General features: G+C 68.5%; 199 protein-coding genes, 7 tRNA genes, 3 rRNA genes and 22 pseudogenes (2 of these 231 cut by a window edge). 121 read left to right on the top strand and 110 right to left on the bottom strand.

Going from position 1 to position 226,157, the window contains the following annotated elements; translation table 11 throughout:
- The 3 genes in view from QEG98_RS02750 to QEG98_RS02740 are tightly spaced (at most 3 nt apart) and all read right to left on the bottom strand, a layout consistent with a single transcriptional unit that may run on beyond the window.
- Positions 1-574, bottom strand: the 5' portion of a protein-coding gene (locus QEG98_RS02750; RefSeq protein ID WP_316565639.1) for a hypothetical protein. Its footprint begins 122 nt before the window's first position; 574 of the gene's 696 nt are visible here — the first part of the coding sequence; the start codon lies at positions 572-574; its stop codon lies beyond the left edge, outside the window.
- Between the two features lie 3 nt (positions 575-577).
- Positions 578-1,345, bottom strand: coding sequence for a response regulator (locus QEG98_RS02745; protein WP_090486563.1), 768 nt, complete (start codon positions 1,343-1,345; stop codon positions 578-580).
- Positions 1,342-2,751, bottom strand: a complete 1,410-nt coding sequence (locus QEG98_RS02740) for a sensor histidine kinase (protein ID WP_316565638.1) — start codon at positions 2,749-2,751, stop codon at positions 1,342-1,344. Before QEG98_RS02740 ends, QEG98_RS02745 begins: the two co-directional genes overlap by 4 nt.
- Positions 2,752-2,945: 194 nt before the next feature.
- On the opposite strand from QEG98_RS02740, the gene QEG98_RS02735 reads away from it, so the two are divergent.
- Entirely contained in the window at positions 2,946-3,269 is a 324-nt protein-coding gene (locus QEG98_RS02735) for a hypothetical protein (protein WP_316565637.1), read from the top strand.
- 386 nt (positions 3,270-3,655) lie between these two features.
- Here QEG98_RS02735 and QEG98_RS02730 read toward each other — a convergent pair whose 3' ends face one another.
- The 3 genes from QEG98_RS02730 to QEG98_RS02720 form a co-directional block, all read right to left on the bottom strand.
- The gene (locus QEG98_RS02730) at positions 3,656-3,991 is read right to left on the bottom strand and encodes an HPF/RaiA family ribosome-associated protein (RefSeq protein ID WP_140786867.1); all 336 of its coding nucleotides are present in this window, start codon (positions 3,989-3,991) and stop codon (positions 3,656-3,658) included.
- A 218-nt stretch (positions 3,992-4,209) separates the two neighbouring features.
- Positions 4,210-5,220 carry a zinc-dependent alcohol dehydrogenase family protein gene (locus tag QEG98_RS02725; RefSeq protein WP_316565636.1) on the bottom strand — a complete coding sequence of 337 codons (1,011 nt, stop codon included), beginning with the start codon at positions 5,218-5,220 and terminating at the stop codon, positions 4,210-4,212.
- A 63-nt stretch (positions 5,221-5,283) separates the two neighbouring features.
- On the bottom strand, positions 5,284-6,393 hold the full coding sequence (locus QEG98_RS02720; protein ID WP_316565635.1) for an LA_2272 family surface repeat-containing protein: 1,110 nt from the start codon (positions 6,391-6,393) through the stop codon (positions 5,284-5,286).
- A gap of 794 nt (positions 6,394-7,187) precedes the next feature.
- On the opposite strand from QEG98_RS02720, the gene QEG98_RS02715 reads away from it, so the two are divergent.
- Positions 7,188-8,003, top strand: a complete 816-nt coding sequence (locus QEG98_RS02715; protein WP_316565634.1) for an aldo/keto reductase — start codon at positions 7,188-7,190, stop codon at positions 8,001-8,003.
- 7 nt (positions 8,004-8,010) lie between these two features.
- On the opposite strand, the gene QEG98_RS02710 is transcribed toward QEG98_RS02715, so the two are convergent.
- Positions 8,011-8,505 (bottom strand): hypothetical protein, encoded by a 495-nt coding sequence (locus QEG98_RS02710; RefSeq protein WP_316565633.1) that lies wholly within the window; start codon positions 8,503-8,505, stop codon positions 8,011-8,013.
- Positions 8,506-8,629: 124 nt separating this feature from the next.
- Between QEG98_RS02710 and QEG98_RS02705 the strand changes: the two genes are divergently transcribed.
- The 6 genes and pseudogenes from QEG98_RS02705 to QEG98_RS02680 all read left to right on the top strand — a co-directional run bounded on the left by QEG98_RS02705 (position 8,630) and on the right by QEG98_RS02680 (position 14,603).
- Complete coding sequence (locus QEG98_RS02705) at positions 8,630-9,157, top strand: pyridoxamine 5'-phosphate oxidase family protein (RefSeq protein ID WP_011550586.1); 528 nt, start codon at positions 8,630-8,632, stop codon at positions 9,155-9,157.
- A 399-nt stretch (positions 9,158-9,556) separates the two neighbouring features.
- Positions 9,557-10,891, top strand: coding sequence for an inositol-3-phosphate synthase (locus QEG98_RS02700; RefSeq protein WP_316565632.1), 1,335 nt, complete (start codon positions 9,557-9,559; stop codon positions 10,889-10,891).
- The gene (locus QEG98_RS02695; protein ID WP_316565631.1) at positions 10,869-11,795 is read left to right on the top strand and encodes a phosphatase PAP2 family protein; all 927 of its coding nucleotides are present in this window, start codon (positions 10,869-10,871) and stop codon (positions 11,793-11,795) included. The genes QEG98_RS02700 and QEG98_RS02695 overlap by 23 nt, the downstream gene beginning before the upstream one ends.
- Positions 11,788-13,037 (top strand): annotated as a pseudogene (locus tag QEG98_RS02690) (GtrA family protein). The gene QEG98_RS02695 and the pseudogene QEG98_RS02690 overlap by 8 nt, the downstream one beginning before the upstream one ends.
- Positions 13,027-14,025, top strand: a complete 999-nt coding sequence (locus QEG98_RS02685) for a hypothetical protein (protein WP_316565630.1) — start codon at positions 13,027-13,029, stop codon at positions 14,023-14,025. The pseudogene QEG98_RS02690 and the gene QEG98_RS02685 overlap by 11 nt, the downstream one beginning before the upstream one ends.
- A complete protein-coding gene (locus QEG98_RS02680; protein ID WP_316565629.1) occupies positions 14,022-14,603 on the top strand; it encodes a dual specificity protein phosphatase in 582 nt (193 codons plus the stop codon). Before QEG98_RS02685 ends, QEG98_RS02680 begins: the two co-directional genes overlap by 4 nt.
- Before the next feature lie 12 nt (positions 14,604-14,615).
- On the opposite strand, the gene QEG98_RS02675 is transcribed toward QEG98_RS02680, so the two are convergent.
- The gene (locus tag QEG98_RS02675) at positions 14,616-15,020 is read right to left on the bottom strand and encodes a hypothetical protein (RefSeq protein WP_316565628.1); all 405 of its coding nucleotides are present in this window, start codon (positions 15,018-15,020) and stop codon (positions 14,616-14,618) included.
- Between the two features lie 105 nt (positions 15,021-15,125).
- On the opposite strand from QEG98_RS02675, the gene QEG98_RS02670 reads away from it, so the two are divergent.
- The gene (locus tag QEG98_RS02670) at positions 15,126-15,554 is read left to right on the top strand and encodes a hypothetical protein (protein ID WP_316565627.1); all 429 of its coding nucleotides are present in this window, start codon (positions 15,126-15,128) and stop codon (positions 15,552-15,554) included.
- 16 nt (positions 15,555-15,570) lie between these two features.
- On the opposite strand, the gene QEG98_RS02665 is transcribed toward QEG98_RS02670, so the two are convergent.
- The 3 genes and pseudogenes from QEG98_RS02665 to QEG98_RS02655 form a co-directional block, all read right to left on the bottom strand.
- Positions 15,571-16,968: a DUF4340 domain-containing protein gene (locus QEG98_RS02665; RefSeq protein ID WP_316565626.1), complete on the bottom strand. Its 1,398-nt coding sequence runs from the start codon at positions 16,966-16,968 to the stop codon at positions 15,571-15,573.
- Between the two features lie 90 nt (positions 16,969-17,058).
- Positions 17,059-17,984 (bottom strand): annotated as a pseudogene (locus tag QEG98_RS02660) (helix-turn-helix domain-containing protein).
- The gene (locus QEG98_RS02655) at positions 17,965-19,014 is read right to left on the bottom strand and encodes an NAD(P)/FAD-dependent oxidoreductase (RefSeq protein WP_316565625.1); all 1,050 of its coding nucleotides are present in this window, start codon (positions 19,012-19,014) and stop codon (positions 17,965-17,967) included. The pseudogene QEG98_RS02660 and the gene QEG98_RS02655 overlap by 20 nt, the downstream one beginning before the upstream one ends.
- A gap of 202 nt (positions 19,015-19,216) precedes the next feature.
- On the opposite strand from QEG98_RS02655, the gene QEG98_RS02650 reads away from it, so the two are divergent.
- Positions 19,217-20,089 carry a hypothetical protein gene (locus QEG98_RS02650; RefSeq protein WP_316565624.1) on the top strand — a complete coding sequence of 291 codons (873 nt, stop codon included), beginning with the start codon at positions 19,217-19,219 and terminating at the stop codon, positions 20,087-20,089.
- Between the two features lie 12 nt (positions 20,090-20,101).
- Here QEG98_RS02650 and QEG98_RS02645 read toward each other — a convergent pair whose 3' ends face one another.
- On the bottom strand, positions 20,102-20,380 hold the full coding sequence (locus tag QEG98_RS02645) for a hypothetical protein (protein WP_090486621.1): 279 nt from the start codon (positions 20,378-20,380) through the stop codon (positions 20,102-20,104).
- Positions 20,381-20,432: 52 nt separating this feature from the next.
- On the bottom strand, positions 20,433-22,913 hold the full coding sequence (locus QEG98_RS02640) for an efflux RND transporter permease subunit (RefSeq protein WP_316565623.1): 2,481 nt from the start codon (positions 22,911-22,913) through the stop codon (positions 20,433-20,435).
- Between the two features lie 399 nt (positions 22,914-23,312).
- Here QEG98_RS02640 and QEG98_RS02635 point away from each other — a divergent pair, with 399 nt between their 5' ends.
- The 4 genes from QEG98_RS02635 (at position 23,313) to QEG98_RS02620 (ending at position 27,895) form a co-directional block, all read left to right on the top strand.
- Positions 23,313-25,844, top strand: coding sequence for an efflux RND transporter permease subunit (locus tag QEG98_RS02635; RefSeq protein ID WP_316567811.1), 2,532 nt, complete (start codon positions 23,313-23,315; stop codon positions 25,842-25,844).
- A gap of 28 nt (positions 25,845-25,872) precedes the next feature.
- Positions 25,873-26,370: an Erp protein gene (locus QEG98_RS02630; protein ID WP_316565622.1), complete on the top strand. Its 498-nt coding sequence runs from the start codon at positions 25,873-25,875 to the stop codon at positions 26,368-26,370.
- A gap of 404 nt (positions 26,371-26,774) precedes the next feature.
- The gene (locus tag QEG98_RS02625) at positions 26,775-27,221 is read left to right on the top strand and encodes an MOSC domain-containing protein (protein WP_316565621.1); all 447 of its coding nucleotides are present in this window, start codon (positions 26,775-26,777) and stop codon (positions 27,219-27,221) included.
- 155 nt (positions 27,222-27,376) lie between these two features.
- Complete coding sequence (locus QEG98_RS02620; RefSeq protein WP_316565620.1) at positions 27,377-27,895, top strand: hypothetical protein; 519 nt, start codon at positions 27,377-27,379, stop codon at positions 27,893-27,895.
- Between the two features lie 147 nt (positions 27,896-28,042).
- On the opposite strand, the gene QEG98_RS02615 is transcribed toward QEG98_RS02620, so the two are convergent.
- Entirely contained in the window at positions 28,043-28,261 is a 219-nt protein-coding gene (locus QEG98_RS02615; protein ID WP_225909704.1) for a hypothetical protein, read from the bottom strand.
- 257 nt (positions 28,262-28,518) lie between these two features.
- Here QEG98_RS02615 and QEG98_RS02610 point away from each other — a divergent pair.
- The 6 genes and pseudogenes from QEG98_RS02610 (at position 28,519) to QEG98_RS02585 (ending at position 35,492) form a co-directional block, all read left to right on the top strand.
- A pseudogene (locus QEG98_RS02610) lies at positions 28,519-29,789 on the top strand (hypothetical protein).
- Positions 29,790-29,855: 66 nt separating this feature from the next.
- Positions 29,856-31,982 carry a glycogen debranching protein GlgX gene (glgX, locus tag QEG98_RS02605; RefSeq protein WP_316565619.1) on the top strand — a complete coding sequence of 709 codons (2,127 nt, stop codon included), beginning with the start codon at positions 29,856-29,858 and terminating at the stop codon, positions 31,980-31,982.
- Positions 31,983-31,994: 12 nt separating this feature from the next.
- Entirely contained in the window at positions 31,995-32,747 is a 753-nt protein-coding gene (locus QEG98_RS02600; RefSeq protein WP_316565618.1) for a class I SAM-dependent methyltransferase, read from the top strand.
- Between the two features lie 204 nt (positions 32,748-32,951).
- Positions 32,952-33,386, top strand: coding sequence for a hypothetical protein (locus QEG98_RS02595; RefSeq protein ID WP_316565617.1), 435 nt, complete (start codon positions 32,952-32,954; stop codon positions 33,384-33,386).
- Positions 33,387-33,491: 105 nt separating this feature from the next.
- A complete protein-coding gene (gene bla, locus QEG98_RS02590) occupies positions 33,492-34,277 on the top strand; it encodes a subclass B1 metallo-beta-lactamase (protein WP_316565616.1) in 786 nt (261 codons plus the stop codon).
- A gap of 240 nt (positions 34,278-34,517) precedes the next feature.
- Positions 34,518-35,492 (top strand): hypothetical protein, encoded by a 975-nt coding sequence (locus QEG98_RS02585; RefSeq protein ID WP_316565615.1) that lies wholly within the window; start codon positions 34,518-34,520, stop codon positions 35,490-35,492.
- A 30-nt stretch (positions 35,493-35,522) separates the two neighbouring features.
- Here the strand turns inward: QEG98_RS02585 and QEG98_RS02580 are convergent, their stop codons facing one another.
- Complete coding sequence (locus QEG98_RS02580) at positions 35,523-36,365, bottom strand: hypothetical protein (RefSeq protein WP_316565614.1); 843 nt, start codon at positions 36,363-36,365, stop codon at positions 35,523-35,525.
- A 19-nt stretch (positions 36,366-36,384) separates the two neighbouring features.
- Positions 36,385-36,675: a hypothetical protein gene (locus QEG98_RS02575; RefSeq protein ID WP_316565613.1), complete on the bottom strand. Its 291-nt coding sequence runs from the start codon at positions 36,673-36,675 to the stop codon at positions 36,385-36,387.
- A 636-nt stretch (positions 36,676-37,311) separates the two neighbouring features.
- Between QEG98_RS02575 and QEG98_RS02570 the strand changes: the two genes are divergently transcribed.
- The 4 genes from QEG98_RS02570 to QEG98_RS02555 all read left to right on the top strand — a co-directional run bounded on the left by QEG98_RS02570 (position 37,312) and on the right by QEG98_RS02555 (position 40,683).
- Positions 37,312-37,376, top strand: a tRNA-OTHER gene (locus QEG98_RS02570).
- A gap of 313 nt (positions 37,377-37,689) precedes the next feature.
- Positions 37,690-38,013 (top strand): hypothetical protein, encoded by a 324-nt coding sequence (locus QEG98_RS02565; protein WP_316565612.1) that lies wholly within the window; start codon positions 37,690-37,692, stop codon positions 38,011-38,013.
- Positions 37,986-38,813, top strand: coding sequence for a slipin family protein (locus tag QEG98_RS02560; protein ID WP_316565611.1), 828 nt, complete (start codon positions 37,986-37,988; stop codon positions 38,811-38,813). The genes QEG98_RS02565 and QEG98_RS02560 overlap by 28 nt, the downstream gene beginning before the upstream one ends.
- 55 nt (positions 38,814-38,868) lie before the next feature.
- On the top strand, positions 38,869-40,683 hold the full coding sequence (locus QEG98_RS02555) for an acyl-CoA dehydrogenase (RefSeq protein WP_201423558.1): 1,815 nt from the start codon (positions 38,869-38,871) through the stop codon (positions 40,681-40,683).
- 64 nt (positions 40,684-40,747) lie between these two features.
- Here the strand turns inward: QEG98_RS02555 and QEG98_RS02550 are convergent, their stop codons facing one another.
- Together QEG98_RS02550 and QEG98_RS02545 are read right to left on the bottom strand one after the other, a co-directional pair.
- Positions 40,748-41,863 carry a hypothetical protein gene (locus tag QEG98_RS02550; RefSeq protein ID WP_316565610.1) on the bottom strand — a complete coding sequence of 372 codons (1,116 nt, stop codon included), beginning with the start codon at positions 41,861-41,863 and terminating at the stop codon, positions 40,748-40,750.
- Between the two features lie 330 nt (positions 41,864-42,193).
- Positions 42,194-42,757: a dual specificity protein phosphatase family protein gene (locus tag QEG98_RS02545; RefSeq protein WP_244171450.1), complete on the bottom strand. Its 564-nt coding sequence runs from the start codon at positions 42,755-42,757 to the stop codon at positions 42,194-42,196.
- Positions 42,758-42,987: 230 nt separating this feature from the next.
- On the opposite strand from QEG98_RS02545, the gene QEG98_RS02540 reads away from it, so the two are divergent.
- A complete protein-coding gene (locus QEG98_RS02540; protein ID WP_316565609.1) occupies positions 42,988-43,698 on the top strand; it encodes a LysM peptidoglycan-binding domain-containing protein in 711 nt (236 codons plus the stop codon).
- A gap of 246 nt (positions 43,699-43,944) precedes the next feature.
- Here QEG98_RS02540 and QEG98_RS02535 read toward each other — a convergent pair whose 3' ends face one another.
- The 4 genes from QEG98_RS02535 to QEG98_RS02520 all read right to left on the bottom strand — a co-directional run bounded on the left by QEG98_RS02535 (position 43,945) and on the right by QEG98_RS02520 (position 47,863).
- Positions 43,945-44,718, bottom strand: a complete 774-nt coding sequence (locus QEG98_RS02535; RefSeq protein ID WP_090486684.1) for a hypothetical protein — start codon at positions 44,716-44,718, stop codon at positions 43,945-43,947.
- Positions 44,719-44,728: 10 nt separating this feature from the next.
- Complete coding sequence (locus QEG98_RS02530) at positions 44,729-45,112, bottom strand: hypothetical protein (protein WP_090486688.1); 384 nt, start codon at positions 45,110-45,112, stop codon at positions 44,729-44,731.
- A 387-nt stretch (positions 45,113-45,499) separates the two neighbouring features.
- Positions 45,500-46,573 carry a type IV pilus twitching motility protein PilT gene (locus QEG98_RS02525; protein WP_171442940.1) on the bottom strand — a complete coding sequence of 358 codons (1,074 nt, stop codon included), beginning with the start codon at positions 46,571-46,573 and terminating at the stop codon, positions 45,500-45,502.
- 72 nt (positions 46,574-46,645) lie between these two features.
- Complete coding sequence (locus QEG98_RS02520; protein WP_316565608.1) at positions 46,646-47,863, bottom strand: metallophosphoesterase; 1,218 nt, start codon at positions 47,861-47,863, stop codon at positions 46,646-46,648.
- Between the two features lie 179 nt (positions 47,864-48,042).
- Here QEG98_RS02520 and QEG98_RS02515 point away from each other — a divergent pair, with 179 nt between their 5' ends.
- Positions 48,043-48,567, top strand: coding sequence for a hypothetical protein (locus tag QEG98_RS02515; RefSeq protein WP_090486695.1), 525 nt, complete (start codon positions 48,043-48,045; stop codon positions 48,565-48,567).
- Between the two features lie 54 nt (positions 48,568-48,621).
- Positions 48,622-49,470 (top strand): TIGR00266 family protein, encoded by an 849-nt coding sequence (locus QEG98_RS02510; RefSeq protein WP_410477932.1) that lies wholly within the window; start codon positions 48,622-48,624, stop codon positions 49,468-49,470.
- Here the strand turns inward: QEG98_RS02510 and QEG98_RS02505 are convergent.
- Entirely contained in the window at positions 49,450-49,509 is a 60-nt protein-coding gene (locus QEG98_RS02505; RefSeq protein ID WP_316567809.1) for a hypothetical protein, read from the bottom strand. The genes QEG98_RS02510 and QEG98_RS02505 overlap by 21 nt on opposite strands.
- 204 nt (positions 49,510-49,713) lie before the next feature.
- Between QEG98_RS02505 and QEG98_RS02500 the strand changes: the two genes are divergently transcribed.
- Positions 49,714-49,953: a hypothetical protein gene (locus QEG98_RS02500; RefSeq protein WP_316565607.1), complete on the top strand. Its 240-nt coding sequence runs from the start codon at positions 49,714-49,716 to the stop codon at positions 49,951-49,953.
- Positions 49,954-50,022: 69 nt separating this feature from the next.
- On the opposite strand, the gene agmC is transcribed toward QEG98_RS02500, so the two are convergent.
- The 4 genes from agmC to QEG98_RS02475 are packed head-to-tail and all read right to left on the bottom strand — an operon-like array spanning position 50,023 to position 53,675.
- The gene (gene agmC, locus QEG98_RS41570) at positions 50,023-51,807 is read right to left on the bottom strand and encodes an adventurous gliding motility protein AgmC (RefSeq protein ID WP_410477931.1); all 1,785 of its coding nucleotides are present in this window, start codon (positions 51,805-51,807) and stop codon (positions 50,023-50,025) included.
- A gap of 57 nt (positions 51,808-51,864) precedes the next feature.
- The gene (locus QEG98_RS02485; RefSeq protein ID WP_316565604.1) at positions 51,865-52,362 is read right to left on the bottom strand and encodes a hypothetical protein; all 498 of its coding nucleotides are present in this window, start codon (positions 52,360-52,362) and stop codon (positions 51,865-51,867) included.
- A gap of 13 nt (positions 52,363-52,375) precedes the next feature.
- Complete coding sequence (locus tag QEG98_RS02480) at positions 52,376-52,879, bottom strand: cupin domain-containing protein (RefSeq protein WP_316565603.1); 504 nt, start codon at positions 52,877-52,879, stop codon at positions 52,376-52,378.
- Positions 52,880-52,895: 16 nt separating this feature from the next.
- A complete protein-coding gene (locus QEG98_RS02475) occupies positions 52,896-53,675 on the bottom strand; it encodes a class I SAM-dependent methyltransferase (protein WP_316565602.1) in 780 nt (259 codons plus the stop codon).
- Between the two features lie 105 nt (positions 53,676-53,780).
- Between QEG98_RS02475 and QEG98_RS02470 the strand changes: the two genes are divergently transcribed.
- The gene (locus QEG98_RS02470) at positions 53,781-55,076 is read left to right on the top strand and encodes a citrate synthase family protein (RefSeq protein ID WP_316565601.1); all 1,296 of its coding nucleotides are present in this window, start codon (positions 53,781-53,783) and stop codon (positions 55,074-55,076) included.
- A gap of 93 nt (positions 55,077-55,169) precedes the next feature.
- Positions 55,170-55,466, top strand: a complete 297-nt coding sequence (locus QEG98_RS02465) for a hypothetical protein (protein WP_141259041.1) — start codon at positions 55,170-55,172, stop codon at positions 55,464-55,466.
- A gap of 91 nt (positions 55,467-55,557) precedes the next feature.
- On the opposite strand, the gene ychF is transcribed toward QEG98_RS02465, so the two are convergent.
- The 6 genes from ychF to QEG98_RS02435 all read right to left on the bottom strand — a co-directional run bounded on the left by ychF (position 55,558) and on the right by QEG98_RS02435 (position 59,464).
- Positions 55,558-56,667 carry a redox-regulated ATPase YchF gene (ychF, locus tag QEG98_RS02460; protein ID WP_316565600.1) on the bottom strand — a complete coding sequence of 370 codons (1,110 nt, stop codon included), beginning with the start codon at positions 56,665-56,667 and terminating at the stop codon, positions 55,558-55,560.
- A gap of 52 nt (positions 56,668-56,719) precedes the next feature.
- On the bottom strand, positions 56,720-57,274 hold the full coding sequence (gene atpF / locus QEG98_RS02455) for a F0F1 ATP synthase subunit B (protein ID WP_020478431.1): 555 nt from the start codon (positions 57,272-57,274) through the stop codon (positions 56,720-56,722).
- Between the two features lie 131 nt (positions 57,275-57,405).
- Entirely contained in the window at positions 57,406-57,636 is a 231-nt protein-coding gene (locus QEG98_RS02450) for an ATP synthase F0 subunit C (protein WP_002636238.1), read from the bottom strand.
- Positions 57,637-57,780: 144 nt separating this feature from the next.
- Positions 57,781-58,791: a F0F1 ATP synthase subunit A gene (atpB, locus tag QEG98_RS02445; protein ID WP_316565599.1), complete on the bottom strand. Its 1,011-nt coding sequence runs from the start codon at positions 58,789-58,791 to the stop codon at positions 57,781-57,783.
- Complete coding sequence (locus QEG98_RS02440; RefSeq protein WP_316565598.1) at positions 58,791-59,201, bottom strand: hypothetical protein; 411 nt, start codon at positions 59,199-59,201, stop codon at positions 58,791-58,793. Before QEG98_RS02440 ends, atpB begins: the two co-directional genes overlap by 1 nt.
- A complete protein-coding gene (locus tag QEG98_RS02435) occupies positions 59,198-59,464 on the bottom strand; it encodes an AtpZ/AtpI family protein (protein ID WP_141593541.1) in 267 nt (88 codons plus the stop codon). Before QEG98_RS02435 ends, QEG98_RS02440 begins: the two co-directional genes overlap by 4 nt.
- 414 nt (positions 59,465-59,878) lie before the next feature.
- On the opposite strand from QEG98_RS02435, the gene QEG98_RS02430 reads away from it, so the two are divergent.
- From QEG98_RS02430 to QEG98_RS02405, 6 genes are all read left to right on the top strand, one after another.
- Complete coding sequence (locus tag QEG98_RS02430) at positions 59,879-60,397, top strand: YbhB/YbcL family Raf kinase inhibitor-like protein (protein ID WP_090486728.1); 519 nt, start codon at positions 59,879-59,881, stop codon at positions 60,395-60,397.
- A 168-nt stretch (positions 60,398-60,565) separates the two neighbouring features.
- Positions 60,566-61,168 (top strand): PAS domain S-box protein, encoded by a 603-nt coding sequence (locus QEG98_RS02425; RefSeq protein WP_316565597.1) that lies wholly within the window; start codon positions 60,566-60,568, stop codon positions 61,166-61,168.
- The gene (locus QEG98_RS02420; protein WP_316565596.1) at positions 61,153-61,767 is read left to right on the top strand and encodes a hypothetical protein; all 615 of its coding nucleotides are present in this window, start codon (positions 61,153-61,155) and stop codon (positions 61,765-61,767) included. Before QEG98_RS02425 ends, QEG98_RS02420 begins: the two co-directional genes overlap by 16 nt.
- A 21-nt stretch (positions 61,768-61,788) precedes the next feature.
- Positions 61,789-62,832 carry a GAF domain-containing protein gene (locus QEG98_RS02415; RefSeq protein ID WP_316565595.1) on the top strand — a complete coding sequence of 348 codons (1,044 nt, stop codon included), beginning with the start codon at positions 61,789-61,791 and terminating at the stop codon, positions 62,830-62,832.
- The gene (locus tag QEG98_RS02410; protein WP_316565594.1) at positions 62,790-63,191 is read left to right on the top strand and encodes a two-component system sensor histidine kinase NtrB; all 402 of its coding nucleotides are present in this window, start codon (positions 62,790-62,792) and stop codon (positions 63,189-63,191) included. Before QEG98_RS02415 ends, QEG98_RS02410 begins: the two co-directional genes overlap by 43 nt.
- Positions 63,192-63,243: 52 nt before the next feature.
- The gene (locus QEG98_RS02405; protein WP_316565593.1) at positions 63,244-64,101 is read left to right on the top strand and encodes a hypothetical protein; all 858 of its coding nucleotides are present in this window, start codon (positions 63,244-63,246) and stop codon (positions 64,099-64,101) included.
- Between the two features lie 15 nt (positions 64,102-64,116).
- Here QEG98_RS02405 and QEG98_RS02400 read toward each other — a convergent pair whose 3' ends face one another.
- From QEG98_RS02400 to hemL, 3 genes are read right to left on the bottom strand one after another with little or no spacing between them, the layout of a single operon-like run.
- Positions 64,117-64,494, bottom strand: coding sequence for a hypothetical protein (locus QEG98_RS02400; protein WP_316565592.1), 378 nt, complete (start codon positions 64,492-64,494; stop codon positions 64,117-64,119).
- Positions 64,494-66,044, bottom strand: a complete 1,551-nt coding sequence (locus QEG98_RS02395; protein ID WP_316565591.1) for a serine/threonine protein kinase — start codon at positions 66,042-66,044, stop codon at positions 64,494-64,496. Before QEG98_RS02395 ends, QEG98_RS02400 begins: the two co-directional genes overlap by 1 nt.
- 46 nt (positions 66,045-66,090) lie before the next feature.
- Positions 66,091-67,386 (bottom strand): glutamate-1-semialdehyde 2,1-aminomutase, encoded by a 1,296-nt coding sequence (gene hemL / locus QEG98_RS02390; RefSeq protein ID WP_090486741.1) that lies wholly within the window; start codon positions 67,384-67,386, stop codon positions 66,091-66,093.
- Between the two features lie 290 nt (positions 67,387-67,676).
- On the opposite strand from hemL, the gene QEG98_RS02385 reads away from it, so the two are divergent.
- The 4 genes from QEG98_RS02385 to rraA all read left to right on the top strand — a co-directional run bounded on the left by QEG98_RS02385 (position 67,677) and on the right by rraA (position 71,330).
- Positions 67,677-68,663 carry a hypothetical protein gene (locus QEG98_RS02385; protein ID WP_316565590.1) on the top strand — a complete coding sequence of 329 codons (987 nt, stop codon included), beginning with the start codon at positions 67,677-67,679 and terminating at the stop codon, positions 68,661-68,663.
- A complete protein-coding gene (locus QEG98_RS02380) occupies positions 68,660-69,745 on the top strand; it encodes a hypothetical protein (RefSeq protein WP_316565589.1) in 1,086 nt (361 codons plus the stop codon). The genes QEG98_RS02385 and QEG98_RS02380 overlap by 4 nt, the downstream gene beginning before the upstream one ends.
- Positions 69,746-69,839: 94 nt before the next feature.
- Entirely contained in the window at positions 69,840-70,817 is a 978-nt protein-coding gene (locus tag QEG98_RS02375; RefSeq protein WP_316565588.1) for an aldo/keto reductase, read from the top strand.
- Positions 70,818-70,832: 15 nt separating this feature from the next.
- A complete protein-coding gene (gene rraA, locus QEG98_RS02370; protein ID WP_011550525.1) occupies positions 70,833-71,330 on the top strand; it encodes a ribonuclease E activity regulator RraA in 498 nt (165 codons plus the stop codon).
- Positions 71,331-71,360: 30 nt separating this feature from the next.
- Here rraA and QEG98_RS02365 read toward each other — a convergent pair whose 3' ends face one another.
- From QEG98_RS02365 to QEG98_RS02340, 6 genes and pseudogenes are all read right to left on the bottom strand, one after another.
- The gene (locus QEG98_RS02365) at positions 71,361-72,323 is read right to left on the bottom strand and encodes a hypothetical protein (protein ID WP_316565587.1); all 963 of its coding nucleotides are present in this window, start codon (positions 72,321-72,323) and stop codon (positions 71,361-71,363) included.
- A 429-nt stretch (positions 72,324-72,752) separates the two neighbouring features.
- Positions 72,753-73,220: an NUDIX hydrolase gene (locus QEG98_RS02360; RefSeq protein WP_316565586.1), complete on the bottom strand. Its 468-nt coding sequence runs from the start codon at positions 73,218-73,220 to the stop codon at positions 72,753-72,755.
- 1,189 nt (positions 73,221-74,409) lie between these two features.
- Positions 74,410-74,871: pseudogene (locus QEG98_RS02355) on the bottom strand (IS5 family transposase); the annotation flags it as partial.
- 133 nt (positions 74,872-75,004) lie between these two features.
- Positions 75,005-75,184, bottom strand: a pseudogene (locus tag QEG98_RS02350) (transposase); the annotation flags it as partial.
- Positions 75,185-75,356: 172 nt separating this feature from the next.
- Positions 75,357-75,836, bottom strand: a complete 480-nt coding sequence (locus QEG98_RS02345) for a transposase (protein WP_316565585.1) — start codon at positions 75,834-75,836, stop codon at positions 75,357-75,359.
- Positions 75,815-76,444 (bottom strand): hypothetical protein, encoded by a 630-nt coding sequence (locus tag QEG98_RS02340; RefSeq protein WP_316565584.1) that lies wholly within the window; start codon positions 76,442-76,444, stop codon positions 75,815-75,817. Before QEG98_RS02340 ends, QEG98_RS02345 begins: the two co-directional genes overlap by 22 nt.
- A gap of 163 nt (positions 76,445-76,607) precedes the next feature.
- On the opposite strand from QEG98_RS02340, the pseudogene QEG98_RS02335 reads away from it, so the two are divergent.
- The 4 pseudogenes from QEG98_RS02335 to istB form a co-directional block, all read left to right on the top strand.
- Positions 76,608-77,359: pseudogene (locus tag QEG98_RS02335) on the top strand (IS21 family transposase); the annotation flags it as partial.
- Between the two features lie 62 nt (positions 77,360-77,421).
- Positions 77,422-78,650: pseudogene (locus QEG98_RS02330) on the top strand (IS3 family transposase).
- Between the two features lie 20 nt (positions 78,651-78,670).
- Positions 78,671-79,537 (top strand): annotated as a pseudogene (locus QEG98_RS02325) (Mu transposase domain-containing protein); the annotation flags it as partial.
- Positions 79,534-80,297: pseudogene (gene istB, locus QEG98_RS41565) on the top strand (IS21-like element helper ATPase IstB). The pseudogenes QEG98_RS02325 and istB, both read left to right, overlap by 4 nt.
- An 83-nt stretch (positions 80,298-80,380) precedes the next feature.
- Here the strand turns inward: istB and QEG98_RS02315 are convergent.
- Positions 80,381-80,590, bottom strand: a pseudogene (locus tag QEG98_RS02315) (IS5/IS1182 family transposase); the annotation flags it as partial.
- Between the two features lie 236 nt (positions 80,591-80,826).
- Here QEG98_RS02315 and QEG98_RS02310 point away from each other — a divergent pair.
- From QEG98_RS02310 to QEG98_RS02300, 3 genes are all read left to right on the top strand, one after another.
- Positions 80,827-81,810: a hypothetical protein gene (locus QEG98_RS02310; RefSeq protein ID WP_316565582.1), complete on the top strand. Its 984-nt coding sequence runs from the start codon at positions 80,827-80,829 to the stop codon at positions 81,808-81,810.
- On the top strand, positions 81,792-82,364 hold the full coding sequence (locus QEG98_RS02305; RefSeq protein ID WP_316565581.1) for a hypothetical protein: 573 nt from the start codon (positions 81,792-81,794) through the stop codon (positions 82,362-82,364). The genes QEG98_RS02310 and QEG98_RS02305 overlap by 19 nt, the downstream gene beginning before the upstream one ends.
- A gap of 167 nt (positions 82,365-82,531) precedes the next feature.
- A complete protein-coding gene (locus QEG98_RS02300) occupies positions 82,532-84,361 on the top strand; it encodes a hypothetical protein (RefSeq protein ID WP_316565580.1) in 1,830 nt (609 codons plus the stop codon).
- Positions 84,362-84,453: 92 nt separating this feature from the next.
- Here QEG98_RS02300 and QEG98_RS02295 read toward each other — a convergent pair whose 3' ends face one another.
- The 7 genes from QEG98_RS02295 to QEG98_RS02265 all read right to left on the bottom strand — a co-directional run bounded on the left by QEG98_RS02295 (position 84,454) and on the right by QEG98_RS02265 (position 92,797).
- The gene (locus QEG98_RS02295; protein WP_316567808.1) at positions 84,454-85,194 is read right to left on the bottom strand and encodes a DDE-type integrase/transposase/recombinase; all 741 of its coding nucleotides are present in this window, start codon (positions 85,192-85,194) and stop codon (positions 84,454-84,456) included.
- 450 nt (positions 85,195-85,644) lie between these two features.
- Positions 85,645-86,409: an immunity 52 family protein gene (locus tag QEG98_RS02290; protein ID WP_316565579.1), complete on the bottom strand. Its 765-nt coding sequence runs from the start codon at positions 86,407-86,409 to the stop codon at positions 85,645-85,647.
- Between the two features lie 12 nt (positions 86,410-86,421).
- Positions 86,422-87,864, bottom strand: a complete 1,443-nt coding sequence (locus QEG98_RS02285) for a Tox-REase-5 domain-containing protein (RefSeq protein WP_316565578.1) — start codon at positions 87,862-87,864, stop codon at positions 86,422-86,424.
- Positions 87,865-88,009: 145 nt separating this feature from the next.
- A complete protein-coding gene (locus QEG98_RS02280; RefSeq protein WP_316565577.1) occupies positions 88,010-89,362 on the bottom strand; it encodes a hypothetical protein in 1,353 nt (450 codons plus the stop codon).
- Positions 89,363-89,482: 120 nt separating this feature from the next.
- Positions 89,483-90,778, bottom strand: coding sequence for a serine/threonine protein kinase (locus QEG98_RS02275; RefSeq protein WP_316565576.1), 1,296 nt, complete (start codon positions 90,776-90,778; stop codon positions 89,483-89,485).
- Between the two features lie 178 nt (positions 90,779-90,956).
- Positions 90,957-91,274 carry a hypothetical protein gene (locus QEG98_RS02270; RefSeq protein ID WP_316565575.1) on the bottom strand — a complete coding sequence of 106 codons (318 nt, stop codon included), beginning with the start codon at positions 91,272-91,274 and terminating at the stop codon, positions 90,957-90,959.
- Positions 91,275-91,585: 311 nt separating this feature from the next.
- A complete protein-coding gene (locus QEG98_RS02265) occupies positions 91,586-92,797 on the bottom strand; it encodes a serine/threonine-protein kinase (protein WP_316565574.1) in 1,212 nt (403 codons plus the stop codon).
- A 111-nt stretch (positions 92,798-92,908) separates the two neighbouring features.
- Here QEG98_RS02265 and QEG98_RS02260 point away from each other — a divergent pair, with 111 nt between their 5' ends.
- On the top strand, positions 92,909-94,495 hold the full coding sequence (locus QEG98_RS02260; protein ID WP_316564145.1) for an IS1182 family transposase: 1,587 nt from the start codon (positions 92,909-92,911) through the stop codon (positions 94,493-94,495).
- Between the two features lie 18 nt (positions 94,496-94,513).
- Here QEG98_RS02260 and QEG98_RS02255 read toward each other — a convergent pair whose 3' ends face one another.
- Positions 94,514-95,434: a DUF2381 family protein gene (locus tag QEG98_RS02255; protein ID WP_316565573.1), complete on the bottom strand. Its 921-nt coding sequence runs from the start codon at positions 95,432-95,434 to the stop codon at positions 94,514-94,516.
- 532 nt (positions 95,435-95,966) lie between these two features.
- Here QEG98_RS02255 and QEG98_RS02250 point away from each other — a divergent pair.
- The 5 genes from QEG98_RS02250 (at position 95,967) to QEG98_RS02230 (ending at position 100,558) form a co-directional block, all read left to right on the top strand.
- Positions 95,967-96,203, top strand: a complete 237-nt coding sequence (locus tag QEG98_RS02250) for a hypothetical protein (RefSeq protein ID WP_140874021.1) — start codon at positions 95,967-95,969, stop codon at positions 96,201-96,203.
- Positions 96,204-96,463: 260 nt separating this feature from the next.
- Entirely contained in the window at positions 96,464-97,579 is a 1,116-nt protein-coding gene (locus QEG98_RS02245) for a hypothetical protein (protein WP_316565572.1), read from the top strand.
- A gap of 83 nt (positions 97,580-97,662) precedes the next feature.
- Positions 97,663-99,090: a DUF5906 domain-containing protein gene (locus QEG98_RS02240; protein ID WP_316565571.1), complete on the top strand. Its 1,428-nt coding sequence runs from the start codon at positions 97,663-97,665 to the stop codon at positions 99,088-99,090.
- Entirely contained in the window at positions 99,087-99,338 is a 252-nt protein-coding gene (locus QEG98_RS02235) for a helix-turn-helix domain-containing protein (protein ID WP_316565570.1), read from the top strand. The genes QEG98_RS02240 and QEG98_RS02235 overlap by 4 nt, the downstream gene beginning before the upstream one ends.
- On the top strand, positions 99,335-100,558 hold the full coding sequence (locus QEG98_RS02230) for a tyrosine-type recombinase/integrase (RefSeq protein WP_316565569.1): 1,224 nt from the start codon (positions 99,335-99,337) through the stop codon (positions 100,556-100,558). The genes QEG98_RS02235 and QEG98_RS02230 overlap by 4 nt, the downstream gene beginning before the upstream one ends.
- A 16-nt stretch (positions 100,559-100,574) precedes the next feature.
- On the opposite strand, the gene QEG98_RS02225 is transcribed toward QEG98_RS02230, so the two are convergent.
- Positions 100,575-100,647: transfer RNA gene (locus QEG98_RS02225), tRNA-Arg, on the bottom strand.
- A gap of 292 nt (positions 100,648-100,939) precedes the next feature.
- The gene (locus QEG98_RS02220; RefSeq protein ID WP_153881173.1) at positions 100,940-101,092 is read right to left on the bottom strand and encodes a hypothetical protein; all 153 of its coding nucleotides are present in this window, start codon (positions 101,090-101,092) and stop codon (positions 100,940-100,942) included.
- Between the two features lie 83 nt (positions 101,093-101,175).
- Here QEG98_RS02220 and QEG98_RS02215 point away from each other — a divergent pair, with 83 nt between their 5' ends.
- Positions 101,176-101,970, top strand: coding sequence for a helix-turn-helix domain-containing protein (locus tag QEG98_RS02215; protein WP_316565568.1), 795 nt, complete (start codon positions 101,176-101,178; stop codon positions 101,968-101,970).
- 88 nt (positions 101,971-102,058) lie between these two features.
- Positions 102,059-102,448, top strand: coding sequence for a VOC family protein (locus QEG98_RS02210; protein ID WP_090486757.1), 390 nt, complete (start codon positions 102,059-102,061; stop codon positions 102,446-102,448).
- A 60-nt stretch (positions 102,449-102,508) separates the two neighbouring features.
- On the opposite strand, the gene QEG98_RS02205 is transcribed toward QEG98_RS02210, so the two are convergent.
- The 3 genes from QEG98_RS02205 to QEG98_RS02195 all read right to left on the bottom strand — a co-directional run bounded on the left by QEG98_RS02205 (position 102,509) and on the right by QEG98_RS02195 (position 102,934).
- Positions 102,509-102,582, bottom strand: a tRNA-Leu gene (locus tag QEG98_RS02205).
- Between the two features lie 37 nt (positions 102,583-102,619).
- A tRNA-Gly gene (locus QEG98_RS02200) sits at positions 102,620-102,691 on the bottom strand.
- Between the two features lie 96 nt (positions 102,692-102,787).
- On the bottom strand, positions 102,788-102,934 hold the full coding sequence (locus QEG98_RS02195; RefSeq protein ID WP_167371033.1) for a hypothetical protein: 147 nt from the start codon (positions 102,932-102,934) through the stop codon (positions 102,788-102,790).
- A gap of 258 nt (positions 102,935-103,192) precedes the next feature.
- On the opposite strand from QEG98_RS02195, the gene QEG98_RS02190 reads away from it, so the two are divergent.
- The 3 genes from QEG98_RS02190 to QEG98_RS02180 all read left to right on the top strand — a co-directional run bounded on the left by QEG98_RS02190 (position 103,193) and on the right by QEG98_RS02180 (position 106,878).
- Positions 103,193-104,452: a hypothetical protein gene (locus tag QEG98_RS02190; protein WP_316565567.1), complete on the top strand. Its 1,260-nt coding sequence runs from the start codon at positions 103,193-103,195 to the stop codon at positions 104,450-104,452.
- 141 nt (positions 104,453-104,593) lie between these two features.
- The gene (gene mgtE, locus QEG98_RS02185) at positions 104,594-105,919 is read left to right on the top strand and encodes a magnesium transporter (RefSeq protein ID WP_316565566.1); all 1,326 of its coding nucleotides are present in this window, start codon (positions 104,594-104,596) and stop codon (positions 105,917-105,919) included.
- A gap of 44 nt (positions 105,920-105,963) precedes the next feature.
- Positions 105,964-106,878, top strand: coding sequence for a DUF6929 family protein (locus QEG98_RS02180; RefSeq protein ID WP_316565565.1), 915 nt, complete (start codon positions 105,964-105,966; stop codon positions 106,876-106,878).
- A gap of 20 nt (positions 106,879-106,898) precedes the next feature.
- Here the strand turns inward: QEG98_RS02180 and QEG98_RS02175 are convergent, their stop codons facing one another.
- Together QEG98_RS02175 and QEG98_RS02170 are read right to left on the bottom strand one after the other, a co-directional pair.
- Positions 106,899-107,804: a tetratricopeptide repeat protein gene (locus QEG98_RS02175; RefSeq protein ID WP_090486769.1), complete on the bottom strand. Its 906-nt coding sequence runs from the start codon at positions 107,802-107,804 to the stop codon at positions 106,899-106,901.
- A complete protein-coding gene (locus QEG98_RS02170) occupies positions 107,804-108,094 on the bottom strand; it encodes a hypothetical protein (protein WP_090486772.1) in 291 nt (96 codons plus the stop codon). The genes QEG98_RS02175 and QEG98_RS02170 overlap by 1 nt, the downstream gene beginning before the upstream one ends.
- Positions 108,095-108,271: 177 nt before the next feature.
- Between QEG98_RS02170 and QEG98_RS02165 the strand changes: the two genes are divergently transcribed.
- The gene (locus QEG98_RS02165; RefSeq protein WP_316565564.1) at positions 108,272-109,099 is read left to right on the top strand and encodes an SDR family NAD(P)-dependent oxidoreductase; all 828 of its coding nucleotides are present in this window, start codon (positions 108,272-108,274) and stop codon (positions 109,097-109,099) included.
- Positions 109,100-109,279: 180 nt separating this feature from the next.
- Here the strand turns inward: QEG98_RS02165 and QEG98_RS02160 are convergent, their stop codons facing one another.
- The 5 genes from QEG98_RS02160 to lspA (QEG98_RS02140) form a co-directional block, all read right to left on the bottom strand.
- Positions 109,280-109,666 (bottom strand): hypothetical protein, encoded by a 387-nt coding sequence (locus QEG98_RS02160; protein WP_316565563.1) that lies wholly within the window; start codon positions 109,664-109,666, stop codon positions 109,280-109,282.
- A gap of 229 nt (positions 109,667-109,895) precedes the next feature.
- The gene (locus tag QEG98_RS02155) at positions 109,896-111,068 is read right to left on the bottom strand and encodes an MXAN_5187 C-terminal domain-containing protein (RefSeq protein WP_316565562.1); all 1,173 of its coding nucleotides are present in this window, start codon (positions 111,066-111,068) and stop codon (positions 109,896-109,898) included.
- Positions 111,069-111,109: 41 nt separating this feature from the next.
- Positions 111,110-112,414, bottom strand: a complete 1,305-nt coding sequence (locus QEG98_RS02150) for a prolipoprotein diacylglyceryl transferase (protein ID WP_316565561.1) — start codon at positions 112,412-112,414, stop codon at positions 111,110-111,112.
- An 88-nt stretch (positions 112,415-112,502) separates the two neighbouring features.
- Positions 112,503-113,111 carry a signal peptidase II gene (lspA, locus tag QEG98_RS02145; protein WP_316565560.1) on the bottom strand — a complete coding sequence of 203 codons (609 nt, stop codon included), beginning with the start codon at positions 113,109-113,111 and terminating at the stop codon, positions 112,503-112,505.
- A gap of 33 nt (positions 113,112-113,144) precedes the next feature.
- Positions 113,145-113,741, bottom strand: coding sequence for a signal peptidase II (gene lspA / locus QEG98_RS02140; protein WP_316565559.1), 597 nt, complete (start codon positions 113,739-113,741; stop codon positions 113,145-113,147).
- A 141-nt stretch (positions 113,742-113,882) separates the two neighbouring features.
- On the opposite strand from lspA (QEG98_RS02140), the gene QEG98_RS02135 reads away from it, so the two are divergent.
- Entirely contained in the window at positions 113,883-114,236 is a 354-nt protein-coding gene (locus QEG98_RS02135; RefSeq protein WP_090486788.1) for a hypothetical protein, read from the top strand.
- A 58-nt stretch (positions 114,237-114,294) separates the two neighbouring features.
- On the opposite strand, the gene QEG98_RS02130 is transcribed toward QEG98_RS02135, so the two are convergent.
- The gene (locus QEG98_RS02130; RefSeq protein WP_316565558.1) at positions 114,295-115,674 is read right to left on the bottom strand and encodes an endonuclease/exonuclease/phosphatase family protein; all 1,380 of its coding nucleotides are present in this window, start codon (positions 115,672-115,674) and stop codon (positions 114,295-114,297) included.
- A 237-nt stretch (positions 115,675-115,911) separates the two neighbouring features.
- On the opposite strand from QEG98_RS02130, the gene QEG98_RS02125 reads away from it, so the two are divergent.
- From QEG98_RS02125 to QEG98_RS02095, 7 genes are all read left to right on the top strand, one after another.
- Positions 115,912-116,670 carry a Mut7-C RNAse domain-containing protein gene (locus QEG98_RS02125; protein ID WP_316565557.1) on the top strand — a complete coding sequence of 253 codons (759 nt, stop codon included), beginning with the start codon at positions 115,912-115,914 and terminating at the stop codon, positions 116,668-116,670.
- A gap of 239 nt (positions 116,671-116,909) precedes the next feature.
- Entirely contained in the window at positions 116,910-117,635 is a 726-nt protein-coding gene (locus tag QEG98_RS02120; RefSeq protein ID WP_316565556.1) for a type II secretion system protein, read from the top strand.
- On the top strand, positions 117,632-118,105 hold the full coding sequence (locus QEG98_RS02115) for a c-type cytochrome (RefSeq protein WP_316565555.1): 474 nt from the start codon (positions 117,632-117,634) through the stop codon (positions 118,103-118,105). The genes QEG98_RS02120 and QEG98_RS02115 overlap by 4 nt, the downstream gene beginning before the upstream one ends.
- Complete coding sequence (locus tag QEG98_RS02110; RefSeq protein WP_316565554.1) at positions 118,105-122,358, top strand: PilC/PilY family type IV pilus protein; 4,254 nt, start codon at positions 118,105-118,107, stop codon at positions 122,356-122,358. Before QEG98_RS02115 ends, QEG98_RS02110 begins: the two co-directional genes overlap by 1 nt.
- Before the next feature lie 5 nt (positions 122,359-122,363).
- Positions 122,364-122,888 (top strand): type II secretion system protein, encoded by a 525-nt coding sequence (locus QEG98_RS02105; protein WP_316565553.1) that lies wholly within the window; start codon positions 122,364-122,366, stop codon positions 122,886-122,888.
- Positions 122,885-124,126 carry a PilW family protein gene (locus tag QEG98_RS02100; protein ID WP_316565552.1) on the top strand — a complete coding sequence of 414 codons (1,242 nt, stop codon included), beginning with the start codon at positions 122,885-122,887 and terminating at the stop codon, positions 124,124-124,126. The genes QEG98_RS02105 and QEG98_RS02100 overlap by 4 nt, the downstream gene beginning before the upstream one ends.
- Positions 124,127-124,128: 2 nt before the next feature.
- Positions 124,129-124,776, top strand: a complete 648-nt coding sequence (locus QEG98_RS02095) for a Tfp pilus assembly protein FimT/FimU (protein WP_316565551.1) — start codon at positions 124,129-124,131, stop codon at positions 124,774-124,776.
- A 71-nt stretch (positions 124,777-124,847) separates the two neighbouring features.
- On the opposite strand, the gene QEG98_RS02090 is transcribed toward QEG98_RS02095, so the two are convergent.
- The 8 genes and pseudogenes from QEG98_RS02090 to QEG98_RS02055 form a co-directional block, all read right to left on the bottom strand.
- The gene (locus QEG98_RS02090) at positions 124,848-124,955 is read right to left on the bottom strand and encodes a zinc finger domain-containing protein (protein ID WP_316567807.1); all 108 of its coding nucleotides are present in this window, start codon (positions 124,953-124,955) and stop codon (positions 124,848-124,850) included.
- 224 nt (positions 124,956-125,179) lie between these two features.
- Positions 125,180-127,645 (bottom strand): annotated as a pseudogene (ileS, locus tag QEG98_RS02085) (isoleucine--tRNA ligase); the annotation flags it as partial.
- Between the two features lie 137 nt (positions 127,646-127,782).
- A complete protein-coding gene (locus QEG98_RS02080) occupies positions 127,783-128,472 on the bottom strand; it encodes a hypothetical protein (RefSeq protein ID WP_316565550.1) in 690 nt (229 codons plus the stop codon).
- Between the two features lie 47 nt (positions 128,473-128,519).
- The gene (locus tag QEG98_RS02075; protein ID WP_141618496.1) at positions 128,520-128,834 is read right to left on the bottom strand and encodes a hypothetical protein; all 315 of its coding nucleotides are present in this window, start codon (positions 128,832-128,834) and stop codon (positions 128,520-128,522) included.
- A 1-nt stretch (position 128,835) separates the two neighbouring features.
- Positions 128,836-129,846, bottom strand: coding sequence for a pilus assembly protein (locus tag QEG98_RS02070; protein ID WP_316565549.1), 1,011 nt, complete (start codon positions 129,844-129,846; stop codon positions 128,836-128,838).
- A complete protein-coding gene (locus tag QEG98_RS02065) occupies positions 129,843-131,477 on the bottom strand; it encodes a pilus assembly protein TadG-related protein (RefSeq protein WP_316565548.1) in 1,635 nt (544 codons plus the stop codon). Before QEG98_RS02065 ends, QEG98_RS02070 begins: the two co-directional genes overlap by 4 nt.
- Positions 131,474-132,211 (bottom strand): TadE/TadG family type IV pilus assembly protein, encoded by a 738-nt coding sequence (locus QEG98_RS02060; RefSeq protein WP_141618519.1) that lies wholly within the window; start codon positions 132,209-132,211, stop codon positions 131,474-131,476. Before QEG98_RS02060 ends, QEG98_RS02065 begins: the two co-directional genes overlap by 4 nt.
- A 201-nt stretch (positions 132,212-132,412) precedes the next feature.
- Entirely contained in the window at positions 132,413-133,843 is a 1,431-nt protein-coding gene (locus tag QEG98_RS02055; protein WP_186817724.1) for a sigma 54-interacting transcriptional regulator, read from the bottom strand.
- Positions 133,844-133,921: 78 nt separating this feature from the next.
- On the opposite strand from QEG98_RS02055, the pseudogene QEG98_RS02050 reads away from it, so the two are divergent.
- Together QEG98_RS02050 and QEG98_RS02045 are read left to right on the top strand one after the other, a co-directional pair.
- Positions 133,922-134,910 (top strand): annotated as a pseudogene (locus QEG98_RS02050) (RimK family alpha-L-glutamate ligase).
- Positions 134,911-135,075: 165 nt separating this feature from the next.
- A pseudogene (locus QEG98_RS02045) lies at positions 135,076-135,746 on the top strand (DsbA family protein).
- Positions 135,747-135,811: 65 nt separating this feature from the next.
- Here the strand turns inward: QEG98_RS02045 and QEG98_RS02035 are convergent.
- Positions 135,812-136,801, bottom strand: a complete 990-nt coding sequence (locus QEG98_RS02035; protein WP_316565545.1) for a hypothetical protein — start codon at positions 136,799-136,801, stop codon at positions 135,812-135,814.
- Positions 136,802-137,034: 233 nt separating this feature from the next.
- On the opposite strand from QEG98_RS02035, the gene QEG98_RS02030 reads away from it, so the two are divergent.
- From QEG98_RS02030 to QEG98_RS02010, 5 genes are all read left to right on the top strand, one after another.
- Positions 137,035-137,751 (top strand): hypothetical protein, encoded by a 717-nt coding sequence (locus QEG98_RS02030; RefSeq protein WP_316565544.1) that lies wholly within the window; start codon positions 137,035-137,037, stop codon positions 137,749-137,751.
- Between the two features lie 1,117 nt (positions 137,752-138,868).
- Positions 138,869-139,162 carry a hypothetical protein gene (locus tag QEG98_RS02025; protein ID WP_316565543.1) on the top strand — a complete coding sequence of 98 codons (294 nt, stop codon included), beginning with the start codon at positions 138,869-138,871 and terminating at the stop codon, positions 139,160-139,162.
- 308 nt (positions 139,163-139,470) lie between these two features.
- On the top strand, positions 139,471-140,388 hold the full coding sequence (locus QEG98_RS02020) for a hypothetical protein (protein ID WP_316565542.1): 918 nt from the start codon (positions 139,471-139,473) through the stop codon (positions 140,386-140,388).
- 2 nt (positions 140,389-140,390) lie between these two features.
- Complete coding sequence (locus tag QEG98_RS02015; protein ID WP_316565541.1) at positions 140,391-140,828, top strand: PAS domain S-box protein; 438 nt, start codon at positions 140,391-140,393, stop codon at positions 140,826-140,828.
- Positions 140,747-141,847 carry a PAS domain-containing sensor histidine kinase gene (locus QEG98_RS02010; protein ID WP_316565540.1) on the top strand — a complete coding sequence of 367 codons (1,101 nt, stop codon included), beginning with the start codon at positions 140,747-140,749 and terminating at the stop codon, positions 141,845-141,847. Before QEG98_RS02015 ends, QEG98_RS02010 begins: the two co-directional genes overlap by 82 nt.
- A 39-nt stretch (positions 141,848-141,886) precedes the next feature.
- Here QEG98_RS02010 and QEG98_RS02005 read toward each other — a convergent pair whose 3' ends face one another.
- Positions 141,887-142,870 (bottom strand): tolB protein precursor protein, encoded by a 984-nt coding sequence (locus QEG98_RS02005; RefSeq protein WP_316565539.1) that lies wholly within the window; start codon positions 142,868-142,870, stop codon positions 141,887-141,889.
- Between the two features lie 73 nt (positions 142,871-142,943).
- Positions 142,944-144,803 carry an N-acetylmuramoyl-L-alanine amidase gene (locus QEG98_RS02000; RefSeq protein ID WP_316565538.1) on the bottom strand — a complete coding sequence of 620 codons (1,860 nt, stop codon included), beginning with the start codon at positions 144,801-144,803 and terminating at the stop codon, positions 142,944-142,946.
- 183 nt (positions 144,804-144,986) lie between these two features.
- On the opposite strand from QEG98_RS02000, the gene QEG98_RS01995 reads away from it, so the two are divergent.
- The 3 genes from QEG98_RS01995 to QEG98_RS01985 are packed head-to-tail and all read left to right on the top strand — an operon-like array spanning position 144,987 to position 146,316.
- Positions 144,987-145,724, top strand: a complete 738-nt coding sequence (locus QEG98_RS01995; RefSeq protein ID WP_171444015.1) for a metallophosphoesterase — start codon at positions 144,987-144,989, stop codon at positions 145,722-145,724.
- Between the two features lie 11 nt (positions 145,725-145,735).
- The gene (locus QEG98_RS01990; protein WP_316565537.1) at positions 145,736-145,933 is read left to right on the top strand and encodes a TIGR02265 family protein; all 198 of its coding nucleotides are present in this window, start codon (positions 145,736-145,738) and stop codon (positions 145,931-145,933) included.
- Positions 145,882-146,316 carry a TIGR02265 family protein gene (locus tag QEG98_RS01985; protein ID WP_316567806.1) on the top strand — a complete coding sequence of 145 codons (435 nt, stop codon included), beginning with the start codon at positions 145,882-145,884 and terminating at the stop codon, positions 146,314-146,316. Before QEG98_RS01990 ends, QEG98_RS01985 begins: the two co-directional genes overlap by 52 nt.
- A gap of 10 nt (positions 146,317-146,326) precedes the next feature.
- Here the strand turns inward: QEG98_RS01985 and QEG98_RS01980 are convergent, their stop codons facing one another.
- Both QEG98_RS01980 and QEG98_RS01975 read right to left on the bottom strand, forming a co-directional pair.
- On the bottom strand, positions 146,327-147,340 hold the full coding sequence (locus tag QEG98_RS01980) for a hypothetical protein (RefSeq protein WP_316565536.1): 1,014 nt from the start codon (positions 147,338-147,340) through the stop codon (positions 146,327-146,329).
- Positions 147,341-147,619: 279 nt separating this feature from the next.
- On the bottom strand, positions 147,620-149,581 hold the full coding sequence (locus QEG98_RS01975; protein WP_316565535.1) for a potassium transporter Kup: 1,962 nt from the start codon (positions 149,579-149,581) through the stop codon (positions 147,620-147,622).
- Positions 149,582-149,858: 277 nt separating this feature from the next.
- Here QEG98_RS01975 and QEG98_RS01970 point away from each other — a divergent pair, with 277 nt between their 5' ends.
- Both QEG98_RS01970 and QEG98_RS01965 read left to right on the top strand, forming a co-directional pair.
- Positions 149,859-150,896: a PAS domain S-box protein gene (locus QEG98_RS01970; protein ID WP_316565534.1), complete on the top strand. Its 1,038-nt coding sequence runs from the start codon at positions 149,859-149,861 to the stop codon at positions 150,894-150,896.
- Positions 150,812-151,351 (top strand): HAMP domain-containing sensor histidine kinase, encoded by a 540-nt coding sequence (locus tag QEG98_RS01965; RefSeq protein ID WP_316565533.1) that lies wholly within the window; start codon positions 150,812-150,814, stop codon positions 151,349-151,351. Before QEG98_RS01970 ends, QEG98_RS01965 begins: the two co-directional genes overlap by 85 nt.
- A gap of 34 nt (positions 151,352-151,385) precedes the next feature.
- Here the strand turns inward: QEG98_RS01965 and QEG98_RS01960 are convergent, their stop codons facing one another.
- Positions 151,386-151,931 (bottom strand): hypothetical protein, encoded by a 546-nt coding sequence (locus QEG98_RS01960; protein ID WP_090486859.1) that lies wholly within the window; start codon positions 151,929-151,931, stop codon positions 151,386-151,388.
- A 709-nt stretch (positions 151,932-152,640) separates the two neighbouring features.
- On the opposite strand from QEG98_RS01960, the gene QEG98_RS01955 reads away from it, so the two are divergent.
- Entirely contained in the window at positions 152,641-153,141 is a 501-nt protein-coding gene (locus QEG98_RS01955; protein ID WP_316565532.1) for a fatty acid desaturase, read from the top strand.
- 20 nt (positions 153,142-153,161) lie between these two features.
- Here QEG98_RS01955 and QEG98_RS01950 read toward each other — a convergent pair whose 3' ends face one another.
- Positions 153,162-153,602 (bottom strand): group II truncated hemoglobin, encoded by a 441-nt coding sequence (locus QEG98_RS01950; protein WP_316565531.1) that lies wholly within the window; start codon positions 153,600-153,602, stop codon positions 153,162-153,164.
- Positions 153,603-153,796: 194 nt separating this feature from the next.
- Between QEG98_RS01950 and QEG98_RS01945 the strand changes: the two genes are divergently transcribed.
- The gene (locus tag QEG98_RS01945) at positions 153,797-155,836 is read left to right on the top strand and encodes an ATP-binding protein (RefSeq protein WP_316565530.1); all 2,040 of its coding nucleotides are present in this window, start codon (positions 153,797-153,799) and stop codon (positions 155,834-155,836) included.
- Here the strand turns inward: QEG98_RS01945 and QEG98_RS01940 are convergent.
- Positions 155,805-156,688, bottom strand: a pseudogene (locus tag QEG98_RS01940) (5'-3' exonuclease H3TH domain-containing protein). The gene QEG98_RS01945 and the pseudogene QEG98_RS01940 overlap by 32 nt on opposite strands.
- A gap of 193 nt (positions 156,689-156,881) precedes the next feature.
- Here QEG98_RS01940 and QEG98_RS01935 point away from each other — a divergent pair.
- Positions 156,882-157,241, top strand: coding sequence for a DUF4398 domain-containing protein (locus QEG98_RS01935; RefSeq protein WP_316565529.1), 360 nt, complete (start codon positions 156,882-156,884; stop codon positions 157,239-157,241).
- A 26-nt stretch (positions 157,242-157,267) separates the two neighbouring features.
- Positions 157,268-157,498, top strand: a pseudogene (locus QEG98_RS01930) (cell envelope biogenesis protein OmpA); the annotation flags it as partial.
- Between the two features lie 5 nt (positions 157,499-157,503).
- On the opposite strand, the gene QEG98_RS01925 reads toward QEG98_RS01930, so the two are convergent.
- A complete protein-coding gene (locus QEG98_RS01925; protein ID WP_316568077.1) occupies positions 157,504-157,779 on the bottom strand; it encodes a hypothetical protein in 276 nt (91 codons plus the stop codon).
- Here QEG98_RS01925 and QEG98_RS01920 point away from each other — a divergent pair.
- Both QEG98_RS01920 and QEG98_RS01915 read left to right on the top strand, forming a co-directional pair.
- A complete protein-coding gene (locus QEG98_RS01920) occupies positions 157,756-158,496 on the top strand; it encodes an OmpA family protein (RefSeq protein WP_316567805.1) in 741 nt (246 codons plus the stop codon). The genes QEG98_RS01925 and QEG98_RS01920 overlap by 24 nt on opposite strands.
- 23 nt (positions 158,497-158,519) lie before the next feature.
- Positions 158,520-159,110 (top strand): GNAT family N-acetyltransferase, encoded by a 591-nt coding sequence (locus QEG98_RS01915; RefSeq protein WP_316565528.1) that lies wholly within the window; start codon positions 158,520-158,522, stop codon positions 159,108-159,110.
- A gap of 7 nt (positions 159,111-159,117) precedes the next feature.
- On the opposite strand, the gene QEG98_RS01910 is transcribed toward QEG98_RS01915, so the two are convergent.
- Together QEG98_RS01910 and QEG98_RS01905 are read right to left on the bottom strand one after the other, a co-directional pair.
- A complete protein-coding gene (locus QEG98_RS01910) occupies positions 159,118-159,876 on the bottom strand; it encodes a DUF1338 domain-containing protein (protein WP_316565527.1) in 759 nt (252 codons plus the stop codon).
- Between the two features lie 414 nt (positions 159,877-160,290).
- A complete protein-coding gene (locus tag QEG98_RS01905) occupies positions 160,291-160,809 on the bottom strand; it encodes a hypothetical protein (protein ID WP_163884510.1) in 519 nt (172 codons plus the stop codon).
- A 165-nt stretch (positions 160,810-160,974) separates the two neighbouring features.
- Between QEG98_RS01905 and QEG98_RS01900 the strand changes: the two genes are divergently transcribed.
- On the top strand, positions 160,975-161,484 hold the full coding sequence (locus tag QEG98_RS01900; RefSeq protein WP_316565526.1) for a GNAT family N-acetyltransferase: 510 nt from the start codon (positions 160,975-160,977) through the stop codon (positions 161,482-161,484).
- Positions 161,485-161,614: 130 nt separating this feature from the next.
- Here QEG98_RS01900 and QEG98_RS01895 read toward each other — a convergent pair whose 3' ends face one another.
- On the bottom strand, positions 161,615-163,066 hold the full coding sequence (locus QEG98_RS01895; protein WP_316565525.1) for a collagen-like protein: 1,452 nt from the start codon (positions 163,064-163,066) through the stop codon (positions 161,615-161,617).
- Between the two features lie 746 nt (positions 163,067-163,812).
- On the opposite strand from QEG98_RS01895, the gene QEG98_RS01890 reads away from it, so the two are divergent.
- From QEG98_RS01890 to QEG98_RS01880, 3 genes and pseudogenes are all read left to right on the top strand, one after another.
- On the top strand, positions 163,813-164,337 hold the full coding sequence (locus tag QEG98_RS01890; RefSeq protein WP_171444028.1) for a phage tail protein: 525 nt from the start codon (positions 163,813-163,815) through the stop codon (positions 164,335-164,337).
- 135 nt (positions 164,338-164,472) lie between these two features.
- On the top strand, positions 164,473-165,633 hold the full coding sequence (locus QEG98_RS01885; RefSeq protein ID WP_316565524.1) for an AI-2E family transporter: 1,161 nt from the start codon (positions 164,473-164,475) through the stop codon (positions 165,631-165,633).
- A gap of 21 nt (positions 165,634-165,654) precedes the next feature.
- Positions 165,655-166,065, top strand: a pseudogene (locus QEG98_RS01880) (DedA family protein); the annotation flags it as partial.
- Between the two features lie 275 nt (positions 166,066-166,340).
- On the opposite strand, the gene rrf reads toward QEG98_RS01880, so the two are convergent.
- From rrf to bioA, 6 genes are all read right to left on the bottom strand, one after another.
- Positions 166,341-166,457 (bottom strand): 5S ribosomal RNA (gene rrf, locus QEG98_RS01875).
- A 161-nt stretch (positions 166,458-166,618) separates the two neighbouring features.
- Positions 166,619-169,579: ribosomal RNA gene (locus QEG98_RS01870) — 23S ribosomal RNA — on the bottom strand.
- A gap of 273 nt (positions 169,580-169,852) precedes the next feature.
- Positions 169,853-169,925: transfer RNA gene (locus QEG98_RS01865), tRNA-Ala, on the bottom strand.
- 71 nt (positions 169,926-169,996) lie between these two features.
- Positions 169,997-170,073: transfer RNA gene (locus QEG98_RS01860), tRNA-Ile, on the bottom strand.
- Between the two features lie 212 nt (positions 170,074-170,285).
- A 16S ribosomal RNA gene (locus QEG98_RS01855) occupies positions 170,286-171,823 on the bottom strand.
- The 16S, 23S and 5S rRNA genes sit together here with 2 tRNA genes alongside, the layout of an rRNA operon.
- Positions 171,824-172,703: 880 nt before the next feature.
- Positions 172,704-174,035: an adenosylmethionine--8-amino-7-oxononanoate transaminase gene (bioA, locus tag QEG98_RS01850; protein ID WP_316565523.1), complete on the bottom strand. Its 1,332-nt coding sequence runs from the start codon at positions 174,033-174,035 to the stop codon at positions 172,704-172,706.
- A 226-nt stretch (positions 174,036-174,261) separates the two neighbouring features.
- Here bioA and QEG98_RS01845 point away from each other — a divergent pair, with 226 nt between their 5' ends.
- The 3 genes from QEG98_RS01845 to QEG98_RS01835 all read left to right on the top strand — a co-directional run bounded on the left by QEG98_RS01845 (position 174,262) and on the right by QEG98_RS01835 (position 177,082).
- Complete coding sequence (locus QEG98_RS01845; protein ID WP_316565522.1) at positions 174,262-175,056, top strand: acyl-CoA desaturase; 795 nt, start codon at positions 174,262-174,264, stop codon at positions 175,054-175,056.
- A gap of 55 nt (positions 175,057-175,111) precedes the next feature.
- Positions 175,112-176,311 (top strand): GNAT family N-acetyltransferase, encoded by a 1,200-nt coding sequence (locus QEG98_RS01840; RefSeq protein ID WP_316565521.1) that lies wholly within the window; start codon positions 175,112-175,114, stop codon positions 176,309-176,311.
- 84 nt (positions 176,312-176,395) lie between these two features.
- Complete coding sequence (locus QEG98_RS01835; protein ID WP_011550459.1) at positions 176,396-177,082, top strand: suppressor of fused domain protein; 687 nt, start codon at positions 176,396-176,398, stop codon at positions 177,080-177,082.
- Between the two features lie 36 nt (positions 177,083-177,118).
- Here QEG98_RS01835 and QEG98_RS01830 read toward each other — a convergent pair whose 3' ends face one another.
- Genes QEG98_RS01830 through QEG98_RS01820 form a run of 3 tightly spaced genes read right to left on the bottom strand, consistent with a single transcriptional unit; the run spans position 177,119 to position 179,080 of the window.
- A complete protein-coding gene (locus tag QEG98_RS01830) occupies positions 177,119-177,520 on the bottom strand; it encodes a response regulator (protein ID WP_316565520.1) in 402 nt (133 codons plus the stop codon).
- Positions 177,468-177,947: a sensor histidine kinase gene (locus QEG98_RS01825; RefSeq protein WP_316565519.1), complete on the bottom strand. Its 480-nt coding sequence runs from the start codon at positions 177,945-177,947 to the stop codon at positions 177,468-177,470. Before QEG98_RS01825 ends, QEG98_RS01830 begins: the two co-directional genes overlap by 53 nt.
- Positions 177,881-179,080, bottom strand: coding sequence for a PAS domain-containing protein (locus QEG98_RS01820; protein ID WP_316565518.1), 1,200 nt, complete (start codon positions 179,078-179,080; stop codon positions 177,881-177,883). The genes QEG98_RS01825 and QEG98_RS01820 overlap by 67 nt, the downstream gene beginning before the upstream one ends.
- A gap of 189 nt (positions 179,081-179,269) precedes the next feature.
- Here QEG98_RS01820 and QEG98_RS01815 point away from each other — a divergent pair, with 189 nt between their 5' ends.
- Positions 179,270-180,346, top strand: coding sequence for a dipeptide epimerase (locus QEG98_RS01815; RefSeq protein ID WP_316565517.1), 1,077 nt, complete (start codon positions 179,270-179,272; stop codon positions 180,344-180,346).
- A 264-nt stretch (positions 180,347-180,610) separates the two neighbouring features.
- Positions 180,611-183,322: a sigma 54-interacting transcriptional regulator gene (locus QEG98_RS01810; protein ID WP_316565516.1), complete on the top strand. Its 2,712-nt coding sequence runs from the start codon at positions 180,611-180,613 to the stop codon at positions 183,320-183,322.
- A gap of 12 nt (positions 183,323-183,334) precedes the next feature.
- Here QEG98_RS01810 and QEG98_RS01805 read toward each other — a convergent pair whose 3' ends face one another.
- Together QEG98_RS01805 and QEG98_RS01800 are read right to left on the bottom strand one after the other, a co-directional pair.
- Positions 183,335-184,033: a hypothetical protein gene (locus QEG98_RS01805; RefSeq protein WP_316565515.1), complete on the bottom strand. Its 699-nt coding sequence runs from the start codon at positions 184,031-184,033 to the stop codon at positions 183,335-183,337.
- A gap of 34 nt (positions 184,034-184,067) precedes the next feature.
- Positions 184,068-184,817, bottom strand: a complete 750-nt coding sequence (locus tag QEG98_RS01800) for a hypothetical protein (protein WP_316565514.1) — start codon at positions 184,815-184,817, stop codon at positions 184,068-184,070.
- 237 nt (positions 184,818-185,054) lie between these two features.
- Between QEG98_RS01800 and QEG98_RS01795 the strand changes: the two genes are divergently transcribed.
- The 10 genes from QEG98_RS01795 to QEG98_RS01750 all read left to right on the top strand — a co-directional run bounded on the left by QEG98_RS01795 (position 185,055) and on the right by QEG98_RS01750 (position 196,475).
- Positions 185,055-186,089 (top strand): SH3 domain-containing protein, encoded by a 1,035-nt coding sequence (locus QEG98_RS01795; protein ID WP_316565513.1) that lies wholly within the window; start codon positions 185,055-185,057, stop codon positions 186,087-186,089.
- A gap of 72 nt (positions 186,090-186,161) precedes the next feature.
- A complete protein-coding gene (locus QEG98_RS01790; RefSeq protein WP_090495921.1) occupies positions 186,162-186,530 on the top strand; it encodes a hypothetical protein in 369 nt (122 codons plus the stop codon).
- Between the two features lie 49 nt (positions 186,531-186,579).
- Positions 186,580-187,209 (top strand): response regulator transcription factor, encoded by a 630-nt coding sequence (locus QEG98_RS01785; RefSeq protein WP_316565512.1) that lies wholly within the window; start codon positions 186,580-186,582, stop codon positions 187,207-187,209.
- Between the two features lie 63 nt (positions 187,210-187,272).
- Positions 187,273-188,808, top strand: coding sequence for a MoxR family ATPase (locus tag QEG98_RS01780; RefSeq protein WP_316565511.1), 1,536 nt, complete (start codon positions 187,273-187,275; stop codon positions 188,806-188,808).
- Positions 188,805-189,632: a hypothetical protein gene (locus QEG98_RS01775; protein WP_316565510.1), complete on the top strand. Its 828-nt coding sequence runs from the start codon at positions 188,805-188,807 to the stop codon at positions 189,630-189,632. Before QEG98_RS01780 ends, QEG98_RS01775 begins: the two co-directional genes overlap by 4 nt.
- Positions 189,629-191,296: a M48 family metalloprotease gene (locus tag QEG98_RS01770; RefSeq protein ID WP_316565509.1), complete on the top strand. Its 1,668-nt coding sequence runs from the start codon at positions 189,629-189,631 to the stop codon at positions 191,294-191,296. Before QEG98_RS01775 ends, QEG98_RS01770 begins: the two co-directional genes overlap by 4 nt.
- Before the next feature lie 5 nt (positions 191,297-191,301).
- Positions 191,302-191,865, top strand: a complete 564-nt coding sequence (locus QEG98_RS01765; protein WP_186818028.1) for a hypothetical protein — start codon at positions 191,302-191,304, stop codon at positions 191,863-191,865.
- Positions 191,853-193,172, top strand: coding sequence for a phenylacetate--CoA ligase family protein (locus tag QEG98_RS01760; protein WP_316565508.1), 1,320 nt, complete (start codon positions 191,853-191,855; stop codon positions 193,170-193,172). The genes QEG98_RS01765 and QEG98_RS01760 overlap by 13 nt, the downstream gene beginning before the upstream one ends.
- Before the next feature lie 122 nt (positions 193,173-193,294).
- Positions 193,295-195,382: an ATP-binding protein gene (locus tag QEG98_RS01755; RefSeq protein ID WP_316565507.1), complete on the top strand. Its 2,088-nt coding sequence runs from the start codon at positions 193,295-193,297 to the stop codon at positions 195,380-195,382.
- Positions 195,383-195,464: 82 nt separating this feature from the next.
- Positions 195,465-196,475 carry an aldo/keto reductase gene (locus QEG98_RS01750; protein WP_316565506.1) on the top strand — a complete coding sequence of 337 codons (1,011 nt, stop codon included), beginning with the start codon at positions 195,465-195,467 and terminating at the stop codon, positions 196,473-196,475.
- 24 nt (positions 196,476-196,499) lie between these two features.
- Here QEG98_RS01750 and QEG98_RS01745 read toward each other — a convergent pair whose 3' ends face one another.
- The gene (locus tag QEG98_RS01745; RefSeq protein ID WP_316565505.1) at positions 196,500-197,288 is read right to left on the bottom strand and encodes a radical SAM protein; all 789 of its coding nucleotides are present in this window, start codon (positions 197,286-197,288) and stop codon (positions 196,500-196,502) included.
- A gap of 53 nt (positions 197,289-197,341) precedes the next feature.
- Between QEG98_RS01745 and QEG98_RS01740 the strand changes: the two genes are divergently transcribed.
- Genes QEG98_RS01740 through QEG98_RS01725 form a run of 4 tightly spaced genes read left to right on the top strand, consistent with a single transcriptional unit; the run spans position 197,342 to position 200,680 of the window.
- Complete coding sequence (locus QEG98_RS01740; RefSeq protein ID WP_316565504.1) at positions 197,342-197,656, top strand: hypothetical protein; 315 nt, start codon at positions 197,342-197,344, stop codon at positions 197,654-197,656.
- A complete protein-coding gene (locus tag QEG98_RS01735; protein ID WP_316565503.1) occupies positions 197,653-198,648 on the top strand; it encodes an asparagine synthase C-terminal domain-containing protein in 996 nt (331 codons plus the stop codon). The genes QEG98_RS01740 and QEG98_RS01735 overlap by 4 nt, the downstream gene beginning before the upstream one ends.
- Positions 198,633-199,826 (top strand): glycosyltransferase, encoded by a 1,194-nt coding sequence (locus tag QEG98_RS01730; RefSeq protein WP_316565502.1) that lies wholly within the window; start codon positions 198,633-198,635, stop codon positions 199,824-199,826. Before QEG98_RS01735 ends, QEG98_RS01730 begins: the two co-directional genes overlap by 16 nt.
- Before the next feature lie 8 nt (positions 199,827-199,834).
- Entirely contained in the window at positions 199,835-200,680 is an 846-nt protein-coding gene (locus QEG98_RS01725) for an ROK family protein (RefSeq protein WP_316565501.1), read from the top strand.
- An 18-nt stretch (positions 200,681-200,698) separates the two neighbouring features.
- Here QEG98_RS01725 and QEG98_RS01720 read toward each other — a convergent pair whose 3' ends face one another.
- Complete coding sequence (locus QEG98_RS01720; RefSeq protein ID WP_316565500.1) at positions 200,699-201,235, bottom strand: pyridoxamine 5'-phosphate oxidase family protein; 537 nt, start codon at positions 201,233-201,235, stop codon at positions 200,699-200,701.
- Positions 201,236-201,743: 508 nt separating this feature from the next.
- On the opposite strand from QEG98_RS01720, the gene QEG98_RS01715 reads away from it, so the two are divergent.
- The gene (locus tag QEG98_RS01715) at positions 201,744-202,637 is read left to right on the top strand and encodes a S1C family serine protease (RefSeq protein ID WP_316565499.1); all 894 of its coding nucleotides are present in this window, start codon (positions 201,744-201,746) and stop codon (positions 202,635-202,637) included.
- 12 nt (positions 202,638-202,649) lie between these two features.
- A complete protein-coding gene (locus tag QEG98_RS01710; RefSeq protein WP_090490893.1) occupies positions 202,650-203,567 on the top strand; it encodes a S1C family serine protease in 918 nt (305 codons plus the stop codon).
- A 1-nt stretch (position 203,568) separates the two neighbouring features.
- On the opposite strand, the gene QEG98_RS01705 is transcribed toward QEG98_RS01710, so the two are convergent.
- A complete protein-coding gene (locus QEG98_RS01705; protein WP_090490894.1) occupies positions 203,569-203,868 on the bottom strand; it encodes a hypothetical protein in 300 nt (99 codons plus the stop codon).
- A 70-nt stretch (positions 203,869-203,938) separates the two neighbouring features.
- Positions 203,939-204,232, bottom strand: coding sequence for a UBP-type zinc finger domain-containing protein (locus tag QEG98_RS01700; protein WP_090490895.1), 294 nt, complete (start codon positions 204,230-204,232; stop codon positions 203,939-203,941).
- 164 nt (positions 204,233-204,396) lie between these two features.
- Between QEG98_RS01700 and QEG98_RS01695 the strand changes: the two are divergent.
- Positions 204,397-205,581: pseudogene (locus QEG98_RS01695) on the top strand (MFS transporter); the annotation flags it as partial.
- 742 nt (positions 205,582-206,323) lie between these two features.
- On the opposite strand, the gene QEG98_RS01690 reads toward QEG98_RS01695, so the two are convergent.
- The 4 genes and pseudogenes from QEG98_RS01690 to QEG98_RS01675 form a co-directional block, all read right to left on the bottom strand.
- Positions 206,324-206,905 carry a thioredoxin family protein gene (locus QEG98_RS01690; protein WP_316565498.1) on the bottom strand — a complete coding sequence of 194 codons (582 nt, stop codon included), beginning with the start codon at positions 206,903-206,905 and terminating at the stop codon, positions 206,324-206,326.
- A 46-nt stretch (positions 206,906-206,951) separates the two neighbouring features.
- Positions 206,952-209,275 (bottom strand): annotated as a pseudogene (locus QEG98_RS01685) (protein-disulfide reductase DsbD family protein).
- Between the two features lie 199 nt (positions 209,276-209,474).
- The gene (locus QEG98_RS01680; protein WP_186817951.1) at positions 209,475-210,722 is read right to left on the bottom strand and encodes a vWA domain-containing protein; all 1,248 of its coding nucleotides are present in this window, start codon (positions 210,720-210,722) and stop codon (positions 209,475-209,477) included.
- 263 nt (positions 210,723-210,985) lie between these two features.
- Entirely contained in the window at positions 210,986-211,147 is a 162-nt protein-coding gene (locus QEG98_RS01675) for a hypothetical protein (protein ID WP_167371115.1), read from the bottom strand.
- A gap of 547 nt (positions 211,148-211,694) precedes the next feature.
- Between QEG98_RS01675 and QEG98_RS01670 the strand changes: the two genes are divergently transcribed.
- A complete protein-coding gene (locus tag QEG98_RS01670; RefSeq protein WP_316565497.1) occupies positions 211,695-213,902 on the top strand; it encodes a (Fe-S)-binding protein in 2,208 nt (735 codons plus the stop codon).
- A 96-nt stretch (positions 213,903-213,998) separates the two neighbouring features.
- Here QEG98_RS01670 and QEG98_RS01665 read toward each other — a convergent pair.
- The 7 genes and pseudogenes from QEG98_RS01665 to QEG98_RS01630 all read right to left on the bottom strand — a co-directional run bounded on the left by QEG98_RS01665 (position 213,999) and on the right by QEG98_RS01630 (position 218,751).
- Positions 213,999-214,468: pseudogene (locus QEG98_RS01665) on the bottom strand (ankyrin repeat domain-containing protein).
- Between the two features lie 182 nt (positions 214,469-214,650).
- The gene (locus tag QEG98_RS01655; RefSeq protein ID WP_316565494.1) at positions 214,651-215,175 is read right to left on the bottom strand and encodes a DUF6484 domain-containing protein; all 525 of its coding nucleotides are present in this window, start codon (positions 215,173-215,175) and stop codon (positions 214,651-214,653) included.
- 132 nt (positions 215,176-215,307) lie between these two features.
- Positions 215,308-216,270 (bottom strand): hypothetical protein, encoded by a 963-nt coding sequence (locus tag QEG98_RS01650; RefSeq protein WP_316565493.1) that lies wholly within the window; start codon positions 216,268-216,270, stop codon positions 215,308-215,310.
- Between the two features lie 90 nt (positions 216,271-216,360).
- Positions 216,361-216,888 (bottom strand): non-proteolytic archaemetzincin-like protein, encoded by a 528-nt coding sequence (locus tag QEG98_RS01645; protein WP_090490906.1) that lies wholly within the window; start codon positions 216,886-216,888, stop codon positions 216,361-216,363.
- Positions 216,889-216,949: 61 nt separating this feature from the next.
- Positions 216,950-217,023: transfer RNA gene (locus QEG98_RS01640), tRNA-Gln, on the bottom strand.
- Between the two features lie 212 nt (positions 217,024-217,235).
- Positions 217,236-218,392: pseudogene (locus QEG98_RS01635) on the bottom strand (RtcB family protein).
- Positions 218,389-218,751 carry a ribosome-binding factor A gene (locus QEG98_RS01630; RefSeq protein ID WP_316565492.1) on the bottom strand — a complete coding sequence of 121 codons (363 nt, stop codon included), beginning with the start codon at positions 218,749-218,751 and terminating at the stop codon, positions 218,389-218,391. The pseudogene QEG98_RS01635 and the gene QEG98_RS01630 overlap by 4 nt, the downstream one beginning before the upstream one ends.
- 501 nt (positions 218,752-219,252) lie before the next feature.
- On the opposite strand from QEG98_RS01630, the pseudogene QEG98_RS01625 reads away from it, so the two are divergent.
- The 9 genes and pseudogenes from QEG98_RS01625 to QEG98_RS01585 form a co-directional block, all read left to right on the top strand.
- Positions 219,253-219,666: pseudogene (locus tag QEG98_RS01625) on the top strand (FAD-dependent oxidoreductase); the annotation flags it as partial.
- A gap of 100 nt (positions 219,667-219,766) precedes the next feature.
- Complete coding sequence (locus QEG98_RS01620; RefSeq protein ID WP_316565491.1) at positions 219,767-220,642, top strand: FAD-dependent oxidoreductase; 876 nt, start codon at positions 219,767-219,769, stop codon at positions 220,640-220,642.
- A gap of 40 nt (positions 220,643-220,682) precedes the next feature.
- Positions 220,683-221,722, top strand: a pseudogene (locus QEG98_RS01615) (glycosyltransferase family 87 protein).
- A complete protein-coding gene (locus QEG98_RS01610) occupies positions 221,650-221,988 on the top strand; it encodes a hypothetical protein (RefSeq protein ID WP_316565490.1) in 339 nt (112 codons plus the stop codon). Before QEG98_RS01615 ends, QEG98_RS01610 begins: the two are co-directional and overlap by 73 nt.
- An 83-nt stretch (positions 221,989-222,071) precedes the next feature.
- Positions 222,072-222,854 carry an energy transducer TonB gene (locus QEG98_RS01605; RefSeq protein WP_316565489.1) on the top strand — a complete coding sequence of 261 codons (783 nt, stop codon included), beginning with the start codon at positions 222,072-222,074 and terminating at the stop codon, positions 222,852-222,854.
- A 45-nt stretch (positions 222,855-222,899) separates the two neighbouring features.
- Positions 222,900-223,652 carry a MotA/TolQ/ExbB proton channel family protein gene (locus QEG98_RS01600; protein WP_011550420.1) on the top strand — a complete coding sequence of 251 codons (753 nt, stop codon included), beginning with the start codon at positions 222,900-222,902 and terminating at the stop codon, positions 223,650-223,652.
- Complete coding sequence (locus QEG98_RS01595) at positions 223,636-224,043, top strand: biopolymer transporter ExbD (RefSeq protein ID WP_316565488.1); 408 nt, start codon at positions 223,636-223,638, stop codon at positions 224,041-224,043. Before QEG98_RS01600 ends, QEG98_RS01595 begins: the two co-directional genes overlap by 17 nt.
- A gap of 11 nt (positions 224,044-224,054) precedes the next feature.
- A complete protein-coding gene (locus QEG98_RS01590) occupies positions 224,055-224,480 on the top strand; it encodes an ExbD/TolR family protein (protein ID WP_316565487.1) in 426 nt (141 codons plus the stop codon).
- A gap of 743 nt (positions 224,481-225,223) precedes the next feature.
- Positions 225,224-226,157: the beginning of a TonB-dependent receptor domain-containing protein gene (locus QEG98_RS01585; protein ID WP_410478102.1), read on the top strand. 1,796 nt of this gene lie beyond the right edge of the window; only the first 934 of its 2,730 coding nucleotides appear in the window; the start codon lies at positions 225,224-225,226; its stop codon lies off the right edge, out of view.

Genomic DNA, 226,157 nt, shown 5'->3' with positions numbered 1-226,157 from the left:
CAGCCCGGCGTGGTGGGGCCGCGTGGTGAAGAAGGGCTCCAGGGCGCGCGAGTACGCCTCCGCCGCCGGCCCTCTCCGGTGTCCTCCACACGCAGGCACACGCCGCTTTCCGCGTCCCGCGTGCGCACCGTGAGCGTCCCGCCGCGCGGCATGGCCTCCAGCGCGTTGTCCACGAGGCAGCGCACCAGCAGCGCCGGTCCTCCACCTCCAGCGGGACGCCGCCCTGCTCCTTCAGGTCGCGCACCACCTCCACCGACGGCGGCACCTGGGCCTCGGCGAGCGCGTGCTCCACGCCATCGCGGGCGCTGCACCGGGGACGCGTGCCACCGGTGGGCGGCGGCGCGCGCTTGGAGAGCACGTCCTCCGCGGACGTCAGCTCTTTTTCGATGAGCTGGAAGAAGGTCTCCACGCGCGGGTCCGCGCTCCAGAGGTCCGTCTTCTTCACCTGCCGCATCAAGTAGAACGAGGCGTTGCGAATGCTGGCCAGCTTGTTGCGCAGGTCGTGCCGCAGGGTGGAGGCCACCACGTCCGCTACCGCCGCCCGCTCACGCGCCTGGAGGTCTCTGCCTGCCATGGGTCAAATCCTCGCGCCTTGCAGCCCTTGTTGAGGCCGGCCTCGCACCCTTGCAATCGCCTGCACCAGCTCACGCAACGGTACCGGCTTGGTCATACACACCACCGCGCCCTGCGCCGCCACCCTGCGGAGCATCTCCGGCACCACGTGGCCGGACACCGCGATGATGGCGACGGACAGGTTCGCCGCGCGCACCTTGGACACCAGCTCCGGCCCGCTCATCTCCGGCATCACCAGGTCCAGCACGCAGACGTCGTATTCCCCCGAACGCAACGAGGACAACGCCTCCTCGCCGCTGTACACGGCGCGCGCGCGCAGCCCCACCGTGCTCAGGGCGCGCACCATGCCGCGCGCCACCTGTTCGGTGTCGTCCACCACCAGGACCTGCGGCGCCGCCGCCGCGCGCAGCACCGTGTCCAGCGCGTGCGCCACGTCGAAGGGCTTGGGCAGCACGGTGAAGGCGCCCTCGGCGAGCGCGTCATCCACCAGCTCCTCCGCCGTGAAGGCCGTCATCAACACCACCGGCATGTCGGGGCGCTCCTGCTTGATGCGGCGCAAGAGCTCCACGCCGTGCAGGCCGGGCATGCGGATGTCCGTGAGCACCACGTCCACGGATTGCTTCTCCAGGAGGCGCAAGGCCTCCTCACCATTGGCCGCCTCGAGGACCGTGTGGCCCTCCAGCTCCAGGTTCGCGGCCAAGGTGATGCGAAGCGACTCCTCGTCGTCGACCAGCAGGATGCGCGCGGGGGCCACTGCGACGTCCTCCATCATGCGGCCTGGGCCGCCGCTGCCGCGGGGAGTTCGATGAGGAACTCACTACCCCGCTCCGCTTCGCTGCGCACAGAGATTGTGCCGCCATGACGTTGCACCATGTTGGCGACAATGGCCAGTCCCAAGCCGGTGCCACGCGTCTTCGTGGTGAAGAGCGGTTCGAAAATCTTGGGCAACACCTCCGGAGGAATCCCCGCGCCGTCATCCATGACCCGGATGCGCCAGGGACTCGCGTCTCCACCTTCCGCTACGACTGAAACCACTCCATTGCGCCCCACGGGCATGGCCTCCACCGCGTTCTGCACCAGATTCACCAGGACCTGACGGAACTGCTCCTTGTCCAGGTGTGGCACCGGCAACGACTCCGGCACGTCATTGACGATTCGCACACCATCCCGCTGCGGCACCACGCCAATGGCCTCGTCCACCAACGGACGCAGCGGACACGGCTGGAGCGCGGGCGGACGCTCGCGGGCGAAGTCGAGCAGGTCGGAGATGATTTTCGCGCAGGCGTTCAGCTCGCGCTCCATCAGCCCCAGGAACTGGGGGACCCGTGGGTCATCCGCGGCCCCTGCTGGGTCCCTCGTGAGCTTCCGGGAGAGATAGGCGTGGGAGTTGCGCACGGCGGCCAGCGGGTTTCGCAGCTCGTGCCCCACGCTGGCGGCCAGCTGCCCCACCGCGGCCAGCTTCTCCACGCGGATGAGGTGCTCCTGGAAGCCGCTGAGCTCGCGCAGGGCGCGGTCCAGCTCGCGCGCCTTCGCGTGCTCCCGTTCGCGGGCCAGCTCCAGCTCCGCCCGGCGCACCGCCACCTCGCGCAGCTCGCGCAACATGCCCCGGCACGAATACACCAACACCACGTCGATGAAGGCCACCCAGAAGGCGTGCTCCACGAACCGCCACAGCTCCGGCGGAAGCCCGCCGTAGAGCGAGTGTGACCACAGGGTGCCGCGCATCACGTGGTCCACGACGGTGGTGATGCTCGCGGTGAGCAGCACCCACGGGTCGCGGTACAGCGCCAGGAAGGCCAGCGAGCCGAAGATGTGGAAGTGCGTCTCCACCCGGCCGTCCGTCAGGTAGATGAGCAGCGAGGACCAGAGCGCCTGGCATACGGCCACCACGTGACGCGTGGGCGTGGAGCCCGGGCGCCAGCGGGCCATCACCATGGGGAAGGCGCTGAGCAGCGTCCCCACCAGCACGGCCGCCTGGAGCTGCGCGCCGCTGCCCCGCGGACCGAACAGCGCGATGACGATGCCCACCGCCCACTGGCCCAGCATCAGCCCAGCGAAGAGCCGGTCCGTGCGGACGCGCACCGCGGACAGGTGCTCGCGGAACAGCCGCGCGGCGCGCTCCTTGAGCGCCATGGGCGGACTGGGCGGGCTGGACGTCTCGTCGCGCGCCGGGCTCATGGCGCGCTCCCGCGGGGTCTTCCAGCTCGCAGCCGTAGACGGCGTGCCCGGCCAACGCTTCCGCCGGCGCGTCACCCAGCAGCGCCTCCACCGCGGCGCGCCCGGCGTTGTCGCCCGCGTGGCCCCGGGCCGTGGTGATGCCGCCGCTGAAGCGCAGCGCCCCACCCGCGTCGTAGAAGAGGACCTGACCGGAGGTGACGGCGCCGAAGCGCTCCGCCTGGACGCCGCCCTCGTCGCGCAGGGCGGTGACGCCCGGAATCGCCGCCGCGGAGCGCCACAGCTCGCCCTGCTCCCAATCCTTGCCGGTGCCCTCGGGCTTGAGGAAGAGCACGAAGGCGTCGAGCCGCCCCTGTGCCTTCGCCATCACCAACGAGAGCTCTCCCATGCTCGCGCGCGTGCAGGGACAGAGCGGGTGCGCCAGCATCACCAGCGTGGGACGGCCCTCCACGCGTGGCACGGTGGAGTCCCCGGGCCAGCGCGCGGGTGCCGCCAGGGACTCGCCGGGCGTGAGGGAATAGCGAGCCATGGCGAGCGAGCCCGCCACGATGCCACCGAGCCAGACGACGCCGGTCACCACCCACCACCCGCGCTTGCCCCCGGGGCGCCTCATTGCTCACCCCCGGGTTCGCCCACGACCCACGCAGGCGCCCCGCGCACGGAACCGTGGCGGACTTGGCAAGTGAGGCTGTCGAGTGGACGGCGGCGGTGGTGACGAGGTGGGGAGCCTCGGCGTCGACCCGCAGCACCTGGAGGCGCTGGGCTTTCATGGCGTGACAAGCCACACGATAGCGCCCAGCCCCCCAGGTCTGTCATGGGTTTGAATGGCAAATGTTCGGAATGTGCGTCGCGCGACCGCCCAGCTGGATGTCTGTAATGGGAATGAAGCGCCGCGCGAGCGACACCGTCACCCGTGGTGCGTGTTGAGCGCGTCCGCGTAGTGTTGGAGCTGGCGCCTGGCGGCGTCGAACGCGTCCGTCACCGCTTGGTAGGCATCCTCGTGCCCGGTGCGCGCCTGCGGATCCCGGCTGGCGACAATGTTCCTCCCTGGCACACTCACATCCACGCGCACATGGAAATGCCTGCCGTGCTGCTTGTGCCGGTGCGGCTCCTCCACCACCACGTGGCACCCCACGATGCCGTCGTAGAACTGCTCCAGCTTGCCGGCGTGGTCGCGGATGTGCTCGCTCAGGGCCTCGCTCGTCTCCATGCCCCGATAGGTGATTTGCAGCGCTCGGTTCATCGTCCGCCTCGCGTGGTGGTGCCCCCGGGAAGGGGGCATCGGGTTGCCTTCCCTTCCGGATGCATTTGCGCGGCCAGCGCGCCAGGTCCGCGAAATTCCATCAAACGCCACGCAAGCCACACGCTGCGTTTGCGGCGAAATGGGACACCGCGCAGTCTCTGCGGGGCGATTTGCCCCACCCCCCTGAGAGGCGGATGTAGGCCCGCCCGGCTCCGCGCTCAACCCAGGGGCGCCACCTCCAGCACCGCCGCGCCGTGCACCTGGCCTCGCCTCAGCGCGGTGAGGGCGTCGTTGGCGGCGGACAGTGGAAAGGTTTGCACCCGGGTGCGCACCGGCACCTTGGGCGCGAGCGCGAGGAAGTCCAGCGCATCCGCCCGGGTGAGATTCGCCACCGAGCGCACCACCCGCTCCTCCCACAGCAGCGCGTAGGGAAACGCGGGGATGTCGCTCATGTGGATGCCGCCGCACACCACCACGCCGGCCTTGTCCACCGCCCGGAGCGCGGCGGGCACCAGCGCGCCCACGGGCGCGAAGAGGATGGCCGCGTCCAGCCGCTCCGGAGGCACGGTGTCCGAATCCCCGGCCCACTCCGCGCCCAGCTCCCGCGCGAACCGCTGGCCCTCCACGTCCCCCGGCCGGGTGAAGGCGAAGACACGCCGGCCTTGGTGGCGCGCGACCTGGATGAGCAGGTGCGCCGCGGCGCCGAAGCCGTAGAACCCCAGCAGACGGCGCTCGCTCCCCACCATGCGGAGACTGCGAAACCCGATGAGGCCCGCGCACATCAACGGCGCGGCGTGGACGTCGGTGTACTCGGACGGCAGGGGGAAGCAGAAGCGCTGGTGGGCCACCGTGAACTCCGCGTAGCCACCATCCAGCTGGTACCCCGTGAAGCGTGCCTGCTCGCAGAGGTTCTCCTGGCCGGCCAGACAGAAGCGGCAGTGGCCGCAGCTCCAGCCGAGCCAGGGGACGCCCACTCGCGTGCCCACGGGAATGGCCGTCGCCCGCTCGCCCGCTGCCTCCACCGTGGCCACGATTTCATGGCCTGGGACCAGCGGCAGCTTGGGCTTCGGCAGCTCACCGTCCACGACGTGCAGGTCGGTGCGGCAGACCGCGCAGGCGCGCACGCGGAGCAACAGCTCCTCCGGGCCGGGACGAGGAATGGGCAGCCGCGTCTCATGCAGGGGCTGCCCGACCTCGCGCAGCACCATCGCGCGCATGCTCCCTTCCATGCTTCACCCCTGGCGCCGCGCGCTCCAGCGCAGCGCACCCGGGAGGAAGATGGGAGGGGCTCCTCAAATCTGCACCCCCGCGAGCAGGCCCGGCCACATGCGCACGGTGGTGCGGCCCTCGTCCGCGACGTGGCGCCACTGCGGCCCGATGCCCAGCTCCTTCCACGGGTCGCTGTCATCCCAGGTGACGAGCGTGTTGGCGCTGACGCCACCGAACACCGCGAAGTGCCGCGCCACCTGCCAGCCCGCCGTCAACCGGAGCTGCGCCAGGACATGCTTCGAGTCGTCGAAGAGCCGCTTCGTGTGGACGGTGCTGCTCACCGCGTCGATGTCGAAGAAGAAGCGGCCCGCGGGGATGTGGCCGCCCAGGCCCGCGCCCATGACATAACGGCGGCGGTCCTCGTCGATGGAGGGGCTGTAGCCCACCGTGAACAGTGAGTAGATGTGACGGCCGCCCAGCTTCACGCCCACGTTGGTGAGCGCCACGTCACTGGCCCACACCTGCACATGCGCCTGACCGCCACCGACGAAGCTGAGGATGCCCACCGCCTCGCCGTCCAACTCGCGGGCCACGTTGAGGATGCCCACCTGCGCGCCCGCCACGTTGTTCGCGATGTTGACGATGCCCACCTGCGCGCCATCCACCTCGCCGCCCACGTTGATGATGGAGAGCTGGGCGCCGGAGAGATTCCGCACGTAGCTGACACCCGAGGACATCTGGAGCCCCGTCATCTGCCCCGCCACGTTGAGGCCCGCGGCGGCCTGGAGCCCGTGAACCCGCTCCGTCGCGATGTTGGCGCCCACCGCAGCCTGGAGCCCGCGCACCGGGCCGCCCGACACGTTGGCGCCCACGCCGAGCTGCGCGCCCAGCAGGCCCTTCCCCGCGACGTTGACGGCCACGGCCACCTGCGTGCCATTCACCTCGCCCGGCGCGATGTTGCCACCCACCGCGAGCTGCGCGCCTTCCGCGTTCCCGCGCACCACGTTGACCCCCACCGTGGACTGGAGGCCCAGCAGGTCCGCGCCGGCCACGTTGGCGCCCACGGAGAACTGGGCGCCCGTCACCGGCCCCCGGGCCAGGTTGGCGCCCACCGCGAGCTGCGCGCCGCTCAGCCCCCTCCCCCACCCAGTTGCCTGCCAGCGACATCGCCAGGCCGTCCACCCGCTTCGCATGCGTCGCCACCAGGCCGATGGACACGTTGTTGACCACGTTGCCGGTGTGGAAACCCGACGTGCTCAGCCCCGGCACCAGGGTGAGGCTGAACGGAATGTGCACTTCGTTCGCGTCGGCCTCCGCCTTCGCCTCGGGCGCGCCTGCCGAAGGCGCATTGGCACCGTCAGGCACGACGGGCATGGTGGACGCGCCATTCGACGGTGCCTCAGGGCTCACAGCGCCGGACGCTGACGCGTCCCCCGAGGGCGCCCCGGCGGCCAAGGTGTGGCTCACCGGTTGCTCCGCCGCGGCCACCAGCGGCGGGGCGGACAGCTCGCGCGCCACGCCCGGCCAATCGACAGACGCCGCTCCGCTCGCGGCGCTCGAGGACGGCCCGCCCGCCGTCTCCTCGGCGGAGGCCGAGAACGCCACCACCGCCGCCATCATCCCCGCGCACACCGAGACCTTGCGATTCATCGCCTGGACCTTCCTGGACTGTTTTGAATGCGGCCCGGCCCGCATCGCGCGGGCACCCGGGCCAGGAAAAATCATCGGGAGGCGTCGTCGCCCCGCTCGTGCAAGAGAACACCGGCACCGCGCGGAACTGTCACCTGTCCACTTCAGCGCAGCCGCTAACATCGGCCGCCATGTCCTCCCGTGCCCCGTCCCGCCGCGACGTGCTCACCGCGACCCTGGGTGGCCTGCTCCTGCCCGGCGTCGCCGCCTCACAGCCCGCGAAGAAGGCCGCACCGGGCCCGTCCACCGTGAAGCCCCGGAGAAAACCGCCGCGCCATCGCGCGGCCGAGGAGATGCCATGCTCACACGCCCCATTCCCAGCACGGGAGAAGCGCTGCCCGTCATCGGCCTCGGCACCTGGCAGACGTTCGACGCCGCACCGGGCGAGCGAGCGCCCCTGGCCGAAGTGCTCCGCACCTTCCTCGACTCGGGCGCGCGCCTCATCGACTCCTCGCCCATGTACGGCCGCGCGGAATCCGTGGTGGGCGAGCTGCTGCGGAAGCTCGACGCGACGAAGACGCCCTTCCTCGCCACCAAGGTGTGGACCACCGCCAAGAACGAAGGAATCGCGCAGATGCGTGAGTCCATCCGGCGCATGGGCCAGGGCCGCATGGACCTGATGCAGATTCACAACCTCGTGGACTGGCGCACGCACCTGCCCGTCCTGCGGGACTGGAAGGCCCGCGGCGCCATCCGCTACCTCGGCATCACGCACTACGCCCGCAGCGCCTTCGATGACCTGGAGCGCATCATCCGCGAGGAGAAGCCGGACTTCGTCCAGCTCCCCTACTCAGTGCTGGAGCGCGACGCGGAGAAACGCCTGCTGCCCGCCGCCGCCGCGCACGGCGTGGCGGTGCTCGTCATGCAGCCCTTCTCCAGCGGCACCCTCTTCGAGCGCGTGCGCGGCCGTCCCCTGCCCGGCTGGGCCGCGGACATCGACTGCACCAGCTGGGCCCAGGTGTTCCTCAAGTTCATCCTGGGGCACCCAGCGGTGCACTGCCCCCTGCCGGCCACCCGCAAACCCTCGCACGCCGCCGACAACGTGCGCGCGGGCTTCGGCCGGATGCCCGACGAGAAGCTCCGCGCCCGCATCGTGAAGGAGCTGGAGGGCTGAGCGGCGGCTACAGCTCCGGATCCGGCGTGTACTGGAGCTCGCCCGTGGGCTCCAGCACCAGGCCCGTGCCGGGCTCGTCCGCTTCGTCGTCGCGGCCCACCTCCAGTACGGACTCCTTCGCGTCCCACTGGCCCAGGTAGTACTCGCCGCCCGCGGCCATGCAGGCGCGGCCTTCCGACACCACCGTCTCCACCACTTCCTTGATGTCGCTGGTGGCGCGAAGCAGCGTCCACGACTTGCCGTCCTCCTTGAAGCCCTCCACCAGGTCCTTGAGCTCGGCGTCGCGAGGCATGCCGTCGGGCAGCGTCTGGCGCTCCCACGTGCGCGGCTCGCGCTGCGGCTGACGGGCCTTCCACGCGCGCGCCAGCGCCAGCAGCTTCTCCTCCGCCGCCTCTTGGAGCGCGTGCATCTCCTCGGGCAGGTCAATCTCCTCCAGCGCCAGCACCGCCGTCTCCAGCTGCAGCGCCTTGAGGCTCCACTCGTTCCACGCCGTCTTCAGCATCCGAACCCTCGCTTTCCTGCCCGGCCACCTACCACAGGCCCGCCTGCCCTGGCGGCGGCCAACCCACCGCCATGTGCCCGCCGACCTCCACGCTGCCTACCTTGTGCTCCCAAGGGAGGCAGCGATGGCCAGGAAGAAAAAGGACACCCAAGACGTCACCGAGCACTTCGATGACCTCATCAAGGACATCAAGGTCGCGATGATGACCACCGTGGAAGCGGATGGCAGCCTGCGCAGCCGCCCCATGTGGACGCACGCGCGAGACTTCGACGGAGAGCTCTGGTTCTTCACCCGCGAGCATTCCCCCAAGGTCGACGAGGTGACGCACGACCACCACGTCAACCTCGCGTACTCGGACCCGACCCGGGACCGCTACGTCTCCGTGAGCGGCCGTTGCCGGCTGGTGCTCGACAAGGAGAAGGCCCGCGCGCTGTGGAACCCCACCCTCAAGGCCTGGTTCCCCGACGGCCTGGACGACCCCGAGCTCGCCCTGCTCTGCGTCCGCGTGGAGAAGGCCGAGTATTGGGACACGCCCAGCAGCCGCATGGTCCAGCTCACCGGCATGGTGAAGGCCGCCTTCACCGGACAGCCCTACGCACCTGGCGACCACCAGAAGCTCGACCTGGACGACAGCGCCCCGCTGCCCCACTGAGCCGGACGGGCCCACCGGAATGGACCCGTCATCAAGGTAGGACGGCGCCTCGCGACGGCTCCGCCTCCCCCTGTCCCACTGACACCTTCTTCATCCTTCAAGCAGGGTGGGTCGCCATCAACCCATGGCGAACCTGTCCGAGGAGTGTGCCGTGGATGTCGTCCTTCTGACGACCTGGTGTTTCTCTGACAGCGTCGATCGCCTCGCCTTGTACCTCGGGCTGGCCTGATCCATGAGTGCGGCGCCCTCGGGTGGTAAGAGCCGCCACGCTCATGACGTTGAAGTGCCGAACGCTTTAGAGTATCAACCATCCGCTTTCGAGATTTTCCGCATGCACGACCGGTATCGTACCGACCCGCATACGGCCGACTCGAATACGTCTAACGAAGGAACATCACGATGGAAAACAAGAGGTCGGTCGCGAAGCCGGACGGCAAGCTCGCGGTCTTGATTCCGGGTCTGGGCGCTGTGTCCACCACGCTGATGGCGGGTGTCGAGCTGGCGCGCAAGGGCAAGGGTCACCCCATTGGATCGCTCACGCAGATGGGCACCGCCCGCCTGGGGAAGCGGACCGACGGGCGCACCGTGAAGCTCAACGAGCTGGTTCCTCTGGCGGAGCTGAAGGACGTTGCCTTCGGCGCCTGGGACATCATCCGTGAGGACGCGTACGAAGTGGCCGTGCGCTCGGGCGTGCTCAGCGACAAGCACCTGGAGGAGGTGAAGCCGTTCCTCCAGAGCATCAAGCCGAAGCAGGGCGTGCATGACCCTGAGTTCGTGCGCCGCATCGAGGCCAACCACATCAAGGCCACCAAGACGCACCGCGAGAGCATCGAAGCGCTGCGCCAGGACATCCGCGACTTCAAGAAGGAGCTCAACGCGACGCGCGCCGTGATGGTGGTGTGCAGCAGCGTGGAGACCTTCCGTCCGCTGCCCGAGTCCTTCAAGACGCTGGCCGCCTTCGAGAAGGCGCTGGACGAGAACAGCCCGGACATCAACCCCACCGCGCTGTACACCTACGCGGCCATCAAGGAGGGCGTGCCCTTCGCGAACGCCACGCCCAACGCCAGCGTGGACACGCCGGCGCTCCAGGAGTTGGCCAGGCAGGAGTCGGTGGCCGTCGCCGGCCGCGACCTCAAGAGCGGCCAGACGATGATGAAGACGGTCATCGCGCCCGCGCTCAAGGCCCGCATGCTGGGTCTGGATGGCTGGTTCTCCACCAACATCCTGGGCAACCGCGACGGCGAGGTGCTGGACGACCCCGCGGCCTTCAAGGCCAAGGAAGTCACCAAGTCGAGCGTGCTGGACACCATCCTGCAGCCCGACCTGTACCCGGAGCTGTACAAGAAGTACGCGCACAAGGTGTCCATCCACTACTACCCGCCCCGCGGCGACGCGAAGGAGGGTTGGGACAACATCGACATCACCGGATGGCTCGGCTATCCGATGCAGATCAAGGTCAACTTCCTCTGCCGCGACTCCATCCTGGCCGCCCCGCTGGTGCTGGACATCGCGCTGTTCCTGGACCTGGCCAAGCGGCTGGAGTGGCGCGGCATCCAGGAGTGGATGTCCTTCTACTTCAAGACCCCCATGGCGCAGCCGGGTCTGCCGGTGGAGCACGACCTCTTCATCCAGCTCACCAAGCTGAAGAACACGCTGCGCGTCGTCGCGGGCGAGGACCCCATCACCCACCTCGGGCTCGACTATTACGGAGATGACCTCCCGCTCTCCAAATAAGGTCACCGCGCTCACGTGGCTCTCCACCGTCCTGGGGTTGAGCCACTTGACGCTGGTGTACGCCACCGGCCGGCTGCGGTGGGACCACGTCGCGGCGGACGCGCTGATTCTGGGGGTGGCCTGGTCGGGCCCCCGCCTTCAGCGCTTCCTCCGCGGTGGGCTCGCGCTTTGGCTGACCGGGATGCTGCTGGACAGCCAGGGGCTCTGGCTGTTCCTGCGGGGCCCCATCCACACGGGCGACCTGTGGGAGCTGGAGCGCCAGTGGTTCCCGGCGCCCGGCGGCACCCACTGGCCCGAATGGTGGGCCACGCGCTTCACCCCGGCCTTGGACCTGCTGTGCGGCTTCGCCTACGCGGCGTACCTGTACGAGGTCTTCATCCTGGCCATCTTCTTCTTCGTGAAGAAGGACTCGCTCTTCGAAAGGCTGTGCTGGGGCTTCCTGGCGGCGAACGCCATTGGCGTCGTCATCTACGTGCTCTACCCCGCCGCGCCGCCCTGGTACGTGCTCCAGTACGGCCCGGGACCGGCCGACCTGGCCGCGCCCCCCAACCCCGCGGGGACCGCCCGTTTCGACGAGCTGCTGGGCATCAGTTATTTCGCGAGCTTCTACTCGCGCAGCACCAACGTGTTCGGGGCCATGCCCTCACTGCACGCGGCGTACCCCTTCCTGGTGATGCTGTTCGTGTGGTCGCGCGGCTGGGCGTGGCGCATCTCCACCGGGCTGTTCGCGTTGCTCGTCGCCTTCTCCGCCGTATACCTGACGCACCACTACATCCTGGACGTGCTCGCGGGCCTGGGCGTGGCGGCGGTTGCATTCCTGGCGGTCGAAGGCGTCTACGCCCGTTGGGCGGCCACCGCACCGTGGGCCGTGTCGTTGACTACAAGAGGAGACACCCGTGCTTGAGAACCTGATGGCGTGGTTGACCGGAAACCTGTCTCCGTCCGCCCGCATCTGGACGGCGCTGGCACCGGCCATCGTCGCCTGCACGTACTTCATCGGCGGGTTGCTCCTCTTCTGTATCCGCTGCGCCTTCAAGGGCATTCCCCGCGACGAGGAGACGCTCAAGCGCGGCAGCAACGGGCTGGTGGGCTTCTTCCTGCGGCACTACTTCTTCTGGGTCATCCAGCCGCTGTGGGCGGTGATTCTGCGTTCCGGTCTGCCGGCCAACGCGCTGTCCATGCTGTCGGGCCTGCTGGGCATCTCTTCCGGCGTGGCGGTGGCGGCGGGCCGCTTCGCGCTGGGCGGGTGGCTCTTCCTGTTCGCGGGCATCCTGGACGTGATGGACGGGCGCATCGCCCGCACGCGCAAGGAGGCCAACCCGCGGGCGCGGCGCTGGATTCGGTGCTGGACCGGTACGTGGACTCGGCGATGCTCATGGGTCTGGCCTGGTACTACCGGGACACCTGGGTGCTGCTGCCCGCGCTGATGGCGCTGCTCGGCTCCTCGCTGGTGCCCTACGTGCGCGCCAAGGGCGAAGGCCTGGGCGTCAACGTGCGCGACGGCGCCATGCAGCGGCTGGAGCGGGTGCTCTTCATGGGCGCGGGCACGGCGCTGTCGCCCATCCTGGAGGCCGTCTTCTGGCCCGAGGAGAAGCACCCCATGCACTGGCTCGCGGTGGTGGGGCTCGTCTTCGTGGCCGTCATGAGCAACGTCACGGCGCTCTCCCGCTTCCGCAACCTGGTGAAGGCGCTGGCGCCCAAGCGTCAAGAGGCGCGCTCCGGCAAGGCCATCATCGGGCTCAACGCCCTGGCGGGCGCGGTGGCCACGGCGGTGGACTTCGCGCTGGTGCTGGCGCTGGTGGAGTGGGCGGGCATGCTGCCCGCCTGGGCCACGGTGCTGGGCTGCGGCCTGGGCGCGGTGGTGAACTACTCCATCAACCGGGTGCTCACCTTCAAGAGCAATGGCCCGGTGGCGCGGCAGCTGGCGCGCTACTCGGTGGTGAGTGGAACCAGCGCGCTGCTCAACGCGGGCGGCGTGGCGCTGCTGACGCTGCACCCGCAGCTGGCCTATGCGCTGGGGTGGTGGCTGGTGCGCGGCGTGGTGTACTTCGCGTGGAACCTGCCGCTGCAGCGGGACTACGTCTTCAACAACGACGCGGCGGCTTCCGAGGACGCGCTCATGGAGCAGCGCCCCCATGCGGCCTGAAGGGCGCCTCCAGGCGCTGAAGGGCCTGGCTGTGGCCACCGCGCTCGTGCTGCCCTCGGTGGCGGCGGCGGGCGCGGTGCTGGAGCCGAAGCTGTCCCCCAGTGACAACTACGGGGAGAACTTCACCTTCATCGGCGACCTGGACGGCGGCACCTTCATCTTCGTGCAGCTGACGGTGACGAACATCGGTCCCGGCTCGCGCACCGGACTGTGCCGGACCACGGTGCTGACGCCGGGGCAGAAGGCCTGGTCGGCGCAGACGAAGGTCAAGACGCGTGACTGGCGCTATGACGCGGAGAGCTCGACGCTGAAGATGGGGCCGTGCTCGGCCCGTTCCGCGGATGGGGCCACGCGCGTGGAAGTCCCGCTGGATGGCGGGCGGGTGCTGCTGGAGTACGCCGCGCCCATGACGCCCCAGGGCCAGGAAGGCACCGAGGTGGAGGTGGGCAAGGACCGCTACCACCACGAGGTGACGCTGGCCTTCAGCGCGTTGAAGGCGACGGTGAAGCGGCCCAAGGGCGAGGACGTCGTCTACACGGGTGGCGGGTACGCGGACCACACGCGCTCCACCATTGCGCCAGCGAAGCTCGCGAAGCGGTGGGTGCGCTTCCGGGCGCTGCTCGGCGGCGAGAAGCTGGTGCTGCTGGCGCGTGAGGGGCAGGACGGTGAATACGGCCCCGTGTACGCGTGGGAGGAAGGCGCCAAGGCCCGCTTGCTGGAGCACTTCACGCTCGCGCGGGAAGGCGTGAAGGAGCGGAGCTCGTGGACGGTGGAGCTGTTCGCGGATGGCGCCTCTGCCATGGTGCTGCGCTCCACTTCGCTGATGCAGCGCAGCGCGCCAGTGGAGGATCTGGGCGCGGTGCTGGGCGGGCTGGTGCGCTCGGTGGTGGGCTCGCCGGTGACGTACCTGCACCGGGCGGTGCTGGAGCGTGAGGGCAAGGCACCGGTGACGGGGCTGATGGAAGTAACGCTCGAGGGCGACCTGTGAGTTTTGCTTTGCTGCGGGAAGTGCACCACGTGCCGGGTGTGCGCGGCTGGGTGCGCAAGCAGGTGCTGCGCTCAGTGGCGCGCTGCGTGGAGTGGACCACGAAGCTGCCGGGGCGCGGGCTGAACGTGTCTCAGGTGAATGACTGGCTGTACGTGGGTGGCGCGGTGCCTCGCTCGCGGTACGCGGAGCTGAAGGCGCGCGGCATCACCGCGGTGATTGACGTGCGGGGTGAGCGCTGTGACGACGCGGAGGCGTTGAAGGCGCTGGGCATCGAACTGCTGAACCTGCCCGTGACGGACCGCTATCCGCCGTCGGTGGAGCAGCTGATGCGGGGCGTGGAATGGGCCCTGCCCCGGCTGAAGCAGGGCGGCACGCTGTATACGCACTGCGAGCACGGCGTGGGCCGGGGCCCGCTGGTGGGGCTGGCGGTGATGGTGGCGCGCGGCTGGGAGGCGCCGGCCGCGTACCGCGAGCTGCGGCAGGCGCGGTGGCAGTCCACGCTGAATGACCGGCAGCTGAACGGGCTCGCGGACTTTGTCGCCGCGTGGCAGGCACGGACGTCCGAGCGGGCGGCGTAGGCCGCGCCCAGCTCAGTCTCGCTTCAAGATGACGCCGTCATCGCTGATGGCATAGCTCGCGCCAGGGTCCATGACTTCCGGCCGCAGGCCACAGCGCTCCTGCTCCCTGGGCGTGAAGTGAACGAAGGTCATCTTCTCGCCCCGCTGGAGCCAGGCGTCATACGTCTCGATGCGATAGAGACACTGCGTCATGGCATCCGCGTTCTTGGGGGGCTTCGTTCCGGGAGGCAGGAAGTCCTCCATCGCGAGCTGGAGCGCCTTCAACTGAGTGCCATCCACGGTGGTCGAGGCTTCCTTTGTCCACTCCGGGAACTGGATACCGGCGGAGACCTCGGGCGGCGCAACTGGCGTCTTGGACCGCAGGTACATGCATCCACTCATGAAGCTCATGAGGATGATGAAGCCGACTGGTTTCATCTACGTAGCCTCCAGTTCGACTGCTGCCGATGCCAGCTCGCTTCCCACTCCGTGGCGAGAAATTCGAGAGCATGGGCTGGAACGCCGAAGGATGGGAACCTCGTCATGAAAATGCTTCCGCTGGTCGCACTCATTACCTGCTCAAACCTGCAGCACGGCTGCGCCCTGTCTGGCTACTACAAGCTCCCCAAAGCCGAGCGGGCATCGCCGGAGGAGGCAGCGAACGTGACATTCCCTGACTCGATGGATCAGGGAACGCACCTGGACGGTCCAGCGTTGGCAGCACTCGAAGTCGCGATGAACGACTTCCTGCCCCCGGATGCCAAGGCAGAGGCCCGCACCGAGGAACTGGCACGGTGCCTGTCACAGCGAAGCACCTACGACGTGACGGTATTGAAGCACGACGACCAGCTCTACTTCGTCAGCTTCCTGCCCAGGCTTTCCCGATGCGGAATCGAGCTCGACGCGCCCATCATGGACGCGGGCGCGACGTATGCCATCGATGGGCACGGGCGGATTCTGAGCGAGCGCTAGCTCGCTCGTGCAGATGCTACGGCCCACTGAAGAGCGCGAGGCCACGCGACAACCAAGCGCGAGCCCTGTCCTCCACGGCATACGTGAAGCCGTCGCGCGAGCCTCGGGCGTACACCTCCGGGTAGCCCGCCGGTGCGTCCGGCACCGCATTCCCGAGCCACAGCGTCTGCACGGCGCCGCCCTCTTCGCGCACCTCCACGAAGGCCACGGGCGGAGACAGGCCCGCCTGCGCGTCCTGCACCGCCGCATCGAGAAGGCGCGAGGCCTCGAGCCGCTGAAGCCAGAGGAGATGCGCCTCCACCTGTGACGCGTCGAACCGGAAGGACTCCGGCGGCGACTGCGGCTCACGCAGCACCCAGCCCTGCGCTTCCTTCGCCACCACCACCGTCGTGTCACCCGCCTGGATGCGCACCTGGTTCACCTTCTCCAACGCGAACCGCAGCAGGAGCAGGTCGCGGAAGTCCACCAGCCGCTTGCGAACCTGCGATGCCGCCACCGCGGACACCTCATATACTCGCGCATCTCCCTCCAACTGGACGAAGACGGTGTCCTGGGACTCCGACGCACGGCTCAGCCGCAACACCACCGTCTTCCCATTCTTGAGGCGCACCTCCACCGTGTCATGCGCCTGGGCGAGCACGGCCTTCGCCTCCGTGGCGGCCTCCCCCGAGAGCACGTCCTGCGCCTCGACCTCCAACAAGTCCCGCACGACCTGTTCGACCACGTGCGCGCTGAACCGGAAGCCCTCCGGCACCTGCGTCCCCTCCGCGAGCCGCCAGCCGCCGGGCGCGCCATTCGACGTCACCGTCACCGGCGCTTCGTCCCCGACTCGAAACACCAACTGCGTGATGTCCCCGGGCGCCCCCCGCACCAGCCGCGCGTCACGCCAGTCCATGACGCGCCGACGCCACAACCAGCCCAACAACGAGGGGTGCTCGAAGACGTCCGCGTTGGACGCCTTGCGCACGTAGGTTCCACCGTTCGACGCCCCATCCTTCCCGAGCACCAGCTCCAACGGAGGGCGGCCCTCCTGGAGGATGCGGACCTTCAGCCCGCGCGCGTCATCCAGCCAGAACTCGTTCAGCCGGTCGGCCTCGCCGGTGACGAACTTCGCCCCGGCCACCCGGGTCAGGGACTCCAGCGCGCCCTTCACCATCGCCTCGTCCGCCAGGAAGCGGCTCTCCGGCGAGCCCGGGTCCGCGACCGTCCACCCACTGCCGTCCCGCTGCAGCGTGGCGCGGCGGACGCCCGAGAGCTCCAGCCCGGAAACTCGGGCCGGGTCGAAGCCCGACAGGTCCAACTGGCGTCCACCACCGCTGGCTTCCGGCTGCCCCGGCGGCTGCTCACCGGCGACGAACATGAACACGAGCAGCAGCACGGCTGCGCCAACGACGATGACCAGCGCCTTCTTCATGGCTCTCCCTCGGCTCCGGGCCCAGAGAGAACCCTTACTTCACCCCCGCACATCTCGGCATCCCCCTCCGTGACTTTCGGAGGGGACGGCTCATGGAGCCCCGGCCGTCGCCTTGCGCCGCCACGCGGCCGGCGTCACCCCGTGGACGCGGCGGAACTGGCGGATGAAGTGCGTCACGTCCGCGTAGCCCACTCGCTCCGCGATGATGTCCACGCGCTCGTCCGTGCCACGCAGCCGGCGGCGCGCCTCCGCCATCCGGCACTCCAGAATCCACTCGCCCACCGTGCGGCCCGTCTCCTGCCGCACCACGCCCGCGACATGCGCGGAGGAGCGCCCCAGCGCCTTCGCCACCTGCGCGAGCGACAACGGCTCCAGACAGTGCGTCTCGATGTACGTGAGCGCCTTGCGGCTCAGCCCCAGGGACGGCGGCTCACTCGTACCCGTCTGGGCCGTCATGCGCTCCAGCTCGATGAGGACCAGCCGCAGCAGCGAGCGCGCGGCTTCCTCGCCCCTGGCTCGTTCCGGGCCACCTCCTCCGACAGCAGGCGCATCCACCGCGCCAGCCTCCGGCGCTGCGGCAGCGTGGGCCGCAGCACGGGGTGACAGCCCTTGCGCACCCGCAGCAACGGCCCCAGGCGGTTCGCGGCCCCACCGTCCTCGCCCAAGGCATCCGGATGGAAGGCCACGCCCCACCCTTCCGCGTTCGAAGCGCCGGCGCCGTGCGCATCTCCGGGCGGAATCAGGTGGACGTCTCCCGCCCGGACCACCAGGTCCCCCGCGTGCCGCATCTTCGACTCGCCTCGCGTCACCAGCATCACCACGGCGTAGGCGTGCACGGCGGTGGCGCGCCCGCCCCGAGGGTGGACCTGAAGGCGCCCCGCCCATATCGGCAGCCGCCCTTTTTCGAAGTCCAGGCGCGACGACGAATCGGGCCCCCAGGACGGCGGTTGTGGCTCGGACGGCATCGCCCCTTCGTAGCGAGCGAAGCCGCCGGGCTCAACCCTGAGCAGGTCCATGCGCGGCGCCCGCCCGTTCCAGGTTCAGGTCATGGTTCAACATGCCCGCCGCCATCATCCCCGCGGACGCGGCCACAATGGCCGCCTGCGCCCGGGTGCCGAGGTCCCCCGCCGCGTAGATGCCCGGCACCGACGTCTCGCCCGGGCCCTTCAGCTTCACGAAGCCCTCCTCGTTCAGCTCGAGCCCCAGCCGCTGCACGAGCGACGACTGCCGCTGGGGTGGACGGTCGAAGAGAATCTCCCGGGGCACCCGGGTACCGTCCTCCAGCTCCACCGCATCCAGCTTCTCCCCTTCCGCGATGAGGCCGCGAATACGCCGCGTCTCGAGCCGAACCCCCGCCTTCTCCAGCAGCGCACGCTTGTCGGCGGGCACCTCGAAACCGTCCATGGCGAACACCACCAGGTCGCGGGTCCACCCCGTCAACATCACGGCGAAGTCGAGCGACACCTCGTTCGTGGCCAGCACGCCCCAGGCCCGGTCCTGGATTTCCCAACCATGGCAGAACGGGCACTGGAAGATGGCCTTGCCCCACAAGTCGCCGTAACCGGGCAGCTCGCGCATCACGTCCACCATCCCCGTGGCCAGCAGCACCCGGCGAGCCTCCACCACGCCGCCCCCTTCGAGCGCCACGCGGAACACCGTCCCCGCGCGCTCGACGTTCAGCACCCGCGCCTCGCGCAGCTCCACGTCATAGGGGCGCATCTGCTCCCAGGCGACACGCCGGAACTCTCGGGGCGGGATGCCATCCCGCGTGAGGTAGGTGTGCACCTCCTCTGCTGCCGCGTTCCGAGGCGTCCCCGCGTCGCACACCAGGACCTTCTTGCGGCCACGCCCCAGCGCCAGCGCCGCGCTCAAACCGCCTGGGCCACCACCCACCACCACCACGTCCTTCACGTCCTTGCGCTCCATGTCATCCTTCCTCGTCGCGTCCATTGCGTGTCTGCAGCCCAGGGGCAGCGCGGCACCGGCCAGTCCCAGCCCCGCGAGGGCCAGGGCCTCACGGCGCGTCCACGCCGCCCGATTCGTCATGGAGAAGTGCTAACCGGCGGCCCCCGGCCCCGGGAGGGCGCGGCTTCACGCCGAATCGGCGGATTCGCGCGTTCGTTGCGGCACGCCCTCGAGCGGCGCCACGGCGGGCGGCCTGACACCAGGGTGTGGCTGGCGGGCCGCAGTCCGAGCCTCCAGTCCCTGGTACGCGCGTTGCTATCCCAGCCCTCATCAGGAGGACGTCATGCGCTACGCCATGGTGCTGGGAGTCACGCTGGCCTCGTTCGGGGCCGCCGCCGAGGAGCGGTGGACCGCGCCGTATCAAATTGAAGCGGTCTCCGGCCGCACCGCCCGCGTCGTCCTGGGCGAGCAGGCGCCGGAGGACGTGGCCTCACGGCTCCAGGTCATGACGCTCGTCGGCACGCAGGGCATGGCCGTGGCGCGCTTCCAGCGGACGGAGTCCGTGTGCACGGTCGAAGAGGACGTGGACCTGCCGCCCGTCTGCCACACCGTGGGCGTCTACACACAGGCGAAGGGGACGCCGGACATCGGTGAGCACATCGTGGCCCTGGCGGGCACCGTCACCGGCACGGTGAGCATGCCCGCGCCCAAGACGGAGCGGGAGCGTCCTGTCCCGGGGCAGTGGACCTCGGACGCGTTCGAGCGTCCCGTGGACGAAGGCGCCGACCCCTTCACGCCCGCAGGCATCCCCGCCCCTGGCTACCGGTGGAAGACCTCGCCCGAAGGGCATGTGACGCTGGAGTCCAGCCGCGATGGCCAGAACGACGACACACGCGTCCCGCTGGACTCGTGCACGCAGGAACGACAGGGCCCCTTCACCCGGCTGGAGTGCTTCCCAGGCGCGCCGCACATCGCGCCGGGCGACTCCCCTGGCGCATCCCTGCTCTACGTCGACCGGCGGCCACTCGTCGTCAGCTTCGCGGACTACGGCGAGGCCACCACGGAGCTCGTCGCCTCACTGCGCGTCGGCGGCGACACGCAGTACCTGGTCCACGTGGGACTCAAGGGGCAGGCCGTCACCGGGCTGCTCTTCCGCGAGGGGAACGCGTGGCGCCTCCTCCTGCGCCCCGCGGACTATCCCGTCATCGGGTGCTGAAGCACGCGGCGACTACCAGCGCCGCTCCGGCTCCATGGCCGCGGGCCTGCGATTATCGGTGGGCTCCAGCCCGCTCGCCGTGGAGCACCGGCACACCTCACAGCCGCGCTCGCGGTCCATGGTGCAGTTCACCCCGGTGACACACGTGAGGTTCCGAGACTCGGCACAGCGCGTCTCGCCCCTCTTCTCCTCGCGCTCCGAACCGTGACGACAGCCGGCCAGGGCCGCCGCCCCGACGGTCGCCAGCATCAGCCACCGCTGCCCACTGCTCCGCATCCACATCCGCGTCATCGCCCACCTCGAGGCACTCATATCGAGCGAAGCAGCCAGCGGCCAGCGGCCCTCACGCCTCCGGCGCGGGCTGCTCGGTCTGCTCTTCCGAGGACGTGCTGTGCTTGCGGCGCCAGCGCTCCACCAGCAGCAGCAGCGACGGGAAGCCCAGCAGCACGATGACCATGTTGATGCCGAAGCCCAGGTTGGCCAGGTCACCAATGGAGTTGAGGCCCGGGTGCTTCGCCAGGATGAGCGCGACGAAGCCGATGGCGCTCGTCAGCAGGCCGCCCATGATCGCCCGGCCTGTCTCCGCGTACACGGAGACGAAGTCCGCGCCGCGCTCGCCCAGCCGCTGCACCAGGTGCACCCCCGCGTCCACCGTGGTGCCCACCAGCACCGGCAGCACCATGATGTTGAGGTAGTTGAACTGCAGCCCCAGCAGCGACATCAGCCCCACCAGGCCGACGACGGACAGCAGCGTGGGCAACATGCAGATGAGCGCGGTGCGCAGCTTGCCCAGCGTCAGCCACATGGCCACCAGCACGCTCAGCACCGCCGCCGCGAGGATGCGCGGCCCCTCGCGCGACACCATGTCCAGGATGTCCGCCAGGATGAGCGCCTCACCCGCCGCCGACACCTGACTGCCGTCCGGCATCTGCAGGCCACGCACTTCCTTGGCGAACTTCCGCGTGCCCTCACCGTCCGACAGACTGACGCCACCGGCGTACACCAGCACCACGCCGCCCGTGCTGCCATCCAGGCTTTCGAACTGGTGCCGCACGCTGGTGGGCAGGGCCTCCTGGGTGAAGGGCTTCGCCTTCGCCATGTTCAGCGCGCGCACCAGCGTGTTGCGCGTGTCCTCGGGCAGCCGCTCCGGGTCCAGCTTCTCCAACTTCGCGGAGATGGCCTGAAGGATGGCCTGCTTCTCGTCCTGACGCTTGGGGACCAGGTCATCCAGCGCGCCCACGAAGTCGATGGTGGACTCCTTGCCCCGCGCCGCCTTGCGCGCCTCCAACTGGCGCACCACCTCGCGCTCCATCTCCTGCGAATCGGTGAGCACCACCACCGGCGTCTGCGAGTAGCCCAGGATGTCGTTCACCTTCTGGTCCAGCACCGCCGACGCCTGCTTGTAGTCCTCCAGCGTGCGCGAGTCGTAGTTGAACGAGATGCGGTACGCCTGTGACACCAGCGCCAGCACGCCCACGCCCACCACGATGCCCACGCCCCGGTAGGAGCGCGGCAGCCAGCGCGCCAGCAGGCTCAGCGGCCCGGCCGCCCCTTCTTGCTGCACCCGCGGCGACCAGCCGAAGCGCGTGGCCAGCCCCAGCAGCGCGGGCAGCAGCAGCACGTAGGAGAAGATGCTCACCAGCATGCCCACCGCGGCGATGATGCCGAACTCGCGGAACGCCCTGAACTCCGACATGGCCAGACTGAGGAAGGTCAGCGCCGCCACCAGCGCCGCGATGAGCGAGGAGAAGCCGGTGTGCCGGAAGGACTCATCCACCGCTTCCTCGGAGTTCATCCCCTCCGAGCGCAGCGTCGTGTAGCGCCCCAACAGGTGGATGCCGTGCTCCACGCCCAGGCCGCCCAGCACCGCCGCCAGGAAGCCCGTCAGGAGGTTCACCTGCCCGTAGGCCAGCCCCACGAAGCCGTACGTCCAGCCCAGGCCCGCCATCACCGGCGCCATCGTGAGGCCCACCGACAACGCGCTGCGGAAGTGGAAGGCCAGGTACGCCAGCAGCAACACCATGGCCAGCGTGGACGCGCTCGCCAGGTCGCCAACAATGACGCGCTGCTGATCAATCTTCTTCTTGAAGGTGCCGGTGACGGCCGTCTTGAAGCCGGGCCCGTACTTCGACAGGTCCTGCTGCGCCAGGAAGTCCTCCACCTGGCCCACGACCTTCTTCGAGTAGTTCAGGTCCGCGGCGCTGCCCCGAGGCTTCGCCATCAGCACCACCATGCGCTCGGTGGGGTTGATGTAATAGAGGTCGCCCTGCCCGGAGAGGCGCTGGTTGGCGCGGCCGGTGTACTTCTGCTCGATGTCAGCGAAGTCCACTGACGGAGGGTCCTCCTCCACCAGCGAGACGAAGAGCGGATTGGCCTGCTGCTTCTCCCAGAGGATGCGCGCGTCGATGCGCTCCTGGATGGTCTCCAGGTCGTCGACGTCCACGTAGTAGAGCGAATGCTCGTCGAAGAAGGACCGGGGCCGCTGGTGGGAGACGTAGCGAATCTCCGACAGCTCCCCGAGCTTCGGCGCCATGTCGTCCGCGAAGCGCTTGAGCACCTCCGGATCCGCGCCCATCCCCACCACCACCACGTTGCCCTGACCGCCGAAGCGCTTGCGCAGCTTCTCGATGTCCTGAACGCTGGGGAAGTTCTTCGGCAGCAGTCCCACGAAGTCCGCGTTGAGCGTCAGCGTCCTGGCGAAGTACGCGCCGAGCACGGTGAGCACCAGAGCCAGGAGCAGCGCCTGGAAGGGCTTCCGGTGGTTCCGCACCGCCAGGCGGCCCATGACGCCCTCGAACCGCTCCGACCAACGCTTCTCACTCATGCTTGCGACACCTGCATCTGTTGACTGGCCGAATCGCCGGACACCTTGGGCACGCGCTAACGGGAGAGTCAACGCGTTTATGCCGTGAGGCGGAAAGTAAGGCTACGAATCACCTGCCTCATGTAACGCGTCCCTTGAGCGAATGCTCGCCTGCTTGTGACACCCGACACGCCGGTGCCCTGGAGGATGTGACGGGTTGGATGGCCCCCATCCGCGCTGTTGGCTGTCCCTACCTGGTGGGCAGACAAGCGGACGTGGACGCCTGCATCGCACCCCCACCGTGGTCACGTTCCCCGGCGACACGGGCTCGCGCATGCGAGCACACGAGGGAGGGGAGGCCGCTCCGCCCTCCGCGCGACCGGGAGGTCCGGGGCCGCGGGTGGTGGCCGCGGGCCGATGATGGAACCGCATCCGAACGACACGACACCTCCGGGCGAGCCGCGGTGGATGGGGCGCGTGGAGCAGGCACTGGGCGCGATGGCCGCGCACAACCACCGGCGTCCGGTGTTGGCGTTGCTGCTGGTGCTGGTGCTGGCCGCCCTGGGCGGCTTCCTCGCGCGAGGACTGCACCTCAACGCCAACCTCGTGGACCTGCTCCCGTCCTCCTTCGAGAGCGTGCAGGACCTGCGGGAGTTGGAGCGCCGCTTCGGCGCGCTCGGCTGGGTGGCGGTGGTGGGGGAAGGCGCGGACCCCGCGTCCCTGAAGCGCTTCGCGGACGACCTGGCGCCCAAGCTGGAAGCCCTGCCCGGCATCCGCTTCGTCGAGGCGCAGCGCCCCGGCGCCTTCTTCCGCGACCGGGCCCTGTACTTCCTGTCGGAAGAGGACCTGCGGGAGGTGCACCGCCGCTTGGAGGCGCGGCTCCAGTGGGAACAGCAGCAGGCCAACCCGCTCTACGTGCCGCTGGTGGAGGAGGAGCCGCCGTCCCTGGACTTCTCCGACCTGGAGGCGAAGTACACGGGCGGGGCCGGACAGCGGCTGGCCACCAGCCACGGTGACTACTACCTGGATGAGGGCCAGCGCCGCATCGTGCTCCTGGCCAAGCCGGACACCACGTCCGCGGACCTGGGCTTCTCGCGCAAGGTCACCGATGAGGTGCGCGGGTTGCTCGCTGCGCAGGACCTGTCGAAGTACGGGCCCGGCTTCAAGGTAGACATCACCGGCACCTTCCAGAAGAAGCTGGACCAGCAGAAGCAGATTGCGCGCGACATCGGCGTGGCCTCGGCGGTGGCCACCGCGCTGATGCTGCTCTACCTCCTCTTCCACTTCCGCAGCGCGCTGGCGGTGGGGCTGGTGCTGGCGCCCGTGGGCGCGGGCCTGGCGTGGACGTACGGACTGGTGGCGCTCGTCTTCGGCGAGGTCAATCTCCTGACGGGCTTCCTGGGCGCCATCCTCGGAGGACTCGGCCTGGAGCACGGCATCCACCTGCTGGGGCGCTACCTGCACCTGCGCGGCGAAGGCCACACGTCCGAGGCCTCCACGCGCGCGTCCTTCACGCACACTGGCGGCGCGGCGCTCGTCTCCGCGCTGGTGGCGGCCGTCACGTTCTTCGTGCTGGGCGCCTCGCGCTTCCGCGCGTTCCGTGAGTTCGGCGTCATCGCGGGCGTGGGCATGGTGGTGCTCATCGCCGCCTACGTGCTGGTGCTGCCCGCGCTGCTGGGGCTGGCCTCGCGCTGGGGGTGGACACCCCGGCGCTCCTCCGTCACCACCGCGCACTCCCCCACGGGCCAGCTGCTGATGCGGCGCCGCCACGTCATCACCGCCGTGTCCGCCGTGCTGCTGCTGGGGCTGCTGAGCCAGACGGGGCGCGTGCGCTTCGACTTCGACTTCGGCTCGCTGGAGGACCAGGACCTGCCGTCCTTCACGCTGGACCGCGAGGTCAACCGGCTCATCGGCTATTCGCAGACACCGGTGGTGGTGCTCACCCAATCGCCCGAGGAGGAGCAGGCGATGGTGGAGCGGCTCCAAGCACGGCAACGCGAGCGGGGCAAGGACTCCACCATCGACTTCGTGGCCTCGCTGTCCTCGCTGGTCCCCGAGGACCAGCCGCGCAAGCAGCGCGTCCTCCAGGACATCGCGCGGCTGCTGGAGCGCGTCCCGGAGGACCGGCTGGATGCACGGCAACGGGAGCAGGTGGCATCGCTGCGCAGGCAGGCGGCCTCCCCCCCCTTCACCCGTGACGACCTGCCGCCGAGCGTCCAGCAACAGTTCCTGGGCCGGCAGGGCACGTCGGGGGGATTCGTCATGGTCTACCCGTCCGTGAACCAGTCGGACGGGATGGCGGTCCGCGCGCTGGCGCGGGAGGTTCGCGGCGTGGGGACACCGGAAGGCACGCGTGTCTCCGCGGCCGGCGAATCCATGGTGATGGCGGACATCCTCGACATGGTGACGCACGAGGCACCACTCATCCTCGGCGGCACCACGCTGGCGGTATTGCTGGCCATGTGGCTGACGCTGGGCGGCCTGCGCATCGCCCTGCTGTGCATGGCGCCCACCGTGGTGTCACTGGTGGCGCTGCTGGGGCTGATGCCGCTGCTGGGGCTGGAGTTCAACTACCTCAACATCCTCGTCATCCCGATTCTCATCGGAACGACGGTGGACGCGGGGGTGCACCTGCTGACGCGATTGTCGTCACCGGGCCATGACTTCGTGTCGGTGTATTCGGAGACGGGGAAGGCCATCTGCGGCGGCTTGCTGACCAGCGCGATGGGCTTCGGTGCACTCTTCCTCGCTGACCACCCGGGCCTCAACTCCATTGGCGCACTTGCCAATCTGGGCTTCGCCACCAACCTCCTCATCATGCTGGTGGCCTTCCCGGCCCTGCTGCTGGTGCTGTCGGAGCGCAGGCTGAAGCGCCATTCCGCCCGAAAGGAATCGCAGAAACGGGAGCCGCCGCGCCATTCGGGGCGCGGCGAGCCCACGCACGCAAGCTGAAACACACACCCACGACGGAGGGAGCAGCATGGCGAAGCAGATGAAGCGGGGTTGGATGTGGGCCGGGGCACTGGCGGGTACCCTGGCGTTGGGAACCGCGTGTAGCGCGACGGAGGCTCCGGTGCAGGTGGCGCAGGTGGACCCGTCCACCGGACAGACGGTGACGCCGGGCACCGCGCCGGGCAACACCACGCCGGGCACGGGCCCCGGCACGACGCCGCAGACGGGCTCGACGAACACGAACCCCAACACCCTGCCCCCGGCGACGAACCCCAACACCCTGCCCCCGGGAACGTCCACGACGACGCCGGGCACGGGCGGCTCCGGCGCTACGGGCACCACGCCCTACAACACGGGCGCGGAGGGCGCCACGTCCACCGTTCCGGGCACCACGCCCTACAACACGGACGCGGGCACGGGCGGCTCCGGGGTGCTGCCCACGCCGGCATCGGCACCACGCCCGGACTCGACACTCCGACGGGCACCGGGACGTCCAACACCGTCCCCGCGCCCTCCGGCGTCATGAACGACGGCGGCACCGGCTTCTAGCCCTCGCGGCATCCCCCTGAAGCAGCGCCCCATCCGGCACCGCGGGACTCGCGGCGCCGCGGATGGGGCGTTGCCATCCTGGACAGGCGCGTCCGCGCCTGCTTTGTCCGCGGGCATGGAGACCCTCGTGACGCGCTTGTTGTCGCTGCGAGTGGGCATGCCCCGGGAGCTGGGCGTGGCCGGCGCCGCCTCGCCGCTGGAGCGGCCCTGGACCAGCGCCATCTTCAAGGAGCCGGTGACGGGCCCGGTGTGGCTGTCACGCACGGGGCTCGCCGGAGATGGCCAGGCGGACCGCAAGGTCCACGGCGGCCCGGAGAAGGCGGTCTTCGCCTATCCCGTCACGCACTACGACTTCTGGCGCGAACGCCGGCGCGCGCCGACGTGGGCCCCGGCGCGTTCGGCGAGAACTGGGTGCTCTCCCATGTCACGGAAGCGGACGTCTGCATCGGAGACGTGCTGCGCGTGGGCGGCGCACGCGTGCAGGTATCCCAACCTCGCCAGCCCTGCTGGAAGCCCGCGCGCCGCTGGGGACAGCGCGACCTGTCGCTGCTGCTCCAGCAGACCGGCCGCACCGGCTGGTACTACCGCGTGCTGGAGGAAGGGCCCGTCCAGGAAGGCGACGCGATGGCCTTGCTCGAGCGCCCCTTTCCCACCTTCACCGTCGCCTTCGCCAACCACGCCATGCACGGCCACGCGCCGGAGGACGCCGCGCTGCTGGCGGAGTGTCCCTTGCTGACGCCGAACTGGCGTGACTCGCTCCGCAGACGCGCGCAGGGCAATCGGGGAGACGACCGCCCGCGACTGGTGGGCCCCAACAGCGCCGACTGAAAGACATTGCCCGCACGGCAAGCCGTCCCCGCGTCTCATTTCCGCCGCCGCCTGAAGAGCAGGCGGCCATGGGAGGGGCCTCTAGCAGACCGCCCATCGGCTGCTCACGTTCCCGGCCAGCAGCAGTCAGACACAAACCGACCGGAGAACGAACCATGACGAAGCTCCTCAAGACGAAGGCCGTCCTTGCCGCTCTCGCCGCCGGTGCCCTCGCGTTTGGCACCGCCTGTAAGTCCGACTCGAGCGCGACCCGAGAAACGACAGACACCACTGACACCAGCGGCATGGGCACGATGAGTGACCCGAACACCGGCACGAGTACGGACACCCGCACGGACACCACGACACCACCTGGCACGGGCGGCACGGGCATGGATGACCCGGCCCTGTCGCCCGAGTCGGAGACCGTGGACCCGAACGCGGACCCGACGCTGAACCCGGGCACCGGCGGCACGGGTACGGAGGTGGACCCGAACCTGGACCCGGACATGAGCAGCGAGCCGGGCACCGGCGGCGCGGGTGACGTGGAGCCGCTCGACAACACGGACACCGATGAGATGGATGCCAATGACGACTCCACGCTGGAGCCGGGCACCGGCGGCAGCGGCATGACGGACCCGGACACCCGGGTGACGCCGCCCACGCCGCTCCCGGAGACGGGCTCGACGCGCTAAGCCGGCCCGCACTTCACGGCAACGAGACGATGCCCGCGGCGACCGTGCCGCGGGCATTGCCCTTTGTGGCGCACGCCACGACAGCGAAAGAGACGATGCCCGCGGCGCCTGTGCCGCGGGCATCGCCCTGTGTCATCAGCGTGGGACTCAGCTCACGCTGAAGCCCGGATACGGCTGCGGTGACTTCACCGGCTCGATGATGCGTTGGCTGCCACCCGTCCCCGGCGTGCCAGCGGGACCACCCTCCGGCTGCAACGCGGGCGGACTGCCGCGCGGCGAGCGCTCCTCGTCCTCGGTGTCTGCATTCCGATCAGGCGCGGTGGGTATGGCTTCAGGTGGAATGTGCAACACGTCCTTCTTGCTCATGGCGGCCTCCTTTCCTCCAACCTGGAGCCCCCCTCCGAAATGGGCACCTGGCATCTGACCGCCTGCCTGGACGGATGCTCATGACTTCAGATGGGTTGCCCGCGCACGGCCCGCCGTATGGATGAACCCACGCCTGCCGTGCGTGACCACGTTGAGGACGAGCGGGCAGCCACTGCCCGTCGGTGGCACCGTCGAGGAGAGCCACGCTGAAATAGTGAACCGAACCTGAAGCACGGTTCAGAATCTGGTGGGATGTGATGAGCGTGAAGTTGGCATTGGCCGGCAGGCGACGGGAAAGCGAACACCTGTTCTCCCCTCCCGAGGGCCCCATCCCCTGGCTCCAGCGGATGTCGTCGTGGTTCCACGAGCGCCATGTCGAGCTGCTCGAAAGCGCCGTACTGGGCACCGGCCCCCTGGGCGCTCCCACGCTCCGACTGCGGCTGCACCCGGCGGCGGGCGATGTCGCGCTGGTGGCCACCTCGGGCGCCCACGTCTCCGTGTCCGCGGAGACGTCCACCGTGGGCCCCGGCTACCACCGCTTCCTCTGCGACACACTGAGGGCCATGGGTGACGCGCTCGGTATCGTCTGGGCGGCTGAGCGCGCGTCCTCGAAGGGCGGCGACCCCACCGGCTACTTCCACACGGGAGACGCCGGGCCCGTGGATGTGCACATGCTGGCGTCGCTCCAGGAAGCCGTGGGGTGGGTGCTGCGCATGCGCCGCCAGGGCGAGTCCGGCTTCGCGCTGTCCATGCGCTTCGGCCACACCTTCGAATATCCCGGTGCGCTGCTGACGCCGCTGGGGCCTCGCGACACGCGCTGGCTGGTGGACGTTTACGAGGACCCGCGCAGGGGCATCGACGTGTTCCCCTGGTGGACGCCGGGCATCGACGCGCGCATGCGGCTCAATCGCGCCCGGTGCCGCCTGTGGACGGACGTGGTCTGGCGCCCACCGCTGCTGGACGACGAGCGCCACCTGATGCGTGACGTGGCCCGCCTGCTGGAGCAGGCCTGGCGCGAGGACCCGTCCCTGGCCTATCCGTGGCGGGAGTGGCAGGAGGTGCTCGGCTTCCTGGGCGTGGGCGGCACACTGGCCGAGGAAGTCCACCAGCGCGCCTCGCAGGCACCGGCGGCCCGCCCATGGGCTACCGGCGCGGTGAGGTCCAGGTGGCGCTGCCAGCGGGCTGGGAGATTCGCATCCCGGGGTCGCTCGCGGAGGCGCACCTGCAGGATGGAACATGGGTGGCCCGGGACCATCGGCGCAGCGTGCGCTTCGTCCCCTTGGAGGACGGTGGCGCCGACAGCCTCATGCCCTCCTTCATGGAGCGCCGCGCGATGGACCTGGAGCACCACGGCAAGCGGGTCAGCGGACGGGCCTCACTCCGCATGGAGCCGGGCGAGTGCCGGCTGACCGCCCTGTGTACCTCGGGCAAGCGCCGCGCCCTGTGCGTGGTGAGCTTCGACGACCCGGACGAGCAGGACTGGGCGCTGGGGACCTGGCGCTCACTGGACCACGCTGTCGCCGCGTGACGCTTGCCAGCCCAGAGGTGCCATCCCACATTGAGCAGGCCTTTCCATCAGAATCGAGAGCCTGCAATGAGTAGGGAAGTCTGGCCGGGCAAGCCCTGGCCTCGCGGCGCCACCTTCGATGGTTCAGGGGTCAACTTCGCCATCTACTCCCAGGTCGCGACCCGCGTGGAGGTCTGCCTGTTCGCCCCCGCGGACCCGGCGCGCGAAATCGAACGGTTCGGCCTGCCGGAGTCCACGGACTTCGTGCACCACGGCTACGTGCCTGGCCTGGAGCCAGGCACGCTCTACGGTCTGCGCGTTCATGGCCCGTACGAGCCCGCCAAGGGCCACCGCTGCAATCCGCACAAGCTGCTGGTGGACCCCTACGCCAAGGCGCTCTACGGCGACGTGGACTGGCGCCAGCCGGTGTTCGGCTATCCACTGGGGCACGAGCAGCAGGACCTGGCGCGAGACGAACGCGACAGCGCGGCGGGCGTGCCCAAGTCCGTGGTGGTGAGCGACTACTTCGACTGGGGCAATGACCGGCGCCCGGACATCAGCTGGCGCGAGACGGTGCTGTACGAGGCTCACGTGCGCGGCCTCACCATGCGCCACCCCGGCGTGCCCGAACACCTGCGTGGCACCTACGCGGGCCTCGCCTGCCCGCCCGTCATCGAGCATTTGCTGAAGCTGGGCGTGACGTCGGTGGAGTTGCTGCCGGTGCATGCCTTCGCGGACGACTCGTTCCTCGACGACAAGAAGCTGTCCAACTTCTGGGGCTACAACACGCTGGGCTACTTCGCGCCGGAGCAGTACTACGCCAGCCGCAAGACGCCTGGCGCCGCCGTCGCCGAGTTCAAGGCGATGGTGAGGGACCTGCACGCCGCGGGCATCGAGGTCATCCTCGACGTCGTCTACAACCACACCTGCGAGGGCAACCACCTGGGGCCCACGCTGTCGCTCAAGGGCATCGACAACGCGAGCTACTACTGGCTGATGCCAGACGGGCGGCACTACCTGGACTTCACCGGGTGCGGCAACAGCATCAACGCGTCCCACCCACAGGCGGCGCGGCTCATCATCGACAGCCTCCGCTACTGGGTGACGGAGATGCACGTGGACGGGTTCCGCTTCGACCTCGCCACGGTGCTGGGCCGCACGGGTGAAGGCGCGTTCGACCGCGACGCGGCGCTGTTCCAGATTCTCCACCAGGACCCGGTGCTCGGCCGCGTGAAGCTCATCGCCGAGCCCTGGGACGTGGGCCTCGGCGGCTACCAGGTGGGCGGCTTCCCCCCGCCCTGGCGCGAGTGGAACGGCAAGTACCGGGACGCGCTGCGCCGCTACTGGAAGGGCGATGAGAACCTCGCCAGTGAGATGGGCTACCGGCTCACGGGCAACGCGGACCTGTACGCGGAGGCGCGCCGGCGGCCCCAGGCGAGCATCAACTTCGTCACCGCGCATGACGGCTTCACGCTGCACGACCTGGTGACGTACAGCCACAAGCACAACGAGGCCAACGGCGAGCACAACCGTGACGGCGCGGACGACAACCAGTCGTGGAACTGCGGCGTGGAGGGTGAGACGGACCAAGCGGACGTCATCGCCCTGCGCGAGCGGCAGAAGCGCAACCTGCTGGCCTCGCTCTTCCTGTCCACCGGCATCCCGATGATTGTCGCGGGTGACGAGATGGGCCGCACGCAGGGCGGCAACAACAACGCGTACTGCCAGGACAACGAGTTGTCGTGGGTGGATTGGAACCTGGATGAGCGACGGCGGAAGCTGCTGGCGTTCACGCGCAAGCTCATCCACTTCCGCCACCGCCAGCCGGTGCTCCAGCGCCGCCGCTTCTTCAAGGGCCAGCACCTGTGGGACTCCGAGCACAAGGACCTGACGTGGTTCCGGCCGGATGGCTCGGAGATGAAGGCGGAGGACTGGGAGAAGCCCTTCGTGCGCTCGCTGGCATTCCTCCTGGGCGGCGACGCCATCCCCACGCCGGACGAGCGCGGGCAGCGCATCATCGGTGACGCGCTGCTGATACTGCTCAACTCGCACCATGAGCCGGTGACGTACAAGCTGCCGCCCGCCGCGCAGGGCCAGCGATGGGAGCTGGAGCTCTGCACCACCGACGACAACCGGGGACCGGAGCCGGTGAAAGGTGAGACGTTCGAGCTCATCGGTCGCTCGCTCGCGGTGTTCCGGCAGGTCGCGGACTGAAGCAGATGCCGCATGCTAGGGTTCCCCGCCGAGGCCTTCCCCGGCGGGTGCGGCATGCCGGTGCCTGAGCGAAGCAGGTCCGCCGCCAGGGCGCTCGCACGAGCCGGAGGAACCGTGTCGCGGGATGCACAGGAAGAGGGCGTGAAGCAGGTGTACGGTGAGATTGCCTCGGCCTACGAGGCGCTCTTCCCCGCCCTGCACCGGTACGAGGAGCGGGTGGAGCGGTTCCTCGCGGCGGTGGTGGCGCCCGGCGCCCGCGTGCTCGACGTGGGGTGTGGGCCGGGGCTTCACACCCGCGGACTGGACGTCTCCATCGCCGTGGTTGGCACCGACCTCTCCGAGGACATGCTCGCGCTGGCTCGGACAGCGCGGCCGGGTGGCGCGTGGCATGTACACAGCTACCACCAGCCAATTCCTCCCGACTGGGGCCGCTTCACCGTCGCGCTCGCCATTGGCTGCCTGGACTTCTGCGACGACCTGCCGCGCGTGCTGAAACACCTCGCGGAGGCGCTGGAGCCGGGCGGCAAGCTGCTCTTCACCGTGCTGGAGCGGCGGCCGGGATTGGACGGGCACGAGGCGCCCGTGCAGCCGATTCAAACGGCGGGGCCGGCGGTGACGCTGCACCTGTACTCATTCGAGGAGACCGCCCGGGCCGTCACGGAAGCAGGGCTGCTCCCACGCACGTACGCGCATGCGCCCGGCTGGGTGCAGCTCACGGAACAGCGGACCATGTGGTTCGGGTGGTGGGAGGTGGAGCGGCGCTGAGCGCGTGGCTCCAGGACCGCACTTCTGGTGCCTGAGGGCCACAGCCCGGCCACTCCAAGGTGTGCACGAGGCTTGCACTGGACTCCTCCCAGGAGGCATCGACACGTGATTCGGCTGCGTTGGACCTGCATCGGGGCGTCTCTGCTGGCAATGGCCGTGGGTTGTGCGGAGGCCCCCCTCCGCGGCGACACAACGCCGCCGAGCGTGTCGATTGCGCTCGTGGAGAGCGGATGCGACCCGGAAACGAACTTCCGGTGCCTGTGCGTAGGGAACGTCGGAGACGCGGCGCCCCACCTTCGAGAGATCGGCGTGGACCTGGACGCCCTGCAAAAGAACGGTTGGCCGTGCGTACCGGGTGACTTCGACCAGGACGGAGAGCAGGACTATGCCTTTCCGGGCGAGGGATACTCGTGCAACCGGCCCGTCCCGGTGCGGGTTCTCTTCACGCGAGGCGGGCACCTGCGGGAAGTCCAGACGCTGCCGCGGAAGTTGAGCTGCCTTCAGCGCGATGTCTCCAATGACGCGTCCCTGCCCCCGGGACAGGGACTGGTCGATTGGGGTGAGGGGAATGCCACCTGGCGCTACCGGTTCGACGGCAAGGGCTGGCTCACCACCTCCCATCTCTCCGAGGCGCACTGATTCGGTACAACCGGGGCACACCGCGCTGGTCCCAGGCCCGCCTTGGTGTGCCGCTCGAATTCCTCCACTCCGACGCGGCATCGCCGCTGCCGAGGCCTCTTGACGATGACGTTGCTTCCCCTTCGTTGGTTTTGTGCCGGTGCTCTTCTCATCACCCTGAGCACCGCCTGCACCCGCTCCACGCCGGCCGCGACGATGGAGCGGAACATCCCCGTGGAGGCGCAGTCCCAGGGTCCGGACGAATACGTGCTGGCGGATGACGTGAGCGTGCGGAAGCTCGCGCCTGGCGTGTGGCTGCACGTCACGGTGGTGACGTTGAAGCCATTCGGCCGCGTCTCCACCAACGGGCTCATCATCGAGGACGGTGAAACGTCCTTGCTGATCGACACGGGCTGGGATGCACGGCAGGGCGCGCTGCTGCTCGACTGGGCCCGGGACACGCTTCGGCGTCCGGTCCGCACGGCGGTGGTGACGCACTTCCATGAGGATCGCCTCGGCGGTGTCCCGGCGCTCGTCCCGCATGGCATCCCCGTCCATGGTTTGGAGGAGACGGCACGGATTGCCACGTCCCTGGGCCTGCCGGGCCCCACGGAGACCTTCGCCGAGACGAGCACGGTGGGCTCCCTGGAGCTCTTCTTCCCGGGGGCGGGCCACGCGAAGGACAACATCGTCGTGTGGCACCGGGACAGCGGCGTGCTGTTCGGCGGCTGCTTCGTGAAGGACGGCGCCTCGACGAACCTGGGCAACGTCGCGGACGCGGACGTGGCGGCCTGGCCCGCGAGCCTGTCGCGGACGCGGCAGCGGTTTCCGGAGGCGCGCGTGGTGGTCCCGGGGCACGGACAGCCCGGTGGGCCGGAGCTGCTAGGCCACACGGAAGCGCTGCTCCGCTGAGCGGCCTCGCGGAGCAACCGGGCAGGCGCGGGCGATGTGACTGTGCCTCGCCCACACGGGAAGGAGCGTTGGCCAACACACCGTGGTGGGTCGCTCCACGCTCGCTCGCCTGCCGTTGAAGGTCTGTCCCCGGACATTCCCACACGGCTCCAGGGTTCACGGGCATGGGCGCGGGCCCTTGCCGTTCCTACCGTCCCGCAGAGAAGCACGGGCCAATGGGCGTAGGGGACGGAGGGAGACATGAGGCTTGTGGCTGCGGTGTCGCTCGCGATGGTGGCGAGCGCGTGTACCTCGGTGCGGATGGAGCAGCGGGACGGTTGCTGGGTGAAGCAGACCCGGGCCTTTCCCTCCACGCTCAAGGAGGAAGTGGGGCCCTGCGCTCGGCCCGTGCCCGTGTGGTCCGAGGACCGGCTCACGCGGCTGGTGCAGGAGTGCGTGATGCACACGGACTACCGCTGGCAGAGCAGCGCGTTGGTGGCATGGAACCGGAGCGAACCCCTGCCGGAGCGGGAGTCCGAGGAGAAGGTCCTCGCAGCCTGCATGGCCCGGGCGGAGACCATCCTGAACACGGAGAAGGGCGCGCTGGAGCAGCGGCTGAGCGAGGTGGCGCGGGAGCGGGACACGCTGAAGGCGAGCATCGAGAAGGAGCGCAACCAGCATCAAGCCATCCTCACGGAGCAGCTCACGCGTCACGACGCCAGCATGGAGCGGGCGCGCAACCAGATGCATGAGAGCAACAACCTGCTCGCGGAGGCACTGGGCGAAGCAGCGAAGAAGCCCGCGCCCTCGGCGGTGGCGACGGCCACCTCCACGTCCAGCAGCGAGGGGCTGGCGAACACGCAGACCGACTCCACGCAGCGCAGCGACGCGGCGCTCCGGGGTGACGTGTCGTCCTCGGCACGACGGAGCTCGTCGTCGCAGGACACTCAGACCGCGCCACCTCCCAGGGTGGTGAAGCCCATCATCGACACCACGGACGACACACCACTCATGTGCGAACTGTCGCCGGCGACGAAGGCGAAGGCGAATCAGTCACGCGCGTCCTCAAAGAAGAAGCGGCCGGGTGTCCGGAACGCGTCTGAGTGCACGCAGATGAAGCCTGAACCATCCTTCCAGCCCGCCGAGCCGGAGGAGGCCATCCTGGCAACGCCCGCGCAGCAGACAGCGAAGGCGCCCATCCCACTGGTGCCCCAGGACGCTGACGCCGTGAAGTAGCGCCGAGGCACGCAGCCGCGGGCTGCCCCTTCACACGAAGTGGGCGGCCTCAAGTGCATACCCCTGCGCACGCATCGCCTGCAGTGCGTCGCGGAGACGCGGGGAGATGAGCAAGCGCGGCTCGGGCCTCAGTTCTCCACGCCGGTCGCCAAACAACTTATCGGTCACCCACAGGTCAGCGCCATCGTGGCTGGCTCGGTCGACGTACAGCTCCGAAATCTGGTTGAGGCCAGCAGTGTGTCCCGAGGGGCAGCGGAATACGTTGCGCTCGTCGAGGTCGAACGGATTGTTTCCCGCCACCGTCCTCGCATTCAGCGTCAGGGGCTTCGAAGTGACGACAAGCTGGAACCAATCCGAAGGAAGGAGCTTGCCTCTCCCCTGATGAAGCACCGGCCGGAACTCCGCACCGCGAAGACCGTGCATCTGGAAGGCCGACGCGAGCCGTGATGACACCACCACCTCTCCAGCGAGGGTCTGGGCGACGTCCTTGCCCTTCGGAATGCGTCGGGTGTCGAGGATGAGGTCGGAGACTTGCCGAGCGCCTGCGCCACAGTGCCGGCAGGTGGATGCCTCATCATACGCCGTACCGCACATGGCCCCTGTCGGCTCGAAGTACGCGCGAACGACGAGATTGAGCACCTCCGCGGTTTGAAGCTCCCGTGCCGTGTAGCGCCGATGCAGGCGCCAGGACATGAAGAACGCGCCACCCTGCTTCGCGTAAGCGTGGTTGAGCTGTGCAATCCGTGCGACGCAGGCATCGTCGACGGGCAGCACCACCTTGCGGATGGAGCCGCCCAACGAGACGCCGAGCCCCGGGTCAAGGTGCTCCCGAGCATCCCGCTCGGCGATTCTGAACTCGATGGTCTCTCGCATGCTCAAGGCGTGATGCCAATCAACTGGGGGATGGAATGCGAAGCTCCTGCGGTGTGGGTCGACGCCCCTGACCATACGGCCAGGCTCGGCGGAACTGCTGCGTCACGGCTTTGTGGTACGCGGTCGGCAACCGGTACGTCTGCCCGTTACTCGCACCGCCCAGGTACAACGGGATGAAGTGGTGGTTCTCATACCCAATGCTGTTCGGGTAGGTCGCCTGAGCCGTCTGCAGCCGCTGCTGATAAACCTGCCGAGCCTGGACGACCACCGCATGGTCCGCGCTCCGGCGAGCAGTGACCTGGGTCTGCATGGGTGATGGCCGAGGATTGAGCGCTGGCGGCTGGCGACTTGGGCGACCACCGCCTCCCCGCCTCACCGGCCGGAGCGCGAGTGGTTCCGTTCCGGCGTACCCAGTACCTTCATCCCACCCCAGGGGAAAGAAGGCACCGTGGGACTCCCCCTGCCCTTCAGCGGACGGCGACACGACATAGGCAGCGCCCGTCTCCGGCGATGACGAAGCTTCCCTTCCGGCGACACAGGCCCACTGGAGCAGGAGCAGGGCGACGCCCATCGGAACAAGTCTCGACTGACGCAATGGAACCACTCCTCGCACATGCGAATAGGAAGGCACGGCGCCCGACTTCCGATGCCTGGGGCCCGATGCGGAGCGCGACCCGCCCATTCCAGCATGCGCAAGGGCAGCCTGGACACCGGCGCCTTTCGCCATGTCAGACTCCACGCCGCGTCCCGTCGCTCGACCTCGGCGGAATCCAGAGGCGTCATGGGGCTGTCCCCGGGCTCCCAACTCCGGGCAGGGGCGCGCTGCGCCCAGGTGCCGGCGAGGGTGTTCCCGTGTCCATCGCTCGCAGTGGTTTCCTCATATCGGACCGCCCGGCCGGGCCCCCGTCGGGTCCAACAGGCAGCAGGCGCCAGATGCGCCTGGCTCCGAACTAGCTCACTGGTAGAGCACAGGTCCAAATCCTGCGGAGAAGGTTCGATTCCTTCGTTCAATCCAGAGGGTTCCGCCGCGAGCTGACGTGAGCGCGGGTCCACCGCTTCCCACTCCTCCCACCTCGATGCCCGGCGTTCCGCCAGGGCGACAGGGCCCCTTCCGAGCCGTCTGCGGAAGCCCCTGCCGCCGTCCGCGGAGGTGCCCGGCGCGCAGGCGCGAGCAGCCAGGAAGCGGCCAGGACAGACAGTCCGCGCTCCACGTCCGTGAACGGTGGGGCCCTCACTTTTCAGCAGTACCCGGGACACGCGCGACAACGCGCACTGAAACGTCCCGGTTCTTCAAGCTCCCCCGGAGGGGGAAAGGAGGTGCGCGATGAGCATCATGCGTGTGGATATCGGGCAGAATGAGCGGGCGTTCGTGCTGGTGGACGAGAAGCCGGAGCGCTACCTCGTTCCCGGCCGGTACTGGCTACTCCACCCCTTCCGAAAAGTGCGGCTGGTGCGCGTGAGCACCGAGCAGCCGCTCGTCCAGTTCGACCCGGCGTTCCTGGCCCTCGTCCCGGAGACGGACCTGCAGGTCGTGGAGCTGAGCGCCGACGAGCGCGCCATCCTCTTCCACAAGGGCCGTCCCGTGCGGTGGCTCGGCCGGGGCCTGCACCGGTGTGGACGGTGGAGCGCCTTCCCAGCCGTCAGCTGACGCCCGGCGCGCCCACCGTGCGCGTGGAGCGCGTGGACACCTCGGGTGTCACCACGGCGCCGCTGCGTGACGACGTGCGTGCCCTGGTCCCCGCCAGCGACTACACAGAGGCCACCGCCACCGAGGGCACCGTCGTGCTCCGCTACGTGGATGGCGTGCTGGACGCCGAACTTCCTCCGGGCCGCCACGCCGCGTGGACCGTCGCCCGCAAAGTGCATCTGGCCGTCATCGACCTGCGCGAGCGCCTGCTCCACGTCACCGGCCAGGAGGTGATGACGAAGGACCGCGTCACGCTGCGCCTCAACCTGTCAGCGGCCTTCCGCGTCTCGGACGCGCGCCGGCTCGCCGTCGTGTCCCGCGCTCCGGATGACGTCCTCTACCTGGCCATGCAGCTGGCCGCGCGCGAGGCCGTGTCGGAGCGGACGCTGGATGAGCTGCTCGCCTCGCGCGAAGCCGTGGCCGAAAGCCTCTTCACCCAGGTGAAGGACCGCGCCCACACGGTGGGCCTGGACCTGCTGCGCTTCGGCATCAAGGACGTCGTCCTCCCGGGTGAGATGAAGGAGCTGCTCAACCGCGTCATCCAGGCGCAGAAGGAAGCGGAGGCCAACGTCATCCTGCGACGCGAGGAGACAGCCGCCACCCGCTCCATGGCGCAGACGGCCAAGGTGCTGGCGGAGAACCCGCTGCTGGTGCGCCTCAAGGAACTGGAGGCCTACAAGGACCTCGCGTCCAAGGTGGGGCAGGTGCACCTCGTCCTCGGCGAGGGCGCGGTACCCACCCTGCAGCTCAAGAGTCACTGACTCGCAAATCAATCTCGGGTTAGCCTCGCGGCCCCACACCCGCGAGGAGCCTGAGATGTCGTCTTCGAACCACTACGTCCCCAACCTGCGCGATATCGAGTTCAACCTCTTCGAGTTCCTCGATATCGGCCGAGCCTCGCTGGGCCACGCACCCTTTGGCGACCTGGACGAGACGGCCGCACGCCAGATGCTCCAGATGTTCGCCCAGCTCAGCACCAACGAGCTGGCCCAGAGCTTCGAGGAGCCGGAGCACAACCCGCCGAAGCTCGAGAATGGCGAGGTGACGCTGCCGCCCGGGCTGAAGAAGGCGATGAACGCCTTCTTCGACGCGGGCATGCACCTGCTGGAGCAGCCGCCACACCTGGGCGGCCTGGGCGCGCCGCCCTCCCTGGGCTGGGCCGCGTTCGAGCTGCTGGTGGGCGCCAATGCCTCGCTGGCCTTCTACACGCTGGGCAACCTGCTGGCGCGCATCATCGACCGGCTGGGCACGGACGCGCAGAAGCAGCGCTTCCTGCCGCACATGCTGGACCGCCGCTGGGGTGGCTCCATGGTGCTCACCGAGCCCGACGCCGGCAGTGACGTGGGAGCCGCCCGCACCAAGGCCCGCCGCGTCTCCGACGATGTCTGGGAAATCGAAGGGGTGAAGCGCTTCATCACCAACGGTGACTCGGACATGTCCGAGAACATCATCCACATGGTGCTCGCGCGTCCGGAGGGCGCGGCGCCTGGCACCAAGGGCCTGTCGCTGTTCGTCGTGCCCAAGTACTGGGTGAATGAGGACGGCAGCCTGGGTGAAGCCAACGGCGTGGTGTGCACCAAGCTGGAGAAGAAGATGGGGCTGAAGGGCTCCGTCACCTGTGAGATGACCTTCGGCGACGGGAAGCCCTGTCGCGGCCTGCTGCTGGGCGAGGTCCACGACGGCATCCGGCAGATGTTCTACATCATCGAGCAGGCCCGCATGGCGGTGGGCGTGAAGTCCATGGCCACGCTGTCCGCCGGCTACGGCCGCGCGCTGGCCTTCTCCAAGGACCGCCTCCAGGGCGCGGACCTGATGCAGGCCCGGGACAAGACGGCGCCCCGCGTGCCCATCTTCCGTCACCCCGACGTGCGCCGCATGCTGATGGCGCAGAAGGCCCACGCGGAGGGCATGCGCGCGCTGTGCCTCTACACCGCGTTCATCCAGGACGGAGTGGAGCGCAAGGGCGGCCACCGCGCCACCGAAGCGGGTGAGCTGGACACGCTCAACGACATGCTGCTGCCGCTGGTGAAGGGCTACTGCTCGGAGAAGGCCTACGAGCTGCTCGCGCTGTCGCTCCAGGTCCACGGCGGCTCCGGCTACCTGCAGGACTACCCGGTGGAGCAGTACATCCGGGACCAGAAAATCGACACGCTCTACGAGGGCACCACGCACATCCAGGCGCTCGACTTGCTCATGCGCAAGGTGGCGCGTGACGGCGGCGCGACGCTCCAGGGCCTGCTGTCCCAGATTCGCGAGACGGCCGAGCGCACTGGAGAGGGCAAGGAGCTGGAGGCCGAGCGCGCCGCGCTGGGCCGCGCGCTGGGCGACTTGGAGACGATGCTCGGCACGCTGATGGGCAAGCTGGGCGAGTCCGTCTATCACGTGGGCCTGCAGGGCAACCGCGTGCTGGCCGCCGTCGCGGAGGTCGTCATCGGCTGGCTGCTGGTGCGCCACGCGGAGGTCGCGCTGGAGCGCATGAAGAGCAACCCCGGGGACCGCGCCTTCTACGTGGGCAAGCTCGCCAGCGCCCGCTGGTTCTGCCACGAGGTGCTGCCCGGCGTCGCCCACGCCGCCCGCATGGTGGAGCACGGCAACCTGGACCTGATGGAGGTGCCGGAAGAGTCGTTCTGACGCGAAGCCCCCAGGCGAGCCGGCCACCGGTGCCAGGCCCGCCGTCGCGGCCGGGAGGCGCTCGCTACTTCCTCAGCGCGTCCCCCGGCACCGGCAGCCCGCGCGCCGCCAGGTCACGCTCCACGTACAGCCGCAGGACATGCATGAAGTCCTGCGCGTTCGTCACCACGCCAAAGGCCTGGTGCGTGCCGCGGTCCTTCAGCTTGCTCACCACGAACTCGGACGAGTCCACGCAGATGGTGGGCAGCTCCCGCAGCGAGCCGTCCTTCTCCGTGACGAACGCCGGCAGCATGTTGCCGGTGGCGATGGCATGCAGCGCCGTGGCGATCATCACCGCCATGGTGGACTTCACCGCGTGCTCGCGCATGGCCACCTGCGCCTCCAGGTTGTCCGTCACCACGTCCGGCAGCGGCCCGTCGTCACGGATGGAGCCCGTCAGCACGAAGGGCACCTTGTGCACCACGCACGCGTGCATGATGCCGTTGGTAATCACCCCGGCCTCCACTGCCTTGGCGATGGAGCCCGCCGCCCGCACCTTGTTGATGGCGCGCATGTGCAAACCGTGGCCGCCCGAGGTGGCCTCGCCCGAGCCGCTCATCCCCAGCGTGGTGCCAAAGATGGAGGCTTCGATGTCATGCACCGCCACCGCGTTGCCCGCCAGCAGCGCGCCCACGAAGCCATTGGCGACGAACCACGTCATGTCCGCGCGCGCCCGCGAATGCACCAGCGCCGGCCCCGTCACCCAGATGGGGTAGCCCCCGCGCTCTCGCTCGTCCACCAGCACCCGGGCCATGTGCGCGTAGTCGATGGGCTTCTCGCGGGACACCGCGCTCGTCATGAACTTGAACTCCCCCTCGCCCTCATCCGCGAGGTAGGCGGCGTTCACGAACACGCCTTCGCTGCCGTCCTCCGCGAGGCCCACCACCACGCGCTCGCCCGCACGCACGCGACGGCCTTCGCGAATCCACAGCTCGCCTTGCACATCCAGCACCAGCGCCCCGTCCATGCGCGGCTCGCGCGGCATGCGCCACGCGCCGCCCACGCGCACGTAGGTGGGGAGATTCGTCGTGGTGAAGAAGCCCTCCGGCAACACGCCGTCCGCGGGCGCAGGCTGGAAGCGCGCGTCCGGGCAGGAGGCGAAACGCGCGGCCGTGAAGTCAGGATGAGGAATGGAGCTCACACCAGCACCATGCGCGGAGCCCTCGCCCGCTTCAAGCGCCTCCGCATCCGCGGGCCACCAGATGTCAGGGGACGACAGTAAAGCCGGGATTGCGCGTCATTACATCCGCGCGTCCACACCCACTCCGCCCATCCGAGGACGGCTGCTGGCCGGGGCCAGCTCACGACGCAGCAACTCCGCGTAGCGAGCCGCAGCCGAGCCGCCTCGTCTGGAGCGTGGGCGTCGTAGGACGCGGCGGTCAGCGCATGGCCCCCTACTGGAAAATCAGGCAGGCCTGCCGGTGGAAGCGCGGCAACTCCAGGAGTGGAAGTCGGCCCTAGTGGCGCTCCCTCAGTCCTCATTCCCGCGGGAAGCGGGAGGCGGCTGGGTCAGGTGGCTGTGCGCAATCGCGGCCAGTTCCTCCAAGCTGGGCACACGCCACGTCGCCGCGTTCCGCTGACGCCAGGCCTCCGCCCACGCCATGAAGGTGCGCAGTTGCTCCGTGCTGGGTGACACCTGCCAGCGCCGCTGCTTCGCCAGGGACAGCGCCTCCAACGGTGGATGCCCCAGCGCCACCAGGACGCACAAGGCGAGCAGCGCGCTGCGCCCCACCCCATGCTCACAGTGGATGTAGACCTTGTTGCCCCGGGCCAGCTGGTCCGTCACCCACGCGACGCCGTCATCCAGCCGGTCGCCACGGATGGCCCGAAGGTCCTCGGTGGGCAGGTGCAACAAGGTGATGCCGTGCTCGCGCAGGACGTGCTCGTCGTCACAGGCCTCCACCCGCACGTCCACCACACAGCGGATGCCAAGCGCCCCCGCGAGGTGCTCCGCCGTATCGATGGGGAAGCGGCCCCCCACCGCCAGCGAGGGCAGCACCCAGTCCAGGTTCAATCTCCGGGACAGCGCGCTCATGCGGCCCAAGGTAGGGCAGCTCGCTGGCGCTGGCAGCCTCCGCGGACGCCAGGACGCTTTTGAAGTGTTTTTCGACCCACCTTCTGGAGAATTCGCTGGAATCACGGGGGGTTCCGGGGCGCTGGCCTTGAAAATCAAGAGGCACGCAACTCCGGGTCTCAGGCTCCGAGAATAGGTGCAAGACGTACATGCGGCGCCCTCGCGCCGCTTCAGACCCTACGGAGCCCCCCATGAGCAACAGGTACAGCATCAAGTCGGGCGACACCCTCTCCCACCTGGCGCAGCGCTACAACACCAGCGTCAGCGCGCTGATGAAGGCGAATCCGCAGATCAAGAACGCGGACCTCATCTACGCCGGCAAGTCGCTGAACATCCCCGGTTCGAAGGACTCCTTCGAGAGCGGCTCCGCGGGCCGCGCGGGTGGCGCCACGGGCGGCGGCGGAACCAGCGGCGGTGCGCAGGACGTGCAGGGCCCCAGCAGCTCCGGCCCCGGCGTCCGCGGCCCCAAGGGCAGCCCCTTCGAAATCGCGTCGCAGCACCTGGGCAAGAACGCGGGCTCGCTGAAGCTGGAGAAGAACGGCGTGGGCGCGGACATGGAGGACTGGGTCCCCAACAACGTCAACTGCGCCAACTTCGTGTCCGCCGTGCTGGAGCAGTCCGGCCAGATTTCCGACTCGCAGCACGACAACAGCGTGATGGGCCTGATGGCCAAGCTGGACAGGGACCCCAACTTCAAGCGCATCGACCTGAAGGACGCGAAGCCGGGTGACGTGGTCTCCATGAAGACCAACGGCGGCCAGCACGTGGTGATGTTCGCGGGTTGGAAGGACGGCAAGCCGACGTTCATCGGCTCCAACAACGTCAACTCGGATGGCTCGCAGCGCGTCACCATCTCCAGCATGAACTACCCCATCATGGCGGTGCACCAGTACCGGGGCTGAGCGCCCGCCCGAACCTGAGCGAGCACCCACGGGGCTCCGCGTCCGACCTTCTCGTCGGGCCCGGGGCCCCGCTGGCGTTCAGGCCCCCGTGATGACTCAGAGCCGCGGCGCCAGGGATAGCGCGGCCTGGATGAGCGGGCTGCGCGCGCTCGGCGGCGCCTTGGACACCACGCCGGCTTCGCGAGGCCCTCCCGGAAGGAGCGTCCCGGCTCCTCTCCGAGCACGACCCGCCCAAGCGGTGAGCGCTCAGGGCGCGCCGCGGCCCGCGTGCAGGCAGACCACGGCCTCATCCAGCAGGTCGAGCGCCGCGTCGGACCAGCCCCGCAGCTTCATGCGCGGGGACACAGACGTGGTGAAGGGGATGAGGCCGGCGACGGCGGCGTCCTCGATGAGCTGGGCCTGTTGCTCGGGGTTGAGCTGGGCCCAACGCTTCTCGCGGCTCACGCCCTTGCGCCAGTCGTATCCATCGCCGGACCACTGCGCGGCCAGCGCGGCGCTCAGGTAGGCCGTGCCGCCGTGCTGGTGCTGCCACACGTGCGTCAGCTCATGAACGAGCAGGCCGAAGTCCACGCCCCCACTCCGAGGCGGGACGAAGACGGTGTTGCCGTGCGCGAAGGCCCGCCCGGGAAGGCCCAGCAGGCCCAGCCGGCCGACCTTCACCCGCACCACCGCGTAGTTCAGGCTGTCCCCGAAGATGGGCCGCAGGCGGACGATTTCCTCCGCCGAGAGGCGGCGGCCCGGCGGCTCCAGACCGACCAGCACCTGCACCGAGCTGAGCACGCGCCCGCCCACCATCAACACGGCATCCGCGGGAAGCTGCGCCACGCGCGTCAGGCCCTGGCCCAGTTGGGGCAGTCCCTCGCGAGGCCGGCCGCGCGCGCACTGCGCCACGCCTCCGCCCATCGCCTTCAGCACCACGCCCACGCTGCGAGCCACGCCCACCGACGCGCTCGAGACACCCGTGAGCAGACCCCGGCCCGCATCCACCAGCCGCTCGGAGAAGGTGGCCGCGTGGCTCATGCCATGTTCCTCAGCGCCCCGCCGTCATGGCGCGCAGCCCGGAGAGCCCCATGACGGACTCCACCAGCGAGCGCAGCGCGCCCGGGCGCCACGGGCGGGACAGCGCGAAGTGCGTGAGGCTGGAGGCGCTGTAGGCCGCCGCCACCTCGGGACGGAAGTAGGACGACACGAGGATGCGTGGCCCCGCCAGGTCGCGCTCCACCAGCCGAGCCAGGAAGGCCGGCACGGCTGCTCGCTCCACGGAGTCCAGGTCCACGATCACCGCCTCGGGCACCACGCCCAGGTCCATCCGACGATCCGCCGACGCGATGCCCAACGTGGGGACCAGCTCGAAGTCTGACGCCAGCTCGCGGCCCATCGCCAGCCGGAAGAGCGGCTCCTCCGAGACGAGCATCACCCGAGGCCCCTTGGGCACGCTCCGGTGACGCCGTGCGGGCGCGGGAGTGGGCTCAATGGGAAGACGCAGTGCGCCAGCCTCCACCAGATGGCGGGCATCGAGGAGGGACTGCGCACGGCGAATCAGGGGGGCGGGAGCGCTGGACACAACGCGACAATAACCAGCAATAGCGGAAATATCAACCTTTGCTTCAATTTTCGGGAGTAATTCCTGTTTTTCGTGAGCTCGAACCCCGTGGAGTTGGGCGTCTTGACACACCCGTTCAGTGAGTCAGAAGTAACACCTATTCAGGCGTATCGGGTCTGGGATGACCCTGTTGTTTCCACGGGGACTACCGCGTGCCCGCGGCCTTCGCGGGCTCTCCCAGGGCAACAGCCGCGCCGCTCACTCGAACTCGAGCGCGCGCTGGAAGTCGGCCGGGTTGGAGGCCGCGCTCTGCGCCGTCTCCAGGGTGATGAGCCCCTCCCGATAGAGCTGCGTCAGGTGCTGGTCGAAGGACTGCATGCCGAACATGTCTCGGCCCTTCTCGATGACGTCCTTCAGCTCGTTGGCGCGGTCGTCGCGGATGTACTGCTCCACCGTCTTCGTCTGCACCATGATTTCCAGCGCCACCGTGCGGCCCTTGCCGCTGGCCCGGGGCAGCAGGCGCTGTGACACCGTCGCCTTGAGGCAGTCCGCCAGGCGCATGCGCACCATCGTCTGCTCTTCAGCGGGGAACACCGACACCAGGCGGTTGATGGTGCGTGACGCATCCGTCGTGTGCACCGTGGAGAGCACCAGGTGGCCCGTCTCCGACGCCTTGAGCGCGATGTCGATGGTCTCCGTGTCGCGCATCTCGCCCACCAGGATGACGTCCGGATCCTGGCGCAGCGCCGCGCGCAGCGCAATCGCGAAGCTCTGCGTATCCGGACCAATCTCCCGCTGGGAGATGGAGGACTTGATGTTCTTGTAGATGAACTCGATGGGGTCCTCGATGGTGAGGACGTGCAGGTTCTCCGTGCGGTTGATGTGGTCAATCATCGCCGCCAGCGTGGAGCTCTTCCCAGAGCCCGTCGCGCCCGTCACCAGCACCAACCCGCGCTCGTTGCCGGCAATCTTCTTCAACACCTGCGGCAATCCCAGCCCGTCAATGGTTGGGATTTCATCCGGGATGATGCGCAGGATGCACGCCAGCGAGCCCCGCTGCCGATAGATATTCACCCGGAAGCGCGCCACGCCTGGGAGGCTGTAGGACGCGTCGCACTCCTGAAGCGTGTCAATCTGCTTCTTCACCTCGGGGTCCGACACGACATGGACTGCCACCTGTCGCGTGTGGTCCGCGTGAAGCTTCTCCATCTTCAAGGGCCGGAGCGCGCCATTGACCCGGTAGATGGGCGGGTCCCCCGGCCGGAAGTGGATGTCCGATGCACCGTTCTGCACACCGACTGCGAGCAGCTTGTTGAGCGTTGCCAGATCCAGGGGAGTGACCCTCTTCAGTAAAGAAGGCCCCGGACTCTAGGCGGACACTCAACAGTTGCACATGGTGCGCAATCAACCCGGGGCAGACACCAGGGTCAGTTCCGCAATCTCAGGCGAGGGCCCCAACCGCAGCGGCGGCCCCCAATAGCCTGTCCCCCTGTGGGTATAGACGCGCACCCCGGCAATGGTTGCCAGACCGCGCACCACCGGCTGCTGCAACTTGACGAGGAACATGAAGGGAAACACCTGTCCGCCGTGCGTGTGCCCGGAAAGCTGCAGGTCCACCATCACCCCATCCTCTGCCACGCGCAGGGCGGACCGGGGCTGGTGGGCCAACAACAGACGCGGCACGCCCTGCGGCGCCCCGCGCAGTGCCAGCTCCGGACGGCTGGCATGCGAGGGAATGATGTGGCCCGCGTCATGGTCCGTCACCCCCGCGATGGTGAGCCGCGCCCCGTCGCGCTCCACCACCCGGTGCTCGTTCTGAAGGACGGTGAGCCCCAGGCGCGCCACCTCCGCGGCCCAGGCCGGTCCCCCGTGGTAGTACTCGTGATTGCCGGTGACGTAGAAGACGCCCAGTGACGCGCGCAGCTCCGCCAGGGGCTTCACCTCGTCCCGTAGCGCGTCCACGGTGCCGTCCACCAGGTCGCCCGTCACCGCCACCACGTCCGGCTGGAGCGCGTTCACCTGCTCCACCACGCGCCGCAGCCAGCGGCCGTCCAACGTGGGCCCCACGTGGATGTCCGAAATCTGCACCACCTTCAGGCCACTGAGCCCGGGCGCCAGGCCCGCCATCGGCACCGTCACCCGCTCCACCGTCGCCCGGCCACGCGCCGTGATGAAGGCGTACACCACCGCCGGCACCGTCACCCCCACCGCCACCAGGGCCTTGCCCCGGGCCAGTGCCAACGCGTCCGTCACCACGCCCGACCACGACAGGCCCAACCCCACCAGGTCCGCCACCACCACCGCGCTCAGCAGGATGCCGAAGGCGCCCAGCCACACGTAGGACGTCCACTGGAGCACCTGCGCCCAGAGGGTCGGTTCGCGGCGCGACACCACCATTCCCACCGGCAGCGACAGGAAGAGCAGCGCCACCAGGACGGGCCCCACCCATGCCCACGGCAGGGGCAGCTGCGGGCTCACGAACAGGCGCACCGCGATGTACGCGTGCAGCCCGCCCATCAACGTGAGGATGCCACCCAGCGACATCAACCACCGCAATGCCAGCGACAGGGACACTCTGGGCCGCCGGGCCTCCTGCTCCACACCTGGGGTCAGCTCCGCCACGAACGACAACCTCCTTCTCACCGGTGCCAGCCATGACCGCGCCCGGAACGCGGGGACATAACGACCGCCTATGGCCGATGCCCGGCAACCCGCCCGTACGCCAGGCGGGCCAACGCCTCATCTCGTGCACCACACCTAAGACACGGGTGACGGGTTGGCGAGCCAGCTACGTTCAAAGCATGAGAACTTCACGTATCTTCACAGCCGCACTGCTTGCAGCGGCTGGCTCGGCCTGGGCCCAGCCCGTCCAGTACCTGGACCTGCGAACGCCTCGGGTCGCGCTCAACGCGCGTGTCACCGACCGCGACCTCACCAGCCCTGACCTGCAGGTCGGCTTCAGCGACGGCTCCCTTCGAGGCCGCGCCTTCGGCAGGCCGCTCAACCTCACGCTGGATGCCACGCGGATCCGCGGCATCTATGGAAGTGGTCCCGTGGACCTGCGGATGACGCAGGAAGAAGGAGCCCTGCGCGCCAAGGGCACGTTCGGAGGGCAGCTCACCGACTTCCAGGTGACGCCGCAGACGTTCGAGGGCGACGTGGGCCGGTGCAGCTACCAGCTCAAGGCCTCCGAGGAAGGCCGCTATCAAGGCTGGCGTTCGTGTCTCGCCGGATTGGAGAACCCGGTATCGCTGTCGATTCCGCCTGCCATTGGCGGCGACGACGCGCGGCTCGTGGCCACCCTGGCTTTGATTCTGTCGCGGTAGCCCACCGCTGGGCGGCTATGGTGCGCGCCGTTTCCCTCACGACGGAGCGCATCCATGGCACGCATGCACGAAGTGGACTTCCACATCTACGGCGAGGACCTGCAGTTCGTCGAGGTGGAGTTGGACCCAGGAGAAGCCGCGGTCGCCGAAGCCGGCACCCTCATGTACATGGAGGACGGCATCGAGATGGAGACCATCTTCGGTGACGGCTCGGAGAAGACGAGCGGCTTCTTCGGCTCGCTGCTCGGCGCGGGCAAGCGCCTGCTGACGGGTGAGTCCCTCTTCACCACCGTCTTCCTCAACAAGAGCGGTGGCGGCAAGCGCAAGGTGTCCTTCGCCGCGCCCTACCCGGGAAAAATCATCCCGGTGAACCTGCGTGAGCTCGGCGGCGAACTCATCGCGCAGAAGGACAGCTTCCTCGCCGCGGCCAAGGGCGTGTCGCTGGGCATCGCCTTCCAGAAGAAGCTGGGCACCGGCCTGTTCGGCGGCGAGGGCTTCATCATGCAGCGGCTCCAGGGTGACGGGCTCGCCTTCATCCACGCCGGCGGCACGCTGCACGAGCGCACGCTGGGCCCGGGTGAACTGCTGCGCGTGGACACCGGCTGCATCGTCGCGTTCCAGCCCACCGTGGACTACGACATCCAGATGGTGAGCGGCATCAAGACGGCCTTCTTCGGCGGCGAGGGCCTCTTCTTCGCCACGCTGCGCGGCCCCGGCAAGGTGTGGCTCCAGTCGCTCCCGTTCAGCCGGCTCGCGGGCCGCATCCTCTCCGCCTCGCGCCCGGGTGGCGCTCGCGACGAGGGCAGCGTGCTGGGGGTGTCGGCCTGGGCAGCCTGCTCGGCGACGACTAGCGCACCGGGCAGGCCGGCCGTTCGCGGACCGCTATCCGCGCCGCCGCCGTGACAGGCCGGCCAGTCCCGCCAGCAGTACCCAGGAGCCCACCACGCCCACGGGCGATGCGCCGCAGCCACACCCCACGTCGAGCGCCGCGGGCCCCGCACCTCGAAGCCCGTGGTCCGCGAGCGCGCCGGCACGCGGCTGGAGGTGACGAGGTGCTCCTGCGCCGCGACATCGTGCGAGCCCACGGACAGCGCGCTCTCGCGGGGCACCTGGTAACGGAAGGCCCCGGTGTCATCGGCCGTCACCGTGGCGACTTCAATGCCGTCCACCTCGATGACCACCGTGGCGCCAGCCGTCGCCGCGCCCGCGAAGAGCGGCGTGGAGTCCACCACCTCGCCATCAGCGGGGACCACCAGCACCGGCCAACCGTCCTCCGGGACCTGGGTGCCGCCATCTCCCTGGGACGTGCCCGCATCCTGCCCGGACGTCCCTCCGTCACCCTCGCCGCTCACCACCTGGGACTCGAAGCGGATGGGCTGCGAGTAGGGCCCGCTGATTCCCGCCTCGTTGTGCGAATGAACGGTGACGAAATGAGGGCCCGGCGCCAGCGGCGACTCAGCAGGCCACTGGTAGCGGAAGCGGCCCGCGCCATCCACGGGGATGATGACCTCCGCGCCATTGTCCACCTCGATGCCCACCGTCGGCCCGTTGGGCGCGACGCCCGCGAACAGCGGCGTGGTTCCCACCGTCTCCCCGTCCTGCGGAATCACCAGGATGGGCTCCACCACCACGCCACCATCCTCCAGGGTGGCCGCGACAGAGAACGACACAGGCGCGGAGGGCGCGCTGTACGCCCCCATCGCCTCCGTCACCACGTGGACCGTGCGCGTGCCGACATCGAGCGGCGCCTGCTGCGGAGGGATGCCAGCGATGAACACACCATCCGCGCCAGAGCTCACCTGAAGCCGCTCCACGCCATCGACGAACACGAGGACTCGAACGCCAGGGTCCGCCCGGCCTTCGAAGCGAGGACGGTGAGGAACGCCCACCGCTCCAGACACGGGAGCGCTGACAGACGGCGTCCCGGGCGTGCGGTAGGCCACGTGGTATTCCTCGGCGAAGCCTTCGCTCCCCGTCCCCGCGCCATGCGTTCCGCCATCCGACGGGGTGAGGGTCCCGGCAGCGCCGCCCGACACGCTCCTGGGACACGACGCCGTCGTCCCTTGCAGCAGCACGCCGCCGCCGCCGCCACCACCACCCGGGCCGAGCACCCAGCCCGGGTAGCTGACGTTGCCGCCGTTGCCGCCCGCGGCTCGGGCGCTCCCGCAGGACAGTGCGTCCTGCGCGCGAAGGATGAGGCCCCCCCGCGCCACCACCGCCCGCGCCATCGTCGCCCGGCGTGTGGCTGGCGGCGAGCCCATCCGCGGAGAAGCGCCCGGCGCCCGAGAACGCCCTGGCCCGGATGAACACGACTCCGCCGCCCGCGCCGCCACTCGAGCCCAGGTCATCGTTGCCCTCCCCCGCGCCACCGCCACTCCCGAAGACAAACGTGTCGATGAGCGAGTACTTCGCGGGCGCGCCACCGAAACCGCCCACGTCCCGCATCATGTCCGCCTCCGACGTGCGGCCGCCGACACCGCCCCGGCCCCCATTCCCGCCTCCGCCACCACCCGCGTTGTGGCAGTTGCCACCGCCACCCTCACCCGCCACGGAGCCACGCCCCGAGGCCGTGCCGAAGCGGCCCATCCGCAGGCCCTCCCCTTTGTAGGCCCCCCCTGCCTCGGGAGGGCTGTCCAGGTCGGAGCAGCCAAGGAGGTCCGTGTGATTGACGAAGAGCCCGCCCCGGAAGCCCATTCCTTCCGCGCTGATGAGGCCCTGGTTCGTCACGCTGCCCGTGGCGAGGAAGGCCAGGATGCCGCCGCTGCGCCCATCCCATGGACGGGCCACGACCGAGGCACCCGTGGACACGAGGACGTCCGTGTACTCGGGCACGGAGACCACCTGCGCGCCCGGCGCGGCATAGGCATGCACCAGGGGCGCGGAGAAGCGCAGCCCGGGCGGCGATTCCGATACCGCCTCCACGCGCGCCAGCTCCCAGTGGCCCATCCGCCGAAGCGCCAGGGTGCCTCCATCGCTGGAGACCACGGCCTCCTCCGACCCGCCGCTCTGGTGGAGGAGCACCAGCGTGCCCACGGTGAAGCCCGAAACGCGCTGCACCGGAACGTCGTGGGCGCCGACCACCACGAGGTCCGTCAGCGGCGTGGCGGCGTTGAGGACGCGCCCCACCGTCGTGACGGACAGCGCGCCATCACGGCCCGAGCCCAGGCCGAAGGAATCCAGCTCCGCCAGCGCGGGGGACGCCGGGAGCAACACGAGCAGGCAGGACAGGACGAAGCGCATGCCCCCACATGCTGCCTCAGAAGCCGGGTCTACCGCGAGTGCAGGCCCCCTGAAGACTCACTCGCCCAAGGGGTTCATCAGCGCCCGGGCGTTGCGCGGTGCGAAGAAGGACTGGCGCGCGAGCCTCGGCAGGGCACGCTTGTCCACGCACCACAGCTGGAGCGCATCCTCCCACTCGCCCAGTTCGGCCACCGCGCGCACGTCCGGCGCATCGCGGTAGAGGCTGTTGAGGTTGTGCACCAGCGCGGACAGGTCCTCCACCTCCCAGCGCTCCGTCACGTCGCCAGCCATGACGTGGAGCTCCAGCACGGGGCGCTCGCGCACGTCCAGCACCTTGAAGCGGCGGGCCGCGCCGCCCATGGCGGTGGTGAGCGGCCCCACCAGCTCGTCGGCGCGCACGCCGTACCCCACGGACAAGCCACCTTCGAGCAGGCCCGCGTCACACAGGCGCAGCATGGACACATGGGGAGGCTCGCCACGCGGCAGCAGCGCCGCGGCGGCATCGCGGTCCTTGAGGAGCCGCTCCCGGGTGAGCACGTCGAGCAATGGGGCCATCTCGGCCCACAGCCTATCGCTCCTCGCCGCTCCAGTAGTCCACCTCCGCGGAGAGGGGCAGCGTGGTGAACAGGGTCCGAGCGGCCTTGTCGCCTCCGGGAGCACTGCCCGCGGAGATGACCACCTTCCCTGAGTCCGGGTACACCATGACGTCCGGCTCCACCATGGTGGAGAAGGCCAGGTAGCGCAGCGTCTCAGTCCCGTCGTTGAGGAGCTGGTGCGCGCCCCCGGGCCCCACCGGGAGCGCCACATAGTCGCCCGCCGTGACGGCGAGGGTGTCGTCCCCCAGCCGCAGCCGGCCCGTGCCCGCGAGGATGAAATAGGCCTCTTCGTTGGCCAGGTGGTAGTGCCGCGGCCACGCGTGTTTGCCGGGTGGCAGCTCCATCAAGCTGCACCCCAGCTTGCGGCCCTTGGCGGCGGCGCCCAGTTGCTTGCGGCGGTACTCCACCCGGGGACCTTGCGTGACTTCGGTCCAGGGAAGCTCAGGCTCGTGGACGACGTGAGAATGCGAGGACATGGACGGGTGCTCCTGTTCAGGGTCGCGTCGCGAGCAGCGCGAAGACGCGGTGGGGAATGTCGAGCGGGTCCGCCGGAAAGCGCCCGGCGAGCAGGTCCGCGAGCGCGGCATCGAAGCGGCTCACCGCGCTCGCAGGCATGGACGCGCCCACCTTCGCGCTGGCGCGGATGCGGCCCCGCCACGCGCGGGGGCTGTACGACACGGACACGTCGAAGGAGAACGAGGTGAGCTGGGTGAAGCCCGCCTCGGCGGCGTCGCGGAACCACGGAGGATAGACACCGGAAGACTGGCTCAAGGACACGAAGGGCGCGGGAGCGCCCGGGTTGAAGCGCTCGATGAGCCACTCGGTGGCCTCCACCACGTTGCCGGGCAGCGGTAGCCAGTCGAAGTGGGCGATGACCAGACGGCCCCCGGGAACGAGCAACCGCGCGGCCTCACGCGCTGCGGCGGGCCGGTCGAACCAGTGCCAGCACTGTCCTGCGACCACCAGGTCGAACGCCTGTGACGGCAGGCCCGTGTTCTCCGCGGGCGCCTGTTGGAAGTCGATGCCCAGCCCCATTCCAGAAGCGAGCCCACGGGCGGCATCCAGCATGTCCGCGGACACATCCAGCCCCGTCACCACGGCGCCGCGCTGGGCCAACCCTCGGGCCACCGTGCCCGTGCCCGTCCCCAGGTCGACGGCGCGGAGGCCCGGGCGAAGGAGGCCCTCCTTATCGAGCCGTTCGAAGAAGGCCTCCGGAAAGCCCGCCCGGTGCCTCATGTAGTCCGACGACGTGCGTCCGAAGTCCACCTGCATGACAGGCTCCTCTCCTCGCGGGCACACGCGGGCCCCGCCGACCTGGGACGTATCGACACGTCATCCAGTCGAGTCGACAATGGCCTTCGCGGAGGTGCGTGAGACATGAGTAGGCCCAAGGGCGGACGCTCTCAATCTCGATTCGACCATCGACCTGAGGAGGAGCTTGTGACCGCGGCACAGGCCGCCGCGCTCCTGGGCGTGAAGCGAGCCACGCTCTACACCTACGTGAGCCGAGGCCTCGTGCGCTGCGTGCCGGAGCGAGGCACCAAGGAGAACCGCTATGTGCGCTCCGACCTGGAGCGCCTGAAAGCGCGGCATGACGCGAGAGCGGGACACGCAGCAGTCGCCTCGGGCGCCTTGCGCTGGGGCGAGCCCGTCATCGACTCGTCGGTGTCCCGCGTGGGCGCGGAGGGGCTCGCGTACCGAGGCCATTCGGCGGTGACGCTCGCAGTGGAGGGACGCGCGTTCGAGGACGTGGCCGAGCTGTTGTGGACGGGCACGCTGCCCGAAGAGGCGTCACGGTGGCCCTCACCCGAGCCGGCGTTTCCACCGTCCGAGCTGGCGAAGCTGCTGCCCCGTGGAACACCTCCCGTGGCCGCACTGTCTGCGTTGGTGCCGCTCCTAGGCGCACGGGACGCGGCGCGCTTTGCCTCTCCGCCCGAGCAGGAGCGGGCCCGCGCCCGGAGGCTGCTGCGCCACCTGTCCGCCTGGGTCTGCGTGGCGAACGCGCCGGGGCGGGTGACGCAAGCCTTGAACGAGCCCACGGTGGCGCAATCCCTGGCGCGCGCTTGGACCACCCGCATGAAACGCGCACCGGAGCTGCTCAACCGCGCGCTGGTGCTGTGCGCGGACCATGAGTTGAACGTGTCCACGTTCGCCACGCGCGTGGTGGCCTCCTCGGGCGCGGACCTATACGCCTGCCTGAGCGCCGCGCTGGCCGCGCTCTCCGGCCCCAAGCATGGTGGGGCCTGCGACCGCGTGGAGGCGCTGCTCGTGGAGGTGGGACGGCCAGAGCGTGCCGCGGAGGTCATCCGGGAGCGGCTGCGGCGCGGGGAGGCAATCACCGGCTTCGGCCATCAGCTCTACCCGGACGGAGACCCGCGAACGCCACCGCTGGTGGAGGCCGCTCGTGCCGTGAGCCCCGAGGCCCCCAGTGTCCGCATCGCCAGCGCCGTGCTGGAAGCCATGCGCGCGGCAGGACATCCGCCCCCGTCCGTGGACTTCGGGCTGGTGATGCTCGCCGGTGCGCTGAGCCTTCCTCCAGGCGCGGGCGCCACGCTGTTCGCCGTGGGTCGCGCGGCGGGCTGGGTGGCCCACGTCCTGGAGCAACGCGAGCAAGGCCACCTGCTGCGCCCCCGGGCCCGCTACGTGGAAGCGAAGCGTCCAGGCGCGGCGTGACGCGGGACTGCGCCAACGACCACTGTCGCCTGCCGCGCACCCAACGAAGTCCGTCGTTGGAGCCACGCACGCGCGAGGGGAAACTCCCGCGCCGTGGACACTCGACGCGTATATCCCCGTTTCGCCATCGCCTCCCTGCTCGGCAACGTCGCCTTCCTCGCCTCCTGGGGTGTGGTGCTGATGCGTCCCTCGGGCTGGCAGGTGGTCGGCCCGCTCCTGCTCCTCATGTTCCTCGTCCTGCGGGTCGGCGGCATGTGGTTCTTCGCCTCGAAACACCCGCCGGAGGAGCGCCCGCGCATGCGGCGCACGGCGACCCTCACCACCGTGCTGGCGCTCATCGCCGTGGGCATCTGGGTCTACACCGTGCTGCAAGGCCCGCGCGGCTTCTGAGCCGCCAGGCCCTGAAACGGCTCGCGGGCGCCGCCTCCAGACTGAACCGTCCGGAAGCACAGCGCCCGCGATGACTGCCGTGTGCTGACCGCTACACGTTGAAGCGGAAGTGCATGCAGTCGCCGTCCTGGACGACGTACTCCTTGCCTTCCACGCGCAGCAGGCCCTTCTCCTTCACGGCGGACTCGCTGCCCAGCTTCACCAGGTCCTCCCAGCGCATCACCTCGGCCTTGATGAAGCCGCGCTCGAAGTCGGAGTGGATGACGCCGGCCGCCTGCGGGGCCTTGTAGCCCTGGTGGATGGTCCACGCGCGGCACTCCTGCTCGCCCACGGTGAAGTACGTCCACAGGCCCAGCAGCTTGTAGCCGGCGCGCACCACCTTGTGCAGGCCCGGCTCGGACAGGCCCGCGCTCTCCAGGAAGCCCGGACGCTCCGACTCCGGGAGCTGCTGGATTTCGGACTCCAGCGCGGCGGCGAGCACCACCACCTCGAAGCCCTCCTTCGCGGCCATCTCCCGAACGGCCTTCACGTGGGGATTCGCGTCCTCCTTGCCCAGCTCCGACTCGCCGATGTTCGCCACGTACAGCACGGGCTTGTCGGTGAGCAGGAACAGGTCATGGATGACGGCGCTCTCCTCCTCGGTGAGCTTCTGGGCGCGCACGGTGATGCCGTTGTCCAGGTTCGCCTTGATGCGGTCCAGCAGCGCCACCTCGGCCTTGGCCTCCTCGCCAGCCTTGCCGCCCACCTTCGTGTTCTTCAAGGAGCGCTCGCGGCGCTTCTCCACCGTCTCCAGGTCCTTGAGGCACAGCTCCGTGTCGACCACGTCCCGGTCCCGCACCGGATTCACCCCGCCCTCGACGTGGGTGACGTTGTCGTCCTCGAAGCAGCGCAGCACGTGGAGCACGGCGTTGACCTGGCGGATGTTGCCCAGGAACTGGTTGCCCAGGCCTTCGCCCTTGGACGCGCCGCGCACCAGGCCGGCGATGTCCACGAACTCCAGCGAGGTGGGCACCTTCTTCAGCGGCTTGATGAGCGCGGACAGCTGGTCCAGGCGGTCATCCGGCACGGGCACCACGCCCACGTTGGGCTCGATGGTGCAGAAGGGATAGTTGGCCGCCTGCGCGCCCGCGGCCGACAGCGCGTTGAACAGGGTGGACTTGCCGACGTTGGGCAGCCCGACGATTCCGATGGATAGACCCATGGTGATTCCCTGGAACACGCGCGCCGGGGGGCGCGCTTCCCCAAGAAGGGGATTAGGCAGTGCGGCGCACGGCGCCGGTGGCGCTGGTGCTGTTCAGCGGCAGGCCCTGGACGAACTGCTCGGCCAGCGCGCGCTGCTTGCTGTCGTCCATGCGCTCGCTGATGAGCTTGCCGGCGACTTCCATGGCCAGGTCGACCGCCATGGAGCGGACCTCGGCGATGGCCTTCGCCTTCTGCTCGTCAATCTCGCGACGCGCGCTCAGCTTGAGCTCCTCGGCCTCCTTGCGGCTCTTGGCCATGAGCTCCTCGCGGAACTTCTCCATCTCCTGCGTGTTGCGGCGCATCATCTCCGCGGCCTCGCGACGGGCCTCGGCGATGGCCGTCTTCTGGTCGGCCAGCAGCTTCTCCGCCTCGGCGCGCTCACGCTTGGCGCTCTCGATGGAGCTGGCGATCTGCTTCTCGCGCTCCTCGACCAGCGAAAGGATGGGGCCCCACGCCTTCCACTTCAGGACGACGGCGGCGATGACGAAGGTGACCAGGGTCCAGAAGATGAGGCCCGGCTGGACCTTCACGAGGTTACTGGCGGCGAGGACGGAGGGCAGGAACATGGCGGGATGTCCAGCGTGAGGGAGGGATGCTGCGAAGACTTCGGTTTCCGCGGCAGGAGCGGCCGGCGCCCGCGGTGGAATTCCCTACGGGCACCGGCGACCGTCCAGCGATGACTCGACCTGCGCTCGCCTTAAGCCTTGGTGGCGAGCAGGATGCAAACGACCAGCGCGAACAGCGTGGCGCCTTCGATGAGGGCCGCCGCGATGATCATCGTGGTGCGGATGTCGCCGCCCGCGGCCGGCTGACGGCCCGTGGCGTCCATGGCGGCGGCGGCCAGCTTACCAATGCCGAGCGCGGCACCGATGATGGAGAGACCGGCACCCAGACCGGCGGCGAGGAAGGCAAGAGCGAGGTTGGTCATGGTGACACTTGTTCTTTCGTAGCGTGGACCCGCTTGTGGGGGGGTCGTGATGTCCCTTGAGGACTACCTCCGGCGGCCTTTCGAACCGCCGGGTCTTCGACCGGGGCACCGGACTTCAGCGCCCCGCTAACTCGTCAGAACCGCCTAGGCGTGGTGCGCCTTGCCGTGGTCGTGGCTGGGGCCCGTTTCCGGGTGGTCGTGGCCGTGGTCGTCATGGTGGTGACCCATGGCCACGCTCATACCGATGAACAGCGCCGACAGCATCGCGAAGACGTACGCCTGCACGAAGGCCACGAACAGCTCGAGCAGGAAGATGGCGAAGGCGAAGGGCACGCTCACCGCCGCCACCGCGGGGTGGCCGAGGAGGAAGATGAGGCCCAGGAGGAAGAAGTAGACGATGTGGCCCGCCAGCATGTTGGCGAACAGACGCATCGTGAGGGCGAAGGGCTTGGTGAACAGACCCAGCACCTCCACCGGAACCATGATGGGCCACAACCAGGGGGCCACGCCACCCGTCAGGTGCTTCAGGTAGCCGCCCAGACCCGCCGCGCGAATACCCGCCACCTGGGTGACGACGAAGGTGCACAGCGCCAGCGCCGCGGTGACAGCCAGGTTGCCGGTGGCGGTCGCCATCCAGGGAACCATGCCCAGCATGTTCATGAAGAGGATGAAGAAGAACACGGTGAGCAGGAAGGGCACGTAGCGGGGGCCCTCCTCCTTGCCGATGTTCTTGATGGCCAGCTCGTCACGAACGAACAGCACCAGCATCTCAAGGATGTTGGCGCCCGCGCCGCGCGGCACCAACTTCGTCTTGTCGCGGTTGCCCCAGATGAACAGGGTGGCCATCAGCAGCAGAGCGGCCAGCCACATCATCAGGGTGTGCTTCGTGATGGACATGTCCAGGCAGCCGTCCATCAAGCCCGGAATCTCCTCACCGTGCTCCGTCATCCGGGGCGCGCACGCGCCGGCCTTCAGCGGGACGTGCCACTGCGGGAAGTCAAACGCGTGGATGGGGCTGCTGAGCGGGACCTCGATCTCCAGGTAGGGCGAGTCCACGACGTGGTGGAGGATGTACCCCGGCACGTCGTCTTCAGACCCCGCGGCCCACGCCGTGGCAGCAAACAGACTGGCGAACAGCACCATTGCCTTGCGCATCACTCGTCTCCGCCCGCCGATTCCTTCGACGCGGCCATCACGTAGCTCACTTCAATCCACTGCAGTGCGAAGTAGACGCCGAAGAAGCCGGCGATGAACGGCACCGCCGCCATTCCCCGCGACACCACGCCCAACAGCCCCGCCAACACGCCCACGGCCCGAAGGCCAAAGATGATTCCGACCACCTTCAGCGCGGCGTTGAGGTCCTGCCGCACCGCCCGCCGTTTCAGCACCAGCGCCACCGCGCCCGTCACCGCCGCCAGCCCCACGCCCCACACCGCCGAAACCCGGTCCTCCACCACCTGCGGCATCAACGCCGCCAGCGCCAGGCCCACCACCGCCACGCCACCCTCCAGCGCCGCATGACTCTTGAACGAGTCCATCCCGCTACCGCCGCCCCGCGCCGTCACTTCCGCTTCCCCAGCCGGGCCATCTCATGGAGGAACCCATAGAAGCCCACGCAGATACCCACCAGGCTCAGCACCACCAGCAACCAGGGGCCCGTCCCCAACCACCCATCCAGCCAGTAGCCGCCCAGCACGCCCACCACCGCTCCACCCACCAGCTTCCACACCGCCGCGATGTAGGGTTGCGCCGCCCTCATCTGCCGGGCCGTCTCCCCCAACTCGCTGCCGTCCGAACCGCCCGGTTTCCGGGGCTCCTTCACTTCCATTCGGACGCCTCCCCAAACCCCGGGAAAACCTCGCTTTTCCAACCCCGCCGCCCCAACCCCTCTACGCGGGGCGCCGCTTAACACCGAACACGCGGCACACGCAACCGGTACCATGGGCAGCGGCCCCCCGGCCCCCAGTGGCGATTGCCGCTTCGGCAAGCTCAGCTACCGCCGATCTGCCCCGCATGGAATCGAGGGCCCTTCCCGTGGGCTCGCCAGGGCCCGGGCTCGCCTCTGGGTGAGGCGCTGGAGCCCGGCGGCCTGAGCAGGCGCATGGGAATGGGGGCGCCTGCCCCAAGGCCCGGGTGGCCGGCCTCCGGGCGCCTGCCGGCCCGCTCCTCGGCGTCCGGGCGCCTGCGTCGCCAGCTTGCACCCGACACGCGTCAACCCACCGCGACACCTCTGGAGGACTCCATGCCGAAGCCGCTCGTGCTCACGTCCCCCCGCTTCAAGGACGGCGACCTCATCCCCATTGCCTACACCGGCGAGGGCGAGGACATCTCACCGCCGCTGCAATGGACGGACATGCCCGCCGGGACGAAGAGCCTGGCCCTCATCGTGGAGGACCCGGACGCGCCAGACCCGCGCAATCCCCAGATGACCTTCTCCCACTGGGTTGTCTACAACATCCCACCTTCGGCCCAGGGCCTGCCGGAAGGCGCCACGCCGGACGTCCTCCCGGAGGGCGCCCGCCAGGGTCAGAACGACTTCCGCCGCCAGAACTACGGGGGCCCCATGCCGCCCGTGGGCATGCACCGGTACTACTTCCGCCTGTTCGCCCTGGACACGGTGCTGCCGGACCTGGGCCGCGCCACGCGCACACAGCTCCGGGAGGCCATGGAAGGCCACATCGTGGGACAGGCGGAGCTCATCGGCCTGTACACCAAGGTCCACCACCGCGGCGCGGAGTCCCCCGGGGCCACTCCCGCCTGATTCTGCTTGGGCGACAGCCACCCTGAGGACACGGGCTCGGCTGCCCTGCGCGGCCGGGCCCGTTCTAAGTACAAGCCGCAGGGCTGGCACCGGGATGTGGGCTGGTGGGCGAAGCGGCGGGTCAGCAATTTCGCACGGACTGGCAGCGGTGGAAGAGTCAGGCCTGCCGTGAAAACCGCCGCCGAAATCGGGGCAGCCTACGGCCCCTTCGATGCGATGTCCGTGGGTGTCTGCGTCGTCCGTGACGGCCGCTTCGTCTATGTGAACGAAGCGCTGGTGACGATGTCGGGCTACCCGCGCGAGGGCGTGCTGGGTGAGCCCGCCACGCTCCTCGTCTCGGCGGAGAGCGCAGCGGAGCTGGCGTCCCGCCATGCCCGTCGCAAGCGCGGCGAGCCCGTCCCCACCACGTACGAGACGATGCTGCGCACCACCGAAGGGGAGCGGCGGGTGGAGCTGACCGTCATCCCCAGCGGCACGGAGTGGGTGGTGCTGGTACGCGACGTGTCGGCGAGGGCCCGGCGCCGCAGCGTGCTCCAGCGGCTGGCCGAGCTGGGCGCGAGCCTGCCCTCCCTGCGCACCGAGGGCGAGGTGCTGCGCAGGATGTTCTCCAGCGTGGAGGAGCTGGGACTTGGCTGCGCGTGGCTTTCGCCAGACCGGCTGGGCGTCCGGCTGGGGCAGACGTTCGTGCCGCCCGGCATGGTGCCCACGGAAGCCGCGGCACTGAGTGGCCGCTGGGTACGGGATGTGGTGGGCCAGTGGCCTCCCTGCTGAAGCGCGCCTGGCGCGACGGCGCGGCCTATACAGACGAGTTGCCCCAGGAGGCTGAGTGCTTCCTCCGAGGCGCCCGGGGCGTGCTGGTTCGCCAGGGCATCCAGCGCGCCGGGCAGACGCGCGCCATCGCGGTGCGCATCGACGTGGAGGGCCAGCCCCGGGCCATGCTCGCGCTGGTGGCGGACTGGCTGCGCGAAGAGGAGCTTCCACCCGTGCGCCTCTTCGGCGCGCAGGTGTCCGCGGCGCTGGACGCGGCGCTCACCATCTCCCGCCTGTCCGCGCAGAACACGGCGCTGGCGGCGCTCAACCGCCTGGCCTCGGTGACGGCCTCCGCGCCGCACCCCCAGGCCCTGTTCGCTCCGGGGACCGACGAAATCGCCGGGCTCCTGGGTTGCGACGCGGTGGCGGTGCTCCTGCCAGCGGACGACGGCGAAGTGGAGCTCGCGTACTCGAGCGGCCTGGACACCGCAGGCGCGAAGGACTTCACGCGGCGCTGGCGGGATGGAAACCTGTGCCTCCAGGCGCAACAAGAAGGCATCCCACTGGAGCGCGAGGTGGAGTCCTGTCCGGACGACCTGAGCGAGGAACTGCGCCGGTAGGGCTTCCGCACTGTGGTCGTCGTGCCCTTGCGGGTGCGCTCGCGGGGCGTGGGCACCCTGTCCGCCCTCTTCCGGGAACGGCGGCCCCTGACGCCGCTCGAACGAGAGACGTTGCAGGCCATGGGCAGCCACTTCGCGGCGGCCATCGAATCCCACCGGCTGCTGCATGAGCTTCGTGGCCGCGCCGAGGACCTGGCGCTGCTGCACGAGGTGGCCAAGGCGCTGGCGGCCACCCTGGAACTGGACAAGCTCCTGCACATTGGCGCCACCAGCCTGGCGCGCATCGTGGACACGTCGGATGCCTACGTGTTCCTGCCGGATGCCTCGGGAGAACGGCTCCAGCTTCGCGCGATGACGGGAGGCTCACCCGAGCTTCAAGGGCCCGCCCTGCCACTCCTCCCGGCCGATGCGTCACTCGCGTCGGTGGCGTTCCACACGCGCGAGGTGGTGATGGTGGAGGACGCCCGCTCCGACCTGCGCGTCAACGAGGAGGTGCGGCGCCTGCCCGGTGCCCGAGCATTCCTGGTGCTCCCCCTGGTGGTCCACGAGCGCCCCATGGGCGTGATGATGGCGGTGGAGACGCGGCGGCCACGGCGCTTCACGCTCGCGGAGGTGGAGCGAGCCAGCGCCATCGCCAACCAACTGGCGCTGGCCCGCGAGGGCGCGCGGCTGGTGGAGGACCTTCAAGCCAGCTACGTGGAGCTGGCCCGGACGCAGGCCCAGTTGGTGCGCCGCGAACGGCTGGCCGCGCTGGGCGAGCTGTCCGCCGTGGTCGCCCACGAAGTGCGCAATCCACTGGGTGCCATCTTCAACTCGGTGGCGTCCATCCGCCGCATCGTCGGGCCGGACAGCGCGGCGGTGCCGCTGCTGGACATCGTCGGGGAGGAGTCGGACCGGCTCAACCGCATCGTCGCGGACCTGCTCACCTTCGCGCGGCCGCCCGCGCCGCATCCCTATGCCGTGCCGCTGTCCCCCTGGTGGAGGACGCGGTGCGAGGCGCGCTGGCGGAGGCACCGGGCCAGGTGCGCGTGGAACTGGACCTGGCGGACGATGTCCCCTCTGTGACGGTGGACGAGCGGATGATGCGTCAGGCCTTCCTCAACCTCGCCATCAACGCCGTGCAGGCCATGCCTCAGGGCGGCATGCTGCGCGCGAGTGTCCGGCGCGCGACGGGGACTCCCGAGGTCGAAGTTCAGTTCGTGGACAGCGGGCCGGGCATCTCCCCCGACGTGCGGGCGCGCATCTTCGAGCCCTTCTTCACCACCAAGGCCAAGGGCACCGGCTTGGGGCTGGCAGTGGTGAAGCGCATCATCGAGTCGCACCAGGGCCGGGTCGCGCTGGAATCCCTGCCGGGCCAGGGCACCACCTTCCGGCTCTATCTCCCGCTGGACACCTCCGCCGCAGCGATAAGCGAAGGCTGGTAACGCACTTGAAGCTCACGCGTCCGGGGCGCAAATCCCTTCGCGAGGAGCAGAAATGCACCGCCATGCCGCCGTCCTGGGAGTCCTTCTTTGTCTGAGCACCTTCACCGTCCAGGCCCAGACGCCCACAGCTCCGGACGAGCCTCGGGTGCAGCTGAAGCTCGTGGGAGAGCTGGGCTTCCTGGACGTGCTGGCGCACAGCATCCGCCAGGGCAGTGACGGCACCCTGTTCCGCTACACGGACGACGGCGGACAGGACAACCTCTACAACTTCATGCGGCTGTCGGCGGAGCTGACGTTGAAGGGCCGGCACTCGGTGGTGTTCCTCTACCAGCCGCTGGCCATTGACACACAGGTGGTGCTCAAGCGGGACGTGCGCATCGACGCGCTGGACTTCCCCGCGGGCACGCCGCTGGACGTGAGCTACAGCTTCCCCTTCTATCGGGCCAGCTATCTGTATGACCTGCTGTCCGGTCCGGACCGCGAGCTGTCCGTGGGCGTGTCGCTCCAACTGCGCAACGCGAACTATGTCTTCACCTCCGCGGACGGGACGCTGCGGCGGACCGCGCGGGACGTGGGGCCGGTGCCGCTGCTGAAGGTGCGCGGACGGTGGGGACTGGGTGGTGGCTGGTGGCTGGGCTTCGAGGCGGACGGCAGCTACGCGCCCACAGCCATCATCAACGGCGACAGTGACTCCAACACCACGGGCGCGCTGCTGGACGCGTCCCTGCGCGGTGGCGTGCGCCTCACCGACAAGGTGGATGTGTTCCTCAACCTGCGCTACCTGGGCGGCGGCGCGCGGGGCACGTCGGACGACAACGAAGACGAGTTTGGCGACGGCTTCACCAGCAACTGGATTGATACCGCCACCCTCAGCCTGGGCTTCAGCTACCGGCTGCCCTGGGGAAGCTGACGCCCGCGGCTGGCTTCAGGCCAGCGCCCAAGCCAGCGCGAGCCCCAGGGCACACGCGCCCGCGCAGAGCCCCGCGACGAGCCAGGGACGACCACCGCGAAGCCCTGTGCCGAAGTCCTCCTCGGGCTCTGGCACGGGCAGCGCTTCATCCCCCGTGATGGCGCGCACCAACTCCTGACGACGGGCCTCCACCGCCGCGGCATCCACCGCTTGGGAGATGTCCACGCCGAAGCCCACCTGTGTCTCGCGGGTGGCTCGGCGCAACTGCGCGGCCTGGGGCGGCAAGGGCTGGAGCGCCCTGGCGGGATTCACCTCCGTCACGGTGACATCCTCGGACGCGGCGGCACGGGCGCCCTGGCTTCGGCTGGCCTCCGCCCGTTCGAGCGCGACCATCAGCTTCGCCGCATCGACGGCTTCGGTGGCCGCCGCGTCTCCGCCCAGGCTGGCTCCGGAGTTCGCGGCCCCAGGGACCACCTCGGACTTCGACGCCACGCCAGCGTCCGCCGCCATCCGGGCACGCTCGGGCTGAACGACCGTCGGCTCCTCGTCCGCACCGAGTGGCGCGCTCGCGACCGGACCTCGCGATGGATGGACGACGGTGGCCTCCCCTCCACATCGAGGTGTGCCCGTTCGCCGCCGGGAAGGCCCCGTCGCGCTCGCGAGGCTCCGCCCTCCACCACGGTCGCCTCGTCCTCCGTCCCGTACAGCGCGGTGACGCGAGGCGCATTGGCAGCGCGAGGCACCTCCGGCGCCCTTCCAGGAATCCCTCGCACCGTGACTTCAAGTTCATCCGCGTCATGCGCTGCCTTCGCTGGCGTGCCTCGCCCAGAGGTATCCGGCGCGGCTGGGACATTCGCATCAGGCTCGTGGGCGGACGGCGGCGCCTTCGAAGTCTCAGCGTCGCCACGCTCGGCCGGGACGTAGTCCTCGGGCGCGTCGATGCCTTCGTGCTCGAACGCGAGCGCGGTGGGTGGAGCGAGCACGGTGGCCAACGCGGGCTCGGTGAGCGCGCGGGAACGCGGCTCCCGCAGCAGTTCGCGGAGCACGAGCTCCTCCGCCTTCTTCTCGCGGGGGAACGCGGCCGCGATGAGGCGCGCGACATCCGCATCCCCCACGTTGGGCGCCAGCTTCGCCTTCATCCGCGCCAGCTCCGCGCCCATGGCGGCCGCGTCCGGGAAGCGATTGTCAGGCTCGGAGGCCAGCGCGCGCATCAGGAACGCATCCACGCTGGTAGGCACGCCCTGCCGGACGCTCCCCGCTGGCTCCCACTGGGGGTATGCCGCGCGCCGCCACCGCTCCACCGGGTCGCCCCGCTGCGCCAGGGGCTTCCACGCGAACAACTCCCACAGCAGCGCGCCCACCGCGTACACGTCCGCGCGCCGGTCCACGAAGCGCTTCCGCGCCTGCTCCGGTGCCATGTACGTCAGGTTGCCAATCACCACCCGGGGCGCCGTCTGCTGCTCCTTCAGCGTGGACTGCGCCGCGCCGAAGTCGATGATTTTCACCTCGCCCGCGTAGCTGATGCACACGTTCGCGGGAGACAAGTCCCGGTGGACCAGGTGCAGCGGATTGCTGAACTCGTCCGTCGCGTCGTGCGCGTACGCCAGGCCCTCACAGAGCCGCTGGCCCAGGTGGAGCATGATGCCCAGCGGCAGCGTCCGCCCGAGCTGCCGCAACCGGTACGTCAGCCGGCTGAGCGTCTTGCCCTGCACGTACTCCATGGACAGGTAGAGCTGCCCTTCCACCTCGCCCATGGCGTACACGCGCGCGATGTTCGGATGGTGCAGCCGCACCACGACGCGGGCTTCATCCCGGAAGCGTCCGGCGAACTGCGGGCTCGCCATGAGCTGCGGGAGGACCTTCTTCACCACACAGGCACGACGAGGCGCCTCCTCACGCGCGAGGAACACCTCTCCCATCCCCCCGGCGCCGATGCGGCGCACGAGGGTATAGGGACCGAAGCGAACGGGCCCCTCGAGGGGCGCGGGCTCAACCGGTCTTGCCAAGCGAACGGAAGGCCTTTCTCGCCGCCGCGAGGACGTGCGCGACTTCCGGCTCGCCAATGGCCAGCGACACGAACGCCGCCTCGAACTGACTGGGCGGCAGGTAGACGCCTTCGTTCAGCATGGCGTGGAAGAACTTCCCGAAGCGCGCCGTGTCCGCCTTCTTCGCGCTGGCGTAGTCGTAGACGGGCTCACCGGTGAAGAACACCGTGAGCATGCTGCCCACGCGGTTGACGGTGACGGGCACGTCCGCGGCCTTCGCCTCCGCGAGCAGGCCGACCTCCAACATGCGGCTGACCTCCTCCAGCCGCGCGTAGGTGCCGGGGGCCGCCAGGGCCTTGAGGCACGCCAGGCCCGCCGCCACCGCCACCGGGTTCCCCGACAGCGTGCCGGACTGGTACACCGGGCCCGCGGGAGCCACCTTCTCCATGATGTCGCGGCGGCCACCATACGCGCCCATCGGCATGCCTCCGCCAATCACCTTGGCCATGGTGGTGAGGTCCGGCTTGAGGCCGTACAGCTCCTGCGCGCCGCCTCGCGACAGCCGGAAGCCCGTCATGACCTCGTCCAGCACCAGCAGCACGCCGTGCTTCTGGCAGAGCGCCTGCAGCCCTTCGAGGTAGCCCGGCTTCGGCACCAGCACGCCCATGTTGCCCACCACCGGCTCGATGATGGCGCAGGCGATGTCCTGGCCATTCTCCGCGAAGATGCGCTCCACGGCGGCCAGGTCGTTGAAGGGCGCCGTGAGCGTGAGCTTCGCCAGCGCCGACGGCACGCCCGGAGAGTCCGGCAGGCCCAGCGTCTCCACGCCACTGCCCGCCTTCACCAGGAACGGGTCTCCCGCGCCGTGGAAGCAGCCTTCGAACTTGAGGATGTGCTCGCGGCCGGTGAAGCCCCGCGCGACGCGGATGGCCGCCACCGTGGCCTCGGTGCCACTGGAGACCAGGCGCACCATCTCCACCGCGGGCATGGTGGCGCAGATGAGCTCCGCGAACTCCACCTCATCCGCATGCGGCGCGCCATAGGACGAACCCCGGCGCGCGGCGTCGATGATGGCGTCCAAGATGGGCGGATACGCGTGGCCCAGGATGAGCGGTCCCCAGCTCCCCACGAGGTCGACGTAGCGGTTGCCGTCCACATCCGTGAGCCAGGCACCTGCGCCTTCACGGAAGAAGACAGGGTCGCCGCCAACGCCTCGGAAGGCGCGCACCGGGGAATTCACTCCGCCGGGGATGCGAGCCTGCGCGCGAGCGAAGAGAGCCTGACTGTGAGCGTGGTTCATGGCTCGTTCCATAACATGCGGCACGAGGCAGTCTGTGTCCCCGCACGCCCGCTCCCATGTCCCCCGCTTCTTCGTGCCGTCGTCGACACATTATGGACAGTCTCAGGCAGTGCGGAAGAAACCGTCTTTCTTGTAAATCTGACTAAATTGGATGGTTTCAGCGACGCATCGTCCGGGGTTCGACACGCGCCATGCCCGCCTCCCCTCCCCACAGCCAGGCCCTTCGCACACGAGTCCGAGGCTGGGCCCGCGCGCTCTGGCCGTTCCTCGTGTGTGGCATCACCCCCGCCATGGCCGCCAAGCCGCCCCTCCAACGTCTTCCACGCCTCACCTGCCGCGCGGGCTATTTGGACTTCGAACAACGTCACGGGCTGCCGACGGTGCGAGCCGCCATCCAGCAGGCCCTGGCGCAGAACGACGCCGCCGCCCTCACCTTCCTCACCGAGCGGATTCCGGAAGTCCTGGGTGAAGACGCTCAGGCCGCGCTTCAGGTGCTCGACTGGGCTGACACCGCACCGGCGCCCGAAGCCTCCGTGCTGCTGACGGGCCTGCGTGAAGCCTCCTCGGTGAGGGATGCACGGGTGGCCGAGGGGCTCCTCACGATGGCGGAGCAACACGCATCCATCGACCACCGCGCACAGGCGCTGCAGGCACTGGAGACACAGGCGCGCTTCGGCGCCCCTGCGCAGGACCGGCTGATGGCGTTGGCCAGGAGAAGCACGGCCCCTCAGGGCGTGTCCCTGCTCGCGGTGAGAACCCTGGGCAGGGTGATGAAGAACGACTTCCAGGCAGGAGGCTCGGAGGAGCCCTACCTCACTCGACTCCTGACACTTGCGCGGGAGTCCGAGGACCATCACATCCGCGCCCTGGCGGTGGAGCTGGCCGCATCCTTGTCCGTGCGACTGGATGCGCGGGCCGTGGAGCAATTGGCCTGGGTGCTCGAAAATGACTCAGACGCCAACGTCCGGGAGCTGGCGGCCCTGGCATTGTCCGATGGCCGCGACACGCGCGCGGTGCTGAATCACTTCAGCGCCGCGTTCCCTGGAGAGCAGCGCCTGTGCGCGCGTTGGGCGCTCCTGCGATACACGCTCCGGGCCGGTGGCGCCGAGGCCCTTCCCCAAGTGCGAGACTACTCGAAGCAGGACCGCCGATTCGTTCGAGACGTCGCCGACTTCCAGGCGCTCTACGACGCGGGACACGTGGACTTCGACCGGCTGTGGCTGAACAAGCGCGTGTATCACCGCTGCCCTGAGGACGTGGAGGCCCTGACGCCATGAGGAATCCGAGTGGAAGGTTCGGCTGGGTCCTCCTCGCCGGGGCGTTGGGCGCAGCCGTGGTGGGCACACGCCTCTGGCGTGCTCCAGAAAGGAACACCGCCCCTGTCCTCGATGCCTCGACGCCGCAGGCTGCTGACGCCGGACATTCGACGCTCCCGCCCCTGCCCGCCCATGCGCAGCCGCTGAAGGAAGTGCCGTGCGAGTTCACCGCGCTCCTCGCGGAGTATCGCCAGGGCCACGCCTCACCGGCGTACCGGCGTTACGTGCGAGAACAACTCCGCGGACTCGTGGAGTCCCTGTCCGAGGACGTGCATTGGCAGCACCTCAGCAAGGAGCAGGACGCTGACGTGCTGGCCTTGCTCTCCGACACCTGGGTGCTGCGCTACGCGCTGGATGGACAGGCCCGCATCCTGGAGCGGTTGGTGGACCGCGCAAGTGAGACACCCGACGCGCGCCTGCGTGCCGTGTTGATTCGTTCACTGCAACAGACGGGGGAGCCCTCCACCCAACTGTTGGGTATCCAGGTCCTCAAGGGCCGAGACGTCTACCGCGACTGGGTGACGGACGCAGCGCCAGAAGTCCGCGCGGCCGCGGTGGAGAACTTCCGGGAGGAAGCCGCTCGCAACGCCGGGCGCTACCGCGTGGTGGCGGAGCGAGCGGTGTCGCTGGCCACGGTCGCGGAAGACCCGGCCACGGCAGCGGGACTCCTGGGCGCGTCTTCCATCGAAGCGGTGAGAGGACCGTCCGTGGCGCAGGTCCGTACATTGCTCCAGTCAGCGCAGTCCCCCGTCGTGCGTGCCGCGGCTGCACGGGCCCTGGCGACCTCGCCCGTGGCAGAGCTCTCCGCGAGCCTCGATGCACTCGGCGCCCGCTACAGCGCCGAACCTGAGACGAGCGTGCGCGAGGCGCTGCTGGAATCCATCTCCCGGCTGGGACTGAGCCGCGCCGTGCCCGTCCTCGAGCGGCTCCGTGACACGAACGCCGCGGCTCGAGACGAAGTGAATCCCTGGATTGCACTGCTCGCGGAGCATCCCCAGCGGTGGGAAATGCTCGATACCACACGGCGACACTCTCGCCGATGAACGGGGGCATTTTGACCTGCACCCTGCTTCGGGACGCGTTAGCTACGCCGGCCACGGCCCGCGGGCCTACCACTCACCGAGGGAGCGACAGGCAATGCCCCAGACAAAGCTCGAAGCACGCAAGGCGCTCGGAACCACCGGCCTTCAGGTATCCCCCCTGTGCCTGGGAGGAAACGTCTTCGGTTGGACAGCCGACGAGGCGACCTCGTTCGCGGTGCTCGATGCCTTCGTCGACAACGGCGGCAACTTCATCGACACGGCGGACGTCTATTCGAGCTGGGTCCCCGGCAACCGCGGCGGCGAGTCAGAGACGCTCATCGGCAAGTGGCTGAAGTCGCGCGGCGCTCGGGAGCGCGTCGTCATCGCCACCAAGGTGGGCTCGCAGACGGAGCTGGGGAAGGGCCTGGGCCGCGAGCACATCCAGCGCAGCGTGGAGGCCTCGCTGCGCCGGTTGCAGGTGGACGTCATCGACCTCTACTACGCGCACTACGAGGACCTGGACACGCCAGTGGAGGAGACGATGGGGGCCTTCGACGCGCTGGTGCGCGCCGGCAAGGTCCGCGCACTGGGCACCAGCAACCACTCCCCGCAGCGGCTCACCGAGTCGCTGGAGGTGTCCCGCCGCAACAACCTCGCCCGATACGCGGTGCTGCAACCGCACTACAACCTCGTCGAGCGCAAGAACTTCGAGTCTTCGCTCCGGGGCATCTGCGAGCGGGAAGGGCTCGTGGTGGCGCCCTACTTCGCGTTGGCCTCGGGCTTCCTGACGGGCAAGTACCGCAAGGACCAGCCGCCTCCAAAGTCGGCCCGCGCCGAAGGCGTTCTGAAGCAGTATGGAAACGCGCGCGGCTGGGCGGTGATTGATGCCCTAGAGGCCGTGACGCGCCGGCATCCGGGAGCGAACTTCGCCCAGGTCGCGCTCGCGTGGCTCGCGGCTCAGCCCACCATCGTGGCGCCCATCGCGAGCGCGACATCCGCCAGCCAGACACAGGAACTGCTGGGTGCGTTCACGTTGCAACTGACGGAGGAGGACCTCCGCGCCCTGGACGTTGCGTCGTCCCGCGAGGCCTGAGAAGGCTCGAAGCCCATGAGCACGTTCACCGACTTCAAGACGGCCGACCTCTGCGATGCCCACGCGGGCACGCCGCGGTTCCAGATTGCCGAGCCTGGGTTCCAGGACTACGGCGGCGTCCGGACCTTCGCGGGTCCCATCAGCACGGTGCGGGCGCCCGAGGACAACTCCCTCGTGCGCAAGGCCTTGGAGGAGCCCGGCCAGGGCCGGGTGCTGGTGGTGGACGGCGGAGGCAGCCGCCGCTGCGCGCTCGTGGGAGACCAGCTCGCGTTGCTCGCCCAGCAGAATGGCTGGGCGGGCGTGGTGGTGAATGGCTGCATCCGAGACGCCGAGGACGTGGGCCGCATGCGCATCGGCGTCAAGGCGCTGGGCACCCACCCGCTCAAGAGCCTCAAGCGCAACGAGGGACAACGTGACGTGGAGGTCCGCTTCGCCGGAGTCACCTTCCGCCCCGGCCACTACGTCTACGCGGACCTGGACGGCATCGTCACCTCCGAGTCGCCCTTGGGCTGACGCCAGGGGCCCCGGGCGGAAGTGCTGACACTACCCGCGTTGCCACCACTTCCGCCGCGCGGCCCTCACGTCGGACCAGTCCACCAGGCAGTCGTGCACGTTCTCCTGGCCGCGTTGGGCGTCAGGCATGTCCCCTGACTCCACGCGCGAAATCAGCTCCGGCAGCCGCTCGTAGAACGTGGGCGAACGGTACTGGGGATGCAATGTCCACAGGCCCGGCGCGGCGCCCAGGAAGTCCAGCCGCCACAAGCCGCGACGATTGAGCCTCCGGGTGACCAGGTTCTCCGGCTCGCGGTACGGCGGATTGCCCGCGCGCAAGGCACGCAGCACGTGAATGGGCGGCGCCAGCTTCGCCTGCAGCGGGCCTACCCGGCGCACCAGTGCATCGCGGTCCACGAAGAAGGCCCGGCTGCTGAAGCGCCGGAAACGGAACGCATGGGAGCCCTGTGCATCGGGCTCGTACCAGCGACTGTCTCCCGCAATCGTCCCGTCCGCGCGCGGCGGGCCCGACAAGGGACTGCAGCTCACCAACTCCTCGCGTGACGCGAGCTGCGCGGCCGCCTCCGCCATCCAGGCGCGCGACGCTCCGCCGATGAGCATGTCCGCATCCAGGTGCATCACGTGCGGGTGCTTCGCCGCCGCGAGCCCGAAGAAGTAGGAATGGAAGGGCCCGCCGCGCGAATCCTTCATGGGCAGCCGGGAGCCTCCGAAGAACTGCTCGGAGAGTGCCTTCGTGGCGGCGGGGGAGTAGTCCACCTCCACCAGCCGGATGCGCGGGTCCGCCGAGGACAGCTCCGACAGCAGCGCGTCCATCTTCGGCTTTCGCTCCAGCCACGCACCCGCGAAGCGGCTGCCCTGACTGCGGTGCAGGTCCAGCACGAGCAGCACCTCCTGCACGGAGGGCCCGAGCTGGCGCAACTGATGCGGAAGGATGAGGCGCGCGTGCGGATAGTCCGTGGGCGCGAGGTTGATTTGCAGGGTGACCGGGCTCACGGAGTGTCCAGCAAGAGGGAGGTCGCGTCATCCATGACGGAGTGGCCCTCACTTGCCATACCCACGGTGCACCAGACAACTGAAGGAGGAGTGGTCCTGGCAGGAGTCGAACCTGCGGCCGGTCGGTGCGCAAACCCAGCAGAGTCGCGCCCTTACCTCGCATCCGCTCTGGGAACCCCAGATTCGACTCCCGTCAGGGCCCCCGACGTCCCGCCCTGTTCCAGCGCGTTCCGCAGGGTCATGCGACATACGTGCAACATGGCGGGGCCTGGCAGAGACGGTCTTCAGCCCGCGTAGAGAGGGGCCGAGTTGCGATGGCTCGGCCCCTCTTGTTTCTACAGTTGAGGCCATGGAGTGTGGACGTAGCGCTCGCGAGCCTGACAGGTATGCGGCACCTCCCTCAGCGGATTGCGAGGCCGCCGCTATTGGTCACGCTTCTTCGTCGGGGAGGAGTGTCCTCAGAAGATCGTCGTCAGGACCGAGCGGGCGCCAGCCGGTGGGCGGGGGATTGGCGAGAAGAGCATTCCCTACCCGGTCAACGCGAGCCCTGTGGGTTACTGGGGTGTAGGCGAACCACGACCCGAGCCCCAGCGCAACATCTCCACGGGTTGCATCATCCTGCACGTCCGGCCAGCCATTCGGGAACCTCTCGGCCAACTCGCGCACGAGGACGTCACGAACCAAGCGAGTGACCTGCTTGCGCTGCTCCGCCTCGTACAGCAAGCCGCTTAGAATCTGCACGGCAGCAACGTCGTTGCCAAGCTCGTCGGCCAGGGCATACAGCGGAATGGCAGGGCGCGCTTCGGCAAAGGCGATGAGTGAGCCGAAGCCCCGTTCACGCACCCTCTCGTACAGTCGCGCCTTGATGTCGCCCCGCCACGCCTCTCCGCTGCTCATCGCCCTCTCCCGGGAGTGAAGTTCATAGTGGAGTTGCCCCCGTCAAATCGGACAGCTCAGGGGTGAGAGTTAGCAGTACGGAACTCGCGGGGTGACTTCATCATCAGTCGTGGGTGCTGTTGAGCTTGCCAGTTTGGCGCGCAAGCAGCAGAGCTGCGGCTTTCAGGATCCGGTACCTCCGCTTGGGTTTCGCCCACGGCCGCCTGTCGGAGGCAAAGCACCAGTTCAGCACTACCGTGACACAGCGATAGCCATAGCTGGCCCACTCTGCGGCGACGGCACCACCCCTCCTCCGTAGGGCCTCGACAGTACGCTTGAACTAGGGCTGCGCCGACTGGGGACCTTTGAAGCGGCAGACTGCACTCGGAGGACAAGGTCGCTCCTAGAGACGCCCAGGGTCTCGACCACCGCTTCCACCGAGTACCACCGTTAGGCGGCAAATCGGGCAGTGCGGCCCGCTTTTGTGGAGCGTCAACGCCAACGCCCCCTCCTGAATCTCGATCTCCAGCGTCTTCTTGCCCGGCAGCCGCTCCAGCCCCCTCTCCCGAGGCCGCAACCGGGTCACCGCAGATTCGAAACGCCCCCTTCGCATGGACCTCGCCCTCCTCCGCCTGCCGCCTCCAGTGAACAACAAGCTCGACGACAGTCAATAGTGACGGTCTTCGAAGAGCTACCCTGCTCCGCACCTTCCTCTTCCGCTAAGCGGCGTCAAACCGACGACATCTGGGACGAGCCAGTTGGCCCCTCTCACTCCGGCTACATTCGTAACCAACTCTCCTGTGCGTTGGGGCCCTGTCCAATAGAAATGGGGCTACCCCCCAGGCCACATGGTGCTGTTGCATAAGACAGCCATCAAAGTCAGGACGTACCACACCCGGGGCCGCGCACCCTGGGTAGGTGTGCACCCAAGAGGGCTGCACAGACCGTCTACCGAAAGGGAGTATCCATTGAGGAGCCCCGCCAGAACGCCTCGCCATTCTACGGGCCCCTATCCCTCTGGCACTCTCCTCAGTTAGACTTCGCTTAGGCGCCCCCTCATCATGAACGGTAGCCTCCCGCGGCTCAGCAGCACGCCACTCCGCAGCGATTGTGCGTCTGACCACATGAGAGCAGCCTGAAGGAACTTGCCCCGGGCCCCAAAGCAGGCGCAGCACACGCCAATTGAGGTCAGGAGTGACTAGAGGTGATCTCAGAATTGCCTCAAGAGGATGAGGATGCAGCCGAGGTGGAGGAAGCCGAGGAAGTTCTCCACCTTCACCTCGTAGCGGGTGACGAGACGACGGAAGTTCTGAAGCCAGGCGAAAAGCCGCTCTACCTTCCAGCGGCGGCGGTATCGACGCAGCTCACGTTCATCCTGAGTCTTCGTCTTGCGCCCTCGACGGTGCGGGGCAATCAGCTTCACTCCCCGCTGGTGCCACAGTCGCTCGTCGAGTTTATCAGCGTCATAGGCCTTGTCGCCGATGAGCCGCTCGGGAAGCTCGTCGATGAGGCTCTCGTCGAGCGTAGCTTCGAGGAGCTTGGTTTCGTGGGGAGAAGCGCTTGCCGCGCCAATGGCGAGAGGAAGACCAGCGCCGTCTGCAGCTGCCATGACCTTCGTCCCTTTGCCCCGCTTCGTTTTCCCGACGCAGGGCCCCCTTTTTCGCCGAGGCGAAGTACGCGTCGACGAAGCCTTCCTCCAGGTCGAATCCTCCGCGCTCTTTGAGGTCCAGGGCCAAGGCTCGCAGGACGGCGCGGAAGGTACCGTCCCTTACCCAGCCCTGAAACCAGCGGTGGACCGTCTTGTAGGGCGGATACTTCTCCCGCGGCAGCTCGCTCCATTGGGCCCCGGTGCGCAGAATCCACAGGATGCCGGCCCACAGCGCCCGTGAGGGCGTGGGCGTTCGCCCAGGCCGGTCCTCCCGCTTCAGCTTCCTCGCGGGGAGTAGCGGCTCAATCAGGCTCCACTGTTCATCAGTCAGGTCCACCGGTCAGCTTCGAACATGGCCATCCCCTCCATGTCGATCAGCGGCCTGAGCATCGCCCCCTTGCCTGCTCGCCCAATTCTGAGACCACTTGTAGGAGTCTGTGGCGGTAATGAGGCAGGAGGCGAGCGCGGACGAGGTAGGCGGCTGGCCGCCTGATTGAGGCAGCCCGCCGCTAAGCGACCACCGCGTGGAAGAGCTTGAGGAGGTTGTGGGTGGCGCAGATGAGAGCCCACTCCTCCCGGGCCGCCTTCAGGCCCCGCCGCAGCAGGGTTCGGATGCCGCGCGCCTCTTTGATTTGGCCGAAGACGGGTTCCGCAATCGCTTTGCGCATTCGATACACCTCCTTGCCTCGCTGCGTCGCCAGCTTCCGGGCCATCCGCGCCTTCGGGGTGAGTCCCGCAGGCGGACGGCCTCTGACTTTCGGTGGCGCTTCTCCGTGCTTCTGGCGGCCCGTCGCAATGTATGGCTCGACGCCCACCGACTCGAGCCAGCGCACATTCTTCGCGGAGAAATAGCCCGCGTCCGCGCTCAGCTTCCGGGGCACCTCGTCGAGGTGCTCGGCCACCCGGTCCACCAGCGCCGGCAGGTGCTCGGCGTCCGGAGGCTGGTTGGTGAGGGCTTGGGCGACAATCACCTGGTGCGCCGAGTCCACCGCCGCCTGCGCGTTGTAGGCCTGCTCGAAGCTTGTGCCCTCTTCATGATTCGGCTGTCCGCGTCCGTGAAGTTGCGCTGCGCTTTGGGCGTCGGCTTCCCCTCGGCCGTGTGGGGCACCGTGTGGCCTGGCAAGTCCTGGGCGGGCGGCGGGGGCTCGTCGTCGTCATCATCCTTGCGTTTGCCTGCTTCCGCGGCAGCCTTGGCTTCGGCCTCCAGCGCCTGCCGGGCCTCGCGGATGCGTTGCAGACGCGACTGCGCGCGCCGCAGCTCCTCGGGGAGTTCATCGCCCCGCTTGCCCGTGCCGTGCCGGGCATCCTCCTCCGCGTCGACGGCCTCCGCCTGCGCCAGCAGTTCCTTCACCTGCCCACGCAGCTTCTCTTCCTCCCTCTGCATCCGCTCGTAGCTCATCGCCTTGTGCTTGCTGGCGTTCGCCTTCAGCTTCGTGCCGTCCAGCGCCACGTGCCCCAGCTTCACCAGCCCCGCCCTCGCGCACAGCTTCAGCATCTGCACGAAGAGGTTTTCGAAGTGCGCCCCGTGCCGGCGCCGAAACTCTGAAATCCTCGAGTGGTCCGGGGACTGGTTCGCCGCCAGGACGCGAAAGGCCACGTCCTCCCGCGTCTTCCTCTCAATCTTCCGAGACGACGTCACCCCTGTGCAGTACGCGCCTCAGTGGTCACCCAAAACCGGCCAATGAAGGTCCCCTGAAAACCGGCCAATGGGGAGGGCCGAGACGTTGACGCCTGGGTAGGACGTGGAGTCCGCCCGGGGGATGGGCAACGTCTTGAGCGACGAGAAGAAGCAGCAGGTCATCGCCCTGGGGCGGTTGGGTTGGAGTCTGAGACGCATCGAGGACGCGACGGGGGTGCGCCGTGAGACGGCCAGCGGCTACCTGAAGGCCGCGGGCGTGGGCATCCGTGCACCGCGTCGGTGGGGCAAGTCAAAACCGGCCAATGAGGGGACCACCGAGGCGAGCGCGGCGAGCGAGCCTGCGGCCGAGGCCGCCGGAGCAAAACCGGCCAATGAGGGGACCACCGACTCCATGCCGCGCAGCCGAGCCGGAGTCCGGCACGTATCGGCGAGCATCGTCGCGCCCTACGTCGAGCTGGTGCGGCAGCGGATGGAGGTGGGCCGCAACGGACGCGCCATCTACGAGGAGCTCGTCGACACGCAGGGCTACACGGGCAGCTACATCAGCGTGCGCCGCTTCGTCCGGGCATTGCGCGACAGCCAGGGCCCGGAGGCCAAGGCCGTCATCCACACGGCGCCGGGCGAGGAAGCCCAGGTGGACTATGGGGAGGGGCCCATGGTGCGCCACCCGGAGACGGGGAAATACCGGCGCACGCGCATGTTCGTCATGACGCTGGGCTACAGCCGCAAGTCGGTGCGGCTGTTGTGCTGGAAGTCCTCCAGCCGCGCGTGGGCGCAGCTGCACGAGGAGGCCTTCCGTCGGCTGGGGGCGTGACTCGCACGGTGGTGCTGGACAACCTGCGTGAGGGCGTGCTGGCGGCCGACGTGTATGAGCCAGCTGGTGTAGCCCCCTGAAGAGTCGGACAGGCTCGTTCGGCTAGAAAGCGAGTCTGACGATGGAGAAGAAGACCCAAGAAGGAGCCCCGGAGGGGGCGGAGAAGGGCAAGCGCCGTCGGCGGTACTCAGCGGCGGAGAAGCTGCGCCTGGTGACCGAGAGTGAGGCGCCGGCAGCAGCGTGTCCCTGGTGGCACGGAAGTACGGCATCAGCCCCAGCCAGTTGTTCCGCTGGCGGCATCTGAAGGAGGCGGGCGGCGTATCCGGGCTGCAGGCCGGGGAGGCCGTGGTGCCCGAGTCCGAGGTGCAGGCGCTCAAGGCGCAGGTGCGTGAGCTCCAGCGGCTTTTGGGCAAGAAGACGCAGGAGGCGGAAGTGCTCCGGGACGCGGTGGAGTTGGCCCGCGAAAAAAACTACTGTCGCCCGCGGCCTTGTCCAAGCTGGGAGGCATTCTGTGAGCGCGGTGGCCCGGGCCCTCGGCGTGGCCCGCTCCACCCTGCACCGGCCCCTGGGCCCTCGGGAGCCCCGCAACCCAGACGCCCATGTTGACGCCGAGGTGCTGGAGGGACTCAAGGCCGTCGCTCAGGAGCGCGCCACGTACGGCTACCGCAGAGCCTGTGCCCTCCTCAACCGGCAGCGCCGGGCGGCGGGGAAATCGCCCGTCAACCACAAGCGGGCCTACCGCCTCATGCGCGACGCCCAGCTCCTCCTGCAGAGGCACACGGGGAAGCCGACACGCACCCATGAGGGCACCATCATCACGTTGAAGTCCAACCTGCGTTGGTGCAGCGATGGCTTCGAAATCCGCTGTTGGAACGGCGAGCGCGTCCAGGTGGCATTCAGCCTCGACTGCTGCGACCGGGAGCTCATCGCGTACCGTGCGTCCGCCGAGCACCCCACCGGCCTCACCATCCAGGATTTGATGGCCGAGACGGTGGAGGCCCGCTTCGGCCCGGGCACCTCGAGGGTGCCACACCCGGTGGAGTGGCTGTCGGACAACGGGCCCGTCTACACGGCCACGGACACCCGCGATTTCGGCCGGAGCCTCGGCCTGCTGGTATGCACCACGCCCGCCTACTCCCCGGAAAGCAACGGCATGGCCGAGGCTTTCGTGAAGACGTTCAAGCGTGACTACGTGTACGTCAATGAGTTGCCCTCGGCTCCCCACGTCCTCGCCCAGCTGCCCGCCTGGTTCGACGACTACAACCGCTGCCACCCTCATCGAGGATTGAAGATGATGTCACCCCGCGAGTTCCGTACTGCTAATTCCCAAGCCTGAGCTGTCCGATTTGACGGGGGCAACTCCACCAGCCCTCAATCCGCTCTTCCGGGACGTGCTGGCCCACTACGCATGCACGGCCCTGCCGGCCCGAGTCCGCCACCCGGACAGGAAGGGCAAGGTGGAGTCCGCGGTGGGCCACGCGCAGCGCACGCCCCTCAAGGGCCTGCGCTTCGAGTCGCTGGAGGCCGCCCAGGCCTACCTCGACGCGTGGGAGGCGAAGTGGGCGGACACCCGAATCCACGGCACCACCAAGCGCCAGGTGGCGGCCATGTTCTGCGAGGAGCGTCCGCACTTGCAGCCCCTGCCCGTCGAGCCCTTCCGGTACTACGCCTACGGCGAGCGGGTGGTGCACCTGGACGGACACGTCGAGGTGGACGGCGCGTACTACTCGGTGCCCCCGGGCCACATCGGCCGCAAGCTGCACGTGCAGTGGGACAGCCTCCATGTCCGCCTGCTGCTGCCCGCCTCGGGGCAACTGCTCCGGGAGCACACCCGGGCCCCTCGCGGCCACCACCGCACACGCGAGGAGGACAGGCCTTCCCACGCGCCGCGCACCACCGTGCAACTTCTCGAGCGCGCCGCCAGGGCTGGACGCAGCGTCGCCGCCCTCTGCGCCGAGGTGCACCGCCGAGAAGGTGAGACGGGCACCCGCCGCATCCTGGGCGTGCTGTCCCTGGCGAAGAAGCACGGCGCCGCTGCCCTGGACGACGCCTGCGAGGTGGCTCTCGAGGTGGGCGTCCCCACCTACCGCTTCGTGCGCCGCTACCTCGAAAGACGCACGCCCACTCCCGTCACCCTGCGCCAGGTCGACCCGCTCATCCGCGAGCTCACCCACTACCGCGACGTCATCGCCCGTCTGACTCAACCCACCCCTCACCCAGGAGACACCGAGACATGAATCTCGTCGAAATCACCCGCGCCCTCACCACCCTGCGCCTGTCCGGCATGGCCCAGGCCGTCGAGGCTCGCATCCTCCAGGCGCAAGCCGAGAAGCTCGCTCCGCTCGACTTCCTCTCCGCCCTCGTCAACGACGAGTTGACTCGCAGAAGCGACAGCTTCATCCAACGCCGCCTCAAGCAGGGCGCCTTCCGCGACGCGGGAAAGACGCTCGACGGCTTCGACTTCGACTTCAACAAGAAGATGAATCGCCGCCTCGTCTTCGAGCTGGCCACCGGCGGCTTCGTGGAGCGACGCGAGGACGCGCTCTTCCTCGGCCCTCCAGGCACCGGCAAGAGTCACATCGCCCAGGCCCTCGGCCGCGCCGTCATCCAGTCCCAGGGCCACCGCGTCCTCTACCGCGAGGCGCACCACCTGCTCGAGGAGCTCGCCGAAGCAAGCCTCGAAGGCACCCGACGCCAGAAGCTCGATGCGCTCACCGGCGCGCCTCTGCTCATCATCGATGACCTCGGCATGCGCAAGCTGCCGGCCACCGCCGCCGAGGACCTGCTCGAGCTCATCATGCGCCGCTACGAGAAGGCCTCCACCCTCATCACCTCCAACCGGCCCGTGGAGGACTGGGGAAGCTCCTGGGCGACAACGCCGCCGTGGCCGCCATGCTCGACCGTCTGCTCCACCATGCTCACGTCGTCCAATTCGGTCCCCGCAGCTGGCGCACCAAGGGGGCCATGGAGTTGCGGACCTCCGAGTCCGCGGGGTAGGAGTCCTCCTGTCTCGGTCCTCTTCCTTTGGCCGGTTTTGAAGGGACCCTCTTTGGCCGGTTTTCACGTGACCATTGAGGCGCGTACAGCAGCAACGCCACCATCATCTTCGGCTCGTACGGCGGGTAGCCTCGCAGCTGCTTCTCGTAGTGCTCGTAAATGGGGGCAAGGTCCAGTTCCTCCACCACCTCCAGCACGAAACGCGCGAGGTGGTGCTCCGGCAGCCAGTCCAGCAGCGACGGCGGCAGCAGGAAGTCCTGCTGCACATTCCAGGGGCGGAACTTCTTGCTCATGGGGGCATTGAGCCCCCTCAGCTCCTGCCGGGCAAGGCCCCGTCGCGATTACCGCGACAGACTCCTAGAGGCCTTCAACAGCGGGAAGGCGGAATCGCAGGTCATCATTATTGGGGCATATTGGCCTCCTCTCTGAATGCGATTTTCCCGAAGTGCACTTGCAGCGTGCACTAAGAACCCTTTAGGTTCACGGTGCAGGGAGACGTTTAGTTCCCGAAGCCATCTGGGCCAGGACTGTGATTCCAACTCTGAAAGAGTGCTCACTAAAACTGTCGCTGCTCGACGGCACCGAGTTTCAGACTGCCGTCACGAGCTTGGTCAGTAAAAACTTCCACGACTTCCAGGCCATCCCTGCAGCTCCGCACGGGGACGGAGGTCTGGACGGACTGGCACAGTCCGACACACACGGCTACTGTTGTTACGGCATTGAGGATGCCCAAAAGCAGGATGCCAAGGCCCTCGCCTCGGCGCTAGTCGACAAGTTCAAGGGCGACCTGCTGAGGCTGTGCGAATTCGATCGAAAGAAGAAGGTCAAACTCGCGCCCAAGGAGAACAAGGCACTTGAGAACATTCTCCCACAGGGCAAAAAGATCAAACACATATACCTAGTATGCAACACCTTCAAACACCACACATCCATCAAGAAGCTCAAAGACTACTTCGAGAAAATCAAGAAACAAAGTCAGTGCCGCTTCATAGACCAAACCTGCGGCCTAACTATCGAAGGCCCAGACGAGATCACAAATCGACTTGCAGTTCCTCCAGATTTTCACGCCACGATCGAGCTGGCTGCGCTCCTCAAGCTACTCGCTGCGCCCAGCGCTGCGCCTTCAACTCCTCCAGAGCTGACCGCTTTCGAGCAGAAAATGGATGTTCTCGCGCAGAAGTTCGGAGCCGCCCGCATTAGCCCCATTGACGCAGCGCTGAGAAAGGAATGGCTCGCCCACCTGGAGTTGCTAGAGCGCCTAAACCAGTCACTGCCCAATGATCACCTACGAATCCATCGAATTACGACCAGTATTCGCAGAGATGCAGCAATGTACTACCTAGGAATTCCGATTGAAGAAGCTATCAAGAAGACATTTGAGTTCGAGCAATTGGTTTGCAAACGGCTCATGAATGAGGTTCCGCTCCCAGAAGCCGAAGCACAAAGTGTCGCGAAACAGGTAGTCGCTTCACTTATTGGCGAATGTGGCATCGAATGGCGCCCGAACATATGAACCCGTCATCTACGAATTTCGACGCTATTGCGGAGCTAATGGCTCTGCTGCGAGAAGCCGGGCTTGCCCCTCGGGTACAGAAGCCCCGCACAGCACTCCCGCCACAGTTTGATTTGCTCTACGGCATAAGTGTTGCCGCCCTTTCGCTCGATGCGCTTTCGAAGCCAGACCGAGCCCAAGAAGAAGTTCGCATCATCAACGCGACGCTTCTAAAGTTTGGTCAATTTATCGCCGCGCGGCCTCAGTTGGTGAAGGAATACCTTGTGTGGCGCGAACACCAATCAACAGCGCCTCAGCTAGATCTACAAAGCTGGCCTCTACTGCCTAGGGGATTCTTGACAGATGCCGTCCCGGACGGCGTTATCGCATACCTGATCGCCCTCGGAGAGATTACGCGCAAAGACAAAAACGTGCGCTTCTTTCCTCATCGCAAGAGTCGCCTAACGGAACTACTGAAGACTATTCATTTCGCAGACATGTTCCGCCGGGAGCGCTCTGCGCTGTCCGCACTAGCCATCAATATGCCCACACTCACTAGCCTGGGCGTCCAATGATTACTCTCATTCGCGCAGGGATTCAGGGAAAGTCGGAGCGAGGCGACTTCATAGGAGAGTTGAAGTTCGCGCCAGGCCTTCAGGTTATTCACGGGCACAACAACTACGGAAAGAGCACGACCGCAGCCGCCACAGCCTGGTGCCTTGGACTGGAGCCACTCTACGGAATGCAGCGGAACGATCCGGGGCTCTTTAGCGAAGCGGCACGAGTCCGGATGGCCTATCCGGATGAGAAGTACGCAGACGTGCTCTCTGCAGTAGCGTTCCTCGAACTGCGAATCAACGATGTGGAAATAATACTTCGGCGTCCAATCGTCGGAGGCAGAGTCGAGTACGTCGAGATGGAGATGAAAGCCACCGGCGAACGTAGGAACTTGCTCGTCGGACACGGCACATTCGTCGATGACGTCGGCGGGTTGCAGGCAAATTTGTTTCGATTAGCAAAGATGCCAGCAAAACACGTCCTCACTCCGAAAGGAAGGGAGTCCCCGCTCTATCTGGAAAACCTCGCTTCACTCTTCTTTATCGAGCAACGCGCCGGCTGGTCGCACATTCAATCACTGCAAACACATCGCTACCAGCAACTTGAACTGGAAGAGGCCACGATTGAGTACCTCCTTGGCCTAGAGAATCAACTTGCCACACGGCTAGCCACCCAGCGTGGCGAGCTTGACGAGACATTCAGGAAGCGAGAGCTTGCTGACTGGGCTGACAGAGTGTCATCAGTCGCCGTCGGGCACGGACTCAAAGTTCACCTCCCGGGGCGAGCAGGTTCGCTATCCGAGATTGCCGACAAGTACCGCACTATAAAACTGCGCGACCTCTTCGAGTCGCAGGTCGGCTGGAATTTCGCGGGCGAACACGAACGACTCACCTCGAAAGTGAGACATCTGCAAGAACGGCTAAACTCTGCAACAGCGCCGAAGGCGAAGGATGCTGCGGCGGCTGAAGCGTCGAACAAAGTCGTCGCGCTCAAGCACGCGCTACACGATAAGCAAGAGCAATCGGAGATTCTCCGACGCCAACTTGCCTCGCAGCGAAACCTGCATAGCGCGACAACAGAACGTGTGAGTTCCGCCGCAGATCTTCTTCGACTGAAGCAGTCGAACGTCGGCTTCTTTGATCGCGCTGAATGCCCGACGTGTCACAGCACAATCGAGCCTTCCAATTTTGAGCTCCAAGCGCAGTCACTGGAGGAAGTCGCGGCCTCAATCGAAAGCGCGAAACGTGATGCTGAGGCGCTTCGACACTCCATTCGCGAGACTGATCTCGTGATGCAGAAACTACTTGCCGAGATTCGTGAAATTGAGCGCGAGTACGCTGCCTCCCAACGCGCGCTCCGGTTGATTGCTGACGCGAGTAATCCGAATGCCGAAGCGATCGCGGACATTACGTCGAGTATTCTATCTGCGGAACGGGATCTGGATCGCGCGAAGACTCTCGAAAGCCAACTGCTCAACCTACAGATCGAGCTTGAAAAATGGCTCACCGACGTGGGAAGCGAAACCGCGAAGAAGCCGAACGCAGATGCTCAAAACCGAGAGAAAAAAATCGTAGCGGCGTTTGAGTCAGAGTTTCGGGCCTTTCTCGGTGCAATCGGTCACGGCGACGCTGTTCGCGAACTCAAGGAAGTGCGCCTCGATGACCGCTATGTCCCGCTTGTCGGTAACAGGCGACTCCGTTCACTAGGCTCTGCAAGCGACCAACCGCGTACTGTCCTATCCTATATATGGGCACTGATGGACATAGCTGTTCGTAATGGAGGTTGGCATCCAGGATTCCTAGTCGCGGACGAACCCCTGCAGCAAAATCCTGATAAAAAATACCGAAAAGCGTGGTGCAATTTCATTGCAGCAAGGTCAAAAGTAAAAGAGGTCGGACAGGTCATAATCCTGACGTCGCTATTCGATGATGACTTGGCAATCCTGAGAGCTGCGAACGTGCCGCTCGTCGAGTTGCCGGAGCCAGGCAATCTTCTCGGCCCCATCACGAAGTGACACAGTGAAGTTGCCCCCGACAAATGGCTCTTCCGCACTTTGTGTGGAGTCGAGTCTGACAAGGATGCTGCGCGAATGACCGCTCCGCCGCTCTATCTCCGAGGCGAGGACACCTGAGGCATTGGTGATAGCAAGCCCCAAAGTGAGATTTCCCTGCCGTAGGAGTCGGGCTGGCAGCTCTCCGTGTCTCCCTTCCCTCTGCGAGGGAAACCACACGAAGGGAGAGGGCGCCCGAAAAAAGTCAGTGAGGTGAATTCGCGAGCCTGGACCTCGGGCAAAGAGTGCATCTTCAGAGCCTTGTGCGGGTGCACAGTGTTGTAGTCGTCGAACCAGCAGGGCGGCTGCTTGAAGACCACATCGGCACGGTCCAGACGGGGCAGGTACACGTAGTCGCGCTTGAAGATCTTCATGTAGGACTCGGCCATGCCGTTGCTCTCGGGTGAGTAGGCCGACATGGTGTCGGATGAGAGACCGCCCAGGCTGGCCCCGAATTCGCGCGTCTCGTGGGCCGTGAAGGCCGGGCCGTTGTCGGTGAGCCACTCAATCGGGTGCGGTGCTCTCCGGCAGCCAGCGCCGAAGCGGGCCTCAAGCGTCTCAGCCATCAAGTCCCTCACCAACTCGCCGGTGAGGCCGGTGGTGGCGACAAAGCGCACGGCCTCGCGGTCGCAGCAGTCCAGCGAGAAGGCCACCTGGACCCTCTCCCCATTCCAGCAACGAATCTCGAAGGCATCCGAGCACCAGCGCAGGTTGCTCTTGAGGGTGGCGACCCTGCCCTCGTGGGTGCCTGGAGGATTGCCTGTGTGGCGCGCCAACAGCAGTCCTGCGTCCTTCATCACTCGGGACATCCTCTTGTTGGATTCACCCGAGACTGCCCCGCCTCACGGAGGCGCGTTGGCGGTTCACCAGGGCCGTGACACGACGGTAGCCGCATCTGGTCCGCTCGTCGGTGACGGCACGAATCCTTGTCAACAAGGCATCGTTGATGCTCTTGAAATAGAAGCCCCCCGTGGCTTCTTGGAGGAGGCCTCTGGGCCAGTGGCCTGCCCCGGAGGACGAGGTTGCTCCTGGAAACGCCCAGGGCCTCGACCACCGCCTTCACCAGGTACCGTCCTTGGGCGGCAAGTCGGGCAGCGACGCCCGTTTTTGAGGCGCGCCAGCTCCAACGCCTCCTTCAGAATCTCATTCTCCAGCGTCCTATCTAGGCTAGTCCTATGCATTAGGGACCTGTCCGTTCGAAATGGGGATACACCAGCCGACAACCGGAGAGGACTGGTGACGTGCAGCTATGGAGTGGCCAGGACAGGCTTCAACAATCCCGCGCGCGCCAACAACTCCCTGACTCGCTTCGCTAGCGCCAGATGCTCCGAGTTTGCAGCGGTAAAGCGTTCGGGGGTGAGGACAACCAGCGTACCTTTGTCTTCGACCTGTTCAATGCGAACAGGAGCCGGCAACGGCGGCACCCCTCCGCGTCGCCGGGACAGGTACGTGACCCAACCAACGAACGTCCCTGTCCGGAGTTCTTCGGTAAGCGACTCGCGATGCTCCCACGACGTAACGAGGGCCCAATCTGCGTCCCAAGCAGATGCAATGCTGCTCACGATCCGAGACAGCACGGATGCCTCGATCAGCCGTTCCGAGCTCGCTCCATGGATTGGGAGCGTTAGTACACACGAGTTGGGAACGGCTTGTGAGTAGGCGCCGCAGGTGAGCCGCAGATCCACGCCATCCGCACCAACGCCCCCATTGCCAAACCAAGAGCTGAAGCCCAGTTGTTCGATGACTGGGCCACCTCGCTCCCGGTTCACGCCGCGCCGGAACTGCTCAGCAAGAGTCGGCACCTCTGGAGGCATCAGCGGGTACTTTTGTGCGTCCTTGCGTGACTTGCTGGGCTTGTACCAGCGGGAGAGTAGCTGGTCGCACTCTGCCAGGGAGGTGAGCAAGGCTGCCGTGCGTACAGCACAATCCTCAGGTGATTCCTTACGAGGCCCCCAGTAGGCCCCGGCATAGTAGGTCTCGGGATGGGGAGCGGCCTTGAGCGGTGTGGCCATGGTGTTCTCTCCTCACAGCGCCGGGGTGTGAAGGACCTTTATGCCCTCGATGCCCGCGCCGTCCAAGAGCCTTCGGAAAGCAGAAGCAGCCTCGGCTTCGGCCACATGCCACTCAATCAGGATGTCAAGCCCACGGACCATTTCACCTTGCCGCCTTGCTTGCTCAACGAGGCCCTGTGCCCCGGAGTGGCGAAACCATTCTTTGGGCAATAGCCCATCGAAGAACTTCGCGTATCCCGGTCCCTTTACCTCCAGTAACACACCATCCTTGAATCCATCGAACTTCACGCCCCCCGCCTTCGTGCTCGTCCCACCAACCCAGTATGCTTCGTCGGCGGAGTGTCCCGTGATTTGTTCCTGGTAGCGCCGCGCTCGCGGAGACATGGACTCGTTCACGGGTGCCCATTGGCCCGGTTCCTTCGCAGGTCCCTCGCCCGCTGCTACTGTGCCGCCCCGCTGAAGGATGATGACGGCTCCCGAACCTCCTCCAAGCACCGACGCCGCGCGCCCTACGGGCACCACTACGCGCTCGATGGTCAATGCGCCCTGCGCCGACAGGGCCACCCGCGGCACCATGGCTTCCGCTCCCGCCAGCGCCCCTGTCACCGTGCGCGTCGTGGCGGTAGCGGTGCCGGTCGTGAGAACGAGGTTCGTGGCCAATTCGGATACGGCCTGAATCTGCTCGCCACGCGTCATGTAACGAAAGCGCTCGAAGTATTCCGGTGACGACTCGATGAGCGCCGCCACACCAGCGGGCAGATTCTTGAGGGCCGCGATGCTGTCCAGCGGGTAGGTGAGAAAGTGGCCCACTGAGAGCGCCAGCTTCACGAATGCCACTTCGGCCCCGTCTAGGGTGCGCCCCACATAATCCGCGTCGTCGTGGACGTCCGCCAACGGTCGCCCATCCACCTCTCGCAGAGCGTCGTCCAGCAGCCGGTAGACGCCCGTGCGTCCATCGTAGAAACGGCCCAGCTCGAAGCCGTGAGCGCGGAAGCCACCGTCTCGCCACTCGACGGGAGCCGCGCGCTGCTGTGTCTTCCCGCTGCGCACCCACGCGAGGCAGCCGTCAGGCCGCAGCACCGCCACGCTGGAGAAGCGCTCAACCTGGCGCAGCAGTTCAGTGCGCGATAGCTCGCCCTCTTCCAGCGCCTTGCGCAGCAGGTGGCCCACCGCGAGGCGAGAGGGGAACTGCGCCAGCGTCACCGGCTTCCCCAACAACGCTTCCACCAGCCGCGCCGCCTGGGCTGGGGTCAGCGAGCCTCCTGAAATCGGGCGCGCGTCGCGCTCCTCAATACCCGCGCGCGCGAGCAGCGCGTCCCATGCATCCAAACGCGCGGGGCCACTCGGGACGGAACCTCCCACCGCTGGCGCCACTGTGCCCGCTCCTGCTCCCGTTGATTCATCTCTGGGGATCCGGCGACGATTGAGCCGCGCTGATTCGTCGGGCGCGGCCACGCCGAGGGGCGATGACGACGCAGGGAGAGCTTCCACCAGCGGCGCACTCCGATGAGACGCAGTGCCCCTGGCGTGAGCCTGGGCCTTGGCGGGGACAAGCGTGGCGTATCCCGTGGCCACCACCACCGCCACCCACAGCAGGACGTTAGCGCGCATTGTCCACCCCCAGGCCCACCGACGCGAAGGCCCCCGGTCGCAGCCCCCCTTCCGCCGTGGGGAACAGCAGCGTGCCTCCCGTTCCCATCGCGTAGAGCTTCCCCCCCAGGAACCGCCAGCGCACTTCCGCCGCTCCCAGGTAGCGCGCCCCTGGCTGCCCCATGCCCACGCCCAAGCCCTTCAACGCCACTTCCAGGCTGCGCTCGAAGAGCTGAACCGCGACGTGCCCGTCGACGTCGAAGCGCCCCCAGGAGAACGCCTCCGCGCCCAGCGACAGCTTCAGGTGCTTGTTGAGGCCCCCGTAGCTGACGGCGTCCCAGCCCACTACCGCCTCGCCATAAGCCGAGTAGCCATCGGGAAACGAAGCATCCGCGAGCGCCACGCCATCCGGGCCCGCAGCGTTGAAGCGCGCCAACTCGTAGTCGGGACCGAAGAAGCCTTGCCGGAAACCGCCTTGCTGACTCCGCACCTCCAGTCGCAGGGTCATGTCCAGCGTCGAAGTCACGGCGTCCGCGCCCACGCCCACCACGGCCCCCCACGCGCCACTCTCACCAGGGCGACCGCCCCAGCCAGCCACAATGAGGGCTTCAAACCCTGGACGCACCAGGACGACCGCAGTTGCGTCCAGGTGCGCCAACGTCACCGATGGCGCACGTCCACCCGCTCGCCCCCAGTCATGCACGGCGGACAGCGCCAGGGTGTAGCGCCCCTGCTGCCTGGGCTTGCCGAAGAAGACGTGCTCCATGTCCAGGGAGAACTCCGCGCCCATCAGCCGCGCGCCCAGAACATCCGAGACGAACGCTTCCGTGTAGAGGGGCCCCAGCGTGCCTGTGAGGAAGCCTCCCGCCGGGTGGTAGTCCGGATTCGCGCGGTTGGAGTAGCGGCGCACCAGATGCCCGGAAAGCAGGCTGTAGCTGTCCAGGCCACCGAACCACACCCCCAGCGGCGCGCTGTCCGAGCCGAACTTGAGGCCACGGACGAGTTGCCCCCAGTCCGAGAGGGAGTCCCAATCCTCGCGACGCACGAGCCCCGCGCCCTCGCCACCACCCCACAGCCGGAAGCGCACGGGAGCGCCCACGTTGACGCCGAACTCGGGGCCACCGTCGATGATGAGCGTGGGCTCCACTTGGATGAAGCCGTCATCACCACCTGCGCCCGCGCGAGGGAGGAACGCAAACGTCGTCGCCTCCAGGCGCGTCAGGTAGTTCCACCTGCGCGGGGGCGAAGTCGTTGCGGTGGATGACGTCTCTTCCTCGGGCAAGGGCGGCTCCAAGGCCCATCCCGGCAAGGGGAGCAAGACAAGCAGCAACAGCGCGGCCAGACAACTTCGCTTCCTGTGCATACACGCCTCCTGTGCGTGCCCCGGAATGAGGCACGAGAAACACACGTCTCCCGGTTGGCTCCTCGACTTGCGCCGGGCCGGTGGTGAATCAGCAGTGGTGAGGGGGATTGAGGGCCGCCGTTAAACGGTCGGCTGCTTCGTCAACGCGCGACGGGGGCCTGCGCCGGGCTCCGTTGGCACGTCGTCCGGGTGGAGAGCGCCCGCCGAGGTGCGACGTGCACCCCCTCGGGGGGACGGCGCTTCCGTCGTGGGCTCGTAGCCACCCCGCTCCGTGATGACAGGGGGCGTGATGCCTCCTTCATCGCTGGGCACCTCGAAGTCCCAAAGTCCTTCACTGGCATCCGCGAGCGCCCGCTGAATCTCTCCTAAGGCATCCTCGCGGGTGTAGGGCCCCAGCCGCGCCAACTGGGCACGCAAGATGACCTCCAGCTCAGCAGCCGTCCCGAAGCGTTCAGCAGGACTTCTGCGCAGCATCGTGTGGAGGATGTCCCGAAGGGGCACGGAGAGCCCTCGCGCGGTCTGCTCGACGTCGTCGGAGCGGAATGCCATGGCGCACCAGATGGCGTCTTCAGCAAAGTCGGGCAGCTCCGCCACCACTGACGCCACCGAAGCCGAGAACGCCTGCTCCCGCTCCGGCTTCGACATCCGCGATTCCACCTCTTCAATGCGGACATGGCCCGGGTCGTAGAGGTGACGGCCCGTGGCGAACTCCAACAGCGTCAGTCCCAGGGAGAACACGTCGGCTCGCGCATCCACCACCTCGCCCAGCAACATCTCCGGTGCCGAGTAGAGGACTTCACCTTGGGGGCGCGGCAGGGACGTGGCCAGCCGCCCCGAGAGACGAGAGAGGGCCACACCGAAATCCGTCAGCCGCACCTCACCATGGGGCCCCACGCGGATTCGAGCGGGATTCACGTCACGGTTGACGATGCCGAGCGGAAAGCCCGCGTCGTCCGTGCGCTCGTGCGCATAGGCCAGCGCCGCCGCGACCTCCGCGCCCACGTAGAGAATGAACGCCTCGGAGAAGTAGCGCCCGCGCGCCTGGGCAACGGCCAGCAACGTGTTGAGGGACAGCCCCTCCACATGCTCCATCGCCACGCACAAACCCTGCGGGATTTCATGGAGGCCATGGACGCGCGCGATGCGCGGGTGACGAAGGTACTGCGCCAGCCGCACCTCTTCTTCCAGGCGGGCACGGGCGCGGTGGTACTTCTCCGTCGCGTCCGTGGACTTCGGCACCGGCAAGCACTTGAGCACCACGCAGTCACCGAGGCCCTTGGGCGTGCGGGTCCGCGCAAGGAGGATTCGCTCCCCTACGCGCCCCTCTCCCAAGTCCCGGAAGAACTCGTAGGAGGTGTCGCCGTTGGTGAATAGGACAGCGCTCCCGGCAGGCCGAGAGTCAGACGGATTGGACATGGGCAGGAAGCTCCGAGTGCCCGCGCGAGAGGGATTCGCGCAAAGGCAAACTCAAGGTACTGCCAGCCCATTCCGAGTTGAACGACGTGTCAGGTCTAAAAAGATGGAAATCTCATTCACTCCAAGTGAACAGAGACAGGTCGAATTTGCAAAGTTCCTTTACGTTTCCCGAGGAAAACTAGGGCCAACGCTCGACGGCATACGCGGGGAGACTTCGCCCCACCACCGCAGCCCCTGGCTTGGACCAGTCCTCCTTCTCTACGTACCCACGCTTTCCCAGAACGATGCACACAGGAACTGCGCGCCCATCGGAGAGATGAGCCTCCGTGTAGCGGCCCACGAGGTACTCCCCGCCCGTCCACAAGTAGCCCGACAGCCGCGTGCCCTCTGGCAATCCGCGCACGTTGCTGATGTTCACCACGCCGGTAACTGGGCCGTCAGCATAGGAGCCCGGTTCACCGATGTCGCCGGGTTGGCGAATGTCCAGGGTCAACATCACCCTGTCCCCGACCTCCAAGCGAAGCCCTCTCTTGTTCGCCCAGTTGAACATGGCGTCGCGTGCCTCCGAAGGGCAGGCGCCGGGCTCGGGACGTAATTGGGCACCAGGGCAGCCCATGGACAGCGCGGCGACAGCGGTCGCACCCGCGCACGTCTTGAGGAACCCCGCCCACGGAGAGGGGGGCCAGCTCGGACGGGAGGCCAGGGCCTTTGGCTTCCTGGCGGTGGACTCGGCGAGAGGGGACATCGGAACGGGAGCGCGCTTCACGGGAGGGCTTTCTTTCTCGACAGGTACGGGAGGGGGCAAAGCTACCCCAGGGGACGACACAGGGGGTGTAGGAGGGACGGAGGAGGCCACCGACTCAACGACGCCAGCATCCGTTGATGGGAGCGGCGCGGGGGCTCCACAAGCCGCTGGGCCTGCTGTGCTGGGGCCGTGGGGCGTAGAGCCACGTAGCCCACCAGCGAGGCCACAACGAGCGCCAGGAATGCCACAGCGCCCGCCACGCGTCGCCCAGGGGCACGCTTCGGCGTTGATGGCGGTGCTTCGTCCTGGGGCACGTCGTTATGCGCCACGTCCAGGGCAAGCGGAAGGTGGGCCGTGGGGACATGCAACGTCGCCGTCCACGCCTCGCCCTCTTCGTGTAGCAGCGCGTCCAACTCGCGCCGCATAACTTCGGCGGAAGGAGCGCGCTTCTCGGGGTGGCGCTCGATGAAGTGCATGGCCGCAGCGCTCAAGGACACGGGCACGCGAGGATTCAAAGCGTGCGGCGCGGGGGGAGGCCACTGGGCGCCCACCAGGACGCGGGGCGTTTCGCTCAAAGGCCGGGGATTGGTCAGCACGTCATAGAGGCAGACGCCCAGCGCGTACACGTCGTCGGTCGCCTTGAACTCGTAACGCGCGTCGTGCTCGTCTCCATGCTCGCGAAGGAAGCGCGACGCTTCAGGGGAGCGATAGCGCCGGGTGCCAGGTGGCAAGGGCGTGTCCGTCAGTTCCGGGGCCAGCGTGTAATCCCCTGCGCTGAAATCCAGGATGAAGGGCTCACCATCCGTGGCGCGCACGAGGATGTTGCCCAGCTTCAAGTCGCGGTGAAAGACGCCACGCGAATGCAGGTGAGCGAGAGCGCCCGAAAGCTTGCCGAACACCCGGGCCACCTCATGCGCCGTAGGGTGCGTCTTCTCTACCCACTCCCCCAGCGTGTAGCCCTCCACGTAGTCCAGCACGACGTAGAGCCACCCCTGGGTCGGGTGCTGCCAACGCCCGTGGGCGTGGACCTTCACAACGTTGGCGTGGCCGCTCACCTGGGACAGGCAGACCATCTCCCGCAGCAGACGCGCGTCGGCCTGTTCAGCGTCTCCACTACTGGCCCGGTGCATGGCCATCTTCATCGCGAAGTGGTGGCCCTCTTTCTCCACGAGGTAGACGGCGCCGAAGCTCCCCGCGCCCAGCGGCTTCACGACGCGCCAGCCGTCCACCGTCTGCCCAGGTTGCAGGTGTGCCGGACTCAACCCGATCAACATGGAAGGCGGTTCTAGAGCGCCGATCAGGTTACGGCGAGGGAGCAGGCAAGCGGCAGGAGATCGACGCGGGCTGTCGTCGCGTGGTCAGGTCGCCACCTTTGGAGGTGGCGCATGGAACGCTGGAAGCCGGCTGTGGAGCAGAGCGCACGGGAGCAGCGCCTGCTGAGGCTGGCGGGGAAGAGCAGGAAGCTTTTCGTCTTCCTGCGCGAGCATCGGCACGAGTTGTTCGACGAGGCCTTTCAGGACGAGCTCGAAGCGATGTACCGACAGACGGGCCAGGGCCAAGAGCCGCAGCCGCCCGCGATGATGTGCATGGCGCTGCTGGTGCAGGCCTACACGCAGGCCTCGGACGCCGAAGCCGTGTGCCTGTCGGGCACGGACAGCCGGTGGCGGATGGTGTTGGACCGACTCGGCGCGGATGAGGACGAGCCCGCCTTCTCCCAGGGCGGGCTGCAGCAATTCAGGGAGCGACTCATCGCGACCGAGATGGACCGTCGGCTGCTGGAGCGCACCGTCGAGGTGGCGAAGCGAACCAAGGGCTTCGACCCGAAGAAGACGCCGAAGACGCTGCGAGTGGGGGTCGACAGCCGCCCTCTGGAAGGGGCCGGGCGGGTTGAGGACACCATCAACCTGCTCGGCCACGCAGGCCGCAAGGTGGCCGAGAGCATGGCGCTCGTGCTCGGCACCGACGTTGAGGAGGTGTGTCAGCAGGCCGCTGCGCCATTGCTGATGGCCAGCAGCATCAAGGCCGGCCTCGACATCGACTGGAGCGCGCCCGACGCGAAGGTCGACGCACTCAATCGGCTCTGCCGACAGCTCGACCGCCTCATGGCCTGGGTGGCCAGGCAGTCGAAGTCGTGCGCCGCTGCTCCGCTGACGCGCTACATCGAAGCGCTCGCGCAGGTGAAGGCACAGGACCTCGAGCCGCGCCCCGAGGGCGGCGTGCGGATTCGACAGGGTGTGGCGGCCGACAGGCGCATCTCCATCGAGGACCCGGACATGCGCCACGGGCGCAAGAGCAAGAGCAAACGCTTCAATGGCTACAAGCAGCACATCGGCACCGACCTCGACACTGAGCTCGTGGTTGCCTGCGCCGTGACGCCAGCCAACCGCCCCGAAGAGGAGGCGACGGGCGCACTGCAGGAAGACATGGCCCACCAAGAGCTCTTCCCCGACGTCCTCCTCATCGACAGGGCGTACCTCAACAGCTCAATGACCGAAGACGTGCTGACCAGCGGTGGCGACGTCGTCTGCCGTCCGTGGCGAGGAGTCAGCGCGAAGCCCGGACTCTTCGGCAAGCGTGACTTCAAAGTGAACATCCGCGACGGCACCCTCACGTGCCCTGCTGGCGAGGTGGAGCCCTTCGAGCCCGGCGCCGTCGTGCAATTCGACCCGGAAGCCTGCGGGCCGTGCAAGCTGCGCGCGAGTTGTACCCAGGCGGCGTCCGGCAGAGGGCGCAGCGTCACGATGGGCGACGACGAGCGGCTCCAGAAGCGCCTTCGCTCACGTCTGCAGTCGCGCGCGGGCCGCGCACAACTCCGCGAGCGTGTCGGTGTCGAGCATCGCCTGGCGCATCTCGCCAACCGCCAGGGGCCGAAGGCCCGTTATCGAGGCACGCGCCGCAACCTCTTTGATCTCAGGCGCCTCGCGGCCGTCCAAAACCTTGAGGTCGCCGCGCGCTACCTGCGCGCGGCGTGACCCAAACTGTTCGACGCTCTAGAACGGGAGTCGAGGAATGAGAAGGCGGCGACCCCCGTCGTTGTCGCGCAGCTCCAACCGGAGCGCCGCGCCTTCCGGCCAGTTGGGCGCCCCAGTCTCCACCACCACAAGGGCTGTCCCACCCGGTTCGATCCGAGGTTCCTTCATGCGCACCGCGAGCACGTTGATGCGTTCACCGTTCGCAGCCACGGTGAGCCGTGCCTCCACGGGCGTCCAAGGGTGAGAGCCAATGTTGCGGACCCATAGGGACACAGCTCCCCACCCACTTGATCGGTACGTCACAACATCCCGCGAGACCAAATCCCCCCCTCCCTGCGACAGCAACCTCTCAGGGCTTCCGGCTTTGAATCCTCGATCGTTCAGCAACCCCGCGAGGATCATCCCGGCAGGGCCACTGGCCACGTTCCGGGCCCGGAGCGCTTCCAACTCGGCATCCTTGGCCGCACAGGTGGCACGCACCTCGTCCAGTTCGGCCTGAATCGCTTCCGCCGTGCGTGGGAGGCGCGACACCATCACCTGCGCGTCGACCTCGGAGGGGTGCGTGACCAGCGAGAGCACGACGCGGGCAGGGGCGGCCCCATCCGCGAACGGAATGGTCAGCTCCACACCTCGCCCGGGGCCCAGCTCCATCGCGGGCTTGAGCAAGATGGCTCGTGACGTGACCTCGAACAGCGCGAGTCGCCCCCCAGGGTCCCCAAGTACCACCGCATCACGGTCCACAGGGGAGTCGAACTCCAACGCGGTGAGGTAGCCCGGCGCGACGTGAAGCGCCACGGGGTTGCCAGCCGTGGACGCCGAGAACGCCACCCGCCGCCGCTTCAGCTCCCGCCCACGGAGGGCATCCTGGGGCTGTGCCGCAGCCGTCAGGCCCACCAGGAGCACGAGGGGCAGGGCAAGCCGGGCAAGTGACAAGAACACGCGCGGACGACCTCCAGGGGGCATGGCAGGACCGTACCAGGATGAGCGCGGCTTCCAGCCCTTCTCCGTTTGTCCTGGCACGAAGGAGGCTGCGGTTTTTCTCTAAACCTATGCCCCGCGCCCCTCAAAACTCCCCTCGGCGCACGCGGTCCCCATGCGGCATGTGTTCAGGAAGTTCCGGAACCACCGCGCCACGCTGAACACATCGCGGCAAGGGAGCCTCGCGATTTTCTGCGGGATTTTCTCAGCGTGTACCACCGCCAAGCACGGTCCTGAGTGGCCACCCATCGGAAATCCGAGCCGGGGGGGCCTTCGCAGGTCGCCCGCGCCACCCACGGAATCCGCACCCATTTAGCTGAGACCACATCCAGTCAGCCGTGGCCGAAAAATGGCCCGGAAATGGCCGCGTGGGCCACCCGCAAAAGCCGCACGCATTTACCGGGGGAAGGACACCGCTAGACGTGGCCATTGACAGTCCAGTGGACCACGCGCGGCGGGCGTCCCCATCAACACCGTTTGAGGAGCCCAGCACATGATTGAACAGGTCGAGCAGTACCGCCCTCGCATCGTCGCAGCGCTCACCGACGCAGGCCCCCACGGGCGCACCGTGAAGGAGCTGTGCGGCGCGCTCGGAGCGGGAGAGCAGGCCATCCGGCGCTGCCTCGCGGTGCTCGTCGCTGCTGGCGTGGTGCGCGAGTTCTCCAAGTACCAGCCCGGCGTTCGCGGCGCGGTGCCTCGGGCCTACAGCCTTGTCGGGAAGGGCGAATGAGCGCGCACTGTCCCCAACCCCACCGGGGCCATGACGCTGTGACTGACGGACGATGGTCCCCTCTCCCTCTTCTTCTTTCTTCTCTTAGGAATGAGAGGTCTCCGTCACTCCGTCACCTACAGAGTGAAAAAAGCCATGACGGAGCTGTGACGGAACACCCAGCGCCGGGGCGTCCGTCACACCCCCGCGAAGTGTCGCCACTCCCTGTTCAACACCGCGCCGTCGTCGTGCATCCATCGAACTCCCCAGCGTCGGGCCCCATGACTTGGACTCTCTGCATCACCCCCTCGCGCTTCCAGCCAGACCAACTCTCCGTCCGGGAGTTCTCGTCCATCGATGGCCTCATGTCGGAGTTCTTCGAGGACGCCCTGGACCCGACGCTTCGCACGGAGAAGGACGGTCACGCCGTCATCCCCGCCAAGCCTCTCCCACCTCGCGCCAATGGGCTCTACGAGGGCAAGGGCGGCGACCCCACACCCACGCCATACAGGCGCAATGCGAACTTCTCGCACGTCGCCCTGGCCGTCGTGGACTTCGACGGCGAGGAGCTGGCCGCGTTGGACGCGTGGCTCGCGAGCCTTCGCCAGCGTGGCCTCTGGTTCCTCGCATACCCGACCCATTCCTACGGGCATCACTTCAAGCCCATCCGCTACCGCGTCGTCCTCCCATTCAGTGAGCCCGTCGCGGTTGGCTCGCCAAGCCGGTGGGCCGACAGCCTCTGGCCGCACCTCATGGACTACTTGGGACTCGCGGCGCAGGCTACGGCCGCGTTGAAGGCGGATGCGTCCTGCAAGGATGTGGCGCGCCTCTACTACCTGCCGAGCTGGAACCCCGCGAACCCCACACCGCGCCCGACTCCCGAACATCACCGAGGCCAACCACTCGACGTGGAAGCGCTGTTTGGCCCCATGCTGCGCCAACCCTTCGCCCGCTACATCGAGCGCCCCAGCGTGCGGCAGGTCGCCGGAGCGGCCTCCGTGGACCTCCAGGTCATTCGCAAGCGACTGAGCCGCTTCAAACGGAAGGACTACTGCCAGGTCATCGCGCAGATGGACGCAGGCGCAGTGCTCATGCTCGACGGGCAACGCCACCTTGGCATCAACCGCCTGACGGAGATGCTGGCCCGGGTTGCCTCGCCCGATGAAAGCTCGGAGAGCCTGCTCGCCATCGCCCAGCGCTCACTGGATGCGCTCGGCAAGCTGGAGCCCTCCCGCGACGTCTGGGGGGAGGCGCTTCGAGGACTGGACGGCGCACGCGCCAAGCTCCAGCAGTGGGACCTTCAGCGGAAGGCCAATCGCGAGGCGGAAGAAGCCGCATGGCGTCGAACCGTCCTGCTCGTGGCGACCTCCAACCACCGAACTGGGAGCGCCTCATGACTCCGAACTGCCCTCCCGAAAATGAGGCCACTTCGAACGCCGACGAAGAAGCTGCACGCGCCGTTGTTGCGAGACTTCCTCTGGTGAAGGTCGTCCCCCTGGAGCGTTACCTGTCGCGCCGACCGGGTGGCCGCTCCTTCAGCTCGGACTTCCTCACCCAGAAGGCCGCCGAGGACTACTTGATACTGCGCCAGCTTCTTCCCCCACGTGACTCGTGGCCGAGAGGTGCCAGCCCCTTGGCCGTAGGACCCAACGTGCCGCAGCTCTGCGTCGGAGTCATGGGGCTCGAATGCCGCCCCAACGCCCCCGAGCTGTTGCCGCGCGAGGACGAAACGCTCCTGGTCAACACCTGGGAGGCGCCTACGCTCGCCCCTGAGCCGGGGGACTGGGCCGACGTGCGACGTGTCCTTCTCTGGCTCGCGGAGGACGATGCCGGACTTGATTGGCTCCTGAACTGGATTGCGTTCAAGGTGCAGAACCCAGGCTCCAAGCCGGGAACCGCGGTCCTGCTCCAGGGGCCCCCGGGCACCGGAAAGAACGTGCTCTATCGCATCCTGGCGCACGTACTCGGCCCCGCGAACTGCGTCCAGATTGGGGAAGCCGACCTCGCCAAGCCCTACAATCACCACTTCGCCACGAAGCTGTTGGTCTTCGCCAACGAGTTGCTCGACAACCACAAGCGTGGTGGGTCGCTGGGCGACGGTCTCAAGGCGACCATCACCGATGGCGAGGTGTTCCTGGAGAGCAAGGGCGTTGCCCGTACTCCAGCGGTCAACCGCGTCGCGCTCATCGCGGCAACCAACCGCTCCAAGCCCATCGAACTGGAGGAGAGCGACCGGCGATGGACGGTCTTCCACAACAGGACGAAGCCCGCCGAGTACCAACACCCGGACCTGGGGCTGTCCCACCGCGATTTCTTGGAGTCGCTCCATGCTCCGGGCACGGATGACGCCTTCACACGAGAGTTCATGCGGCAGGTGGCCGCCTTCGCCTACGAGATGAGCACCCGCGCGGTGGACATGAAGCGCGTCCGCAGACCGCACACGAACGCATCCCGCGATGAACTCCAGCAGCTCAGCGAGCCCGTGACGGAGCAATTCCTCCGTGAACTCAGCGAGAGCCCTGAGCCAGACCGACAGCTCTACAATTGGGCGACACACGTCCCCTACTTCGCCTCGATTTGGACCACGAGCACGGGGCCCCGAGTCGGAAAGACCCAAGCGCTCACAAATGACGCCCTCTTCATGGCCCTGGTGGGGTTCTGCAAGTCCACCGGACAGAAGCACGCACCACAGAAACGGACCTTCCTGGCCGCGTTGAAGCCAGCGGGTTGGGTTGAGCAACGCGACAGCAAAGCGCGGGGCTGGCTTCCGCCATGGCACGTGAGCGGGAGCGATGCCCCTTCGACCTACGACGCGAAGGTCGTTCCGTTCCCATCAGCCTCGAATGCCCATCCCCACGTTGCGCGGACGCGCTCCCTGCGGGACCGACTGCTGGGGAAACCTTCATGAGCCACAGCACCTGTCGCAAGGCCTCTGTGCTCGCAGCGGTGGCCCGCCCCGGGGTTCCCGACTTCCTCACCGTGGAAGAAGCCGCAGCACTCCTGCGCGTGAATCGGAAGACGCTCTATGAGTCCATCCGGCTCGGACAAGTCCCCGGGGTCATCCGCATCGGTAAAGCGGTCCGCATCCGCCGCGCAGCATTGGTAGAATGCCCGGCAGGTAAGGGCCGTGATTCTGCGCTCGGGAGTCAACGATGAGCGTCAGGTTGCGGAAGTGGACGACGAAGGAAGGAAAGTCTGAGGAGGCGTGGCAAGTGGACTTCGTGTTTCAGCACGCGGACGGACGGAAGCAGCGAGTCGTAAAGGTCTCGCCCGTTCAGACCCGTCGGGGTGCCGAACAATACGAACGCGAGCTGCGCAACGCCCTGCTCAACGGGACTTTCGGAAAGGAGATGCAGACGGAGGAAAGCTGCGCGCTCACGTTGGCGAAGTTCGCACCGCGCTTCCTCACCTACAGCGAGAACAACAACAAGCACTCCAGCGTCACGCACAAGCAACAGGTCCTGAGGGACCACCTCACCCCCTTCTTCGGTGAGATGCCTCTGAACAGCATCGGATTGGCGGAGATCGAAGACTTCAAGTCCCTGATGCGGAAGAAGAAGTCGGCGTCACGCGTCCGGAAGGAGACCGCTTCACGGTCAGCGGTTCGCAAGCGCAAGGGAGACGCCCCCAAGGCGTTGAGCTTGAAGACCATCAACAACGTCCTCACGGTGCTCAGCAAGCTGCTGCGCGTCGCCGTGGAGCAAGAGGTGATTCCGCAGGCTCCGCGCGTGCAGCTCTTCAGGAATCTCCCCAAGCCGTCCTTCGACTTCCTCACGTTCGAGGAGGCCGAACGGCTGGTCTCCATGGCCGAGCCGGAGTGGAGGCCGGTGCTGCTGGTGGCCAGCAAGACGGGCCTGCGGCAAGGGGAGCTTATCGGGCTCCAGTGGGCTGACGTGGACTTGAAGCGCGGTCTTCTCCACGTGCGCCGGGCGATCTGGCGTGGCGTGACCGACGTGCCCAAGGGAGGCCGCGAGCGAACGGTGGAGCTGCCCTCCTCTGCGGTGGACGCGCTGAAGGAGCATCGACACCTTCGTGGGCTCTACGTGTTCTGCCAGGAAGATGGGAAGCCGCTCACGCCGGGCAAGATGGACCTGCCTCTCGTGCGCTCACTCCGCCGAGCCGGTATCACGCGAGAGGAAGGCATCATCGGCTGGCACGACCTGCGCCACACCTACGGGAGCCACCTCGCGATGAGGGGCGTCCCCCTGAAGGTCATCCAAGAGCTGATGGGGCACGCCACCATCGACATGACGGAGCGGTATGCCCACCTCAGTCCCGACACGCGTCGTCACGCGGTGCGAGTGCTGGACCTCCCGCTTACGCCCGCGTGCGACATACGTGCGACACAGGCGGAGGCCGTGGCCAACCATGCGTAATGACTGAGTAGAAAAATGGTCCTGGCAGGAGTCGAACCTGCGGCCTCTCGGTCCGCAACCGAGTGCTCTATCCTCTGAGCTACAAGACCGGAACTGCGACTGCGAGAGCGCCCCAGCCACGGGGCGCGGTGTCAGAAGGAAGCGATGCCGTCGAACAGGTCTTCCGGCTCGGACTCGATGGGGAGGGGATTCATGGGCGCCACCTCGGGGATGAGCGCTCCGACAGGGAATCGAACCCTGTTCACACGGTAGACGGCCGTGCTGCGATTCCAATCGCATCCCGGAGCAGTGGGGTTGACCCGGAAAAGAAAGAGGCCGGGTCCCCTCGGGGAGCCCGGCCTCTGGCCTGCCATGCCCTGTCCTTCGACGGGGCACGGTGGGTCAGAACCCAGGCGGGAGATCTCGACGGGAGGTCGCCCCCCGCTTGGAATCACGAGCGGTGGCCCGGCCAGCGAGTGCGAGCGCATCGATGCCGATGACAGTATCGTTCAGGGTGTCGGGATTCATCGGGCTCGTCAGGTTCGCCGTCTTCATGGCCACCGCTCCTTTCACGGGAAATGGACGCAATGGCCGCACAGGGCCTGACAGGCTGTGCACGGGCTGAAAACAGGGACGCGATGGCGGAGGACGCGCAGCAGCAGGGCTACACCCAGTGGGCACCGCCTATCGAGATGGCGGATGCGGTGGACGCGTTCTGGCAGTTCTGGGTGCCCCGAAAGCCCCACGACGTCCCCCTCCCCCGGCAGCACCGGGTCCTTCCGGATGGCTGCACCGACCTCATCTTCGGATTCCAACATGCCCCAGGCCCGGTGTGGCTGACCGCCCCCCGGCTGGCCGTCGTCGGCCCCATGAAGCGCTTCATCCTCGTCGACCTCGAGCCCGGCGGGGTGAGCCTGGGCGTCAGGCTCCGTCCCGGCTGGGCGCAGGCCCTGCTGGGTGTCAGTCCGCGTGAACTCTGCGGACTCAACGTCTCCGCCCAGGATTGCTCGCCCGCCCTTATGCAGCTTCAGCGGCGGATGGAAGACTGCGCCTCGCCCGCCCAGGCCATGGCCCTGCTCCAGCGCACCATCGCCCGACGCTGGGCTTCGTTCCGGAGCATGGCGAAGCCGCGCGCCGTCCAGGCACTGGGACACCTCCAAGCCTCATCGGGGCAGGTGCGCATGGCCGCGCTCGCTCGCGAGCTGGGCGTGAGTGAGCGCACCCTGCACCGGGACATCCTGGACGAAGCCGGCGTACCGCCGAAGCTGCTCGCGCGCGTGCTGCGCTTCCAACGGGCGGTGTCCCTGCTGCACTCCCGTGAGGGCACGGACCTGTGTGACATCGCGCTCGAATGCGGCTACGCGGACCAGGCGCATCTGTCACGAGACGTGCGGGAACTGGCCGGCGTGTCGCCCACCGCACTCGTGGGTTGAGCGCTGTCCGATTCCTTCAAGACAGGCCCGTGCCATCCGTGTGACGACGCACTCACACAGACGTCCCACTGACCAACAGGAGTCCGCCATGAAGCTCGGCTACATCATCCTCTACGTACCGGACGTGAGCGGCGCCATCGCCTTCTACGAGAAGGCCTTCGGACTGGCGCGCCGCTTCATCCACGAGAGCGGTGGCTACGCGGAGATGGAGACAGGCACCACCGCCCTGGCCTTCGTCGAGGAAGGCGCGGCGAAGGAGCATGGCTTCACCGTGCGCCATCTGCGGCCGAAGGAGGAGGCCGCGGCCATTGAACTGGCGCTCGTCACCGCCGACGTGGCCGCCGCGTACGCGCGCGCCGTGGCGGCGGGCGCTGAGGCGACGCAACCTCCCAAGCAGAAGCCCTGGGGACAGACGGTGGCCTACGTGAGAGACCTCAACGGCGTCCTGGTGGAGCTCTGCTCTCCAATGGAGGGGTAGTAGCAGCGAACCCCAAGCGCGCGCTCTTGTCCAAGCTGAGCTACGTCCCGGAAACAACCTTGCCGCGAGCGGGATTCGAACCCGCACCCTCTGCATTCTGAGTGCAGCGCCTCTACCAATTGGGCTACCGCGGCGTTCTTCGATGACGGCAACCCGAGTGGGCTGCCGGAAAGCGGTCGACGGGATTCGAACCCGTGTTCACCTGGATGGCGACCAGGGGCCTGACCACTCGGCCACGACCGCATGTGCTGCCACGACCCGGAAAAGAAAGAGGCCGGGTTCCCTCGGGGAGCCCGGCCTCTGGCCTGCCATGCCACGTCGATGGACGGGCGAAAGGCGTCAGAGTCCGGGCCAGCTACCGCCAATGGGTAGACCGGGCAGCACGGGAGCGGGCAGCAGGGCGACGGGCGCGAGCACACCGATGCCGATGACCGTGTCGTTCAAGGTGTCGGGATTCATCGGGCTCGTCAGGTTCGTCGTCTGCATGTCACCGCTCCTTTCTGTGAAAAATGACGCGCTGGAAGCACGGGGCCTGACACGGCGCCACGCCTGTCACCGGCCCGGCCCGCGGATGGGGTAAGAAGGCCCTGGAGCCTGCGCCGCCTCCCCCAGGCCGAGGTCACCCGGGCGGCGCCCCCCTCGATGAAGACCGTTCCCTGCTTGCTCGCATGGTCCGCGATGCTGTCCCTGTCCGGGTGTGCGAACACCGGCGATGAATGCGGCGTCGTCCCGCTGCCAGGAGGCATGGGACAGACCCCGCCCCTGCTGTCGCTGGAGGTCCCCGCGGAGCTCCACGTCCAGCCGAGCCTGAACTCCACCTGTGAGGGCCCCGACACCTCCCAGGTCCCCGACAGCATCACGGCGGAGGTGTTCGACCCGAACAACCACGCCGTGGCCGCGGAGGCGTCCCTCACCGGCAATGGACAGGCGGCCACCGTCCGCTTCACCCCGACGACCACCGGACGCCACCACGTCCGCGTCGCCTTCGCCCCGGTGGGCAGCCTCCAGCAGTTCGGCGCCTACGTGTCACGCGCGTGGACCGGAGGAGCGCCGACAGTGCTCCCGCTGCCCCGCTGCACGCAACTGGACCGCACCACGCATGGCACCTGGCTGTGTGACGGCGTGGCGGTGCACGCGTCGAACGGAACCCAGACACCACTCGGCGGCGTCTCCGGCATGCCCGACGTGGCCGTCGCGGGAGATGTCGTCTGGGTCGTGGGCGAGGACCGGGTGCGCCGCTTCGTCGACACCGGCTCGGAACTCGAGCTCACCGGTTCGCTCCTGCTCAACCAGCGCGACACCGTGAAGGTCATCCAGAACCGGCTCGCCACCGCGGATGAGCTGTGGGTGCTCGACTCGGAGCGCCTGCACCGCTTCGCCTTCACCTCGGAAGGTGTCGTCATCGGTGCCACCCCCACTCCGTGGGGACGGGTCAACCAGCTGCCCTTCGGCGTCGACATGGTGCTGGGCCTGCTCGTGCGTCTGGGCCCCGACACGGTCAGCGTCATCCAGGTGACGCAGGAACCCGACAGCCGCGCGTGCACGTTCCGGCTGGGCCCGAGCGGGGCCTTCGTCGCCTCGGAGGCGCCGTGTCAGCGCCTGCCGGGCGTGCCAGCGGGCATCGAGGATGGCGCGGTGTGGACCCGCGTGGACACCCTGCTCCTGCCGCAGCCAGGACAGACGCTGTACCGGTGGGCCGCGGTGGATGGCGCGCTGACCGAACGAGGCACCCTGGTCGTGGACGCGCCGCTCGAGTTGGTGAGCGCGCCCCTCCGCCCCGGCTTCGCCATCCCCTTCCTCCAGTGGCGGCAGTCCCGCGTCGGCTCCGCAGTGCCCGTGCCGCCCGAGTCCCAGGGCCCGCTGGGACTGGAGCTGCTGCCAGGCAACGCGGACCTGTCTCCCGGACTGCGAACCCTCTCTCCGCGCTTCTACTGGGAGGCCGGCGGCGGACAGGGCCTCGGTGGGACGCGGGTGTACGAACGGCGTGCGTCTTCGTTGAAATAACGAGACGGTTGGGGCACACACGGAAGGAAAGCGCGAAATGTCGCCTGCCTGCCTCTCGCGATACCTGGCCTTCCGGGTGTAGAGAGGCCCGCGCGCCGCGGCACCACGCGCTCCACCCTACACGCCCGGAGGTGAGCCCCCATGATGGAAAGCCCCCAGAGCGCCGCGCTCTCCATGGAGGAACTGCACGAGGCGTGGCCCGTGCTCTCCATCGATGAGCGGCTGGAGGGCTTCCGGTTGCTTCCCGCTTCGGTGGCGGACGACTTCTTCCTGGCGTTGTCGGCGCGCGAGCAGGCGGAGCTCATCCTCCACCTTCAGCCGGCAGAGCGACGGACCTGGGTCCGGCTGCTGCCCCCGGACGACCTGGCCGACCTGGTACAGGCGGTGGAACCCGAGCAGGCGGAGTCCATCCTCTCGCAGCTCGACGACGCCAGCCGCCGCGAAGTCAACGTGCTCCTGGCCTACGCGGAGGACGACGCCGGCGGTCTGATGAATCCGCGCTTCGCCCGCGTGCGGCCGGACATGTCCATCGACGAGGCCATCAGCTACCTGCGCAAGCAGGCGCGGGAGCGGGTGGAGACCGTCTACTACGCCTATGTGCTCGACGCCGAACAGCACCTGCTGGGCGTGCTGTCCCTGCGTCAGCTCTTCCAGACGGCCAGCGACAAGCGCGTGGCGGACGTCATGCAGCGCGACGTCATCACCGTGTCGGAAGACACCGACCAGGAGGCCGTGAGCCGGCTCTTCACCGAGCACGGCTTCATGGCCCTGCCCGTGCTCGACGTCCAGCAGCGGATGAAGGGCATCGTCACGGTGGACGACATCGTCGACGTCGTCCAGGAAGAGGCCACCGAGGACATCCAGAAGGCCGGCGGTATGGAGGCCCTGGAGGCGCCCTATTTCGAAACCGGCTTCTTCGGCATGTTGAAGAAGCGCATCGGCTGGCTGCTGGTGCTCTTCCTCGGGCAGATGCTCACCGCCACCGCGATGAGCAGCTTCGAGGACGAAATCGCCACCGCCGTGGTGCTGAGCCTCTTCGTGCCGCTCATCATCTCCTCGGGCGGCAACTCCGGCAGTCAGGCCTCCACGCTCATCATCCGCTCGCTCGCGCTGGGCGAGATGCGGCTGAGGGACTGGTGGCGCGTGGCGCGCCGCGAGCTGCTCTCCGGACTGGTGTTGGGCGTGGTGCTGGGTGTGGTGGGCCTGGCGCGCATCCTCATCTGGAACTCCATCTCCGGCGTCTACGGGGAGCACGCCTTCGTGCTGGGCATCACCGTTGCCCTGTCCGTGCTGGGCGTGGTGACGTTCGGCACCCTGGCCGGCTCCATGCTGCCCCTGGTGCTGCGAAAGTTCGGCTTCGACCCCGCGAGCGCCTCCGCTCCCTTCGTGGCCACACTGGTGGACGTTAGCGGCGTCCTCATCTACTTCACCGTCGCCAGCCTCCTGCTGCGCGGTACGCTGCTCTGAAGCGCCGGGGCCCGTGAGGCCGCGGCTTCGCGGGAGACACGGCCATGCTTCACCTGACCCCACGGCGCACCCTCGACCTGGAGGCGCCCGCCGCGCCAGGACGTCCGTCTCACGTCACCGCCTCGAGCGGACTGGTCCGCTCGGGCGACTGGCTCTACACCGTCGCGGATGAGCCGCTGCACCTGGCCGCGTTCTCCCTGTCGAAGGCAAGCCCCGGTCATGGCGTGGTGCTTGTCGCGAACCACCAGCCCGACGCGTCTGTCTCCCTCAAGTCGTCGCAGCCCGACCTGGAGGTGCCCTGTCTGCTGGTGCCCCAGGGCAGCGCGCCCCACGGTTCGCTGCTGATGCTGCCGTCGGGCACCTCCTCGGGCAGACAGCGCGGCGCGCTGGTCGCCCTGGGCGCGGACGGCACCCTGGCGGGAGATGCCCGGCCCGTGGACGTCACCGCGCTGTACACCCAGCTCAGCCGGGAGTTCGGACCGCTCCGCATCGCTGGGGCGGCGATGTCGGGCGGACTGATGCGGCTGCTCCAGCGCGGCAGCGGCGAGCCCGGCACCGACGCGCTCGTGGACCTGGACGCGGAGCGGGTGCTGCGCGGACTGGAAGCCGGCGCGCTGGGCCCGGACGTGGTGCGCATGACGCGCCGCTGGGAGCTGGGACAGGCCGGAGGCATGCGGCTGTCCTTCACGGCGGCATCGCCGCTTCCTGGCGGGCGGATGGTCTTCACCGCGACCGCGGGGAGCACCGGCCCGACGGCAGCCGTGGGCGGCTCCGTGGTGGGCGTGCTGGCTCCGGATGGCTCGCCGCAGTTCCTCGACGCGCTGGAGGGCCACGTGACGGTGACGGGCGTCGATGCCCGGGTGGAACAGGGACGCGTGCGGCTGCTCCTGGCGGCCCTCTCCGGAGATGGGGCCGGCCCCGCGAACCTGCTGGAAGCGACGCTGGACGTCCCGGCGTAGGGCGGCGTGTCCGCCCCGCGTCAGTCGTGCTCGTGCGCGGCTTCCTCGGGGCGGCCACCGACGGCTTCCAGCGACGTACGCGCCGGGCGGACGCGGTCGAAGGCCACCTCGCGCTGCCCCACGCCCGCGGCCGTGGTGTTGGCGATGCGCCGACGCGCCCTCGCGATGTAGTCCTGCACCAGCGCGGGGTCGGGGTGTGTCTTCAGCGCATCCACCCACGTCTCGATGGCCTTCTCGTTCTCTCCGGCGTCGGCGCGCAGCTTGCCCATCTCGAAGAGGGCGTGCGGCGCCAGCTCGGAGTCCGGGAAGCGCGTGCGCAGGTCCGCGAAGGTGCGGGAGGCCTCCTGGCGGCGGCCCTCCATCATCGCGATGGCCTGGGCTTGGAGGTACAGGGCGTCATCCACGTAGGCGCTCGTGGGGAAGCGCTCCATGACTCGGCGGGTCTCCAGCTCGCACTGCTGATAGTCGCCCAGCTCGAAGTAGAGCTTGGTGACCAGGTAGTGCAGCTCCGCGCCCTGCGGTGGATTGAGCTTGAGGGCCGCGGTGAGCTGGTCGATGGCGCCGCGCAGGTCGCGGTAATGCACGCGCAGCAGGTCCGCCAGGATGATGCGGGCCTCGAGCGCCTCCGGCGACTCGGGGCACTGCTGGATGAGCTCGCGGTAGACGCCCACCGCCTCCTTCACCTTGCGCTGCTCCAGCCAGTAGACATCCGCGGCCCCCTTGAGGGCGCGCGCGCGGAGCACCAGCGCCTCCGGTGAGGAGTCGTGGCGAAGCGCGTCGAAGGCCTTGCGGTACTCGACGAGCGCCTCGTCGGGCCGCTTCTCGAAGGTGGCATCACGGGCCCGCTGGAGATGGTCCACGGGCTTGTCCCGGCACGCCGTGGCGGCCAGGGACAGCACGGCGAGCGCGAGCCGCAAGGACTTCATCAGTCGCAGGCCTCCGGCGTCACGGTGACGCACTTCGTGTCCTGACAGCGGACGCAGACTTCCACTGGCGAGACGTCGGTGACGCAGACGTTGACGCGCGAGGTGCGCGGGCAGTCCTCGGCCGTGACGCAGCGGTAGGGCTCCCCGCCATCACGCGTGATGTCGCTGGCCGTCGAGCCACAGACTTCCAAGTCGTTGCATCCGAAGAGGCCCACCGCGATGGCGGCGAACGCTCCGCACAAGGCGCGTCTCACGGCGGCGGTTGTACCCGGATTCGCCCGCGTCGTCACTGACGCCCCGCTCGCTTGCCTGGCGCCAGGAGCCGCGTTCGCGATTTTGGGACAGGGATGTCAGGTGTGTCATGGAACACCCGGTGTCAGGGCCGTTCTGGGTGCTCGCGTCAAGGCGCCGCCGGGGTGATGGCGGCGAAGGCCGCGACAGGGTCATGCTGAGCGCCAACGACACGCATGAGCCTTCCATCCCATCCAAGAGCCGTCATCACCGGCGCAGGCACCGGCCTGGGCCGCGCACTCTGCGAGGAGCTCGCACGCAGGCGGGCCCGCGTGCTCGTCACCGACATCAACGCCGCCTCCGCCGAGGAGACCGCGCTGCGCGTCACCCGCGCGGGAGGCGAAGCCCACGTCCATGTCTGTGATGTCACCGAGCCGGCCCAGGTCGAAGCCATGGCCGACGCCGCGGAGCGGCTCCTGGGCGGCGTGGACCTGCTGGTCAACAACGCGGGCGTCGTCAGCGCGGGCCCAGTGGGCGAGCTGTCGCTCTCCGAATGGAAGCGCGTGCTGGACATCAACCTGTGGGGCGTCATCCACGGCTGCCATGTCTTCGTCCCCCGGATGCGCAGGCAGGGGTCCGGCCACATCCTCAACATCGCCTCGGCGGCGGGGCTCGTGTACGTGCCCGACCTGGCGGCCTACAACGTGTCCAAGGCGGGCGTGGTCGCGCTCTCCGAGACACTCCACGCCGAGCTGAGGGCCACCGGCATCGGCGTCACCGTGGCGTGCCCCAGCTTCTTCCGCACCCAGATTGCCAGCTCGGGCGCCTACGCCAACGACACGCTGCGCGCCCTCGCCGTCGGGATGATGGATGCGGCCCGCATGGGTCCGGAGGTCGTCGCGCGCAGGCTCCTGAAGGCCGTGGACGCGCGAAGCCTCTACACCGTCCCCATGGCGGATGCGCGCTGGGGCTGGCGCCTGCGCCGCATGTCCCCCAGCCTCTTCCTCCGCGCCGTCGCCGCGATGGACCGCTCCGCTCGCGCGTGGCTTCTGCGACGACGCTGAGCCCCTTCAAGGCGCTGGCCGACAGAGGCCGCGCTCGATGAGGCTCGGCGGCGGCATCCCGTCCTCGCCCGGCTTGCAGATGGGCTGCATCTCGCCACCCCCTTTCGTCGCTGTTCGTCCTGTCGCTGCGCCCGCCACCAGTCGCAGCGCTTCCGCGAATGGCTCAGCGTCTGAGCGCCGTCAGTTGTTGCCGCGCGGCGCCTTGCCGGAGGTGAGCACCGCCTTGTCCACCGAGGCGACACCACTGCCGCGCCGCTTGAGCTGACGCGCGCGGTCCTCCTGCTTCTTGTAGTGCTTCATCATCGCGACCATGTGCGGGTCGGACGACTCGCAGTGCAGCTGCGTCACCTGCTGGTGGCGGCGGCCAAGCTCCTGCCACGTCTGGAGCATGGCCTGGTTGCCCAGGAGCCGCTCCTCGACGGAGTCGAGCACCGCGTCCATCGCCTCGCCTTCGGCCTCCAGCGCCGCGAGACGCTCCTGGGCCTCCTGAGAGGGCGACATGCACCCCGTGCCCAGTGAGAGTCCCATCACCATGGAAAGCCCGAGCCACCTCCGCCGAATCCCCACGTCGCCTCCCGCAGTGTCTCGCGCCGCCCACCGGCCGCTTACGCGAAACGCAAGCTAGGGAGGCACCCCCGGGGCGACAACCCGCTCCAGCAGCAGAGGCAGTCGTTCTTTCAGCAGGCGACGATTCCCGACACTGGTGGCGCGGGGGGCAGGTCGGCAGCGGAAGGGGGCGCGCACACACCTGCGTCCAGCCAACGACGTGCGGCCCCCGCACACTGTCCAGTGACGTCTACTTCGGCACGGCCTTGAGCGACGCCTTGCCGTCCTTGATGACGACCTTGAACTCCACCGCCTTCGCGTTGTGCTGCTTGAGCAGCTCCGGCACCTGCTTGCGCAACGTGGCCGCCACCGACTCGTAGGACAGCTTCGACGTGTCCTCCTGGCAGCGACGCTTCGCGGTGACGTACGCGTCGTAGACGGCACGCAGCTTGTCGTCCGCCAACCCGCCTCCGCCGCTCGCCGAAGGAGGCCGGGACGCGGCGGAGGAAGGCGGCGTCGACGCGGGCCGCGACGGCGGAGGGATGCTGCCGGCCGCGCCCGTGCCGGGCGCCCTCGACGGGGGAGCCATGCTCCCGGCGCCAGCAGCCACGGGCCGCGACGGAGGCGGCGTGCTGGCCACGGCGCCCGGCGCCTTCGCCGCCATGCCCGGCGGCGCCACCGACGTGCCGTGCGCAGGCGTGCCCCCACCGCGGACGACACGGTGGGCTGACCGCGCGGCGGTGTCCCCGCCACGGGCGCCACGGAGGGAATCCCCGTCAGCGGCGCAACGGAGGGTGCCTCGCAGCGGCGTGCTTCCCACCGCGGGCATGACGGGCGCGATGGCGGGCGTCAGCGGCGCGACCGCGGGCGGGCCCTTCGACGGCGTTCCACCCGTGGCCTGGAGAAAGCTGGCGGCCACCTGCGGCTCATTGACAGGACGGGGGCGGATCAACTCCTCCACCTCCTCGAAGTCCATGTCGGAGATGTCCTCCGGCAGTTCGACCACGCCCTTCTGGCCCGCCGCGCCCGTCGCGCCGGCCTTCCGGCCCTCCGCGCGGCGGCGCGCCTTGAAGACATCCCGGCGATAGGTGCCCGCTTCGATTTCCTGGAGCGTGCGCGCCCACAGCCGTTCGTACGTGAGGAACTTGTTGTACAGGCCGGCGACGCGGAACTTGGCGGAGGTGCTGCGGATGAACGCGCCCTTCAGCTTGTTCATCCGCTTCTTGAGGTCTTCGTGAGCGCGCGACGGCGCCTGACGCTCGTTGCCCAGGAAGTACTGTTCGTAGAGATTGCGGAGGACGGCGACCTCCGCCTCCAGGGCTTCGCACTCCTGGAGGACGGCCTCGCTGGAGCCGGGGTCGGCCGGGGTGGACCTGCCAGCGAAGCTCTTGGAACCGGACTGTCGGGCGTCGGGGGGCGGCATGACTCCTCAGAGTGTCCCCAAGAGGCCCGCGCGATTCAACCTCACGCAGCCGAGGGGGTAGGCCCCAGGCTTGCCGCCTCGCTCTCCCGGCGGCGGCCCTTCTGGGCAAGCAGCACCGCGCCAAAGGTGAACATGCACAGGGAGATGAACTGGCTGGTGGAGACATTGTACCACGCCTCCAGCGGCACCGCCGCCGCCAGCTCCCCGGCCCCCAGCGACTGGAGCAGGCCGTGCAGCGTGCCGCGCTCCACATCCCCACGGAACAGCTCCACCGTGCTCCGCAGCACCGCGTAGGCCATCAGCCAGAACGCCAGGACGTGGCCATGGAAGCGACGGTAGCGCCGGGCGTACAGCAGCCCCACGAAGAGCACCAGCTGCCCGACGGACTCGAAGAGCTGGGTGGGGTACACCCCCAGGGTGTGGCCCTGCTGCGCCACCCAATCTGAGATGCGCACCGCGCCAGGCGCGGCGTGGTGGAAGATTTCACCCGTGGCCTCCACGACGTACCGCGTGTCCTGGAGCTGGGACGAATACGCCAGGCTGGACGTGTTGCCCGTCCCGCCCAGGAGGTCCTGCGCCACCCCGCTGCCGGGGAAGTGCACGGCGGTGGCGGCATGCGCGGGCGCCACGTCCCCCCAGCAGCACCCCGCGCTGAAGCACCCCAGGCGGCCCAGGCACTGGCCCAACGACACGGTGGGGATGCACACGTCGGCGAGGCGCCAGAAGTCCAGGCCATGCATCCGCGCGAACACGAACGCGGCCACGGACGCGCCAATCAAGCCGCCATAGAAGACGAGCCCTCCGCCCAGGGAGAACACCTGCGTCCAGTCACGGGCGTAGTCCTGCCAGTTCACGAGCACGAAGAGCAGCCGGCTCCCGCCGATGCCGCCGAGCAGAATCCAGACCGTCATGTCCATGATTTGCTCGCGCTTCTTCGGCCCCTCCACGTCCACCCACGCCCCGTCCTTCAGCTCCAGCGTGCGCCATTCGTCCTGCGCCAGCCGTCCCGCCACCGTCACCGCGGTGATGAAGCCCAGGGCCAGCAGCAGGCCGTAGGTGTGCACGGGGATGCCCTCGCCCTTGGCGCCCGGAAAGGCCCCGGGCGGCAGCGCGTACTGCAGGGCGAACCAGGCCAGCACCGCGCCCACGACGCCATACCCCGCGGCCCGCAGCAGCCGGTCTTGCGAGGACACTGGCGCACGCGTGCCCGTGCGGGCATCCAGCTCACCCTCGGCGCTGCGCCAGCCGTTGAAGACGACGTAGCCCACCGTGCCCGCGGCCATCGCGTACAGCAGGAGCTGCGACCAGAGCGAAGTGAAGGTGAGGTGGACGAGGACGGGGAGCATGGCAACGAAGGCTACCCTCGTTGCGCGGGCGGGACGACACGCATGCGCGCATCCGGGCCCGCCCGGCTGCTCGGCCCGATTCGGCGGCCTAGGCCTGGGTGGGGGCCTGGGCCGGCTTCTCCTTGCGGACGAAGGAGTCGACGATGAGCATGCCCACGCCAATGCAGATGGCCGCGTCGGCGACGTTGAAGGACGGGAAGGTCGCCTTGTCGAACCAGTGGACCTCGAGGAAGTCGATGACGAAGGCCCGGGCGATGCGGTCGATGTAGTTGCCCAGCGCGCCGCCCAGCACCAGCGGCAGCCCCCACAGCGCCCACTTCTCTTCCGGGTCCGTGCCGGTCAGCTTGCGGAAGCTGAAGGTGATGAGGATGAGCGCGCCAATGATGGCCACGTGGAAGAGCGGCACCCGCGCCTCCGGCGGCATGCTCCGGAACATGCCCCACGCGGCGCCCGGGTTCTCCAGGTAGCGGATGCGGAAGAACGACTCTGAAATCTCGATGTGCCGCCGGGGCTGGTAGTGCATCCCCGTGAAGCCCCTGGGGGGCGGCTCGGAGTACATCGCGGCCAGGCGCTCGCCCAGGCGCTCCTTGCCTTCCATCTGGGTGGTCAGCTCGCGGACGACGAGGTACTTCGTCCACTGGTCGAGCACGATGACGCCAAGGGTGACGGCGAGGAGGATGATGTATTTGCGCGGCACGGGCCGGGACTTACACCAGCCGCCGCCCGCCCGTCACGGATTGGGGCTTTTCGGCGCCCGCAGCGAGTCCAGCAGCATGAGACTCACCCCGACGGTGATGGCCACGTCCGCCACGTTGAAGGTCGGCCAGCGCATCCCCGGCTGGTTGCGCCAGTGCCAGTCGATGAAGTCGATGACGTAGCCACGCAACAACCGGTCCACGAAGTTGCCCAGCGCGCCAGCCGTCACCAGCGCCAGGGCCACCCGGGCCAGCCGCTGCTCCATGGGCGTGCGCCGGTACATCACGAAGATGAAGCCCATGGCCGCCAGGCTCACCACGAGGAAGAAGAGGCGCCGCACGCCCTCGGGCATGTCGCCGAAGATGCCCCAGGCCGCGCCCGGGTTCTCCACGTAGCGGAAGTGCCAGTAGTCCTCGATGAAGCGATAGGGCCGCAACACCCGGTACGAGCCGTCCTCGGGCGGCGGGCGGTTGTCCAGGTTCCGCTCGGTGACGAAGCCCGTCACCCGCGCCAGGCCTTCCCGCCCATCCAGGGCATCCGTCAGCCGAGAGACAGCCAGGTACTTGGTCACCTGGTCTGCGGCGAGCACCGCGACAATCACGAGGAGGACGAATCGATGGGAGACTTTCATGTCGCGCGCCCTCCTCTATCCCGCTCCCCGGAGTCCTGACAACGAAGAGTGCCCACCCACCCCTTCCTTGTCCGCTCGCTCCATCTCCCGGCCGGCACGGGATTGGGGCATGGTGTCACCATGCCGCCTGTTGAGCCCGACGTGAATCCTTCAGTCTCCGACACGCCCCCACCCACCGAGGCCGCGGCCAAGCCAGCGAAGCCCTCGCTGATGGCCCGCTTCAAGAACCTGATGCTCGAATTCGGGCCGCTGGCGCTGGTGGTGAACTACGTCATCTTCGGCCTGGTGATCGTCGGCTTCTATGCCGCCATCGAGTTCGGCTTCCAGCCCAGCAGCACCGGCGAGAAGGCGGGCAGTTGGGCGGCGGCCTACGCGGCGTCGCAGGTGGTGAAGCCGCTGCGCCTGGCCGCGGTGTTCGTGCTCACGCCGCTCATCGCCCGGATTCCTCCCGTGGCGCGCTTCATCGAGCGGAACAAGCACAAGTGGAGCTTCTGAGCCGAGGCCCGCGGCGGCCCAGGATGGCCGCCGCGAACCCGCCAGAAAGGGTGTCCCCTCAGAAGTTGGGGACGAGGAAGTCCTTCACCACGCCCATGTGCTGCATGTTGGAGGAACTGCTGTCGCCGGACTGCACCGGGGCAATCTCCGACAGCGGCCGGTAGGTGCGGCTGTCGAGCACCAGCCCGTTGGGGAAGGTGCTGGAGCCGATGACGGTCGCCTGCTGGTACTGGCGCAGGTCCTGGTCGACCAGAATCTGGTCGTAGGGCTTGTTGCGGTTGCGGTTGGTGCCCGTGTTGCCGTTGTGGTCCGCCGGGTGCGGCCCCGCCGTCGTCACGACCTGCCGGAAGGTGGCGAAGCAGGACTCGCTGAAGCTGTCCGTGTTCAGGTCGCCGCCGATGACGAGGTAGTCGTCCTCGGGAATCTGCGAGCGGACCTGATTGACGATGGCCTGCGCCTCCGCGTTGCGGTTGCTGGAGCTGGACGTGAGCAGGTGAACGCTCACCGCCCAGAGGTCGCGGGGACCCGGGATGTCGATGCGCGCCCAGGCGAAGTCCCGGTTGGACACCTGCGGGTCGGGCCACTGGCCGAACTGGATGATGGGCCAGCGGCTGATGATGCCATTGGGAATCTGCGCGCCCGTCTCGCGGGAGTAGTGGAAGCCCGGCGCAATCTGGTCCACCAGCGAGCGGATGTCCGCCGCCGAGTTGCTCCCGTAGTTGAACTCCTGCATCAGCACGATGTCCGGATCCACGCCCTTGATGAGACGGATGCCGTGCCCCGGATCGTAGGACTGGTAGTTGCCGCTGCTGAGGTTGGACGCCATCACGCGAATGGGGGTGTGGCCCGCGTCCGTGCCGCCGTCGGTCCCCGCGTCGGTGCCGGCATCCGTCCCCGCGTCCGTACCGGCATCCGTGCCCGCGTCGGGCTCTGTGCCAGCATCCGGCTCCGGATCCACGCCCGCGTCCGGCTCGGGGTCGGTGCCGGCATCCGGCTCCGGATCCACGCCCGCGTCTTCTTCCTGGGTGCCGCCATCATCGGTGGACGTGCCGCCATCCTCCAGGGCGCCGCCGTCCGTCTCCTCGTTCGAACCGCCGTCCACGCCCGCGTCGGTCGGCACGCACGCGTTGCTCGGCACGCAGTGGCCGCCCTCGGCCCCCTCTCCGGACGAGGGGCAGCAGACCGCATCCGGGTGCTCGCACGCGGTCTGAGAATCACAGGCCCGGACGCACAGGTGGCGGTCATGGGACGCGACGAAGATGCAGGATTCGCCCTGCGAGCAGTCTTCCCTGGCGCCCTCGGGGCTGCACTCCGTCCAGAGAACCCCTCCATCCTCGAGCGGCTGCGGCACCTGAGGCGGGCTGCCCTCACCACACGCCAGGGAAAGAAGGGTGAGCGAAACCGCCGCGCACAGGAGGGAGGTGAGCGTCTTCTTCATGCTGTCGGACTCAGGAGTCGAGAGGGGGGAAATCGCCGACGACACCCAGGTGCGGACGGCGGCGGGAGTATAGGAACCCTCGATGTGACGATCTTGTGACTTATGGCACAGCTGAACGATTTTATCTACGCAGTCACCCGGAAACGTCACAGGAAGTCTGGCGGACCCGGCACGGCAGTCACAGAAACATCCCCGTGAAGCACGGAGGGCCACGACAACGCGGGCCGGAGGGTGGACATGGGACAGCCGAAGGCCCAGGTGACGATGCGCTTCCACGGCGCGCTGAATGACTTCCTGTCTCCCGCGCACCGGCATCAGACGTTCAGCCACGCGCTGAGAGGCCGCCCGTCGGTGAAGGACCTCATCGAGGCCTTGGGTCCGCCCCACCCGGAAGTGGACGTGGTGCGTGTGGATGGCGAGGCCGTGGACTTCACCCACCGGGTGCAGCCGGGCGCGTGCGTGGAGGTCTATCCCGCGTCCATGGACGAGGCGCCCGGCGTCCGGGTGGGGCCTCCGCTCCAGGACACGCCCCGCTTCGTGCTCGACGTGGGGCTGGGACGGCTCGTGGGCTTCTTGCGGATGCTGGGCTTCGACGCCCTGTGGCGCAACGACTTCGCGGACGACACGCTCGCGCGGCTCTCGCATGACGAGGACCGCATCCTCCTCTCGCGTGACATCGGGGTGCTCAAGCGCGGCGAAGTCCTGCGTGGCTACTTCCCCCGCTCGACGGATCCGGCGGAGCAGCTGGTTGAGGTGGTGCGCCGCTACGGGCTGACGTCTCGCATGCATCCCTTCTCGCGCTGCGTCGCCTGCAACGCCGCGCTGACCTCCGCCGAGCCGTCCGAGGTGGCCGGCCGCGTCCCCGAACGCGTGGCGGAGCGGCACTCGCGCTTCCAGCAGTGTCCGGACTGCCAGCGCGTCTACTGGGCCGGCACGCACCACCAGCGAATGCAGGCCCTGGTGGACCGGCTGCGCGAGCTCGAAGGCGCCCCCTAGGCGTCCGGTTCGCTCAGAACATTGGAACCCGAGAAGTCACCAAGGCGTAACGGAAACCTCGCAAGTAATTGCAACTCCGCAACTCTTGCGAGGTCTCTTGAGACTCAGCCCTGAAATACGACCCAAGTGTCGTCCACGAGTTCCGGCCAGTTACAGCGCCGCCGCTCAGGCATGGCAATTGCCTAGTGCGCAACACTGGCATCGCCCTCACGGGCCGGAGTCCAAGGGAGTCCCGCGACATGGTGCAACGTCCCACAGCCCGACGGCGGCAAGGTGGCTTCACGCTGCTGCTCGCCATGGGCGTCGTCACGATGGTCACCCTCGCGGTGCTCCTCAGCTACGGCGTGGTGAGCCGCGAGGCGGAAGTCCAGGGTGATGGCCGCCGCTACAAGGAGGCGTACTTCGCGGCGGAGGCGGGCCTGGCCGAGGGGCGCGAGGCGATGCGCATCCGGCTGGGGAGGAATCAGATGTACAACGACGCCCTCGCCAGCATGCCGCTGGTCAACGAGCCAGGCCTGAACGGCGGAGCCCGGCCATACCTGGAGGTCCTCCCAGGCCCCGGCGTCCCTGGCTCGTGGAACTCGTTGGCCATCAATCCAGCGGACCTTGCTCCTGGGGAGCGACAGAGTCCTGGCGGCGAGGCCTACGCGGCCTTCCCTCTTCAGCAGAACGTGCGCTACCGCGTGTTCGTTCGCGATGACGAAGACGACAACGGCCCCCCAGACGGGCTGACGGACCTCAACGGGCAGGTCTGGCTCATCGCCGTGGGCGAGGTGGTGGGCCCCGCGGGCAGCCGTCCCACCCGGGCGGTCATCCAGACACTCATCGCCAACGAGAACGCGCCTGCCGTCACCAGCCCCGGCACCGTGATGACGGGGGGCGGCTCCGACAACACCTACAACAGCGGGGGCAGTTCGCCCACTACCCGTGACAAGGTCACGACGCTCGAATCCGGCACCCCATGAAAAGACTTTCCCTGTTATCGCTCTTGCTGGTGCCTGGCCTGGCCGTTGGCGCCGCGAATGAAGGCAAACTGGCCTTCGACAAGGCCTGTGCTCGCTGCCACGTCATCACGCCTCAGGCCCAGGGCGGCAGCGGCAAGAACGCGACCGCCGCGAAGAAGCCCACCCCCATCAAGAAGCGCGGCCGAAACATTGATTTGGGTCCCCTCGTTCCTCAGCGCACCCCCGAGCAACTTCGCACGTGGATCGCGGGCCCCACCCAGCTCAAGCCCAAGACGAACTGCGACACGCGCCTGCTGCCCGAAGCCGACCGGGACCTGCTCATCAACTACCTGGCGGTCAGCATCCATCCGACTCCGCCCTCGCGAGAAGAGCTGCTGCGTCAGCAGCTCAAGGAAGACCTCGCCGCGAGCCGTGCGCAGAAGCAACGCAAGGCCAATGACTCGTCCCGCCGTTCCCAGGGGAAGAAGTGATGCGCATCCTTACCCAGACGCTCGCTGCGTTCGCATTGCTGGCCGCGCCGGTCGCCTATGCCCAGGCAGCCTCGGAAGCCCCGGCCAAGTTGTGCGAAGACCAGCTCGCTCAGAACAAACAGCCGGAGTTCAGTGATGAGAACCTGGAGATCCAGGCGTCGACCATGCTCATCACCGAGGACAATCCAGCCCGGCTCCAGCTCAACACGAACCGTACGGCGCTGAACTCCGAGCACATCTTCTTCCCGTTCGACCAGAACGTCACCATCAGCTACGTGTACGAGTCCGCCGGTGCCTCGCACTCGCTCGGCTATGTCTACATGGACGACCTGCGAGAGCGTGGGTACGTCGATGCCAACGGCAACCTGCTGGATACCAACAACAACGGCATCCTGGACCTGCACGAGGACCTGTTCAACCTCGCGCCCCGGAACGGCACCAAGTCCCGCCCCTATATCGGCAGTGCCCGTCGCTGTACGCGAAACTTCACCTCGGGCGGAGAGACGTACAACCAGCCTGAGCTGGCAATGAACGCGGGTTGCGGCAACACGTTCCAGGAGAACATCAGGCTGGCGGATGCCCGGCCCGGCCTCGGCGGCGAATGGAATTGGACAGACCAGATTGGCGAATTCGCCTCGGATCCCATCACCAATCTCAGCTTCTCTGATGGAGGCCTCTTCCCCCACCTGCCCAACCTCCTGGAGCCCCCCTCGGCGGCCAACGGAAACATGGGATTGGGGCGAATGGTGTTCCTGCTCGCCGACGATGACGACGGCTACGCCACCTACCGGGACCTGGCGCCCGTGAAGGATGAAGGCGACTTCTCAGAAGGCATCCCGGACTACGACGTCTCCAACTATGACCCGCGAGGCCTGCCGCGCGCCGGCTCCAATCCGGACGAGGGCATCACGGCCTATGACCGAACCGTGGACATGGGAATGATTGAAGGTGGCAAGGAAGTCATCTTCTTCATCGCCGTCTATTACCAGAGCAACCATGGCCCCCGCGAAGGCTATGTCTTCCCCTGCCTGAAGCAGGACCCGGATGGCCGGTGCGCGCTGCACCTGCGCACGTCCATCAACGTCTTCTTCTCCAAGTCCGCTTGGAACATGGACCAGAACCCCGAGGGCGGCACGGTTGTCGCCGAGCGCAACATCGGGTGCCAGTATCTGGAGGGCTGCAACCGGGACAACCCCGCCAGCACGCCCGCGCAGGCCTGCCGGGTCCAGGGCACCAACGAGTATTACTGCGGCTGGCTGGACGGCCCCATCGACGAGTGGGGCACCACGCTGTACCGCCTAGCGAACGACGAACTCTACGGCAACCTCGTGATGCCCATGGAGAAGGTGACGATTCCCCGTCCCCCGGGCGTGCGCAACCCCATGCCTCACGTCATCGTGGGCGCACCCACCACGGACCCCTTCCGCTGGATTCTGGGCTTCGAGGACATCCCCGGCGGTGGTGACCGCGACTTCAACGACGTGGTGTTCGTCATCAACAAGCAGAACGGCGGCAGCACGCGCTCGGCCACGGTGTCCGGCGACCTCTCGCCAGACATCGCCAACGACTTCGTCATCACCAAGGTGCGCTTCAAGCGCCAGGACGACTTCGCGCCCCACCCGCGCACATGTACCGGTGGGCCGCCCTGCTTCTCCGAGGATGTCGCGGGCGCCTGCACGCCCGAGGATGGCCCCGAGCCCACCATCACCTATTCACTGGCGGTGGACTGCCGTATCTGTGAGCCCAATCCGGACACGGGCGAGATGGAGTGCGTCCCCAACCCGGAGCAGCCCACCTGGTTCCCGGTGGTCTTCCCCGAGACGACGCCGCCCACCCAGGAGGTGGAGCTGGACATCATGTCCATGGGCTTCACGGGCTCTCAGCTCTGCTGGAAGGTGGACATCACCAGCCCCAACGAGCTGTGCCGCCCCATCATCGATGACGTCGAGGTGGGCTATCAGGCCGTCCGTGCCGGCAGCTACTCGCGCGCCTCCCCGTCCACGGTGGGTAACGCCATCGTCTGGGGCGTGAACGAGACACCGGGCAGCGCCTGGGGCCGGGCCGGCACGTGGCCAGGCAACGGCATGCCGGCGCCGGGGGTCCGGGCCTATGACGGCAACAAGGACTTCACGGTCCGCGGGCGACTCCACTTCCGCACGCTCTATGACCCGGAGAACCCCGTCAGCGGCACCGCTGGCGAGAGGGAACGCTGGGACGCGGGCCGGGTGATGGCGCTGTCCTTTGGCACAAGCGGAAGCGGCTCCGACCCGCTCGATCGAAAGCTCTTCACGATGAACGCGTCGGGCAACCGCAGCACGATCTCCGACCTGATGACGGACACGAGCAGCACCAGTCCGCTCTTCCCGGACGCGCTCTGCGACCTGGAGCAGAACGGCCGGTACCTGTACGACCTCAACAACGACGGCAAGTGCGGCACGCCCTCCATCACCGCTCCCGATAAACACGTGGAGGGCCCCGCCAACGATCGCAACTTCTTCAGGGAGTGGTTGTATGGCTGGGAGAAACGCCTCAACGGCAGCCAACGTCGGCCCTGGGCGTTGGGTGGCATCAACATGTCCACCGTCGCCATCAGCGTGCCGCCGTACCTCGACGGCTGGGCCCTGAACGCTCGCGCGGGAGAGATGGACCTGTACCGCCGCAACTTCATGGAGCCGCTCGCCGAACGGCCGACGGTGGCCTACGTCGGCACCATGAACGGTTACCTGCACGCCTTCGATGCGGGCGCGTTCCGCAACTCCACCTACGACGAGTGCCTTCCGAATTCGCCCCAGGTACGCGGCTACTTCGACACCACCGGAACGTGCGCGGGCCCCGGCAGCATCCATGAGCGGAACTATGGCTCAGGCGCTGATCGCTTCACGTACATGCCGCGCATGCTGCTGGAGCGCTATCGCAACCTCTACGTGCGCTTCAATGGCTCGGGCAACCTGGCCAGGCCCGCGATGGATGCCTCACCCAGCCTCGCCAACGTGGACTTCGGCATCAATGGGGAGTTCGAGTGGAAGCCCATGACCTCCGCGTCAAAGACGGAGGGCGCGAAGACAGTGCTCGTCAGCGCGTCCGGAAAGAACAGCCCCGCCGTCGTCGCGCTCGACATCACCAACCCCAATGACGCCTGGTACCCCCTGCCGCTCTGGGAGTTCAACCTCCGCGACACCAGCATCGACCACGCGTTCTCCACGGCGAAGCTGGCCGACCCCAGCGTCGAACTCCCGGACAACGCTGGCTCGAGCCATGCGCCCTCGATTGGCCGCCTGAAGTGGGGCTCAGAGGCAGAGGGGAAGTGGGCCGCCATCGTGGGCACGGATTACGTTCCGGCGTCGCCGACGCACGCCGGTGCGCTCTATCTCATCGACCTGAAGACGGGGCAGCCGCTCAACTTCGGCGCGTCGCCCGGTGGAGCCAGGGCCGGCATCATCACCCTGGACCGGGGCTCCGGCATCGCCGCGGAGACCGCACTGGTGGACATCGACCGCGATGGTAACTACGACGTCATGTACGTGCCCACGACGGCGGGCAGCGTCTACCGCATCAATCTGGACCAGGTGAGTCCGAGTGCACCGCTGGGTCGCAAGGTGAAGACCTGCAGGATTGCCAGTGCGCCGTCCACGCTGGCGAGCCACCCGGACGCCGCGACGGGACAGGACCCCATCTACCAGCAGATTCACTCCAACCTGGGGGTGAACGTCCTCCGCAACGGCGGCAGCCCCGTGGTGCGCTTCTACTTCGGCACGGGAGACAACCCGGACGAGTTCTCCGATGGTCCGCCGAACAAGGACAGCTACCGCTACCATCTGCTGGCCTTCGAGGATTCCGACCCCACCGGCCGGAAGGCGTGCGAACTGCTGGAGCCCCTGTGGGTGCAGCAACTGGATCCGGGCCAGGCGGTGTGGGGTGGCGTGGCCCTGGCGGCAGACAAGGTCTATGCGACCACCGCCGTGGGCGCCGCGGCGGACATCTGCAACCTGAGCGAGACCGAGAGTGGCCGCTTCTACGAGTCCGGACTGCTTCCGGATGGCGAAAACCCGCCCGCCATGACCAGCGCTTCGCTCGGCGGGCATGCGGTGAATGCGCCCGTGGTGCATGACGGGCACGTCATCATTCCCAAGGCCCGGGGCGACATCGACGTGTTGGGCGATGGAACCTACAACACCGGCTCCATCGCTGGCGGGGCGGCACGCTCGAAGGTGCTCATCTACGCCCCCAGCCCGGACGGGAGGATTCAGCAGTGAATTCCATGAAGCAGCGCCAGCACGCCCGGGGCATCACGCTCCTGGAGGTGCTGGCCACCATGGCCATCCTGCTGCTGGGCATCGGCGCGGCGATGCTGGTCGTGACCCAGACCAGCTACTCCAACCGCCGCAGCCTCAGTGCGACGCAGGCGCAGCTCATCGCCGAGCAGACCCTGGAGAACATCACCATGCTGGGCTGCACACTGGACCCGCCGTGCCTCAATCTGGTGGGCCTGGATGAGACCTTCACCGTCTTCCAGACGAGCGCGGGGGCGCTGAGCCGCGTGCCGCCCGCGAACCCGGAGGTCATCGCGCGCGCATACCAGGTCGTCGTGGATGTGGACCTCCCTTCGCAAGTCACCACCATCGAGCCAGGCTCCGTCGTTCCGGAGGACCTCACCCGAGACCTGGTCCCAGGGACTCCCGACTCCCGGGGGAACGTCGCCCACGTGCGCGTCCTGGTGAGTTGGCAGGAACAGGAGCGCAGCGACCGTCAGGTGGTGATGCTTCAGACGAGGGTGGCTCCGTGAAGCGTTCGTCCATGCGGATTCAGCGCAGGGCCCGCCGCGGCTTCACGTTGCTCGAGGTGATGATTGCGAGCACCATTGGCCTCATCGTGCTTGGAGCGGGCCTGGTGGCCGCCATGCAGATGCAGCGCCGTGCGCTCTTCGAGGAACAGACGATGCTGGCCCAGGTCACCGGGCGCACGGTGAAGGAGTTGATTGCCGCTGACCTTCAACGCGCCGGCGCGGGCATGGGGAACAGCCGCATCACGTTCCACGACATGCGTGTGCAGACGGCGATCCAGGTGTGGACCGAGCCGGACCTGGCGACGGCGGACGCAACTCGCCCCTTTCCCGAGGATCCGGGCTTCGCGCTCCCTCCCGCGGGCCCACTTGAAGAATCCGTGTCGGACGTGCTGCAACTTCACTGGGGGGACACACGCGGCATGGTCACCATGGCGCCGTGCGGTGGCCCTCCTCCTCCGGCGACGGGCACCGCGCGTTCCGGTGTTCAGGGCTTCTGCACGTCCATGAACCCGTCCACAAGGCTCCAGCCCACGACCACCCCGTGGGTTCCCGCCTTCGTCGTCAATCCCAACAAGGACATCGCGTGCCATGTGCGCGTCACCAATGTGGACACGGGCAGCAACGTCATCACGGCTGAGCCAGGATTCGGCACGGACAATACAAACAACGGCCCCTGTGCGGAGCCGGCTGACTCGAGATGGAGCGTCAATGATCCCCGGCAGGACACCTGGCGCATCATGCAAGCCCAGAGCGCGACCTACCGAGTGAACTGGGCCAGTGGAACTCCGACGCTGGAGTACCTGGGCCCAGGCGCGGCGAACTGGGTGGTCTTGAGTCGAGATGTCGAGCGCCTCACGGTGCGGCTGGGGGTCGCGGCCATCGCAGAGCCGTTCGGCGGCATGCGCTGGTTCCCGGATAGAGAGAACGGTCGGCTCTTTTCCTTGGATGAATGCACCATCGACACTTGTCCCATCGAAGTGCATCCATCGGAGCCTGGCGCGCCCGGGACGGACGAGGAATTGCGCCTCCGCTTGAGGCAACGCATCCGTGAGGTGGAGGTCACCCTGGTCGTCCGCACGCCGCGGCCGGACCGACAGGCCTTCGACCCGGACGGGCCCATCCGCGTGGACGCGGAAGAATTCCCGATTGACGGCTTCAAGCGACGCACCTTCACCTTCCGGGTGACGCTCCGGAACTTCGCGGCAGGCAGCCTGCAGCCCCGCCTGACGGAAAATTGAGCATGAGGCACACACGCGGAATCACACTGCTGGAGATGATGGTCACAGTGGCCATCGCCTGCATCCTGCTCGCAGCGGCGCTGATGGGCATCCAGACGCCCGTCAACCGTCAACGCGAGAATGAGGCCACGCGCGAGCTGTGGGCCTCCACGCTCCGTGCCCGGCAGCGCGCCCTCACCACCAACCAACCCGTGCGCATCGTCGTGGAGGAGAACGTCCCTCGCGGTGATGGAACCTCGCGCACGGTGGCCCGGTGGGAACAGCTCCGGTGCGACAATGAATGGGACAACGCGAGCTGCCCCGCGAACGGCTGTGAGAACACCACCTGCCGCGCCAACCCGGACTGCTGCAGCGAGCTGGGACCGGACATCGTCATTCCCATCAGCATGAACGCGTCCGCGATTCACGGGCTCTGCTACATGCCCGGCACCGGCCGCCCCGTGAGCCCGGGCGACCTGACCTGCATGCGGGACTTTCTCGATGACCTCCCCGCGCTGGACGCCGCGGCCCCGGGCAACCTCCGCTTCGACTTCACGTCGGGCCGGCAGCGCAGCCTCATCCAGGTGGAGCCACGGACGGGCCTCGCCAACGTGCTGGACTGCAACCCTTACGCATCGACCCAGAACCAGGTCATCGAGTGCGTGAACTGAGCACTGCCGACGCCTGAAGAGGACCCTTCCCCGGACACACCCGCCGGGGAGGGCGCCTCGAAGGCGGCACGCTACGCCGCCAGCGCCTCGCGGCACTTGAGGCAGACGTCGCCGCCCTGCCCCACCGCTTCCGAGTACGTCCAGCAGCGCGGGCACTTCTCGCCGTGTGCTGGGAGCACCTCGGCCGTGACGCGGACGCCTTCGCCGAAGGCCTGCGCCACTTCCAATGTCTGCGCCGCGTCCCCTTCACGTCCGCCAGCTCCACCTGGCTGGTGATGAAGAGGCCCGGCAGCTCGGCCAGGTTCGCCTGGAGGAAGTCGCGCGCCGCGCCCTCCGCCGTCAGCACCACCCGCGCCTCCAGCGATGAGCCGATGCGCTTGTCCCGCCGCGCCGCTTCCAGCACGCCCTGCACCGCGCCGCGCACCGCGAAGAGCTTCGCGTAGCGCTCGGCCAGCGCCGGGTCCAACTTCGCGGACACCACCGGGAAGCCGCCCAGGAAGACGCTCTCCGCCGGCTTGCCCGGCAGCGTCTGCCACGCCTCCTCCGCCGTGAAGCTCATCACCGGCGCCAGGAGGCGCAGCAGCACCGAGGCCACCTCGTACAGCACCGTCTGCGCGCCGCGCCGGGGCTGCCCGTCCGCGCGCCACGTGTAGAGCCGGTCCTTGAGGATGTCGAAGTACACCGCCGACAAGTCACCGGCGACGAAGTCCACCACCGTCGCGTAGACGAGGTGGAACTCGTAGTCCTCGTACGCCTTGCGCACCCGCGCCACCACCTCCGCCAGCCGCCCCAACGCCCAGCGGTCCAACGGCAGCAGCTCCGCCTCCGGCACCGCGTGCTTCGCCGGGTCGAAGTCGTAGAGGTTGCTCAGCGCGTAGCGGACGGTGTTGCGAATCTTCCGGTAGCCTTCCGACAGGCCCTTCAGAATCTGGTCCGACAGGCGCACGTCATTGCGATAGTCGCTGGCCGCCACCCACAGGCGCAGCACCTCCGCGCCGTACTGCTGGATGACCTTGTCCGGCGCCACCACGTTGCCGCGGCTCTTGGACATCTTCTCGCCCTGGCCATCCACCACGAAGCCGTGCGTGAGGCAGGCCTTGTACGGCGACATGTCGCGCGTGCCCACCGCCACCAGCATGGATGAATGGAACCAGCCGCGGTGCTGGTCGCTGCCCTCCAGGAAGAGGTCCGCCGAAATCCGCTGCCGCTTCTCCAGCACCGCGGAGAACATGCACGCCGAGTCGAACCACACGTCGAGGATGTCCGTCTCGCGGCGGAACTCACCCTTGCCGCAGCGCGGGCACTGGAAGTCCGCGCCCAGGAAGTCCTTCACCGGCGTGCGGTACCACACGCCCACGCCCTCCTTCTCCACCGCCGCCGCCACCCGCTCCATCAGCTCCGGCGACACCACGGCTTCCTCGCAGCCCTCGCAGTAGGCGATGCAGATGGGCACGCCCCACGTCCGCTGCCGGCTGATGGTCCAGTCCGGCCGCGTCTCCAACATGCCGCGGATGCGGCTGTGCCCCCACGAGGGCACCCACTGCACCTTGTCCACCTGCTCCAGCACCACCTGCCGGAACGTCTGCGTCCCATGGAAGGGCGCGTCCATGGGGATGAACCACTGGTACGTCGCGCTCAGGATGACCGGATTGCGGCAGCGCCAGCAGTGCGGATACGTGTGCGCCACCGTGTCCGTGGCGCCGTTGAGCAGCGCGCCCTTCTCCACCAGCAACTGGATGACAACGGGGTTCGCATCGAACACGCGCCGGCCTTCCAACACCGGCCCCACCGTGTCGTCGTAGCGGCCGTCCGGACGCACGGGGTTGTAGATGTCCAACCCGTACTTCAGGCCGACCTCGTAGTCCTCCTGGCCGTGCCCCGGCGCGGTGTGCACCAGGCCCGTACCGGCCTCCAGCGTCACGTGCTCGCCCAGGATGACGCGGCCCCGGCGCTCGTAGAACGGGTGCTGGTACGTCAGGTGCTCCAGCTCCTCGCCGCGCGCGTACGCGAGAATGCGCGACGGGTCCACCAACGCCGCCGCGGAGACTTCACCCCCGGGCAGCTCCACGTGCTTCACCGCCAGCTCGTCCGCCTTCACCTCCGCCAGCACCTTGGGCAAGAGCTCCCGGGCCACGCAGATGACGCGCGTGCCCAGCTGGTAGAAGACGTACTCGAACTCCGGATTGACGGAGACGGCCAGGTTGGACGGCAGCGTCCACGGCGTGGTCGTCCAGATGACGAAGGCCACGTCCTTGCCCTTCAGCGAAGGCACGCGCTCGGCCAGCTCCGCGCCGGCCTGGAAGGCCACGTACACAGAGGGCGAGGTGTGGTTCTCGTACTCCACCTCCGCTTCGGCCAGCGCCGTCTGGTCGTACAAGCACCAGTACACCGGCTTCTTGCGGCGGTAGAGCATGCCCCGCTTCGCGAACACGGCCAGCTCGCGAATCTCCTGGGCCTCGTAGGTGAAGTCGAGCGTCTTATATGGCTGCTCCCACGAGCCGAACACGCCCAGGCGCTGGAACTCGGCCTTCTGGATGTCGACGAACTCCAGCGCGTAGGCGCGGCACGCCTCCAGGAAGGCGTCGCGAGACAGCGTGCGCTTGTCGATCTTCTTGTCCTTGAGCCGCTTCTCCACCGCCTGCTCGATTGGGAGCCCGTGCGTGTCCCAGCCGGGGATGAAGTCACACCGGCCGCCGGACATGTTCCGGTACTTCACCACGATGTCCTTGAGGACCTTGTTGAGCGCGTGGCCCGCGTGCAGGTGGCCGTTGGCGTAGGGCGGACCATCAGGCAGGACGAAGGGCTCCGCGTCCGCGTTCTGCTCCAGAATCTTCCCCCAAATCCCCCGCTCCGCCCACCAGCCGAGCATGCGCGGCTCGAGCTGCGCCAGGTTTCCCTTCATGGGGAAATCCGTGCGCGGCAGGTTGACCGAGTCCTTGAAGTCCTTGTCCTTGGGGGGCGTGTCGCTCATGTCGACAGCGGCCGTAACACGCTCCCTACAGGGCTTCAATCCGCGGCGGGGCTCGCGGGCGCCTGGGCGACGGTCCGGCGCACCACCACCACCGCCAGCCGGCCCTCCTTCGTGGAGGAGAACGACAGCTTGATTTCATCGTTCGGCGAGCGGAACAGCCGGGGCTCCTCTTCCAGGAAGCCCGCCTTGCCCAGCTCGGTCCGGTAGAAGGCCTCTACCTCGGACTGCCCGACCGAGACCGCGTACGTCACGGTGCGCGACGACTCCAGCTCCGCGTTCAGGATGTCCGTCGCGCCAGGAAACACCGGCGCCACGGTGGACTGCGGCTGCAACCGCCCCTGCCCGAGGTTGGCCTCACCCATGAACACCGTGGTGGTGCCGTCCGGGTTGGCCTGGAGGATGGCCGTGTAGGAAATGAACTGCTTGGTGTCGAGCGCGGTAATCATCGTCTCGCGCAAGAGCTGCGGCTGGAGTGACGCCTTGGGGACATGGAGTTCCCAGGCCTGGAAGCGCGACACCAGGTGCTGCCCGATGACCTCCGGCTTCTCCTTGCTGAGCACGGCGGACATGCGCACGGGCACGCCCTCCGAGACGATGACGCCCGGCACGTCCACCACCGCCACCACCTTGGGCACGTCCCAGGTGAACGGCAGGCGCTGGGCACGAGCCTCCCCGGCCAAGAACACCAGCACTCCCGCCAGGAGTCCCTGCAGCACCTGTTTCATCCGTCACTCCACGAAGTGGCCGTCCCCCCTGGCCGGCCCGTTGACGCCTAAGACTCGACCTCGATGACCTGGGGCTCCACGTCGCCTTGCTGCACGTCCACGGGCGGCAACGGGGTCTTCGACTTGGGGCAACGCTTCGAGCAGGTGTCGAACTGCTTCTTGAACGACTCGGCGCACTTGATGGTGCAGGACATGTCCCGGCCCCGCGGGGGACATTTCGCGGTGCACTGCGACATTGCCGTCCCGGCCTTGTCGCTGCAATCCGCGTCGCACTCCGTACGACCACCGGCCGCGAAGGCAGCGGGAGACGCAAGCAGCACCGATGCCACACCCAGCTGAAGCCACTTCTTGAAACGCATCATGTCAGTCGCAGTCCTTGCCCAGGAAGCAGCCCTCCCGGCGCATGTAGCCGAGCCCGTACGGCATCGTGGTGATTCCACTCAAGAGCGAACCCGGCGTGGTGGTCCATCTGCCCATGCCAATGGGGTCCCGCAGGAGGGGAAACTGCGTGAACAGCGACTCCTCCCCCGCGGCGCTGAGCCACATCGTCTTCTCCTTCATCCCCAGTCCCACCATGGCCAGCGCCGTGAGCGGCAGCGGGTTCATGAAGAGCGCCCGCTCGGCGAGCATGCTGGCCGCTCCTGGGATGGGCATCACCGTGGGCGTATAGGTGGTGAAGACCGTGGCGTGGAGCGGCGCGTTGGTGCAGGGAATCAGCTGATCCTGCATGAGGATGTTGCACGTGACCGACTCCACCTCACCCGCCAGGCCCCAGTCGTCGATGAGCATCGAGTAGCTCCCGGCGCACCGTCCGCCCACCGGACGCCCCACCGCGCAAACCTGGAGACTGGCCAGGCCATCTTCCATGTTCCGCTTCTGGTAGAGGCCTTCCTCCCCCTGGTCGAGGAAGGAGCGTGGAAAGCGCCACGCGTTCAGCGACGCCTGGGCACGGCACGCAGTGCCTCCATTGTCGCGGTAGACGACCCGGGTGGCCGTCGCGCCGCCCCACTCCACTCCCGCCCCCATGTCGCACGACACCGTCATGCCGTTGCCGGTCGTCAGTGCCTGGGTGATGCCCGCGCCCGCCGTGGCGGACAAGCCATTGAAGTCCGCGTAGCGCGCCTGCGCGTCGTTCGCCGCGTCCCGCATGGAGTCGCCAGCGGGGTCGTAGTCCAGCGGGAGCAGGTGCATCTCGCCGTGCGTCCCATCCCAGAGCGCGGAGATGGCGGCCTCCTGCACCTTCAGCGACAAGAAGCCCACTTCGGCGAAGTGGATGCCGAAGGCGACGACGGTGACGAAGAGCGTGACGCCGATGGCGGCTTCCACCATCGACTGACCGCGCGCCTGCCGGGAACGAAGGGTCTTCTTCATCATTGGACTCCCCTGAAGCCCACGTTGCGCAAGGCCCTCAGCGCCCGGGCAGCGGCGGGAGCGCTGAGGCCCAGGGTGGACTCGGCGTCATCCAGGCCGGACTCATCCGTGTCCGCGGCCACCAACGTGGCCCGCCAGTACGGGTTGAGGAGGTTGGGCGGCTCCGACCAGTGGTTGAACCCGAGGCTCCGACCCCGGTGGTAGTAGGCGATACCCGTCGCCATGGCCGTCTGGACGTCGTTCGGCGTACCGTCCGCCATCTGGAAGCTGCGGTTGTCGTACTCCGAACCGGCACCTGAGAAGCGGAAGCGGAAGGAGTAGTCCCACGGGTCCAGCTGGCGGCTGCGCAGGTTGCGCTGCACGACAGCGAAGTTCTTGGGCTGGCCGAAGTTGTTGTCCCCACCATCCAGGAGCTGAACAAGGTTGTAGTCCAGGAAGAGCGGCCAGATGCCGGGGCAGCTCGTCACCGGATTCAGACAGGGCATGAGCATGTGACGCATCATGGGACGGTCGTCGCGGCCGCCCGTCCACGTGTGCTCCGGCGACGGCATCATCCCTCCGGACGTCACGAGGCTCGCCTCGGTCGATTCGACGCCTCCCACCATGGACGGGCAGGGAGAGCCGCCACCGTTCCCCGTGTGGTCGTACATGTAGAAGACGCTGCCCTCGTCTTCCGCGGTGATAGCGGGCGCATACGGGGGCAGCATCGGCATGTCGCGCCCCTTCTTGCCAAAGTGCGTCGTCCCCTCTGCCTCGGCAACGATGACCAGGTCGGGCGCATCGATGACGTCCATGAGATTGAGGGTGTGCAGCGTGTAGTCCAGGGTCTGCCGATGGGAGACGAAGGAGAAGCCGCGGCTTCCCATGGCCGCATGCACGGCGTGTTGCACCGTCGCCGGGAGGTCACAGACCGCGCCATCGCTCGTACAGGCCGCGCCGCCGGTGAGCTCGTCGTTGTTGACGCCACCAATGGACGGCACCTGCCACGCGGAGTCGTTAGGATTCGCTCCCGGCTGGACGTTGCTCACGATTTGATTGGCGAAGCGCTGTGAGTCCAACGCGCTCTTGAGCTCCTGGAAGTTCTGCTGCTGGGCGGCGTAGAGCGCGTTCTGCGCCAGCTGGTGGCCGCGCATCTGGATGGCCACCAGGCCCTCGTACCGCTCGAAGACCCTGTCGACCCGGTCGTCCTCTTCGCGGAGCTCGTTCTGCAGCTTGCCCAGGTCGCTCACGCCCTTGATGCCGCACCGGCAGCGCCGCGCGCACGACGAGCTCTTCCAGGCGCAGGGGCAGCCGGTGATGATGTTCAGCTGATACGGCCACTCCCAGTCACTGTAGCCACCGCGTGCGGCGTTGAGATGGGCGCGGTAGAGACTGGCCCAGCTCACCAGGCTGGCGGCCCCCGCCTGCGCCACCGCGTGCGCAATCTGCACGCGGTTGATGACGGCGATGTTGTTGAAGGTTCGCGCGGTGGCCACCGCGTTCGAGAAGGCCGCCGCGTCCGCCACCGTCTGGGCTTCGATGCGCTCACGCACCTTCATGGAGAAGGACAGCGTCAGGGTGACCATCAGCACCAGCAGCAGCATGCTGAGGGCGAACAGCACCATCGTCTGGCCACGGGAATGGGAGCGATTCATCGGGGACAGTCCATGGATGCGAAATGACGCGCCTTGACGGGCGTCAGCATCCGCATGGTGAAGCTGGTTTCAATGGGGAACACGTACTCACGGCGGCCAACGCGGTTGGCCAGCTCCGTGCGGACGTCTGCGGCCAGGGCGTAGGGGCTGGGGAACTCACCGGCGCCCCAGTTCGCCTCGCGCTCGGCCAGCACCAGCGGATTGGCGTCCGTGTAGTCCTGGATGCCGAGCTGCGCGAGGAACATCCGCGACATCACCCAGTTCGCGAAGGGGATGCGCATCGGGTACCAATAGATGAGCCGCACCTCCAGGCGCCGCAGGTGCCCGGGTTCGTCGAACTCACGGTCCTGCGGGCTGTCCACGCCGCCGCCCGCCAGGCTGCGGTTGATCCACACGATGCTGCCGGTGTGCACGCCGTCCAGCCCGGCCCGGTACCGGTTGTCCCGGCGCGGCGCGAAGGCCATGGCCAGCCGCTCGGGTGCGCCCACACCGCCGCCGTGCTCCCCGCCCACCTGCGACGTGCGCATGCCGATGAAGGAGTGGAACGAAGGCAACAAGGCGAGGATGGCCGCGTGGCTCATCCGCTCGCACTCGCCGTGGGCCACGCTGCCCGCGCGCGTCGCGCGGAAGGCCGCGTACTGCGCGAGCACGCGCGCCTGCAGCATCAGAAACAGCTGAAGCGTGCCCAAGACCAGGAACACGACGAGCGGAAGCGACAAAGCCGCCTCCACCATCGCCTGACCGGACTGCCTCCCACGGCTCGGACGCTGTGAATTCATGGCGAGCGTATGTTCCGGGGATTCATCTGCGATCGGACATACGTCAACTTGACGGGGCGTTCCTTGCATCGCGAACAGGAGAACACGGCGCTGCGACAAACGCGCTTTTCTGGCGTGAAACAACCGAGTTACAGCATCCACCGCTGACTCATGGGGCTAGCGCGACTTCATCCCCTTTGTATCCAGCTGGTACTTTTTCACCAACCGTTCAATCGACTTCCGGTGGAGCCCACTCTCACGCGCGGCGCGAGACAGGTTTCCTTCGCAGCGCGTCAAAACGCTGGTGATGTATTCGCGCTCGAAGTTCTCCAGCAGCTGCTCCTTGGCGTTCTTGAAGGAGAGGTGCTCGTTGAAGGGCAGCGGCCCTTCGCGGACCTGTCCCCGCACGCGGGGCGGCAGGTGCGCGGGCTGAATCTCCTCGCCCTCACTGAAAGTGAGGACGTGAGACAACACGTTCATCAACTCACGCACGTTGCCGGGCCATGAATACGACATCAGCAGGCCCAGGGACTCCGCGGAGAAGCGCTTCTTGCCGTGCTTGCCCACCACTTCCGGGTCCGCGAGCGCGCGCTTGAGGATGAGGGGGATGTCGTCGCGGCGCTGTCGCAGCGGCGGCAGTTGGATGGTGATGACGGACAAGCGGAAGTAGAGGTCCTCACGAAAGCCGCCGCCCTGAATCTCCTTCATCAGGTCGCGGTTGGTGGCGGCGATGACGCGGCAGTCCACCTCGATGACGTCGTTGCCGCCCACGCGCCGCACTTCATGGTTCTCCAGCACGCGCAGCAGCTTGGGCTGAAGGTCCAGCCGCAGCTCGCCCAGCTCATCCAGGAAGATGGTGCCCCCGTGCGCGCGCTCGAAGGCGCCTGGCCGGCTGCTCACCGCGCCGGTGAAGGCGCCCTTCTCATGGCCGAACAACTCGCTTTCGATGAGGTTGGGGGGAATGGCGCCGCAGTCCAGCACCTCCATGGGCCCCTTCGTGCGGCCGGACAGCTCATGGATGGCGCGCGCCACCAGCTCCTTCCCGGTGCCCGTCTCACCCTGGATGATGACGGACACACCCATGGGGGCGATCTTCTTGATGAGGCCGAATATCTGCCGCATCTTCATGCTCTGCCCCACCATGCCGCACAGCTCGCCCTCGCGGTCGGGCTCGATGGTGACTTCCTCATCCAGTGGCGCGAAGGTCAGCACCGACGAGCCCGCGCGAATCTGCGAGCCCGGTGACAGGTAGGCCCGCTCGATGCGCCGGCCATCCAGGAAGGTGCCGTTGGTGGAGCCCAGGTCCACCAGCAGATAGCCGCGCTCGGTGAACTGGATTTCGAAGTGGTGACGGCTGGCGGTGCGGTCCTCCACCAGCACCAGGTCATTGCCTGGATGCGCGCCGCAACGCAGCCGCTCCTTGTCGCTCACCACCGAGCGGCCGGTGTCCGGTCCGGAGGTGACGGCCAGGCGGCACTTGTGGAGCTTCACCGTGGTGCGCGGGTCCACCACGAGCGTTTCGCTCAACAACGGAGAGTGGTTCAGGTCTTGTCCGACGTCGCCGGGACTGGTGTGGATGTCGTCAGGGTGCAGAGGGGGAGCACTCATCTTCGCACGAGGATAGCAAAGGCCCCCCACGAGGCCCGCCCCTCGCGGGCGTCCGTGCTAGGCTCTCGCGCCCCGCCCATGCCTCCGCGCAAAGTGAAGCCGAAGAAGGTCCCGGTCCTGCCCGGGTCCCAGGCACTCGACCGTCCCGAACGGGCCCCCGGCGAGGGCACGCGAAGAAGACGGTCGTCATCCTGTCCCGCAAGCGCGCGCTGTACTCCACGCGGCGGCTGGTGGCCGCCATCCGCGCGCGGGGCCACCGCCCGTTGGTGCTGGACACGCTGCGTTGCTGCCTGCTGCTCGCACAAGACGCACCGCGCATGACGTACCGCGGCGTGGAGGTGCGTGGCGTGGACGTGGTGGTGCCGCGCATCGGCGCGTCCATCACCGCCTATGGCCTGGCGGTGGTGAACCACTTCGAGATGATGGGCGTGCCCGTCCTCAACCCGCACACGTCCATCGCGCGCAGCCGCGACAAGCTGCGCGCGCTGCAGTACCTGTCGCGCTCCGGGCTGGACATCCCCCGCACCGTCATGGCGCACGACCGCAGCAACGTGCGCCGGCTGGTGGAGGAGGTCAACGGGCTGCCCGTCATCATCAAGCTCATCAAGGGCACCCAGGGCGTGGGCGTGATGATTGCCCACACGCTGTCGGAGGTGCAGACCATCCTCGACACCTTCTGGGACCTGGGACAGGAAATCGTGCTCCAGGAGTTCGTCGCGGAGAGCGAGGGACGGGACGTGCGGGCCCTCGTCGTGGGTGACCGCGTGGTGGGCGCCATGCGGCGCAAGGCCAAGTCCGGCGAGTTCCGCTCCAACATCCACCGCGGCGGCGAAGGGCAGGCAATCGAGCTGACCGAGCCCTACACGGAAGCAGCCGTGCGGGCCGCGCGCGTCGTCGGGTTGGAGGTCGCGGGCGTGGACATGCTGGAGGGCCGCGCCGGCCCCCGGCTGATGGAAATCAACTCCAGCCCTGGCTTCGAGGGCCTGGAGCGCGCCACGGGCATGGACATCGCGGGGGCCATCATCGACCACGCGCTGAAGTACGCCGAGGCGAAGCGCGCCGGGTGAGCGCGAACCCGGGTCACGTGAGGTTGCTCGCCTGCTTTCGAGCAGACACACAGCCGGGGCAAGGCACCTTGCATGCTCCTCAGGAACTCAGGAATGCCTCCGTGGCCCGCGTGTCCTGAGGAGTTGGCAGCGACGCGGGTGCCCCTCTAATCTGGCGGCCCTCAAATGAAAACGCTGCACAAGCCGCTGCAGATCACCGTCTACCAGGACGTGCTGTGTTCCTGGTGCTACCTCGCCGACCTGCGCCTCGATGTCTTGCGCCAGGAGCTGGGCGAAGCCGTTCGCTGGAGCGTCAGGCCGTATCCGCTGCGCGTCCATGACGTGCTGCCCACGATGCGCGAACAACGCGCGTTGGTGGAAGAGGTCGAGCGCGCACAGCGCGAACCGGATGCCGCCGCGCGCATGTTGTCCACGGACCTGTGGCTCGGGGGAGATCCACCGCGCACCAGCGTGCCGGCGTTGGCGGCACTGGAAGCGGCGCGGCTGCAGGGCCCGCAGGCGCGCGCGTTCCTCGCCCGCGCCATGCAGCGCGCGGCGCTGGAGCAGGGCGTCAACGTGTCCCGCCCGGACGTGGTGTTCGAGCTGGCCTCGCGCGTGGGCCGGCGATGAACGAATTCTCCGCGGCCTTCCGCTCGGAGGAGACGCGCCGCCTCATCCTCGACGAGCACCGGGATGCCACCCACCGTGGCGTGCGGGGCGTGCCCACGCTCGTCATCGGCGGCCGGTGGATGCTGTGCGGCCTGCGTGAGCTGGCCGAGTACCGCGAGCACATCCTCGCGTGCCTGGGCAAGGTGTCCGTGCCCCGCTCGGGTTCACCCGAGCGCGTGGTGCACTGAGGCGCCCCACCCTTCCGGAGGCCCTGCGCGCGACGGGCGCGCAAGGCCCCGTGTGGAGGGAAGGCTCAGGCCTCTTCGGCGCTGCTGCTGAGCGCCATGACGAGCCCGGCCATCAGCACCTGCAAGAAGCCCAGGGCGGGAATCACGGGCACGCAGCAGAGGAACACGCTCACCATGGCGAGCAAGCCCCCCAGCAGCACCGTTCCAATCATGGGCAGGCGCTGACCGCGCGAGTAGGCGAAGCAGCGGCGCAGCGTCTCCACGGCGCCGGGCGATTCGGTCCGGGCCAGCTCCGGCTGCATCAGGATGAGCGGCGTGAGGAGCCACCCACCCGGGAAGACGTAGAGCGCGAAGGCCACGAACCCCATCACCGCGAAGCCCGGCAACAGGGGCGTCACGGCCGCGTCCAGCTCCGAGGGAGGCAGGTCCTTCAGCGCCATCAGCTCCGACCAGGACACGGTGCCAGTCGCCAGCCCCGCGCCCAACGCGCCCACGACGATGAGCAACAGGAGCGGGAGCATCAACAGGAAGGACAGGAACAGCGTCCCCAGGTACGTGGGAATCTTGCCGAACTGGCTGAACATCCGCCCCAGGTCCGCGCGCCGTCCGCTGAGCACGTCCATGCTCATCCGGAGAAAACCCAGCGTTATCCCGCCCTGGATGGCGTAGGAACCAATGATCCCGATGAAGAAGCCCAGGACGGTGATGACGATGTTCCCCGTCGCGCCACCCACCATCGAGGAGACTTGCGAGACGACCTGCCCGGCGAAGGAGCCCGCCAGGAAGATGAGCACGCCGACACAGAGCATCACCCACTCGCGCTTGAACGCATCCCAGGACAGGTCCATCAACCCGGAGACGCTCCAGTTCTCGCGGTTCAGCGGAAAGGCCTGCCCCACGCCCTCGCGCTGACGGCAGGCCGGGCACCAGGCTTGCGAGCCCCCCTCGCCGCAGGTGCGGCACATGAAGTTGCCGCAGCGGGAGCAGGTGCCCACCGCATCGAATCCCGGGTGGAGCGGACAGCTCGCGCCCGAAGTGAACTCAGTCTCCGCCATGGTGCGTCTCCCCTCGCGCCGCTGCTCACCTTTCTGGGACAGGCGGCACGCACATTTCCCCCTACACCACCCAGGCGGTGTCCACCAGAGGACGAAGGGCGTTATCCTCGGGCTGGCGGGTGGACGAAAGCGGGACTGCCCCGGGCGTGAATTTTCTCCACGCCCGGCCGTCTTCCTCGCGTGGCCGCAAGGTGGACGGCCCGGCCGTCCACTCCGCCCAGGAGAGTCACCACATGCGCCGCCTGCTCGCCCTCGCCGTTCCGCTTGCCCTGATGATGGGCACTGGCTGTGTCGCCCACGTCCACGGGCCGGCGCGGCACCACGCCCCGGTTCAGGTCATCGAGTACAGCTATTCGAGCGACCACCCCATCCCCGATGAATTCGGCGGCGGCTGGTGCCCGTACTCGCACGTGCATGTCCACGACTACGAGCCGACCACGACGTACTACGTCTACTCGGACGACGCGTACTACTACAGTGGCCCGTCGGTGGTCTGGTACTGGAACGACCACCCGCACGCGCACGGCGGCCTCTGCAACATGCACGGGCGCCACTCCCACGACTACTACCCGAGCTCGGGCAGCATCTACCGCTACGAGCGCAACCGCGGCTACGTGTGGAGCCGCACGCACAGCGCTTCCGCGGGCTACGGCTACGTGCGCCCGGCGACGCGCCCTCCAACCGCCCCGTGGTGCCCGGCAACACGTACAGCGGCACCCGGCCTCCCCGGGAGGTACGCGCTGGACCACGCCGCGCGGTTCCAGCTCGGGCGGCAACCACCGGCCGTCGCGTGGCCAGGGCAACAACTCCGGCAGCGGCTGGAGCAGCCCTCCCGCGGGACGCAGCTCGAACAACGCCGCGCCCAGCAACAACTCCGGCAGCGGCTGGAGCAGCCCTCCCGCGGGACGCAGCTCGAACAACGCCGCGCCGAAGGACGACGACTCGCGTGACAACAACAGCGGCAACCGCTGGGGCAGCGGCAACTCCAACAGCGGCAACTCCAACAGCGGCAACTCCAACAGCGGCAGCGGCTGGAACACGCGGGGAGGCAGCAGCTCGGGCTCCAGCAGCTCGGGTTCCAGCAACTCCAACTCCAGCTCCAGCGGCAGCGGATGGGGACGCGGTGGCAGCAGCTCCGGCAGCAGCAACCGGAACTCCAGCAGCAGCTCGGGCTCCAGCTCCAGCAGCGGTGGCTGGGGACGCGGAGGTAGCAGCAGCGGGAAGTCGTCTTCGGGCTCCAGCGCGCCTCCGTCCGGCCGATCGGGTTCGTCGTCCTCCTCCGGCGGCAACGGCCGCTGGCGCTGAGGCGGGCCACGCCCGCGGACAACACCTGGCTTCCACATGAACGGCGCCGCGTCCCACTCTGGGGCGCGGCGCTGATGTTTTTCGGACAGCGCGGCACCCTCCAGCCCCATGGCCAACACCACCGCGGCGTCGACCAGGGGACGAACGGAGCGTGGGGTGGATTGCCGCCACGTGAGGCCGTGGAGAGCTTTCCCGCGATGATGCGTCCTCTCCTGATGGTTCCATGTGCCGTGCTGGGACTCTCACTGGGCTGCGGCCCTGGCGATTACACACCCGACCCTGGCGTGCAGACCGACGACGCCGAGGCCGTGGACCTGGACAACCTCCGCATTGGTGTCAGCGGCACGGTGGAGTTGCTCCCCGAAGCCCGGCGGTTGCTCGAGGCCCGGGGCCTGCCCCTGCCCACGCTGGAGGGAGCGCCCCTCACCGCCGCGGAGCCCCTGCGGCTGGCGGTGAATGACGCCAACGCCACCTTCGGCACCGCGCCGGCCGCCGCGGATGGCGCCTTCACCGTGCGCGACGTGGCGGTGCGGGAGATGCACCTGAGCCTCGCGGTGGGCGCGGAGGCCGCGGGCTGGTGCCCGCCCATACCGTCGTCTACGACTCCGCCTTCACCGGTGCCCGGCCGCGCACGGACATCATCGGCGCGCGCGTGTGGGCGCTGCCGGACGCCTTCCTTGACGCGCTCAGCGTCGCCGTGGGGAGAGCGCCATCCGGGGCCACACCGACAACCGGGCGGCCACCCTGCGCGACGCCGGCTTCGTGCTGGGGCGCGTGGTGGATGCCAGCGGCCATCCCGTCGCTGGCGCGAAGGTCGCCCCCGACGGCGAGGCGCTGGCCGGTCGCATCTACTACCCCACCGCCGACCTCCAGGGCGCGAACCAGGAGGGCACCGGCCCGGACGGATTGTTCGTCTACGTCCACTCGGGCGCGGACGCGGAGGCCTTCCTCCTGTCCGTCACGGGCACGGACGGCTACACGCCGCGCAACGTGGGCGTGGCGCCGGGCTGGGGACTGGTGCTCACTGTCCATCCCGGCCTCCACCCGCCTCCCTAGACAGCGCGGCGCCCGGCCTTCCGCTCGCGACTCGGCTGCTCGGGGTCTGCTGCCCCGCGCGTTGGCCGCCCCCATGTTCCGACGGAGGCGCGCACGGCCCGAGCCAATGACTGGCGGCGCCCCCACCGTCCGCACCCATCGCTGCGCCGCACTCGCGTCCGATGCCGGAAGCAAGGGCGCGACGCATCTCTCACTGGAGCGTCTCGACCGGGGGCCTCGGGCCGGTGGCGTCACGGGAGGAGCCCTGTGCGTTCGTGGGGGACGCCACGATGAACGAGTGCTGGAGGCCGCAGCGTCGGAGCGCAGCCATGGCCTACGGCATCGCCTGGCTCGCGACGCTGGGCGCCCCGCTCGTGGGCGCGCTGTACCTCCTGGGCTGGGCCTGGGATGTGGAGATGCTGAGGCCCGGCGTGGCCGGCATCCCCATGACGCCGGTGACGGGCATCGCCATGATTTTCGGCGGCGCCGCACTGGGCCTGCGGCTGCGCTCCCGCCCGTTCCGCCATCAGGAATCCACGGCCACCGCCTGCGCGCTGGTGATGGTGGTCATTGGCGCGGTGAGTCTCCTGCGCGACATCACCGGCTGGGACGTGGGGATGGAGCACCTCATGCTGCGCCTGCTCGATGGACACGCCTCGTCGGTGCTCCCTCGGCCCTCTCCCCTCTCCGCCACCTGCATGACGCTGCTGGGCATGGCCCTGGCCCTCCCGGAGCGGAGCCACTCCGTCCGGCTGCGCGACACGCTGGTCGTGTTGTCGCTGGTGACCTCGACGCTGGGCCTCAACGGCCTGTTGATGGGCCCCTTGTTGACGGTGGGCACCCTGCCCTTCCTCGCTGAGCGCAGCATGGGCCTGCCCACCGCGCTGACGCTGATGCTGCTGGCGGTGGGCACGCTCTGCGCACGGCCGGGGCTGGGGCTGATGAGCCGCATCACCCGCGACTCGCTCGGCGGCTTCCTCGCACGCCGGTTGGTGCCGGTGACGCTGCTCGGCCCCTCGGTGCTGGGCATGGTGTTGATGCTCCTGCACGAGGTGCGCGCCATCAACCTGGAGGCCAAGCTCCCCATCTTCGCCACCTTCGTGAGCGCGGGCGGCGCGGCGCTCGTGCTCCTGTCCGCGCGGGCCCTGGACCACATTGAAGCCCACCGCGAACAGGCCACCGCGGCGCTGGAGGCCTCCGAAGCACGCTACCGGGGCCTGCTGGAGACCACCCCGCGCCGCTGCTGACGGTGGACGCGCAAGGCCTGCTGCGCTTCGTCAACGCGGAGGCGGAGCGGGTGTTCGGCTACCCGCGCGAGGAGCTGCTGGGACGCGAAGTGGAGGTGCTGGTCCCCGAAGGACTCTTCGGTGGCCGGAGCCTGGACACCGGCTTGGGCGAGCGCGCCATCCAAGGCCGCCGCAAGGACGGCAGCCTGCTGTCGCTGGAGGTGCGGCTGAGCCCGGTGTCAGGCCCGGAGGGTCCCAGCGTGCTCGCCGTCGTCCGCGACGTGTCGGAGCGGGAGCGGTACCTCGCCAAGGTCCAGCGCGCCCGTGAGGAAGCGGAGATGCAGCGCAGCCGGTGCAGGCCCTGCTGGACCACACGCCCGTGGGAATCGTCTTCGCGCAGGCGGACGGCGGCGGGCTGGTGGCCAATCCCGTCGCGGAGCAACTGCTCGGGCGTCCGTTGAAGGGCGCGTCGCTGGAGATGACGGGGGTCAACCCCATCGTGCTCACCACCGACGGCAAGCCGGTCCGCAGGGAGGACGTGCCCATCGTCCGCGCGCTGCTCACGGGCCAGCTCGCGGGGCCCGAGGAGTTCCTCATCCTCCACCCCGACGGGAGCCGGCTGCCGGTGTTGATGACCGCGGCTCCCGTCTTCGGCCCCAGCGGAAAGGTGCGCGGCGTGGTCTCCACGGCGCAGGACGTGACGACGCGCCACGAGCTGGATCGGCTTCGCGAGGAATACGTCAGTCTCATCTCCCACGACCTGCGCAATCCGCTCCACACCATCAGCCTGCGCGTGGGCCTGCTGCGGCGCGCCCTGCGCGAGCGGAACCTGGAGCGGGAGGAATCCATGACGGAGTCCATCCAGCGCAGCGTGGCCTGGATGAACACCATGATTGAGGACCTGCTGGAAGGCTCGCGGCTGGAGTCCCAGCGGGAGACGCTGCGCCGCGAGCCCCGGGACCTGGCGCGCTTCCTGGAAGAGGTGATGGAGCGGGACGTGGCCCCCGACGTGCGCGAGCGCTTCCACCTGGAGGTCCCAGGCGCGCTGCCCCCCATCTGGATGGACGCGGCGAGGCTGGAGCGGGTGATGGCCAACCTGCTGAGCAACGCCGCCAAGTACAGCCCCGGTGGGCAGCCCATCACCGTGCGAGCCCAGCTCCAGCCGGAACAGGTGGTGGTGTCGGTGAAGGACCTGGGCCCCGGGCTGAGCCCGGAAGACGCCGCGCGCGTCTTCGACAAGTACTTCCGCACGCAGAAGAGCGGCGCGTCCGACACGAAGGGGCTGGGGCTGGGGCTGTACATCAGCCGCCTCATCATCGAAGCGCACGGTGGGCGCATCTGGGTGGAGAGCGAGCCCGGCCAGGGCTCCACCTTCAGCTTCAGCCTGCCCGTGGCCCCGCCCGGCGCGAGCCCGCTCCCGCTCCAGCTCCCGGATGACCAGGCCCCGGCGGCGGGAGACGGCTCGGCCGTCAGCGCGTAGGGGCCCAGCGCGGCAGCCAGTCCGGCCCCTTGGCGGTCGTCAGACGCGTCTGACCGCTGCCATCCGCGCGCATGAGGTACACGTCCGTGTCGCCCTGGCGCTCGGACACGAAGGCCGGTACTTCCCGTCCGGACTCCACGCAGGCATGTCGTCCCGGTGCTTGCCGTCCGTCAGGGCCACCGGCGCGCCGCCCGCCACCGGCACCATCCAGATGCGGGCGTTCCCATCCGGCAGACGGCTCACGTAGACCAGCCGCTGCCCGTCCGGACTCCAGGCGGCCTCGCGCTCGTCGCCCTCAAAGGACTCGCCCGACACGGCGCGCAGGTCCGAACCGTCCGGGCGGAGGAAGTACAGCCGGTCCTTGCGCTCGCGATCGCTGACGATGACGAGCCACTTGCCGTCCGGGCTCCACTTCGGCGTGCGGTCCTCATGGTGGAAGAAGGTGAGGCGGCGCTCACCGCTGCCGTCCGCGTTCGCCACGTAGACTTCGGGGTCGCCCTCGCGGCTGCATACGAAGGCCACCTCCTTCCCATCCGGAGACACCGCCGGCTCGAAGCAGCCTTGTGGCACCTGCGTGAGGCGCACCTCCGGCACACCCTCACGGGGCTCCAGGCGCACCACGTCACTGAAGCCCTCCGCGTCGGACTCGGCCACCAACCAGGTGCCATCCGGCGCCCAGCTCGCGTTGCGCGCACGCGCCCGGGGCGGGTGCAGCGGTACCGCCGGGCTCTTGCCATCCAGCGGCAGGACCCGCATCTGCTGGCGGTGCAGCCCGTCCTCCTCCGTCGCGGAGATGACGAGCAGCGACTTGCCGTCCGGCGACAGGGGACCGGGGTACACGTCCTCCTCGCCGCGCGTCAGCTGCGTCTCCACACCCTCCGGACTCACCTTCCAGACATCCTTCCGCCCTGCCCGCTCCGACAAGAAGATGACCGCGCCTGGAATGGCGCGAGCCTCCTCCTTGGACAGCGGCCCGGAGCCGGACGTCCCGCCACACCGGCCGGAACATCCGACACCGAGCACGGCGAGCGCGGTCAGACACCGCGCCCGCCACGGCCAGGAACGTTGAAGCCGTTCAAGGCCCCGCATCACCACCTCACTGAATCCGGAGGGCGTCCGCCATGACGACGTAGCCTTCGGTGGCCCAGCGGCTCAGCTGCACCTTGTTCCAGCCGGCGTTGAAGTTGTACGTGCCCAGCGTCACCCACTTGCTGCCGTTGGTCTGCTGGTTCACCGTCACCGTGCTGTTGCCGCCCGCGTGCGTAATCATGAAGGGCGCCGCGGGAGAGCGGTTGGTGCCCTGCACCCACCAGGCCTGGATGGTCCGGCTGCCCGCCGCAGGCATGTGGAAGTGGAACACCGCCGGCTCGGAGATGGGCTGCGTGGAGGCGTAGTAGTAGTCGTTGCCGTAGTAGCCCGCGCTGGTGCCACGCGCCCAGGAGGACGGCACCGCGATGTAGCCCTTGCTGGAGTCGTTGTTGGCGTTGTTGCTGTCCACGACGATGACCGGGTTCGTTCCACCGCCGCCGTCACCACACTCGCTGCGAATCTTGCTGATGTACGTGGACCACGGCCAGTTGGGGCCCGGGTCCGTGCGGGTCTCCGGCTGCAGCCGGCCGTGCGCCACGATGTGGTAGCTGTCGCGCGGGATGCCCTGGTCCCGGGTGATGTTGCACGTCAGCTTGGCGGAGGTGTTGATCATCCCCGTGGAGAACGAGGCCGAGCTGGCGTAGCCACCGTGCTCGATGCCGATGGAGAAGTCGTTCGTCGACCGGCCGTTGAGGTGCGACTTGACGCCGCCGTTGAGGCTGCTGCGGTAGGCGGCGGCCACGTGCCAGGCGCGGCTCGACTCACGCACCAGCTGCGACACCTCGGTGCCGCTCTCGTTGACCACGTAGTGCGCGCTCACGCCCGCGGCGGAGTTGGTCAGCCAGCTCCAGCAACCCGAGTAGCCACCCTCACAGGTGTGGATGACGACCATCTGCTGACCGATGCCAGCGGGCCGCGCGTTGTAGTTGGGCGAGGGGCGCCAGATGGAGGCCGCGTAGTCCGGGCCGGCCGCCAGGGCCTGCATCTTCGGCAGGGCGAACTTCGGCTCGACCTGGGTGGCATCCAGCGACACCGCCACCTTGCCCGCCGGCGTGAACGCGCCCGCGCCCTCGCGCAGCACCGAGTACACGTCGTTGTGGATGTAGTGCGCCTGGATGTCCGGGTCGGAGATGTCCGTCAGGCGCACGGCCACCGGGGCCCACGCGCCCAGGTCCGCGCGGTCGATGCCCGCCTCGTCGGCGTACTTCGACAGCAGCGCGGCGCCGGCGCGCAGGTTGGCCAGCGGCTCGTCACGCACCGCGTCCGCGGACACACCCGCCAGGGCGGCGCCGTCGGTGATGAGCTGACCGCGCAGGGCCAGCAGACCAAAGGCCGCCGGGCGGCCCTCGAACTCCTCCTCGCCGCGGACGTGCTCCCAGCGCGTCTCCGCGTAGGAGATGGCCTTGAGCAGGTTCACCGGAACGTTGAACTCAGCAGCGGCCTTCGCGAACTGCGCGTCCAGTTCGTTGGGCGTGCGGCGAGCCGCGTCGGCCACCGCGCGGGCGGCGTCGTCCACCGCGCCTGCGGGAACCTGCGACTCAGGTGCTGTTTCTTCCGGAGACGTTTCGGTCTGGGGGCCACAGGCCGTCAGGGCCATGGCCGCGGCCGTCACCGCGAACGTCTTGCGCAACACGTGCATGGAAACTCCTTGAAGGGGGGTCAGCAGCTCCACGGTCGCTCCCGTCCCACGGGAGCGGCGCAGGGCGCCATGCCTGAGCACCATGCATGCCAGCCACGCGTTCCCAGGGAGCACCTCTTTTTCTCGACCCCAGGTGGAGCATGGATGCTCCACCTTCCTGTCAAGAAATCCGCCCCCGAACCCGGGCCCCTGACGGCGCAACCCCCTGGAATCAGGGATGACGCACATGTAAGCCCTGACAACCCAGGCGTCGGATTGGCCAACCGATGTCGCACTGACGTGTTTCGAGACAACTCAACGTAAAGCTATTTTACAACACTTCCAGTTCTCCCCACCTTTTGGCGTGACACCGGATGCAGGGGATAGGACGAGGGTGCCGACAGGGGCGAGGGCTTCCGCTATGAGGGGGCCATGCGGCTCTTCGGAATCGGCGACACCCACCTGCCCTCCACGCGACAGAAGGACATGCACCGCTTCGGGTGGTCCGAGCACCCCCTGCCGCTGCAGCGCGCGTGGGATGAGCGGGTGGCTCCGGAGGACGTGGTCATCGTGGCGGGGGACATCTCCTGGGCCACGCGGGCCCACGAGGTGATGGATGACCTGGCGTGGCTGGACGCGCGCCCGGGCCGCAAGGTGCTGGTGCGCGGCAACCATGACTACTGGTGGGGCGACTCCGCCTCCAAGCTGCGCAAGCTGCTGGAGCCCTTCCGCACCCTGGAGGGCTTCCTCCACAACAACGCCGTCGTCATGGGCCCGTGGGTGATTGCGGGCAGCCGGCTGTGGACCGCGCCGGAGGCGCCGCCCATGCCCGGTGGGGAGATGGGGGACGAGGCGGCGGACACCGGCTACGTGGAGCGGGAGACGCGCCGGCTGATGGCCTCCATGGAAGACGCGAAGAAGAAGGAGGCGGCCAGCGCCACGCCGCTGGTGCGGGTGGTGGCCGTGCACTTCCCGCCGGTGTACGCGAACGAGAAGTCCACCGCCTTCAGCGAGCCCATTGAAGCCTTCGGACCGAAGGTGTGCGTCTATGGCCACCTGCACGCGGCCGGCATCGCCGCGGGCTTCACGGGCGAGCGCGGCGGCGTACGCTACGTGCTGGCCTCGTGTGACGCGGCGGGCTTCGCCCCGGTGCTGCTCGACGAGGTGTGAGGAGGCGCGCCATGCCGTCCAACAAGGCGGAGCTCGAGGCCCGGCTCGCGGCCGTGCACCCTGGTGATTCGGTGCGCGGGCTGTTCTTCAAGTCGGTGCTCAGCCTCGTCCAGCAGCAGGCGGGCCTGACGGCGCTGGAGACGGTGCGCCAGGGGCGCTGGGCGCGGCGTACACCGACCTGCTCACGTACCCGGCGCGGGACTTCCTGACGCTCCTCTACCGCGCGGCGGACGCGCTGGAGCCGCTGCTGGGGCCCGAGGACGCCGTCTTCCACGCCTGCGGCGAGAAGGACGTGACGCGCTTCTCCACCGGGCCGGGCATGCTCATCTTCGGAATCATCTCCCGCGGGGACCCGCAGAAGCTCTTCGCGGGCGCGCAGATGGGCTACGGCGCGGCCGTCAGCTACGGCAGCCGCGACTACGTGCCCACCGGCCCCACCTCCGGCACGCTGCACATGCGCCGGGACATGCTGCCGCCCGCCTACCACGAGGGCATCCTCACCGGCGCACTGAAGGTGCTGGGCCTGCAAGGCACCGCGCGCGCGACGCCGCGAGGCATCGACAGCGCGGACTACGACATCCAGTGGGCTTGAGGCGTGGCGCTCAGTCCACGCGGGTGTAGGTGACGTCCAGCTCGGCGACGACGCGCTCGCCCACCGACGCCTGGCAGGTGAAGGTGTGCGCGTCACCGTCGTGCGCGCTGCGAACAGCGCCGAACGTCACCGTCTGGCCCGCGTAGGCCAGGGTGTCCGCCTTCAGGCGCACGTCCTTCGCCACGCAGCGGGCCCACGGCGCCCCTTCCAGCCGGCGAAGCAGCGTGGTGGCCACGCGCGTCATCCCACTGGCCACCACGGCCACTGGCATCACCGGGTGCAGCGCGAAGTGCCCCTTGCACATCTCCGCCGTCACCGGCCCCAGCGTGGCCGACAGGCTCTCACCATCCGGCCGCCAGTCACGCAGCGCCAGCGGCTTGCTGTAGGGGTTCTGCCGCAGCTTGGCCCATTCCTCGGGGTGCGCTGCACGCCGTCGTCGCGGCGCGGCTCGCGGCGCATGTCCACCCGGGCCTCGCCGAACAGGCGCGTGAAGGCGGCGGCGGACAGCACGTTGTAGTCCACCTCCAAGCGGAAGAACGGCGTGCCGTCCGGCAGCGACAGCAGCGTGTGCGCGGTGGCCGAGCGGCGGCCGGTGAACTCCGCCTTCGCCAGCCCCCACAGCAGGTCCGTGGCGCGGGCCATGGGCTCCGGGCGCAGCCACTGCCCGCGCGCGCCGCACGCCGTAGAAGTGCTGGCCATCCTTGGGCGACATCAGCGCGGACGCGCACGAGCCCAGAATCGCCAGGTGCCGCCCCGCCTCACCCAGGCCAATGGGGCCCGCTTCCGCGTCCGGGTCCTGCTGCACCGGGATGCGCGCCACCACCTCGCCCTCCCCCATCACCGTCACGTCCTTGAGGGCGTAGTAGGGGTCCCGCACGCAGATGCGCGGGTAGAGGTCCGCGTGCGTCAGCAGCGTGTGCGGCGCCAGCCCCGACAGCGTCTCCAGCGTCTGCTCCGACGAAGCCCAGGCAGAAACAGGGGCAACAGCGGAATTCGCGGACGAGGGCGCAATGTCGAGGAGCATGGACTGACCTGATTTCGGACGAGGGGTGCCGGGGGACACCAGTTTTCGAGATGCCGAGCTTCGTTCCGCCGACAGAAGACAAATTCCGGCGGACGAAAATGATTATCGGCATACGGTCCGATTTGTTGCTTCCTGCCATAATTTTCCGTCCGAGAGGTAAAGCTGGACGCAAATGTGGCAGGGAGGCGCAGCCCAGGACACAGAATCGCCAATCAACGCAAAGAGTCAAGGCAGATGTGGGGTGAAGCACACCCGCCCCCGGCTCAGGCGTTCACGGGGCTACAACTCCACCTGCGCACCCAGCTCCACCACCCGGTTGGGCGGGATGCGAAAGTACGAGGTGGCGCTGCGCGCGTTGCGGCTCATCCAGGCGAACAGCGCCTCGCGCCACACGGCCATGCCCGGGCGCTTGGTGGGAATCAGCGTCTCCCGTCCCAGGAAGAAGCTGGTGCCCATCAGCTGGAACTGGAGCCCCTTCTCGCGGCAGCGCTTCAGCACGTCGGGGATGCCCGGGTTCTCCATGAAGCCGTAGCGCGCCACCACGCGCACGAAGCCCTGCTCCAGCGGCTCCACCTCCACGCGCTCGCTGTGCGGCACGTGCGGCAGCTCCTCGGAGAGGATGGTCAGCAGCACCACCTGCTCGTGCAGCACCTTGTTGTGCTTGAGGTTGTGCAGCAGCGCGGGCGGGGTGCCTTCCGCGTTGCCCGTCATGAAGATGGCCGTGCCCGGCACCCGCACCGGAGGGTGGTCGCCGAAGCTGCCCAGCAGCTCCTTCAGGGGGATGCTGGACGCGCGCAGCTTGGCCGCCAGGATGTCGCGCCCCCGCTTCCACGTCGTCATCAGCGTGAAGACGACGACAGCCATCAGCAGCGGGAACCAGCCGCCGTCCGCCACCTTCACCGCGTTGGCGCCAAAGAAGGCCAGCTCTACGGTCAGGAACAGCCCCACCACGGGCATGGCCACCCACCGCCGCACGCCCCACAGCTCCCGAGCCACCACGTAGGCCATCAGGGTGGTGATGACCATGGCCGTGGACACCGCGATGCCGTACGCCGACGCCAGCGCGCTGGAGGAGCGGAAGCCCAGCACCAGCGCCACCACGCCCACCAGCAGCGCCCAGTTCAGACCGGGCAGGTAGATTTGCCCCATCTCCTCCGCCGAGGTGTGCACCACCTCCATGCGCGGGCTGTAGCCCAACTGCATCGCCTGGCGCGTCAGGGAGAACACCCCCGCGATGAGCGCCTGCGAGGCGATGACGCCCGCCACCGTGGCCAGCGCCACCAGCGGGTACAGCAGCCAGGACGGCGCCAGCAGGAAGAAGGGATTGCGCGCGGCGCTCGCGTCGCGCAGCAGCAGCGCCCCCTGCCCCAGGTAGTTGAGCATCAGCGCCGGCAGCACCATGGAGAACCACGCCAGTTGGATGGGCTTGCGGCCGAAGTGGCCCATGTCCGCGTAGAGGGCCTCACAGCCCGTCACCACCAGGAACACGCCGCCCAGCACCAGGAAGCCATGCAGGTGGTTGTGGCGGAACAGCTCCACCGCGTGCCAGGGCGACAGCGCCCCCAGCACCGCCGGGTTGTGAACCAGCTCCTTCACGCCCAGCCCCGCCAGCGTGAGGAACCAGACGCACATGACGGGACCGAAGACAGCGCCGATGTCCGCGGTACCGTGCCGCTGCACCAGGAAGAGCCCCACCAGGATGACCAGGGCAATGGGGATGACGTAGGGGTCGAAAACGGACGTGGCCACATGCAGGCCTTCCACCGCGCTGAGCACGGTGATGGCCGGCGTGATGATGCCGTCTCCATAAAGGAGCGCCGCGCCGAAGATGCCCAGCGTAATCAACACCGGACGCGTCCGGTGGGACGGCTGCGCGCGCTGCCGCTGCATCACCAGCGCCATCATCGCCAGGATGCCGCCTTCGCCCCGGTTGTCCGCCTTCATCACCAGCAGCAGGTACTTCACCGACACGATGATGATGAGCGACCAGAAGATGAGCGACAGCACCCCCAGCACGTTCGCGGGCGTCGGCGGAATCCCATGCGCCCCCGTGAAGCACTCCCGCAACGCGTACAGCGGGCTCGTGCCGATATCGCCGTAGACGATGCCCAAGGCCCCGAGGGCCAGCAGCGCCGAGCGCTTGAAGGTGTCCGGGCCCTTCTTGACGTCTTCGCCGCCCGGCACTCCGGTGGTGGTCGCTTTCACGAAACCGCGCTTTAGCTGAACCCGGGCCTGGAGCAACCGCCACCGTGTCGCGCGCGGAGTATTCCCTTGTGCGCCTGACGCCTCCCCGCCTCGGCGTCACAGGGCCCTAGGGCGGGGAGTGCGTCTGGAACGAACACTCCCAGGCCAGGGATGTTCGACATTCGCGACGGCACGGCCGCCCTGCCTGGAGGGACGCTCCTCGCCCCGTTACAGCCATGCTCCCATGCAACACGATGGGTGGGGGGACTCGATGACGATGGTGGCGGCACTTGGTCAGGCAGAAGCCCGGCGGTCCGGAGCACGAGGTCCAGCGATGCTGGAAGCCATCCTCCAGGTCTCCCCCCTGGCCATCCACCTGATGGACCTGGATGGCACGGTGCGGCTGTGGAACCCCGCCGCCGAGCGGCTCTTCGGCTGGAGCCGGGAGGACGTGCTGGGCCGCCGCGCTCCCTGGGCCACCGACGCCCGCTGGGAGAAGTTCCGCCGCCATCAGGAGCAGGCCACGCAGGGCCTGGAGCCACCCTGTCTGGAGCTGGAGCTCCACCGGCGAGATGGCACGCCCCTCCACGTGGAGCTGTGGGCGGCGCCCATGCCACCGTCCACCACCGGTCCCGCCCAGTGCCTGGGCATGCTGGTGGACGTCACCGAGCGGCGCCGGGGCGAGGCCCACCGACAGCTCCTGTCAGAGGCCAGTGAAGTCCTCGGCGCCAGCCTGGAGCAGGACGCGACGCTGGAGCACCTGGTGCGGCTCGCCGTGCCTGGCTGCGCGGATTCCTGCCGCGTGTTCCTCGAGGAGGCCCCGGGCGAGGTGCGATGCGTGGTGGCCGCGGGCCTGGACGCGCGGGAGCCCCTTGATGCGGGTACGCCTCACGTCCCGGACGAAGCGGCGGTGTCGCGAATCATCGCGTCCGGAGAGCCGGCGCTGCACGACGCACAGCCGCCGTCCTGGCTGGGCGTGCCGCTGGCGTGGCCGGGGCGGAAGGGCGCCGCGCTTGTCTTCTCGCGCACCGGACGGACCTTCGACGCGCGGGACATGGCACTGGCTCGAGAGCTGGCGCGCCGGGCGTCACTCGCCCTGAACCACGCGCGCCAGTACCACGAGGCGCGCCAGGCCATCCGCGCGCGCGAGGAGTTCCTGGCCATCGCCAGCCATGAGCTGAAGTCCCCCTCAGCGCGCTCCAGCTCCAGGTGCAGAACCTGCGCACCGCGCTGGAGCGCTCACCGGACGCCGTCCCCTGGGAGCGGCTGCACCGGGGGCTGGACCTGGTGGGCCGGCAGGCGAAGCGTCAGGCGAAGCTCATCGACGCGCTGCTGGACGTGTCGCGCATCCATGCCGGACGGCTGGAGCTGAACCCGGAGCCGCTGGACCTGGGCGCCCTGGTCCGCGAAGTGGCGGAGCGCTTCGAGCCGGAGCTGGCGGGCGCGGGCACACACCTGACGTTGACGCTGCCGTTGGAGGCCCACGGCCACTGGGACCGGCTGCGACTGGACCAGGTGCTCACCAACCTGGTGTCCAACGCCATGAAGTACGGGCGGGGCAACCCCGTCCAGGTGGCGCTGTCCAGCACCGAGACCCACGTGCGCCTGGACGTGCGCGACGCGGGCATCGGCATCCCGCCGGAGCACCTGCCCCGCCTCTTCCACCGCTTCGAGCGCGCCGTGTCCGGCCGGGACTACAGCGGCGTCGGCCTGGGGCTGTGGATTGTCCGCGAGGTGGTGGAGGCCATGGGTGGCCACGTCACCGTGAGCAGCGAGCTGGGCGTGGGCTCCACCTTCACCGTGGTGCTGCCGCGTGCGCGCGGGTGAGGACGCCCAGGGCCCACCCGCGCGGGCGCCTCCCTCACAGCGCGAGGAACAGGATGGCGGCCTTCTCCTCGGGGCTCGCCGCGAGGAACTCGTCCGGCAGCCAGATTTCCGAGTCGGGCGTCATGGCCCGGTCGCAGCTGCGCCGGCCCGTGTAGAAGCGGTTCGTGTTCTGCGCCTTCAGCCGGTAGGTACAGTCACGGACGTAGAGGGTGAGCTCGCTGGGGCTCAGCTTCAGGTTGACGGGGCGTCCGCCAAATCCGCCCTTGGCCACGATGGCGTCCCCCTCCTTCGTCACCGTCAGGTTCACCGGCGCGCCGCCGACGGCGCCCTCCACAGCCCCGTCCTTCAGCGTCAGGGCGAAGCTGCCCTTCAGCCCGCGGCCCTTCAGCATCCCGGGCGAGCGAGCCACCTGGAAGTCCGCCCCCGTCACCGCCTCTGGCGTCATCTCCAGGTTGAACGACTGGTAGGCAATCTTCATGTTGATGGCGTCCTGCTTCCGTTCGGCCATCGCCACGCCTGCCCCCAGCACCACCCCCAACACCAGCACGCTCCGGCGGAGCGGCATCAGCATGCGCTTCATGTGGAGACCTCCTCGTACGGTTTCATCCCCAGCTGACTAACGGCAGTGTGGACACCGGATACCGGCCCGTCATGCACCTTGGGGTAACCCCCGGGAATTGCTTTCGGCGCGGTGGGCATCCCGGCAGGGAGGGGCCGGCGGGAGTCCACCGCCCACGCCGTGGGCACGCGCCGTGAACGACGTTGACACCCAGGCCCACCCCGCGCGCGCAACCCCGCGGAAACAGGCCCGTCCTCTGGTGGCAGGCCCCTTGCGATGGCGCCCCTCCAAAAGGAGCGGGCCATGGCGGAGACGGGCAACACGCGGTGGGGAACGGCGAGGCTGGACGGAGGCAAGGTGCTGCGCTGGAGCCTCCTGCACGCGGGAGCGCTGGTGGGGGGCACCTGCTTCTTCTCGTGGAGCGCGGTGGCGGTGTTCGCCGGGATGACCGCGGTGACGATGTGCCTGGGCGTGTCGGTGGGCCTGCACCGGGGACTCATCCACCGGGCCTTTCGTGCCTCGGCGCCCGTGGAGCGCGCGTTGGCGCTGCTCGGCACCCTGGCCGGGCTGGGCGGCCCCATCGCGATGAGCCGCATGCATGACCTGCGCGACTTCCACCAGAACCAGCCGGAAGCGGACTGTCCGCCCTACTTCGGCTACCGCGAGGGCTTCACGCGCGCCATGGCCTACGCCCTCTTCCACACCGCACCCGCGAAGCGGCGCAGCGGACGTGCCAGCGGCGCCCCATGTGACGCAGGACGTGTTCTTCCGCGGGCTGGAGCGCGCGGGCCTGTGGCTCCAGGTGCCGCTCGCCCTGGCCTTGTACGCACTGGGCGGGGCGCCCTGGGTGGCCTGGGGCATCCTGGTGCGGCTGGCGCTCACCCAGGACGGCTTCTGGTGCGTCCATTACGTGAGCCACGTGGAGGGCGAGCAGCCCTACGAACTGCCGGGCTGCGCCGAACAGGGACGCAACGCCGGCTGGCTGGCGCTGCTGAGCATGGGCGAGTCGTGGCACAACACCCACCACGTCTACCCGGCCTCGGCGCAGATGGGGCTCGGGTGGCGGCAGCCGGACCCGGGCTGGTGGGCCGTGCGCGGATTGGCCACGCTGCGGCTGGTGCATGACGTGAAGTCGCTGGCCCACCTGCCGCCGCGCCCGGGCGCCCGCCCGCGCCGCCCGGAGCCTCGTCGGACCCGGCGCCTCTGCGTGCTCGCCCTACGCCGGGCCTGACGCTCCGGTGTGGGCGCGCTTCACTCCTCGACGTTGCGCAGGAAGTCCGCCACGTGGGCGAAGCGCGCATCGAGGAAGCGGCGCAGGCCCCCGGTGATGCCCCGCGCGTCCATGGCCCGCTGCATGGAGCGCACCCACGCATCACGCATGGCGACGCCGATGGACAGGTGGCCATGACGCATGCGCAGCCGGGGATGGCCGTGACGCTCCGTGTAGTCCTGCGGCCCGCCCAGCCATCCCGCGAGGAACAAGCCGAACCGCTCACGCGTGCCTCGGTTCACCCGGCCCTCGGCGTCCAACTCGTGCAGGCGCGCCAGCTCCGGCTCGTAGGCGTCCATGGCGTCGTAGAAAGCCTCGGCCAGGGCCATGGCCGCGTCGGTGCCGCCCAACCGGTGGTACGGCAGGTCGTCCGGGCTCGGCACCCAGTCGTCTTCGGTGGGCATCTTCAGTTGTACGGACATGCTTTCTTTCTACCGCTGGAAGCGCCCGGGTTCATGGAGACTCGTCATTCCCCTCGAAACGCCCGGCTGGCCTCCGGCGGACAGAGAGGCAGGCGCTCCAGGGTCCGCTTGCCCTGGAAGATTTGACCTGGGAGAGAGGCGGTTGCTAGAGCCGGCCACCCGTGCCCATTCCCCCCCGCGTCGCACCCCCCCCCGTGGCCTGGGTGCTCGACGACAGTCCGGTAGAGACCCAGGCCATTTGCCGCGCGCTGGAGCCCTACTACAGGGTCACCGGGTTCTTGGACGGAGCCTCGCTGCTGGAGTCCCTGACGCAGGGGCCCATTCCCGAGGTGCTCGTGCTGGACTGGCACCTGCCCGGCATGTCGGGCCTGGAGGTCTGCCGCTTCGTCCGGAGCAATCCCGCCACCGAGCACGTCCCCGTCCTGCTCATCACCGGGAACACGCGCGCGGAGGACGTGGTGGAGGGCCTGTCCGCGGGGGCCAATGACTACGTCTTCAAGCCCTTCCGCCCGGTGGAGTTCGCCGCGCGCGTCCAGGCCCTGGCGCAGTGGGAGCGCACGCGACGCAAGACGTTGGAGGACGAACGGGCGCGACGCCGGCAACTGGAAGGCACGCTGACGGAGGTCCAGGCCGCCGAGGAGCGCGCCTGGCGCAGCGAGCTGCGCTTCCGGCTGGCGGCGCGCGCCACGCGGGACGCGGTGTGGGAGTGGGACCCGCGCACGGGCCTCACGGACTGGACGAGCGGCCTGCACGAAGTCTTCGGCTACGCCCCCGGCACCATCCGGGACGAGCATCGCTGGTGGGAGGAACGGCTGCACCCGGACGACCGCGCGCGCGTCGTCGCCAGCCTCCAGGCCACCTTGGAAGGCCCCGAGCACGAGTGGCAGGCCACCTACCGCTTCCAGCGCGGAGACGGCTCCTGGGCCTACGTGGCGGACCGCTGCCACATCATCCGCGACGCGCAGGACAAGGCCACGCAGGTGGTGGGCGCCATGCAAGACGTCACCGTGCGCCAGGAGGCCGAGGCCGCCCGGGCCCGGCTGCTGGAGCTGGAGCGCGGCGCCCGGGAGGAGTCGGACCGGCAGCGCGCCATGCTGGCCACGCTCTTTGAACAGGTGCCCGCGCTGCTCGGCGTGCTGAGCGTGCCGGACCAGCGCTGCGTGGTGGCCAACGCGCGGCTGCGGCAGCGCTTCGGCCAGCGGCAGTTGGTGGGCTGCACGCTCCGCGAGGCCCTGCCGGAGCTGGAGGGGCAGAACGTCCTCGAGCTGCTAGACACCGTCTTCGCCACTGGCGAGCCCTTCAGCGCGCGGGAGCTGCCCGTGCGCATCGCCCAGGTGCCCGGCGCCCTTCCGCCGGAGGGCTACTTCGACTTCATGTACCAGCCGATGCGGGACGCCAGCGGACGGCTGGCGGCCGTCATCCTGTTCGCGGTGGAGGTCACGGACTCCGTCCTGGCGCGGCACAAGGAGTCGGAGCTGGCGCAGCAGATGAAGGCCCGCGCGGACTTCGAGCGGCAGCTCATCGGCATCGTCAGCCACGACCTGCGCAACCCGCTGGGGGCCATCACCCTGGCGGTGTCCATGATGCTCCAGCGCGGACCGCTGGATGAGCGGCAGGAGCGTCAGGCCCAGCGCATCCGGAGCTCGGCGGACCGCGCGACGCGGATGATTCGCGACCTGCTCGACTTCACCCGCGCGCGCCAGGGGACGGGGCTTCCGGTGTACCCGCAGCCCATGGACCTGCACGAAGTCGTTCGCACGGTGCTGGACGAGGTGCACGCCGGCTGGCCCGACCGTCACCTGGCGACGGAACGCACCGGAAATGGCTTGGGCACGTGGGACCCGGACCGGCTGGCGCAGCTCATTGGCAACCTGGTGGGAAACGCCTTGCAGTACAGCCCGCCCGGCACGCCCGTGCGGGTGACGTCCCGAGGCGATGACGACGGCGTCGTGCTGGAGGTCCACAACCTGGGCCCGGCGATTCCCCTGGAGCGGCAGCCGCGCATCTTCGAGCCGCTGGAGCGCGCCACGGTGCGCCCGGAGGACCAGGGCCGGCGCAGCATCGGCCTGGGACTCTACATCGTGCGCAGCATCGTCCTGGCCCACGGCGGCACGGTGGAGGCCCACTCCCAGGAGGAGACGGGCACCACCTTCACCGTGCGGCTGCCACGCCATGCGCCCACGGCGCTGCCCGTGCACGAGCTCACGGCGTCCAGCGCTTGGGACGGCGCTTGAGCGTCGTCAGGCCCAGCCGGTCACAGAACGCTTCGTACACGGCGGCCGGCACGCCCTTCCACGCCAGGTCCTCCAGCGATGACGTGCCCGGCAGCGGCGCGTCCGTCACCAGCGTGGCCAGCCGGCGGTAGAGCAGCGCGGCGTCACGGTGCTCGCGCAGCGTCGCGGCCAGCTTCTCCGCGCCCCGGGGACGCACCTTCCACTCGGACGCCTCCGCGGGGATGTCCTCCAGGTGGCCATGCGCGCTCAGCAATGCCGACGCGCCCTTCTCCCCGAAGCCCGGCAGTCCGGGGATGCCATCCGCCGCGTCGCCCATCAGCGCCAGCAGGTCCGGCACGCTCGCGGGGGCACGCCCAGCTTCGCGCGCACCGCGTCCTCGTCGAGCACCTTCTCCTGCCGCCGGTCCACCTGCACCACGCGGCTGCCACGCACGCACTGGCCCAGGTCCTTGTCGGGCGTGAGCAGCCGCACCTGCTCCACCGCGTCCGCCCAGCGCGCCGCGGCGGTGGCCAGCGCGTCATCCGCCTCCTGCTCCTTCATGGACCACGCGGTGACGCCCAGCGCGCGCACGGCCTCCTCCGCCAGGTCGAACTGCGCGCGCAGCTCCGGGGGCACACCCTCGTCGCTCTTGTAGCCGTCGAACAGCGCGTTGCGGAACGAGCGGATGGGGTTGTCGAACGCCACCGCCACGTGCGTCACCGCCTCGTCCGCGTCGTGCAGCAGCGCGAGCAGCGAGGACATCAGCCCCACCGTGGCCTTCACGTCCTGTCCATCCGGCGCGGCATGGCCCGGACGGGGCGAGAAGTGGGCGCGGTAGAGCTCGTAGGTGCCGTCGACCAGGTGCAGGCGCATGTCGCCCTCTCTACCCCCGGTGGCGCACGCCGGCCAGTGCCCCGGTGCGCCCGGAAGGCGCTTGCCGGCTGCCCGCCCGCCCTTCGGCCAACCCTGCCACGGTCGGATTGCCGGCCTGTTTCCGAGGCCTCACCTCTACGTCTGGGCGCGCCATGACGCGTGTCCACGTCCTCGAGCGGCAGGAGGTGAAACCATGCGCCGGAAGCTGGCGGCGGTGCTGCTGGGCCTGACGATGGTGGGATGCGCCGGGCGGCAGGTGCTTCCCGCGCCGAACGAGCACCGTGTGCAGGCGGAAGCCTCGCTGCGCGCGGCGGAAGGCGCAGGCGCCGCCCGAGTCCCGGAAGCGGCCCTCCACCTGGAGTTCGCCCGGCAGCAGATTGCCGACGCGGAGCGGCTGTGGGTGGAAGGCGAACAGGAAGCCGCGGAGCTGCGCTTCATGCAAGCCGAGGCGGACGCGGAGCTGGCGCAGGCGCTGGCCCGGGCCGTCCCGCTGGAGCGCGCGTCGCGACGCACGGCCGCCCAGGCGGAGTCCCTGCGCCGCGGCCAGCCGTGAGCAGACAACCTCGACAGGAGAGCGACATGCTGAAGCGTGGATGGAAGGCCTTCGCTGGCGTCACGGCGCTGGCCGCCGTGGGGTGTGCACACGCACCACCGCCACAGGAGCTCCTCAACGCGCGCGCGGCCTACCAGGAGGTCTCCACCAGCCCCCAGGGCCGAGAGCGTCCTCGAGACGTCGCGGCGGCGCGAGATGCGCTGCTGGAAGCCGAGCGGGAGTACGACCGCAGCCAGGACTCTCCTCGCACCCGCTCGCTGTCCTACGTGGCGTTGCGCAAGTCCGAGACGGCGGGGGCACGCGGCACCGCGGACCGGCGGCGCGGCGTCAGGCGGAGGCCCAGGCCACGCTCCAGCAAGCGCAGGCGCGGCAGTGGCAGCGCTCGCAGGCAGAGCTGGATGCGGCCCGGCAGCAGCTCGCCCAGGCCGAGCGTGAGCGGCTGCAAGCCCTCCAGCAACAGCAACAGGCCCGGCAGCACGCCGTGACGCAGCAGCAGGAAGCCGAGCGCATGCGGATGGATGCCCAGCGGCGCCAGCACGAGGCGGAACAGCTGCGGCGGCTGGCCCAGCAGCAGGAGGCGGAGTCGCGGCGGCTGGCGGAGAAGACCACGCGGCTTCAGGAAGAAGAGCAGCGCCGGGCGCGGGCCGAGTCCGAATCCCGGCGCCTGGCCCAGGAGAACCACGAGCTGCTCCAACGCTCGGCGGAGCTGGAAGCGGAGCAGGAGGCACGGCGCCAGGTGGAGCGGGAGCTGGAACGCGAGCGACAGGCGAGGCTCGACGCGGAACGGCGCGCCACGGAGGCGCTGGCGCAACTGGAGTCGACGGCGCGCGATGTAAAGGTCCGCGAGGAGGCGCGAGGCCTGGTGCTGACGATGTCAGGGCAGGTGCTGTTCGCGTCGAACGCCGTGGACCTGCTCCCAACGGCGCGTGAGCAGCTGACGGAGGTGGCCAACGCGCTCAAGGTGTCCGACAGTCCCATGGTCATCGAAGGCCACACGGATTCGATGGGCTCGGACGCGATGAACGAAGCCCTGTCCTATCAGCGGGCGGAGCACGTGCGGGAGTTCCTCATCAGCCAGGGCGTGAGTCGCGACCGCATCCAGGTGCGCGGCCTGGGCGAGTACCGCCCCATCGCCAACAACTCCACCCCAGAGGGCCGCGCCAACAACCGGCGCGTTGAAATCATCCTCCCGCGTGGAGGAGAGGAGGCCACTGGCGGCAGCGGCGCCGAGCCCCCGACGACGCCTCGGCGCTGAAATCCCACGGACGCCGGAGTTGAATGCCCGCCATGGGCCCAGACGCAGTTTTCAACCTGCTGAGCACCGAACGCCTGCATCTGGTGCAGCTCCCACCGGATGCGGCGTGGCGGGTGCTCGCGTACCACGAGGCGAACCGGGAGCACGTCTCCACCGTGTCACCGGCACGGCCGGCCAACTTCTTCTCGGTGACGTACTGGCGCACGCGGCTGGCGCAGGACCGCGAGGACTTCCGGCTCGACCTGTCGCTGCGCGTGTTCCTGCTGCCGCGAAACCAGCCCATCCAGTTGTCGCCCATCATCGGCAACATCTCACTCACGAACATCCGCCGAGGCCCGTTGCAGTCCGCGGACCTGGGCTACGGCCTGGACCACCACTACGAAGGCCAGGGTCTGATGACGGAGGCCCTGCGCGCGCTGTGTGACTACGCCTTCAACGTCATGGGCCTGCACCGGCTCCAGGCCAACCACCTGCCGGAGAACCTGCGCAGCGCCGCGGTGCTGAAGCGCCTGGGCTTCCAGGTGGAGGGCATCGCGCGGGAGCTCCTGCTCATCGACGGCCAGTGGCGCGACCACGTCCTCAACGCGCTGATTGCCCCTGGCCGGCGGGGATGACCCGGGGCTACTCGCCGCGCTTCGTCATGTCGAAGAGCGCCCGGGCCTGGGAGCCCAGGAAGCCGTCGAAGTCCGGCGTGCGCTGGGCAATCTCGAAGTAGGCGTAGGGCCAGGAGCGCGAGCCACCGCCCTTGAGCGGCACGGGCAGCGGCGCTGCCTGCGTGGCCGTCTGCCGCAGCGACGTCCCAGGCGCACCCTCGATGTCGGCCTTCATCGGCACCCCTGCCTCGCGCATGCGCTTCTGCCACGCCTCCACGTCGTCCACCGAGCCGGTGAAGTGGTTCACCTTGCGGCCGAAGGCGAGCAGCCAGGCGCCATACTGGGACTCCTTCTCCAGCTCCAGCAGCGCGGCCTCGTCTGGAGGGGGCGGAGGGCCGAACCACGCGGCCAGTGCGTCCACATCATCCTCGGGAGGTGCGGGGTCCTCGGGCAGCCGGGCGAGCAGCTCGCGAGCGCGCGGGGACAGCTCCTCCTGCTTCAGCTCGGAGATGAAGATGCGGGGCAGCCCCGCCGGATGTGACAAATAGATGGCGGACAGGTGCGCATCCGGAAAGGTGTACGCCCCAGCGGCCTTCCAGCCGAGCCGGATGAAGGGCTGCGAAAAGAGCGCGATGCCACCACCGGGCCGGGCCAGCGAGCGGAGCGCGACGTGGTCATTGCGGAAGCGGCCCCCGGAGAGCTGCACGAAGGTGCGCGCATAGGGCACCTCCGCGGCGTAGCGCTCCCACAGCAGGTCCAGGAGACGGTGGGCGGAGTCGGTGGTCATGGCGCGCGAATCTAGCGCCACCACCCGCCGCAGGCCGCCTGACGGCCCGAGCCACCGTCCCGCGGAAAAAAGAGCGGCGGCGCGCGGCCCCGGGTCCTTGGAGGGGACTTCAGCCAGAGACGCGCGCCGCCGAGCAGCGAAGCTGCTGAAGACTCGCCTTGGAGTTTCGAGTCTTCACACCGAGGGTATGGTATGCATTGACTTCTTCCCCGCCACTCCACCCGCCACCCGGAAGCGAGCGCCGGAATAGGGTGTGGCGAAGGAAAATGCCAGGACGCCGCAAGCCGCCTCACCAACGCAGCGTTGAGCTAGCTTGAAGTCCTGCTAATCCAAACTTTGTAGCCGCAACATTCCGCCTGAGATGCGTGAAAGACGGCTCACATCATTTGAATGAGAGAATTTGAGAACGGAGAGTCAGTGTAGGTGCTCGGGAAGCATGGGCAGTCCGTGGAAGAAGCGGCGCCCGCTCTCGAAGCGGCGGTGGAAGCAGATGCGGTCATCCAGGTAGAGGCGGGCCATCTCCTCCTCGCCATAGGCCGTGAAGAAGGTGGCGCGGGCCTCGTCGCAAGCGGCCTCATACGCCGCGCGCAGGGCCTCCCAGTCCTCGGGTGGAGTCTCCTCGCCGCTGAGCCAGACGCCCTGCTCCACGCCGTACTCCCGCTCCATCAACTCCAGCTCCAGCGCCAGGCGGCACACGCGGGGTTCGTCACCAATCGCCTCGTCCGCCATGGAGGTGAGGATGTGGGCCACCAGGAAGAAGCCCGCATCGGGAGGCACCACCCCTTCTTCACGCGCGGCGCGGAAGGCCACCAGCAGCTGCGCATCCATCGCGTCGTCCCCCAATTCCAGCAACTGGGTGGCGAGGCCCCGCCACCTCGCCTCCATGTCCCCCACTTCCTGGAGGTTCAGTGCCTCGTCTCGCGTCTTCTTCATCGTGTGGCTCCTTCGGGAACTGCTCCCGAAAATCTCATCCGGGTCTGACGTCCAACCACGATTGCGAGGACGTCCGGATTTACCGCTGCTTGCATCCGCCGTTGGGCGGATGACGAAGCACCGCGGTGGCCGTCCGCTGATGGACGCGTCGTCGCCCGTCGAGCCATGCTGCTCGCCACCGTGTCCATCGACCTGCGCGCCGCGACGGCTGCGGACGACCCCTTCCTCTTCGCGCTGTACGCCAGCACCCGGGAGTCCGAGCTCGCGGCCTGGGGTTGGGCGCCCGCACAGCGCGACGCCTTCCTCCGCATGCAGTGGGTGGCGCAGTCGCACGACTGGGCCGCCCGCCATCCTCGCGCCGACCACCAGGTGGTGTGTCTCCAAGGCCAACCCGTGGGGCGCCTGCTGGTCGCGAAGGACGCGGCGGCGTGGCGGGTGGTGGACATCGCCTTGTTGCCCGCGCACCAAGGCAGCGGCGTGGGGACCCGGCTGCTGACCCAGGTGCGGGACGAGGCCGGGAAAGCAGGCGTCCCCCTCCGGCTGCAAGTGCTACGAACCAACCCCGCGCGCAGGCTGTACGAGCGCCTGGGCTTCGAGGTGGACGCCGAGCCTCCCGAGGAGGCCGCCGCCCCTTACGTCGCGATGACGTGGAACCCCGCACCACGTCAGGACTGATGCACAGCGGAACCATGCTCCGGAAACACGAACGGCCCGCGAGCTGATTGCCCGCGAGCCGCCCGCATCCCCCCAAACCGCCAGGACCTACAGGAACACGTTCTCTGGCGTGGGCGTGACAGTCCGGAGGTCATATCCGGCGGCACCCGCCTCGGACGGCTGAGGCGCGGCCAGCGTCCCGCCACCACCCGAGCCACCATTTCCACCGCACGCGCCGCCCCCACCGCCCGCGGAGATGGCCGGCTTGCGCCCGTGGGATTCGCGGTGGCGCCCGCGGCCCCGCGGTCACCAGAATGCCGCCTGTCACGCTGGGCGTCGTGCTGGAGAGGAGCTGGACGATGCCACCGCCGCCGCCGCCGCCGCCGCCCTTGCCCGCGCCCCCGCGTTGTTGCCAGCGCCACCATTGGCCCCCACCGCTCGGACGAATCCCCCCACGGTGATGGAGCCCTTGCCCACGAGGACGACGGCGCCCCCGCGCCACCGCCCGAGCCGGGCAGGTTGGCGGCGGTTCCACCCGCCTCACCATTGGCATTGATGGCGCCCCCGGGGGAATGCGGATCGCTCCCTGCGCGAGAATGACCAGGGAGCCGCCACCCCGGCCACCGGCCACACCGACCTGCTTGGCCCCCGCGCCGCCGCCCAGGCCGCCGGGTCGCAGGAGCTGCGCGGCCTGGAGCGGCAACAGCCCACGCCCTCCTTGGGGCTCGCCTGCGGCCGCACGCGCCACGCCTGCCTCCGCAGGCCCGGTTCCGTTGTCCTCGGCACTGGGGTCCACGATGATCGTACCGTTGACGGTGACGTCGCCGGTGGCCCGGATGACCGTTCCACTCGGGACAATCAGCGTGCCGGAGATGGTGACGTTCGTGAACTGGAGGTGCTGCCGGCCGGCCAATGTGCCGTAGCCAGAGGCCGTGGTCAGATCCACGGTGTTGCCGCTGGGGACGTTGTACGCCCCAGCCGACCCATCACCGTAGGCGCCCAGCGAGCCCGTGGGCCCCTGCGGACCTTGCGGACCCACCGGTCCCGAAGGGCCCTGGGCCCCTGCAGGTCCCGTCGCGCCCGCGGGACCTTGCCCTCCCTGCGGTCCCGCCGGCCCGTTGCACACGAAGCGGGTGAGCGCGACATTCTCCTCGCCGGCATCCAGCGTCCCATTGCGGTTGGCGTCGACGCCCATCTCCAGCCGCACGCCACCGGTGGCGCAGTTGCCGGCCGCCGGCTCCACGGTGGTCCGCGTCACCGTGCCCAGACCGACATCCCCCTGGGGGCCCGTGGCACCCGCTGGGCCCATCGGGCCCGCAGGTCCTTCGGAGCCCTGCGGTCCCGCCGGCCCGGCAGGTCCGACCGCGCCAGCGGGCCCCTCCGGTCCCCGCTCACCCTGCATGCCCGTCTCGCCCTGAAGACCGGTTGGCCCCTGCACGCCCTGCTCACCCCGGAGGCCCTGCGGGCCCATGGCGCCCTGCGGCCCCTCGGGCCCCATGAGCCCCTGTGCCCCGTTGCACACGTAACGGGTCAGCGAGGCGTCGACCTCCTCATCATCCAACTCACCGTTCCGGTTGAGGTCGATGCCCGTCTCCACCACCACACCCGCTTGGGCGCAGTTCTCACCAGAGGGTTCGGAGTCGGTCCGGACCAGCGCCGTCAGCCCCGGAGGTCCCTCCGGCCCACCTGCCGGGCCCGGAGGACCTTGCGGCCCCTGTGGGCCCGTAGCGCCAGGCGTCCCTGGCTCGCCCTGAGGACCAGCGGGCCCCTCGGCGCCCGGCGCTCCCGGAGGGCCTTCTGCGCCCGCGGGACCTTGCGGCCCCTGCGGTCCTGGCGTGCCTTCCTCACACGCCGACAGCACCAGCAGTGCCGTCAACGGAAGCGCCTGAAACCATTTCTGATACAGCGGGCGTCGCCAGTTCTCTTGCGTCATCTGCCGGCCTCCTCGTCGTGAAACGTCACGCCGCAGGCCTCTGAGCAAGCCGCACGCCACGCCAAGAAGACCGGGGCGCCCCCAAGAGGCTCGGCGGTAACCGGGCAGATTCTCTCGTAGGAGAGAACCCACGAGGCATTGCCCCGGCGTCCGGGTCAGACGCACCCGCGTTTCATCGGCACGCGGATGCGCCACGGCGTCTGGGTTGGACGCATGCGCGTCTGTATCGGACGCACGAGCGCGCGTGACACAGCGAGACATGGAGGCACCGCGTCTCACGTTTCATTGCATGCCGCCGTCGCACGCACATGAAACACGCGCGATTTCAGCGCTGGCCGGACCTTTGCTCAGGGAGGAAGCGCAGCAAGCGCAGCAAGCGCAGCAAGCGCAGTCCTCTCCTCGAAAGGTAGACGCACGTGTCAGAGCCCTTCATCGGTCAGATCATGATGTTCGCAGGCAACTTCGCTCCGCGGGGCTGGGCATTCTGCCAAGGGCAGCTTCTCTCCATCGCCCAGAACTCGGCGCTCTTCTCCATTCTTGGCACCACCTATGGAGGCAATGGGCAGACGACGTTCGCCCTGCCGGACCTGCGGGGCCGCTATCCCATGCAGCCGGGCCAGGGCCCCGGCCTGTCCCCCCGCACGCTGGGCGAACAGGGTGGAACCGAAACCGTGACGCTGATTTCGACGCAGATGCCGGCGCACAATCACACCCTGAATGTGAGCAGTCAGCACGGCGATACCGAAACGCCCATTGGCACCGTGCTCGCGGCGGACTCCACGGCGACCGTGCTCAACTACCGGGCTGCCCCCATCGACGGGACCATGAACCCCGCGGCCATCGGCGTCGCGGGTGGAAGCCAGCCGCACAACAACATGTCGCCCTTCTTGTGCATCAACTTCATCATCGCGCTGGAAGGCATCTACCCGTCGCGCAACTGACGCACCGTGAGCCCCAAGGGCTCAGCGCCTCGCTCCATCCACGCGTGCGAGGCGCAGGGGAGCCACGCGGACGGCCGTCGCGAATCCGTCCCCACGAGCCTCCTTAACAGGTCCGCAACGACCCTGAACTGCGGGGTGGGTAGCCCGTTCCCGGCAGGGTGGGCACGTCGGGGGCAGCGTTATGGCACGGGAGCGTGGGCGGTGGTGGCGGAGCGAGACGGCGGGGGGCAACGCTCGCAAGTCACACCGACGACGGTGTTCACCGTCTGCGCCTCCGTGCTGGCGGTGGTCGTACTCGTCACCTTCGTGGCGAAGACGCGGGTGGCGCTGACACTGACGGGCATCGCCACCATCCTTGCGCTCGCGTTGGAACATGGCGTCGCGCGACTGGAGCGCGGCAGGCTGCCTCGACTGGCCGCCATTGCCCTGGTGATGACGGCGTTGCTGGTCGTCGTCGCCGCCCTCGCGCTGCTCGTGATTCCGGCCGCGGCGGACCAGTTGGACGCCCTGGTTCGCCAGTGGCCGCAGTTGATGGCGGAACTGCGAAGCTCTCGGCTCATCCAGGTGCTCAGCGACCGGCTGCAGGCGCTCGGCTGGGCGCGGCGGTTGGAGGAAGCAACTCCCCGGCTCGCGACCGGCGCCCTGCCTACGCTGCTCATCCGAGCCATCGGAGGCGTGGTGGGGGTGGTCATCTCGGCCCTCACCGTCTTCTTCCTCGTCGTGTTCATGCTGACATTCGGAGGAGACCTGATTCGCAGGGGGCTGACCCTGGTCGGCCCCGAGCACCGGATGCGATACGTCCGGGTCCTCCACAACATCTACAGCGCCACGGGCGGCTACCTGTCCGGGCTGGTGCTCATCTGCACCATCAACGCCACCCTGACCACGGTGACGCTGGCGCTCCTGGGCTTGCCGTACTTCCTGCCCCTGGGCATCGCCAGTGGCTTCTCCAGCCTGGTCCCTTATGTGGGGCCGCTCATCGCTGGGGGCGTCATCACCTTGCTGACGTGGGCCACGCAGGGCATCTGGGCGGCGGCGGGCGCGCTCGCCTACTTCCTGCTGTACGGGCCCCTCGAGGGCAACGTGCTGGCCCCACTCGTCTTCCGACGCACGGTCCACGTCAATCCGCTGCTCGTCCTCCTGGCAGTCCTGTTCTGCGCGGAGCTGGCCGGCATCGTGGGCGCGGTGGTGGCGGTGCCCGTGGCCGCGACCCTTCAAATCATCGCCCGGGAGGTCCTCCTCTTCCGGCAGGAGCGCAGGGCGGCGCGCGCAATCCACCCTGCGGAACCTGAATGACGCCCTGAAAGGGGGGACACGATGGCCGCGGGTCCACTCCCATGGCTGCTGACCCATGGCACAGCGGCCTTGCTCTTCGCCGCACTGGTCGCCGGAGGCATGGGGGTGCCCATTCCAGAAGACCTGGTGCTGTTGTCGCTGGGCATCCTCGCGCACCGGGACGTCCTGCCCATCGCCCTGGCGGTCGCGGTCGCGGTGGCCGGAGTGCTCTGCGGCGACACGGCCCTCTTCCTCACCGCCCAAAGGTTGGGGCCCGCGCTGTACGAGCATCCACGGATGAAGAAGCTCCTGCCGCCGGAACGCCGCGAGCGATTGGCCCGGCTCTACGCACGCCACGGCGGGCGCTGCATCTTCGTGGGGCGCTTTCTCTCGGTGCTGCGCGGGGCCGTGTTCATCATGGCCGCAGTGCATGGCATGCGGCTGCGCGACTTCCTGCTGTGGGACGGATTGGCGCTGTGCCTCAGCGCCCCGGTGGTGGTGGCGCTGGGGTACGCCTTCTCGCACAGCGTGGACGCGGTGGCGAAAGGGGCGGCGCGAGCCGAGCACCTGCTGGTGCTGGCCACCACGGCGGCCCTGCTGGCGGTGGGGGCGTGCGCCGGCTGCGCATGCGGCGCCTGGCCCAGCGCCCGCGGTGACGCGCGGAAACCCCACACGCCCAAAACGGAAACCCCGGTGTCCACGAGGGACACCGGGGGTTTCTCAAAAGAATCCGGCAGCGACCTACTCTCCCGCGCGGTTTCCCGCGAAGTACCATCGGCTCTGGAGGGCTTAACTTCCGTGTTCGGGATGGGAACGGGTGGGACCCCTCCGACATAGCCACCGGAAAACAAGCGACAGTGCATACAAAGGGTAAGTTTCAATTCATTGCTGAGCGAAGTCTCGCTGTGCGCAGTGTGAGTCTTCCAGGCGAGTGCCAAAAGCACTCAAGCCTCGGCCTTGGCCCCGAGTCCCTTACTCCCCTTGAGGGGGCATGCAAGAGAATGGGGAAAGTAAGCCTCACGACCAATTAGTACCGGTTAGCTGAACGTGTTACCACGCTTACACACCCGGCCTATCAACGTCGTAGTCTTCGACGGGTCTTCAGGGGCTTGCGCCCGGGATACCTGGTCTTGAGGTCGGTTTCCCGCTTAGATGCTTTCAGCGGTTATCCAATCGGCACATGGCTACCCAGCGATGCCTCTGGCGAGACAACTGGTACACCAGCGGTGCCTCCAACCCGGTCCTCTCGTACTAAGGTCAGAGCCTCTCAAGTATCCTACGCCCACAGCAGATAGGGACCAAACTGTCTCACGACGTTTTGAACCCAGCTCGCGTACCGCTTTAATTGGCGAACAGCCAAACCCTTGGGACCTGCTCCAGCCCCAGGATGCGATGAGCCGACATCGAGGTGCCAAACCTCCCCGTCGATGTGAACTCTTGGGGGAGATAAGCCTGTTATCCCCGGAGTACCTTTTATCCGTTGAGCGATGGCCCTTCCATTCAGGACCACCGGATCACTATGACCTGCTTTCGCACCTGCTCGACGTGTCCGTCTCGCAGTCAAGCTCCCTTATGCCATTGCACTCGACGCCCGGTTTCCAATCGGGCTGAGGGAACCATCGCGCGCCTCCGTTACTTTTTGGGAGGCGACCGCCCCAGTCAAACTACCCACCAGACAGTGTCCCAATCCCGGCTGACGGGACATGGTTAGACACCAGAAATCAACAGGGTGGTATTTCACCGTTGCCTCCACCGAACCTAGCGGCCCGGCTTCAAAGGCTCCCACCTATCCTACACAGTCAATCCCTAGTGTCACTGTCAAGTTATAGTAAAGGTTCACGGGGTCTTTCCGTCTTGCTGCGGGTAAACTGCATCGGCACAGCTATTTCAATTTCGCTGAGTCCCTCTCCGAGACAGCGCGGAAGTCGTTACTCCATTCGTGCAGGTCGGAACTTACCCGACAAGGAATTTCGCTACCTTAGGACCGTTATAGTTACGGCCGCCGTTTACTGGGGCTTCGGATCATCGCTTCACCTTGCGGCTGACGAATCCCCTTAACCTTCCAGCACCGGGCAGGAGTCAGACCCTATACGTCGGCTTGTCGCCTTCGCAGAGTCCTGTGTTTTTGGTAAACAGTCGCTACCGCCATTTCTCTGCAACCTCTCTCAGCTCCGGCTGTACGCCTTCACCTACCAGAGGCCCACCTTCTTCCGAAGTTACGGTGGAAATTTGCCTAGTTCCTTGGAGGAGAGTTCTCTCAAGCGCCTTAGGATTTTCTCCTCGCCCACCTGTGTCGGTTTACGGTACGGACACCCTGTAAGCTCCCTACGGGACTTTTCTTGGAAGCAGAGCATCAGCGACTTACCCCTTACGGGGCGCCATCGAGTCTCGGGGATAGCTGCCGCGCCTTTATTCGTACGCGACACCCCTACGCCTTTAGACTGACACAACCACCGGTCAGCTCGCCTAGCTTTCTCCGTCCTCCCTTAGTTCAACGCTCACAAGATGGTGCAGGAATATTAACCCGCTTTCCATCACCTACGCCTTTCGGCCTCGGCTTAGGTTCCGACTAACCCTGGGAAGATTAACTTGACCCAGGAAACCTTGGGCTTACGGCGAGGGGTTTCTCACCCCTTTAACGCTACTCATTTCGGCATCAGCACTCCCAGCCGCTCCAGCCGCCTTTTCAGTCGACCTTCGCTGCAACTGGGACGCTCCCCTACCGCCACACGCTTTACGTGTGACCCGAAGCTTCGGCACTAGTCTTGAGCCCCGTTACATTTTCGGCGCGGCCTGTCTTGACCAGTGAGCTATTACGCTTTCTTTAAAGGATGGCTGCTTCTAAGCCAACCTCCTGGTTGTCAATGACCTGCCACATCCTTTCTAGTGTTCACTTAGACTAGATTTGGGGGCCTTAGCTGTCGGTCTGGGTTATTCCCCTCTTGCCAATGGACGTTATCACCCACTGACTGCGTCCCGGGATAACAATTGCCGGCATTCGGAGTTTGGTACGGTTTGGTAATCTGGTGAGACCCCTAGCCGTTCCAGTGCTCTACCTCCGGCATTGAATTGCCCGAGCCGATACCTAAATATCTTTCGGGGAGAACCAGCTATCACGGAGTTTGATTGGCCTTTCACCCCTACACACAGCTCATCTCAGAAATTTTCAACTTTCACGAGTTCGGTCCTCCATGCGGTGTTACCCGCACTTCAACCTGGCCATGTGTAGATCACCCCGCTTCGGGTTATAATACACGCAACTATACGCCCTATTCGGACTCGCTTTCGCTCCGGCTCCACCTAACGGCTTAGCCTCGCTACGTATATTAAGTCGCCGAATCATGATGCAAAAGGTACGCTCTCGCACTGGGTTGCCCCGTAGTGCTCGAACTGCTTGTAGACATGCGGTTTCAGGTTCTTTTGACTCCCCTTACCGGGGTTCTTTTCACCTTTCCCTCGCGGTACTTGTTCACTATCGGTCGCCAAGGAGTATTTAGCCTTACCGGATGGTCCCGGCTGATTCAGGCAGGATTGCACGTGTCCCGCCCTACTTGGGTAACCCACTCAGCTCCAACTCGCTTTCGCGTACGCGACTATCACGCTCTTTGGTGCCTCTTTCCAGAGGCTTCCGCTAGCAAGTCAAAGTCCTACCGTGGACCCGCTACCCCGACGCCACTTTCGTGGTTTCGGTTTGGGCTTCTCCCATTTCGCTCGCCACTACTTTGGGAATCACTCATTGTTTTCTCTTCCTCAGGGTACTGAGATGTTTCACTTCCCCTGGTTAGCTCCATTCCACCTATGTATTCAGTGAAAGGTAACGCCGCTATTCGCAGCGCTGGGTTTCCCCATTCGGACATCCCCGGATCAACGCTCGGTTGACAGCTCCCCGGGGCTTTTCGCAGCCACCCGCGTCCTTCATCGCCTCTTGGCACCTAGGCATCCACCGCACGCCCTTAGTAGCTTACTTGCCCTAATCTCTTGTTTCACGCCCGCCTCCCGGCGGATTGTCGAAACTCGAAACCAAGGCCCAGACTCCTGCTCTTCGCAGCAAGCCTGGAAGACTTCTTTTTACTTACGCTTGATTCAAAAGCACCTGACTTCCTTCCTCACCTTCGCCTCACGGCGTCAGCGGGGTACTCTCGTCAGGGCTTCTGCGAGAACTTCTCTCAGCAGAAATTGAACTTACCCTTCGTATGCACTTGTCAAAGAACGCTTCTCTAAACTTCAGAGAAAACTTGTGTGGAGCTGATCGGGATCGAACCGACGACATCCAGCTTGCAAAGCTGGCGCTCTCCCAGCTGAGCTACAGCCCCGGGAATATTGCCCACGGCCATTCTACCATGCTGGTGCGCGTCACCGCTTTCCTCCTCCTAAGGGAGGAAAATGGTGGGCCTAGGTGGACTTGAACCACCGACCTCGCGCTTATCAGGCGCGCGCTCTAGCCAGCTGAGCTATAGGCCCAGGGGGCTACCGCGTCGGCAAACCCTACAGCGTCCTTCATTCTCAAAGAGCCAAGTCGCTTCGACTCAGTCCTTCAAAACCAAACAGCAAGCCCAGAGTAAGTCACTAGATTGTTATTCGGAAACGTTGACCTGGTTGACCTGACGCGACTCGAAAGTCGCTGGCATCGCCTACTGCGTCCGAAGACGCTGTCCGATGCCCGGTCTCCTTAGAAAGGAGGTGATCCAGCCGCAGGTTCCCCTACGGCTACCTTGTTACGACTTCACCCCAGTTACCGACCACTCCTTGAGCACCTCTTGGTGAGATGATTTCTGGAGCAATCGACTCCCATGGTGTGACGGGCGGTGTGTACAAGGCCCGGGAACGTATTCACCGCAGCGTGCTGATCTGCGATTACTAGCGATTCCGCCTTCATGGAGTCGAGTTGCAGACTCCAATCTGAACTGAGACCGGTTTTATGCGATTAGCTCCCCCTCGCGGGTTGGCAACGCTCTGTACCGGCCATTGTAGCACGTGTGTAGCCCTGGTCATAAAGGCCATGAGGACTTGACGTCATCCCCACCTTCCTCCGGTTTAACACCGGCAGTCCCTCTAGAGATCCACTTGCGTGGCAACTAAAGGCGAGGGTTGCGCTCGTTGCGGGACTTAACCCAACATCTCACGACACGAGCTGACGACAGCCATGCAGCACCTGTCTCTCAGTTCCCTTGCGGGCACTCCCTCATCTCTGAAGGATTCTGAGGATGTCAAGACCAGGTAAGGTTCTGCGCGTTGCGTCGAATTAAACCACATGCTCCACCGCTTGTGCGGGCCCCCGTCAATTCCTTTGAGTTTTAGTCTTGCGACCGTACTTCCCAGGCGGAGAACTTAATGCGTTAGCTTCGGCACCGCGGGGGTCAACTCCCACGACACCTAGTTCTCATCGTTTACGGCGTGGACTACCAGGGTATCTAATCCTGTTTGCTCCCCACGCTTTCGCGTCTCAGCGTCAGTTACCGTCCAGGTGGCCGCCTTCGCCACCGGTGTTCCTCCCCATATCTACGAATTTCACCTCTACTTGGGGAATTCCGCCACCCTCTCCGGCACTCAAGCACAACAGTTTCGGGCGCACTTCCTCAGTTGAGCTGAGGGCTTTCACACCCGACTTGTCACGCCGCCTACACGCGCTTTACGCCCAATAATTCCGAACAACGCTTGCACCCTCTGTATTACCGCGGCTGCTGGCACAGAGTTAGCCGGTGCTTCTTCTCCCGGTACCGTCAAGCCGTTGGATGTTAGCCAACGGGTTTTCTTCCCGGTCGAAAGTGCTTTACAATCCAAAGACCTTCATCACACACGCGGCGTTGCTGCGTCAGGCTTTCGCCCATTGCGCAAAATTCCCCACTGCTGCCTCCCGTAGGAGTCTGGACCGTGTCTCAGTTCCAGTGTGGCTGATCGTCCTCTCAGACCAGCTACCCGTCGTTGCCTTGGTGGGCCATTACCCCGCCAACTAGCTGATGGGCCGCGGACTCATCTGAATGTGATAGCTTGTATACAGAGGCCACCTTTTCCCTCAGTCTCCGAAGAAACCGTGGGCTTATCCGGTATTAGCCAATCTTTCGACTGGTTATCCCGAGCACTCAGGCAGATTATCCACGTGTTACGCACCCGTGCGCCGCTCTACTAAGGGTTGCCCCTATTCGCGCTCGACTTGCATGTGTTAGGCACGCCGCCAGCGTTCGTTCTGAGCCAGGATCAAACTCTCCAATTGAATTTTTGAAGATTTGAACCGGCGTCAGTCTCAGGCCCGGCTAAGGAACCTGAAACTCGCTGATTCGTTACAGTGCTGCCGGCTGCGCTTCGCAGCGCGACCTGGCTGGCACCGTCTTAAGAAATTGACTGCGGTTTCCGCAATCTAGCTTCTTCTTGGGCTTGCTATTTGGTTTTCAAAGAGCGAGTCGCTTGTCTCGAAAGCGACTTCCTGCTACTGTCTTCTTCGCTGCTGCCTCGCCGTCTTTTCCTGCCCAGCGGGGTGTCAGCTTCTATTTCAGTTCGGCGTCTTCTGTCAAGCTGCTGTTTCGCCGTCCTGCTGGCTTCCGGAGTCTTCAGCGCCGCCCAGTGGCTTCCGCTGATTTCCTCCAGAGGGGCGCGGCTTCTACCGCTTCGCCGCCTTCCCTGTCAACCGCTGCTTCGTTGACTCCCTCGACTCTTCCGCCCTTGCTTCCGGGCTTCTTCGTCGGGGCGCGGCTTCTACCACCACCGCGTCTCCTGTCAACTCGCTGCGTTGACCGCCGTATTCCGTATTTTCTTACCGACCCACTCGAAGCGGATCCGCGCCAGCGCGCGGGCTTCTTCGTGAGATTCAGGGCTTCTACCACCACCACCCCTGGGATCAACTTTCCGAGTCGAGCCCTCTATTTCCTGCTGCTGCTCCGTCGAGGCGCGTGGATCAGCCACCCGTCCGGAGGGGGCGCGGCTTCTACCACCGCCGCGTCCAGGGTCAACAATCCTCATCGACCCTTTTATTCTGCTGTCAGCTCCCCGCCCGGATCTGCGTCGGGCGGGGCGCGGCTTCTATCCCCGTGACGCGCGACCTGTCAACCACCCTTCCGTTCGCTCCCACACATTCGTAGGCAGCGGATCCATCAGGCTCAGCCGCCAGCGACTTCTTGGAGGGACGCCTCCACTCCGGACAGCAGCTCCTCGAGCGCCTCGTCAGAGATAGTCAGTGACGGCGCGATGTACACGGTGTCTCCCATGGGCCGCAGGTAGAGCCCTCGGCGACGCGCGGCCTCGTACACTCGCCACCCTCCTCGAGCGAGGTAGCCACCACCGCCCAGGTCCACCGCTCCTACCATTCCCACGGCGCGGGGGCGCATCAGGCCCGGAATCGAGGCGGCCATCCGCTCGAAGGCGGCTTTCACGTGGGGGGCCTTTCGCGCCACCTGCCCCATCACATCTTCGTCCCGATAGACGGCCAGCACTTCCCGAGCGATGGCGGCGCCCAGCGGGTTCCCACAGTACGAGTGCCCGTAATACAGCGCCCGGTTCGACGCCCCCAGGAAGCCGGAGAAGACGCGCTCCGAGGCCAGCGTGGCGCCAAACGGCAGGATTCCTCCCGAGAGGGCCTTCGCCAGACACAGCATGTCCGGCACCACGCCCGCCAGGTCCACCGCGAAGCGTGCGCCCGTGCGCCCCAGCCCCGTGAAGACCTCGTCGGCGATGAGGAAGGTGTCCACCTCTCGCGTGGCCTCGCGCACCGCCCGAACGAAGTCCGGCGAGTACATCACCATGCCCGCCGCGCCCTGCAGCACCGGCTCCAGGATGACGCCCGCAATCTCCTCCGGGCGCGTACGCAAGGTGGACCGGACCTGTTCGAAGGCACGCGCCCAGCCCCCCTCCTCCGCCGGAGAGGGGACGTGCACCACGTCGAAGAGCAGGGGGCCAAAGACTTCCCGGAACAGGGGAACGCCCCCCACGCTGGTGGCGCCCATCGTCTCGCCGTGGAACGCCCCCGACAGCGTGATGAAGCGGGTGCGGCGCGGTTGGCCATTCTGCGCCCAGAACTGGGCCGCCATCTTGATGGCCACCTCCACCGCCGTGCTGCCGTTGTCTGAATAGAAGACGCGCGAGAGGCGCTCGGACGCGGGAAGGCCGAGGCGGTCCGAACCGGGGGCGATGGCCGCCAGCTCCGACGCCAGGAGCGCCGCCGGCTCATGGGTGATGCCCGCCAGGGAGACGTGTGGGAGCGCGGCGGCCTGCTCGGCGAGCGCGCGCATCAGGCGCGGGTGACGGTGGCCCAGCGTGGACACCCACCAGGAGCCATTGGCGTCCAGATAGCGCGTGCCGTCCGCGTCATGGAGGTACGCCCCTTCCGAGCGCACCACCACCAGCGGATCCGTCTCCGCGATGTAGGCCTCCATCGCCGTGTAGGGATGCCAGACGTGCGCCTTGTCCAATCCGACGATGTCCGCCCGCTTCACGCGTGTACTCCTCTCCTGGAGCTCCGTGCCCCCTCCGTACCGGAAGAGTGGGCCGCGCCGCCGCGCGTCATGTCATGCCACGGCGCGTTCTACTGATGGCCCCCTGAAGCGGGGAGCGAGCGGGCCCGTCGCCCCGCAGGGCAGGGCCGCCGCTCTTCCGTCCCGCGTGACGCTGCCATGACATGCCCAGTGTTACCCCGGTTCAGTCACTGACCCGGGAACTTGAATGGCCGTCCTCATCTTCTTCGTCTCGCACTGGCTGCTCTGCGTGTTCTTCCAGAGCTTCTTCCAGCACCGGTACGCGGCCCACCGCATGTACACCATGGGGCCGAAGACGGAGCGGGTGATGCACCTGCTCACCTACCTGGTGCAGGGCTCGTCCTACCTGTCGCCCAAGGCGTACGCCATCCTCCACCGTGAGCACCATGCCTTCTCCGACACCGAGAAGGACCCGCACTCGCCCCACTTCTTCAAGGATGTGGCGCGGATGATGTGGCACACCAAGGCGCGCTACGACGACTACGCGGCCGGCCGCGGTCAACCCGAGGCCCGCTTCCTGGGCGGCTACCCGGAGTGGCCGCTCGTGGACACCACGCTGCGCACCTCGTGGTTCGCCACCCTGGGCTGGGTGGCCTTCTACTCCGCCTTCTATGTGACGTTCGCCACCTCGCCCTGGCAGTTCCTGCTGCTGCCCCTGCACTTCCTCATGGGCCCGGTGCACGGCGCCATCGTCAACTGGTGTGGCCACAAGTACGGCTACCGGAACTTCGACAGCACCGACAAGTCGCGCAACTCCCTGCCCATGGACTTCCTCTGCATGGGGGAGCTCTTCCAGAACAACCACCACAAGTACGGCAGCAGCCCCAACTTCGCGGCGCGGAAGTTCGAGCTGGACCCCACGTGGCAGGTGATGCGCGTGCTGGCCCTGCTGCGCATCATCCGCATCGCCACCCCGCAGCGTGCAGTCTGGCCGGAGACCCGCGAGGCCGCACGCACCGGGAGCGCTGCTCCGGCCGCCTGACGGGCAGGCCAGCAACACACGGCGGGCACGTGCGGGGCGCGTTAAGAGTGCCCCCGTGCCCGCCGATACCCCGCTCCGTCTCCGCATCCTCGAAGCAGTGACTGATGCCCCGGCCGAAGGCTGGGACGCGCTCGTGGGCCCTGACGCCCCGCCCTTCGTCCGGCACGCCTGGCTGGCGGCCATGGAGGAGAGCGGGAGCGCCACCGAGGAGACGGGCTGGGCGCCGCATCACCTCACGCTATGGCGTGGCCCCAAGCTGGTGGCCGCCGCGCCCGCGTACCTCAAGTTCCACAGCATGGGCGAGTATATCTACGACTTCGGCTGGGCGGATGCCGCCGCCCGCCTCGGAGTCGAATACTACCCGAAGCTCGTCGTGGGCGGGCCGCTGTCCCCCGCCACCGTCCCCCGCTTCCTCATCGCCCCGGGCGAGGACGTCCCCGCGCTGCGCCGGACCCTGCTTGCCGCCGCCGCCGGGAGCGCCCAGGAGGCGGGCTGCTCCTCCGTTCACGTCCTGTATCCCACGGGGGACGAGGCGGACTTCCTGGAGGCCGAGGGGCTCGCCCGGCGCATCACCCTTCAGTTCCACTGGAAGAACCCGGGCTACGGCAGCTACGACGACTACCTGGCGCGCTTTGACTCCAAGCGCCGCAACCAGCTCAAGCGCGAGCGCGGGGCCGCGGCCACCCAGGGCATCTCCCTGCGTACGGTGCGCGGCGAAGAGCTCTCCCAGGCGCACGCCCGGCGTGCCTACGGCTTCTACACCTCCACCTGCGAGCGCCACGCCTGGGGGCAGATTCAGCTCACCCCCGACTTCTTCGCGCGGGTCTTCCGCACGATGCCGGGCTCGGTGGAGTTGGTGGAGGCGGTGCGCGGCCAGCAGGTCATCGCCGGCGCCTTCAACCTGGCCACCCCGGAGCGCCTCTATGGCCGCTACTGGGGCGCCTTCGAGGAGCACCCCTTCCTCCACTTCCACGTCTGCCTGTACCACTCCGTGGAGGACTGCATCCGGACCGGCCGCAAGGTGTTCGAGCCCGGCGCTGGGGGTGAACACAAGGTGTCTCGGGGCTTCGAGCCCACCGCCGTGCACAGCGCCCACCTCATCTTCGACAAGACACTGGACGGCGCGGTACGGGGCTTCCTCCGCCGGGAGTACGCACGGCTGGCGCCCGCCGTGGAGGAGGCCGAGCGCATCTGCGGGCTGAAACCCTGGCCCCTGGCCGCCTCCCCGGGCACCCAAGGGGCCACCGGCACCTGAACGCCCCCCGGACTGTCAGCCTGAAGAGGCCTCTCCGCGACTTGAAGTTGTGAAACCGGGGTGAGCCTCTAGAGTGTCATCGCCATGAAAGCCCCGGAGACGGACGAAGACTTCATCCAGTGGTACGAGGACTGCTGGGCGGACCGCGACGAAGTCGAGTATCCGAAGATGTTCGGCGCCATTGACGAAGGCGTCTTCACGCTCGACCAGACAGATGCCATCCAAGCGTGGATGGAGAGTGAGCTGGCCCAAGTCCAGGAAGCGGACCCCAACTGGGGCCCCATGGGCGTGCGCGTCTCCCCGCCCAGCGAGAGCTACCCCTACTGGACCTATGTCACCAGCGGACTGTCCAACCCCTTCACCGTAGCGCCCGGCGAGGACATCCCCGACGGCGCGCCCAGCGGGCTGGGCTATGAGATGGTCATCCACTCGCCCGAAGAGGCGAAGTGGCCGGTGTTCCGGCTGCTGGACATGATGGCCTACAACCTCGTGTCCCTGCGCGCCTTCGCCATGGGCCACCGCTACCCGGTGGAAGGCTCCCTGGACGGTGGCGAGTCCAAGCTGAGCGGCTTCGTGTTCGTCCGGGACCCGTCCCGGCCCGACCACTTCGTGCTCCCCAGCGGCAAGGTGCAACTGCTCACCCTGGTGGGCGCCACCCGCAACGAGATGGCCTTCGCCCGCTCCAACGGCATGGACAAGCTGATGGCCAAGCTGGTGGCCGCGGGCTCCGGCTACATCACCCAGCCCGACCGGGAAGAAGTGAAGTTGTAATCACACCGCTTCCAATTCGCGCGCCGGCCGCCCTTGTCAGGGACCGGCGCGCGGCGGGGCGTCCTCCACCAGCGCGTGCAGGACGCCCAGCTCGAACGGCTTTTCGATGCGCGGCACCGGTACCGACTGGAGGAAGGTCCGTGCTCGCTCGGAGAAGCCTCCGCCCGTCATGAAGACGAAGCGCGCGAGCAGCTCCGGCTGACGCGAGGACAGCGCGTCGTACACGTCCATCCCCGTCAGGTCCCCCATCATCAAGTCACAGAAGATGCGGTCGAAGTCCGCGTCGCGCGCCAGCGTATCCAACGCCTCGCGCCCGCTGTGGACCACCACCACCTCGTGACGCACGCCAAGGATGCGGCCCAGCACCGAGGCGAGCAGCGGCTCGTCATCCACCACCAGCACCCGCTTCCGCCCGGGAAGGTCCTTGTCCTCCGCCACCCGCACGGTTGGCGCGTCCGCGTCGGTGGTGGGCAGCCGCACCTGGAAGACACTGCCCAGCCCCGGCGCGCTCGAGGCCGACAGCTCGCCCCCATGCCTCGCACCAGGCCCAGGCTGGTGGACAGGCCGAGTCCAGCGCCCTCCCCAAGGGACGGGTGGTGAAGAAGGGCTCGAAGGCGCGCTCCAGGACCTCGGGCGCCATGCCGTGGCCGTTGTCCGCCACCTCCACCACCACCGTCGCGCCGTCCCTCCAGGTGGAGAGCGTCACCTGGTAGCGCGCCACGTCCCCTTCCGGGATGGCCTGCGCGGCGTTCACGAGCAGTTGGAGGAACACCTGCCCCAGCCGCGTCTCGTGCGCCATCACCGTGGGCACCGGGCCCAGGCGCTTCTCGACGCGGGCCCGGTGACGCAGGTGCGGCATCGCCATGGAGAGGCCGAACTCCAGCGCCGCGTGCACGTCCACGGGCGACAGTTGCGGCTCCTCCGCTCGAGCGAAGGTCTGCAAGTCGCGGACGGTGGTGCGGATGCGCTCGGCGCCTTCCTTCGCCTCGCGCAGGGCCTCCATCGCCTCGCCCAGCGCGCGGGCCCATGCTTCACGCACCGCGCCCTGCGCCGCGAGGGCTCGAGCTGCTCCAGCGCGAACTGCAGGTTCCCCACGACGTAGGAGAGCGGGTTGTTGATTTCGTGCCCCACGCCCGCCGCGAGTTGCCCCGCCATGGCCAGCTTCTCCGACTGCACCAGTCGCTCACGCGCGGCCATGAGCTCGCGGGTGCGCTCGTGGACCAGGGCCTCGGCTTCCAGGCGGCCCGAGTGCTCGCGAGACAGGAGCACGTCCCGCTCCGCCTCCGCCTGCTTCCTGGAGGTGACGTCCCGCCCGAAGATGGACACGTTGCCGTTGGCGCCCCAGGCATGCACCTCATGCCAGCGTCCAGGCGTGGCGCGCCATTCGAAGATGGCATGGCCCGCGCCGCTCGCGACCCGGCGCAGCTCCCGCTCCATCCGCGTGCCCAGCAACTCCGGGCACGCCTGCCACAGAATCTGCCGGAAGAGCTGCTCCTGTGAACGCCCGCTGAGGGCCGCGGCCTCGTGGTTCACGTAGGTGATTCGCCAGTCCGCATCCAGCGTGAAGAACGCGTCGGGCGTGGCCTCCAGCATGCTCCGCACCCAGTCCAGGGTTTCGCGGACGCCCTCCTCCAACCGCAGGGCGCTGGTGATGTCACGCAGGCGCAGCAGCACACCGTCCCGAAGCGGCACCGCCGTTCCCTGGAGCCACACGTCCCCTTCCTGGAAGCTGTCCGCGGCCGGCCGGCCCGCCTCCACCACGTCCCGGAGCAGGTCCACCCGGGAGGCCAGGCCCGAGCCCGGCATCAGCTCGCGCAGCCGCCGGCCTCTCAGCGACTCCGGGGCGGCGTGCCCCAGTGCGCGCGCACCCGCGGGATTCGCCCAGGCCCACTGGAAGTCGACGAGCGCTCCCGCCGCGTCCCGCACGGCGTGCAACACCATGCAGCCCTCAGGCTGGTGCCGCTCCGCCTCCTCGAGCGCCACCAGCAGCACATCCATGTCGGGCGCCGGAGCCGCCTGGAATCGGTCGTTCAGAATGGCTCCATGTCGACACGAATACGTGGCCGTCACAAGTACACGCGGCAGACATGTATCAGTATCAGTTCCCATGTGTCTGTCGGCCAACCGCCGCTTGAGCTGGCTCGCGCGCGCAGGGGAGGCCCGGGCGGCTAGGCTCCTCGGCCGCCCATGACGCCCACCCTCATCACCGCCGTCCGCTTCGAGCCGCTGCACCTCCCCCTCACCGAGCCCTTCGCCATCGCCACCGGCGCGCAGTACGCCGCGGAGAACGTCCTGGTCCGGCTCACCCTGGCGGACGGCTCCGAGGGCCTGGGCGAGGCCGCCCCCTTCCCCGCCGTCAGTGGAGAAACACAGGCCAGTACGCTGGCCGCCCTGGAACAGGTGCGCGCGGGGCTGGTGGGACGCGACGCTCGCGCGTGGCGGCCCACGTCCGAGGCGCTGGGGGATTCACTCGCGCTGGCGCCCTCCGCCCGGTGCGCCGTGGAGACGGCGCTGCTCGATGCGCTGGCTCGGCACTACCGCGTTCCGTTGTACGTGATGCTGGGCGGCGCGCAGTCCGCGCTGGACATCGACATGACGGTCACCGCGGGAGACGTGGCGCATGCGCGAACGTCCGCGCAGGCCATCCTGGCGCGGGGAATCACCACGCTGAAGGTGAAGGTCGGGGCGCTGCCGCCCGTCGAGGACGCGGCACGGCTGGTGGCCATTCATGAAGTGGCCCCTCAGGCCCGGCTCTTCGCGGATGCCAACGGCGGCTATGACGTGGCCGAGGCGCTCGCCTTCTTGAAGGAACTGGCGCGCGCGGACGTCCCCCTGGCCCTCTTCGAACAACCCGTGCCCGCGCATGATGTGGCCGGCATGGCGGAGCTCACGCGCCGCTCGCGCGTGCCGGTGTGCGCGGATGAGTCGGCGCGCTCGGCGAAGGACGTGCTGCGACTCATCCGGGAAGGCGCCGCGCATGCCATCAACATCAAGACGATGAAGTGTGGCGTCGTCGAGGCACTGACGATGTGGAGCCTCGCTCGCGCAGCGGGCCTGGAGCTCATGGTGGGCGGCATGGTGGAGAGCGTGCTGGCCATGTCCGCCTCCGCGCACCTGGCCGCCGGCTTGGGGGGCTTCACCTACGCCGACCTGGATACGCCGCTGTTCATCGCGAGCCACCCCTTCCAAGGCGGCGCCCGGTACGCGGGCGCACGGCTGGAGTTGCCAACGGATGCACCCGGGCACGGCGTCACACTGGCCTGAGCCGCGCCCCGCCGCACGGCCTGCGAACAGGCAACCGCCTCACTTGAAACCGCTTTGCTGAAGCATTCCAGCGGCGCTGCGCTCGTGTCCGCTGTCTCGGCGGGGGCCCCTTGATGGCTTGTCGGAGCGGCATCAGGCTTTCCGACTGTGCCTGTCTCTCCTGATGACACCATCGCCTCCCTGCTGCACCCCGCACGTCGCGAGCCCGCGCGCCTGCGCCGCCTCACCGTGCTGGCCGCCTGTGCTGCGCCTCGGCCACTTCCCGTGAATACGCTTGCCGAGGCGCTGGGCACATCGCTCCATGAGGGTGCCCGGCTCGCTTGTGAGGCTGGGCTGTGCACGATGCTTCCGGGCCACCGGCTGGCGCCTGCCAGGGCCGCGACGCTCGACATGGCGGTGAACCTGCTGGAGGTGGCTGAGGTCCGCGAGACCTGCGCCCGTTTGGCTCCGCTGGCCGAGGCCTCCGACGAAGCCCTGCTGTTGGTGCTGGCGGCGGACCCGCTGGGTCAGGGACGTGAGCGACTGCAGCAGGCGACGGGACGCGCCGCGGACATGGTGGAGGGCATCCTGTGGGCACTGGAGCCCACGCCCTCGCGCAGCGTGATGCCCGCGCCCTGGAACTTCGCCCATTGGGGTGAGCAGGCTCGGTGGGCCAGTGCCTTGCTCGCCACGGCCGCGCACGTCCTCGTGAGAGGGGGACAGGTGGCGTCCGGCCACGCGCTGGTGGCCTGGGCCTTGGGCACCGAAGGACTCGCGGGCCGCATCTCCGAGGCGCATGGCTTCCTGGCGCCCACGCATCTGCAGTTCCTTCTCGACGCCGGACAACGAGAGGCGGGCATTGCTTTCGCGCGCGAGGCGCATCCGGCGCTCGCGGGCCCGGAGAACGCCTTCTCTCGGCTGATGATGACGGTGCTTGAGGGACGCGTGGCGATGGATGCCGGCGACGACACGCTGGCACGGCGCCTGTTCACCACCGTGGAGGGACAGGCTCGCGCCGCCGGACTGGACGACCTGGTGGGACTGGCCAAGGTCGCCTTCGCCACGCTGGCCCGGCGCGCGGAGCAGAACACCGCCGCCATCCAGTTGGGGCTCGCCGCCCTGTCCCTGCTGTGCGGCGAGGTCCCCTTCGAGGCCGTGGCCCTGCTGGGCCTGGGGCTCGCCTACTCCCGAGAGGGCCGCCACCTGGAGGCCCAGTCCGCGCTCACGCTCGCCCTGCCGGGCCTGGACATCCCCTTTCAGCAGCTCTCCGCCTACCCACAGGCCATCGCCACCGATTGCTTCCTGGGAGATACCGCCGAGGCGGAACGCAAGCTGGCAGCGCTCGCGGCGCGCGCACCCGATTCGCCCCAGGCCCGGCTGGCCGTGGGTCTGAGCCGCGCCCATCTCCACTGCGCCCGCGGCGAATGGGAGGCGGCCCTCACCACGCTGGACGGGTTGAGCGGCGACGAGGAGACGGCGCAGCCCCACCTCTATGCCATCCCCACCGGATGGCTGCGCGTGGAAGCCCTGCTCGCGCTGGAACGGGCGGAGGAGGCTTCTTCCGTTCTGGATGCCCTGGCCCAGCGGCTCTATCTGCGCAACAGCGCCACCCAGCCCGCCCGGCTCCATCTGCTCGATGCCCGCGTTGCCTTCGCCAATGGCGATATGGCTCGTGCGCGCCGGGCCCTGCGCCGCGCGAGCGCACGTCCCGACCGACTGAGCGCCCAGGACTTCACGCTGCGGGTCCGCGTCCTCACGCTGCAACTGGCGGAGGCGGGCGGCACCGAATCGCAGCGGCTGAGCGCTCGGCAAGCGGCGCTCGCGGAGTGGCGGCGGCTCATCGACGCGCTGCCACCCGAGGCCCAGCAGCGCTTCCGCCGCGCCTATGACAGACCCCGGCTGCGAACCCTGCTGGGTGAGTCCCCCACGGAAGACGGCTTCGCGCCGCCGTACCTGCGCGGCAGCTCCGCGGTGTTCCGCTCGGCCGTGGCGCAGCTGCGCAAGGTGGCTTCTTCCGACGCCAGCGTGCTGCTGTTCGGTGAAACCGGCGTGGGCAAGGAGTTGGCCGCGCGCGCCATCCATGACCTGTCCCGGCGCGCCTCCGGTCCCTTCGTCGCCGTCAACTGCGCGGCCATCAACGATGAGTTGCTGCTGTCGGACCTGTTTGGCCATGAGCGCGGCGCGTTCACCGGGGCCATGGCACGCCAGCGAGGGCGCTTCGAGCAGGCCCACGGCGGCACCCTGTTCCTGGACGAGGTGGCCGACATCAGCCCTCGGGGACAGGCCGCGTTGCTGCGGGCCTTGCAGGAGCGCTCGTTCCAACGCGTGGGCGGCGCGGAGACGGTCCAGGTGGACGTGCGCGTCGTCGCCGCTTCCAACCGGAACCTGGCGAAGGCGGTCCGCGCGGGCGACTTCCGGCAGGACCTCTTCTTCCGGCTCAATGGCATCCAGGTGGAGCTGCCGCCCCTTCGCGAGCGCGATGAAGACGTGCTCCTGCTGGCCACGTACTTCCTGGAGCAGGCGGCACAGGAGCGCGGGGGCGCGCCGAAGTCGTTCACTCCCGAGGCCACGCGGTTGATGCGCGCCCACCCGTGGCCCGGCAATGTTCGCGAGCTTCATAACCTGGTTCGCGCGGCGGACGTATTGTCGGATGCACCCGCCATTGGTGGCGCGGTGCTCGCGCCGCTCTTGCAGCGGGCACTGGAGTGCGCCGAGCCCCGGCCCACGCCCGCGGCGATGACGGACATCCCCATGCTCTTCCGGCAGCATGGAGGCTCCCTCCGCGACTTCCTCGCGGAGGTGCAGCGGCAGTGCATCGCCCAGAGCCTCGTGGAGAATGGCGGCAACGTCGTCGCCACCGCGTCGGCGCTGCGCATCTCCCGCTCCCGGCTGACCCAGGTCGTCCTGGGCAACGCCGAGCTGCGCCGGATGTCCGGGCGGGAGCTGGAGACGCCTCCCGCCCGGCCCACCCGCGCGCCGCGCGCTCGCAGGGCCTGAGCCCCCGACGTGTCAGTGCGTCGGGTCGAGCGCGGGCTTCGCCAGCGACGAGATATCCGTGACGGGCTTGTCGAACACGTCACCCAGCACGCCGGGCAGGCCCGCCTCCATCGCCTGGAGCCCCACCGCGCCCGTCAGCCAGCGCGCGGCGAACTCGGGGTGGTCCAGGTACGACTCACGTACGACGAGCGCCGTGGAGACCTCCGCGAGCACATGGTCGTCCACGCGCAGGAACTCCGCCGGCGCGCGGTCCACCTGCCGCTCCCCCAGCACCACGTCCGCCGTCTTCTCATCCAGCACGTGGATGAAGGTGCGGTAGCGGCTGGGCTTCAACGCGACACCCGGGCCGATGATGGACTCCTTGGGCTCCAGCCGCTCCAGCGCGAGCGCCGGTCCGGGACAGCCCTGCTCGATGGTGGGCGACTTGCTACCGAAACGCGCGGCCTCCCAGTCGGGATGGCCGGACACGGTCCGCAGGCTGGCGCCGAGCCGCTCGGTGATGCGGGCGGAGCTGCCACGCAGCGACGTGGACTCCTGCACGCACAGGCGCAAGGCGTCGCGGTTGCTCGTCAGCAGGGCGCTGTGCACGTTGAACTGGGAGGCGTCATCGTGCGCGTGGGGGTCCTCGGGATGGCCACAGCGCACCGCCGCCAGGACGACACCGGACATCGCGACCACATGGGCCAACTCACGCAGAGGGAATCGCTTCATGGAAAAGTTCCTCATGTCGAAGGGATGACGGCGTTCAGTTGGCGCGGTTCGCGATGTTGCGCACGGACACGAAGTCGGACGGCGTGGGGTGCCACACCGGGTCGGTGCAGCCCAGGCTGGCGTACAGGTTGTTGTGCATCACGCTGTGCATGCAGTCCCCGTAGTAGCTGGGGTCTCGCAGGCCCACGAGGTGACCCGTCTCGTGGTTGATGAACTTGCGCGCGCGCTCGCCCATGGCGGCCATCTGCTCCCGCTTCAGGTGCGCGTTCATGTACATGTAGTGCTGGTGCCGCCCGCTGGAGTCCGTCACCGGATTCACGGCCGTGACACAGGCGTACTGCTCGCCGCCGCACAGCGCGGCCCAGGACTCGCGGATGCGGAACTCCAGCTCGATGCGGTTGCGGTCCGCCGTCGCGTACTGATTGCAGAACTTCTGCGTGCGCCACAGGTCCACGCGCCAGTCCGCCGCGCCATCCCAGACGACGCTGAAGTCCAGCTTCGCCAGCGTCTGCTCGATGAAGGGCGCAATCGTCGCGGCCGGGAGCGCGGTGGTCTCCGACATCACGCAGTACTCTTCGTCCTGCGACCCCGGCCCGCTGCCTCCACCCGCCGGGCCGTTGTTGCCATGAATGGTGGCGATGTGAATCTGGTTCCAGCCCGTATGCGAATGTGACGCGTTGGCCGCGGGCACATAGCGGAAACCAACGAAGGCGGCGGTGGCCATCCAACCAGCCAGCATCCAACGCGGAAAGCGCTGGCGGGGGGCGAGCGACTGTTCATCCATGGGGCGTCTCCTGAGGGGTGCGCTGCGGGTGTCCCGGATGGGACGCGGCGAGGCATTGCAGCGGCTGTGCCGCGTGCCTCCGCCCCGGAGCGCCACGCCACTGCGCGGCCGGAACCGGTCACCTGACGCATGGAATGACCACAAAGTGGTCACCTGCCACGAGCGCCTCCCAGGGACGGGGCGGGGCACAGGCCATGCACGAGGGCCCGGCACTGTTTCCCCCTCCTGGAGAACCCCATGTCCGTCACGACGCGCCGTGCCCCTCGCGCCTTCCTGGCGTCATCCTTCCTGCTGTTCAGCCTCGCATGTGGCGAAGGCCTTCCTCCCGAAGAGGCCGGCCTGACGCCGGGCGAGGTCGAGGAGACCGGCACCACCGAGTCCTCGCTGCTCTTCGGCATCCTCGCTGGCGCGCGCATCCGCGCCGTGGAGAACGTCTACCTGCGCACCGGCCCCTCCACGTCCAACGCCAGCATCCGGCTGGTCTCCCTTGGCGAACAGGCCACGGTGGTGAGCGAGACGCCCAGCAACGGCTTCTACCGCGTCAACGTCAATGGCCAGGTGGGCTGGTCCCATGGTGACTACTGGGACCAGGTGCCCAGCCTGTCTGTGAATGGCTACGCGCTCAGCAAGGACCAGGAGAAGTGGCTGCGCTGGGTGGCCGCGAAGACGGTGCCCCGGCTCTCAGGGACGCGGGCCCAGCGGCTGGACCAGGCGGCGCTCGTGTCGTGGTGGGCGATGAAGGAAGGTATCTGGGATTTGGGCCCCAACCGCCCGAACCCCAGCTCCAACCCGCAGTCCTTCTCCATCTGCAACACGTCCACGGGAGACCGGGTCATCTGGCCGCTGGAGGCTTGCAACAACAACGGTGGCCCGTGGCAGGTGGGCCTGTCCGGCGTGCAGGTGCACTACCACTCGCAGGCGAGCGTCGAGAACACGGCGCGGCAGCTCTACGCGCGTGAGGGTTGGAGCATCGCCCAGATTCTGGACCACACCGCGCGCACCGCGGGCTTCGCGGCGGGGAGTGTGGAGCACTCCACCATCGTCAACACGACGAACCTGGCGCTGCGCAAGTCGTGGCTGCTGCGCAACCACGGCGTGGGCTTCGCCATCCAGTACCCGCAGGTCCATCAGCAGTGCGTCGTCCAGGGCCTGAGCTGGTGCTACGGCAGCGGCCACACGTGGAACCCGGCCTACAAGTTCGCGTCCAGCCGGGCCGCGATGACCACGTCCGTGGCGCACATCCGGCAGCACCTGAGCAACCTGGCCCCCTGACGTGACGCCCGCGAGCGGCCCGAGAGGCATGGCGGGCCGCTCCTCGTGGGGCATTCGCGCTAGGGTAGGCGCATGACCCTGGCTGTCTGCGTGCGGTGTGGCAACTCGAAGGTGGGCGCGTTCACCCCCTGCACGGGTTGCGGACTGGACCCCGCCGCCCACGGCACCGAACGGGCGCTCCAGGCGCGCAGCCTGCTGCTCACGGAGCGCTACCTGCCTGGGGGTGAGCTGGAGGAGATAGGCCGGAAGATTCGCAAGGGCGAGCCCGTGTCCTACGACGCAGGGCTGCTCGCGCAGATTACCGAGGACCTCCGGACACAGAAGCTGCCCATCGTCTCGAAGTCATCCCCTGGGTGCTCCGTCGCCTTGTGGGCCGTGGTGGGTGTGCTCCTCGTGCTCGCCGTGGGCTTCCTGCTCATGTCGCGGCTGCGAGGCCCCTGAGCGCACTGGGACAGCGTCGGCCGCGGGGGCCGGTTAGTGAAGCAGTCCCGTGCTGGCCGCATCCCCCTCACCGCTCCGGTTGTTCCTCGTCTCGGAGGACCCGCTCGCCCGGGGGGCGCTCTCCCGGGCGCTGAGCGACCAGACAGGCGTGCATTTCGAGGTGGCGGCCGGGACGCAGGTGGACCTGGAGTCCCAACCCGGCGAGCCACCCGACGCGGTGCTGTGGGACACCGGCCTGCGCCCGTCCAACATGGAGGGTCCCGACCTGGGCGCACCGGTGCTCGCGCTGGTGGTGGATGAAGCCGCGGGCGAGGCGGCCCTGGGCGCGGGCGCGCGGGGCCTGCTGTTCCGAGACGCGGAGCCCTCCGCCCTGGTCGCCGCGCTGCTCTCCGTGGCACGGGGACTGGCCGTGTTCGACCCCGCGCTCGCGGAGCTGCGCGCCACGCCGCGTGCCTCGCTACCGGCCCAGGCCACCGCGCCGGACGCGCTCACGCCGCGGGAGCGCGAGGTGCTCGGGCTGCTCGCGGAGGGGCTGTCCAACAAGGCCATCGCGGACCGGCTGGACATCAGCGAGCACACCGCCAAGTTCCATGTGAATGCCGTGCTCGCCAAGCTGGGCGTCCAGCGGCGCACGGAGGCCGTGGTCCGCGCGGCGAAGCTGGGCCTGGTCACCCTGTAGGCTACGGGCCGCCACGCGACGGTGCTACGTCGCGTTTCCCCTGGGTGATAGGCTCCGGCGCGCATGGCCAACCAGGACTGGGTGACGCGCCTGCTCACCGGGCGCGCGACGGCGGACAAGCAGCTCAATGTCCACCTCTCCGAGCGCGACGGCGGCAGCCTCCACGACAAGATGCGGCAGGCGTATTGGTGGATCACCAACAACGCCGTCATCTGTCCCTACTATGACTTGGAGTTCGGCTCGTCCGCGTCCCTCAAGACGCCCGCGGGTGACGAGCTCCACCTCCCCGAGGACACCAGCTACAGCTCGTTCGTCCTCATCCCCCTGCTCACCCTCTTCACCTGCCGGCGCGCGCTGCTGGTGGGCGGACCGGGACGCGGGAAGACGACGTCCGCCATCCTCATGGCCCTGCTGTCCGGCATGGGCCGCGACGAGGTCCACCGCGGCATCCAGCGCGGGCACCCGCAGCTCTCCATCGCGGACCTGCTGGGCGCGCCGCTGCCCTCCGACATGCTCAAGGCGGAGGACCTGTCCGCGGTGAAGGTGAGCTGGCGCAAGTGGATTGGCCAGCGCGTCAAAATCATCGACGAGTACAACCGCATCCCCACCAAGACGCAGTCCGCGCTCCTGTCTCTCATGGCGGAGGGCTACGCGGAGATGATGGACCAGTACGTCTACGCGGGCCGCTCGTCCTGGTTCCTCACCGCCAACGACGACCAGGGCGGCGGCACCTTCCAGGTCATCGAGGCGCTGAAGGACCGCATCGACGTGGTGGTGCGCGCGGTGCCCTTCAACTCGGGGTTCATGGACCAGCTCCTCCAGCGCCTGGAGGCCGACAAGTCCCCCGAGGAGCTGCTGCCCAAGGAAATCGTCTTCACGCCCGGCGAGCTGGAGCGCGCCTACGCCGCCATCCTGGAAGTGGAGGTGCCCAAGGACGTGTTGGAGCGCATCGCCTTCTTCCTGGGGCAGCTGGACTTCTGCCGCATGGCCTCGCCGCGCTTCGAGTTCAAGCACAAGGACACGCTCAAGCTGGCCGGGCAGACGGTGGCCGCGGTGTGCAACGAGCAGTGCCCGCTGGACAAGAAGGTCCACCTCTGCGCGCAGACGGAGAACGGCGTCAGCGTGCGCGCGTACCAGACCATCCTCCACTTCGCGAAGGCCATGGCCTTCTTCCGCGGCCACAGCGCCGTGGAGCTGGAGGACTTCCGGCAGATTGCCCCCTGGGTGCTGCACGAGAAGCTGGTGCCCAACCCGCGCAGCGCCTTCTTCGAGGTGAAGGGCCACCGCATGCTCCTCCAGGACCGCGTGGCCTGGCTGCGGAACATGTTCGACATGGCCATGGGCCACTACGACACGCACGCGCCCATCCGGCGCAAGGTGACGACGCTGCGCCAGGAGCTGGACAAGGGCCTGTCCGGCGTGGACCTGCGCACCACCGAGAAGCGCATGAACCAGGTGACGGTGCTCATGAAGGAGCTGCTCACGCGGCACGAGCTGTCCGGCCCCGTCTACGAGGACGTCATCCACCTCAAGTCCCTGTACAGCCGCTACCGGAACTACGCGACGTGGCTGAAGGAGAACCCGGGCGGTCGCCCATGAGCACCTTCACCGACGCGTTGGAAGCCAATGCCCGCGCCCGGTTCGTGCGCTGGGACTCCGCCCTGTGGCGCGAGCTCACCGGCGGCGCAGCGCAGCGGCTGGGACAAGCCCTGTCCGAGGCGGGGACACCGGCGGCGCAGGGCGAGGAGCTCTTGCGCGCCTACCTCCAGCTGGGCGCGGAAGCCATTGGCCTGGGCTACCTGTACCCCACGAGCGCGGGCCGGCAGAACTTCTTCACCCTCGCCTGGTCGGACCTGATTCCCCGCCTGCTGGCCGCCGTGCCCCCGGCGGAGCGCTCGCAGGTGTTCGCCCAGTTGTGGAACCTGGGGGAGAACCTGGAGTCCGCGCCGCCGTGGGTGCAGCGCATCTTCTGGCGCGTGGGCCGGGAGCTGACGTCGCTCCAGGACATTGAAGCGCGGCTGCGTGAGACTTCCTCCGTGGCCCTGGAGCCGCCCGACACGCCACTGGCCGCGCGGGCCCAGGCGCACTGGGTGGACCTGTCGAAAGAGGACAGCCGCTTCCTCCCCGGCGCGATGCACTTCCTCTCCCCCACCGTGGTGTGCGTCCATGACCGGCACCGTCAAGCCGTGGCGGGCCGCGACGCGGCCACGCAGGGCATCTGGCTGGCGGAGACGCCCATCAGCCTGGGCGCCATGGGCTGCCGCGACGTGCCGGAGCAGACCCACGCGGAGAGTCCCCACCTGGACGAGGCGCTGCGGGAGGACCCGCGCGCGGACGCGTGGTTCGCCACCCTGTCCAATGACTGGCGGGTGGCGGCCACGCTGCACACCTCCCAGCACGTGCTGGTGTTCGTCCCGGAATGAGTCTGTCGCGGCGGCACATCACCCCTGAGGAAGTGGCCACGGGCTGGCGCGACGCGCAGGCCCTGTGGGACGTGCGCGTGCAGCTCAGCCCACCCGAGCCGCACGTGGGCTTCCACCCCGACGCCAGCCACGCCCAGGAGCCGCTCGCGTACATCGATTTGGTGAAGCGCCAGGTCTTCGTCAACTTCAAGCTCCTGGAGGCCATGGAGGCCACGGGCAGCCTCACGGCGGTGCTGGCGCATGAAATCGGTCACCACGCGCGCTTCCCGCACACGCTGGGTTGGGACGCGGAGCTGCGCGTGCAGGAGCAGCGGCTGGTTCCTGGCCTGAAGCAGTCCCTCACCAACCTCTTCTATGACTTGCAGGTGAACGAGGTGGTGGGCCGCACGCACGCGGAGGCGCTGTGCGCGGTGTACCGGGGCTTCCAGCGCGTGCAGGGCGGCGAGATGTCGCCGCTGTTCTTCTTCTACCTGGCCATCTACGAGGAGCTGTGGGGCCTGCCCCCTGGGAATCTGGTGCCCGCCGCGCAGCTCGAGCCGATGGAGCAGCGCTACCCCGGTGTTCGCGCCGAGGCGCGCATGTTCGCGCAGACCTTCTACGCGCTGCCCAGCGGCAAGCTCCAGTTCCTCTACTTCTGCGCCACCTTCATCCGCTACATCGAGAAGCCCGCGGACCTGGAGTTCAGCCTGCCGCTGGGCGGGGACGTCTCCGTGCCGGACGTGGACGACCTGGATGCCGCCATCCACGGCAGCAGTCGCTGGGACGACGCCCTGGACGAAGCGGAGGAGCGGGGCTGGCTGGCCCCCTTGAGCACCCGCTCGAAGGAGAAGGACGAGCTGGACTCCATCCACCGCGTCACCGAACACCTGCCCGGCAAGCAGGGCGGAAGGCTGCGGCAGGCCCTCGTCGCGAAGCACTATCGGCGCCTGGTGGACCGGCACCTCCTGAAGCTCCCCACGACGCCCTCCCAGCCGGAGCCCTACCTGCGCACCACGCCCCAGGCGTGGGAGTACGGCGATGACCCGTCCAGCATCGACTGGACGTTGACGGTGCTGTCCCAGGGGCACCTGGCCGCGGTGTCACCGCTGCGCCGCGAGCTGGAGGCGGACCTTCCGCCCCCGTCCGAGCTGGGCGCGCCGTCCGTGGAAATCTACCTGGACACCAGCGGCTCCATGCCCAACCCGGAGCTGAGCCTCAACGCGATGACGCTCGCGGCCCAGGTGCTGTCCGCCTCCGCGCTGCGGAAGAAGGCCACGGTGCGCGGCATCGTGTACTCGCACGGCAACCCACAGGTGTCGCCGTGGATGTACGACGAGGAGAAGGCGCGCGACTTCCTGCTGAGCTACATCGGCGGAGGCACGCAGTTCCCCTTCGACGTGATGGACGCGCTGTCACGCGAGCGGCCCGATGCGCTGCGCATCATCATCTCCGACAGCGACTTCCTCGCGAACGTCACCGCGGAGAAGCCCCTGGCGCCGGTGCTGGAGTCCATCCGGCGCTCGCGCCTCGTGGTGGCCATCCTCGCTGTTCCCGACGAACGACGCGCCCGGCAGGCGCTGGCGCCGCTGCTGCGCGAGCGCCGTTTCCGGCTGGTGGTGGTGCACTGGCCCTCCGACTTCGCGAAGGCGGCCGCCGACCTCGCCCAGGCATTGCTGGAGAATTGAGTCCCATGGCTTTCGACATCCGCGAGATTCAGACGCAGCTCGAGGCAGCCCCCATCGTGTCGCCGTATTCGCATGACCTGGCGCTCGCCATCATCTGCGACACCTTCCGGCTCGCGAAGGTCCGCCCCCCGTCCCGCGCGGACTGGGGCGCGCTGGAGGACCAGGCCCGCTCCCCGCTGTGGCGGGAGCAGGTGGTGATGCTCGCACACGTGCTGGTGTCCTCGGCACTGCGGCAGGAGACGGTGCAGGCACTGACCAAGAATGACGACGCGACGACGCTCCTGCAGCGCTTCTTCCAGGACGTGGCCCCGCTGACGGCGGAGATGATTCGCTCCAACACCTTCCGCCGCGAGGAGTTCCTTCGCAAGTGGGTGCGCGTCGTGGGCGGCGAGTGCAAGGGCGAGTCCCCGAAGGGCTCCGTCGCGCGAATCGAACAACTGGACTACCGCAAGGCGGAAGCGGAGATGCGGCGCGCGGAGGAGGCCCGGAAGAAGGAGGCGGACAAACGCCAGCAGGCCCTCCGCGAGGCGGAGCAGCGCGCCACGGAGGCGCGTGGGTGGCGAGAGTGACGGAAGTCCTGTCCGCGGACCTGCGCGTCGCGCCTCGCGCGAACATCCGCCGGGACACCGCCTCGCAGCGCCCCCACATCCCCTGGGCCGAGTCCATCGCCCAGGGACTGGCCCGCTTCGCGTCCCTGGCTGACGAGGACGCGGCCCGCGCGGACCTGGACGCCCGGTTGTCCTTCCTGCGCGGTGCCCTGCGGGACTCGCCGTACCACGCCCGGAGGCTCCATGCGGCGGGCATCCACCCGGGTGACCTCCAGACGCTGGACGACCTGCGCCACCTGCCCTTCCTGGACCGTGAGGCCCTGGCCGCGAACTGGGACGCGGTGCCCACGCTGCCGGCGGACGCCGATGATTGCGTGATGGTGAAGAGCTCCGGGTCCACCGGAGCGCCAGTGAACGTGGTGAGGGACCGGCGCGACTGCCTGCACATGTGGGCCGTGCTGCGGTTCCTCGTGGCGCGCGCGGGAGCGGCGCTGCCCCCGCATCCCCGGGTGGTGCTGCTGGACGCGCTGCCGGGCGGGCTGGAGTACTCGGTGCGCCTGCCCATCCTCCACGACGGCGCGCTGCACCGAATCTCCGTCCTTCGCGAGGACGCGCTTCAGCGCCTGCGCCGCGTACGTCCCGCCGTGCTCTTCTCCGACCCGGAAGGCCTGCGGTGGCTGGCGGCCCAGCGCGACGTGCCCTCGCCCCAGCTGGTGCTCACCTCCGCGCAGCACCTGCCCGCCGGCCTGCGCGCGGAGCTGGCGAACGCGGTGCCCGCGCCTGTCCTCAACTACTACGCGACGACGGAGACGGGACCACTGGCCTGGGAGTGCCTGCGGCCCGAGGCGCCTGGCCGGTTCCACGTCCTGGCTCCGGATGTCTGGTTGGAGCCCGAACTGGACGAGGTGGTGGTGACGCGGCTGCGTCCCAGCGTGCTGCCGCTCCTGCGCTACCTCCCGGGCGACGCGGGCAGCGTGCGGCGTGACGCCTGCGCTTGTGGGTTTCATGGGTGGACGCTGGAGCACTTCGGCGGACGTGGGGCCTGCCACTTCGCCACGCCTTCGGGCCGGGAGGTGGACGCCTGGGCGCTGGCCTGGGTGTTCAAGCACCATGCGCTGCGTGGCTTCCGACTGACACAAGTGGACGTCTCGCGCTTCCAACTGGAGCTGGCGGGAGCAAGCCATGCGGACGTGACGCCACTGCGCGAGCGGCTCACCGGCGCCTTGCGGAACCTGGGTTGGACGCAGCCGAGCCTGGACGTGTGCCACGTGGAGGTATCGGCGCTGGCCGTGGGCACCAAGCCACAGCCGTTCCGCCGGCTGCGCTGAGCAGCCTTGCATGCCAGCGCGGCGAGCAAGATGTCATGCAGTGGGCTCCGGTGCTTACCTGAGAAGTGCGCGGTTCCTCCCCGGCGGGATGCATGCAGCCGGCCGGGCGCCCGCCCCTGACCATGCACGCTCGTCCGGAACGACATCACCCACTCTGGGCTTCACGCGCCGGACGTTATGGCGTCGCGCTCCTCGCCTTCGTCGCGGCGTGGCTCATCCAGACGTGCGTGGCGTCGTTCATCCCAGCCACCCCGTTCCTGTTCTTCTTCGGCGCGGTGATGGTGTCCGGCTGGTGGGGCGGCTGGGGCCCCGCCCTGGCGACGACGCTCATGTCGGTGGTGGTGGTGGACTTCTACTTCCTGGAGCCACTGCTCAACCTGATGCCGGGCCCTGGAGGGGCTGTCTCGCTGGCGGTCTTCGTCGTGCTCGCGCTGCTGATGACGAAGCTGAATGTCATGCTGCGCAAGGCCAACGCGGAGCGGGCGTGGCTGCTGGAGCGGGAGCGGGCAGCCCGAAGCGAGGCGGAGGCCGGACAGGCCCAGCTCCACGCGCTCTTCCGGGACGCGCCCGCCGGCCTCATCCTCATGCATGGCCCCCGGCACATCTATTCCTTCTCCAACACGATGAACAACATGCTGATGGGGACGGACACGCTGGTGGGCCAGGAGGCGAGCAAGGCCCTGCCGTGGACGGAGTCGCGAGGCTTCATCACCCTGCTGGACGAGGTCTACCGCACCGGCGTCCCTTTCACGGGCAACGCGGTGCCGTTCCCCCGCAAGCCCCCCAATGGCGAGATACAGGAGACGTATCTCAACATCGTGTATCAACCCACGCGGAACGAGCAGGGCGAGGTCGACGGCATCGCCGGCTTCGGGTTCGACGTGACGGACCTGGTCCGGGCCCGACAGCGCGCCGAGGCCCTGACGCACGAGCTCCAGCTGGCCGAGGCACGTGACTGGCTCCTCGCGGAGTCGGGCGCGGTGCTGGCGTCGTCGCTCGACGACGAGACGACGCTGCGGAACATGGCGAAGCTGGTGGTGCCCACGTTCGCGGACTGGTGCCTCGTCGACGTGGCGGAGCCGGATGGGACGTTCCGGCGGCTGGAGGCGGCGCACTTCCGGCTTGAGGACGATGCGCTGGCCGAGGACCTCCTCCGCTTCGGATTGCAGCCCAGCGGCAATCCGGGGCATCCCCCCACGGGCGCCTTGCTGAAGGCGGAGACGGTCCACGTCGAGCTTTTGACCCGGGAGCGCATTCACGAGCTCGCGCACGACGCGGAACACGCCCGGGTGCTGGAAGCGATAGGGCCCGTCTCCTACATCTCCGTGCCATTGATTGCGCGCGGACAGGTGTTGGGGGTGCTCAGCTTCATCCACGCCCACTCCGGCCGGCATTACTCGACGTCAGACCTGGCGTTCGCCAAGGAGCTGGCACACCGGGCCGCGCTCTCCCTGGAGAATGCCCGGCTCTATGCGGAGGCTCGGGAGGCCATCCGTCTGCGCGATGAGTTCATGTCCATTGCCAGCCACGAGCTGAAGACGCCGCTCACCCCGCTGAGCCTGAAGCTCCAGGCGCTCTCGCGCGAACTGGCCCGCAACCCGGGCCCGGTTCCTCGCGACCTGGTGGAGAGCTACGTGGCGGTGGGCGCACGGCAGGTGCAGAAGCTGGCGGAGCTGGTGGGCGACCTGCTCGACGTGTCGCGCATCTCCGCGGGACGGCTCTCGCTGGAGCTGGAGGAACTGGAGCTGGGGTCGCTCGTCCGGGACGTCGTCACCCGGTATGAACCCCAGGCCGCGCGCACCGGCTCCTCCTTGCAATTGGAGGCAGGAGACTTCGACATCCTGGGCCGGTGGGACCGGCTGCGGCTGGAGCAGGTCATCACCAACCTGGTGGACAACGCCGTGAAGTACGGCAACGGCAGGCCCATCCACGTGCGCCTGGAGCCGCATGACGGCGGAGCGAAGCTGACGGTGCGGGATGAGGGCATCGGCATCGAGCCCCAGCATCTGCCCCGCCTCTTCGGCCGCTTCGAACGCGCCGTGTCCGAGCGCAACTACGGGGGCCTGGGCCTGGGCCTGTACATCACCCGCACGCTGGTGGAGGCCATGGGCGGCCGGGTCCACGTGGAGAGCAGGCTGGGGCGAGGCTCCACCTTCACCGTGGAGCTGCCCAGCCACCTGGGCACGGAGCAGGCTCGTCAGGCCCCCTGACGGTCGTTTCCAGACGCGAAGGTCATGCGCGGCCGGGAGTCTCCAGTTAGAGGGGCGTCACCACGAGGAAGGAGCGAGGGACATGGAGACTCGGAAGCTGGGAAGGCAGGGCCCCACCGTTTCGGCGCTGGGCCTGGGCTGCATGGGGATGTCCGACTTCTACGCGGGCAGGGATGACGCGGAGTCGGAGGCCACGCTGCTGCATGCGCTGGAGCGGGGCATCACCTTCTTCGACACCGCCGACATGTACGGGTCGGGCGCCAACGAGACGTTGGTGGGCCGGGTGCTCAAGCCGCACCGGGCGAACATCGTGCTGGCGACGAAGTTCGGCATCGTCCGCGACCCCACGGACCCGCAGAAGCGCGGCATCAACGGACGGCCGGAGTACGTGAGGCACGCTTGCGAGGCCAGCCTGCGCCGGCTGGGCGTGGATGTCATCGACCTGTACTACCTGCACCGGTTGGACACGCAGACGCCCATCGAGGACACGGTGGGCGCCATGGCGGAGCTGGTGCGCGAGGGCAAGGTGCGCTTCCTCGGCCTGTCGGAGGTGGACGCGGACACGCTGCGCCGGGCCTCGAAGGTACATCCCATCACCGCGCTCCAGAGCGAGTACTCCCTGTGGAGCCGTGAGCCGGAAGACGGCGTGCTCCAGGCGTGCCGCGAGCTGGGCGTGGGCTTCGTTCCCTACAGCCCGCTGGGACGCGGCTTCCTCACGGGGCAAATCAAGCGCTTCGAGGACCTGGCGCAGGACGACTACCGCCGCTTCTCGCCCCGCTTCCAGGGGGAGAACTTCACGCGCAACCTGGAGCTCGTCGGCCACATCGAGCGGCTGGCGAAGGAGAAGGGATGCACTCCGGCGCAGCTCGCGCTCGCGTGGGTGCTGGCACAGGGGAAGGACCTGGTGCCCATCCCCGGCACCAAACGCCGCAAGTACCTGGACGAGAACCTCGGCGCGCTGGAGGTGACGCTCACGGACCAGGACGTGGCCGCCATCAACGCCGTCGCGCCTCCGGGCGTCGCCGCAGGTGGGCGCTATCCGCCGTCCATGCAGTCCTCGCTGCCCAAGGCGTCCCAGCCGCGCGGCCAGTGAGATGAAGCGAGGCTGGGGGCCCCTTCAGCTTCGAATACGAGGAAGCTGGGCGTGCGGCTGCCATGCGCCGTCGCCGCCCAGGCAGTAACGGCAGGTGGCCAATGGCGTCTCCCGTTCGAGGTAGCCGAGCATCTGGCCCAGCAGGTCCGGCGAGTCGAGCGGCACGCCGTCGACCTCGCCCAGCGCGGGCATCTCCGGGTACGTGCCGCCGAGCACCGTCGCCACGTGCGGCGGACGCGTGCAGGCGTAGAAGCGGCCCGCGTGGACCAGGTGACAGCGGACCTTCAACCAGCAACGCGCGTGGATGCCTCGCACGGCGTCTTCGGAGTCGTGCGGCGCCTCCGGCGTGAGCTGCTGGAAGGCGTCGATGCGCTTCACCGTGAGGAAGACGCCGTGCTGCTCGCAGCGCTCGGTGATGCGGGCGATGGAGCGCTCCGGCAGCGGCGCGGAGGTGTAGACGGACAGGGTCATCCGGTCCAGGCGCTCGTAGACCGCATCGGGGGCACTCTGCGCGAGGAAGCCGTTGGTGGTGACGGACACCTGCGGGGAGATGCCCGAGGCGCGCACGGCGTCCAGCACCGCGGGCAGGTCGGGGTGGAGGAAGGGCTCGCCGCCGGTGAGCTTGAAGACGTTGGGCCGGAGGGCTCGGGCCAGCTGGCGCAAATCATGGCGCAGGGCGGCGGGGTCCACGGACCAGGCAGGCAGGTGCGGTGACAGCGGGCAGCACTGCACGCAGCGCAGGTTGCAGTGCGTGGCGACATGCGTCTCCAGGGACCAGGTGAGGATGCGTCCATCTTGGAGCTCGTAGCGCACGGCGGGACTATACGAGGTTGCCCGGGGCCCCTGCCGCTTGTCACAGTACCCGCGTGTCTCACGCTTCCGGCGGAATGCTCGCCACCCTGCCCCGCTACCAGTCATCGGCGCGCCTGGCGCCGTCTGTGTGGCGGTTGAATCCCTCGGGGCTGGCACCGGAGGCCGTCGCTGCATTCCTGCGCCATGCGCTGCCTCCCGACGGCAGCGTGTTCCAGGGCGTGCGCCGGGTTCCGGGCGGATTGCCTCGCGTGCGTCGGAGCGAGGGGACTCCGGAGACGCGTGAGGATGAAGACAGGCTGGCGGAACGGCTCGTGGCCGCGCTGGCGGACAGCGTGGGCAAACACCGGCGGCGGGCGCGGTGGACGTGAGCCTGAGCGGCGGCGTGGACAGCGCCGCGTTGTGCGCCCTGGCCGCGCGGCAGGCGCCCGGGCGAGTGCGCGCCTGGACCATGGATGTCCACTTCGCGGATGCCACGGAGCGACGGAATGCCCGGACGGTGGCGAACACGGCGGGAGTCGAGTTGGTCGACGTGTCCGTTCCGGACGCGGTGCTGCCAGAGCTGTTCGAGCCCGCCGTCCTGAGCCAGGAGACGGCCATCCTCAACGCCCGCGCCGTGGCCAGCCATGCCTTCTACGCGGAGGCCCGAAGGCAGGGCGCCTCCACGTTGCTGAGCGGCGCGGGCGCGGATGAGGTGCTCATGGGCAACCCGGCGGCGCTCGCGGGTGCGGCGGCCCGTGTGACGGAGGACCGGCGCCTCGTGCATGAGGTGCTGCACCCAGGGCCTGTGGACAACTTGGGGGTGGATCAGCGGGTACTTCGCCTTCCGTGGGACGCGGAGCTGGCTTCCGGTGATGAGGATCACCCCGAAGAGGTCCGCTACGCGGCCTGGGTGCTGTGGGAGCTGGTGCTGCCTCCCGAACTCCGGAGCGCGAGCGCACATGGCGTGAACGTGTGCACGCCCTACCTGGACGCGGACTTCGCGGACGTGGCGCTGGGACTCCCCTTGGGCGTGCTCGCGCGGCACGGGGCCGGCAAGTGGCTCTTCCGGCATGCGGTGCGCTCGCTGGTGCCGGATGAGGTCCGGTGGGCCCGGAAGACACCGCGCTATGCGCACACCGCGCTCTCCAGCCCCGTCCGCGCGCGTTGGCTGGAGCTGTACCGGGAATGGCTCACACCGGCCCGGCTGGCGCCGTTGGAGTGCGTCGACGCGGGCGCGACCCGGGCGCTGCTGGAGCGCTACGCACGTCTGGCCGCCGACGCTCCCGAGGCGAGTGCCATGGACCGGCTGTTGATGCGGTTGTGCTCCCTCGTCATGCTCCACGCCCACGCCAGCGCCCGTCCCCCATGTCCCGAATCCTGATTGCCACCTCCCCCGAGAAGGGCCACCTCAACCCCATGGCCGGTGTCGCGCAGTGGCTGCGCCGCATGGGCCACCACGTGGGCTGGCTGTGCATCCCCGAGCCCGCGCCGCAGCTCGAGCGGCTGGGCGTGGAGGTGCTGACGTTGCCCCACGCCGAGGCGCCCGTGCCCGCCATCGAGACGGGAGGCGAGGCGCTCGCGCGGTTGGTGCTCGATGAAGCGGCGCTGGGGCAATGGATTCGCGGCCTGCTGCTTGACGCCGTGCCCTCGCTGCTGGCGCCGGTGCGCGAGGCCGTCGAGCGCTTCCGTCCGGATGTCATGGCCCTGGACGGCATGCAGTACGCCGCCGTGCTGGCCGCCCATGCGTTGCGAATCCCTTGGGTGGGCGTGTCCTCCGCGCTGTCGCTCCTGGAGCCGCCCATCGATTACGGCCTGCGCCGCAACGTGCGCGCGCTGGCCGATGAGCGACAGGCCCTGTTCGCCCGCCACGGCTTCGATGCCCGCTTCCGCAACTGTGAGTGCCTGTCGCCGGACCTCAACGTCATCTTCGCCACCGAGGCCTTCCTGGGCTCCGACGCAGGCCTGCCTCCCGCCACACACCTGGTCGGGCCGTCACAGCCTCCGGAGGCGCGCGGTGACGAGGTGGACTTCCCGTGGGAGCGGCTGGGCTCCAAGCCCGTGGTGTACGTGTCTTTCGGCAGCCAGATTTCGTGGCAACCCGATTTGTTTCAGACGATGACCGAGGCCGCCGCGCCCCTGGGCGTCACCGTGGTGCTCAGCGCGGGTGAGTTGGCTGATACAGATTTTGTTCACAGCCTTCCCGGGGACGTGGTCGCCGTGCCATACACACCTCAGCGACAACTGTTATCACGAGTCTCCGTGCTCGTATCTCACGGCGGCGCCAACTCCGTCATGGAGGCGCTGACCGAAGGCGTTCCGATGCTGCTCCTGCCCGTCTGCAACGACCAACCCATCCAGGCGCACTTCCTGGAGAAGTCGGGCGCGGGACTCGTGCGGGCGCCGCGCTCGCTCTCCGTGGAGGACTGCCGCGAAGCGCTGCGACAGCTGCTGGAGCCGGGCACGGTGCTGCGACAGCGGGTGGCCGGCATCGCCGCGTCCTACCAGGCGCGTGACGGCGCGAAGGACGCCGCTGAACGCATCCTCCGACTCGTGGCGTGAGTGATTGCATGCGTGATTGGGACGTGTGGCGGCTGGTGCTGCCGGGTGTGTCGCCGCTGGAGGTGTGGAACCTGCCCGTGATGGGGCGCGAGCTGTGGGAGTTGCTCGGGGCGCCTCGCGTGGATGCGGACCGTCGCGCGGGGGTTCCCGAGCCGGCGCTCGCGGGCAGGCTGGGCCCGGCGCTCGCGGTGGCGCTGTCCACGCTGGTGAAACGGCACGCGGTGGATGCCGTGTGGCTCAGTGGCGGATTGGTGTGCCTGGAGGGCTTCGGTGCCATGCTCTCGGGTGTGTCCACCGCGCTTCCCTGCCCTGTGTACGTGGCGGAGCGTCCACTCTTCGCTCCGGCCCAAGCGGGACTGCGTCTGCTGGCGCCGCTCGCGCCCGCGCATCCGGTGGCGCTCGACGTGGGGCAGACGGGCATCAAGTGCGTGAGTCATACAGCGGACCCGCGCATCTTCGAGCGCGACACCGCGCTGCTGCCCCGGTACTTCATCGGCATGGCGCGGCCTCCGGACCGGCGACATGTGAAGGCAGCGGTGGCGTTCATCGCCAGTGCCCTGCGCGTGTTCTCGGCACGGCTGCCCGATGCGTTGTGCCTCGCGCTGCCGTGTCCGCTGGACGCGTCGCTGGTCCCCGGGGGCTGCACCTACGGCTGGGAAGGCCACGAGTCGCTGGTGGCGGACATCCTCCAGGCGGCCATGGGGAACGAGGGCCGCGGGACGGCGCTGGTGCTCAATGACGCGGAGCTGGCCACGGAGGCCGCGCGGGGTGATTCGCGGCTGGCGAACCACTCACGCGTGTTGTGTCTCACACTGGGCTTCGGGCCGGGCGGCGCGTTGCTGGAACGGCGGTAACCGGGCGCTCGCCCAGGCTCAGTGCAGGTCCAACTCCTTCTTGGGCGCGATGTCGGGGCGCTGCTTCGTCACCAACGCCTTCGCGGTGCTGAAGAGCACCTTGAGCTTTCCGCCGGCCGGGTGGACGTATTCGGCGTGCTCGGGCGTGAAGCGCAGCAGGGCGATGTCACCCTCATCCGGGCCCTGTGGGAACCAGGGCTTCCAGCCGGGCTCCCACAAGTCATGGATGGCCCTCCGGTCGCGGACGATTTCCACCACGCCCGACACGGAGAGATACGTGGCGCTGTCCTCCGACGCGTGGAAGGCGAGCGAGCAGTGCGGGTCCGACTCCAGGTCCTGCACTTTCTGCGTGTCCGTCCAGGTGGCGAACCAGAGCACGGTGCCGGACTTGTGCTTCTTCGCCACCGCCATGGGCCGCGTGTGGAAGTGTCCGTCCGCACCCCGGGTGGTGAGGAGGGCGGTGTCATAGTGCTTCAGCAGTTCCTCGAACTCCCGGCGGTCTCCCTGGATGACACCCTGCGACTGTTTCATGATGCGCTCGCCTGACTGTTCCATGGGGCTGACCTTTCGTTCGCCATCGTGAAGTTCCTGGAGAACGTAGGGACGCGCGGGCCGGGGGGAAGCAGCAGGGCTGGAGTCGCGTGGACCGCTTCCTTGGTGGGCCGGTCGCCGCAGAGCAGACAGCCCCCCGCCTCCAGGCAGATGACGCGCGAATCAGGCCGTCCGCCCTGTCCCCTCCGGCGCGGCCTTGCACCTCGCTGTTCGGAAATGTCGGGACATTTGAGGGGCGGTCCCAATCGGTGAATGCACCAGTCGGGATGCACGACGTAGCGGCGTGCATCCCGGGAGGTGTCCAGTGCAGAGGCGAGGCAAGTTCGGCAGGACGAGTGGGCATCTTCTGGCCGCGCCGTGAGTACCTGGAGGCGCGCTACGAGCGTTTCCGCGAGGCAGGCTGAACCAATGACGAGGTGACCTCCCCGAATGGGTAGGTTCCCGACCTGGCCGGTCCGCCGATGTGGCGCCTTTTCGAGGCCTTTACCTTGTGCCTCGAAAGGAACACACCATGTCCCACGGCCTCCTCCAGTCGCTGTCCCAGTCCCTCGCCTCCGTCGTCGAGCGCACCGCGCCTGGCATCGTCCGCGTGGAGACGCGGCGCAGGCGCGGCGCCACCGGCATCGTCTGGGATGCCGAGGGCCACATCCTCACCACCAGCCAGGCCGTGGAGCACGAGGGCCCGCTCCCCATCGGCTTGCCGGATGGCCGCACCGTCTCCGCCGAGTTCGTCGGCCGCGACGCCAGCACCGACCTGGCCCTGCTCAAGGCCGAAGCCACCGACCTCACGCCGCTGACCTCCGCGCCGTTGGATGACGTGAAGGTCGGTCACCTCGTCATCGCCGTGGGCCGCCCTGGCCGCACGGCTCGCGCGACGCTCGGCATGGTCAGCACCCACGGCGAGGGCTGGCGCACCCATGCCGGAGGCCGCGTGGAGCGCTCCCTGGAGACGGATGCCGACCTCCCGCCCGGCTTCTCCGGCGGCGCGCTGGTGGACACCGAGGGACGCCTTGTCGGTCTGCTCAGCGCCGCCTTCTCTCGCACCGCCGCCGTCGTCATCGCCACGGACACGCTCACGCGCGTGATTGCATCGCTGAAGGAACACGGGGGCATCCGGCGTGGCTACCTGGGCGTGGGCGCCTCCCCCGTGCGTCTGCCCCCACACCTGGGCACGGGGAACGAGCACGGCCTCATCTGCCTCTCCGTGGACCCGAACGGCCCGGCGCATGACGCGGGTCTGCTGCTCGGAGACGTCCTGGTGAGTCTGGGAGGTCAGCCCCTCCACGGCGTGGAGGACCTGCTCGGCGCCCTGAGCGACGAGAAGGTGGGCACCACCCTCCAGGTCCGCGTGCTGCGGGCCGGAGAGGTTCGCGAAGTCCCCATCACCGTGGGCAAGCGCGCGTGAAGGGAGGCCGCCATGAAACTGCTGCAACACTTCTCGGATGATTTGGAGTCGCTGGTGGCGCGTGCCTCGCCCGCCGTCGTGGGCGTGGAGCATGCACGCGGCCACGGCACCGGCCTCTTCCTCACACCGGACGGCTACGTCCTCACCAACCGCCACGTGGTGGTGCGCGGCTCACGCAAGCTGACCGTCCAGCTCTCCAACGGAGAGGAGCTGCGCGGCACCCTGGTGGGCAGCGACGCCCCCACCGACCTGGCCGTGGTCCGCGCGGAGGGCGGTGACTTCCCCACCCTGCCGCTCGCCGAGCCCGAGTCGGTGCGCGTGGGCCAGCTCGTCATGGCCATTGGCAACCCGTTCCACCTGGAGCAGTCCGTGTCGCTGGGCGTGGTGAGCGCCATCAACCGCAGCATCGGCCTGCCCGATGGCGTCATGCTGGAGGGCATGCTCCAGACGGATGCCGCCATCAATCCGGGCAACTCCGGGGGGCCGCTGCTCAACATGCGAGGACAGGTGGTGGGCCTCAACACGCTGGTGTTGCCCTACGCGCAAGGTATCGGCTTCGCGGTGAGCGCCACCACGGCGGCGTGGATTGCCAGCCTGCTCATCCAACGCGGCAAGGTGGACCGGCGCTTCCTGGGCATCGCCGCGACGGCGGTGAGCCTGGACGCACGGCTCACCCGGGAGAACGGCCAGTCCCGCGCGGTGAAGGTGCTCCGCGTGCAGGACGGGACACCTGCCCACGAGGCCGGACTCCAGGTGGATGACTTGCTGCTGGCCATCAATCAGCGGCCGGTGAACAGCGTGGACGACCTCCAGCGGCTCATGGCGCTGGCCACGGAGGACGAGGTGACGCTGGACCTGCTGCGCAAGGGCCGTGGCCGCAAGACGGCCCGGGCACGGACGCGACCGCGCATCGAGCCCGTGGCCGCCTGACTCAGGCCACGCCGCCCGGCGTCCGCCCCTGCGCGTCCGGCATCTTCCCCTGGAGCAGCAGGTTGTCGCCCCGACAAAGGCTCTTGTAGGACCACACGCAGAACGAGTCTCCAGGACGTGACTCCTGGAGATACTCGTCCAGCACGTCGGCATCGTCACAGATGAAGCGGTGCGGGGCGCGCGTCTCCCGGTAGAAGCGGTGCTCGATGATGAGCGGGCTCTTGTTCGCCAGCATCTCGCGCAGGCGGCTCAACGTGTCCGGGTCGGTGATGCGCGAGCCTTCGAGAGTCCACGCGTCCATGGTGCGGTGCCGCGCCTTTCTTCCCACGAGCTGAAACGGGCCCGAGGATGATAGCGGATGACGGCCCACGTCATAGCCGCGCGTCGTGCGATGGCGCCGGACGGTGCTCGGTGAAGAGTTCGTCCTCGTAGCACCAGGCCCACGCCTCCCCCGGCTCGAAGGACTGGACGACGGGATGCGCCGACTGCTGGAAGTGCTTCGTCGCATGCCGGTTGGGCGAGGAATCACAACATCCCACATGGCCACAGCTCAGGCAGCGACGCAGGTGCACCCAGCTCGAGCCCATGGCCAGACATTCCTCGCAGCCTCGCGAGCGCGGCGGCGGGTCTCCGGCCTGTTGGATGTGCTCGCAAATCGGCTCCATGTGACACCTCTCCGTGACGGGGCGACCAGTGCCCTCTACAGCGTAGGCATTGGGTGCGAGGACCTTCAGTGAGCACCAGCCGGGATGGCGAGCCGCTGAAGGCACGTCCCCACCCCGCAGCGGCGGATGGCACGCGCGGAGCCCCGGGCGCACGGTAGAGCCACATGGCCACCAACGCCCCCGACACCACCGTCGCCTATGACAGTCCTCGCGGCCGGGGTGCTGCTCGCCAGCGTGCTGGGCAGCGGCATGGCGTTCCTCGATTCCACCGCCGTCAACGTCGCCCTGCCCGCCATGGGCCGCGAGCTGCACACGGGCCTGTCCGGCCTCCAATGGGCCGTGGACGCGTACCTGCTCACGCTCGGCTCCCTGGTGCTCACGGGGGCGCGCTCGGCGACGCGAAGGGCCAGCGACGCGTCTTCCTGCTCGGCATGCTCGCCTTCACCGTCACGTCGGTGCTGTGCGGCCTGGCGCCCAACACCTGGACGCTGGCCGCCTTCCGCGCGGCGCAGGGTGTGGGAGCCGCGCTGCTGGTGCCCGCGAGCCTCGCCTTGCTGCGCACGTCGTTCCCGCCTCAGGACCGGCAACGCGCCGTGTCCGCCTGGGCCGGACTGTCCGGCGTCACCACGGCCGTGGGGCCGCTGCTGGGTGGGTGGCTCGTGGACGCAGGTTCATGGCGCTTCGTCTTCTTCCTCAACGTGCCCCTGGCCGCGCTCACCGCGTGGGCGGCGCTGCGCCACGTACCGGACATCGCGCCGAAGGCAGGGGCGCGCGGGCTGGACGTCGCGGGTTCGGTGACAGCGGCGCTCGGGCTGGGTGGCCTCATCTACGCGCTCATCGAAGGCCCCGCCCACGGCTGGCCCCTGGCGGCCATCGGCGCCGCGGCCGGAGGCGCCGTCCTGCTGGCCGCGTTCTTCGTCCTGGAGGCACGGCAGCGGGAACCCATGCTTCCGCTCACCCTCTTCCACTCGAGCACCTTCTCCGGCGCGAACCTCACCACGCTCGTCGTGTACTTCGCGCTCGGAGGCGCCACCTTCCTGGTGGTGCTCGCCCTGCAGCAGCAGCTCGGCTATTCGGCGCTCGGCGCGGGAGCAGCGCTGCTCCCCATCACGCTGATGCTGCTTCTGTTCTCACCTTCCGTGGGGCGGCTCGCGGGGCACATCGGCGCACGTCCGTTGATGACGGCGGGGCCGCTGCTCGCGGGCCTGGGGCTGGCGCTCCTGACGCGCATCCAGCGTGGAGGTGACTACGTCAGCACCGTGCTGCACGGCATCCTGGTGCTGGGACTGGGGCTGGCGCTCACCGTAGGCCCGCTCACGGCGGTGGTGCTCGGCGCCGTCGAGGACCGCTACGCGGGCATCGCCTCCGGCGTGAACAACGCCGTGGCCCGCATCGCCGGCCTGCTCGCGGTGGCGCTGCTGCCACTACTGGGCGGCCTCGCTGGCGACACCGGCATGGACTTCCTGGTGGGCACACGGCGCGCGCTCTGGGTGTCCGCCGGCCTGTGCGCCGTGGGAGCGCTGTGCTCGCTGCTCACGATTCCACGCGAGGCCGGGCGCACGACCTCCGCGCAACAGGAGCACGGGACACCGGCGCACCGCGCGGGTCCAACAAGCGCCCATGACGTCGTCGCGGGATGGCGCCTCAGCCCCCGGCCGGCTTCTTCGCGGCCTTGCCGGCGTGCGGGCTGTCCCCAGGCCCGCACCTCAATGACGTCCGTGGTCGTCACTCAGCGGAGGAGCCTCGCGCGCCGGCTCGGTGCCTTTCTGAGCGCCGTAGCCGCCAATCCCCTTCTGGAGGATGCGGTCTTCGCCCACGTCTTCGTCCGTCACGTCGCCTCGCACCGGGCCTTTCTGGTGCCGCGCCTCGCGCTCCAGTTCTTCTGGGCGCGTCGTGTCCATCCGCTCGTCGCCCCGTACCGGACTGCCCTTGTTGTCAGCCATGGTCATTTCCCCTTTCAGAGGGAAAGGTCCGAACCGCCCTCGCACCGGACAAGGCACCTGCCATGGCGCCGCCGCCTGCCGCCCAAGCAGAAGGCCCCCGCCCCAGCAGGGACGAGGGCCTTCGGGAATCCACACCGCCGAGCCAGCGCTAGCTCTTGTACTTCACCGAGCAGCCGTAGGGCGTGGTGGTGCTCGTCGGGACCTGCTGGCCCCCCACCACCGCGTCCACCGCCGTCTTCACATGGTTGGCCGGCTTGGCGTTCTTGCCGCGCGGGTCATCGTCGATGGCGCCCGCGTAGCGGACAACGCCCGTCTCATCGATGACGTACATGTGCGGCGTCGTCTTCGCGCCATAGGACTTGCCTACCGTGCCGCTCGCGTCCTGGAGAACCGGGTAGGGAAAGCCCTCCTCCTTCTTCCACGCCGCGGACTTCTCCGGAGTGTTGTGCGCGGTGGAGTCCACCGCCAGCCACACCACCTTCTTCGCATCGAAGCCCTTCAGTGTGGTGACCATCGTGTCACTCTTGTAGTGCCGCTGAACGAAGGGGCACTCGGGGTTGGTCCACTCCAGGACCACGACCTTGCCCTTGTACTGCGCCAGCGTGTGCTCCTTGCCGGACTCGTCCTTCAGCGTGAACGTCGGCGCGGGCTTGCCAACTTCCGCGTCGGAGAGGGCGGGCGCCCCCACGAACAACGTGCCCAGCGCGAGTGCTGTGAAGACCTGCTTCATGGCGTTCCTCCAGAGTTTTGGGGATTGCGGGGAAGACAGCACGACTTCAGTGGCTTGGGAAACCCGCGGCGCAGAGGACGTTCGCGCCGCTGCCCAGCTTCGAGGGTGCACACTCCGCCGCGCGCTTCACGGCGTCCGCCACGACGCCCGGCGTGAGCAGCTCCGGCAGCACCTCCGGCTTGTCGGGGGCGCCCGGGCTCAGCACCGGTACATGGGCACACCGGCCCGGCCGTGTTCGGCCAGCTTGGTGGTGATGCTCGCGTCCCGGCGCGTCCAGTCCGCGATGAAGAAGGCCACCTGGTGCTTGTTGAAGGCGTCCCGCACCTCGTCGGTGGACAACACGGTGCGCTCGTTGAACTTGCAGGTGAGGCACCAGTCCGCCGTGAAGTCGATGAACACCGGCTGGCCCGCCGCCAGCGCCGCGTTCACCGCGTCCGCGCTCCACGGCTGCGCCTGCGCCACCGTGGACCCGAGCCGAGGCGCCTCCACGGGGTCCTGGTCATCGAAACGCAACGTCAGCAGCCCTGACGCCACGAGCACGCCCGCGGCCACCGCCACGGTGGCCATCTTGCGCACGCCGTCCTGCGCCTGCCCCTGGCCGTAGAGCCACGTGACGAGCCCCACCGCGACCAGGAACGCCAGCAGCCGCGCCATGCCGTCCACGCCGGCCAGCCCGCCCATCACCCACACCAGCCAGACGGTGGTGGCCAGCAACGCGAAGCCCAGCACCTGCTTGAAGCGCTCCATCCACGCGCCCGGCTTGGGCAGCTTCTTCGCCAGTCCGGGCACCAGCACCAGCACGCAGAAGGGCAGCGCGAGCCCCAGACCCAGCGCGGTAAAGACGGCCAGCACCGTCACGGGGCCCGCCGCGAAGGCGAAGCCCACCGCGGTGCCCAGCAGCGGCGCCGAGCACGGCGTGGCCAGCACCACGGCCAGCACGCCCTCGCCAGCGCTGTGCATCAGGCCGTGGCTCTGGTCTACCTTGCCCGCCAGCGCCGTGCCGTCCAGGCCCACGTTGAAGACACCGAAGAGGTTGAGCGCGAAGGCGACCAACACCGCGCACACACCCGCGACGAAGAGCGGCTCCTGGAACTGGAAGCCCCAGCCCACGCTCGCGCCACCCGCGCGCACCGCCAGCACGACGCTGGCCAGCAGCAGCATGGTGCCGATGATGCCCGCCGCGTAGGCCGCCGCATGCGCGCCGACGCGGCCCCGCTCCTGCTGCACCATGCGCGTGAAGCCGTAGGCCTTGAGCGCCAGCACGGGGAACACGCACGGCATCAGGTTGAGCAGCGCGCCGCCGAAGAAGGCGAACACCAGCGCCAGCCCCAGGCCCATGGACGACTCGGCCGCGGGCGGCGTGGCGATGGCGGCGCCCACCGGCTTCACTGCCGCGATGCTGTCCTTCACCGACGGCGGCTTCACCGCGGCCGACGTCCCAGCCGCGCCACCGGCCGCCACCATGGGGGCCAGCGGCGCCGCCACCTCGAGGTACTGGTAGCCCGTGGCCGCCGTGCCCAGGCGCATCACGCCCGTCAGGCCCGGCGCCGACGCCTGCACGTCCGGCTCCGCCTTGCCCTTGAGCTTGAAGCGGCCCGGACCGTCCGAGGCCAACCCCACGCGCACGACGCCGGGGATGCGGTCTGCAACGAAGAAGTCACCTTCCACCGCGGGCACCGCCGCGCCACCCGAGGCCGTCAGGGTGAGGGTGCCGGTGAAATCCTGGCCCGCGGTGAGCTGCGGCGCATCCAGCGCCACCGTCGCCGCGTGGCCGCTGTCCTTGGCGGGACGGGGCACCTTGGCCAGCTCGGTGTCGAAGACAGCCGCCGTCTCGGCGTCGCGCACCGTCTGGGGACCCAGGGGAATGGAGCGCGTCAGCATCAGCTCCGCAGGAATGCAGTGCACCTCACACACCAGCGCTTCCACGGCGGCGGACACCGTCAGCAGACCCGTGGAGGGTCCTTCCACGGCCTTCGCGTCGGCGACGAGGATGGCCTCACCGTCATAGCCATGGGTGGTGATGAAGCCGTCGGGCGTGCGGAACGTCTGCGGGAAGGGCCACTGCAGCGGCCCCACGGTGACGCCGGGCGTGTCCCACGCCACTTCCGTCTCCAGGCCGGAGTCGCCCGGGTTCTTCCAGTAGACGTGCCAGCCCGGATCCAACCGGAAGCGCACGCCCACCCGGAAGGTGTCTCCCGGCTTCACCTGGGTGGCGTCCACCAGGAGGGCACCCTCGATGCGAGGGTCACCTTCGTCCGGCGCGCTCGATGCCACCGCCGACGCAGGCAGGTCCGCCCACGCGACCGCCGCCACCAGCAGCAGTCCGATTCCACCAACAACGCCGAGCCTCTTGGACTGCTGATGCGTCATGCGACTCCCGTTAACCCAGAGGAGGCCGGCCCGCTAGCGGCAGACACGTGCCTCCGAGCACAGTGAACCATCCGGGCAGGCGGGCATTCCCCTCGCATGACGCGCCACGCCCACTCCCAGGCGGACGGTCCGAGCAGGAGGGGTTACAGCGTCACAGAGGTAACGTCATGAACCCACAAGAGCAGCCGAGCGACGGGCGTCAGTCCTCGGTCTTCCAGGGCAGCAGCGCGGGCGCCGCGGGGCCCACGCGGCTCATGGTGATGCGGGAGACCTCGGAGTGCGCGCGGCGCATCACCAGCGCGGGGAGCTTGTTTGCCCGGCGCTCTATCACCCGGCGCAGGTCCGCCAGCCGCTCCACGTGGCGTTGCGCGGGCACCTCCGCCGAGCCGAGCCGCGCGAGTTTGTAGAGGGCGACGTCCGCGGCCTCCAGCGCCCGCTCCGCGGCGTCCTGGTGACGGCGGCCCAGGGCCTTCCACGCAGCGGCTTCACCGGCGACCAGGTCCAGCTCGGCGGACACGGCGCGCACGAAGCGGCCCGCGTCACTGTCGGGCAGCACACGCGTCACTGGCACGCTGATGCGCCGCGTATCGCCGCGCTCGGAGTAGGACGTGGACACGCCCAGGTTCCACTCCGCATCCCCCAACATGCCCGAGAAGAGGACGCGGCGCGGGAAGGCCTGGGAGATGGCGCCCAGGGTGGCGCTCATGGCGTCGCCTTCCACGCGCGAGGGATAGCGGTGGCGGCAGCGGACGTCGGCGAAGCCCGAGGGCAGCACGTGCACGCGCGCGTCGGCGACGACTTCACCGAAGAGCTCGGCGCCCAGCTGGCCCACGGCCATGGGCAGACCTTCCGGGTCATCCACGTGCACGAAGCCGGTGCCGGAGGGGCTGGTGAGGGCCTCCAGGATGTCGGGCAGGTAGTGGCGGCCCAGCCCCAGCGCGTGGAGCATGACGCCGGACTCTGCGATGCGGGCGCCCTGGGTCTTGAACTCGGCGAGCTGCGACGGGCCCACCGAGGGCTCGCCATCGGTCAGCATCAGCACCTGGGGCCGGGCGCCGGGCACGAGCACGCGGCGGGCGGACTCCGAGGCGCGCTCCACGGCCTCGTGCAGGGCGGTCCCCTCGCCGGACTCCAGGCGCGCGAGCACCTTGAGGAGCTGCGCCCGGGCATTGGGGTCCATGGCGCGCATGGGGAGGACCTGCTCGGGCTCGGCGTCGAAGGTGAGCAGGCCCAGGTAGTCGCGTGGGCTGGCGCGCTCCACGAGCGCCTGGGCGGCTTGCACCGCGGCGAGCAGCGGCACGCCACGCATGGAGGCGCTGCGATCCAAGGCGAGGTTGATGGCCACGGGTGCGCGGGGGGCGTCGGCGTCGGCTTCCAGGGTGACGAGGAGGAGCACCTCGCGGCCATGCTCGGCGTCACGCTCCACTGCCCAGGCCGTCTGCTTCATACGTACTCCCCCGTGGTCGCACGAGGCATTGTGCCGCGAATCAATCTGCGGGAGCGGACCGCCCCCGATGCCGGAAGTCTCATGGGCCACAACGCACGGGAGAGGGGGACGCGCTCGGGCAGGCTGCGGGGTCTGAGAATGTCGGGAGTCGTGCTTTGGAGCAAGGGGGCCCGGGGGCTCACTTGGGGAGCCACCACGCGGGTATCCATTGCCCCGGCTACCGCGAGTGCCCCCGCGCGTCCACCGGCCGCGGGGGCCGCGAATTACTCGGCCGCAGTCCAGCCGCCCCACGACTCCTCGGAGTAGCCCCAACGGCGGCCGGGCGCGCCCTCGTCGGCCTCAGAAGACTCCGCGCCACCGTCCTGCCGCGGATCCACATAAGGCAAACCTTCATCGTCCATGTACGTGGTGTCGTCGTGAACCATCGCCGGCTCCTCTGGAGGCCACCCAGGTGAAGGGGGGCATCCCGCTTCGGTCGACCCGGGCTCGCCCCATGCGAGGCCCGCTCCATTATTCGTTGACCGATTTACCGACCATGTTGAGTATGTCGCCTCGCGTTGTAAAGGCCTTGGGGTCTCAAAGTTTCGGGGGCCATGTCGCCCGCTTGCCTACCTGCCTGCCCTCCAGCGAAGAGTGTTCGTATTTACAGGCAGTTACGAACAGTCAGACGCCAGACAGTGCCCGTGGCAATCGCACAAGGTAAGCCCTGGGCCCGAAAAAGGAACCCCCACAGCGGTTTACTGCCGGGTATTTTCAAAGGATGCCTGGCTGCCGTCCGCCACTGGTAAATCCGTGCGATGGCCGCTCACTCCCCAGAGGACCCGGGCCGCGTTCTCCAGTGAAGGACACCTGGGGCAGCAGGGTGCTTGATTCGAGAATCACCCCTGTTAGGGTTGAAGTGCACTCAAGAATTGCCGCGACGCGGCAGCCCGGGCTCATCCGCCGCGGCGCCCGAGAGGTCCTCAGAGTCCCATGAGTCCCATCATCACCGGCCTGTTGCTAGCCCTCGCCATTCCCATCTTCGTCATGACCATGTCCGGTCGCGTGGGCGTCCTGCTCGCGATGAAGAAGGAGAACCGGCTCGACAACATCCCCTTCCGCGTGGCGCAGCTGGTGCGCTTCGGCCTTGGCCAGAAGCGACTGGTGGACCCGGAGGAGTTCACGCCGGGCCTGTTCCACGTCCTCATCTACGCGGCCTTCATGGTGCTGGCCCTGCGCACCATCATGCTCTTCGCCATGGGGTTTTCGACCACGGCGCTGGACGTGCTGACCGACCTGGGCCACCCGTTCTGGGCGGATCAATCCGCGCTGCTCTTCGTCTACAAGCTCTACCTGCTGGCCAAGGACGTGGTCGCCGCGCTGGCCCTGCTGGGCGTGGCCTACTACATCTGGGTCCGCTGGAAGGTGAAGCCGGACCGCCTGACGCCGTCGTGGGAGGCGTACCTCATCCTGTGCTTCATCGGCGGGCTGATGGTCTCCGAGTTCCTGTTCGGCGGCAGCCACATGGTGGCCGCGCACGCCGCGCAGGCGCAGGTGGGCGCCGCGCAGGTGCCCCAGTCCCCCGCCGCGCTGGTGTGGTGGGAGCCGTTCACCAGCCTGACGGGCCTGGCGATGATGCCGCTGGGCGCCACCGCCGCGCACGTGGTGGGCACGGCCGGCTTCTGGGTTCACCTGGTCATCATCCTGGCGTTCCTGAACTTCCTGCCCATCGGCAAGCACTTCCACATCATCACCGGCCTGCCCACCGTCTTCTTCCAGCGCACCCACTCCACCGGCAAGCTGCCCACGCCGGACCTGGAGAAGGAGGACTTCGGCACCGCCACGGTGAAGGACCTGACGTGGAAGCAGGGCATGGACCTCTACTCCTGTACGGAGTGTGGCCGCTGCCAGACGCACTGTCCGACGTACATCACCGGCAAGCCGCTGACCCACAAGGGCGTCAACCAGGACCTGAAGCATTGGATCTGGGACAACGAGCAGTGGGTGGAGGAAGGCTACGGCCCCAATGGCATCAAGGAGCCGCTGCCCGAAATCATCGGCAGCGCGCTGTCGGCGGAGACCGTGTGGGCGTGCACGAGCTGCGGCTGGTGCGAGCAGGCCTGCCCGGTGTTCATCGAGAACGTGCCGCGCCTCATCGACATGCGCCGCTACCAGGTGCAGGTGAAGGCGGAGTTCCCCCCCGAAATCCAGCGCGTGTTCGAGGGCATCGAGCGCCAGGGCAACCCCTGGGGCCTGGGCCAGGACCGGCGCGACGAGTGGGCGGAGGACCTGGCGCTCCCCACGTGGGGTGACGACGGCGGCCCCTACGAGTACCTCTTCTTCGTGGGCTGCGCGGGCAGCTACGACGACAAGCAGAAGAAGGTCAGCCGCGCGCTGGTGAAGATTCTGCGCGAGGCGGGCGTGAGCTTCGCCACGCTGTCGAAGCAGGAGATGTGCAACGGCGACTCCGCGCGCCGCATGGGCAACGAGTACCTGTTCCAGACGATGGCGAAGACGAACGTCGAGACGTGGAACTCGATGGGCGTGAAGGCCGTCATCACCCAGTGCCCGCACTGCTTCAACACCATCAAGAACGAGTACCCGGAGTTCGGCGGCGAGTACCGCGTCATCAACCACACGCAGCTCATCAACGAGCTGCTGAAGGAGAAGCGCATCAAGCTCTCCGCGGTGATGAACAGCAAGCTCACCTACCACGACCCCTGCTACCTGGGCCGCCACAACGGCGTCTACGACGCCCCCCGCGAGGTGCTCAACAGCATCCCCGGGCTCGAGGTGGTGGAGATGCAGCGCAGCAAGCGCGAGGGCTTCTGCTGCGGCGCCGGCGGCGGCCGCATGTGGATGGAGGAGCACATTGGCACGCGCATCAACCACAACCGGTTGAACGAGGCCGCGCTCACGCTGAAGCACGCCGAGGACCCGAACACGCCCTACCCCAACGCCGCGGACAAGAAGAAGCCGGGCCAGGTGGGCGACTACAAGGAGAAGGGCGGCAGCGGCATCGTCGCGGTGGCGTGCCCGTTCTGCTCCACGATGCTCTCCGACGCGGTGAACGACACCGGCCGTGAGGAGAACATCAAGATCAAGGACATCACCGAGCTGGTCGCCGACGCGCTGGAGACCAAGAGCGGCGCGGTGGGCACCGTGGCCCCCAGCGCCACGGTGAGCGCCAAGCCGGAGTAGTGCCAGGGGTGCGGCGGGCCTGCTGAAGGGCCCGCCCGCTTCGCTTCACACAAGGGCCCGGAGGCTTCCACCGTGAAGCCCCGGGCCTTCGTCGTTTCAGGGCTTGCGCTGCTTCTCCGAGCGCAGGACGCGCTCCAGCCGCTTCGTGGCGCCGTCGTCCCCCAGCTTGCCGGAGACATACGCCCCCGCGGAGGCGAGCTTGCGGCGGAAGCTGTTGTCCGGCGGAGGCGGCGCGTCCAAGCGCAGGTCGGTGATGCCCAGGCCGGAGAGCAGTGTGCGGGCCAGGTCCTGGTCATCCGCGCGCGCGTGAGGCATCAGCCACTGGCAGACCTCGGTGTGCCCGTGCGCCGCGGCCATGATGAGCGCGGACTCGCCGATGCTGTCCGTCAGCTCGGGGTCCGCTCCCGCCTCCAGGAGGCGTTGCACCAGTCCGCTCGCCCCGCGCGGGCCGCGGCCATCAGCGGCGTGCGCCCCTCCTCGTCGAAGGGGTTCGGGTCCGCTCCAGCGGACAGGTGGGACTCCACGGCGTCACGGTCGCCCGCCAGCACGGCATCGAAGAGGGACATCGTCAGACCTCCGCGCGGCAGCATCGCGCCTCGCGCTCTGGGACGCCAGTTGCCCCCGGGCGCTCGGCGCCCTGGCTCACAGCACGCCGCCCAGCAGGGAAGCTGCGCCCCCCGCCCGTCGGCCGCCCATACCGCGTCGTGTTGGACGTGGCGTCCACGCAGGTCGCCTTACGTCCGGAGCGTCAGTTGATTTCGACCGTGCCGCCCTTGATACGGTGGGTGCCGGAGGCGCGCGACTCCAGGTAGGTGCCTTTCACGATGACCTTGCCGTTGCGGCGCAAGGTGATGCTGGCCTCCCCGCACTTGAGGACGACTTCGTCCTGGCCCTCGATGACGACGCGCTTGCCGTCGACATGGGCCTCTGTCGGGCGCAGCGCGGCTTCTGGGGGTGGTGATTCCAGCAACGCGTCCAACAGCGGCGTCGTGCTGGGCTCCTGGATGAGCCCCATGACGAAGGGCAGCCGGGGGTCTCCGTTCTCGAAGAGGAGCACCGCCTTCTGCCGCTGGGCGACGGCGGCCTGGAGCGCCTTCGGCTCCACGACGACGGCGAGCCGCGCGGCCACCGGGCCCGAGGGGTTCCCCGGAAAATCCACGAGCACCGCGCCACTGGCATCGACGCCCACCAGATGGCCGGCCCGGCTCCCCAGGATGGGCTCCTGGGATTGCGCGCCAGAGGCAAGGGACCTGCTGTCGGGTGACTCGCTCATGCCGGCATCTCCATGCGTCAGGCTACCGCAGGCGCCTCCCACGGCGCGAATCCGGCCCGAACCGCCTTCCCTCGGACGCCAGGCAGGCGGCGCTGGCGCCACCCCACCGGGTCCGAGGTCAGCGGCTCCAGGTCAAATCGGCCCGTAGGACGGTTCCGCGGCGCTGGGCACCGCCAGCGACACCGAGCCCGTGCTCAGGTTCGCGCGGTAGATGCCCGTGTCGCTCCCGCCAGCGCTGATGAGGAAGCCCAGCTGGCTGGCGCCCGTCCAACTCGGCCACGACTCCTCGCCCGCCCCGCCACTGGTGACGCGCTGGAGCGCCCCCACGTTCGAGCCCGACAACTGCCCCACGAAGATGCGCGTGCCACCGGAGGACAGGCGCCCATCCAGCGCCACCTGGGAGCCGTTCGGAGACACCGCCACGCGGTTCTCCACGAACTGCACGCCCGCGCTCAGGGAGGAGTAGGTGATGGTGCCCCCGTTGAGCGGCACGTGCGCAAGCTGGTCGAGCTGGTTCAACCCGCTGCCCGCGCCCGCCAGCACCGCGCTCCCGTTGGGCAGGAAGGACGGCGCGCCGTAGGCGATGACGTTGTTGGGCGTGAGCTCCTGGAAGCCGCTGCCGTCCGTGTTGATGCGCGCCAGCGCCGTCTGGGAGCTGTTGCCCGGTGAGAAGACGAAGACGACGCTGCGTCCATCCGGACTGAAGGTGGGCGTGCGGAAGTTGGAGCAGCCGCGCGCGCACGTCGAATCATTCGCCCGGAACAGCGTGGAGGGCGTGCCGCCCGAGGTGGGCACCGTCAGCAGCGAGGTGGTGCCACCGCTGCGCTGGACGAACACCACGCTGCGGCCGTCGCGCGACACGGAAGGCCAGTAGGCGCCGCCCACGCTGGTCAGCCGCTGCGGGCTGTTGGCGTCGCCGTTGTCGTCCACCACGAAGACGTTGCGGTCGTCCTCGCGCACGAAGGCGAAGCCGCGGGTGAAGAGGACGTCCCCGATGCCGCCGCCGCCACCGTCGTCCAGGGGCTCGCAGCCCCCCAACATCCCCACCGCCAAGACCGCTCCGAGGAACCTCCGCTTGCCCGTCATCGTCATCACTCCGCTTCCCGGCCGATAGAGAGCCCCGTACTACAGAGCGCACCGGGACTGACGTCAACGCGCCACGGGTGATTCAACGCACGGTCAAGGTCAGCGGTTGAGCTTCTGGAGCTCGTTGCGGCAGAGGTTGCAGAGCGACAGTTGCTTGCGGTCGCAGTCCTGCGGCGTCTGCGCGAAGAACATCACGCACCGAGGGTCCTCGCAGTAGGACAACCCGAGCAGGTGTCCCGCCTGGTGCACCACCTCCACCTGCGCGCGGCGCCGCAACATGTCGCTGGCGGCGCCCTGGGCCAGGCGATGGAGGCTCATCACCGCCGTCTTCGATTCGCGGTCCGCTTCCCCGAAGACGAAAGGCGAGTCCGGGACGAAGAGGTCCACGTCGGAGATGCCCAACACGGCGAACTGGCCGGGCTCCAGCATGGGCGTCAGCCGCCGCATGATGGCGTTGCAGTGGTACTGGCCACGGTCCTTGTTGAAGGCGTAGGCGGGCGTCGGCAATACCGTCTTCGACACCACGGCCGCGACACCCATTTGCGCCGCCAGCGGGTCCTGCAAGTCCCTCAAGAGAGAGGCTGGCGGGCTACCCACGGAGACCAGAAGGAGTGTCTTCTGCGGCATCGGCCCACCGTCCTTCATGCACGGGACGGACGCATGGCTACCGCGTCCCCCCGGAGCGGAGTGGCTGGGGCGCAAGGATTCGAACCTTGATACTCAGAGTCAAAGTCTGATGTCCTGCCATTAGACGACGCCCCAGCAGGTTCTCTCGTGTACTTCTGGTGTCCGAGTGTACGGCATCCCGACGGGTGCGGGGAACTCCCCTGACGCGGTTCTCTGCAATGTCAGCCACTGGACCCCTCGCCCGGGCCCCGGTGACGGCTGAAGCCGGGCGCATTGTCGCTATCCCATTACACCTGGAGTAAAGCCGCCCCCGGATTCTCGCCAGGAGCGGCCTTCCCCCTTCCCGGTCAGCCCTTGAGGACGGCGAGCGGTGTCAGGCGCAGGAGCGGCCGGACGAGGTCGGCCTCGTCCTCCAGCACCTCGGTGATGTCGCGGTAGGCGGCAGGTGCCTCCTCCACCAGGGCGGCGGCGCGCCCCTTGTCGTACACCACGCGGCGCAGCACGTGCTCCAGCGCCGCCGGGCGGATGCGCGCCCGTGCCTCGGCACGGGTGAGGACGCGGCCCGCCCCGTGTGAGCAGGAGCGGAAGGCACGCGGCTCGCCCCGGCCCTCCACGACGTAGGACGCCGTCCCCATGGAACCCGGGATGAGCCCGCGTTGGCCGGCCTGGAGCCCCACCGCGCCCTTGCGGTGGACCCACAGCATGCGGCCCCCGTGCTCCTCCAGGGCGACGTGGTTGTGGTGCACGTCCACGGCCGACGCCGGGTCGGCGGCCACGCCCAGGGCTTCTTCCAGGACGTCCAGCGCGCGAGCGGCGATGGCCTCCCGGTTGGCGAGCGCGAAGCGGCAGGCCCACTGCGTGTCGGCGAGGCAGGCGGCGCCCTCGGCGGTGTGGATGTCCAGGGCCGGCAAGCCGCCCTCCCCGAGCGCCCGGGCCACCCGCCCGTGGTGGTCCGCAATGGCCGCGCCGACGCCCCGCGAGCCGGTGTGCAGCAGCAGCCAGAGGGCCCCGTCCGCATCCCGGTCCAGTTCGAGGAAGTGGTTGCCGCCCCCGAGCGTCGCCGGTGTCTGGGCGCCAGCCGCTCCCAGGCATGGCGCAGCTTCTGGGTGGACAGGGGCGGTGACTCCAGCGCCGGGGGCAAGGGCAGCCCCCGGCCCCGGTGGGCGGCGTCACCCACGGGGATGCGCTCGGCCCACTGAGACAGCACGCGCGCCAGCAGGTCCCGTCCGGGAAGGCCCGAGGTGAGTGGGAAACGCCAGGCGCTCACGCCGCAGCCCAGGTCTCCGCCCAGGGCCCCCGGTACGACGTGGTGCTCGGTGACGAAGACGGTGCCCACTGCGATGCCGGTAGCGACGTGGAGGTCCGGCATGGCGGCCACGTGCTCCACGACATAGGGCTGGGAGGCGATGTGACGCAGCTGCTTCTCCGCGCCGGGAGGCAGCGCTCGGGCCCAGACGAGGATGGGCCTGCAGCCCGGCGCGGACGGAAGGAGACGGGGCATCATGACTCGCCCTCCTCCGCCGCTCCGGACGTGTGCTCCGAGACGCCGATGTAGATGAAGCGAAGCTGCGGCACGCGCTTGAGGTCGAGGTGCTCCGCGAGCTGCGAGCGCAGGTAGCCGCTGGCGCCTTCGAGCGCCGCCTGCAGGGGACGAAGGCCGGCAGCCGCGGCTTCGGGCGTGACGGTGTAGCCGATGCGAACGAGGCGGCCGTCCGGCGACAGCTCGAAGGACGTCAGCGCGACGCCTTCGAGCCTCGGGTCGGACAGCTCCCCCCGGAAGGTGCGGGAGACTTCTTGGGACAGATGGGACTGCACGCGCAGATGGCGCGATGACGAGGTACGGCGATTCCTGGAAGAGGACATGAGAGGACGAACGGTTCCCAGAAGGCCGCGCGTGCCCCTCGTGCGCGCCCGGCTTCAAGCCGTCAGCGACGCACGAGACACACGCCGGCCCATTGCACGGAGACAAAGGCTCCGCGCACATGCCGAATCCAAGGCCCTGGAAGCGCGCTCCGTCCCGCTCAGCGAGGGAGGCGGCCCACCCGGTTCAGCACGTTCAGCGCGGAGCGACCCGAGACTCCATTCAAGACACGTCCCATGGCACACCTCCCGCCGCGTGCGTGACTCCCGCGCGGACCGTGATGCTGCGCACGCAAGATGTGACCGCCACCCTGCCCGCGTCAAGCGACAGCCCCGGACGGCAGGACGCGGGCAGACCTGACAGCCAACCACCCCTCGGGCCCGTGCCCTGTGTCCGGTGTCGGCGGGTGACCACCCTCACTTTCCAGCAGCGGACGTGCGTCTCAACGCGGCCGTGGGCATGGCCCGCCGCCGCGCTACGCAGCGGGCACGAGGTGAAGGCACATGGCGGAAGCATTCGACGTGGTGGTGATTGGGGCAGGCCCCGCGGGTGAGGTCGCCGGTGCGCGCGCCGCGGAGGCCGGGCTGTCGGTGGCGCTGGTGGAGCATGAGCTGCTCGGCGGCGAGTGCTCGTACTGGGCCTGCATCCCCAGCAAGGCCTTGCTGCGCCCGAGCGAAGCGCGGTGGCTGGCGGAGCATGCCGCCGGCGTGCGCGAGAAGCTCCAGGAGGGCATCGACGCGCGCGCGGTGCTGGCCCACCGGGATTCGATGGTCAACAACTACCAGGACGACTCCCAGGTGAAGTGGGCCGAGGGCGCGAAGCTGAGGGTGATGCGGGGCACCGGCAAGCTCACGGGCCCGCGCAAGGTACGCGTGGAGAACAAGGACGGCACCGTGCGGGAGCTGGAGGCCCGAAAAGCCGTGGTGCTGGCCACCGGCAGCCATCCGCGCATCCCGGACATCCCGGGGCTGAAGGACGCCCAGCCCTGGGACAACCGCCAGGGCACCGGCGCCGCAGGTGCCCAAGCGGCTGGTGGTGCTGGGCGGCGGCGCGGTCGGGGTGGAGCTGGCCCAGGCGTGGCGCTCGCTGGGCTCCGAGGTGACGCTGGTGCAGCGCGGAAAGAGGTTGCTGTCCCGCGCGGAGCCCTTCGCCAGCGAGCAGGTGGCCCAGGCGCTGCGAGATGCCGGCGCGCGCGTCCTGCTGGGAATGAACGTGACGCGCGTCCAGCGGCCCGGCGGCAAGGGCGAGGTGACGGTGACGCTGTCCAATGGCGAGCAGGTCGTCGCGGACGAAATCCTGGTGGCCATGGGCCGCGTGCCCCGCACGGAAGGAATCGGGCTGGAGACAGTGGGGCTCGAGGGCGGCAAGCCCGTGGAGGTGGATGACCAGCTCCGCGCGAAGGGCGTGGACGGCGGCTGGCTCTACGCGTGCGGCGACACCAATGGCCGCAACCTCCTCACCCATATGGGCAAGTACCAGGCCCGCATGGTGGGCGACGTCATCGCGGGCAAGCAGGCAAGAGCGTGGGCGGACGCGAAAGCCACCCCACAAGTCGTCTTCACCCACCCGCAGGTGGCCAGCGTGGGCCTCACCGAGGCCAAGGCACGCGAGGCCGGGCTGCCGGTGCGCACGGTGGAGCAGCAGCTCCAGGACGTGCCCGGCACGTCGCTGGTGGGCAAGGGCCTCACGGGCACCGTGAAGTGGGTGGTGGACGAGAAGCGCCGGGTGCTCGTGGGCGCCACGTTCACCGGGCCGGAGGTGGGAGAGATGCTCCATGCGGCCACCATCGCCGTGGCGGGAGAGGTACCGCTCGACACGTTATGGCACGCGGTGCCGTCGTTCCCCACCATGAGCGAGGTGTGGTTGAAGCTGCTGGAGACGTACGGCCTCTAGCGCCGCCCCCCTCCGTTGCGTGCGCGGGGGTGGGCGTGGAATGGTGCCGCTGCCCACCCCACCCCTCCCTACCGATGACCGCCGTCGCCCCGGGGCCCTCCAGCTCCGAATCCCCCCACCGGCCGCGGGTGAGGGGACATCCATTGGAGTGAGCGCGCGCTGGGCGCGCTGGGCCTGGTGGCTCGTGCTGGCCGTCCTGGCCGTGGCCGCCATCGCCGTGGGCCAGCATCCCCGCCGGGGCGTGGACTTCCGCGTCTACCTCATGGCGGCGGAGCGCTTCTGGGAAGCCACGGACATCTACCGCCTGTCCGACGGCCACATGCCGTTCAAGTACGCGCCCATCACCGCGCCGCTCTTCCTTCCCTTCACCCTGCTCCCCGCGCGCGCCGCCGTGGCCCTGTGGAACCTGGGCTCCATCGCCGCGCTCGCCGCCGTGGCCCGCCTCACCATGCGCGCCACGCCTTCGTCGGGGAAGCCACGCCCTGGGCCTGGGCGCCCGCGCTGACGACGCTGGCCCTGCTGCCGGCCTTCACCTTCGAGCTGTTCTACGGCCAGGTGGACGCCGTCATCCTGTTGCTCATCCTCCTGTGCACGCTCGGCGCCGAACGCGGACAGGTGTGGCGCCCTGGCGCCGCCTTCGCCATCGCCTTCCTACTCAAGCCGCCCGCCGCCCTCGTCGGCCTCTTCTTCCTGTGGCGCCGGCACTGGCGCGTCATCGGCGCCACCGCCGTGGTGGGCGGGGTGCTCACCCTGCCCACGCTCGCCCGCTACGGCTGGGACGGCACGCTGGTCCAGTTCCAACTGTGGAGCGACACCCTGGCGCGCACCACGCCGCCCTGGGCGCTCCAGTCCAACACCCAGGGCCTGCCCACCGTGCTGCTGGCGCTGGTGTACCCGCCCGACACCGTGGTGCCCCCGGTGACATGTCGCTGGCGCAGGCCGCGGCGCTGGTCCTCTTCGTCGCCGCCGTGGTGTGGGCAAGACCCGGGCCGGCGGACCTCATCGCCGTGTGTTGCCTGGGTGTCACCCTGCTGTCACCGCTGGCGTGGCGCGCGAACTACGTGCTGGCCTGGCCGTTGATCCGCGCCGCGGTGGAGAGCCGCCACCGGCCCAACCTGGTGCTGGTGGCGCTCATCGCCCTCACGGGTCTCCTGGTCTCTGACTCGGGACTGGGCGCGGAATGGAGCCGCCACGTCCTCCTGTGGCGCCCCTTCGCGCTCGTCTACACCGCGTTGCTGATCGCCCTGCTGTCGCAGATGCGCCGCATGGGCGCACCGCGAGCGGTGGCGGACGCCGACGCCGTGTCACGCCTGCCACGTTGCTTTGGTGGCGGGCTCGCGCCGTGACGCTCCCGTCAATTTGATGGAAGCAAAGTGTCACGGGCCCCGGACAGGCCCGACACATGGCGTCGCTATATGCGCGTCCAGTCATGTTCGAGACCTTCGACAGCGGCCCGGACGTCCAATCAGCGCGGCGGTTCGCGCTCTCCACTACGGCGTCCGTCGCCGTGTTCGCGCTGATGGGCATCGCCGCCGTCACCGCTGCTGGCAAGGTGACGGAAGTCATCAAAGAGAAGAAGGGCACGGACGTGGTGTTCCGTCCGCCGCCCCCTCCTCCGCCACCCCCCGTGGTCGAGGCGAAGCCGCCGCCTCCGCCCCCTCCTCCTCCCAAGCCGAAGCTGGCCCCCAAGCCCGCGCCGCCCGCCGCCGCGAAGGCGCCGCCGCCGGCCGCGCCCACCGTGGCGCCCGCGCCCATCGTCGTTCCCAAGGAAGTGCCGCTGGAGAAGCCGCCCGAGGCCGCGACGGAGACGGTGGCCGCCGCGCCCATCGCCGTGGGTGGCACCGGCGCGCTCCTTCCCGGCGGTGTGGTGGGCGGCGTCCCCGGCGGTGACACACTCGCCGGTGGTGGCGGTCGCGTCGCGCCCATCAATCTCCCGGAGTCCGGCACGCCGCCGGAGCCCCTGTCCTCCAACCTCACGCCCGAATACCCCTCCGAGGCCCGCTCCAAGGGCCTGGAAGGCATGGTCATCCTCAAGGGCGTGGTGGGCGTGGATGGCCGCGTCAGCCAGCTGAAGGTGATGCGCGGCGACGAGCCCTTCGCCAGCGCGGCCATGGCCGCCGCGAAGACGTGGCGCTTCAAGCCCGCGGTCGTCGGCGGTCAGCCCACCGCGGTGTTCCGCATCTTCAAGGTTCCGTTCCGTCTCAAGTCGTAAGCCGAAAAGGCCTCACCCGCACCTGCCCCCCAGGAGCAACCCGTCATGAATTTCAATCTCAGGGACATCTACAACCACATGGGTGTGTTCGCGCTGGGCATCGCGTGGACCCTCATCCTCTTCGCCGTCGCGTCCCTCGCGGTGTTCTTCGAACGCCTCTTCGTCTTCTTCCGCTCGCGCTCCATCTCCAAGCAATTCGCGTCCCGCGCCGGTCCGCTCCTCACCCAGCACCAGCACGAGGCGCTGGTGAAGGAGGCGGAGGCCACCAAGGGCAGCCACCTGGCCATGCTGCTGGGCGGTGGCATGAAGCACTTCCTCGCGAAGTCCCGCGTGCCGGCCGGCAAGCTGGGCCCGGTGGAGCTCACGCGCCGTGAGCTGGTCCGCATCAACGAGCGCGTCAGCGCCGACGTGCGCCGTGGCATGTCCGTGCTCGCCACCGTCGGCTCGGTGGCGCCCTTCGTCGGTCTGCTTGGCACGGTGGTGGGCATCATCGAGGCCTTCTCCGGCATCGCCAAGGAGGGCTCCGGCGGCCTGGGCGCGGTGTCCGCCGGTATCGCTGAGGCGCTCGTCGTCACGGCGCTGGGTCTGCTCGTCGCCATCCCCGCGGTGCTGATGTTCAACTTCCTCTCCACCCGCGCGGATTCGCTCCAGCTCTCCCTGGACGCCGCGCGGAGCGAGTTCATGGACTACCTGGAGGACCTGGGGCCGCAAAAGCCCGTGGCCACCAACGGCGCCGCGGTGGCCACGGGCCCGGAGCTGGCTGCTCGCAAGGAGTCCCGCGATGTCCACCCCGCGTAGGAGCCTGACACCGGAGATGAACGTGACGCCCCTGGTGGACGTCGTGCTCGTCCTCCTCATCATCTTCATGGTCGTCACGCCCCAGATTGAGTCCGGCGCCGCGGTGGAGCTGCCCACGGCGACGAACCCGGACAAGGAGAACAAGGAGCTGACACCCACCACGGTGAGCCTGTCCGCGACCGGGGCCTTCTTCCTGGACCGCCAGGAGCTCGAGCGCGACGCGCTCATGGCCGAGCTGAAGGCCGTGCGCGCGAAGGACCCGGACTCGCCCGTGGTGCTCAAGGCCGACCGGGGCGTGCGCTACTCCGAGGTGCGCGGCCTCTTCAAGGCGATGCAGGAACTGGGCTTCCCCGGCATCAACCTGCAGGTCGTCGACAAGCAGAAGAACTAGGAGCGCACGCCATGGCATTCGACCTCGGAGGCGGAAAGGGCAGCATCCGCCCGGCGATGAACGTGACGCCCTTGGTGGACGTGGTGCTCGTCCTCCTCATCATCTTCATGGTCGTCACCCCGCTGATGACGAAGCAGATGTGGATGACGGTGCCCGCCAAGGGCGATGACCAGGAGGCCCCGACGCCTCCTCCCGATGCAAAGCCACCGGTGGTCCTCACGGTGGACAAGTCCGGCGTGCTGCGCATCAACCGGGAAGAAGTGCCCCGCGACCAGGTCGTGGCCCGGCTCCAGCGCATGCTCAACGCGCGCCCGGACAAGATTGTGTTCTTCGACGCCAGTGATGATGTGCCGTACGGCGCCGCCATGGACGTGCTGGACCTCGCGCGAGGCGGGGACATCACGGTCGGCGTGCTGCCGGACAAGCTCGCGGATTGATGCAGTGCCGCGGCGGACCGTGACACCCAGTTTGCGGTCCGCCGCCTGAATCGTCACAGCCTCTTCATCCAGATGCCATGCGTGTCGCGTTCTCTACGCGCACCTCGGCAAGGAGTGTCGTGTTGCCTCGCACTGCCCCCTTGCGCGCCATTCTGGCTGCGCTTGTCATGACAGCTACGCCCGTGTTCGCACAGGCGCCCGGCGTTCCGGGTTCGGCTCCCGCTCCCGCGGGCGCCCCCGTCACGCAACCTCTTCCCCCATCCGAGGAAACCCAACCGTCGCAGCCGACGGACACCGCGACGCAGCCGTCTGGAATTGCCGCTCCGCCCACCGCGGATGATCCTTCCACGCAGCAGCCAGGCCCGGAGCCTGCGCCCACCGCGCAGCAGCCTGGCACCGTGACGCCGCCGACGGCCGCGCAGCCCGGCACCGAGGCCGCGCCCACCGTGCAGCAGCCGGGCGTCACGCCCTCGCCCACCGCGCAGCAGCTGGGCGCCACGCCCTCGCCCACCGTGCAGCAGCCGGGCGTCACACCCTTGCCCACCGCGCAGCAGCCCGGCACCGAAGCCGACCCCACCGCGCAGCAGCTGGGCGCCACGCCCTCGCCCACCGTGCAGCAGCCGGGCGTCACGCCCTCGCCCACCGCGCAGCAACCCGGCACCGAAGCCGACCCCACCGCGCAGCAACCCGGCACCGAAGCCGACCCCACGGCGCAGCAGCCCGCAGCGCCGGCTGATGCGTCCATGGAGGCCATGAGCGACGAGGCGATGCTGGCCGAGTCCGCCGTGCCGCCCCCGGGCTTCACCGGCATCTACGGCCGCGTGACGGACGAAGCCAACGGAGAGGGCCTCATCGAGGCCACCGTGAAGGTCGTGGCGGGCGCCCAGAAGCAGGTGCTCACCGACCTGGATGGCTTCTACCGGGTCGCGCTGCCGCCCGGGAAGTACGACCTGCGCGTCTTCTATGACGTGTACCAGGGCCGCCGCATCACCGGCGTCGTGGTGACGAAGGGCAAGGCGACGAAGCTGGACGTCGCGCTCGGCGCGGACGAAGGCGCGGTGCAGGAAGTCGTCGTCGAGGCCCGCGCGGACCGCCGGGCCGAGGGCGCGCTGCTCCAGGAGCGCAAGAAGGCCGCCGCCGTGTCGGACGCCATCAGCGCGCAGGAAATCGCGCGCACGCCGGACTCCAGCGCCTCCGACGCGGTGAAGCGCGTGGTGAGCGCCACGGTGGTGGACGGCCGCTACGTGCTGCTGCGCGGCCTGGGTGGCCGCTACAGCACCACGCTGCTCAACGGCGCGCTGCTGCCCAGCACCGAGCCGGACGAGCCCAGCGTCCCGCTGGACATCTTCCCCACCAGCCTGCTCGCCAACCTCAACGTGGTGAAGAGCTACACACCGGACCTCCCTGGCACCTTCGCCGGCGGCACGCTGCTCATCGAAACCAACTCCTACCCGAGCGAGTTCGAGCTCAAGCCGCGCATCAGCCTGGGCGGCGACTCCGAGACGACGTTCCGCGAGCGCAACAGCCAGGCCCAGGGCGGCTTCGGTGAGAACCTGGGCTTCCCCAGCGGGAGCCGCCAGCTCCCCAACGCGATTCCGCGCGACAGCGGCCTGGGGATGTCGGGCGAGTCCAGCGACGTGCTGGAGCAGCAGTACCGCAGCTTCCCCAACATCTGGC

Origin of the sequence: Myxococcus sp. MxC21-1, assembly GCF_032612255.1 — a bacterium.
Taxonomy (GTDB): Bacteria; Myxococcota; Myxococcia; order Myxococcales; family Myxococcaceae; genus Myxococcus; species Myxococcus virescens.
This window is presented reverse-complemented; position numbering and strand designations above follow the sequence as displayed.

Excerpts from the sequence above, each read along its gene's own strand:
- QEG98_RS02745 (WP_090486563.1), bottom strand. The coding sequence starts at position 1,345 with ATGATGGAGGACGTCGCAGTGGCCCCCGCGCGCATCCTGCTGGTCGAC.
- QEG98_RS02740 (WP_316565638.1), bottom strand. The coding sequence starts at position 2,751 with ATGAGCCCGGCGCGCGACGAGACGTCCAGCCCGCCCAGTCCGCCCATG.
- QEG98_RS02730 (WP_140786867.1), bottom strand. The coding sequence starts at position 3,991 with ATGAACCGAGCGCTGCAAATCACCTATCGGGGCATGGAGACGAGCGAG.
- QEG98_RS02725 (WP_316565636.1), bottom strand. The coding sequence starts at position 5,220 with ATGGAAGGGAGCATGCGCGCGATGGTGCTGCGCGAGGTCGGGCAGCCC.
- QEG98_RS02720 (WP_316565635.1), bottom strand. The coding sequence starts at position 6,393 with ATGCGAAGCGGGTGGACGGCCTGGCGATGTCGCTGGCAGGCAACTGGG.
- QEG98_RS02715 (WP_316565634.1), top strand. The coding sequence starts at position 7,188 with ATGCTCACACGCCCCATTCCCAGCACGGGAGAAGCGCTGCCCGTCATC.
- QEG98_RS02710 (WP_316565633.1), bottom strand. The coding sequence starts at position 8,505 with ATGCTGAAGACGGCGTGGAACGAGTGGAGCCTCAAGGCGCTGCAGCTG.
- QEG98_RS02705 (WP_011550586.1), top strand. The coding sequence starts at position 8,630 with ATGGCCAGGAAGAAAAAGGACACCCAAGACGTCACCGAGCACTTCGAT.
- QEG98_RS02700 (WP_316565632.1), top strand. The coding sequence starts at position 9,557 with ATGGAAAACAAGAGGTCGGTCGCGAAGCCGGACGGCAAGCTCGCGGTC.
- QEG98_RS02695 (WP_316565631.1), top strand. The coding sequence starts at position 10,869 with ATGACCTCCCGCTCTCCAAATAAGGTCACCGCGCTCACGTGGCTCTCC.
- QEG98_RS02685 (WP_316565630.1), top strand. The coding sequence starts at position 13,027 with ATGCGGCCTGAAGGGCGCCTCCAGGCGCTGAAGGGCCTGGCTGTGGCC.
- QEG98_RS02675 (WP_316565628.1), bottom strand. The coding sequence starts at position 15,020 with ATGAAACCAGTCGGCTTCATCATCCTCATGAGCTTCATGAGTGGATGC.
- QEG98_RS02670 (WP_316565627.1), top strand. The coding sequence starts at position 15,126 with ATGAAAATGCTTCCGCTGGTCGCACTCATTACCTGCTCAAACCTGCAG.
- QEG98_RS02665 (WP_316565626.1), bottom strand. The coding sequence starts at position 16,968 with ATGAAGAAGGCGCTGGTCATCGTCGTTGGCGCAGCCGTGCTGCTGCTC.
- QEG98_RS02655 (WP_316565625.1), bottom strand. The coding sequence starts at position 19,014 with ATGACGAATCGGGCGGCGTGGACGCGCCGTGAGGCCCTGGCCCTCGCG.
- QEG98_RS02650 (WP_316565624.1), top strand. The coding sequence starts at position 19,217 with ATGCGCTACGCCATGGTGCTGGGAGTCACGCTGGCCTCGTTCGGGGCC.
- QEG98_RS02645 (WP_090486621.1), bottom strand. The coding sequence starts at position 20,380 with ATGACGCGGATGTGGATGCGGAGCAGTGGGCAGCGGTGGCTGATGCTG.
- QEG98_RS02640 (WP_316565623.1), bottom strand. The coding sequence starts at position 22,913 with ATGAGTGAGAAGCGTTGGTCGGAGCGGTTCGAGGGCGTCATGGGCCGC.
- QEG98_RS02635 (WP_316567811.1), top strand. The coding sequence starts at position 23,313 with ATGGAACCGCATCCGAACGACACGACACCTCCGGGCGAGCCGCGGTGG.
- QEG98_RS02630 (WP_316565622.1), top strand. The coding sequence starts at position 25,873 with ATGGCGAAGCAGATGAAGCGGGGTTGGATGTGGGCCGGGGCACTGGCG.
- QEG98_RS02620 (WP_316565620.1), top strand. The coding sequence starts at position 27,377 with ATGACGAAGCTCCTCAAGACGAAGGCCGTCCTTGCCGCTCTCGCCGCC.
- QEG98_RS02615 (WP_225909704.1), bottom strand. The coding sequence starts at position 28,261 with ATGAGCAAGAAGGACGTGTTGCACATTCCACCTGAAGCCATACCCACC.
- glgX (WP_316565619.1), top strand. The coding sequence starts at position 29,856 with ATGAGTAGGGAAGTCTGGCCGGGCAAGCCCTGGCCTCGCGGCGCCACC.
- QEG98_RS02600 (WP_316565618.1), top strand. The coding sequence starts at position 31,995 with ATGCTAGGGTTCCCCGCCGAGGCCTTCCCCGGCGGGTGCGGCATGCCG.
- bla (WP_316565616.1), top strand. The coding sequence starts at position 33,492 with ATGACGTTGCTTCCCCTTCGTTGGTTTTGTGCCGGTGCTCTTCTCATC.
- QEG98_RS02585 (WP_316565615.1), top strand. The coding sequence starts at position 34,518 with ATGAGGCTTGTGGCTGCGGTGTCGCTCGCGATGGTGGCGAGCGCGTGT.
- QEG98_RS02580 (WP_316565614.1), bottom strand. The coding sequence starts at position 36,365 with ATGCGAGAGACCATCGAGTTCAGAATCGCCGAGCGGGATGCTCGGGAG.
- QEG98_RS02575 (WP_316565613.1), bottom strand. The coding sequence starts at position 36,675 with ATGCAGACCCAGGTCACTGCTCGCCGGAGCGCGGACCATGCGGTGGTC.
- QEG98_RS02565 (WP_316565612.1), top strand. The coding sequence starts at position 37,690 with ATGAGCATCATGCGTGTGGATATCGGGCAGAATGAGCGGGCGTTCGTG.
- QEG98_RS02555 (WP_201423558.1), top strand. The coding sequence starts at position 38,869 with ATGTCGTCTTCGAACCACTACGTCCCCAACCTGCGCGATATCGAGTTC.
- QEG98_RS02545 (WP_244171450.1), bottom strand. The coding sequence starts at position 42,757 with ATGAGCGCGCTGTCCCGGAGATTGAACCTGGACTGGGTGCTGCCCTCG.
- QEG98_RS02540 (WP_316565609.1), top strand. The coding sequence starts at position 42,988 with ATGAGCAACAGGTACAGCATCAAGTCGGGCGACACCCTCTCCCACCTG.
- QEG98_RS02535 (WP_090486684.1), bottom strand. The coding sequence starts at position 44,718 with ATGAGCCACGCGGCCACCTTCTCCGAGCGGCTGGTGGATGCGGGCCGG.
- QEG98_RS02530 (WP_090486688.1), bottom strand. The coding sequence starts at position 45,112 with ATGCTCGTCTCGGAGGAGCCGCTCTTCCGGCTGGCGATGGGCCGCGAG.
- QEG98_RS02515 (WP_090486695.1), top strand. The coding sequence starts at position 48,043 with ATGAGAACTTCACGTATCTTCACAGCCGCACTGCTTGCAGCGGCTGGC.
- QEG98_RS02510 (WP_410477932.1), top strand. The coding sequence starts at position 48,622 with ATGGCACGCATGCACGAAGTGGACTTCCACATCTACGGCGAGGACCTG.
- agmC (WP_410477931.1), bottom strand. The coding sequence starts at position 51,807 with ATGCGCTTCGTCCTGTCCTGCCTGCTCGTGTTGCTCCCGGCGTCCCCC.
- QEG98_RS02485 (WP_316565604.1), bottom strand. The coding sequence starts at position 52,362 with ATGGCCCCATTGCTCGACGTGCTCACCCGGGAGCGGCTCCTCAAGGAC.
- QEG98_RS02480 (WP_316565603.1), bottom strand. The coding sequence starts at position 52,879 with ATGTCCTCGCATTCTCACGTCGTCCACGAGCCTGAGCTTCCCTGGACC.
- QEG98_RS02475 (WP_316565602.1), bottom strand. The coding sequence starts at position 53,675 with ATGCAGGTGGACTTCGGACGCACGTCGTCGGACTACATGAGGCACCGG.
- QEG98_RS02470 (WP_316565601.1), top strand. The coding sequence starts at position 53,781 with ATGAGTAGGCCCAAGGGCGGACGCTCTCAATCTCGATTCGACCATCGA.
- ychF (WP_316565600.1), bottom strand. The coding sequence starts at position 56,667 with ATGGGTCTATCCATCGGAATCGTCGGGCTGCCCAACGTCGGCAAGTCC.
- atpF (WP_020478431.1), bottom strand. The coding sequence starts at position 57,274 with ATGTTCCTGCCCTCCGTCCTCGCCGCCAGTAACCTCGTGAAGGTCCAG.
- QEG98_RS02450 (WP_002636238.1), bottom strand. The coding sequence starts at position 57,636 with ATGACCAACCTCGCTCTTGCCTTCCTCGCCGCCGGTCTGGGTGCCGGT.
- atpB (WP_316565599.1), bottom strand. The coding sequence starts at position 58,791 with ATGCGCAAGGCAATGGTGCTGTTCGCCAGTCTGTTTGCTGCCACGGCG.
- QEG98_RS02435 (WP_141593541.1), bottom strand. The coding sequence starts at position 59,464 with ATGGAAGTGAAGGAGCCCCGGAAACCGGGCGGTTCGGACGGCAGCGAG.
- QEG98_RS02430 (WP_090486728.1), top strand. The coding sequence starts at position 59,879 with ATGCCGAAGCCGCTCGTGCTCACGTCCCCCCGCTTCAAGGACGGCGAC.
- QEG98_RS02405 (WP_316565593.1), top strand. The coding sequence starts at position 63,244 with ATGCACCGCCATGCCGCCGTCCTGGGAGTCCTTCTTTGTCTGAGCACC.
- QEG98_RS02400 (WP_316565592.1), bottom strand. The coding sequence starts at position 64,494 with ATGGTCGCGCTCGAACGGGCGGAGGCCAGCCGAAGCCAGGGCGCCCGT.
- hemL (WP_090486741.1), bottom strand. The coding sequence starts at position 67,386 with ATGAACCACGCTCACAGTCAGGCTCTCTTCGCTCGCGCGCAGGCTCGC.
- QEG98_RS02385 (WP_316565590.1), top strand. The coding sequence starts at position 67,677 with ATGGCCGCCAAGCCGCCCCTCCAACGTCTTCCACGCCTCACCTGCCGC.
- QEG98_RS02380 (WP_316565589.1), top strand. The coding sequence starts at position 68,660 with ATGAGGAATCCGAGTGGAAGGTTCGGCTGGGTCCTCCTCGCCGGGGCG.
- QEG98_RS02375 (WP_316565588.1), top strand. The coding sequence starts at position 69,840 with ATGCCCCAGACAAAGCTCGAAGCACGCAAGGCGCTCGGAACCACCGGC.
- rraA (WP_011550525.1), top strand. The coding sequence starts at position 70,833 with ATGAGCACGTTCACCGACTTCAAGACGGCCGACCTCTGCGATGCCCAC.
- QEG98_RS02360 (WP_316565586.1), bottom strand. The coding sequence starts at position 73,220 with ATGAGCAGCGGAGAGGCGTGGCGGGGCGACATCAAGGCGCGACTGTAC.
- QEG98_RS02305 (WP_316565581.1), top strand. The coding sequence starts at position 81,792 with ATGGCGCCCGAACATATGAACCCGTCATCTACGAATTTCGACGCTATT.
- QEG98_RS02300 (WP_316565580.1), top strand. The coding sequence starts at position 82,532 with ATGCAGCGGAACGATCCGGGGCTCTTTAGCGAAGCGGCACGAGTCCGG.
- QEG98_RS02295 (WP_316567808.1), bottom strand. The coding sequence starts at position 85,194 with ATGAAGGACGCAGGACTGCTGTTGGCGCGCCACACAGGCAATCCTCCA.
- QEG98_RS02290 (WP_316565579.1), bottom strand. The coding sequence starts at position 86,409 with ATGGCCACACCGCTCAAGGCCGCTCCCCATCCCGAGACCTACTATGCC.
- QEG98_RS02280 (WP_316565577.1), bottom strand. The coding sequence starts at position 89,362 with ATGCACAGGAAGCGAAGTTGTCTGGCCGCGCTGTTGCTGCTTGTCTTG.
- QEG98_RS02275 (WP_316565576.1), bottom strand. The coding sequence starts at position 90,778 with ATGTCCAATCCGTCTGACTCTCGGCCTGCCGGGAGCGCTGTCCTATTC.
- QEG98_RS02270 (WP_316565575.1), bottom strand. The coding sequence starts at position 91,274 with ATGTTGACCCTGGACATTCGCCAACCCGGCGACATCGGTGAACCGGGC.
- QEG98_RS02265 (WP_316565574.1), bottom strand. The coding sequence starts at position 92,797 with ATGTTGATCGGGTTGAGTCCGGCACACCTGCAACCTGGGCAGACGGTG.
- QEG98_RS02260 (WP_316564145.1), top strand. The coding sequence starts at position 92,909 with ATGGAACGCTGGAAGCCGGCTGTGGAGCAGAGCGCACGGGAGCAGCGC.
- QEG98_RS02250 (WP_140874021.1), top strand. The coding sequence starts at position 95,967 with ATGATTGAACAGGTCGAGCAGTACCGCCCTCGCATCGTCGCAGCGCTC.
- QEG98_RS02245 (WP_316565572.1), top strand. The coding sequence starts at position 96,464 with ATGACTTGGACTCTCTGCATCACCCCCTCGCGCTTCCAGCCAGACCAA.
- QEG98_RS02235 (WP_316565570.1), top strand. The coding sequence starts at position 99,087 with ATGAGCCACAGCACCTGTCGCAAGGCCTCTGTGCTCGCAGCGGTGGCC.
- QEG98_RS02230 (WP_316565569.1), top strand. The coding sequence starts at position 99,335 with ATGAGCGTCAGGTTGCGGAAGTGGACGACGAAGGAAGGAAAGTCTGAG.
- QEG98_RS02220 (WP_153881173.1), bottom strand. The coding sequence starts at position 101,092 with ATGAAGACGGCGAACCTGACGAGCCCGATGAATCCCGACACCCTGAAC.
- QEG98_RS02215 (WP_316565568.1), top strand. The coding sequence starts at position 101,176 with ATGGCGGAGGACGCGCAGCAGCAGGGCTACACCCAGTGGGCACCGCCT.
- QEG98_RS02210 (WP_090486757.1), top strand. The coding sequence starts at position 102,059 with ATGAAGCTCGGCTACATCATCCTCTACGTACCGGACGTGAGCGGCGCC.
- QEG98_RS02195 (WP_167371033.1), bottom strand. The coding sequence starts at position 102,934 with ATGCAGACGACGAACCTGACGAGCCCGATGAATCCCGACACCTTGAAC.
- QEG98_RS02190 (WP_316565567.1), top strand. The coding sequence starts at position 103,193 with ATGGGACAGACCCCGCCCCTGCTGTCGCTGGAGGTCCCCGCGGAGCTC.
- mgtE (WP_316565566.1), top strand. The coding sequence starts at position 104,594 with ATGATGGAAAGCCCCCAGAGCGCCGCGCTCTCCATGGAGGAACTGCAC.
- QEG98_RS02180 (WP_316565565.1), top strand. The coding sequence starts at position 105,964 with ATGCTTCACCTGACCCCACGGCGCACCCTCGACCTGGAGGCGCCCGCC.
- QEG98_RS02175 (WP_090486769.1), bottom strand. The coding sequence starts at position 107,804 with ATGAAGTCCTTGCGGCTCGCGCTCGCCGTGCTGTCCCTGGCCGCCACG.
- QEG98_RS02165 (WP_316565564.1), top strand. The coding sequence starts at position 108,272 with ATGAGCCTTCCATCCCATCCAAGAGCCGTCATCACCGGCGCAGGCACC.
- QEG98_RS02155 (WP_316565562.1), bottom strand. The coding sequence starts at position 111,068 with ATGCCGCCCCCCGACGCCCGACAGTCCGGTTCCAAGAGCTTCGCTGGC.
- QEG98_RS02150 (WP_316565561.1), bottom strand. The coding sequence starts at position 112,414 with ATGCTCCCCGTCCTCGTCCACCTCACCTTCACTTCGCTCTGGTCGCAG.
- lspA (WP_316565559.1), bottom strand. The coding sequence starts at position 113,741 with ATGAAAGTCTCCCATCGATTCGTCCTCCTCGTGATTGTCGCGGTGCTC.
- QEG98_RS02130 (WP_316565558.1), bottom strand. The coding sequence starts at position 115,674 with ATGAAGAAGACGCTCACCTCCCTCCTGTGCGCGGCGGTTTCGCTCACC.
- QEG98_RS02125 (WP_316565557.1), top strand. The coding sequence starts at position 115,912 with ATGGGACAGCCGAAGGCCCAGGTGACGATGCGCTTCCACGGCGCGCTG.
- QEG98_RS02120 (WP_316565556.1), top strand. The coding sequence starts at position 116,910 with ATGGTGCAACGTCCCACAGCCCGACGGCGGCAAGGTGGCTTCACGCTG.
- QEG98_RS02115 (WP_316565555.1), top strand. The coding sequence starts at position 117,632 with ATGAAAAGACTTTCCCTGTTATCGCTCTTGCTGGTGCCTGGCCTGGCC.
- QEG98_RS02110 (WP_316565554.1), top strand. The coding sequence starts at position 118,105 with ATGCGCATCCTTACCCAGACGCTCGCTGCGTTCGCATTGCTGGCCGCG.
- QEG98_RS02105 (WP_316565553.1), top strand. The coding sequence starts at position 122,364 with ATGAAGCAGCGCCAGCACGCCCGGGGCATCACGCTCCTGGAGGTGCTG.
- QEG98_RS02095 (WP_316565551.1), top strand. The coding sequence starts at position 124,129 with ATGAGGCACACACGCGGAATCACACTGCTGGAGATGATGGTCACAGTG.
- QEG98_RS02080 (WP_316565550.1), bottom strand. The coding sequence starts at position 128,472 with ATGAAACAGGTGCTGCAGGGACTCCTGGCGGGAGTGCTGGTGTTCTTG.
- QEG98_RS02075 (WP_141618496.1), bottom strand. The coding sequence starts at position 128,834 with ATGATGCGTTTCAAGAAGTGGCTTCAGCTGGGTGTGGCATCGGTGCTG.
- QEG98_RS02070 (WP_316565549.1), bottom strand. The coding sequence starts at position 129,846 with ATGATGAAGAAGACCCTTCGTTCCCGGCAGGCGCGCGGTCAGTCGATG.
- QEG98_RS02065 (WP_316565548.1), bottom strand. The coding sequence starts at position 131,477 with ATGAATCGCTCCCATTCCCGTGGCCAGACGATGGTGCTGTTCGCCCTC.
- QEG98_RS02060 (WP_141618519.1), bottom strand. The coding sequence starts at position 132,211 with ATGGTGGAGGCGGCTTTGTCGCTTCCGCTCGTCGTGTTCCTGGTCTTG.
- QEG98_RS02055 (WP_186817724.1), bottom strand. The coding sequence starts at position 133,843 with ATGAGTGCTCCCCCTCTGCACCCTGACGACATCCACACCAGTCCCGGC.
- QEG98_RS02035 (WP_316565545.1), bottom strand. The coding sequence starts at position 136,801 with ATGGCGGAGACTGAGTTCACTTCGGGCGCGAGCTGTCCGCTCCACCCG.
- QEG98_RS02030 (WP_316565544.1), top strand. The coding sequence starts at position 137,035 with ATGCGCCGCCTGCTCGCCCTCGCCGTTCCGCTTGCCCTGATGATGGGC.
- QEG98_RS02020 (WP_316565542.1), top strand. The coding sequence starts at position 139,471 with ATGGCCTACGGCATCGCCTGGCTCGCGACGCTGGGCGCCCCGCTCGTG.
- QEG98_RS02000 (WP_316565538.1), bottom strand. The coding sequence starts at position 144,803 with ATGTGCGTCATCCCTGATTCCAGGGGGTTGCGCCGTCAGGGGCCCGGG.
- QEG98_RS01995 (WP_171444015.1), top strand. The coding sequence starts at position 144,987 with ATGCGGCTCTTCGGAATCGGCGACACCCACCTGCCCTCCACGCGACAG.
- QEG98_RS01990 (WP_316565537.1), top strand. The coding sequence starts at position 145,736 with ATGCCGTCCAACAAGGCGGAGCTCGAGGCCCGGCTCGCGGCCGTGCAC.
- QEG98_RS01980 (WP_316565536.1), bottom strand. The coding sequence starts at position 147,340 with ATGCTCCTCGACATTGCGCCCTCGTCCGCGAATTCCGCTGTTGCCCCT.
- QEG98_RS01970 (WP_316565534.1), top strand. The coding sequence starts at position 149,859 with ATGCTGGAAGCCATCCTCCAGGTCTCCCCCCTGGCCATCCACCTGATG.
- QEG98_RS01960 (WP_090486859.1), bottom strand. The coding sequence starts at position 151,931 with ATGAAGCGCATGCTGATGCCGCTCCGCCGGAGCGTGCTGGTGTTGGGG.
- QEG98_RS01950 (WP_316565531.1), bottom strand. The coding sequence starts at position 153,602 with ATGTCCGTACAACTGAAGATGCCCACCGAAGACGACTGGGTGCCGAGC.
- QEG98_RS01935 (WP_316565529.1), top strand. The coding sequence starts at position 156,882 with ATGCGCCGGAAGCTGGCGGCGGTGCTGCTGGGCCTGACGATGGTGGGA.
- QEG98_RS01920 (WP_316567805.1), top strand. The coding sequence starts at position 157,756 with ATGGATGCCCAGCGGCGCCAGCACGAGGCGGAACAGCTGCGGCGGCTG.
- QEG98_RS01915 (WP_316565528.1), top strand. The coding sequence starts at position 158,520 with ATGCCCGCCATGGGCCCAGACGCAGTTTTCAACCTGCTGAGCACCGAA.
- QEG98_RS01910 (WP_316565527.1), bottom strand. The coding sequence starts at position 159,876 with ATGACCACCGACTCCGCCCACCGTCTCCTGGACCTGCTGTGGGAGCGC.
- QEG98_RS01905 (WP_163884510.1), bottom strand. The coding sequence starts at position 160,809 with ATGAAGAAGACGCGAGACGAGGCACTGAACCTCCAGGAAGTGGGGGAC.
- QEG98_RS01900 (WP_316565526.1), top strand. The coding sequence starts at position 160,975 with ATGCTGCTCGCCACCGTGTCCATCGACCTGCGCGCCGCGACGGCTGCG.
- QEG98_RS01845 (WP_316565522.1), top strand. The coding sequence starts at position 174,262 with ATGGCCGTCCTCATCTTCTTCGTCTCGCACTGGCTGCTCTGCGTGTTC.
- QEG98_RS01835 (WP_011550459.1), top strand. The coding sequence starts at position 176,396 with ATGAAAGCCCCGGAGACGGACGAAGACTTCATCCAGTGGTACGAGGAC.
- QEG98_RS01825 (WP_316565519.1), bottom strand. The coding sequence starts at position 177,947 with ATGGCGATGCCGCACCTGCGTCACCGGGCCCGCGTCGAGAAGCGCCTG.
- QEG98_RS01820 (WP_316565518.1), bottom strand. The coding sequence starts at position 179,080 with ATGGATGTGCTGCTGGTGGCGCTCGAGGAGGCGGAGCGGCACCAGCCT.
- QEG98_RS01815 (WP_316565517.1), top strand. The coding sequence starts at position 179,270 with ATGACGCCCACCCTCATCACCGCCGTCCGCTTCGAGCCGCTGCACCTC.
- QEG98_RS01805 (WP_316565515.1), bottom strand. The coding sequence starts at position 184,033 with ATGAAGCGATTCCCTCTGCGTGAGTTGGCCCATGTGGTCGCGATGTCC.
- QEG98_RS01800 (WP_316565514.1), bottom strand. The coding sequence starts at position 184,817 with ATGGATGAACAGTCGCTCGCCCCCCGCCAGCGCTTTCCGCGTTGGATG.
- QEG98_RS01795 (WP_316565513.1), top strand. The coding sequence starts at position 185,055 with ATGTCCGTCACGACGCGCCGTGCCCCTCGCGCCTTCCTGGCGTCATCC.
- QEG98_RS01790 (WP_090495921.1), top strand. The coding sequence starts at position 186,162 with ATGACCCTGGCTGTCTGCGTGCGGTGTGGCAACTCGAAGGTGGGCGCG.
- QEG98_RS01780 (WP_316565511.1), top strand. The coding sequence starts at position 187,273 with ATGGCCAACCAGGACTGGGTGACGCGCCTGCTCACCGGGCGCGCGACG.
- QEG98_RS01775 (WP_316565510.1), top strand. The coding sequence starts at position 188,805 with ATGAGCACCTTCACCGACGCGTTGGAAGCCAATGCCCGCGCCCGGTTC.
- QEG98_RS01770 (WP_316565509.1), top strand. The coding sequence starts at position 189,629 with ATGAGTCTGTCGCGGCGGCACATCACCCCTGAGGAAGTGGCCACGGGC.
- QEG98_RS01765 (WP_186818028.1), top strand. The coding sequence starts at position 191,302 with ATGGCTTTCGACATCCGCGAGATTCAGACGCAGCTCGAGGCAGCCCCC.
- QEG98_RS01755 (WP_316565507.1), top strand. The coding sequence starts at position 193,295 with ATGCACGCTCGTCCGGAACGACATCACCCACTCTGGGCTTCACGCGCC.
- QEG98_RS01750 (WP_316565506.1), top strand. The coding sequence starts at position 195,465 with ATGGAGACTCGGAAGCTGGGAAGGCAGGGCCCCACCGTTTCGGCGCTG.
- QEG98_RS01730 (WP_316565502.1), top strand. The coding sequence starts at position 198,633 with ATGTCCCGAATCCTGATTGCCACCTCCCCCGAGAAGGGCCACCTCAAC.
- QEG98_RS01725 (WP_316565501.1), top strand. The coding sequence starts at position 199,835 with ATGCGTGATTGGGACGTGTGGCGGCTGGTGCTGCCGGGTGTGTCGCCG.
- QEG98_RS01720 (WP_316565500.1), bottom strand. The coding sequence starts at position 201,235 with ATGGAACAGTCAGGCGAGCGCATCATGAAACAGTCGCAGGGTGTCATC.
- QEG98_RS01715 (WP_316565499.1), top strand. The coding sequence starts at position 201,744 with ATGTCCCACGGCCTCCTCCAGTCGCTGTCCCAGTCCCTCGCCTCCGTC.
- QEG98_RS01710 (WP_090490893.1), top strand. The coding sequence starts at position 202,650 with ATGAAACTGCTGCAACACTTCTCGGATGATTTGGAGTCGCTGGTGGCG.
- QEG98_RS01705 (WP_090490894.1), bottom strand. The coding sequence starts at position 203,868 with ATGGACGCGTGGACTCTCGAAGGCTCGCGCATCACCGACCCGGACACG.
- QEG98_RS01700 (WP_090490895.1), bottom strand. The coding sequence starts at position 204,232 with ATGGAGCCGATTTGCGAGCACATCCAACAGGCCGGAGACCCGCCGCCG.
- QEG98_RS01690 (WP_316565498.1), bottom strand. The coding sequence starts at position 206,905 with ATGAAGCAGGTCTTCACAGCACTCGCGCTGGGCACGTTGTTCGTGGGG.
- QEG98_RS01680 (WP_186817951.1), bottom strand. The coding sequence starts at position 210,722 with ATGAAGCAGACGGCCTGGGCAGTGGAGCGTGACGCCGAGCATGGCCGC.
- QEG98_RS01675 (WP_167371115.1), bottom strand. The coding sequence starts at position 211,147 with ATGGTTCACGACGACACCACGTACATGGACGATGAAGGTTTGCCTTAT.
- QEG98_RS01670 (WP_316565497.1), top strand. The coding sequence starts at position 211,695 with ATGAGTCCCATCATCACCGGCCTGTTGCTAGCCCTCGCCATTCCCATC.
- QEG98_RS01655 (WP_316565494.1), bottom strand. The coding sequence starts at position 215,175 with ATGAGCGAGTCACCCGACAGCAGGTCCCTTGCCTCTGGCGCGCAATCC.
- QEG98_RS01645 (WP_090490906.1), bottom strand. The coding sequence starts at position 216,888 with ATGCCGCAGAAGACACTCCTTCTGGTCTCCGTGGGTAGCCCGCCAGCC.
- QEG98_RS01630 (WP_316565492.1), bottom strand. The coding sequence starts at position 218,751 with ATGTCCTCTTCCAGGAATCGCCGTACCTCGTCATCGCGCCATCTGCGC.
- QEG98_RS01605 (WP_316565489.1), top strand. The coding sequence starts at position 222,072 with ATGTTCGAGACCTTCGACAGCGGCCCGGACGTCCAATCAGCGCGGCGG.
- QEG98_RS01600 (WP_011550420.1), top strand. The coding sequence starts at position 222,900 with ATGAATTTCAATCTCAGGGACATCTACAACCACATGGGTGTGTTCGCG.
- QEG98_RS01595 (WP_316565488.1), top strand. The coding sequence starts at position 223,636 with ATGTCCACCCCGCGTAGGAGCCTGACACCGGAGATGAACGTGACGCCC.
- QEG98_RS01590 (WP_316565487.1), top strand. The coding sequence starts at position 224,055 with ATGGCATTCGACCTCGGAGGCGGAAAGGGCAGCATCCGCCCGGCGATG.